The following is a 230,686-nucleotide window of genomic DNA, read 5'->3' on the forward strand; positions in this document are numbered from 1 at the left end:
TACCCGCTTCTGCCACTGATCAGTGAACACAGAAGGAAGCATTTTGGCCAGATCAAGGGATTTGAGCAGCGTCCATTCACCCCCGTCAAGCCAAGCTTCATCACACGACCCACACAGATCTATGCGGTTATCCTGATTGCCGGTGATCAGATACTTGGTCATCAGACGGGCACACTTGGGGCAGGTCAGTGCACTTTTGGTATCACCGGCAACAGGCTCCCCTCGCCCGGCGACAATCCAGAATATCCTACACGGATAAGGTTCAGCCAATCAACTGGCGAAAGGCTTCAAAATCACGCAGCTTATCCAGCGCTGGATCGGTAATCATTTCAACTCGGTAGGAGTCACTCACCTGCAGGGCGCTCTGCAAGAAGCGCACGGCTTCCTCTTTCTGGTTCAGCGCGGCATAAGCGCATGCCAGCTGATAAAACGCATGGCCATTATTGGGATCAATCACCAATGCCTGGTGACACAAGTTGGCCGCCCATTGGGGCTCATTCAGCTCCAGTACTGCGTCTGCCTTATAGGTCAACGCTTCAACATCATCAGGATGCAATTTCAATATCTGATCATAAATTACAATTTTGCTACTGGGGCCATTATCTTGCTGAGCACGCAACCAAAGCGCTTGAATTTCGCGAGTCAGCTCTATCTCTTCCCGGTTTTCTTCAATGTGCCGGGTTTTCAGATTCAATTGAGATTCAATGCTGCGCAGGCGCTCCTCATATTCAGCCACCAACTTGGATATTTCATCGTCGGCGACCGTATGCACCCGTTCTTTTATCTCTCGCAACGATGACCAGCCCACCAAAACCAGAACCGAGGTGGCTCCGGCAATCAGATAGAAAAAATAGGTCACGGTGTTAGTTGAATACGACACAGCGCGATCGATAGCAGAATGTTCTCTGTCCAGCATCTGCTGGGTCAGCTGAACTCTCTGGTTCGCCATATCAATGCGCAACTGTTTCAAATCATCCAGCACATAGCGCTCAACAAACGGGTTGTAGAGCGGCTTATCCAGCTGCTCAATATGCTCGCGACTCTTTTCTTCACGCTCTGTATCAGCGGTGTCGGTTTCTGCCGCTGCCAAACCAGGCAGCAACATGCAGCACAAGACAACCCAAAAGCCTAGCTGGCGAGACATATCGCTCTCCCGTGGTCGTGCACCTCAACCAAACAGCTATGTAAACTGCGAACAGCGTTTTCGTAATCCTCTTCGTCGATCACAAACTGCATATCCACCTGGCGCAGGGATTGGTGCATCGCCAACACGTTGATGTTCTGATCCGCCAAGGCGCACACCGCACTCGCCAACATGCCAGACTGTTTCATATCACTCCCAAACGCCGACACAATCGCAACCTTCTGCTGATTGATTTCAGCATCTGGGAACACACTCTCCAGCTCCCGCCGGATGCGCTTAATCTCTTTCAAGCTGGCTGACAAGTAATGGGTAATGGTATTGGCATTGATGTCCTTGGACACGATCTGCACTCGAAAACGTCTGATCATCGCGAGGATCTCACGATCATAGTGGGTTAAATTGCCCGCCATATCCTGATCGAATAATTCCAACGCATAGATGCCACGACAACCTGCGATAATTTCCACACGAGGTGCATCGCTGATGTAGTCACAGGTGATCAGGGTACCGTTATGCTCGGGCTCAAAGGTGTTTTTTACCCTTAATGGAATGTTGTTCTTGCGCATCCCTTTGGCAGCATTGGGATGAATGGCCTCCATACCCAAATTGCCCAGCTGATCCGCTACATCATAGTTGGTACGGCCGATAGGTACTGCGTTAGCCTCCCCTACAATTTTAGGATCAGCGCTGCTTAGATGAAACTCTTTATGAATAATCGCTTCGCGTGCCTCGGTGAGAACAGCGATACGACTGAAGGTCATCTCGCTATACCCTCGATCAAAGGTCGACATTAAACCCTCTTCGCTGTGGGCATAGCCGGTAACAATGGGCAGTTCGCAACTTAGATCCACATCTAACAGTGACTGCCTAATTCGATCATCCAGGGACAGGTAATGTTTTGACCGCCACCCAGTCAAATCGACAAAACGGGCGTTCACACCATCCTGCTTCAGCAGTTCGGCTGTATTCCAAGCGCTGTGGGCTTCACCGATGCTTGAGAGCATTTCTCGTACTGTTGCCAGGTGTGACTCGAGAGCAAAGTGGCCATGCCGACACAGCCGCTGTAAATCACTGAGGCACTGCTCAGCCTCATCCAGTCGCTCTTGTATAAACTGATCGGCACGTTCCAGGGCTTCATGCTTGAACAAAGAGTCATTAATACGACGCATTTGGTCAGCAACTTTGCCCAAGGCCAATTGCCAACTATCGTCGTTCACGGTATTGGCGAACAATGCAAACACGCCCGGTTCGCCTGTTTTCTTGTGCTCCAGCAACGCATTGGTAATACCACTGTAAGCTGATACAACCAAAATGCGCTGGTACAACGAGTTCGCTGCAGACGGCCCGCGCACAATATTGTCGCGCACAGCCGCATAGTCACTCATTGAGGTGCCGCCTACTTTTTCGACGGTATGTTGATTCATAGATTCATTCTCTGGGAGTTAAAAGCACTATAGCAGTGCACTTAGAAAGCTCAAGCAATCGTTTCTGCTTCCAGCTCGTAGGCACCTTCAGCGTTGTGCACTTCTTTTCCGTTCAGCGGAGGATTAAACACGCAGGCCATGGTCATTTCTTTAAATGCACGCAGCACATGCTTGTCGTGCTTATCCAGCACATACAGGGTGCCAGGTTCAATCGGATAGACCTTGCCATCATCCAAGGTTTCAACTTCGCCTTTACCACTGACACAGTAAACCGATTCCAAATGATTCTGATAATGCATCTGGAAATCAGCGCCTTCATAAATAGTGGTTATATGAAATGAAAAGCCCATGCCGTCATCTTTAAGCAGCATCCGTGTGCTCTCCCAATTGCCATCAGGAGACACAATACGGCGGGCGCTTTCCTTCGCTTCATTTAAGTTACGAACTATCATTACGCCCTCCTTCAGGAAGCTTTTTTGGCTTCAAAATATACAATTTCTTCGGGGATGGAATCCTCTTTGGCACAGACTTCACGGATAGCCTGCTCAACGATGTCGATGCCTCGCTTCAGGCTTTCATCACTGATAATCAACGGGCAAAGGAACTTCACTACCTGATCATCTGCGCCGCTGGTCTCGATTATCAGGCCCTTGGCAAAGCAGCTCTGGGTAATTTTACTGGCCAGCTCTCCATTTACACAGCTGATGCCCTGGAACATGCCGCGGCCTCGCGCGGTGAAGTTTCCTTCGCCATATTGATCAACAATACTTTCGAGGCGCTGCTCGATATAACGGCCTTTACGCTTTATCTCCTTGCTGAAGCTGTCATCGCTCCAGTAGGTATCAATGGCCGCTTTTGCGGTAACAAAGGCCATGTTGTTGCCGCGGAATGTACCGTTGTGCTCACCTGGACGCCACAAATCCAAATCCGGGCGTATCAGTACAACCGCAAAAGGCAGCCCGTATCCACTTAAAGATTTGGACAGGGTGACGATATCAGGGTAGATGCCTGCCTCTTCAAAACTGAAGAAGCTACCAGTTCTGCCGCAGCCTGCCTGAATATCATCGATTATCAACAATACTTCATGCTTTTTGCAGACAGTGTCCAACTGGCGCAGCCACTCCATACTGGCTACGTTAATGCCACCCTCGCCCTGAACCGTTTCAACGATCACCGCGGCAGGCTTGTCGATACCACTGCTGGAATCACACAGAACCTTGTCCAGATATTCTGTGGTATCTATGTTCTCACCTAAATATTGATCATAGGGCATACGGCTGGTGCCTGGCAGGCTCACCCCTGCGGCTCCCCGGTGGTGGGAGTTTCCGGTGGCTGAAAGCGACCCCAGGCTCACGCCATGAAAGCCATTGGTAAACGAGACAATGTTCTCACGACCGGTCACATTGCGCGCCAGTTTCAATGCCGCTTCTACCGCATTGGTGCCCGTTGGCCCGGTGAACTGAACCATGTAATCCAGATCGCGAGGCTTAAGAATTTTTTCGTTAAAGGCTTCCAGAAACTCACCTTTTGCCTTGGTATGCAAATCCAAACCGTGGCTAATACTGTCGGCGCTGATGTAATCCAGCAGCTTGCCTTTGAATTTATCGTTGTTATGGCCGTAGTTCAACGTGCCTGCTCCAGCCAGGAAGTCCAGATACTCGTTGCCTTCCAGATCATACAAAAACTCGGCTTTCGCGCGGTTGAAAACTCGGGGAAAGGCTCGAGCGTAGCTTTGCACTTCAGATTCAATTTCTTCAAATATTTTCATTTTCTTCCTCGGGTGAGATACAGATATAGAGGCTAACTTCACAGGTTCAGGGTATTTCCTGTCGCTGCTGTGTCTAAATGGGCCGATGGTGACCAAATGCTCAGTTGCGTGCTGGCCATCAAAATGGTTTACCTCATCAAACATCGGTTTGTGCGTCAGTGCGCCTTTGAGCTCCCCGGCGATGCTTTCAAACAGGGCCCAGGATGCGGCGTTTGATTGGGTAATGGTGGTTTGGATAGAGGTGATAGTCCGGTTGCCTTGGCGCTCCAGAAGATTACGCAGCATGCGTTTTGCCAAGCCCTGGCCGCGGGCAGCAGAGCCTACGGCTACCTGCCATACAAATAAAACCTCTGGGTTCTCGGGCAGTCTGTAGCCAGAAATAAAGCCCACCACCTGGTTTCCGGCCTCGGCGATGACGCTCGTCGAGGCGAAATGTGCGCATTGCAGCAAATTGCAGTAGGTGGAATTTTGATCAAGTGGCGGACATTGGGCGATCAGGTTAAAAACTCGGCTTCCATCCTCAGACACAGGCGGACGCAAGCTTATTGACAAGCTATCACTATCAATCATTGGGAATCTATATCACCTACATTTAGTCATCTAAACACTTTTAAATCTCGCAAACCGTACAAACTGGAGTGTTTATGCATATAATGCTACAAATTGACCCAAATGTTGGGCACCCCGCACGATTTTGTGCATAGTACACTAAATATTAATCAAAGCCAAAAATGATCTCAAAACGTCTGCGAACATTGGCATTGGTTGCTTTATAATCGCCGAAAGGCTTGATTCCACGGATTAGACCCTGGAGATCCGTGGCGCAACACATACAGAGGTGTGACAATTTGAACCCAGTTGATGAAGTTTTGGTGGCTTTACGCAGAGTGATCCGTGCCACCGATTTGCATTCCAAATACCTGGCCAAAACAACTGGGCTTACCGCGCCACAAATTCTATTGTTGCGGGCAATACGGGATAAGGGACGTGTCACCATTGGCGAACTGGCCAACGACATTACGCTGAGCCAGGCAACGGTTACCACCATTCTTGATCGGTTAGAGGCGCGGGGATTAGCGGTACGAGAACGCTCAACAGAAGATAAGCGCAAGGTACATGCGGCCTTGACGGACAGTGGCAAAGCCGTGATAGCGCAAGCCCCCATGCCATTGCAGGAGCAATTTACGCAGCAATTCAGCGCTTTGCAGGAATGGGAGCAAATGATGATCGTGTCATCGTTGCAGCGTGTCGCCACCATGATGGACGCACAACTTATCGATGCGTCGCCGGTGTTGGATATCGGCCAACTCGACCGCAGAAACACAGCCGGTACCGACCGACACCCTCTGGAATGACGGTGTATTAGCTAGCGCCGCCAGTTATGGCATTTCTCAACCCAACGTAGCAGCCAGTCTGGCTTGTGGGCCCGCTTCCATTCCCCGGCGGCGTATTTATTGGCTTCGTTCATCGTGGGGTAGATGTGTATGGTGCCCAATATCTGATTCATACCCAACCCATGTTTCATGGCCAGAACATACTCGGCAATCAAATCACCCGCATGCTGACCAACGATAGTGACACCCAAAATCGTGTCCTTGCCGGGCTTGGTCAGTACTTTAACGAAGCCATACGCCTCTTCATCGGTGATGGCACGATCCAGATCGTCAATCCCATAGCAGGTCACTTCGTAGGGGATGTTCTTGTCCTTGGCGTCTATTTCATTCAGCCCGACCCGCGCCACTTCCGGCTGGGTAAAGGTTGCCCACGGAATCACCGAATAATCGGCTTTGAACTTTTTCAGGTGCCCGAACAGACCGTTTACGGACGCATACCAGGCCTGATGAGCTGCGGTGTGGGTAAACTGGTAGGGGCCAGCCACATCACCACACGCCAGTATGTGTTTATAGTTGGGCACTCGCAGCCAGGGGTCTGTTTTAATGGTGCGATTGGGGTTTAAGGCTATACCAAGCTCCTCCAGCCCCAGGCTGTCCGTATTGGCGGTTCGACCCACGGCCACCAAGATTTCATCGCAATGTACGGCTACCCGCTTGCCTTTATGTTCACAGATGACGACTTTGTCGCGGGCATAGCGATCTACCCCCACTACCTTATGGTTGGTGAGTACGGTGATGCCTTCATGGGCGAAATTGGCCGTCACCAGAGCCGAGACCTCTTCATCTTCTCGAATCATAATGCGGGGCAGCATTTCTATCTGTGTTACTTCCACACCAAGGCGACTGAAGGCCTGGGATAGCTCGCAACCGATGGGGCCGCCACCTAACACCGCCAGGCGCTTGGGTTTTTGTCTCAAATCCCACACGGTATCGGAGGTTAGGAAGCCAGTATTGGCCAGACCAGGAATGGGCGGAATGGCCGGACGCGCGCCGGTGGCAATTACGATGCTGCGGGCAGTCAGGGTTTGGCCGTTTACTTCCACCTCCCACGGGCTTTTCAAGCGCGCATACCCTTGTATGCATTCCACCCCCAGGCTGGTATAACGCTCAACCGAGTCATGGGGCTCTATGGCGCGGATGTTGCGCTGCACCTTTTCCATAACCTCAGCAAAGTCGAACTCCATTTCCACCGGCCGCAGGCCGAATTCACGGGCTCGAGTCATTTCATGCAGCACGCCCGCCGTTCGCAGCAGGCTCTTACTGGGCACACAGCCGGTATTGAGGCAGTCCCCGCCCATGCGGTGACCCTCAATCAGAGTCACTTTGGCCTTTACCGCCGCCGCGATATAGGAGGTCACCAGCCCGGCTGCCCCGGCACCTATGACGATCATATTGCGGTCGAATGATTTGGGTTTCTTGAATTCGCTCATGCTGTGCGCCGCGCCCTGATACTGCTGATTATTTTTTTCGCTGCCAGTGGCAGCAACCCTAATGCTACAAACGAGAGAATCAACTCAAGGGACAGTATGCCTTGCATGGATTCCAATTGGCTAAGCTGGGTGCCCGCATTCACATACACCACCGTGCCAGCCAGCATGCCGATCTGACTGATCCAGTAGAAATGCCATACCTTGATGGGGGTCAGCGCCATCACAATATTAATCAGGAAGAATGGAAACGCAGGGATAAGGCGCAGACTGAACAGGTAGAAGCCACCTTCCGCCTCAATGCCGTTGTTGATGGTTTTCAGCTGCTCCGCAAAGCGCTGCTGCACCCAATCGCGGGCGATGTAACGGGCAATCACAAAGGCCAGGGTGGCACCGATGGTGCTGGCAAACGAAACCAGGATGGTGCCATACACCACGCCAAACAAGGCCCCGGCTGCCAGGGTCATGACCGCTGCGCCAGGCAGAGACAGCGCGGTCACCAAAACATAAACGGCAAAAAACACCAGCGCCACCGTAAGGGGGTTATCCTGCAATGCCTGCTGCCAGGCAGCCTGTTGTGATTGAATGTAATAAAAGGAGAAATACTGGTTAAGATCGAACACAAACCAGGCACCAATGACAACGCTCGTCAGCACCACAAGAATTAACACTTTCTTTAGCATAAAGCCCTCTGTTATCGCCATGCCCACCAGTAAAGATGGCGGACGCACTCTGACGAACTTTCAATAAAACGGTATGATACAGACTCACCAGATGTGAAAAGGTTACTACATGACAGGCAAAACTCTAAACCGAGGCCCATTTCCCGCCACTCGCATGCGCCGTATGCGTCGACAGGATTTCAGCCGTCGCCTGATGCGGGAGACGATCCTAACCCCTTCCGACCTGATTTACCCCATGTTTGTGCTGGAAGGTAAGGGTCAACGGGAATCGATTGCCTCCATGCCTGGCGTCGAACGGGTGTCCCTGGACCTGCTACAGCAAGAGGCCAAGCACCTCAGCAGCTTGGGTGTACCCGCTATAGCCATCTTTCCGGTTACCGAGCAGGATAAGAAAACCCTGGATGCCAAAGAAGCCTACAACCCCAATGGCTTGGCTCAGCGTGCCATCAAGGCCATTAAAGATGCGGCTCCGGAGATGGGCGTGATCACCGATGTGGCTCTGGACCCTTTCACCACCCACGGTCAGGACGGCATTATCGATGCCGAAGGCTATGTGCTGAACGACCGCACCGTAGAAACCCTGATCAAACAGGCCCAATCCCACGCCGAGGCCGGTGCCGATGTGGTAGCCCCTTCGGACATGATGGACGGCCGAATCGGAGCGATTCGTCAGCAATTAGAGGCTGCCGGTCATATTAATGTCTGTATTTTGGCCTATTCTGCTAAGTATGCCTCCAGTTATTACGGCCCGTTTCGAGATGCAGTGGGCTCCGCCTCCAATCTGAAAGGCGGCAACAAGTTCACCTATCAAATGGACCCGGCCAATCGCCAGGAAGCGCTTCATGAGGTGGCTTTGGACTTACAGGAAGGCGCAGACATGATCATGATCAAGCCCGGCATGCCCTATCTGGACATCGTGCGGGAAGTGAAAGACCAGTTTGGTGCCCCCACCTTTGTCTACCAGGTGAGCGGCGAGTACGCCATGCACATGGCGGCTTTTCAAAATGGCTGGCTGGATCAAGAAGCTGTCACACTGGAGTCATTAAACTGTATTAAAAGAGCAGGTGCTGATGGCATTCTCACCTACTTTGCAAAATACGCGGCAGAACGACTGAATAGCTGAACGACTATGGCCACAAAAACACTATGACCACAAAACAGACTGCACCCATACCAGACACCAGCCAAGCGGCTAACGAAAGCGCCGAACCGGTCGAGAACACCATCGACCTGAACGACAGCGCCTATTACACCAACCGCTACATCAGCCTGCTGGAATTTAACCTGCGAGTACTGGCCCAGGCGGAAGACACCACCCTGCCGTTAATGGAGCGGCTCAAGTTTCTGTTGATTTTCAGCAGCAATATGGACGAATTCTTTGAAGTGCGTCTGGCCGGTCTGCAGCGGGACATCGCCTTTAATCAGGCACGCCCGGAGTCCGATGGTTTGCACCCGAAAGAGGTGCTGAAGATCATCAGCGACAAGTGTCATGCGGCTATTGAGCGCCAATACAGCCTGCTCAATGATGAACTATTACCCCTGCTGGCACAGGAAAACATCCACTTTATCGCCCGCGACAGCTGGACCGCGCCTCAAGTACAGTGGATCAAGCACTACTTTCGCCAACAGGTGGCACCGGTGCTCACCCCCATCGGCCTGGATCTGGCGCACCCGTTTCCCCGCCTGGTGAACAAAAGCCTCAACTTTCTGGTGACCCTGGAAGGCAACGACGCCTTCGGCCGCCAGCTGGGCCTGGCCGTGGTACCTGCCCCCAAATCCCTACCCCGGATCATCCGCATGCCGGATGAGGTATGCGAAAGCGGCGATAACTTTATCTTTTTGTCATCCATCATTCACTACCATGCCGGCTACCTGTTCCCCGGCATGAAATCCACCGGTTGCTATCAGTTCCGACTGACCCGCAACTCCGATTTGTTTGTGGATGAAGAGAAAGTAGAGGATCTCTCCACCGCTTTGCGGGGTGAACTGTATTCACGCCGCTATGGTGAAGAAGTACGGCTTGAAGTGGCGGACAACATGCCCGATGAGCTAATCGATTTTCTGCTCAACAAATTTGGCCTGGACGATACGCAAATCTACAAGGTCAATGGCCCGGTTAACCTCACCCGCATGATGTCAGTGCTGGACGTGGCCAAGCCGCACCACGAATTTCCATCCTTCAAACCCAAATTGCCCAGCGACCTGCAGCGCAGTGATCGCATGTTTGCTGCCATCAACAGTGGCGACATTCTGCTGAACCATCCCTACGAATCATTCCAACCGGTGATCTATTTTCTGCGCCAGGCCTCGCGCGATCCTGATGTGGTGGCCATCAAGCAAACGCTGTACCGCACCGGCACCAACTCAGAAATTCTGGATTTACTGGTAGAGGCGGCCCGTAATGGCAAAGAAGTCACCGCCATTGTCGAGTTACGCGCCCGCTTTGATGAAGAAAGCAACCTTGAAATCGCCGCGCGCCTGCAGGAGGCCGGGGTGGTGGTTGTGTACGGCATCGTGGGCCACAAAACCCACGCCAAAATGATGCTGGTGGTGCGCCGAGAAGGCGCCAAGCTGAAACGGTATGTACATCTGGGAACCGGCAACTATCACGCTGGCAATGCGCGCCTGTATTCCGATTACAGCCTGCTGACCTGTAACGAGGAATTGGCAGAAGATACCCATAAGATATTTCAGGAACTCACCGGCATGGGCAAACCGGCAACCCTGAAACACCTGTATCACTCCCCGTTCACCCTGCAACAGGAACTGCTGGTACAACATATACGCCAGGAACGGGATAACGCACTCAATGGCCTGCCCGCCAAAATCATCTTCAAGTGCAACTCATTTACCGATCAGGAAGTCATACAGGAACTCTATCGCGCCTCCCAGGCTGGGGTAGAAATCAAACTGATCATACGCGGCATCTGTTGCCTGCGCCCCGGCATACCCGGTGTATCGGACAACATCGAAGTCCGCTCGGTGGTGGGGCGCTTCCTTGAACACACACGGGTCTATTATTTCCACCGTAACGGCGAATACTCGCTGTACTGCGCCAGCGCCGACCTAATGGAACGCAACCTGTATCGCCGAGTGGAAATCAGCTTCCCGATACTGGACGAGAAACTGCGTGCTCGCGCCTACAAAGAAGGCCTGGAAATTTATCTGAAGGATAATTATCAGGCCTGGATCATGAACACCGATGGCAGCTATACGCGGCTGGAACCCAAAGAGGGCGAAGAACGCCTGTCCGCTCAAGCCTATCTGGTTGAAAAGCTGAGCTAAGCCATCCGGCAGCGATCGATAACCCAAGGGCGGCCAGCTTACCACTGATCGCCCTTTTTATTACCGGCACGTTTTTGTCCATGCGCTCATGATCACAACATCCACCGATCACTGAACCCTACCACTTTTGAAGTCAGTTGATTTAAACGTAACCTAATTTTCTCAGCCACGACAAACATTGATCTGAGTGACACACTAGCAATCCATCTATGGATAGAATCCTCGAAAAGAATTCAAACAGGGAATGCCCAATGAAAACCATCATCAGTATCAGCCTGGAATGCTCAGAACAGGATTATGAGTTCACTGCAGAATTTCTAGGGCAAGAGTTTCACATCAAGCGCATCGGCGTGGACAAGGACACCAAACAAGCTGAGTTGCTGATCAAACAATGGCAGTACAAGGCCGACGCCATCGCGCTGGAAGGCCTGAGGGATCATCAACGGGTCGGCACCTTCGAATTGCAGCAAAAGCTGATCAACCGACTGGAAGGCCTCAGCCAGGACATTCCCATTACCAGCGGCACACGACTGCGGGAAATCCTGCAAGAGTGGTCAGTACGTCACACACAAAACAGCCTGAAAGGCTTCTTCAACAACAGTAACGTACTGATTTTCAGCGGCATGAACCATTATCGTACCGCTCGCGTTCTGACCGAGTTCACCGAAAACCTGCGTTTTGGTGACCCGGTTCTGCAACTGGGTGTACCCAAGTTTCTATCCTCGTTCGAAGCACTGGAACTGTTCGCCAAAGGCAGCCATCAGATTCTGCGCTGGACTCCACCCCACGTGCTTTCTCCCAGCGTGGCCCCCATTAAGGAATGGAATCACTACATCATGCGCAAGGCCATGCATAAGGCCGATGTCGTCGTTGCATTTTATGAAGAGCTGGAACGCTACGGGCTGGAAGAACTGGCAGGAAAAACGGTGATCACAGCGGCTGTCTCAGAGCAGCGCCTGCATCACCTGCAGGAAAAGGGCGTTAATATGGTGCTGGACTATTCACCTCAGCCCTTTAAAGATCAAACCATTAGCATTGTGGTCATGGAAGCCATGATCATGGCGGCTGTCGGCAAGCAGCGCGAACGGGTCACCGATGACGACCTGCTGGAAATCATTACCGATCTGGAGCTGGAGCCGCGCACCCTCTACCCCAACGGCTTTAAACGCACCAGCCGCTTCGCTTTCGTCATTCATCCCTTGTCGCAACAGTATTTTCGTAATGCAAAACCCTTGGATCTGGTATCCAAGGTATCACCGCCTGTGGTCATGAACACACTGGAACGCATCATTGCCTACGCCCCACCATTCATCTACTCGCGGGTTACCGGCATCGCCTCCCCCACCGGTGCAGAAGCCGAAGGCTGGCTGATATCCGTAGGCGGCACCCCCAAAGAGATCATGGCCCACAGCCCGGAATTCACCTATCGCCGCCTGCTGGCAGCCGCAGACATGGCGAAAAAACTGGGTGCCCAGATCATGGGGCTGGGTGCCTTCACCAAAGTAGTGGGGGATGCCGGCATCACCGTGGCTAAACGCGCACCGCTGCCCATTACCACCGGCAACAGCTACAGTGCATCCGGCGCGCTGTGGGCAGCCCATGACGCGGTACACAAACTGGGCTTAGTCCAGATCGGCAGCAGTGGAAAAATGGCAGGCAAAGCCATGATCGTAGGAGCAACCGGCGCCATCGGCTCGGTTTGCGCCCGCCTGCTGGCCAAAGCCGCCGATGAAATCTATCTGGTGGCACCCGAGCCTGCCAAACTGTTAGCCCTGAAAGAAGACATCCAACAGGAAAGCCCAGGAGCCAACGTCCACGTCACCGCCAAAGCCGACAAACACCTGGGCGATATGGACATGATCGTAACCGCCACTTCCGGCGCAGGAAAAAAGATTCTCGACATCATGCAAGTGAAACCCGGCTGCGTCATTACCGACGTTGCCAGACCACTGGACATACCGCCCGAAGATGTCGCTAAACGGCCCGATGTACTGGTGATTGAATCAGGCGAAATCCGCCTCCCCGGCGACGTCCATATGAAGGACATCGGCCTGCCGAAAAACGTGGTATACGCCTGCTTGGCAGAAACCATCGTGCTGGCACTGGAAGGCCGCTACGAGAACTTCACGCTGGGCCGCAACATTGAATGGGAAAAGGTACGTGAGATCTACAAACTGGGCATCAAACACGGCATGCAGCTGGCCTCGATCTCCGGCGTGAATGGCGTGTATTCCGATGAGGACTTGCAAAAGATACGCAGCCTGGCCCTGCAAAAGCGCCCGGAGTTAAAAGCACAACTGACTGCCTCATCTGATCAGTAATCGAGGCAGCAAGGTATCACTCAAACTCCAGCGTGCAATCAATCTTCTTCCAGATATCCTGCTCCTGCTGCAGATCCGCCAACAGCAGGGGCTGCTGGTTGATCCAGTCGGCTTCAAAAGTCAGCTTCACGCTATCACCTGCCACCGCAATGCTAAACGCCGGCAGCGCACCGTCACGACGGGAACGATTGAACACCACCGCCAGACGCATAAGCAGCACCAGCCTGCGCACTTTCTCCAGCAGGTGAGGCAACACATCATCTAACTGAGCGGGCCTGATTTTGCGACGATGACAGGACACCAGCGTTGCCATGATTTTCTGATCCTGACGGGTAAAACCCGGCAGATCCGAGTAGGTAAGCAGATACGCGCCATGTCGGTGAAATCCGGAATGAGATACCACCAGCCCCACCTCATGGCAGAGCGCAGCCCACTTCAACCAGCCCTGACAAAACTCTCCCAGATCCCAATCCTTCTCCACCCGATGAAACAGCTCCATGGCCGTGTTCTGCACACGCTCGGCGTGCGCCTCATCCACACTGTAGCGCTTCATCAGTGCCCGCACTGTTCGTTCCCGCACATCCTCTGCCGCATGCCGACCCAGCATGTCATACAGAATGCCTTCTCGCATGGCCCCATCGGAAAAGCGCGCCTTGGTCACACCCAGCTGCTCATAAATCGCAATCATAATAGCCAGGCCACTGGGCAACACCGAACGCCGATCTGCCTTGATCCCTGCGATATCAATGTCCTCCAAGGTAGCGTAACTGAGCACCTTATCCCGTAACTTATACAAACCATCCAGATCAATGCCATCCTGATACCAGTCATTCTCAATCATGGCGTTCTTGATAGCCTTCACGGTGCCAGATGCACCCACCACAGAATTCCAGCCCAAATCACGATAGCTTCGCTCCAGGGAGGTTAACTCCAACCGCGCCCGAATCACCGCTTTGCGAAAACCCTGCTCCGTAATTTTACCATCTGCAAAATAGCGCTCCCGATAGGACACACACCCCATATGCAAGCTTTCTGTCAGAACAGGATCAAACCCTTTGCCAATAATAAATTCAGTGGAACCACCACCAATATCGAACACCAGGCGATGGCCGTCATCGTGGGCCAGAGAATGCGAGACACCCAAATAGATGAGACGGGCCTCTTCGCGACCGTTCACCACCTCCACCGGACAATTCAGCACCTTGCGAGCCTGGCGCAGAAACTCGTTACCGTTGCTGGCCTTACGCAGTGTATTGGTACCCACACAGCGCACCATTTTGGGGTTAATATCCTGCAGGCACTGGGCAAATCGACGCAGACAGTCCAGGCCTCGTTCCAAAGCCTCCTGATCCAGCGTGTTATCATCCTGCAGACCGGTGGCCAACATGACTTTCTCAGCGATCTTCTGAATGGGGCGCACTTCACCGCATTCGGTGCGGGCAATGACCATGTGAAAGCTGTTGGAGCCCATATCAATGGCGGCCATCTGTGGGGTTTCGGAATCAATCGGATTGGAATTCTGGGTCAAGGCGGGGCATCCACTCTCAGTGCAGCCAAGGTGAAGCTGCAAAAGTTGTAATGATGTCGTAAGCTACATCTCAAGATAATAACACCATAATGTGATGACGACAGCGTGAATTGCCTTACAACCGCGATTGAAACTCCCCATCACGAAACGTACAATCAGGCGATTAAAGCATTACTATAGGGTCCATAGCTGATCGCAACGACGACAGCCATGGCAAAACTGGAGAGACCAATGAGCAACATCGTAAATGTAACTGACGGCACTTTTGACGCTGAGGTACTTCAATCCGACAGCCCGGTGCTAGTGGATTACTGGGCAGAGTGGTGCGGCCCCTGCAAAATGATCGCCCCCATATTGGACGAGATCTCCGGTGAATATGATGGCAAGCTCAAAATTGCCAAATTAAATATTGATGACAACCCCGATACCCCGCCAAAGTATGGTATCCGTGGCATTCCCACCCTGATGCTGTTCAAAAATGGCAACGTAGAAGCCACTAAAGTGGGTGCTTTATCGAAATCGCAATTGACAGCGTTCCTAGACAGTAATATATAATACCCCCTGCCCCGATCTTCACGGGTCGGGGTTCCATTTGTCGTGTTTGTGTCTTCAACTTCTTATTAACAAGCTGAAAGCGCAACGCGGAGAGCAATTCCAAGCATCTCGTCGATTCCTCACCTCTTTCAACCCATAAACAAACGCTGTGAAGAATCGCTCATCAATTAACGTGTTTGATGTCGACATGCTGGACGCCTTGGCAAGCGAGTGCTAGATTGACTTTATTGCTCCTGTTTTTTGGAGCAGCAATTCCTAATTCAAAACGCATGAGTCTCTATAATAGCGCCCGACTCGCCCTGTATCCGCCGGGTCTTGGCTCTCCTTACCTTTAAATAATCAATCAAATATGACCTCCACGGAAATGAATCTCACCGAACTTAAAACAAAACCAATTGCTGAACTTGTTAACGTCGCTACCGAAATGGGCCTGGAAAACATGGCTCGTACTCGAAAACAGGACGTAATCTTCAGCATTCTCAAAAAGCACGCCAAAAGCGGCGAAGACATCTTCGGCGACGGTGTACTGGAAATACTCCAAGATGGTTTTGGCTTCCTCCGCTCCGCCGAGGGTTCTTACCTGGCCGGCCCTGATGACATCTATGTATCTCCAAGCCAAATACGCCGTTTCAATCTGCGCACTGGCGACACCATTTCCGGCAAAATTCGTCCGCCCAAAGAGGGAGAGCGGTATTTTGCGCTGCTGAAGGTCAACGAGATCAATCTTGATCGCCCGGAAAATGCCAAAAACAAAATCCTGTTCGAAAACCTGACGCCACTGTTCCCACAGGAACGTCTGATTATGGAAACAGGCAACGGCAGTACCGAGGACATCACCGCCCGGACCATTGATCTGGTGGCTCCCATCGGTAAAGGCCAACGCGGCTTGATCGTATCGCCCCCCAAGGCCGGTAAGACGCTGATGCTGCAGAATATTGCCCAGTCCATCACACGCAACAGCCCTGATTGTCATCTGATTGTCCTGCTGATCGACGAGCGCCCTGAAGAAGTAACCGAGATGCGCCGCACTGTGCGTGGCGAAGTGGTTGCCAGCACCTTCGATGAGCCGCCTTCACGTCATGTTCAAGTGGCCGAAATGGTATTGGAAAAGGCCAAACGACTGGTTGAGCACAAAAAAGACGTCATTATCCTGCTGGACTCCATCACGCGTCTGGCCCGTGCCTACAACACGGTGATTCCTTCATCGGGTAAAGTATTGACCGGTGGTGTGGATGCCCACGCCCTGGAGCGCCCCAAGCGTTTCTTCGGTGCCGCCCGTAACATCGAGGAAGGCGGAAGCCTGACCATTCTGGCCACTGCGCTGGTGGATACCGGCTCCAAAATGGATGAGGTAATCTTCGAAGAATTCAAAGGTACCGGTAACCAGGAGCTGCATCTGGATCGTCGCATTGCTGAGAAACGGGTATTCCCCGCCATCAACATCAATCGCTCCGGCACCCGTCGCGAAGATCTGCTGACCACCGAAGACGAATTGAAGAAGATGTGGATTCTGCGCAAAATTCTTCACCCAATGGACGAAATCGCTGCCATGGAATTTCTCATCGACAAGATGCGCGATACCAAAACCAACGAAGAGTTCTTCGACTCCATGAAGCGCAAATAGCGTATTCAACATGGCCGGTGCTTAAAACCACCGGCCATGTGTCAATGGCACATCAGACTTGGCACACCAGATCACCTTTCTACCCAGTCAGCTTCGCTGTCTGGTCGATGAATCCGAAACAGTATTGGATGCGGCTACCCGCCAGGGCTTACGCGTACCTCGTGCCTGTGATGCCGGTACCTGCCAACTGTGTGCGGCCAGACTAGTAACAGGCAAGGCCAGACTGAAACACCTGAACAACATTGTGGACGCTTCCGACGGCCCGATTGAACCTGTATTCTGTTGTTTGCTGCTTCCCCTTACCGATTTGCAACTGGAGATAGAGCGCGTGTTAGCACCGGGACAATTACCCACCCACCAAGTCAGCGCCCAAATTACGGACATCCACCAAGCCAGCAAGGACGTCAAGGTGGTGACACTGAGACTGCCGGCAGGCAAAAGAGTGGACTTCTATCCAGGCCAATACCTGCAGGTGGTTTTGGATTCAGAGAATAGCGCAGCCTTCTCCATTGCCAGTGCCCCGCGCAACGATCGCACCCTGGAACTGCATATCCGCGCCACCAACGACAGTGACAGCTACCCACTGCTGGAACGTCGCCTGAAGACCGGCGAAATACTCAAACTAAGCCTGCCCCATGGGGAAACAACCCTGCTCAAAATGCAGCATGCAAAAAAACTGATGATGATCGCTGCCAGTACCGGTTACTCCCAAATCAAGGCCATGCTGGAAGGGCTGACCGCCGCCAACGACCCACGCCCGATAACCGTATACTGGGGGGCCCGCTCTGCTAATGACTTGTATCAGCACGACGCAATGCTCGCCATGTCACAATTACACAGCAATATCACCTACATCCCTGTGGTGTCAGACCACCCGGAATGGCCAGGGCGGAGTGGCTTAGTTCACAAAGCGGTGCTGGATGATCTGCAAGGTAATTTCAGCGACTGGTCTATTATCTGTGGCGGCTCACCGCCCATGGTGTATGCGACTTTTGATGATTTTGTAGCAGCAGGCATGCAACCAGAACAGATGATTTCGGACGTGTTCGATTACGCCCCGCGTTAAAACGGCAAGGAATTTGTCATGAGTGATCACAACCAGTTCAGCATTCGATTGGAATTGATGGAAGACTACCTGTTCAAGATCGATTTTGGTGAATTTGGTGATGTGCTGACGGATGAGCCCCCGCCTCTGGGCAAAGGGGAAGGCCCCAACCCCGCTCGCATGGTTGCCGCTGCCGTTGGCAATTGCCTGTGCGCCAGCTTGCTGTTCGCGCTACGCAAAAAGAAGGATCAGCCTGGCAACATACAGGCCACCGTAACCGGCCAACTGGAGCGCATTGACGGCCGTTGGCGGATCGGCAAACTGGACGTCGTCATGCAGGTGGCAAACCCAGACAGCCTGTCCCATCTGCCATCAGCACTGGAGCAGTTTGAGGATTTTTGTGTGGTGACCCAAAGTATTCGTCAGGGTATTCCGGTGAATGTTACGGTGCAGGATACGGCGGGCAACACTCTGCAATAGCCGGTTGGCTGCTTCAGGATTTAACACCACCGGCACCACATTAGATTTCAGATTGCGCGCCGAAAAATCATCACGGCTCGGGGGAATCCGGCATCGGCAGGTCTGGCAGGCGTTCGGCAATCATCGCCAGCCCGGACTGGAAGTGCTCATTACTGGCTTGGGGCTCCCCCATGTGACTCAGTAATCGGCCTAGCTCACCGTAAGCCTGAGCGCTTTTACGAGATCGCAGGCTGGCTTCAAAATAGCTGCGGGCTTTATCCCAGCTCTTGAGCTGCAGACTGAGCCGCCCCATGGTCAGCAGCAACATTGGATTATTAGGACGCTCCTTGAGCCAGTTTTCGCACCACAGCATCTGTTTTTCCACATCGCCGCCCATGACCTGCCCATAGACCTGCACCAGCCCATCATCCCAGTTTTTGCGCAGCAGGTCAGTGATCACCCGTTCCGCGTCTGCTCCGGCGTCGGCTGCAATCAGGCCCTCTGCGTATATTCTTACCAGGGATGGCTCAGTGTGAAATTTCTTGGGAATCTGGTGCCAGGCATCTTTCAGGTTTTTGCGTTTATCCTGATTCGATTCGCCGCGCACCGCCCTTTTCAACTTGCCTTCGTAGCATAGCCGTGCCAAACGACTGAATTCATCTTCGCTGACCACCTTCTGTTTCTTCATGGCGGGCAATAGTTCCCGCAAGCTTTCCCAGTCTTCCAGCTCCACATACACCTTGGACAGCATTTTGATCACATAAGGATAACTGGGGGATTTGGCATCCCGCGACAGCTTCATCAACGTTGCCAGGCACTCCTCCCAGTGCCCACTTTGATACTGCAGGCGGGCCTTGGTGAGGCTGACCGCCGCATCGGCCCCCTTGGTGGATTCGTGGGCCAATCGCAAATACTGATCCCGTGCGTCATCCTTGCCCTGCTCATGGGCGGCCTGAGCCGCTGTAAGGTAGTTAATCAAGGGGACATCGTTGCCTCGGGCGGCTTTCGCCAAGCGCTTTTCAGCATTGGCCCAGTCACCTTGGGCCAGGGCAATCAAGCCATCGGTGGTGAGCTTATTGCTGCTACTGCGGAACAGGCTCAGACTGGTCAAGCGCCGCACAATGACCACCAGCCAGTACAACAGAACGGCAAACACCACCACCACCAAAATCCCCACCAGCAAACTGGTTTCAAAGGTGTGCTTACCATGGGCCAGCAGAATATAGCCCGGATCTTTTGCCACTGCCTTGAAGAACAGTGCGCCCACAAAACTGCCCATCACCAGAAACATGATGGTTGAGCCCTTGATGCGAATCAGATTGAGTAGCGACCTCACCGAGCGAACTCCTGCTGACCAGTCTCGTTCTGCAACTTCAGGATTTGCTGCTCACGTATGAGCTTTTCTTTGTTCCAATAGTCACGAAATACCCGCACGGCGCGGGATGATTCCTCGAGGGTAGGCATGGGTGGGCGTAGCTGTACAGCGAGCAATTCGCTGATTTCAGCGACAAAGAACTGGGTTTCACCGCTTTGTTGGTGAATGTACATTTCCACTCGCTCACGCGCACCGGTAAGACTGACCCGATAAGCCTGGTTATCCCCCCGCAACAACGCCAACTGAGCCTGCTGCAACAGCATAATGACATTACGGGCCAGGAATTCACGATCTTCTGTAAGGGTGATAGGACGCCCCTTGGGATGTTTCTGATAGTCGTAGAGCGAGGCCAGAAACTTTTTAAAGCGATACCAGAACAACGGCAGACCGTCTTCGGGCAGCACGTCTCCGGCTTGCGCCGTCATGGGCTCCTGCTTCAGCTCAAAACTGGGGATACCCAGCTTCACCACACGGTCACTGAGTGCACTCAGGCGCAGAAATATCCCTTCCACATCGACGCTGGTTTCCGAGGCCAGTTTCAGTTTGTGAATATCTTTGACCATGGCTTCCCGCAGCGTGCGTGCCTTGGGCTCTTGCATGGCACGAACAATATCGTCCGCTTCCGACATCAGTGCCAGCGCACCACGCGCGTCGCCCAGCAATGTCAGGCGCTGCTCCGCCACGGATAAAAAGTGTTCCACCTCTCTCAACATCCAGTCAATTCGGTGAGCGCCGCTGATGGCGGCTATGTCTTTTTCCAGCACCGAAATGCGTGACTGCAACGATTCACGGCTTTGATTGGCGCTTTTGATCGCATCCCGCTCCTGCTTGAGTTGCTGGGTCAGCTGTACCACCTCACCTTGCAGTTTATCCAGGCGGGTTTCGCGGGACTGCATAGCACGGGATACCGCCTCGCGCTCAGACAGCAACACCAACTTATCCTGCTGAGACTGATAGAACTGGTAACCCACAAGCCCGGCCGCCGCCACAGCCAGCAGCAGGCTGAGGGCAAGCACTGTTTTTGCCAGCCAACCCAAACGTGCCGGCACCGAGCTGGCCTTGGACGGCTGTTCAGAGCGCTTGATTTTGTCCTGAACGGACTGGGGAGCAGTGGAAGCGACCACGTCGGTGGACGGTACTGCGTTATGGTTGTCGCCCTGGTTCTGTTCGGTCATGGAGTTCCTGTTTGCCTTATCAATCCCGGTGTTGAATGGCCTTAATGGTTGCAATCATATCAGAGGCGGCGGGGCTGTCTGCCTGCCATACACGCAGGAAACCCTGTTCCCGGGCAAATTGCGCCAGGCGTCCGCTCACAACCACCAGTGGACAGCGTTGCAGACTGGCCACATCCCCCTCCACCATGCTCATGAGATTACGTAATCCATCACCGCTTGTCACGGTGAGAATCACCCTTTCGCCCCTCAGGGCCTGCAACAAGGGAGCTGTATCCACCGTGGGCTTAACCCGCCGATACAACTCAAGATAATCCACGTGCGCACCCCGCTGGCGCAAGGTATCTGCCAGTGTTTCCCTGCCCCCTTCACCCCGCAGGATCAAAATCCGCTGCCCGGTAAGATCCTGCAACTCTGGCCAATCCAGCAGAGTCTCGCTGGTGGCTCCCTGCTGGGCGGTTTTCAGATTCAGTCCCCACCCTGACATGGCCTCACCACTGGCAGGCCCGACCGCCAACCATTGCTGCTGCACCGGCCACTGAGGCCAGTAATCCGACAGTGCATCCAACCCCAGCCGCGCAGCGTTGGAGGAAACACAGATGACAAAGGCGTATCGATCCAGATCCAGTATCAGATTGCGCTGCAACGGGCCGATCTCAATCGGCTCGATCTGCAGCGTCGGCAAACTGATGACTTCGGCCCCAGCCTGCAACAAGGGCTCCCGGAGGGCAGCAGCCTGATCCAGAGGCCGGGTTACCACCACGGTAACGCCGTCGAGACTTGCCGTTAACGACTCGCTCATGGTTCGGACTGATACAACCGATCCAGAATCAGGCGGGCCCCCTGCCGCAGCAGCTCGTCCGCCAGCTCGTGGCCCAGAGCCTCTGCCTGATCGCGAGGGCCACGGACCTCATGACGTACAATTTTGGACCCATCCGGTTCGCCCACCAGCCCGCGCAGCCATATTTGATCGCCTTCGAGCACAGAATAACCGGCAATAGGCACCTGACAACCACCCTCCAGACGATTATTCATGGCCCGTTCCGCCGCCACCCGCGTGGTGGTGTCTGCGTGCTTCAAACACTGCAGCAATTCAATGGTATGGGCATCATCCAGACGACATTCAATACCTACCGCGCCTTGCCCCACCGCTGGCAGGCTTTCCTCGGCAGGCATGGCGCGACGAATGCGCTCATCAAAACCCAGACGCTTCAAACCGGCCGCAGCCAGAATAATGGCATCAAACTGGCCATCATCCAGCTTGGCCAGGCGAGAATTAACATTACCCCGCAAGTCGACAATTTTAAGGTCCGGACGCCGCTCACGCACCTGGGCCTGACGGCGCAGGCTGCAGGTGCCCAGCACCGCCCCCTGAGGCAAGTCGTCTATGGATTCATAATGATTGGAAACAAAAGCATCGCGGGGATCTTCCCGCTCACAGATCACCACCAGACCAAGTCCTGGTGGAAACTCCACCGGAACATCTTTCATGGAGTGCACGGCGATGTCGGCACGCTGCTCCAGCATGGCGACTTCCAGCTCTTTAACAAACAGGCCTTTGCCCCCCACTTTGGCCAGCGGCGTGTCGAGAATCACATCACCGCGGGTTTTCATACCCAACAGCTCAACCCGAAGGCCGGGGTGGGCCTGCTCCAGTTTGGATTTAACATATTCGGCCTGCCACAGGGCCAGGGGGCTTTGTCGGGTGGCGATACGTAATACGTTGTCTGTCATAGGGTTCTGCCTCAATATCTATGGCAGCAACCCTATCACATCAGAGCCTTTGAAGCAGCTTCTTCACCGCCGAGGCATGGCGCCGACTGACGGTCAAACGCTCGGCTATACCCTGTATTCTAAGCTGATATTGGCTGCCCTTATGCTCCATTCCCTCAACGTAGTCCAGCGCCACCAGTGCATTGCGATGGATGCGAAAAAAGCGCTCGCCAAATTCGGTTTCCAGATCCTTCAGGGTTTCATCCAGCAAGGTCTCGCCCTGACTATGGCGCACGGTGACGTACTTTTGATCGGCAAGAAAATAACGCACATCCGCCACCGGGATCAGCTCGATGCCGCGACGGCTGCGGGCACTGATGTATTCCCGCTCACTGCTGTCAGGGTCATGCTCTTCGCCCAGCTCTTTGCGCACGGCACTCATCTGCGCCTTATTGATACGGCTGGCTTTGCTGAGGGCACCTTCCAGGTCTTCCTGGCGCACGGGTTTCAGCAGGTAATCCACCGCATTCACTTTGAAGGCTTCAATGGCATGCTCATCGTAGGCAGTACAGAATATTATCGCAGGGGGGTTGTCACCATCACTGAGGCGGGAGGCCGCCTGCAAGCCGTCCATACCGGGCATACGGATGTCCAGCAGAATCAGTTCAGGATGCACTCGGGGGACCATCTCCAGCAGCTCTTGGCCATTTTCGGCCTCCCCGACACACAGGGTTGCTGGGATTTTCTCCAACATTCGTCGCATACGGTCACGAGCCAGGGGCTCGTCATCACATATCAACACTCGAATCATCGGACCACACTTCTCTTATTGTTCTCTTATTTTGGGTGCACGAATCAGGTGAGCTTTTCGTCATATTGATAACCTTAGCATGGATCCGGAGCCAAAATAGAGCACCAATTCAACCTTTTTGGATACTCTGTATACTTATGCGGCCAGATTCAACCTGTTTTAACCGGATAAGGGTACGACAACCGGGTGATATACCGACTACCTTCGGCATACCCGGTCAGTTTGGCGCGATCACCGTACAGGGCCGCCAACCGGTTGCGGGTATTCTCCAGGGCCATCCGGTTGCCGCCGGATTCCACATCAGCCCCCTTTTCCACAAAAGGATTGGTGATCGTCAGCTCAAACACCCCATGGGAGTAACTGGCGCGAATCTCCACGATCCCCCCTTGCGGCAACGGCTGCACCCCATGCAATACCGCGTTTTCCAGCAGAGGCTGTAAGGTGAGCAACGGAATCATCACCTCTTTAGGTACAGAGCGAATATCCCATTGCACATCCAGGCGCTTACCCAGGCGCAGCTTTTCGATATTGAGATACTTATTGCACAGTTCGAACTCCTCATCCAACGGCACCTGATTGCCCACATGGTGAAGGCTGGCCCGAAACAAGGCAGAAAGATCCTCCACCACCGTTTCAGCAGTGCGAGGATCGGTTTCAATCAAGCTGGCAATGATATTCATGCTATTGAACAAAAAGTGCGGCCGAATACGAGACTGCAATGCCTGTATACGGTGCAGCAATTCTGACTGCCGACGGGCAATCAGCATGGCCTGCAGGTAAAAATAGCGAATCACCAGACCACCAATGATGGCGGCAATCACCACATGCGTCAGCACAGAATTGGAGAATACGATCGCCAGCAGTGAGCCTTGCGGGTTGAAACTGAACCATACCTGACTGAGCACGCTCATCAGCCAGGTATTAGCAGGGATCAGCAGGTAGCTTAGCAATACCGCCCGCTGCTGCGGCAGGCTGCGCAGATAGCCCCTCAGCTTACAAAGAATCGCCGCACTGGACAGTGCCACCCACTGCACAAACAGCGACACCAGCCCCAACTGCATCCAATCGAATGCCATTAAACTGCTGCCAACCAGCACAATCACCAGAGAAAACAGCTCGGCAATCAGCACCAGAAAGAACACCGATTGACGATCGCAAAGATCCGGCAGAAAGAAGTTTTCCTCCTGCTCCTGTTGAGTCATGCTCGGTCTGCTCATTACCCGGGCGGTCCTTATGGCTGGTGATGGTTTGTGTGTAACTGCGTGATATACTCGCGGCTTCGAATTTCTGGGGCAGCGCCTAATACAACACCTGCCCTTCAGTATACGCCAAACTCGATTTGGCAGAGCGTAATTTACCGGTAACAGGATTCTCCATGTCTGACTCTTCCAAAAACAAACCTGCCCAGAATATCCAGTGGGGCGGCCGCTTCACCGAAGCCACCGACGCCTTCGTACAGGTCTTCACCGCCTCCGTGGACTTCGATCAGAAAATGGCCGAGCAGGATATCAACGGTTCCATCGCGCACGCCACCATGCTGGCAGAAGTCGGCGTACTGACCCAGGAAGAGAAAACCACCATCATCGAGGGGCTGGAAGCCATCCGCCTGGAGATCCGCAATGGCGAATTCGAATGGTCGGTGGCGCTGGAAGACGTGCACATGAACATCGAAGCGCGCCTCACCCAGCGCATCGGCATCACCGGCAAGAAACTGCACACTGGTCGCTCCCGTAACGATCAGGTAGCCACCGACATCCGCCTATACCTGCGCGACGCCATTGACGCGATTCTCTGCGAACTCACCCGCCTGCAAACCGGGTTGGTGGATCTGGCCGAGCGGGAAGCGGACACCATCATGCCCGGCTTCACCCATTTGCAAACCGCACAACCGGTAACCTTTGGCCACCACATTCTGGCCTGGAACGAAATGCTGTTCCGTGATTATGAGCGCCTGGTGGATTGTCGCAAACGGGTTAACCGCATGCCTCTGGGTTCTGCTGCGCTGGCGGGCACCACCTACCCCATCGACCGCTCCATTACCGCCAGACTGCTGGGTTTTGATGAAATCTGCGAGAACTCACTGGATGGCGTCAGCGATCGTGATTTCGCCATTGAATTCTGCTCTGCCGCAGCGCTGGCCATGACCCATATGTCCCGCTTCTCCGAGGAACTGGTGCTGTGGGCGTCCGCCCAGTTTGATTTCGTGGATCTGCCGGATCGTTTCTGCACCGGCTCCTCCATCATGCCGCAAAAGAAAAACCCCGATGTACCCGAACTGGTACGGGGCAAGACCGGCCGGGTTAATGGCCACCTGATCTCGTTGCTGACTCTGATGAAATCCCAGTGCCTGGCCTATAACAAAGACAATCAGGAAGATAAAGAACCCCTGTTCGACACGGTGGACACCCTGTTCAACTGCCTGCGCGCCTATGCCGACATGATGCCTGCTATTCAGGTTAAGAAAGACAACATGCGCGAAGCGGCCCGCCGAGGTTTTTCAACAGCCACCGATCTGGCGGATTATTTAGTGAAAAAAGGCGTAGCCTTCCGCGACTCTCACGAAATCGTGGGTAAAGCCGTTGGCTACGGCGTGGCACAGAAAAAGGATCTGGCGGAGATGTCGTTGCAGGAACTGCAACAGTTCAGCGACATAATCACCGACGATGTATTCCAAGTGCTGACCCTGGAAGGTTCCGTGAACGCCCGCAATCATCTGGGTGGCACCGCGCCAGCTCAGGTGCGTGCCGCAGCAAGCCGGGCACGCGCAAAAATCAGCGCCCGTGGCTAAACCTTAACTAAGCTGCACCCTCTAACGTCGGAGACACATACAATTATGGGTTGGGAAGCGTGGTTCACTATCGGGCTGTTGGCCGCCGTCCTTATCACCCTGCTGCGCACCGATCTCGCTCCCCATTTGGTGATGATGGCCGCTTTGACCGTACTCAGTCTAAGCGGCATTCTCTCTGCCAATGAAGCGCTTGATGGCTTCAGCAACCCCGGCCTGATGACCGTTGCCGCCATGTTCGTCATCGCTGCCGGCATGCAGGGTTCCGGAGCCATCCACAGCATTGAGAACAAAATGCTGGGCCACCCCAAATCCCTTACTACCGCCATCCTGCGCTTGTGTGCTCCCACCATCATGCTGAGCGCCTTCCTGAACAACACGCCCGTGGTGGCCACACTGATTCCCACGGTGCGCAGCTGGGCGGCCAAAATCGACATCCCCGCGTCCAAATTATTGATACCCCTCAGCTACGCCTCGATCCTGGGCGGCACCATGACGCTGATTGGCACCAGCACCAACCTTATCGTCAGCAGCCAATACGCCGAACTCACCGGTGACAACTCCCTTGGCCTGTTTAGCATATCGCCGGTGGGCGTACCGGTTGCGCTGTGCGGCTTGATACTGTTGATTTGGGTTGTGCCGCGCTTTTTGCCTGCTCACAAACAACGGCAAGCCTTCGCCAAACTGCGCGAATTCACCCTCGATGTCACCGTAGCATCGGCAGGGCCATTAGAAGGCAAGACTATTTCAGAAGCCGGACTGCGCAACCTGAAACGGGTGTTTCTGGCAGAAATAGAACGGGACGGCAGCCTGCTTGCGGCAGTTTCGCCATTGGAAAAGCTAAGAGGCGGGGATCGCCTCACCTTTGCCGGTGACACCGATGCCCTGTCAGACCTGCTGGCCATTCGCGGCATCGTGCCTTCCAATCACCAGGACGAAACCCCTCTGGAATCCGATCGCCCGGAACGCTCTCTGGTGGAAGCGGTGCTATCGCCCCATTCTGCCGTGCTGGGTCTCAGCATCAAAGACAGCCAGTTCCGCGACCGCTACGGTGCCGTGGTGCTGGCAGTGGCCCGCAACGGCGAACGGGTGTCACAAAACCTGGGGGCCATCACACTGCGAGCAGGTGACACGCTGCTGCTGGAAGCACGCCCCAACTTTGCCCGCCAACAGCGTCACAACCGTGACTTCCTGCTGGTCAATGATTTAGAGCGGGAATCCGTACGCCACAACAAAGCACTGCTGGCTTGGGCAATACTGGCTGCGGTCGTGATCAGCGTCGCAATTGGGTTTGCCTCCATTCTGAACGCTGCATTGGTTGGAGCCGGTGCCATGATCGGGCTGCGCTGCTGCTCCATCACCCAGGCGCACCGCAGCCTGGATCTTACCGTATTGATCACCATTGGTGCCTCCTTTGCGCTGGGTGCAGCCCTACACAAAACCGGTGCAGCAGAGCTGCTGGCCCAATTGATGATCTCCATTAGCGCGGGTAACCCGCTGCTACTGCTCATTACGCTGTATATTGTGGTTTCGTTACTCACGGAGTTCATTACCAACAACAGTACCGCCATACTGATGCTGCCAATTGCCCTGCAGATCACCACGCACATGCAACTGGATCCAATACCCTACATGCTGACGATCATGATGGCGGCATCGGCCAGTTTCGCCACGCCGTTGGGTTATCACACCAACCTGATGGTGTATGGCCCCGGCAACTATACCTTCAAGGATTTTCTTAAGGTGGGCCTGCCCATGAACCTGTTCATTGGGCTGGCCACCACTACGGTGATTGCACTGCTGTACGATCTGTAAAGTTAATACATTCGTGTAACGATTACCTTGGCCACCGGCCCAGACCAGGCGCAAGCACCCCCAACTCAAAAAATTCATGGCTTCAGTACGGCCCCCAGCAATCAATGGGGTAAACGTAATGCCTTTTATCACGTGATCAGATGCTCATACTGGCCGTTTGTTAAAGGTGCAAAGGTGTGCAATCAATCAGAATTGGCACTAAAATGGTGATTATCTGATTCCAATAATAAGAACAATATGAAAAATCCATTGAAAACCGCCGTAGTGCTATTGATCCTGCCACTGACTGCATGCGACCTGCTGGATGACTTGCCCATAGGCAAGGGCTACTCCGCCAAACACTTATGCTCCTTTATATTCACCAGCGGCCTGGATGAAAGCCTGGTAAGGGATACCTTTATTGCCCCTAAAGTGCAGCCCTTGCCCTGGATATGGGATATTCGTATAGATCATAGTGATTATTCGGTGAACGTAAGAGACGTTATTTTCGGTGATGGCAAAGGCAGCGCCACAGCCATATATCGAGAGGGCAAAGGCTGCACCCTGCTGATAGATCAAAATTTGAACGACGTAGACGGAATCCCCTTTCAATCCATCACGCCGCCTGAGCTGAGTGACTCTGAACCATGGCCCTATGGTGCAGCAGGGGCGCTCAGCAACGTCAGTGATATCAATTACAGCCAACTTCAAAACGCAATCGACAATGCCTTTATAGAACCGGAAGACGAGACCGTCCTGACCACCGCTGTCTTGGTGGCCTACGATGGTCAAATGATTGCAGAGCGTTATGACTTAGGGGCCAATGAACATACCCGACTGCCTGGCTGGTCCATGACCAAATCCATCACCGGCACGCTCGCAGGCATACTGGTCAGTGAAGGCAAGATAAAACTGGACGACCCAGCCCCCATACCTGACTGGCATGGCACCGACAAGCATCACATCACTCTACGCCATCTGCTGCATATGTCATCGGGACTGGAAGTGAATGAAGATTACAGCGGTTTCTCTGACGTTACCCAAATGCTGTATAAAGAAAGCAATCAGTACGCCTACGCCATCAACCAACCCGTCGTAACACCGCCCTATACCGAGTTTAAATATTCCACTGCTGAAACCAACCGCCTGGCAGCCGCGATTCAGGCACTGACCGGCAACACCCAACAGGATGTTTATGCTTTCTACGAAAAGCATTTTTTCCACGCCATTGATATTACCAGCGCACTGATTGAATTTGACGCAACGGGCCACTTTGTAGGTGGCGCCTACGGCTACATGACAGCGCGAGACTGGGCCCGTATCGGCCAGCTGTATTTACAGAAGGGCAAATGGAAGCACAAACAAATTCTTACCGAAGATTGGGTGAAGTTTGCTACCACACCCTCCCCCGTGGCAGATGACTACGGCGCCCAGCTTTGGCTCAACACTAATGGCAATCGCTGGAAGAATGTGCCCAGTGATGCCTACGCTCTCGTCGGCCACCAGGGCCAGCGGGTTGTTATTGTTCCTTCGCTGAAACTGGTAGTGGTGCGCACCGGCGTAACCGAAGACCGCGACCTGCAAAACCGGGTAATGTCGGAGCTGTTGGATGGAATCATTGCCGCTCTGCCCGAATCACTGGATTCCGACTGACATCGACTGAAATCACTATTGCGGGCCGAGCCTTGAAATTTCCTGGCCAACCAACGATGATGGTTGCGACGTTTCTCTGCGAGTATTATGCATGCCCATGTTAAAACTGACATTATTGATTGCCGCATTAGCTCTGAGCGCGTGCAGCACCAGCTTCAGGGTCAGCACGGATTACGACGAGCAATTCAGTTTTAATAACAAAACCAGCTATGCCTTAATTACACCGGAAGCCATACAAACCACTCGCAACGACCTGTTAAAGGGCCGCATTGAGAACGCACTACAAAAACAACTGGCACTGAAAGGCTTCACGCAAGTAGACAAAGCCAGCGCAGACATCTGGATCAGTTACTTCGCCACTACCGAGAAGCAACAAGACATTCGTACCTACCAACGCTATAACAGCTTTTACGGCTACGCACGTTGCTATCGCTGCTATTATCCGGCCCCCGTGGCCAGCACAGAGGTGCAGGTTGTGGACTACACCGAAGCCAGCCTGATCATCGATTTTATTGATCCAGCCAGCAACACACTTAAATGGCGCGGATCTACCAGCAGCAAAGTCACCACCGCTTCGGCAGATAGCATGACCGTGGCCGAGCGCACTGAAAAGATCGATCGCGCCGTTTCTGCAATTCTACAGCAATACCCACCGGGTAACCCTTCACCCTGATCGCCCTGATCTATACTGGAATGAATCCAATCACAACATATGGAAGTCCGGTTAGCCTATGGACAGGCGGAAGCTCCGTGCGAGGCACACCATCCTTCTGTTTTTGCTACTGTTTTGCAGCAACAGTAAGGCCATCATATCGCTCTACGACAGCTCACCTGTATTAGATATCGGTGATAAAATCGAGTTTTTGGCAGACCCATCTGGCCAACTGAGCTTCGATCAGATACGAGCATCCAAACAATTCACCCCCTCCCAGAGCGCGCGCCCATCATTTGGATTCAGCTCATCGGTTTATTGGGTACGATTTCGCATAGCCAACCTAAGCAGCACAAAAGACTGGCTGCTCCAAGTACGCTATGCCCCTCTGGATTACATTGACTTCTTTAGCCCTTCGCTGGATCAGCCCGGAGCCTTTAATCAGTATCGCGGTGGCGATTTAGTGCCTCCACCCAGTGGTAGGCGCAAGCAAACCTATACACAGTTCCCATTACTGCCCAACGACAAGGTACACACCTACTATCTGCGCATTAAAACCCAAAGCTCTATCATCCTTAATCTGAAAGTCATGACGCAGGATGCCCTGCAGGAACGTTCCATAAACGAGCAGTACTTCCAAGGTGCCTATTTTGGGGTTATGAGCGTCATGGCACTTTATAATTTCTTCGTGTTTCTGGTCATACGCGATCGGAGCTATCTTTACTACACCGGTTTTATTGCCAGTACCGCTGTTTTCCAGATTGCATTACATGGATATGCCGCCGTTCACTTCTGGCCTCACAGCATCTGGTGGAACAACGTCAGCAACCTCTTTGCCGCCTGCCTGTCCGTTGGGTTTTGTGGCAAATTTGCCCAAAATTTCATTCAACTTCACAAATATCATCGCCCCCTTAATCAGGCCTTAGGCATCCTTTCCCTGCTTTGCTTTTTGATTGGCGGCTTGAGTCTATTTATCAACTACCAGCTGATCGTGATGCTCATCTCCGTGATAGGCTTTCTCGTCGTCACCACCAGCATGCTGGCCGCCGCATACGCGCTGAAACAAGGCTCTCGCCCCGCTGGTTTTTACCTCCTGGCCTGGCTCATATTATTGCTGTTATCACTCGTTCATATACTGGTGATCGTCGGCATACTTCCCACCCTGCCAATTCTGGAAAATTCGGTTCAAATCGGGGGAACGCTGGAGGCAATACTGCTCTCTATGGGGCTTGCAGATCGCGTAAACACCCTGCAAAAAAAAGCACTGCACATCTCCGAAAATGCCAACAAAATGAAAGACGATTTCATGTCGACCATCACACATGAACTGCTAACACCGGTCAACGGTATCAAGCTGAGCCTTGAGCTGTTAAAGCAGAATATCGATAAGCCCTCCGACCGCCAGCTTCTAAAAACCGCTGAAAACTCCAGCACCCACCTTATGAACCTCATTGAATCCATGTTCAATTTTGTGGAGCTAAGGCGTGGCAACATCAAATTGATACAGGAGCCCGTAGATTTAAAATGGATACTGACCAGTATTTATGACTATTTCGTTTCGGTGAACGATAACCAGAGCCTGCACTTTCATCTGAACTGGGATGATAGCCTGCCCGACTTCATCCTGACAGACGAGAGAAAGATCACGACGATGGCGGTAGAACTGATAAAAAACGCGTACGCATTCACTCAACAAGGCCACATCAGTATTTCAGCCAGGAAAGTTATCGGTTCCCAGCCTAAATTCCAAATCAGCATACAAGACACTGGGCGAGGCATTAGCAAAGAAAAACTAAAACATCTGTTCGAAGCCTTCGATCAAGAAGACAATTCCAACCTGAGACAACATAACGGGCTAGGCATTGGGCTCGCCGTGACCCGCGATATCTTAACGCTGATGGGCGGATTTCTGGACATACAGTCAGAGCAAGACAAAGGCACCACAGCAACCATCACCTTGCCCCTGACTGAATGCAATAACACCAAACCCAAACTGAGCCCTTTACGCAACCAGCACCAACAGTCACATCACCCCAAGCACAAAATTCTGGTAGTAGAAGACAACCCGGTTAACTCGAAACTGCTGTGCCAAGTACTGCAAAACGCGCACTACATCGCGGTCGCCGTAGGCAATGGCAAAGAGGCGTTAGAACAACTGGATAATGACCCGGATTTCAGCGCAGTGTTGATGGATTGTCAGATGCCGGTTATGGATGGCTTTCAGGCAACGCGCATCATCCGCCGACATCATCGCCATAACAACATCCCGGTGATAGCGATTACTGCCAATATTTCCGCAGAAGATCGCGACCACTGCCTGGAAAGTGGAATGAGTGATGTCCTCACCAAGCCCGTTCGCAAAGACCACATAGAAGCCATACTACTCAAATGGCTAAGCTAAGCCTTACAACTGCGACTCGATTGGAAACAGCCCAATACACCACACGGCAAACCTGCGCCACGCCGACACCATTGGCTCAGAATCATATTGAATAGCGGCACCACCCTGCCATGCGGTCCATATAATGTCGCCCTCTTGATCCAGTGACAGCTTATAGGCTTTATCCTTTGCCGAAAGCAGGATCTGCTTATGAGCCGAATCGGTGAATTCAGAACTGTGTAAAATCACCCCAATTTCGGTATTAATCAGCAATGATCTGGGATCCAGGTTCATCGACCCCACAAACGTGGTACGTCGATCCAGAAAAAAGGCCTTGGCATGCAAACTTGCCTGGGCTGAACTGCCAATAAACGCCGATTTATCATGCTCTGCAGACTCGGACTTTTTGTTAGGGTCAGGCCGCATCTCATATATCACCACACCCGATTTAAGCAGATCCTTGCGATATTTCGCATAACCGCTGTGTACCGCACCAACATCCGTAGCGGCCAATGAATTGGTAACGATGGTTACCTGTATCCCTTTGTCGACAAGGCCCTGAAGAAACTGAACTCCATCCTTACCTGGCACAAAATAGGGCGAAACCAACAGTAACTCTTGGGACAAATCGCCAAACACCTGGGATAACTGCGTACTCAGAAGCAAGTCGTCTGCAGGCTCATCTGCCAGCGCCTTGGATGGATGATCGTAAAGCACGCTGGCTTCGCCCCAGAACCACTCCTGAACCCCAAGGGTTTTTACCAGATCCGCACTGAGCAAGCGCCCAGCATATTCCGACTGCTTTGCAGCCTCGATATACAAAGCCCCATCCTGACGTGCCTGTATCATTTCCGCTTCAGTAAATTGATGAGAAGAAAGCAAACTCACGGGATAGCTGGTTTCATGATTCCAATACAGGTCAAACCCATCAGACACCTGCTCTACGACCGGGCCGATTACGGCCAAATCCAGATCAGCAAATACCACATCACTATTGGCTTCGAAATACTCATTGCCAATATTACGCCCGCCAACAATCGAAACCGTGTTATCTGCAGTGAGCGACTTATTGTGCATGCGGCGATTAACCCGACCGAACTCGGTCATCATCGACCATATTCGCCACTCGCGATCAGACAGGGGGTTAAACAACCTGATTTCAATATTGGGGTGCCCATCCATTAACAATAAAGATTCATCCCCTAGCGGAGACCCCATATCGTCCAGCAAGAGCCGCACCCGAACGCCTCGATCAGCCGCTTCCAACAACGACCAGGCCAGCATTCTGCCCGCCTTATCGCTATGCCAAATATAGTACTGAAGATCGAGGGTTTTCTGCGCCGAATTCACCAGGGCTAACCGGGCAACCAAGGCGTCCAACCCTGAAGACAGGGGATAGGCCCCGCTCTTGCCTGCGTGCGGCTTAACCAACGGGGCCATCTGGCCTGCCAAGTCGGTATCGCTTACGTCCTTCTGCTTGTAGCTCGAACCAACCTGCGCCCGATCAGGAAGGCTTTGACATGCTGCCAGCCCCAAAACCATAAATATCACCCTTGTAAAGGATCGAACAACTCCGACACGCATACCCTCTCCTGGATTGGTAGCAACGCATTCCATCACTGGTTTTGCACCCTGAGACGCTTTAAACTTCCAGCATGAATTACAATAATAAACTACTTTGGGCAGCCATACTGGTCGCCCCGGCCATTACCCTGACGTTCTGGCTGTTGGCAGGTACGCCTTACGAGCTCCCCCTGCCAACCAAAACCAGAACTCTTTTATTGGTCATATTACTCGTACCTCTGTGTGAGGAAATCGTATTTCGTGGATTATTGCAGAATGAACTAGCGAGCTATGAGCGATTACGACAAACCGTGCTGGGATTATCCTGGGACAACCTCATCACCAGCACATTGTTCACACTGGTTCATGTTCTTTATTTCTCCAGTGCTTGGGTGGTTCTAATTCAGATCCCGGCCCTGATCACAGGATTCTTCTACAGCCGCCATCGGCGATTGATATACCCTATTCTGCTTCACGCCTGGTATAACACCAACGGCTTGGTGGCCTACAGCCTACTCTAACCTGCTTGCAATCGATCCCAGCAACTTCGACAAGCCCCTCCCCCGCCCTCTTTCTGCAAGCACTTCCGGTTCTGAGAAGTGACACGATCAAGGTGACATGTCAGTCGGCCCTCACACAGGCCTTTTCTTGACTGTTCTAGCGGGCAAATGCAATAAGAATATTTTTTCTCAGCAAAATCATATAGTTAAATAGTTGGCACAGGTTTTGATATAACACTATCAACACCAGATAGTTTGGTGACCAATACTCAATAACGAAATCATCTCTTTTATCATTCAGGAGCAACACCATGGCTATTTACATGAACTTCAACAACAAAAAGATCAAAGGCAACGTAACCGCAGCCGGTTATGAAGACTGGATCGAACTGGATTCTTTCAACCTGGGTACCGGCCGCGGTATCAGCATGGAAGTGGGCAACATGGCCAACCGCGAAGCCACCCGCCCTTCTCTCAGCGAAGTATCCGTTGGCAAAATGATGGACAACGCTTCTGGCGGCCTGTTTAAAGAGTCACTCACCGGCGTTGAAGGCGTTGTGGTTCAAATTCACATCGTGCAGACCGGTGCCAAGCAAGTAGAAAAGTTCGCCGCCTATGAATTAACAGACGTACTGATCAGCTCGTACAGCGTCAGCGGCAGTGGCGGCAGCGCCCCTCACGAAAGCCTGAGCCTCAGCTACTCCAAAATCGTAGCGGATCTGCAAGGCGCAGACAAAACCAACAAAAATGGCCAGAACATGAAAGTGGGTTATGACCTGACTACCGGCAAACCTCAGTAAGCATCGGCGTAAAGAAGATATTGAAACACACTACAGTTTGACCGGCTGGGCATCACCCAGCCGGTTTTTCAGCTTAAAGCGGATAGTGCGCGCGCACAAAGGCAGCAACGCCTCCTTGCCCACTCAAACCTTCACCAATAATTTTATGAGCGTGCGTGGTGGGATGCAGGCGATCCCAAAACACAAAGCTGTCTGCATCGGTACAGTGGGGCCTGCGGGCGTGATCCATCAGATAATTAGCTGACGACTGATTATTCAACTCCAAACAGGATTCCGTAACATTGCTTTTTCCATAAGCAGCAGGGTTATTCAGCATCGCATCTACCTGGGATTTTACATCGTATAGATGCAAATTCACGTTGATATTCTGCGCTGCATACTGAGTCTTCAACTCACTGACCAAAGCTACCAACCCGCTGTTAAGCTCTAAAATCTGCGATCGGATCGTGTCTGCATCATCGCGCTCGGAATTGGAATCAACAAATACAGGCGCGCGATCAAATGCCGGCAAGTTCAGTACCAGTATGTTTCTTGCGCCGGAGTCAATCAACTTAATCAAAGCAGCCCGTTCATTGGCCAGTATAGATGCCACGCTGCGCTCATAGTTCACCAAATCGTTACCACCAATGAACATGGTAAACAGCGACTTTTCAGGTTGGTAGTTAGGTGCGCTTTGCATGTATCCCAAATACGAATCCACTTGACCTTCCAGCCCCGGAATCACCAAATAATCATCTGCAGCGGCACCGGCTACCGCCCAATTGTAGTTGGGTATATTCAAATTATCGGCAAGATACTCGTTCCACACCCTACCATTGGTAAAATGCCCCAAAAACCACGAACCATGGTAAGGCATCAGCTGTTGGGTACCGCTGTAAAGATTTTGATTATCTGAAGCGCTATCACCGAATACGATCAACTTGCTGATCCCATTGGGTTGCGATGCACTGAGGTCATTGCTCCAAATGGTGTAGTTCAAACTGGCAGAGGTCGAACCAGCGGCCATCCACATCAATGGCTGAGTTACACCTTTTTTAGTGAATGCGTTCTGGCAGTATGTTTTCAACGTAGACTGAGGCAAATCAGTGTAAAACATATTCGCAGGATCATTCATGATCGCATTGTTCCACCATTGCCCCTTTATAGTTGTAGGAAAAAAACTGCTGGAGGACTTCAATCCCCATTCGTAATCAAAATCCGTATTCGTGGTATCCGTACTGGCCTTGTAAAAACATCGTAAGAACGTCGTGTCGGCAAACGCTTCCGTAGCGCTGAAAGAAAGCAGGCAAAACACCCCTGCACTGATTGACTTATACATAAAAACTCCTGATTGTGTGTGCGTATCAGGAGTAAACTATCACGACAAAAAATAAGCGGTTACAACGAAAGTATGATGCACCTAAAGCTATTCAATAACCCAAACCTTACAACATATCCGTTAGCAAAATTCCGATGCCAAGCCGTTCGTTGCGATGATTGTAGTCAATCAAGCTTTCACCGTATCCATTAAAGTATTGCACCACACCCCGCAACCTACCCCACAACGGAAAGCTCGCATCAAACTGTACTGCTCCATAGTTTGGTGAATTTAAATTATTTCGTATCATCAATGAGAACTCATAATCATTCTGCTCCCAGGTTCCCATCAACTCGAAGTACCCCATGTACTTGTAGATATCTGGGTTATCATCACCATCTGCCTCTAGCGGATCATCTTTCTCGTCTTCAGGAATTCGATACCACGGCCGGAACGAGATGAGATAATTGTCCCGCGCATAATAATAATTCAGAAAAACCCGATTCCAGCTACGGCTCAGCAACTGGCTTCGCCCATTGGATTCATGCTCTAACCCAAACGCCAACGCTGTGTCGGCATCATCAAGATTGCTGGTTATTGGCATAAGATAAAAAATTTCGGGCCGATAATTCGTTTCACGAAAGGGTGCTGATATATCGTGATTGTATACCTGCCAGAATGCTTTCAACGTAAAACCAAAGTAAATTGCATCCCCGTATACCAACAAATCATCTTCATTCAATGGAACCTTCAAGCTGATTTGCAGCTTTGCTTCCGCGTTGTCAATGGGGTCACCCGGATACAGGTTGTTGTACTGGTCCTGGTTAGGATCATCCACATAGGTATAGGGCAATATATAGTTGGCGTTATGAGGCGTTATTACAAACGGATTCCACTCCGTACGCTGCTCCATGGCCATACGCTCACGAGCCGCTGAATACTCCCGCTCAGGCACACCTCCAAGCTGGATACGACAGTGCTCTTCCATTTCCCCTTTGGTCATCGTCGGTGTTGCTGTAATTAACTGCTCCCGCATGCACTCCTCCATGGTTTGCGTCGCCGCCACCTCTTCTGCTAGCGCAAACGCCGCCATCCACCACATAACAACACCAACCCAAAGTTGGAATCTGTACATCCGCCTTGCTCCTAATTTTGTTTGTTAACACGCCCACAAGTATCGCGCCCCTCAAGTACATTTCAAGCAAAATTTGAAACTGCTCCTATACTTGAACATATGACGCAACAGAGAGAAATTGCGCCGGATCTCCAGGATGGTATTGACCGTAAGCTACTGAAACAACTAAAGGAACGGTTCCTTGAGGTCAATCGTGGTCGACTGGAGCGAATGCTGTCTACCCTCAGCAGTCGCCACCGGATGTTCCTGGATTCCCTGCCGCTATTACTGCACATAAACCATCCTTCCTTGCCGGGTTATATGTCCGGGGCTACCCCGTGCGGCGTTAGCGGGTTCACACCAAACAAGGACAATCTCAGGGCAGCACAAAGCATCTCTCGCTCTTTTGTCTTTCATCGCAAGGCCCATCAACAGGAACGCATATTCAGCATATTTCTGATGGGCAGCACTGGCACAGTAGCACACTCCGACACCAGCGACATGGACATCTGGGTGTGTTATGACCCTGGATTAAAGCAGGTAGCGATTGATGAATTGCAGGATAAGCTTACCGGTATAGAACAGTGGGCAGATGCGATGGGTCTGGAAGTCCATTTCTTTCTCATGGATCCAATTCGTTTTCGCAACGGCGTGCGCAGCGATCTTTCAGGGGAGGATTGCGGCAGTGCACAACACTATCTGCTACTGGATGAATTTTATCGAACCAGCATCATGGTGGCCGGCCGCTATCCTTTATGGTGGATGATTCCAGCCTACGACGAAAAGCGCTATCAGGAAATATCAGAAACGTTGCTGGACAAACGTTTTCTGAAAAAAGATGACTGCGTAGACTTTGGTGGCATTTCAGACTTTCCTGCCGGAGAGTTTATCGGTGCTGGCATGTGGCAACTCTACAAGGGCATAGATTCACCTTACAAATCTGTAATAAAAATCGTGCTTACTGAAGTGTATGCCAGTGAATTTCCAAATGTAGAAAGTCTTAGCATCGTTTATAAAAAAGCCGTCTACTCCGGGCGTCTGGATCTGGATGAGCTGGATCCTTATGTGATGCTGTATCGTAAAATCGAGCAGTATTTGGTTAATCGTAACGAATTGCGACGCCTTGAGCTGATTCGTCATTGTTTTTACTTCAAAGTCAATGAAAGCCTTAGCCGAACACCACGAGCGGGTGATGCCAACTGGCGATTCCAACTTATGACACGCCTGGTTCGGGAATGGGGCTGGGATGAGCCCTATCTTAAGCAATTGGATAACCGTAAGTTCTGGAAGGTAAACAGGGTGCGGGATGAGCGCCAGGAGCTGGTTCAGGAGTTAAACCATAGCTATCGTTTTCTATCCAGTTTTGCTCGTGACAACAACATCGAAGCGCTGATCAAACAAGATGATATGAACATTCTTGGCCGCAAGCTTTATGCAGCCTTTGAGCGCAAGGGGGGCAAGATCGAGCTGGTTAACCCTGGCATTACGTCATCGCTCGTCGAAGATCATCTCTCCTTTCATTATGTTCGGGACGCCGAGCACGGCATTAACAATTACTGGTCAGTGTTTCCCGGCTATTTGAAAACCAAAGAAGCAAAAGGCCGCGAGCCGATACGCAAAACTCGCAGTGTTTTAGAGTTGATCGCTTGGTGCTATTTCAACGGGCTGCTTGATCAGGATACGCGTCTCTCTGTTGAGCCGAACGGTACGGATCTTACCGAACATGAATTGCAGCTCACCGTGCAATCTTTTTTTCAGACCAACCCGGAAGGCGCACCCTACGCGGCACAACAGAATTTTGAACATTCTGCGTACCCCACGCAAATCACGCTTTATATAAACGCAGGTGTGGACCCAATGCGGCCCATGACACAAAAAGGGATTCACCGCCTTTCAGATCAGAGCGACGCACTCAGTTACAGTGCTTTTCACCACAACTTAGCCATTACTGTAGATCAGATCACCTGCAACAGCTGGGGCGAGATCATCTGCAGCCTTTACTCTGGCGAGAACGCGTTGATTGACTGTCTCGTACACTACATGCGACAAATCCCTCCCGACGGTTCTATTCCTTTGCCGCGCCTGGACGTGCGCTGCTATTGCACCAGCAGAGCAACTTCGATCGCAAACCGGGTAGAAGAGCTGTTCCGTGATATCATCGCCTGCTACTACAGTGGAACTCGCGCCCTCAACACCCGATACATTCTGGAGATTGAGCAATTTCTGTATATGTTGCAATTCAAGCGCAACACACCCTATGTACGAGGCCTGCGCAGTCACAAGGATTTAATCGATTGCCTGAATGAGACCCAAGCCAGTTATAGCCCACTGGTAGTAGACCGAAACGCACTCTCACGGCACCCTCTGCGCGTGGTGGCCAAAATGGGCGTGCCGGGCCGCATTCAGGTTTTCTATCAACGCAACAGTGAAAAATCCGATATTTTCATTCACGATGAAAAAGGCTCAATCTTTTTTACCCAGAAACAGTATTTCGATGAGAACACTGCGCTGAACCCGATCCGACACTTTCTTGAAAATATTCAGCTGCGCCGCAGCACTCTGGATCAGCGTGAGCGTGCTCCAACCGGTAAAGTGGCCTACTACGAAATCAAACGTAACAACCGTGGGGATATGCAAACAGATCGCAAAACGTTTCCCCCAATGGAGACGGAAGCCAACCACCATAGCGTGCAAGCCATCGCTCAAACCGGAACCTTCGGGGACGTGTTCTATACCGTTTATTGTGACAACAGGGAGTTTTCCCAACTGGAATACGGTGACGCTCTATTTGCAGCAGTGGCTGGCTACATTGCATCCCTGCGTCGCAATCGGGAACGTTACCCGTGCTATATAACCGACCTGGATCTTAGCCAGCTGGATCTACAACAAGGGGAAGAACTGCAGACAGTGCAATATCTGCAGCATAAAGAGAAACTCGAAAGCGCGATCAATCAGGCGTTAAAAATACCGTAATCGAGGCACCTCAACCAAGCATCGACCCCTGCTTCTCGAGACGCGCTTTTACAGCAGCCACCGATGGCCGCTCACTGAACTCCCCATACCAACGCAGTATATTCGGATAAGCAGAAATATCCGCACTGGTCTGTTCGTGAACCTGAAACATGGCATAGGCGATGGTGTCAGCGATGGTGACCTCACTGCCGCACAGAAAAACATTCTCCTCCAGCAAGTGGTCAAAATAAGGCAGGTGTGCTTTCAGAAAGCCTTCAGCCTCGGCAATCAGTTCAGCGTCTGGTGTCTTTTTGAAGAATTTTTTACATATTACTTCTTGCCAGAAATAAACCCCCAACCAACGCCCAACATGCAGCACCATCATATCAATGGTCTGATCAATACGAGCCGCCTGCAAAGGATCGGCAGAGTACATTCGGTGATCATTGATGTTTGCCAGGTAGCGGCAGATAGAAGCGCTCTCCACCAAGCGATGACCATCGTGCTCCAGCGCCGGGATCTTGCCATAGGGGTGCCGCTGCAGGTATTCGGGCTTTTTCTGCTCGCCTTTCCCCAGCTCAACATGGACATAGTCGTAATCCAACCCCAATTCCTCTGCGGTCAGCAGCACTTTAATGCCGTTAAACGAGTTATAGCCGTAGATAGTAAACATGGCGTTTCTCCTTTCCATGGTGGTGTTAGAAAGCTGTTGCCTTAGGGCGCTATGATTGCATAATACAAGTATTCGGCACGATACATACAGCAATTGCATTATGCAAGTGAAATTATTTTATGGTTAGCAAGAACGAACATCTAAACCGATCCCAATGCCCGGTGGCGCTTGGCCTCGATGTGGTGGGAGATCACTGGACTCTGCTGATCGTGCGGGATCTGTTGATTATGGGGAAGCATGAATACCGGGAACTGCTCGAAAGCGACGAAGGTATTTCCAGCAACATCCTGACTGATCGGCTCAATAAACTGCAGGAGCAGGACCTGGTGAGCTGGATCAATCACCCTGAAAGCAAGCGCCGCAAGCTCTATTACCTGACCGACAAGGGCAAAGACCTGATCCATATATTGATAGCACTGGTGCGCTGGTCGGCAAAGCATCGCGCAGACGAGATCGTTATTCCCGCTGACAAACTGCAGAACATGCAACAAAGCCCGCGCCAATTTGTAGATTCCACCCTGGGCAGGTTAGCGCAATGGGAAACAACCTTTGGCATAGTGGCCACCTGACACATTCAGCCCAACCGCCGTGGTTACGACAATCCTCGCAACAGGGTATAATCAAACAAATTTTACCCGATTCGGAACCTCACAGAATTCATGGCTTTACGACATCTGCTGGCGGGGCTATGCCTGCTACCTGCTTTGATGCTTGCTGGCTGCGGCCAAAAAGGCGCACTTTACCTGCCGGATCAGCTGCCTCCCTCCCGCGAAGCGCAACCCTGCCGCACCCCCAGCTGCGCAGCTCTGCAAAAACCAGCGCCGGAAAAAGACAAGAACAGTGAAGAGTCAACCGAACAAACTACTCTGGAAGAGACTCCTGAATGAGCGCTTTTGAATACCAAAACAACGAGCTGTTCGTGGAACAGGTTGCCGTTAACCGCATAGCAGAAGCGGTAGGCACACCCTGCTACGTATATTCCCGCACGGCACTGGAACAGCAATGGCAGGCCTTCGATCAAGCCTTCGGCGATCACCCTCATCTGGTGTGCTATGCCGTAAAAGCCAACTCCAATCTGGCAGTATTAAATGTTCTGGCCAAGCTGGGTGCCGGTTTTGATATCGTGTCCCAGGGTGAACTGGAGCGCGTTCTTCGTGCCGGGGGCGACCCCGCCAAAGTGGTTTTTTCGGGCGTGGGTAAACTGCGTGAGGAAATGCTACGTGCCCTGGAAGTGGGTGTATATTGCTTTAACGTAGAGTCCGAGGCAGAGCTGGAAATTCTCAACGAGGTGGCCGGGCAAGCAGGCAAAGTTGCAGCAATCTCACTGCGGGTCAACCCGGACGTGGACGCTCAGACCCACCCTTACATTTCCACCGGTTTGAAAGAAAACAAATTCGGCATCGATATAGACCGGGCCGTAGCCGTATTTGAACGGGCGGCGCAGCTACCGAACATTAAAGTCAGTGGTATCGATTGTCACATTGGCTCTCAGCTCACCACGGTAACCCCATTTATGGATGCCATGGATCGACTGCTGGAGCGAATTGATCAACTGGCCGCTCAGGGCATCCATATTGATCATGTGGATATTGGTGGCGGCCTGGGCGTACGCTATCGGGATGAACAACCCCCAGCCCCCAGCGAGTACGTGAGTGCCCTGCTGAAGAAACTGGGCGATCGTAAATTGAAAATACTGATGGAACCCGGCCGCGCTATAGCCGCCAACGCCGGCATTCTGGTAACAGAAGTGCTGCTGCTGAAATCCACTGAAGTCAAAAACTTTGTGGTGGTGGACGCTGCCATGAACGATCTGATTCGCCCATCCCTATACAGCGCCTGGCAAGATATCATCCCGGTCACACCCCGAGCGGGCCAAGGTTCAGCCTGCGACATTGTTGGCCCTGTGTGTGAAACCGGCGATTTTCTGGGTAAGGATCGAGAGCTGTGCGTAGAACCCGGTGACCGGCTTGCTGTGTGTTCCGCTGGCGCCTATGGTTTCGTTATGAGTTCCAACTACAACACCCGCAATCGAGTGGCAGAAGTCATGGCCGACGGTAATCAATTTCACATCATTCGCCGCCGCGAAACCTACGATGATCAATTTGCCTTGGAATCCCTGGTGCCCTGATGAAAGTTGAATTCACCAAAATGCACGGGCTGGGCAACGATTTCATGGTGATAAACCAAGTCACCCAGAACATCCAGCTTAACAGTGATCAAATCCGACGTCTTGCCGATCGCCATACTGGCGTAGGTTTTGATCAACTGTTAATGGTGTCGCCGCCAACCTCACCTGATGTGGATTTTAAATATCGTATTTTCAATGCCGATGGCAGCGAAGTTGAGCAGTGCGGCAACGGTGCCCGCTGTTTTGCTCGCTTCGTCAAAGAAAAAGGGCTTACCCATAAAGAGGTGATTCCAGTTGAAACCAACACCGGCAAAATAGAGCTGAAACTGGTGGGGCACGATCTGGTCACAGTCAACATGGGCGCCCCCATTCTTGAACCACAAGACATTCCACTGCAGGCAGAAAGCCGACAGGCGCTGTATAAGTTCAACGTCGACAGCGACATTGTAGAGCTGGCCTGCGTCTCCATGGGCAACCCTCACGGGGTGCTTCAAGTAAGCAATGTAGACACCGCGGCGGTGGAAAAGCTGGGCCCAAAACTGGAGGCTCACCCACGCTTCCCCAACAAAGCCAATATCGGTTTCTGCGAAATTGTGGATCGGCGCAACATCCGCCTGCGAGTGTATGAACGCGGCGTAGGGGAAACCCAAGCCTGCGGTACCGGTGCCTGCGCTGCAGCAGTTGCCTCAATTGCTGCTAATCTTGTGGATAACCAAGTCAACGTTTCCCTGCCCGGGGGCACACTGCAAATAGAGTGGCAGGGGGAAAACCAACCGGTATTGATGACCGGTCCGGCTACCACCGTGTACGATGGGATTGTATACCTATGACCGAAACCACAGCTGAACGAAAACAAAAAGAAATCACGCTTACAGCAGCAGATGTTGCTAATTATCTGCGGCAGAACCCGGGGTTCTTTTCAAACCGGCCCGACATTCTCTACGACATGGAATTACCCCACGCTCAGGGCAGTGCCAGTTCGTTGCTGGAACGACAAGCCAACGTGCTACGCACACGCAACACCGAGCTGCGCCACAAGCTGAATGATTTTGTCAGCATCGCCCGTGACAACGACCGTTTGTTTAATCAAATCAAAACCCTGGGCCTTTCGCTATTGGAAGCCAACAGCGTTGCTGAGATCAGCAGCCGCCTGCGCCAAATTCTTACTAAAGATTTTAAACTGGATGAAGCAACCCTGTTTCTATTCAAGCACAGCAACGAGAAAGGCCCATTTACGGTTACCACCCAAAGCAATGTGCAAGGCGCGCTGGGTGACCTGTTGCGAGGCGAACGCATTATCTGCACCACATTACGCCAGCGTGAAATGAAATTTCTGTTCCCCGGCTATGGGCGGAACGAGGGCTCGGCTGCACTGATACCACTGCACTTCAATGGTGATCTGGGCTTGCTTGCCGTCGGCAGCCATGACCCCAATCATTTCACCTCTAACATGGACACCCACTTCGCCCGCTATATAGGCGACATCCTCAGTCGACGCCTGTACCACTTCCTCAAGTAGGCCGGACAGCCTGATGCACGAAGAGGAAGATCTTACAGACAGTATCCTGCGCTATCTGGATCATCTCACCCAGAAGCGCATGCTGTCTGCCAACACAGTAGAAGGTTACCGCCGCGACCTGCGCCTGCTCACCGAGTACTGCGCCCAAAACCAAATCCATTGCCACAACCAAATCCAACCCCACCACATTCGCGTGCTGATCGCCGAGCGCCATCGCAAAGGCAGTAAAAGCAAAACCCTGCAACGGCTACTGGCCAGCGTACGCGGACTGTTCGGCTTTCTGATCCAGCAAGGACAAACGCAACACAACCCCGCTCACGGCATTCGCCCTCCCAAGGGAGAAAAAAAGCTGCCGCACACCCTGGATGTGGATCAAATGAATCAATTACTTAACATTGATGAAAGCGATCCACTGGCGGTACGGGATCTGGCTATCCTTGAGCTGTTTTATTCCTCCGGTTTACGTCTTAGTGAACTGTTGAATATGCAACTAGCCGACTACGATCCCCATGAGCGCTCGGTTAAAGTTACCGGCAAGGGCAACAAACAAAGAGTGGTGCCGGTGGGGCGCAAAGCTCAACAAGCCATCGCTAACTGGCTACCCCTGCGGGATCAGTTCAACCCTGAAAGCAATGTGCTGTTTGTCAGTCAGCGGGGCACACGCTTACACCCCTCAACCGTGCAAAAACGTTTCAAGCAATGGGGCATCAAACAGGGGATCGATCGCAACGTTCACCCACACCTGCTGCGCCATTCTTTTGCCAGCCACATGCTTGAATCCAGCGGTGATTTGCGCAGCGTTCAAGAGCTGCTGGGGCACGCCGACATTTCCACTACTCAGATTTATACCCATCTGGATTTTCAACACCTGGCCAAGGTTTACGACGAGGCCCACCCAAGGGCCAAGAAAAAGAAAGATTCCTGAACTCTCGCACTTATAAATCTATCCACCACCCCTCACATCTCAGCATGAGACAAATTTAATATATTGTCTTGATGTATCGAAAACCCCATGCTAATTTGAATATTGCAGTAGGTCGACCTGAACCAAAAACAAATAAAAACCGACTCGCCCGTCGTGAGGCAGGCACAGAGGACACCACAATGCAAACACACACCAAACCGGTCAGGTCCATTGGGGCCATGATCACGCTCAGCTATTGCCTGCTGTTTTGCAGCGCAACCACCAGTCAATTCGCACACGCTTTTGTTTACGACGATGATCCTGACGCCCTGCTTGGCAGTAGCCGCGGCGGCATGGCACTTTGGGATTTTTGTTACGACAAAGATGATTCAGAACCCCTGCCCGTCGATCCACGGACATTGCTACAGCCAGGAATAAGCGATGGCAAAGCCGTGCACTTCAACGTCAATTGGGCAGAATGCCATACCGACCCTGTCGCCGTACAAGAGGCAGGTCACCCCGAGACTTGTGGCGAGCTGCGAGACATTTTCTACCGGGGCGAAACGCTGATGGACACCGGCAGTGAAAATGTGGCCGCTCTGTTTGTCGGCAACCGTTATGGCTCGTTGGCCGCAGTGGGCGGCATCGCCACATTTAATGCCGCTCAATACAACAAGTTATGGCAGATCTGGGGCGGGTATGACGAGCGCCCGGAGCAATTCGATCTATTGGTATCAAACCGCTATGGATCGGGTATTGCCGAAGGTCGCAACCCCTACCCGCTGGTGGGTGAAGACCCTAATCGGACCAACGGCGGCAGTGGCCAACTGCCGGAAATGTTCACTCAAGTCCGCAACAGCGATGGTAGCTGGAGTGGACGCATTGGTGTGACCTGTCACGGCTGCCATAGCGGTGAAATAGGCACCAAAGAAGACGGCGAAGATCTGGGTTTCCAGTTCGGAGGCTCCAGTGCTACCGACCTGAATCTGTTCTTACGTGACATGCTGCCACTGGGCTATCTTGCGTCCGGTGTCACCCCTCTTAATCTGACCCAAACCCGCGGCACCAACAACGCCAGCGCTGTAAACATTGCGTTCCTGTTTCCTGACAAAGGCTGGCCGTCTTTAACAGGCTTTTTAAGAATTCTTGGCTCCGGCTCCACCGGCAGCATGGATTCCCCCAACTGGTGGAACATGGGCCACCGCCCTGCAAAATTTGTCGATGGCCTGTTTCCGATGGATGCCCCACGAGTCGATGCCGTGTTCTATACGCCGATTCTTGGGCTGTTCGGTGGCGTCACGGCTGGCCTGGGTGAGCAAGGCCAAGACTGGATGCGCGAGCATGGCCCGGAAATGAATCTATGGATCGAAACTCTGAAAGCACCCAAATACCCTCTGCCTGTCGACGAAGAACTGGCCGAAACCGGTGCCGTATTGTTCCATGAACTGGATATGTGGGATCAGACTCGCCGTAACCCTATCCGACGCCCGGAAGGTAATGGCTCCTGCGCCAGTTGTCACGGAGCTTACTCGCCGCGCTATGTGAACAACACCGATTACCTCGAAAATCCTATGCTGGAAGGCATGGCCGGCTACATTGTGCCACTGGATATTATCGATACCGATAAACGCCGAGTGCTGACTAACACCGAAGGCATGCAGGTAACCGGCGCAGATAATTTCTTCGGCTACCCGGCAACCAAGGGCACCGATAATGATTGCGGCCCACAGAATCAAAAGCGCCTGCGGGGTGACCGGGAAGTTGGCTATCTTGCACAACCTCTCTACGGCGTGTGGGCATCTGCACCGTATTTCCACAACGGTTCGGTACCCAACGTTTGGGAAGTGCTCAAACCCCAAGATCGCAAACCTATTTGGCGGCGGGTTTCAGCACCTGTACCGGAAGGCGTAGAAGGTACAGCAGTGATGGGCTTTGATACCAGTCTTCAGCGCGCATTCGATGCTGAAAAACTGGGCTGGAAATACGACGAAATCGCCTGTGTGAATTTACCCCCCATGGTCAAACCGGGGTTCAACTGCAGCACACGCAATATCAATATCACGCCTTGGCCACAGCGTTTATTGGAATGGCTCTATGGCAGCATTACCGGTGCCTGGAACGTCGATTTTCCACCGATTGTCACAACCGAAAACATGGAAAATCGCAAAATCTACAACACCCATATGTACAGTCAAGGCAACGAAGGGCATGAGTTTACGGCGGTGCTTACCGACGCTGAACGCATTGCGATCATTGAATACCTAAAAACACTTTAACCTGCTAACCAGAAAGAAGGGCCACCGTTGTGGCCCTTCTGCTCTTCACTAAAATGCCCAAAAATCTCTGAAGCTTGGAAAGTTTCCTCGGCGCAGCTGTGATTCCTCACGCTGATAACCGCCGGTTTCGGCATCAATCAGTTCATCTATTTCAGGCGCAGCGTTGGGGTCTGCAGGCTGCACATGGGTGTCGGCTTTACCCAAAAGCACGCCATCATGATCATTCAATATACCGTCCTCATCCCGATCCAGCGCCAACCGTCGACCATTGCCCGGCGGCGCACACAGGTAAGTCAAGTTGTTACCCTCCTGTGCAGCGATTGAACGCAATTGAAGATCACTGATCGGCGCAGACAACATATTGCCTTCATAGAACAAACCATCCTCCGCCATCAGCCAGGCTTTTGTGCTACCTGCAACCATGCCATGCACCACCAGATCACACTTGGGCTTTTGCTGACTGTTGCCATCAAGATGGGCAAGGGCCTGCTCTATCATCATATCAACACGCTCGTGTGCACTTTGCTCCACATCTGTGTTAAGCGTTTGCTGTTGGCCCACTATGGGTGCCAGGCCGGTGGGAACAGCCATCACATAATTGATGGTGGCATCCAAACGATCGTCGGGCACATGAAATACATTCAGGGATAGGAATGATCTCAATGTATCGGCTGCTCCATCGTGAGAAAAACCATACCCGGTTACCTGATCCCCCATAAAGCGACTGGTTGGGGTAGTGTATCGGAAATGTTGACCAAACATGCCCACGCGGGTGTACACATTACGCAGATGAGCAACCTTCATATCCTGCGACGTTTCTGTACCCTCGAAACTCATCAACGTACCCGTACCAAACCGCTCAATTGATGGGTTGATCTCATGGCATTCATTACAGGTAACCATGGCTACATTGCCTGTCTGCGGGGCAGGAAAGCCAGTAGTTTTCACATTGAAGAAAGTATCCTCACCCAGCTGTTGCTCTGCCGTGAGCGAGTCATCAAGGTTGCGAATCGGGCTGGGCGGGTAACGCAACTGCAATACAAAATCAGCAAAGGCGTTCATTTGCTCTTCAGTGGGTTCACTGGCCCGGCCTAACAACTCAGGAAACGCGCCCCGAAATTCTTTAAATGCCGCTCGCTCTAAAGATTCACCGTTAAAGCGCTGGCTGCCAGTTCGATCACCTCGCCAATGTTGCGGCCCTTGAAACTCCATGCCACGCAAAGATTGTGTCAACATAGGCCCCTTAAGAGGATGATGTACACGTATTGCGTTCATACGTGCAAAGAAATTCACGTAATCACGGGGGTTATAGGTCCAGACTCCATCGGGGTTACCCAGGTTCCAGGCAATACCATCCATATCCCCGAACAAATGACAGCTACCACAAGCTGAATCTCCACGGCCGGAACTGAAACGGGCGTCGTATAAAAATGGCCGCCCTTCAACGATAAAGTCAGGCTCCGGGTTATACATGGTTACATGACTGACTTCGGCATGACTTGTTGTATCAATAACCGAAATGCCGTTGTCAAAGCGGGTGAGCACAAACAATCGATTATTGGCTTCATCCAGCACCAGCCCACTGGGTCCGCCTCCGCTAACCTCAATGTGCGCATTTTGATCCGGCGTGAAGCGGTTCTCTTCCAATGCAGCCACATCGAACATTCCTACTTTGGCAGAGCCAAAGGCTGCCACATAAAGCGTGTTTCCGCCGCTATCAATCTGCATTTGCAAAGGCAGCGCCAAGCTACGAGCGTTTTCGTCAGGGCTGCCATCTGGATTGGCATCCGAAAGATGAGTGTTCAACTCCCGAGGCAGCACCTCCCCTTCTTTGATGACCGTTATTCTGTTTTCAATAAACCGCCCGCGCAAGGTCTGCACATCACTTCGCTCACCACGCCCCTCAAACCGCAACTCATTACGCGCTTCAAGGTTGCTCACATAAAGTGCTCCGCTTTTTGGATTAACTGCAATATTAAAAAGAGCGTTCCCCACATGGGCATACTGTTGCGTCACCGCAGGTTGCGCCGCCATGGCATCAATTTCAAAAACATCGTAATCCGGCAAATCAAAATGAATAAACCGGCTCCAGTCTGTGCCGTAGTAATCACGCCATCTACGCCCATCGTAACGGGCAATAACCCCTGTATTGGGGGCTCTGACACCGTTAGCATCCTCTTTGGGCCCTGGCTTTCCGTATGCGGTACTCAGCTTGCCAAACAAACGATAATTATGTGTAGCAATGCTGGATTGATTACCGGATTTGTAGATACCCGCATAAACCCGAGCACCATCCGGGCTGACCGCCAACCCCCGCGGCGGCATACCAAACAGAGTAACTATATTAAGAGGCTCATCCGATGAACTTGTAGCATCAAATACCCACACATCCGCCCGCCCGATACCGGGCGTGAGCGGTGCAAAGTCCACTGGGGAATTTTGTCCGCGATGGGCGCTTGCGATAAACGCTCGTTGTTTTTCAGGGCCTGCAAACACTATATCCTGGGGCTCATCACCCACCTGAAGCACCCGTGTCACGTAAGGCTCCGCAGCAGCCACATTCACGATGGCCACATTATCTGACAAGGTATTGACCACCCAGGCCTCATTATCGTTGCGCAAGGCGATAGCAACAGGTTCCAACCCTACCGGCACACTGTGTACATGCTGAGGTTGCTGCTGTGACACATCGTATATTTCCAGCTTGCCATCCGGCGTGTTCAGCGCATACAAACGTGTAGCATCAGAGTTCAATGCCAACGGACGCACCTGACCACTTTCAAACAAGGTATACGACCCCTCCACCTTGATATCGATAGTGGCTTCGGTTTCACCATCCACACCATCACTCACCCGAAAGCGGATTTCATCAAAACCGGTGTAACCTGATTGCGGCGTGTAGGTCAGATTAGGTGCTGCGCCCTCTAGTGTCCCATGCAGTGGCCCGTGAAGAATGTCGAACTGAAGTGGCTGATCCAGCTCTCCTTCTGCCAGCTTATGGGTGGCCTGAAGTGTGATATCGATGCTGCGATCGCGCAGCGTCGTTACGCCATGTGATTTCGCCTGAGGTATGTAAAACGGCGAATCATTGGCTCCCACATCGATTCGCTCTGCTACCGCAGGAATGCTCAGCACTACCTGCAAAAAGCTTTGCCACAAGTCTCCAAATAGTGTGCCTGGCCCACCAGCACTTGCCGCAAACGTTGACCCAGAGAAACTTAAAAGCAGCACCACACATATCTTTCTCATGGCAAATTTCCTTTCTTGTTTTTATAGATTGATAATTTTTTAACCACTAATCCCATCATGACCATTGAACTGGGTTGCGCGACGCAGCGCTTGTGAAATAAGGCCAAACAGAAGGGCGCCCTCCTATCATTATCGATATTTTCCATCCCACCCATGACAACGGCCACTTCACCCCGCCAATTTCGCCGCGAATCAGGTTGGCATTCAAAGACAACAAAGAGGATTGTACGGTCATTGTGGGTAGACGATTGCCACCAGACAATAATGTTCGAAATGCTCAGCAAGGGAATACGGACATGAATAAAATAATAAAACGAGGATTGATCTATTCCGGCTTAGCTACAATCGCATTAGCGTGCGGAGCCGCTGCGCTTACCCCCGCCTGGGAAAGGCATTATGACCATCACACCACCATTACAATGACCCCCTCTATAGATCATCAATCGGTGTATGTTCTACAAAGTACCGCCTCTGACCACCCCAACCATCTTGAACAGATTGATTTAAGTGGCAACGTCACGAGAACATTCGAGGTTCCCGGAGTAGGCAGTACACTAAAGCCTATCGCACTTTCGGAACGCACTCTTTTTCTGAAAAGTGCATCGCCTATCGCTACAGCCAGTATGTACATCGACCTGGAATCTTCCACCACGCGGCCAGCCTTTCCCGCGGAGTTTACTTCCTCACTGCAAAGCTTAAACATTAAATCAACATTCGTTCAGGATGATGGTGATCTGGTGTTTCACGCCGCCGCAATATACCGAGATGAATACCGAGAAACGCAATTGTTAGGGCATCTGCACGAGTCAGGCTCATTCACCTACACAGCGTTACCAGAACAGGTTGCAAGCATCAGCTTCATCAGAATGGGCAACACGACGGGCTACATCACCAGAGGCACTTACCGTGCCGACTATACAGAAAGTTCGGGCTTGCGAAGTTTTATTCAGTTTCTTGATGCAGACTTAAATACCACTACTGAGATAAACCTGAGTCAACTTTTCATCATGAAAGCAGGCTTTAATGATCGCGCCTATGGTTATTTCAGCAACAGAGGGCAGAGCCCCACTTATGTTTTCATTGATATCGATGGCAACGAGCTACCTGACCATTCGAGTTTCTCAAATCGAGAGTTTCTGAATGGTGAACGCTATTTCTATACCTATCCGGCGCATGCCTACGCAGACATGGAATTCTGTCGCCACGATTATACTTTACAACTGATTAATTGCTTTACTATCCCCACACTGGGCACCATTGCAATGCTTGATGTTACGACTGATGACAGCATCGGCATAAGCCAATATCGTACCGGTGAGCAGATCCTTGGGCTGAATATTTCCTTTGCCGAGTTTGATGGTAGCTTGCTGGGGTCTGGCAACTTTCCTGGCATCTACGACATTCGCTATTATCACCGCACTTATTCTCCTCAAGGAAAGTTGATACTCAATGGCCGAGCGGAGCCCTATATTGAGAAAGGCAACATGAAGTGGTGTGATGGCTGGCATGGCGAATCCTATCCCTGCCTTGCCCCCGACACCTATACAGCAGGGGTCTGTAATCTATATGGCGCGACATACCTGAACCAATCACAATTAATCAGCGCCCAGCGTTGGTGTGACCCCAACACCGAAAACACAACCCAAATCTCAATGTGGCAGCAGTAATAGAGCGTTCCTGGCACCAATTTTTTGCAGCGGTGTCAGGAATGCAGTACCCTCCTCCGGACGTTGAATTTAACTCACCGCCTGCGTGCCGGACACAACCCCATGATCAAATTAATAACCTTTGATTTAGACAACACCCTCTGGGATATCGACCCGGTCATTATTGAGGCCGAAAAAGCCATGCGCCTATGGGTGGCAGAGCATGTGCCAGAAGCCGTTGCCCAGCTGGAAATGGATCAACTCAAGCAAACCTACAGGCATATCTTGAACCAACACCCGGAAGTGGCTCACCACCCCACCAATTTCCGTAAAAAATTGTTGTATCAGGTATTCACTCAAGTCAGCCTTTCCCATGACCACGCCACTGAAATGAGCGAAAAAGCATTCGAGGTGTTCTACCGAGGGCGCAACAAAATCACGCTGTTCCATCAGGCCGAAGACATCCTGCAGGCCCTCAGCAAACAGTATCCGTTGATCGCTCTTACCAATGGCAATGCCAACCTCAGCATGATCGGAATAGATGGGTATTTTCAGGCGCACTTTTCTTCTGAAACCGAGGGCAAACCCAAACCCCACCAAGCCATGTTTGAGCGAGCACTGTCATTTGGAAAGGTTACCGCCAATGAGACCATACACATCGGCGATCACCCAAAGGAGGATATAGAAGCAGCAAGCAAGCTTGGATTTAACACAATATGGTTTAATGAAAATGGTCGACAGGATCCCGGCCTGTGCAGCCCCACGGCTGAAATTCATTCGCTACATCAATTAACCGCAGCGGTAGCAAACATAGCAACGGCTACTTAGAATATTTTAGAATATAAAGTACACCCCCACAGTACGCACATAGCCTCCCCATTACCAACAACCTTACCTTTCTTTTTTATCCTATTGAAATATCTATAGTTTAGGCTCCTTTGGGGAGCGTTCTGCTTGTTTATCATATTCAGTTAATTCAATCAGTTAGCCCTGAGCAACATTTGCTCTTTAACGGTGCTTGTCTAGTCTCAATTATGCGCACAAAAATAAAGGGATACTGGATATGAATAAAGGAATGATTAGATTAGGCCTTCCGTGCCTGCTCACCGCCCTGTCGCTCCCAACCTACGCAAACGAAATAGACGACCTGAAGCAACGCATCAGCGACTTGGAAGCGAAGGTGGAGAAATCCGACAAAAAGAATAAACGCAAAATTGATTCACTGAAAGATGACTTCAAAGAGAGCAAACAGCAGCTTCGTGTCAGTGGTTTTGGCACCGCCGGAGTCACCAAGTCAGACTCAACCTTCAGCACATCCGATCGAGAATTTACCGAGGAATTCAACTACAGTACTGACACCAAAGCAGCGGTTCAGCTTGACTACCGAATGGATGAAAACTGGTCTGCCACTATTCAGCTTATGGGGCGTGCATTTAATGAATGGGATACCAAAACCGAATGGGCATTCATTAAATATAAGTACAACGAGCAACTTGCATTCCGTGCTGGCCGCCTGAGATTACCCTTCTATTACTATTCAGAATCTCTGGATGTAGGCTTTGTCTATCCCTGGGCACGGCCACCGATGCCTTATTACGTTACTTCGATTTCAAACTATGAAGGGTTCGATGCCAACTACCGTTTTGCCACTGGCGATGTCACACATGAAGCGAGTTTGCTAGTCGGCGCTACCAAAGGAACCCTACCCAATGGACTTTCCATTAGCTTAGAAGACATGTGGGGTGGCAGCTATCAGGCAAATTATATGGGCTTTGGCATTCGCCTGTTTGGCATGAATGCAGATGCCGATCTCGACTTCGGTGGCGCATTCGGCCTGAATGAAGAAGCGGATCGTGTTGGCTATTACTCCATCGCCGTAAGCTATACCGGTGAAAACCTGTTTGCACTGGTCGAAGGGAGCCGTTCTGACACTGAAATGGTTTTAGTTCGAACCGCCGAATCAGCTCAAGCCACTGTAGGTTATAAATGGGGCCGCTGGACGCCCTATGGAAGTTACTCCTACAGCCTTTCTTTAGCTGACGGCAAGCTATTGGGCGGTGCGGTCTTACCCCCTGCAAAACTGGACAACTCAACATTTGGGCTAGTCTTTGAGGCTTCCACTCAGGTGAACATCAAATTTCAGTATGATCACCTCTACAACATCGGAGGGTCCAATCCAAACTTCAGTGGGCTCAAGGAAGGAACCGACGTCTACACCATCAACGTAAATGCGATTTTCTAGGGAGGGATTCGTCATGATTAAATCATTTATTTCCGCTGGTCTTATCAGCATGATTCTCTCCACTGTCGCTAACGCTGAAGTGGTTTTGATCGCCAACAGCAACCTGCCAACCAACAGCATTGATAAAACCCTGGCCGGTAACGTGTTTCTTGGCAAAGCCTTTGCCTTACCGGACGGCACTCGGCTGATTCCTCTGGAGCGCCCCAAGGATGAACCCATCAAGGCGGCCTTCCATGAAAGTGTCACCGGCAAATCAATTGGCCAACTCAACGCTTATTGGTCACGGTTGATATTTACCGGTAAGAACGCTCCACCCAATGAGGTAGACGATGATGAAGAGGTGATTGAGCTGATCCTGGCCAATCAGAATCTGATCGGCTATATCGATAGCGCGTCACTGAGTGACGGTGTCAAAGTGGTACTCACCGTCGGCAACTGAATATAACTTACCAAACAGGTGCAATTAAACTGCAGGCAAAAAAAGCCCCGGAATCTTCCGGGGCAATTCAATCTCAAATACTGCAATCAACAAGAGTGTTAAGGCTGAAACCTTGCCGTCGTTAGATGGGGCGGCTGCCATAATTGGATTCGGGCTTGCGAGGGGGGTCGGTTCGCAAATCTTTTTCGATCTGCTTAATCTCACCACCACCACTTAAAAACTGCTTCATGTCCTCTTCCAGCCTGCGGCGCTCTGTTTCGCGGGAGCTCAGGGAACGATCACGGCCATCATCAAAGGTAATGACGTTGCTGGAATCATCGTTACTGTTGTCTGTATCGGTATGGTTGTTATAGCTCATGTCTCTGTCCTCAAAATCGACTAACCCCAAGAGGTAAAGATATTTATAGTCCACCTAGAGAACTTTGCTAACTTATTTATGAAAATATCCATCTTAAATTTTTCTATAAAATCAGGAATCTATGACCAATATTTCTAAAAGGTATTAAGATCAAACCTTTGGCTATGGATAAGGTGCTTTTTATATCCCGGAGCCGGAAAACTGGTTAAAAATCAACCTTATAGATCTATCCATGCCCCGTTTCGGGTCATGGCTACTGCCGCCACTGGCTGGGGCTCATGCCGCAATGCTGGCGAAAAGCACGGGCAAAATTGGCGCTATCCTGATAGCCCAGACGCAAGGCTATTGAGGTAATACTGTCATTTCCGGACACTAAATACTGTTTCGCCAACGACATTTTTACCTCAGTCACTAAATCCCGCCAACGCACACCTTCCTGCAACAGATGTCGCCGTAAAGTGCGCTCAGACACATGACGCTGTTGCGCTAACTGCTCCAGTGAGGGCAAGGGCGGGCCAGCCTGCAGCAGCGATTGCCGCAGCTCCTCAGGCATCCCTCCAGGGCGAGGAATCGCCGTCATCAGCGCCTCGCACTGGCGAATGGCATGTTGAAACGCTTGCTCATTGGCCAGGGCCAAGGGGTAACTCAACAGTTTGGTCGGAATCGTCAGAAGCAGCTCCCCACCACCATAGTGAATACTTACATCCCGGAAAGCGCTTAAAGAGTCTACATCGTAACGGGTTATGTCATAAGGCAAGTGGGCGCTCACCTCCTGCCACGGCTCTGGATAGAGAAAGCGCCCCTGTATATAAATAGAAGATACCGTAGCATCCAGAATGAATTGGCGGGTGGGTTCCTGCATCGACTGTGTCGGCACAATGCGCAGATGACTGTAATCAGGGTGCTCCTCCACCCACAGATCCGTAAGCGGCATGACCAGCGGCTGAAAGCGTTGAGCCACCCGTAAAGCCTCCCCCAAAGTGCTGGCACACAACCCTGCATAACCGGTCACACCATGGGCTGACAGGTTCAATCGCTGCCCCAGCAACATGCCTAACGAACGATCCCCCGTGGCGTTCACTGCCCAATTCACCAGCGCCTCCACCTGCGACAGGGTAAGAAAATCGTCCTGCTGAGACACTGCAAATTCTTTGGGCAAGCCCGCCACAACAAGCGGCTGGCACAGATCCAGCCCCCGCTCACTTAACAGGCTTAATAGAATTCGAAAATAGCGGGCTGGAATATAGGCGGTAGACATGGCGAATACTGTCCGATAATGACTGATGATTGTCAATCGGGCACAGGCGCGAACGGATTGAACGGCGCTAGTCTTGATTAGTTACTAAAATCATAACAAGACTACAGAGGGAAACCCATGAAGCAGTACTTCGTTCCAGCCGGTGAAGCCGCCATCTGGGTGAGCGAATGGGGTCACCGGGATAACCCAACCTTGCTGTTCGTGCATGGTTTTCCAGATGATCACAAAGTCTGGTCTGCCGTTATTGAACAACTGGAAGACCGCTACCACATACTGGCGCTGGATTTGAGAGGTGCCGGAAGCAGCACACGGCCAGAAGGTCGCGATGCCTATAAGATCAATCGGGTAATTCCTGACTTCGCCGCCGTCATCGACCACGTTGTACCTGGCAAACCCGTGCACCTGATCGGCCACGACTGGGGTAGCTCCCTGTGCTGGTCGTTCGTGGCTAACCGGAAATTTTCAGAGCGCCTTGCCAGTTACACGAGCCTGTCCGGCCCTCACGTGGGCCTGTTATGGCAATGGATCAACCAGCAGCTGCGTTCCGGTCGCCCGTCTGCTATTCGTAAAGCCATCGGCCAGCTCTCCCATTCCTGGTATATCTTTGCGTTTCACATTCCCAAATTACCGGAAACCTTGTTCAGTCAATTGGGCACCTGGATCTGGCCGCTGACCATGAAACAAGGAGGCGTGCCGGAGAACGACGAGTACCTGGAACACAGTGCGGCAGAAATCAAAAGCGTGTCGGTCAACACCATTGAGCTGTATCGACAAAACGCCTTTGCTCCGCCTGAAGTGCCCGATGCAGGCAGTATTACTGTACCGATTCAACTGATTCTGCTGCAGAACGATCCATTTATCCGCCCCTATATCTTCGATGATATCGAGCGTTACGCCCCCAACCTGACACGACGCACACTGGATTCCAATCATTGGGCGCCACGCTCTCACCCTCAGCAACTTGCGCAACTGGTGGATACCTATGTGCAATCCATCATCACTCAACAGGAACGCGCAGCATGACCCATTTCAAAGGTAAAGATGGCTTTAAAAACAAAGTAGCACTGATCACCGGTGCTGGCTCTGGCATCGGCCAGGCTACCGCATTGGAGCTGGCTCGCCGCGGAGCGCAGCTGTGGCTTACCGATATCAACGCAACCGGACTGGAACAAACCGCCGAGCAGGTAAAGGCGCTGGGAGCCCAGTGCCAAACCTTTGTGGGCAATGTCAGCTCCAGTACCGACATGAAAAAACTGGCCAAGGCCGTACACGAACAGCACCCCGCCCTGGATATCCTGATTAACAATGCCGGTATCGGTGTGGCCGGGCGTTTTGTGGATACCACCTTAAAGACCTGGAACAAAGTTCTGGATGTGAATGTGAAAGGCGTAATGCTGGGTTGCCATGTGTTTGCTCCCAATATGATCAGCCAGGGCGGAGGCCATATCGTTAATGTGGCCAGCGCCGCCGCCTTCATTGCAGCCAAAGATATGCCCGTTTATGCCATGTCCAAATACGCCGTACTGGGCTTCAGCGAAGCCCTGCGAGCCGACTTGTATGATCATGGTATTGGTGTTTCTGCGGTGTGCCCCGGCGTCATCAACACCGCCATTGTTGCCAACACCTTATTCGAAGGCAGCGTTGGCAACAACGACACCGTCAAGAACAAGGTGGTGGAGTTCTACAAAAAGCGCAACTACACCGCAGACAAAGTTGCCCTGGGTATCATCGACGCGATAGAACACAATTTAGCGGTGCGGCCTATATCACCGGAAGCCTGGGCGATGTATTTGGCCAAGCGCTGGTTGCCCGGCGTGGTGGACTGGGTGGGCCGCCGCGATCTGCCGTTCATGGCTGCAGATTAGCACCATGAGGGTCAGCAACGCACTGAAGCGCCACTGGCATGCCCTGCGCCATCCGGATCAGGGCAGCCGCACGCCTGTGGGCATCAACATTCGCCCTCGCCAAATGGGGTTCACTCTGGAATCAGGCTATCGTAATAACTGGGCCAAGGGCGACCCCATAAAAACCAGTTTTTTAAACGCAGTGTCCTGCATTCTGCCTATGGGCGAAGATTTTTTTCTTAAAACCATGCGCAACTATCGCAGCATGATTCGTGATGATCGATTACAAAAAGACGCTCGTCATTTTTGTGGGCAAGAAGGTCACCATGCTTTTGAGCATCGCAAATTCAACCAGCTCCTCGCAGACACCTATCCACGCCTCGAATCACTGGATAGAGCGTACCAGCGGATCAACGACTGGATTCTGTCTAAGTCCAGCCCGGCACTGCAGTTCAGCTATACCACAGGTGCCGAGCATCTGACCTCTATCTTATCTCACGCCTTCTTAAGTGATGCAGAACGCTGGATAGATGATTACGACGAGATCGCCGCCATGCTGATCTGGCATACCGTAGAAGAAATCGAGCATAAATCAGTCTGCTTTGATGTATTCCAGCACGTGGATGGACATTACGGGCGACGTCTATTCGGATTTGCCGTGTTGAACTTATGGTTAAGCAGCGCGGTGGTTTCACGCCAACTTTATATGTTGCAGGTAGAGGGCCTGCTTACCAAGCCAGAAACATGGCGACACCTGCTGAGCTTCTATCTGGGCATTTATAAAGACAACAAACCAGGCATTGTGCCCATGCTGATAAATGACTGGCTGCAATATTTTCGACCCGACTTTCACCCCTGGGAAGTGGATGATCGCCACCTTATCCAGCACTGGCTGACCTACGTCGATACCAGAAATGATCCTCGCAGCGTGCCCCTGCAAGGTACAACACAGCAAAATACCCCACCGCGTTACGCCACTGTTGCCCTGGCTGGCTAAGTCTTTCTACAATGGGCTATGGACAGCCCCGAACCAACATCAACTGACACAGCGTTACCGACGCCACAACAAACCTTGCCCTTGGTCGGCATCAGCAGCTGCCTGCTGGGAATGCGAGTGCGTTACGATGGCCAGCACCGACTGCAAACCGGCATACAAGCCCATGTATCCCCTTATGTGACCCTGCTACCTCTGTGCCCGGAGAGCATGGCTGGAATGGGAATCCCCCGCAGACCGGTTAACCTGATTGAAGTAAACGGGCAGATCAAAGCCGTGGGCCGAGATGATCCTGAACGGGATGTAACAGAACGGCTAAAGACCATGGGTAGGATCATCGCCACCACCTATCCTCATCTGAGCGGCTATATTCTGCAAAGCCGCTCACCCAGCTGTGGATTCCACACCACGCCAATTCACAATGAAGACCAATCCGTTGTTCTACGCACAAACGGCCATGGCCTGTTTGTTGAAACCCTGTTACACGCCATCCCCGACTTACCCATCCTTGATGACACCCAGCTCACCCCCACGACAATTCAGGAATTCTTGGACAAGGTTACCGCCCGAGCCCTGGCGTTCGCCAATCAAGACTAAACAACCTATACTGAAGCCTTGTATTACCACCACCGTTCAGGGAGAGAACAGGGTGAAACCCCGCGCCATACCACTTGCCTGCTTATTCGCTTATGCTCTCACCGTTGCAGAGCCAAGCCAGGCGAGCAATCTCTTTGAGCTGGATCTGGAGGAACTGTTACAGATCAGCGTCACCGGCGCGACCCTGACCGACTCTAACTCGCTTCAAGCACCCGCAGCCATCACCCTGTTCAGCCGAGCGGACATCGCCACCATGCCGATCAGCACGCTGGATGAATTGATGAATTATGTTCCGGGCGGGCAAGCCTACCGCACCACAGACATGAGCAATCACCAACCTTTTTCACTTCGCAGCAAGCGCTCTGGAAGCAGCACATCAGAGCTACTGATTCTGGTGAATGGTGCACGCATAGACAATCCATTCTCTGGCGGCATCACCATACCCTATCCAGCCATACCACTGGCCAACATCGACCGAGTAGAAATTATCCGTGGCCCGACTTCATCGCTTCATGGATCAAATGCCTATAGCGGCGTAATCAACATCATCACTGTACAGAACGAAAACCGCAGCTACGGCGAAGCAGGTACAGATGATCACTACAGGCTCGGCTCCATTAACACCTTTAGCAGCAGCACACTCAAAGGCTCGCTGTTTTTGGAAGCCCAAAAGGATAACGGGCAAGCGTTTTCGGTTATGGATCAATTTGGTGACGGGCAGAGAAACACTCGCGACCAATACTCAACACTGGACGCAAATCTGAGCCTAACACTCGCAGAACGCACCCGCGTGCAGGTATTGGCAAACGAACGCGAAGTGGATGGATTTTATCTTTTGGGGACCGTAGACGATCAGTACAACCAATGGGAAACCCATTACTACAATATCATGCTGGAACATAAAGCCACGTTTCTAGACCAAGTGGAGACCACATTGCAACTGGGCTATGTGCGCAACGAATACGAAGCAACCAGCAGAGCCATCACCCCAATAGAAATAGGCACCATAAGCACGCCCACCAGCGATGCGCCACTGTTAATTCACCCCACAATAGACACCCAGGAAACCTGGGCACGGCTTTTTAACAATTGGACACTGGACGAACAGCGTAGCATTCAGGTGGGGCTTGAGTATCAGAACACCGATGTGATGAAAGCATTTACCGCCAGCAATTATGATCTGGGTGCGCTCGCAAGCTTCACCTTGCCCATAGCCTACTTTGATAATATGGACTATCGCATCGACGCAGTGTCGCGCTTTGAAAAAGAGCGCAACTATGGTGCCCTTTTGCAATGGCAGGAAACATTCTCAGATCAACTGCAACTTACCACAGGAATACGTTACGACTCGTACTCTCTATCAGACGAGCAAGTCAGCCCCCGACTGGGGCTCGTCTACCACCAAAATGAAAACAACACCTTCAAACTACTGTACGGCAGGGCGTTCCGCGCACCGAAATATACAGAATTACTGACTGCAAATAACGGCATCATAGAAGGCAACGAAGATCTCAAGTCAGAAACGGTTGACACCTTAGAGGCGATCTGGCTCAATCACTGGCAGTTCTCCACCTTGGCAGTCAGCCTGTTCCACAACACATTCCAAGATCCTATCATTCAAATAGTAGAGGACAACATACGCAAGGTTGTGAATGCAGAAAATACGTCAAGCGATGGCGCAGAACTCGAGCTGCTATGGAAGGCCAACGCTTCACTGGCAATTCGGGCAAACGCTGCGATCGTGTTTAATCAGCCCGACATTGATCGCAAAGAAGCAAACCGTTTGTTTTCAATAATCGTGGATTACAAGATATTTGATTGGAATCTGAACCTATCGTCGCACTATGCTGATCAACGCGAAACTCGATACGATGATGAAGTTAAGCCTTACGACAGCTACTGGCTAGCAAATATAAAAGCGATGCGATCAATGCCAAATGGGCTATCACCCTATATTGAAATACGTAATCTGGCGGACGTGACTTACTCTACACCGGCATCCTCCTCAGCCCCACAGCAGGGAACGCCGAATCGGGGCAGAGAGTTGAGACTTGGATGCCAATGGAACTACTAACAGATCATAGGCTTCCAGAAACTGCGCGAGTAAACAGGTCACGGTATTGCTCCGCACTGAAGGCAATAGGATTCCCTCCGGCTGCGGCATCCGCCACAGACATCTCGCCAACTTTCCGTGCCTGACTGTCATCGATATTCAGCGCATTCAGGCTATGGGGTATACCTACCTCAAGGCGCAGTTGCAACACCCAGTTTAGGAAGCCATCAAAGCTCGGTTGCGATAGATCCAGATAGCGAGCCAAGCGCTCTAGACGATGTTCAATTACCGATTGATTGGCTTTCAGTACGTAGGGCATCAGTATAGCGTTCAACATGCCGTGATGAGCATCGTACAAAGCCCCCAAACTGTGAGCAATGGCATGCATGGCACCCAGCCCCCGCTGAAACGCCGTTGCCCCCATGGCAGACGCCACCAGCATATTCGTACGCGCCTCCAGATCATGGCCATCTGCAACCGCTCGTGGTAAAAATTCTTTTACCAAACGAATACCCTCAAGGGCGATACCTTCTGCCATAGGATGATAAAAATTAGAGCAGTAGGCCTCCAAGCTATGGGATAACGCATCCATTCCGGTAGCGGCGGTCAGAGGCGCAGGCAACCCCGTGCTTAAAGAGGGATCCAGGATCACCTTGGCAGGCAGCATGTCAGGATGAAAAATGATTTTCTTCACCTTATTGGCCGCGTCAGTAATCACTGAAGATCGCCCGACTTCCGAGCCGGTTCCAGCCGTGGTAGGTATAGCAACCACCGGCACCATGCCATCTACATTTACCCGTAGCCAATTATCACCCACATCTTCAAATGCCCATATGGGCTGGCTCTGACCCACCATTAGGGCGATAGCCTTGCCTGCATCCAAAGCCGAGCCCCCTCCCAACGCAATCACACCATCATGATGGCCCTGATGAAACACGCTGACACCAGCATCAACGTTGGCGGAAGTTGGATTGCCTTTCACCTGAGAAAACACGGCAAGCTGTAACCCCTGCTCAACGCAGTGCTCCGTTATCTGCTTTGTCATTGGCAATGCAGCAAGACCAGGGTCGGTCACCAACAACGGGGCCGTAACGCCCAGTTGCTGGCAGCACTGCACAACCTCGCGCCAACGGCCATCGCCAACCAGCACCGAAGTGGGATAATTCCAATTCACATGAAAGGACTGCATCGAATTCATACTCGCTTTAGATGAAAAGACTTTGGCCGCGTTACGCTTTCAAACCCTACCACCGACAAGGTGCAACCTCGCCCTGACTGTTTAACGCCTGTCCATGCCAATGCTGGATCCAAATAATCACAACGATTAATAAAAAAGGTTCCTGTCTGCACCTGCTCGCCGATGGCAATGCCTGCACTTTCATCGGCAGTGAATACGGCTGCAGTCAACCCAAAATCAGAATCATTCATCAGGCGCACGGCCTCCTCATCATTCGCCACCTTTTGCACACCGACTACAGGGCCAAATGATTCTTCTGTCATCACGCGCATACTGTGGTTTACATGGGTAAGCAGCTGTGGCGCCAAATAGGGTGTGCCTGCCTGACTCATTGCAAACCGGGATTCATCAATACACCCACGGGCACCTTGGCTGATGGCTTCTTGAATCTGCTGCCTGACAAAATCGGCTGCACTGGTTTTCACCATCGGGCCTAACGTGGTGTCCGGTTCATCGGAACGCCCCAGGACATATTGATTGACCAATGCCACTGCCTGCTCAACAAATTCATCGTGCACTGCTTGATGCACATAGATCCGCTCAATACCACAACAACTTTGACCTGAGTTGAAAAACGCACCATCGACCAATGTTGCCACCGCATAGGGAATGTCCGCGTCGGCGCGCACATAGGCCGGATCTTTACCTCCCAACTCCAGGCCCACCTGCTTGAAGTGACCCGCTGCAACCCGCTCCACCATTGCACCACCGCTGACAGAGCCGGTAAAGGCGATCTGATTGACCGCAGGATGTGCAATCATGGTTTCTGTATCGGCATGGGATAAATGCAGAAATTGGAACACCCCGGCTGGAAACCCGGCGCTGACAAACGCACTGTGCAATTGCTCGGCACATAATGGTGTCTGCGCGGAATGTTTCAGAATCACCACGTTCCCTGCCAACAAGGCAGGAATAATGCTGTTGATCGCCGTAAGGTAGGGGTAGTTCCAGGGCGCAATCACCAATACCAACCCCAGCGGCTCGCGCTTGATGTAGCGGGTGAAGCCAGGCTTATCCTTAACGGTGATATTTTGCAGAGCACCCGGAGCCGCTTCAATCATATAGCGGGCACGCTCGGCCAATCCACTGACCTCGCCTTTGGCATACCGCATCGGGCGACCCATTTGCCAGCATATTTGATGGGCAATCTCATCAGCATTGGCCTCAAAGGCGTCCACCATGGCGGCACATAATGATTGTCGCTGAGCCAGCGGTGTGCGCTGCCAACCAACCTGTGCCAACTCTGCCCGCGCCAGCGCATCATTGATCTCATGCTGACTGGCATGATGGCGAGTGGCGTAGACACTGCCATCAATCGGTGAGATCACATCAAATTCGCTCATGGCTTGCCTCTGCTGGTTAGATGATTTCAAAATAACGTTTCAGCTCCCAATCCGTGATATGTTTGCGGAACTCCTGCGCTTCCCATAGGCGCGTAGCAGCGTAATGCTCCACGAACGGCGCACCGAATAACGCCTTCGCCACTGCCGAACCGGCCAGTTTTTCTGCTGCCCGATCCAAGGTTACCGGTAATGCCAGATAGTCGGGGAATGTCTGCTCGTAGGCGTTGCCTTTCACCTGAGGCTCCGGTTGCAATTGTTGTTCAATGCCCATCAAGCCAGAACCCAGCGCGGCAGCCAATGCGATATAAGGGTTGGCATCCGCCGAACCAAACCGAAACTCCACCCGCTGGGATTTCTGGGAGCCTGGAATAACCCGTAATGAGGTTGTGCGGTTCTCCACTCCCCAAGTGGCGTGAGTGGGTGCCCAAAAACCGGGGATCATGCGGCTATATGCGTTTACGGTTTGTGCATACATCGCAGTAAGCTCCGCCATGTACTTCTGCTGGCCGGCCACAAACTGGCGCTGCAGCTCACTCATATTGTGCTCGGCACCGGCCTGATGAAACACTGACTGGTGGCTCTTATCCTGCAACGAGATATGAATGTGGCCGCTTTGACCTGGATAATCGTTGGACCACTTCGCCATAAACGTGGCCATCATCTCATTGCGCTGCGCCCACACCTTGGTGAACGTTTTGAACAGCAGGGCCTTATCTGCCGCATTCAATGCCTCATCTACGGCGATGGCCGCTTCCAGCACACCGGGGCCGGTTTCTGTGTGCAGGCCTTCAATCGGAATATCCATGATCTCACCCAGCTCCAACAGATCCTGGTATAGCTCAGCATGCACGGAATTACGCAGGGTGGAGTAGCCAAAAAAACCGGGGGTCAGGGTATTTAGATTCTGGTAATGCTTTTCACGTACAGATTCGGGGGTTTCGTTAAACAGAAAGAATTCGTATTCGAATGCAGCCTTAACATCAAACCCCATGGCACAGGCCTTGGCCAAGACTCGTTTCAGCACGCCACGGGGGCAAAGTTGTTCGGCTTCGGCGGTGAATTCTGCCAGAAAGAACAACATACCCGGCTCATCATATAGATCTCGACAGGTGGAAGGCACAACCCGCACCGGCGCATCCGGATAGCCGGTTTGCCAACCGGTATACTGAATACCCACTCCCTCATACAGCTGATCATTGGAATCCCAACCCAACACCACATCGCAAAAACCGAAACCGTTATCCAGGGCGGAAAAGAACTTTTCCCGACTCATGTACTTCCCGCGGATCACGCCATCCAGGTCGGCCACCCCGACTTTGACATGGGTCAGCTCACGATCCTGAACAATGGCTTTGGCCTGCTCGATGGTCTGCACGGTACGCGGATCGATCGACGGGCCTCCAGCGGAACGGGTGGGCTGGGTCATGTGCATTCTCCTTAAAGCCGTTGACGGGTGCCCCCGATTATCTTATTCCAGATAAGTGTAGCCTGTTAAACCTTCCCGCAACTCTTTCAGGAACACAGCCTGTTCGGATCGGCTCAGATCGGTTAATACCAGCTGCTCATGAATCTGTTGTTGCAGCAACATGGTATCGAACTGCACATAACGCAGGATGTGATCTACCGTGTCGCCTTTTAACGTGTTGAGGAACTGAAAACCGCCCTTTCCATCCAGGGCAATATCCACCGCATCGGTGTCACCAAACAGGTTGTGCATGTCACCAAGGATTTCCTGATAGGCTCCCACCATAAAAATGGCCAAAGACATTCCCTGCTGATCATTCCATTCCGGCAACGGCAGGCTGCTCGCCAAATCGTGGGTATCCACATACTGATCAATGCGGCCATCGGAATCACAGGTGATATCCTGCACGACACCGCGGCGACTGAGGGGCTGATCCAACCCGGTTATGGGTAGCACAGGAAACACCTGATCAATGCCCCAGGCATCGGGAATGGACTGAAACAGGGAAAAGTTCAGGAACACCTTATCGGCGAGTTTTTCATTCAGCTCGTTGAGGATATCCTGATGAGCACGGGAGGACAGATCCAGCTTGCCCCGCAATACTTGGCAGGCCGCCCCGTAAATCTGCTCGGCCTGTGCTTTGTCCTGCAGGCTGAACACGCCGTGAGTGTACATGTCCTGGGCCTCACCCAACCGGTACAACACTTCGTGGTACAACTCGGATATTGAACTGCTGCGGGTGGCTGCCTCGATTTCGTGGTAGCAACGGGCCAGCTCCTGCAGCACCACCGGCGAATCCTCCCGGGGCTCTTGAGGGCGATTGGCCGCAGGGCTTTCCACGCCGATGACGTTGCTCACCAGCACAGCATGGTGGGCGGTCAGCGCACGGCCTGATTCAGAAATCACATCCGGCAAGGGCAGGTCATCCTGAGAGCACACCTCACGCAGCGCCAACAGGATGGTGTAGGCGTATTCCTCCATGGAATAGTTCATGGAGCAGAAACTGCGGGAACGGGTACCTTCGTAATCCACCCCCAAACCACCCCCTACATCCACCACGTTGACATGGCAACCGGCCTGACGCAGCGCAGAATAATAACGGGCGGCCTCTTTCATGCCTCGCTGAATATCACGGATATTGGAGATCTGAGAGCCCAGATGAAAGTGCAACAATTGCAGGCGATCCAACGCATTGTGTTGTTTAAGGGTATCGATCACGTCCAGGATCTGGGTAGCAGACAGGCCGAATTTGGATTTTTCACCTCCGGTATTCTGCCAGTTGCCTTTACCGATGGAGCTAAGCCGGGTGCGCAACCCGATACGAGGCTGCACTTGCATGGCTTTGGCTTCATCCAGCACCAGCTTCAACTCGGTCATTTTTTCCACCACAATGTAGACCCGACGGCCCATTTTTTCGCCAATCAGGGCCAGGCGGACAAACTCCCGATCTTTATAGCCATTGCACACAATCACGGAATTGCCGCGACTCATGGCCAACACGGCCATCAATTCAGGCTTGCTGCCTGCCTCCAGGCCTACACCACAGCGCGCATCGTCCACGCCGCCGTTGTAGATTTCCTCCACCACCCGGCGCTGCTGGTTCACTTTAATCGGATATACCGCAGTGTAGTGACCGGTATATTGCAGCGTATCCATGGCTTTAGAAAAAGCACCACTGAGTTTGGCCACGCGATCTCGCAGAATGTCCACAAAACGCATCAACACCGGGGTACGCATACCCACTTCCTGTGCAGCAGCCAGAATCTCCTGTAACGGGACGCGCGCATCGCCAGTGCCCACATCCACTAAACCCTGCTCGTTGATATCAAAATAGCCATCGCTCCAGTTATCAATGCTGTAAGTTTCGCGGGCGGTGTCGATTGTGGTGTTGGACATGGGGAATCGGTTCCAGAATTGCTAATGTGAAATGAGTGATGGTGGGCTATGGGGCTATTGTAGACCCAACTGCCCCACGCCTGAAGCGTTGTCTTTAGAATGGACAGCCAATACCACACTGCTCGTTATCATAGCCTGCAGCGGGCCATGAAATTTTCATCTGGAATCGGCATAATAGGGCGCTGCGATGAACGGCTGTATTCAGCACATAAAAGCGCTTGGTTATAGCGGGTTTTTGGGTTATTTTCCTCGCCGCGCACCACCCTCTAAACAGCCCAACCACCGGGAGCTAAACAGCATGACTGATCCGTCCAAACAGACCTGGTTCACCGAAATTTTTGGCGATGAAGGCACCTCTTTCGGCCTCGAAATCACCGAAAAATTGCACGAGGAACAAACCCAGTACCAGTTCCTGGAAGTGTATGACACCAAAACGTTTGGCAAGCTGATGGTTTTGGATGGCTGTGTAATGCTCACCAGCCGTGACAACTTCCTCTACCATGAGATGATGTCCCACCCGGCCCTGTTTACTCATCCCAACCCGAAAAAGGTCGCCATCATTGGCGGTGGCGACTGTGGCACGCTGCGCGAGGTGTTGAAACACCCCGGTGTGGAGCGATGCACTCAGATCGACATCGATGAAAAAGTAACCTGGGCATCCCAGCAATGGTTCCCGGAGCTGTGCGATGCCAACGATGATCCCCGCGCTGAACTGCTGTTTGATGATGGCATTGCCTGGGTTAAGAACTGTGCTCCCGGCTCCATGGACGTGATCATCATCGACAGCACCGACCCAGTGGGCCCGGCAGAGGGGTTATTTGCCGTGGATTTTTACAAAGACTGTCTGAAGGCGTTAAAACCAGAGGGCCTGCTGGTACAGCAAAGTGAATCACCACTGCTGCACAGCGACAGCATCATCAAGAAGATCCATCTGGACATGGCCGATGCGGGCTTCCAGCAGTGTCATACACTGCCCTTCCCTCAGCCGGTATACCCTACCGGGTGGTGGTCGTGCACGATGGCCAGCCCCCACGGCTCTGTCACGCATTTTCGCGAATCCGATGCCGCTGCCAAGGCCTTTGAAACCCAGTATTACAACCTGGAAATCCATCGCGGCGCGCTGGCCATGCCTGAGTTTATGAAACGGGCTCTGAGCAAGTAAGACGGTGGGGCTCAAGCCCCGCCACATTCCTCTTTATACTGCTGCTTAAGACGAACACGATAGGCATCTGCTTCCTGATCGGACATGTACTGCCGGGTGCCATCTTCCTTTTCATCGTAAAAATGCGTGTATTGGTCAACGTAGCTGAGGCGGTTTTTAAAACGGGTGCAATATTGCTCGCGCTCCTTGGCTTCAAGGGCTAACTGGGCTTTTTCCTCTTGCTTGGCCAGACGCTCCTCTTCAAGCATCTTTACCAGTTTTTTCTGCCTTGCCATACGCTCGGCATCAGACAGCTCCGGTGTGGCCGAACGCTCCTCCACCACGGGCAGCGCCAATGTTTGCACTTCTGCATTCACCGGAGCCTTATCTGAAAACTGCACTCGCCCCTGCTCATCCACCCAGCGGTAAACTTCGGCGTTGCTGTTACTGGCCATCATCACAGTCCAGCCTGTGAGCGCCAGACTGATGGCTAATTGACGGTATCCTTTCATACTGCTTCCTTTTAACACCACTATATAAGGCCGCTTACTGCGCCCCCAATCACCCAAGCATTATAAGGACGATGGAAACCTAAAGGTATTTAGCGCCGTAGTAAAATTCGCAGCAATGCGTAACGATTTACTACAGGGTGTAAACCTATTTCAGGACGGGACACCAACAACAAAAAAGGCTCCCGAAGGAGCCTTTTCATCATCAAGTCATTAGATTGACTGATTATTTACCGTTGGTGAACTCTGGATAAGCTTCCATTCCACACTCGGCCAGATCAACACCTTCGAACTCTTCTTCTTCGGATACCCGGATACCCAGTACCGCTTTGAGGATGCCCCAAACTACCAGAGAGGCTACAAATACCCAGATGAAGATGGTCAGAGCGCCGATGATTTGACCGCTGAAGGACACGTCACCGTTAGTGATTGGCACCAACAACAGACCCAGCAAGCCACAGGTACCGTGAACCGAGATGGCACCTACAGGATCGTCGATTTTCAGTTTGTCCAAAGCCAGGATGCTGAACACTACCAATACACCACCGATGGCACCGAACAGAGTAGCCTGCAGAGCAGTAGGCGTAGAAGGCTCAGCTGTGATTGCAACCAAACCTGCCAGAGCGCCGTTCAACAGCATGGTGAGATCCGCTTTGCCAAACAGCATGCGTGCAGTGACCAGAGCCGCTACCGCACCACCGGCAGCTGCGGTGTTAGTGTTCAGGAACACCATGGCAACCGCATTGGCGTTACCGATATCACCCAGCTTCAACACAGAACCACCGTTGAATCCGAACCAGCCCATCCACAGAATGAATGTACCCAGCGTCGCCAGAGGCAGGTTTGCACCGGGGAACGCGTTTACCTGTCCATTCGCGCCGTACTTGCCCTTACGAGCACCCAGCAACAACACACCAGCCAGAGCAGCAGCAGCACCGGCCATATGCACGATACCGGAACCAGCGAAGTCGGAGAAGCCCAGATCACCCAGTGTGTACATGCCAAATACTGACGCGCCACCCCAAGTCCAGCTGCCTTCAAGAGGATAGATAACGCCGGTCATAACCACCGCAAAAGCCAGGAATGCCCACAGCTTCATACGCTCGGCCACCGCACCGGACACGATGGACATTGCGGTAGCAACAAACACCACCTGGAAGAAGAAGTCAGACGCGCCGGAATAAATTGATCCACCGGTAAAGCCATCTTCGCGGGCAGCAAAATCGCCCAACACAGCGTCGACGTCAACGTCAGCGATACCAGAAAGGAACACGCTGCCGTCGTACATGATGTAGTAACCACACACCAAATACATGATGCAGGAAATGGCAAACAGGGCCACGTTTTTAGTCAGAATTTCGGTTGTGTTCTTGGATCGAACCAAACCGGCTTCGAGCATGGCGAAACCTGCCGCCATCCACATTACGAGCGCGCCGCACACCAAAAAGTAAAAGGTGTCCATCGCGTATTGCAGGTGAAAAATATTGTTTTCCACGGTCTTGCCTCCGCAAAATTAAAAAGAAATAGGCATGGATTTAAAAGTAAAACGTTTAGATCGCGTCGGTACCGGTTTCACCAGTACGGATGCGAATCGCCTGTTCCAGAGGCGTCACAAATATTTTGCCGTCACCAATTTTTCCTGTATTGGCGGCTTTGCTGATGGACTCGATCACCTGATCCAGCAGATCATCAGAAGCGGCTACTTCGATTTTGACTTTAGGCAGGAAATCCACCACGTACTCTGCACCGCGATAAAGCTCGGTGTGTCCTTTCTGACGACCAAAGCCTTTCACTTCGGTGACAGTAATACCCTGCACCCCAATTTCAGACAGCGCTTCACGCACGTCATCGAGTTTGAATGGTTTGATTACGGCTGTAACCAGTTTCATATGAACATCTCCTATTAATGCTCGAAAGCGATAAATTGCTACGGTCCCGTCATTCGCAAATCAGTGCAAACGCCCAGCATGCTGCCCAATCGCGGAACATGCTTAGGAGTTAGCACAAACCATGCCTATTAGTTTTAATTGCGATGAATCAATGTGTTAACCATGAAATACAATGGTTTCACTGCCATGACCACCCCATTATAACGCACCAAAACAAGGCGTGCTGCGCTAAATGGAGGCCTCATATTGGTGCAGAGGCAATTGAATGCAGCATTTTGGTACCAGCCCAACGGGCCGTGATAAACTACTGCCTTGATCATGTAGGAGGCATCATGAACCGTCAGGAAAACTTAGTAAACCGCATTCTGGAACTGGTGCAGGATCGTCTGCCGCAGGATATCGGTGAACTGGGCCAGGATTTGCGCCACAACCTCTCCTCTGTCATCAAGGAATCCTTGTCCCGCATGGATTTGGTGACCCGTGAAGAATTCGATATCCAGACCAAAGTGCTGGCCCGCACGCGACAGCGATTGGAGGATCTGGAAAAACAAGTATCCGAACTGGAACAAAGCAGCACCGATCAAGCTTGAGTTCGGCATGTTGAATAAAAGTAACCGATTGAAGCTATCATCTATATAATCAGCTTCTAAAATACACCAACCTCTTTACCGATATAAGGGAGATCCATGTGAGCCGATTCACCGCACTCCAACGCACGACTGCCCGCCTGCTGGCGGTCACCATGATGATAACCGGGCTGCTAAGTGCAACTGCGCAAGCTGCTATGGTATCCACCCATGAGCTGGTTAACAGCGAAGCACAACAAATGACCCGCACCCAGGTGCTGTCAATTCTCGACAAAGAAGAAGCACGCAGCACCCTGCTTAACTTGGGCGTAAACCCGGCTGAAGTGGAAGCCCGTATCGACAACATGAGCGCCGAAGAACTGCAGGCCTTCAGTGAGCAGGTAAATACCATGCAAGCCGGTGGCGGTGTGGTCGGTGTCGTCGTGCTGGTATTCGTGATCCTGATCGTGCTGGATCTGTTAGGTACCACGAACATATTCCCCGCGATCAAACCCATCAACACCGGCGGATGAAACCGTTTGTTTTAGGGCTCAGCTTGCTGCTGGCGGGCTGCGCCCTGAACTCCAAACTATTGCTCTCCCCTGCCGTTCAACAACAGATCACGCCAAAGACCGAGATCACGGCCACTCCGTTTATTCGACAAGCAGACTTTCAATGCGGCCCCGCCTCTCTGGCAATGGTGCTGAACCTGTACGGCATGACAGTCACACCGGAGCAACTGGCCGCCCATGCGTTCACCCCTAAGGCAGAGGGCAGCTTTCCGGTAGAACTGGATATGGCAGCACGTCGCCAGGGCTTCGTCAGCTATCCGGTCCGCTCCATCGATGGGCTATTGCAGGAGGTGAATGCCGGACATCCGGTGTTGATACTGCAGAATCTGGGGGTAAGCTGGTATCCTCAGTGGCACTTTGCTGTTGTGATCGGTTATGACCTTGAACAGCAACTCGTGATTCTGCGCTCTGGCGACCAGCCCAGACGCCAGACTCCCCTGCGCCTGTTCGACACTACCTGGCAACGCAGTGAGCGCTGGGGCAGAGTCGTGCTGCCACCACGGACTCTACCTGCCACCGCACAACCTCTGAACTACATACAGGCCATTACCCGCCTCGAGAGCGCCAAACAGCTTACCGCAGCACAACAGGCTTACAGAACAGCAGTGAGCCGCTGGCCCGAAGAGCCTTTGGCCAGATTTGGCTTGGCCAATGCGCTGCTGCAGGATGCGCAGGCTCAAGCTGCCATTACCGAGTACTCCATCCTGCTTCAACAACAGCCCACCATGGCAGAGGCCTGGAACAACTACGCTTACGCGCTGCATGCTTACAATTGCGTGCAAGAAGCCCAGCGCGCCGTGCAGTGTGCTCTGCACTTGCAGCCCAATAACACTGCGTTTAAAGACACAGCCACCGAACTCGAACACACCAATCCGCCTACCCACGCAAACTGCCCCAGCTTGCATTGCGCGCAGCCTTCATTGTAACTGGTGCTTCACCATCTCTAGAGGCTATAGTTAAAGGCAGTGTATTACATAAAACAACTGGATTGCTGCCTTGCACCTAAGATTACCCACATCGATATGGAGCCTGCTGGTCTGGCTACTTTGTCTGCTCACCGGTTCCGCGCTGGCAGCGCCTTATGAGACCTCGGTCGCACTGGGCCGAATCCAACTGGACAAAGGCGTTCTGTATTTGGAAGACGTCAGCACCAAGCTGACACTGGATGAAGTGCGCCAACGCCAGGACTGGAAAACCAGCAACAGCAGCACATTCTCGCAAGGCTACAACTCATCGGCATGGTGGCTGAAGCTGACCGTTCACAATCGAGAGCAGCGAGAAAACTGGTTATTGGAAGTATCCTACCCGGTGCTGGACCACATCGATATTTATGTGCTGCAGGAAGACGGCCTTCAACAATTTCTGCTTGGAGACAAGCAGCCATTTTGGTCTCGCCCGCTTCAACATCACAACTTCCTGGCTCCACTGAAACTGCCTGAAAATACAAGCGCCGAGATCTACCTGCGGGTACAATCCACAAGCTCCGTGCAAGTACCCATGACCCTGTGGGATGAACAATCGTTTCACACCATGCAAATTGCCCCCACCATCATGCACGGGATCTACTACGGCGGCTTACTGATTATTGCACTCTACAATCTGCTGATTTATTTCGTTCTGGGGGAGCGCGCTTATCTTTATTACGTAAGCTATATCGTCAGCCTGGCGCTTTTTGTCAGCGGCCTGCATGGCTGGAGCTTCATGTTTCTATGGCCTAATGCAACGCAGTGGAATGATCAATCTGTTTTGGTGTTCCTCGCCTGTTGCATTCTTTTCGCAGTATTGTTCACCCGCCGCTTTCTGGCCAGTGAAAAACCATTTCAAACCTGGGCAAGCCTGTTGTTTTATGTCTTCATCGCCATTTGCACAGGCGCCATAGTCGCCGCCTTTCTAACCAGCTATGCCCATGTGATTTCGGTATTGGTGCCACTGGCGGTGGCCGCTTGCCTGCTCGGCCTCACCGTTGGCATTGTGGCGTGCTTTGAAAAACGTGCGTCAGCTCCATACTACACCCTGGCCTGGACCATGTTATTTATGGGCGGCATTGTTATTGCCTTTAACAAAGCCAATATATTGCCCTCCAACCTTTTCACAGAATATGCGTTATTGATTGGCTCATTGCTGGAAGTATTATTGCTGTCATTTGCGTTGGCTGAACGCATCAACCAAGAGCGCTCCTTACGGATCCAAGCGCAAAGCATCGCGCTGGACACTCAAAAACAAGCCAATGATGCACTGGAACAACGCGTGGCAGAACGCACACGAGAACTGGAGTATGCCAACAAAAAACTGCAGGAACAGAGCGATACGGATCAATTAACCGGGCTTAAGAACCGTCGTTACCTGAATCAGTTTCTGGAAAGTGAATTCGCCCGTTCCAATCGCTATCAACACAGCATCGCCATCCTGATGATTGATATAGACCACTTCAAATCCGTGAATGACAACTATGGCCACCTGGCCGGTGATCTGTGTTTGAAAACAGTGGCTGAACAAATCAGTCAGTGTAACCGCGAACCCACCGATCTGGTTGCGCGTTATGGTGGCGAGGAGTTCTGCTTTGTATTACCGGAAACCACCGCCACAGGAGCACAGGTGGTGGCAGAGCGTATTCTGCGACAGATAGAAAACACCGCCGTAACGCTCAAATCCGGCTCACTCAGAGTCACCTGCAGTATCGGCTTCTACGCATCAATTCCTACCTCGGCAAAAGAAGTGAACACCTTCATTGATCGTGCCGATGCAGCTCTGTATCACTCCAAACAAAACGGCCGGAATTGCCTAACCAACTTCACCGACATCGCCTGAAAAAAATCATCTCTCACACTTTTCAATCACTTAGGCTGATTGTTCGACAAATTCAAAGTGTGACGTGGTCAGCACTTTGTTCATGATCTATATTTAGCTTAATTATTAATCAGCAAAGACCCCCTAAATGATTTTTGCTTGCCCCCAAGCCTCTTCGCGACATGGTGTACGATGGCTGCATACTCTGCTGCTTGTACTCTGGATGGCACCTGCTGTTACCTGGGGGCAATCAGCTATCGAGTTAAGCACCGCGTTTCGCCATCAAAACATCGGCCTGCACTCCCTTCATTACCTGGACAAAAAAGGCGAGCTGGATGTCACCGATATCCGCAACCTAAAAGACGAATACTGGCAAACCCCTGCCGCAGAAACACCATCTTATGGCTTTGGTTCAGACGTGCTCTGGATCAAGTTTGTCGTTCACAACGCTTCGCCAAAAGATATGGAGTTGGTGTTGAATCTGGCGTATGCCGCGTTGGACGAAGTCGATGTATTCGTTGAAAGTTACGGCAAATTTACTAATTACTATCGTACCGGGGACAAGTTTCCTTTCGCCTATCGGCCGATTAATATTCATCAGTTCGCCTTTCCCTTTGTTGCCTTCGAAGGCGAACAGCGCACCGTTTACCTGCGCATACAAACACAGGGCACGCTGCAAGCCCCCATTAGTTTGTGGAAACGTAATCATTACTTTGAAGATCAGCAACCATTATGGGCTGCGGAAAGCATCTATTATGGCGTGATGATCGTAATGATCATTTATAACCTGTTTATCTTCAGCATCGTTCGCCATTCCAGTTACCTGCTGTACGCAGTAACGGCGTTCAGTAGTTTTACATTTAACTCTGCCATTCAGGGCGTTGGGTTTCAGTACCTGTGGCCCTCGATACCCTGGGTCAACGAATGGGCAATCCCCGCCAGCATAGCGCTGTTTGGATGCGCCAGTATGTTATTTGCGATCTCGCTTCTGGATATTAAAGCCAGAGCGCCGCGCCTGTATTGGGCCAAAGTCCTTTTCTTTGTGATCTGGCTTAGCATGCTGGTGTCGAGTCCGCTTATACCGTACTCAAACTCCATAACTTTAACATCATCGTTTGGTGTGATAAGTGCGCTGCTCAGCGTGTATACCGGCTTCTACATGTTATACCGGGGCCAAAGAGTAGCGCGCTACTACTGCCTGGCTTTCACCTGCCTGATATCGTCCTGGATGATAACCGCGCTGTCTAAATTCGGCGTCATTCCAAGCACCCCCTGGATCGAGCACGCCATTCAGATTGGATCTGCACTGGAAGTCATTCTGCTTTCCTTCGCCCTGGCCGATCGCATCAACATGGAACGCATCGGCAAGGAAGTAGCTCAGAAACAAGCGCTGGAAAGCGAGCGCAGAGCCGCACAGGAACAGGCTCGCTATCTGGAGTTGAAACTAAACTCCGAGATCGAGGAGATGCAAGCAAAAGAGAAAGTGATTCGAGCTGAAGAAACCAGCAAAGCCAAAAGCGAGTTCCTGGCCACCATGAGCCATGAAATCCGCACCCCCATGAACGGGGTATTAGGCATGGCCGCATTGCTGCAGGACGCGGATCTTGCACCGGCTCACCGCCACTATGTGGATGTGATTACCAGCTCTGGCAAAGCCCTGCTCAACATCATTAATGATATTCTGGATTACTCCAAAATTGAGGCAGGTAAACTCGATATTGAAAACGTCGATTTCGATCTGGATCAGCTGTGCTTGGAATGTGCATCGGTGTTTTCTGTCACCGCAGAAGAGAAAGGGCTTGAACTTTTGTGCTCACTGGCACCCAGCACTCCGAACTTTATAAAAAGCGACCCGACCCGCCTGCGCCAGATCATACTCAACCTGATGGGCAATGCATTTAAATTCACCAATAGCGGCCGAGTCAGTCTAAGGGTTAGCGAGATCCGCGAAAAACGTCATGGCAAACAGCACAGCCTGCGTTTCGAGATAACCGATACCGGTATTGGTATCAACGAGGAAAACCAGAAGAGATTATTTGAAGCCTTCGCTCAGGCTGACAGCAGCGTTACCCGGCAGTATGGCGGCACGGGCTTGGGCCTCAGTATTTCCCGAAAGCTGGCGAGCTTGATGGGTGGGGAAATCGGCGTGACCAGCGAGGAAGGTGTTGGCAGTTGCTTCTGGTTTACTATCGATTGTGAATTGGCCGAAGCCTCTTTCACCCGTGAGAACATTGTTTCCCTTACCTCACTCAAGGGCAAGAAAATACTGATCGTGGACGACTCGCCGGATTTTGCCAAAGTCATCAAAGAACAGACCGAATCCTGGGGTATGCGGCCAGCCGTTGCCTATTACGGTGAGAAAGCCATACAGATGATGCGTGCAGCCAATGAGGCTGGTGATCCGTTCGAATTGGTCACGCTGGACATGAATATGCCAGGCATGACGGGTATAGAGTGCTCCAACCTGATCAAGGAAGCCGCTGACATTCCGAACTGTCAGCGCATATTGCTTACCGCCATGCGCAACACCCCAGCCAAAGAAGAACTGAAAGCCAGTGGTATTGCGCTGGCCATGCAAAAGCCCGCGTCGGTTCGGGCCCTGCGCCAGGCGATCATGGGGTTAATACAAGGCAATCGCAACGAACTGAAAAAGGCAGAGCCTGATTCATTCCAGCCCTTGAGCGATAAACGGGTTCTGGTGGTCGAGGACAATACGGTAAACCAGATGGTGGTGTGCGGTATGCTGAAAAAACTGGGCATGGCCACCACGATCGCTAACAATGGCGATGAAGCCGTGAACTTGTATCAAATCCGACACAGTGAGTATGATCTGATTTTGATGGACTGCGAAATGCCTGTCATGGATGGCTACGAAGCTACCCGTAAAATGCGCGCCTTTGAAATAGAGCACCACCTAAAGGCCAAACCGATTATCGCACTGACCGCCCACGCACTGCCTGAACATGCCGCTAAGGCCTCAAAGTCTGGCATGAACAGTCACATCGCCAAACCGGTGGACTTCACCACACTGCAAGAAAAACTGATGGAACATCTGCTTAACGCCCACTCCGAACAAGCCCGCGGCTAACGTCTTTTTCGACTTCTTTTCCCCTGCCACTGTCTATATACGGATAGAACTGACTAAACATGTAGGTTTCCATCTGGAAAGGAGTCCATTGTGGCATTGGCAATTGTAAACACACGCGCCCGCGTGGGCATGAACGCACCTCTGGTCACCGTGGAAGTACATCTTTCCAACGGTCTGCCTGCATTCAACATTGTTGGATTACCCGATGCCGCCGTACGTGAGAGCAAAGAACGGGTGCGCAGCGCCATCCTGAATTCAGAGTTTGATTTCCCTCAGCGACGTATCACCATCAACCTGGCCCCTGCGGATCTACCTAAAGATGGCGGGCGCTTTGATCTGCCCATCGCCATTGGCATTCTGGCGGCCTCCGAACAAATTCCAGCGGGCGCTCTGGAGCATTTAGAGTTCGTGGGTGAACTGGCTCTGTCTGGTGAGCTGAGGCCAGTGGAGGGTGTGCTTACCGCCGCCATCGCCACCTGCGATGCCCAGCGCAGCTTGTTTGTTCCCCAGGCCAATGCCGAGGAGGCCGCGGTTCCCCGTAACAGTCGAGTGTTTGCCTGTGGCCATTTACTGCAGGTGTGTGGGCAACTGAAGCAACCCACCTCTGGTGAGGCCTATCAACCCACACTACTGCCTGACACCGCGCAACTGGATGAATATCCCGATCTGGCCGATGTTAAAGGGCAACATCAAGCCAAGCGAGCGTTGGAAGTGGCTGCGGCCGGAAAACATAACCTGCTGATGATGGGGCCACCCGGTGCAGGCAAGTCCATGCTGGCAGCACGCCTGCCGGGCATCCTCCCTCCTATGACCGACCAGGAGATGATTGAAACCGCTGCCATCCATTCCGTATCCCAGATCAACCAGCGCCCACTGTTCCAGCGCCCGATTCGCGCACCCCATCACACAGCGTCGGGAGTCGCTCTGGCAGGCGGTGGCAGCAACCCCAAACCTGGCGAGATCTCACTGGCTCATAACGGTATTCTATTTTTGGATGAGCTGCCGGAGTTCCCCCGCAAAGTGCTGGAGGTATTGCGAGAGCCATTGGAAACCGGTGAAATCGCGATCTCCCGCGCTGCACAACAAGTCACTTACCCCGCCAATTTCCAACTGATTGCCGCCCTCAACCCCTGCCCATGCGGACACCCGGAGCAACCGCCAGAAGGCTGCAACAACCCTCAACTGTGCTGCAATAAATATCAAAGCAAACTATCCGGCCCGCTGCTGGATCGCATCGACATGCACGTGCGAGTGGATGCCATGCCCATCAGCGAATTGCAAAAACAAAATGGCGGAGAACCCAGCGCCAGTGTTCGGGATCGAGTCACCTGCGCTCGTCGGATACAGCTGCAACGGCAGGGCTGCGCTAATCACGATCTGACCTCCAAGCAACTGGAGCAGGTGTGTAAGCTTAACGAGAAGGATACTTTGTTTTTGCAACAGGCAGTGGAACGGCTGGGGCTATCTGCACGCGGTTACCATCGAATATTGAAAGTGGCGCGTACCTTGGCCGATCTTGAGCAAGCGGAGCATATCAGCAAGCGCAATCTTACGGAGGCTTTGTCTTACCGGGCATTGTTCTCTGTGTAAGGCAGCTCAACAGGAAAACAGAAATCCGCGGTTACACCGCCCTGCGGGCCATTTTGCAGGCTGAGGCTGCCACCCAGCAGATTGGCCACCCCCATGCAGGTGGCAAGGCCGATGCCCATACCCTGATGACGGCGGGAAAAAGAGCCATCCAGCTGATTAAACGGTTGCTGCAACCGAGCCAGGTGTTGCAACGGAATACCGGGGCCGGTATCTTCAACACGCACTCTAACCATAGATTGATCAGCTCGATCGCAGTCAACCTCAACCCTCAGTTGCACCCCGCCGCGCTCCGTGAACTTCAATCCGTTACTGATCAGCTGCCGAATCACATACAACACACGCACCTCATCCCCCAGCAGAGGCTGGTGCATTATGTCTCCTGTGATGCAGTCAAAGGCCAGGCCTCGCTCTGCAAAGCCCTGACGAAACCCCCGCTGCAATTCTGCCAATCCATTTTGCAGCGTAAACGGCTTTCGTATTGGCTGAGCTTTGCCCGCAGCAATTTCGCTGTACTGCAGCACGGCCTCAATGGTATTCATCATATTATCGGCCGACGATTGGGCTATATCTAACCACTCTCTCTGATCATCAGTCAGCGCCATATCCTGAAGCATACTGTGTGCGCCCACTACTCCGTTCATGGGCGTGCACAACTCATGACTGATTGTTGCTAAAAACTCATCCTTGAGACGGTCACTTTCGTTTATATCGGCCAACACCCGACGCGAAACCAGATACGCCAACCCCAACAACAGTGCAATCACCAACGCCCCAAGAAAGGCGGCCCACACATTGGCTCTGTCGGCTGCCTGCCTGGTTTCAACCAACAAGGCCTGATACAGCGCTTGTCTTTGCGATAACAAGTCATCCAGATCTGCCATCGCAGCATCAAATTCCTGCAACGAGCCTTCCATCGCCGCCTGATAGACCGGTATCTGTTCAGGGTCATGCAACAAGGTGGAAGCCAGGCGGGTGCTGGTTTGCAGATAGATAGACACACTGTCAAAAACCGGCTGGACTTGTGTCTGCAGTTGTTTGCGTTGTTGAATCGAGGTTATTCGTTGCAGAATGTCTGCACCCAATTGCATGCTTTCTTGCAACAACAGTTGATCCCCCAACCCCACTGCCGCTGCAAAGCCTTCCCGCACGGATACCAGATCCTGCCTTAGCGCCCTTATATCTTCGATAAGCGGGTAATGATGTTGCTGAAGCTCATCCAAACGATTGGCATTAGCGACGGTCAAAAACAGATTGAGCACCAAGTACAATACCAACGCCAAACCGCCAATTAAGGCAATGAGCATAATCTGCAAGCGAACTTTGTCGTTTCTATTCATGAGATCAAGGTAAAAATAACGTTATAATTATTCGTCCGTTGCTGAGAACGTCTGTTTTCCAACAATTGAGCGTGGTCTGCATTTTATACTGATATAAACAGAGCAAATGTAGTGAATATTTATGATTATGTTACGCGGTATAAGTTAGCTTATGTTTCGATTCCGATGTCTAGCCTTTTTCAGCTTATTGTGGCCTATCTTAACCACTGCCGCCATGAGCAGCGAAGATTGGCAAGTATCTGGCTTTACATCGCTGGGCCTGGGCCGCATGCAGGAGCCCGGCCTGGAGTTTTTGGGCTACGATAACGAAAAGTGGCGCGCCAAGGGTGACAGCGTTTTAGGCTTGCAGCTAAATGCCGACATGGCAGAACGGCTGTCAATGACACTGCAAGTGGTCAGCCGGGGCTACAATCAGGATGACACCAACAGCTTTGAACCCGAACTGGATTGGTTGTTTTTAAGTTACCACCTGAACAGCGCCTGGCGAATTCGCATCGGCCGTATGCGCACACCACACTATCTGTACTCCGAAACTGTGGATGTGGGTTACTCCTATGTCTGGGCCCGCCCTCCCATCGACGTGTATTCCACCATCCTCTCAACTTTTAGCTATTTTGATGGCGCTGATATTCGCTATCTCACCCACAGCAACAATGTCGACATTGATCTGCAATTGTTCTCCGGCTATATGAAACGCTCCCGTGACAACCTTGAGATCAAAGTAGAGCCCATGATTGGCGGCAACATCAGCCTGCAGTGGGAGCAATGGAAGCTGCGTTATGGGCTCATTTACGATCGCACCGACATTCGGCTACAACCAACAGCAAACTTTGAAAGCAATCTGGAAGCAGTGATTGCATTCGATTCTAGCTATCAATCAGTGAAGGACGCGTTAAACGCCGATGACGCTTGGTATCGCTACCAAACATTGGGGCTGCACTGGGATGGAGAGCCTGTTGCCATCATCAGCGAAGTATTCGACATCAAAAACACCGATGACGGTTTTCAAAACGATGCCCATGGCTGGTACCTGTCTGCGCATATGCCACTGGGGAAGTTCACCCCCTACCTGGTACGGGGTGCTTTCACCAACGAATACAACCTGGATGCCTTCGCCACAGTAAACAACAGCCTGCAATCTTTCCCAACCGGGCAACCGGGCTACGAGGGCTTTGATGCCTTTCGTCTGCAAGCGCTCAATCGCCTGGAGCTGAACAACTACGATCAAAGCACCTGGACACTGGGCTTACGCTATGACTTGATGTCTAACGTAGCCCTGAAAGCCGAGTGGCAACGCTTCGATTTCCATAGCAATTCCAGCGGGCAGATTACACGGAACGCTCAAGATACTTCCAGCCATGCGGCACTCACAACGCTTATAATCGATGTGGTGTTTTAATGTCAGGAAGAGGCTTTTCCCGCGCTATCACATTATTAGCCAGCCTGCTGTTCATACCGTGGGCATGGGCTGATCTCGCCATCATTGTGCACCCGGACAACCCGCAGCAAAGTATCAGCAAGCACGAGTTGCGACTGATCTTTCTTGGCCGCATGCCGCTTTTTCCTACCAGCGGAGAGGAGATCATTGCTTTTGACTTACCCGAATCCGATTCCGGCTATGAAACCTTTTACCGTAATGTGGTTGAGCTGGAGGGCACCCGACTAAAACGCTATCGCGCTTATTACTTGTTCAGCGGCCGGGGTAAACTGCCACGACCAACGGATTCGAATGCAACCATTTTGCAGCAGGTGGCCGACAATGAACGGGCCATTGGTTACGTCGACAGCCGGTTAGTGAATGAGAAAGTAAAGGTCCTGCTGACTCTGCCAGAGCGCTAGTATCCCACCCCATTATTGAGCATGTGCTTAATTTATTTTATGCTCCCCCTTGCCATCGGATTTCCGAATAGGCAAACTGACCAATTAGTCACGCTTGTGGTATCAAAGGGGAATTCTTATGGACTTGGGCAAAAACGCCACGATCCGCTTACGGCCTGAAGACGAATACATGCATCCCATTGAGGCGGCGCATAATTTCAACGAAAGCATGTACATTAACCTGTTTGATCACCGGCAACGCTGCGGTGGTTGGTTTCGGGTGGGCAATCGCCCCAACGAAGGGTACGCTGAGATGTCATTCTGCTTCTACCTGCCCAATGGCAAAGTGGCTTTCATGTTCCAGCGCCCCCAAATCCAGAACAATGATGCTCTGGATGCCGGTGGCATGGCATTCAACATCTTAGAACCCCTGAAATCCCTGCGCCTCACCTACTCGGGGGAGGCTGTTCTGCTGGATAACCCCCAGCAGATGGACAACCCTAAAGCGGCCTTTACCAACAACCCCAAAGTCAGCGCCAGTGCAGAGATCACCTTTACCGGCTTTACCCCGGTTTATGGCGGTGAGGCTCTGGATGAGAACGGTAACCCCATTGAAGAAGATCCGGACGAATCGTTCGCCCGCGCGCACTACGAACAACACATGCGCGGCATCGGTACGGTCACCATCGGCGAGGAACGTTTCGAACTCAGCGGGCTGGGCCTGCGGGATCACTCCTGGGGCCCGCGCTACTGGCAGAATCTGTACTGGTATCGCTGGCTGCCCATGGTGTTCAGCGAGCAACTGGCCATTAATATCTCCATCGTACAAATGGCCAGTGGTCGCCAGCACATCTGGGGCATGGTGTATGACTCACGCGACGGCGGGCCTGCCGAGTACGATCTGATCGAAAGCGCAGAACTCAGCTCAGTTCTGGACGCACATCATCAGGCTCAGTCCCAGCAAGCCAGCATCTGCACCGTGAGCGGCCGCCGCTATCAGATTAAAGGTGAATCACTGTCTCTGATACCCCTGCGCAATCGCCGTCAGACCGACAGCGGAGAATGGCGCAACACCCGAATCACCGAAGCCATGTCACGCTTTGAATGCGACGGGCTGGTGGGCTATGGCATGTCGGAATACCTGGATCAGATGATTGATGGGAAACCCGTAGGCATTGCCTGTTGAGGCCGCTATGACCCCGGACATCGTGCAACAAGCGCTGCAGCCCATCGTAACCCGAACCCTGGGCAAGCAGTGGAACATCACCCAATGTCGCCGCCTTACAGCCGGAGCCTCCGCCGCCACCTGGCTGATCGAAACCAACGTTGAGGATCTGATTCTACGGTTGGAGTCAGGTGCCGAGCAGTTTGGCACCGGCGTCGGTAAAACGGTGGAAGCAAAAACCCAACAGGCAGCAGGCAAAGCCGGTGCTCCTGTGGCACAGGTTTACCATATTCTGGAAGCGCACCCGCAGCTGGGCAACGGCTACCTGATGGCCAAGCTGACCGGAGAATCACTGGCACCCAAAATATTAAAAGATCCCCAGCTGGAATCAGCTCGCCTGCGGCTCACCGCCCAATGCGCTCAAGCACTGGCGACTATTCATAGTGTCCCCGCCGCACAAACGGCGTTTTTGCCACTGCAAGACGCAACCACACAGTTAAGCAGTTTGAAATCAATCCATGAAGGTTTTGGCGAAACCTTGCCGGTGTTCACCCTGGCGCTGCGCTGGCTGCAGGACAACATTCCACACTGCCCCAACACGGCATTGGTACACGGCGATTTTCGTCTGGGCAATTTTCTGGTAAATGAAAACGGCCTCAACGGCATTCTGGATTGGGAGCTGACTCATCTGGGTGACCCCATGGAAGATTTGGGCTGGCTTTGTGTGCGTGCCTGGCGCTTCAGCCGCCCCGATCTGGCAGTGGGTGGCTTTGGCCATCGCTCAGAATTGTTCGCCGCCTACGAAGCAGCCAGCGGTGTTACCATCAACCCTGACAGCGTCCGCTACTGGGAGCTGTTCGGCACCCTCAAATGGGGTGTCATCTGCCAATATCAGGCCTACAGCTTTCTCAACGGCCAGGTGCGCTCGGTCGAACGCGCTGCCATCGGCCGCCGAGTCGCAGAAACCGAATACGACATGATGCAATTGTTGCACGACATTGTGGAGGGACGCTGATGCCACTGAACCGCCCCAATAAAATCGAACTGCTTGAAGCCGTTAGAGAATATCTGCAACAGACCCCAGAAGACCCCAAGGTTGATCAATTTTTTCGACGGGTCGCGAGCAATGTATTGGCCATCGTGCAGCGGGAAGAGCACCTGCACGATCAATATATTCAGCAGGAAATCATCGCCCTGCAAGCATGCCTGCAAAGTACTGAAACGAATTTATCGACACTGAACCAACAACTGGCGCACGCCATCGAAAGTGGGGATCTGGCAATCACGCCCGCACTCACTCACAAGCTGCTTGAATTAGCCCAAGCCAAACTGAATATAGACAACCCAAAATACAAAGGTTAAACCCAGGCCCTTGTGCGTGCTACCATAAAGCCTACAACCCACCCACGCCAAATCGCACCCGATACGGATCAAGCCATGGGACGCACACCGGGCAGGCCCGCTGCCAATGCCAACACCCTTTCACGGGATGCGCTACTGGAACATGCCTTCGAGGAGTTCTCCAGCAAGAGCTTCAATGACGTTTCCCTGCGGGCACTGGCTAAAAAACTGAACGTCAGCGATTCGCTTTTCAATCATCATTTCGGCTCCAAGAACAAGCTCTGGAACGAAGTGGTGGACACGATTATTGAACGTGAATTCCGCCTGCTGATTTCAGAGCTGGAACTGGATATCGCATTGGACAATCCGCTTTCCATGCTGCGCAATTATATTGTGGTGATGCTGGAAGTCGCCAAGCGCAAACCGGCCATGTTCAAACTGATTTTCAGTGGCCTGAATGATGATCACGAGCGCGCCCACTACCTGCGGGACAAGTACATCAAACCCTATCTTAAAACCGTCGATAAAGCGCTTAACCTGTGCATTGAGCGCAGTGAGATCCGTAATGTCAGCAATGTTACTCTGCACACCCTGATCTTAGGCTCCGTTGATATGCTTATTCGCCCTGAGTTTGCCCTGCAAGGTGTCGACGACACCAACAATCAGGGCATTCAGGTTGACGCGCTGGTGGATGTCATCATGCACGGACTGATACCGTAATGTTTAGAAGCTAGCGGTGTAACTCAACTCCAGTAGATACGCGGTGGCCTCGCTCGAGAACTCGGTACCCGCGTAGGGATTATAAATAAAGTTATTGAAGTGATCAGAACTGTTGGCATTGGTGCTGCCTCCGGCAGGCACATGGGCGCTGGCAGTCATATAACCCATACCCACCTCCAACACCTGACTGCCCTGCAACAACCACTCGAAACCCAATGTGTAAAGCTTGGCATCACCCAACGGCAATAACACATCCTGCTTGTCATTAGGAATCGAGGATTTACGCGGCTCATAACCTGCGCGTAAAGCCAGCCGATCACTGTAACGATACTCCACGCCAAAAGCCCAGTTCCAAACGCTCTCATAGTGACGCGGAATCGTCAGCTCGGTTAATTCGGAATAAGGCGACACCAACGTGGCCAACTTGGTAAAATCCAGCGGCTGATCAAACTCGACTTTCAAACCATCCCAGGCGGCCCAATCGGTCCACTTGGCATCAATATTCAACTGCCATCGAGAAGTGAGCTGCAGCGCAACGCCGGTGGCAAAATGGGCAGGCGTAATAATCTCCAGCTTTGCATCCCCATATTCAATACCGCGACCATGGGGCGAATCCGCCTGCCCGGTGGGAAACGCAATGAGCGTATTGATCGCTGAATACAAACCGGAGTTATAAATGCCATCAAAGAAATTCACCCATTCCTCGTTGTATTCCAAACGATAGTAGCCATCCAGATCCGCAGCACTTTCAAATTGATAAACCATGCCCCAAGTGAGCCAATCCGTAACCTCCCACAACATACCCACATTGAAATTGGGCACCACGGCCGTTTCTGCATCGAACTCCAGGCTGGTCACATCGGTGAAAGGCCCAAGCCTGGCACCACCGGGGTCCTGTCCGCAGAAATTGATATAGGGATCAGGATCACCAGGGGCCGGACACACCCCCTGATTCTGCAAATCACGGGTCAGGTTCTCACCGAACGCCAACGCCATGTTCGGCACCCGAATTTGAGTCTGGGCGGTTACCCCCTGCCAGGAGAACCCGAGCGAAGCCCCTACGGATAAACGATCAGTCAGTTCAACAGCAAAAGACGGAGAAAAGTACGTGATCTTCGCCAGGGACATGTGCTGCCCCATAAACCGGGCCGGGTCATCTTCATCGCGAATGTAGCCCGCTGCCATGGGCGCATAAACTGCCGTGGCATAAGTCACATCCGTCCCCACCGGGTTATAGGAAGCGCCCCCCAACGGCAGAATCAAAACCGGCAGCGGCCACTCGGTGATGCCCTCGGTAAAAGGAATCCGCAAGCCGATGGTGGAGGTCTCGCTGGTGTTATAGGCCGCTTCATCCACATAACCATTGTTGTCGATGATCGCCTGAGTGGTCTCGTCGTAACCGCCGAATTCAACCGAAAACCCCATGGACGCCGCCAGCACTTTGAGATTGAGCTGACGCCCCTTCAAACGAGTCAGGCCTGCCGGGTTGTAATGGATCGAGTCCACGCCAGGTGGGTCGGCTGTCACCGCGTTGCCCAACGCTAGCGCCTTGGCGTTGCCCATGGTGAGGTTTTCAACCAGTGCCGCCTGGGTGACAGAGTAAGCAGCCAGACACGCCAGTCCGGCGAATGTTCGAAATAATCCCTGTTTCATAGAACCTGCGCTTGTGTGGTTATTTATTGTTTTTAATTAAGCACATGCTCAGTTTATGGGGATTGAATGAGGAGGACAGGTCGGAACGGGCCAAAATGACTTGCTGGTCACGATCGCAATCAAAAAGAGCCGGAATATACCGGCTCTTCATCTTTCGGAGAAATCAGATTGGGTTATCTGGGGCTGTAATCCACATAGAACATAGCAAACAACCCTTCTGAATTGTAATTCGTGATCTCTATGTAGTCTTTGTCCAACAGATTATCGATACGGGTGCGAATGGTCCACTCATCGGTGACATCAAATGAACCACGTAATGCCAATAGGCCATAGCCTGGCAAACGTTCACCTGCATTGTCATATTGCTTGCCTTGAACATACCAGGAAAATCCGAGCGACCATTTGTCGGTCGATTTGTCCACCTCCAGAGATCCAACCTGACGAGGAGTTAACTGTAAGTCATTATTCGTGAGCTCGTTAATTGGACGCTGATAAGTCAACGCTACCCCAATATCCAGATCCAATAGGCGTGTACCGTACTGAAACTCCGCGCCTTTAATGCTTACCTGATTAATGTTTTCAGGGCCGTATATGGCGGGGTTGTAGGCAATCAGATCATCCGCTTTGGTATGGTACACATGAAACGATGCCATTGCAGAATCAAAGAAAGTATCCACACCCAATTCAACTGTTCTGGAGTTTTCAGGCTTCAAATTCGGATTGCCATAACCGGGATAGTACAAATCATTATTGGAAGGCGCCTTAAACGCCTCACCATAGGTTAGTGACATTTTAGTGTCTTCACTAAACCGAAAGGCGACACCGCCATCACCGGTCAGTTCGCTGCCAAACACCTCATCATCATCGTGCCTCACGCCGCCTTCCAAAGTGAACACGCCAAGGGTAGAGCTTGCGTTCAGATAACCGGAGAACCGGTCTCGATCAGTGCGATCGTAATCAGCGTACCCCAGGTCGTAACTGGCATCTTCAACGTCGTAATCAACGCCAAAGCTCACTCGATTGGAATCATCAACTTGATAGGTATTTTCCCAGCTCGCCTGATCTCTGATCACCTTGCCATGACCATAGTTATACACATTAAACGGGTCATCGCTGATGTATTCTTCGTTGAAGCGGCCGTATTGCAACTTACTGATCAAGTGGTCTAAGTTGAGTTCAGCGCCGACGGTTGCAAGTAAAGAATCAGACTCAGTGGATGGATAACCGTAATAACCATCCCAATCAAGGGCAGATTCATTTCGCACCAACGAAACAAAACCATCGATTTGGTCAGAAAAACTGGCTACGCCCTTGTACGAAAGGTTCGACTTGCGATATCCATCGTCATCATAGTCAATCCAATCCAGCCCCATATAGTGGTCATCTGAATACTGATTATCGAAGCCATCGGATTCTACGTGAGACAAGGAAAGGCTATAGGTTGAACTATCGGTAGAACCCGTGGCCGTCACTGAGCCTTCGCGGGTGTTATCACTGCCGTAACCCGCACTATAACGTACACCATCTTTTTTCCCTGAGCGGGTAAATATCTGGATGACACCCCCCAAAGCTGCTGAGCCATACAAGCTGGATTTGGGGCCCCGTACGATTTCAATACGCTCAATCTGGTCAACCGGAATTTGCTGAATATCCACGTCACCGCTGGTGCCGCTCTCGATACGCACACCGTCCACCAAGACCAGCGTTCCAGAAGCACCCATTCCGCGCAGGCTCACACTGCTGTTGGCACCACGACCACCACGCCGACGCACATTTACGCCAGGAACCGTCTTTAAAACCTGATACAGGTTTCTAGCCTGAGTACGTTGAATATCTTCTTCCGTAATTACGGTGGTGGAGGCCAACGTATCTTTTAACGCAACCGGGGCGCGTGATGCAGTCACCACCACCTCATCCCCCATCATGGGCGTATAGGCCGCCATCTGAAGGTTTTCTTCTGCATAGGAATGTGAAACAACAACACCGAAACCGGCAACGAACAATCGCAACTTCATGCAATACCCCTAAATGTAAAAAACAAAGGACAACGTGAGTCCCGAAGGGCTGCAATCAGCACAAAAAGGTAAGCACAACAGAGCCTATCCGCCTTCGGAAACCACACTGGGTATCGTCACCGTGACGGTATACGCACCAATAAAAACCCGTTACTGGTAGGTGACGAGCACGCATCACTGCACAGGCAGTTTGATCCGTGTGATGGCAGGTCTCCTGGCTTGCGTGTCATCGCGTTTTTCGGCCTTCCCAGTTTCCCAGTGGCCGTGGGTGAAAAACGCTCTTCGCTTACAGTTGCGGGGACAGCCGCGGACTCCACATCCCGAGTTATATCGGGGTAGTTTCACCGCGTTCCCATTTAATCCTTCGCAGGAACCATCGGCGGCCTAGTCTAGGGATTGCGACGCATTAGTCAAGGAATTCAGTGCTAAACTGATTAGCAGCAATCCACTTTTGAGGTGAATTATGGGCCGCCCCACGAAACAAGAACTGACCGAAGCACTGGCCGAAGCAGCACGTATGCGGGAACAAGGACAAGACCCAAACCACATAGCCAAGTCATTGTTAAATCACGATTATCGTCTGAAACTGCTGGAACAACTGTACGATCAGGTGGAGCATTATCTGCGCTCAGGTCAGAGCAGCACAGAACACAGCAAACTCACCCGGCTGATGGAAAAGGTCCGCAGCGAAGAGCGCCACCCAGGGCTGGACTCGCACTAGGCTTTGCATCATTACAGCGATTTAGGCCTCTGCCAGAATGATCGCCCGCCGCGGCCCCGGATAACCTTCGATGGTGCGCTGGGGGTCGGAGGGGTCCAGAAAGTCTGGCAGGGATTGAAAGGTCATCCAGTCCGTTGAGCGCTGTTCTTGCACGCTGGTGGCGGTCACATCCACACAGCGCACGTTCTTGAAGCGAACCTTCTGCAGCCACTGAATCAAGGTCGGCACCGAAGGCAAAAACCACACATTACCCATCCGAGCGTAACGCCCGTCGGGCACCAGCACCTGGCCCTGCTCTGCCTCGATAATCAAGGTTTCCAGCACCAGCTGCCCACCGGGGCGCAGTAGATCCCGTAACTCGATCAAATGATCGAAAGGGGAGCGGCGGTGGTACAGCACCCCCATAGAAAACACGGTATCAAAAGCACGCATTTCCGCCGGCAGATGCTCTATACCCAACGGCAAATGGTATACCGGCTGGGGCCCGGTGAAATGCTCGATGGCACGAAACTGCATCTGAAACAACAAAGAAGGGTCGACACCGATGGTCATGGCAGCACCCGCCCCCAGCATACGCCACAGGTGGTAACCACTGCCGCAGCCGATATCCAACACAGTGCGCCCGTGCAAGGGGTCAATATGGGGTGCTAGCCGATCCCATTTCCAGTCCGAGCGCCACTCTGTATCGACATGAACACCGCAAAGCTCGAAAGGCCCCTTACGCCAGGGGTGCAGGCCTCGCAGACATTGCTCAATTTGCTGGCGGACAGACGCATCACAATCATCGACCTGCCCGACTCGCACGGCGGACGCATCAAAGGCCATGGATGACACCGCCACTTGGGGCAGCCCGTTCAGCGCCTGCTGCCACCGCTCATAGTCACCGTGCTTGTCGGGCTCAACTGCTGCCAGCATTCGGCTTAGATGATCAGCAAAAGGGGCCAGTCCGGTTTGGGAGATATGCTTAAAAAATCGTGAATAATCCATGAATTAACTACATCAGGCTATTTAATGGCGATGAATGAGGCAAAGTTAAAGCACTGAAACCAGCAATATACCTGCTGAAAACCCGCCCTTTGCAGACGCTGAATGTGATCCTGCGCCGATTCAGGTATCAACACATTTTCAATGGCCTGCCGCTTCTGGCTGATTTCCAGATCGCTGTAGCCGTTAAGGCGTTTGAACTCGTGATGCCAATCGGTAAAACACTCTTGCTGTACTGCCGCAGGCAAGCGAACTTTCTCGGATAAAATCAAGCCGCCACCGGGGTTCATGCCGCAGTACAGACGCGCCAGCAAATCTTCGCGCTGGTCTAACGGCACAAACTGCAGGGTGTAGTTCAAGGCAATAAGCGAGGCATTTTCGATGGGGGTGGACTGAATGTCCTCGCAGCGCAGTTGCACCGGGCTGGGGGACAGATCCGATGCGATATTGCTGCGACAACGCTCAATCATGGGCTCGGCATTATCCACAGCTACGATGGTAACATCCGGCTGCTGAATATGTCGGCGCAACGCCAAGGTGGCAGCGCCTTGGGAACAACCCAGATCGTAAACACGGGAGCCTTGCGTGACCAGCTTACTGGCAAAGACTCCCAGCATGGCGATGACCGTTTCATAACCCGGCACCGAACGCCGAATCATATCCGGAAACACGCTGGCCACCTGCTCATCAAAGGCAAAGTCCACCAGATGAGGCTGGGGTTTGGCAAACAGGGTGTCTTGGGAGGGTTTATCACTCATGGTAGGCTTCGATACCGGTATCACCTGGGCAGAATGGGTGCATTCTAGCCCGAGGCAACACCAATGCCAAACCGCTTAATCAGCGCTCGGCGGTGACGATCAGGGTCTCGAAGTAGTTGGCCAAATGCAGCATCTGCTCGTCATCGAGCTTTTTGAACACTTTATTGACCACGCCATGTCCAGCAGCCTGACAGGTAGCGATCGCGCCATCGGCAATTTTACGCACCACAAAACCGTGCTTGAGCAAGCCAATGGCGCGTTTCATAAGGCCTTCCAGCAACAGATCCACCGTCAGTGACATCAGCTCGGACAGCTCATCCCGATTGCCCGCCACATCACCGGCCTGGATACCACCAACTACTCGCTTCATGCGGTCGTAAGTCGCTTTATCCATCTCGCAACCGGTGCCAGCCTTGCCGTTGTCTGCCTGCTGGGGCCGAATGTAGATTTCATCCACAAAGCTTATCATCGGATCCAGCTCCTGGTTGCTGCGCTTTTTAAGCAGGTGAGGCATCAACATCTTGGAGGTTTTACCGATCACATCAGCGGTGGAGTGCACCACCTTGGTGGACATATTGCTAAGGCCGATTGCATCCACGGTTCCCACCAGAAAGGCATGCAGCATTTCCGGTATGAAATAATCCATGGTGCTTTCCATCAAAGGAACGTGGCTTTCTTTCACGCCCCGCGCGCGACGATCCAGCAGTTCAATCGCTGCGCCTTCCAGCTCCTTGGAGGAGGCAAACGCCAGGTAATATTTAGTTGGCATGGTGTCTAATCCTGTTTCTTGTTTTGGTTCTTACAAACCCCATTTGAAGAAGTCATGCTTCTCGGACAGATAGTATTTTGACAATACCATCTTGTGGATCTCAGAAGCGCCATCCACCAAACGTGCCTGTCGGGCGTAGCGGTAGATCCACTCGATTATCGTGTCCTTAGAATAGCCACGGGCACCACACAATTGAATGGCGGTATCGGCAGCCTTGTGCAGCGTATCGGCCACTTGAATTTTGGCAATGGATATTTCCTTGCGGGCAAAATCGCCCTGATCCAGTTTCCAGGCAGCATTCATCGTTAACAAGCGGCCAATATGGATCTCTTTGGCCACATCCCCCATCATCCACTGCACCCCTTCATGGCCAGACAGGGTGGTGCCGAAGCTCATGCGGTTCTCTACATAACCACCGGCAATTTCCATGCAGCGTTTGGCCAACCCCAGCCAGCGCATGCAGTGGGTCAGGCGCGCCGTACCCAGTCGGATCTGGGTCACCTTGAGGCCATCGCCTACTTCCAGCAGGCGGTTTTCATCGGGAATTTCCAGGCCGTCGAATCTCAGTTCACAGTGGCCACCGTGCTCTTCCGGCCCCATGATGGGGATGCGACGCACGATTTCCCAACCGGGCTGATCCTTATCGAACAGAAAAGCAGTGAGCCCCTTGCGCTCATCATCCGAAGTTTTGGCAACCAGGATAAACGTCTGCGCACCTTCGGCACCGGTAATAAACCATTTGCGACCATTCACAATCCACTTGTCGCCCACTTTTTCTGCGCGGGTGTAGGTGAGGCTGGGATCGGAACCGCAGCCGCCATCAGGCTCGGTCATGGCAAAAGCAGAACGCACCTTGCCATCTATGATGGGCTGCAACCAACGATCTTTCAGTGCGTCGGTTTTCAGGATTTTGTTGAGCACGATCATGTTGCCGTCGTCCGGTGGCGCACAGTTAAACGCCACTGGCCCAAAAGGCGAACGGGCGGCTTCTTCATACAGCGCAGCCATGCCCACAATGCCCAAATCACGGCCACCGCGCTCTTTCGGTAACTGAAACCCCCACAAACCCTGGGCTTTCGCCTTCTCACGCACGGCCGCCACCACACTTTCTTTCAGGTTTTCATGCGCATCAAAATTAGCCTTGTCGGATTCCAGTGGAATCACTTCTTTTTCAACAAAATCACGCACCTGCAAACGGGTGGTTTCAATCTCTTGCGGTAAAGTAAAATCCATAACGCCCTCTGTAAAAAATCAAAATAAAAAGTCGAACCAATTTAGAGCTTGCTGACCGCGTGCCCACCATCCACGGAGATAACGGAGCCGGTCATATATTTGGAGGCATCCGACGCGAGCAGCAACAGCGGCCCTAACAAATCGTCGATTTCCCCCAGTTGCTTTTGTGGAATACGCTGGATCATGCGCTTGCCACCATCGGTTTCAAAATAATCACGATTGATATCGGTGAGGATGTAACCGGGGCAGATGGCATTCACTCGAATACCGTAATCCGCCAACTCCAGCGCCATTGCCTTGGTCAACTGGATCAGACCCGCCTTGGACGCGCTGTAATGAGCCAGATAACTGGTAACCCGCAACCCCAGCACCGAGGCGATATTGATGATGGAGCCATGCTTGCCCTGCTCATTCATGCGCCGGGCACCCTCTTGCGCCACCAGAAACGCCCCCTTCAGGTTGGTATCCAATACCTTGTCCCATTCCTCTTCGGTGATGCCCAACACGGGGTTGCTAAGGCCGATGCCTGCGTTATTCACCACCACATCCACACAGCCAAAAGCGGCTTCCGCCTGGTTGTAGGCCTCCACGATGGAATGACGATCCGCCACATCCATGGTCACCGCCAAACAGCGGCCACCATCGCTCTCAATCTCTTCCTCCAACGCCAGCAAAGGGTCTCGACGCCGGGCCGCCACCACCAACTTGGCCCCCTGCCGGGCCAGCACTGGCGCAAACCGCTGCCCAAAGCCGCTGGAAGCACCGGTAACCAACACCACTTTGCCTGCAAGGCTGAAATTCACATCACTCATGGCTAAATCCTTATTTTTATAGCTGGAATCGGGTTTGAGCATACGGCAAAGCCCGATTCAAGCCAATTGACCGAGCGGACAGATTAGTATCCGAAACTGACAAGCTGCCCCCTCTGCAGCCATTCACCGCACGGGTAATCCTGTTCATACCCCATCGCCTGCGTGTAAAATGCGTGGCCCGGTGAGACCCCCATTTGAGTGCAGTCCGTGAGCCAGTTAAACCCCCGCCAATCAGAAGCAGTTCACTACATTGACGGCCCATTGCTGGTGCTGGCCGGTGCCGGCTCTGGTAAAACCAGTGTAATCACGCGCAAAATCGCCCATCTGATCCAAAAGTGCGAGATCCCTGCTCATCGTATCGTTGCGGTCACCTTCACCAATAAAGCCGCCCGCGAGATGAAAGAACGGGTCGGCCAACTGGTAAAAGGCAAACAGGCAAGAGGCCTGACCGTATCCACATTCCACAACCTGGGCCTCAACATTATCCGCAAAGAACACCAGCGCTTGGGGCTGAAAAACGGCTTTTCGATCTTTGACGATCAAGACAGCCGCACCCTGCTGACCGAGCTGCTGCACCGAGAGAGTGATGTGGGGGCCGACGAAGTGGACATCATCCGTCACAGCATCAGCAACTGGAAAAATGACCTGATATCCCCCTCCCAGGCTATTTCCCGCGCCAACGATGAAGACGAGGTGCGAGCGGCCCAGACCTACGCCCAATACGACCGCATGTTGCGCGCCTACAATGCTGTGGACTTTGATGACCTGATTCTGCTGCCCACCGTGCTGCTGCGGGACAACGAAGACGTACTGGAAAAATGGCGGAACCGTATTTACTACATGCTGGTGGACGAATATCAGGACACCAATATCTCTCAATATTTGTTGGTACGGTTACTGGTCGGCAACCGCGCCCGCTTTACCGTGGTAGGTGATGACGACCAATCCATCTACGCCTGGCGCGGTGCCCGCCCAGAGAACCTGGCCCAGTTGGCAGAGGATTATCCCGCGCTGAAAGTGATCAAGCTGGAACAGAACTATCGCTCCTCGGGCCGCATCCTGAAATGCGCCAACAAAGTCATCGCCAACAACCCCCACGTGTTTGAAAAACAACTGTGGAGCGAGCACGGTTACGGCGACCCTATCCGCATCATTCGCTGCCGCAGCGAGGATCACGAGGCAGAAAAAATCGCCAGTGAGATTCTCAATCAGCACCTGCAGAAAAAACGCCCGTTCAAGGATTTTGCGGTACTGTACCGGGGCAACCATCAGTCCCGCATCATCGAACTGAAACTGCAACAGTTTCAGGTACCCTATAAAGTCAGTGGTGGCAGCTCGTTCTTTTCCAAGGCAGAAATCAAAGACGTCATGGCCTACCTGCGCTTGATCATGAACAGCGACGACGACAATGCTTTTTTACGCATCGTCAACACACCACGGCGGGAGCTGGGCCCCACCACGTTGGAAAAACTGGGGCAGTACGCTCAAAATCGCGAACGCAGCCTGTTTTCGGTGTGCTGTGAAATGGGCTTGGCCGAAACGTTAAAAGCCAAACAGTATTCTATGCTGAAACGTTTTCACGACTGGATCGAAGAAACCCGCGAGAACATCCAGCGTGGCCATGCCGTGGGTGCCATCAAACAAATGATTCGCGACATCGACTACGAAAACTGGTTGGTGGAACAGTCCTCCAGCCCCAAGATGGCAGAAAAGCGCATGGAGAACGTATGGCAGCTCATCGCCTCCATCGAACGCATGCTGGAAAAGGCTGACGACGAAAACGATGTGGAATCCGTCATCGGCAAACTGATCCTGCTGGATATTCTGGAACAACAAAAAGAAGAAGACGATTCCGATCGGGTACAACTGATGACCCTGCACGCCTCCAAAGGATTGGAGTTTCCATACGTGTTTCTAATGGGCATGGAAGAGGAACTGCTGCCCCACCGCACCAGCATCGAAGAGGACAACATCGAAGAGGAGCGTCGCTTAATGTACGTGGGCATCACCCGCGCCAAGCGCGAACTCACCATGACCTATACCGCCAAGCGCAAACAGTATGGCGAGGAATTCGAACCCACCCCGAGCCGCTTTCTGGATGAAATGCCACAGGACGATCTGGCCTGGGAAGGTCGGGGCTTTCAAAAATCAAAAGAAGAGAAACAGGAAATCGGCAACGCTCATTTGGCCAATCTGAAAAATCTGTTTGATTGAATCTTCAGGCACAAAAAAGGGCCGGTACGAATACCGGCCCAATCGGAGAGAAATCTATCTCTGGATCTTATTCGCCTATAGGCAGGCTATAAGATACAACCCATTTGGGCTTGCCGTTATCCAGAATGTTGTCAATCTGCTGGCTCAGAGTGAACGACAGGTTGTCGTTGTAGGCATAAGACAGATCAACGTGAACCATATTAGCTGACTCAACGCCATTAGCATCGTGCTTACCTACAAGAATGGAGTAAGCGTCATAGCCATAACCCAATGTATAGTAGGCTGTACCTTCAACATCATCCCCGCCAGCAATGTTATCGTATGCGGTAACGCTGAGCCCAGCAAAACCCAACGATAACACGGCGTCTGACAGCTCACCCGGATCATTGTAAGTCACGTCATTCGCATAAGTGTAAGTCCAAACGCTCAGATCTACGCTCACTCCACCGAATTCCGCACCATAGCCTGCATACAGGTCATATTCTGATCCAGCGTTGGTATCACCTGAAGAGGCCCAGATACCGGTGTAGAAACCGCTGTTAGAATAGCTCAGATCACCAGAAACAGCTGCATCGCCATTACCCAGCTCCACACCACGCCACAAGTACATGTTAGCTACACCAACAGACGCAGAAACTTCAGCGTTAGCAGCAGTAGGTGCGATGGCCATGGCACCGGCAACAGCCAGAGAAAGAGCAGTCAAGCGAAGCATTTTAGTTTGTTTGTTCAACATAAAAAGTAACCCCCAGAGGTTAGACGATATAAGGTTTGCACCTTGGTTAACGAACTCACCACAGTAAAAGCAACGAGTGTGCCAAAATTGCAATGCCTTGGATTTGCGGGCTTTTCTGGTCAGTTCGCTGGGTCATCATGTCATAAAACTGCAACAGGAGCACCAAATCTGTGCGCGCACCAAAAGCGGGCGCACCAAAAGCGCCCGCAAACTCATTATTGGCTAGTTTCTGTACTGGGTAATTCATCAAATCGCTTATTCAACCCCTTCACCTCATCAGCGAGGGTATCCATGCGCGCATCCATTACCTGCATGGCTTGCTCTAACTTTGCGCTCAGCTCGTCTATTCTGGCACTTTGCTGTTGCAGCGAAAGCGCCCGCAAACTCATTATTGGCTAGTTTCTGTACTGGGTAATTCATCAAATCGCTTATTCAACCCCTTCACCTCATCAGCGAGGGTATCCATGCGCGCATCCATTACCTGCATGGCTTGCTCTAACTTTGCGCTCAGCTCGTCTATTCTGGCACTTTGCTGTTGCAGCGTTTGCTGCATGCTCGTAATACTTTCATCGACACTAGATTGATTGGCTGTGCCTTCCATGTTGGTTTTCAACGCCGTGACCTGCAACTCCAACGCCGATATTGCCTGGGCTGCTGCGGCCTCAACCTGACGCTTCTCCTCTGCCAATCGTGTGACCAACTGATCTTTCAAAGCCGCCACCTGAGCTGACTGAGTCTGAATCATTGCATCCATCCGATCCCGCAGATCCTGCTGAATCAGGGCTTGCCCTTTCACCCCATCGCGCCCGGGCTTGCCTGCAGAGCCTGGCTGCCCCGCCTGGCCACCGGCCATCCATTTTCTATTGCCGGTTAAGGTACGCATATTGATGTACTTGCCTTCGGTTCCCGCACCACCAGCCCCGGCCGCTCCAGCATCGCCACCTTTGCCACCGCCATTCTGAATGGTGATCAGGTTGTTCACCGGCCCGGCTACGGTATTGCCACTCAACAAACGATACACGATGCTGATCTGCCCGCCATTACCTCCGTCACCGCCATCGCCGCCAGCACCACCATCACCGCCAGCAGGCGCATTACATTTATCGAAGCTTCCCCCTTGCTGACCGGTGCCACCCGCGCCGCCACTGCCACCGACCCCACCTCGGCTATTCACCACCAGCGATCCCAACTTGGCCAACCCCAGTGTCATGGTGATGGATGTGCCCTCCTGACCCTGACCACCGTGCCCCGCATCACCTCCGCGCACGCCATCTTTACACTCTTCCGCCTGCCCTTGCGCATCCTTGCCTTTAGCGCCATCACTACCGTCGGGGCCTTTTGCCATGATAGTCACGCCCTGGCCGATTTCAGCCCAGGCTGCATCCAGCTGCACCTGCTCCAGCCCGTTCGGAATCATCAACACAGCGCCGTCTTCCAAAATCAGTTTGTCGTAGGCAATCACCGATTGAGCATCCGCTAATTCATGGGTTTCACCGGCTTTCACATGCAAGACATTTTCGGCGTGTACAGTAACGCTCACCAGCAACAGCAGGCTTACCAGCATTCGATTCATGATGTTTCCTTAATAATCTTTAGGGAATTTAAACAGGGTACTGAGAGTAATCTTAGCCTGAATGAGGGCTGATAAAAAACCCAACCCTGTGATTGGGTCGGGAAAGCATGCTACAGTCCGACTGACTGCAGTCACAAAAAAGAGCATCCAGGACAGGGAGCGCACCATGGACTCCAAGCACCAGCAGTTATTTACACGTTACCAGCATACCCGCAAGCTGTCGCGGGACATCGTCGAACCGTTGCAGCCAGAAGATCTGGTCATTCAGTCCATGCCTGATGCCAGCCCCATTAAATGGCATCTGGCCCATACCAGCTGGTTTTTCGAAACCTTTCTTCTTAAGCCTTTTTTGACAGGGTATCGGCCTTTTCAAAGCCAGTTCGAGTATCTGTTCAATTCCTACTATAACCATGTGGGGCCTCAGTATCTGCGTAAAAATCGTGGTCTGATTTCACGGCCGACTGTGACAGAGGTGCAGGAATATCGGCAGTATGTAGACGATAACATCGCCACCTTGCTGACCCGGCCTCTCTCTGAGGCAACGCTAAACCTGCTGGAGCTGGGCATCAATCATGAACAGCAGCATCAGGAGTTGATGCTCACCGATATCAAACACGCCTTTTCATTCAACCCTTTGTTTCCAGCACTCGCCGACCACCAACCACAACCGCAACCGATAGCAGCTTTGAACTGGCAGGAATACGCTGGCGGTGAGCAGATGATTGGTTACCGCGGCACCGGCTTTCATTTTGACAACGAGGGCCCGGCACACCCGGTGTTGCTGCCCCCCTTCAAGCTGGCCACTCGGCTGATCACCAATGGCGAGTTGCAAGACTTTGTCGATGATGGCGGCTATAAAAATCCGCTGCTGTGGTTATCCGATGGCTGGGCGTGGCTGCAGGGCAATGCCATCGCACAACCACTGTACTGGCAGCAAATGGAAGGTCAATGGCACCACTACACCCTGTCGGGCCTGCGCCCTTTGCTGCAGCATGAGCCTGCCTGCCACCTCAGTTATTACGAGGCCGATGCCTATGCCCAATGGTGCGGCAAGCGACTTCCCACAGAGTGTGAGTGGGAAGTCGCCGCCCAGCAACAACCGTTGGACAATTCAGGCTTGCATCTGGGCAGGCTTCACCCCCACTGCGGAACCGACCCTGCCTCTGCCCAAGCAACATTGCAACAGCTCTACGGTAGCTGCTGGCAGTGGACCCAAAGTGCCTACAGCCCCTACCCAGGATTCAAACCCGCAACCGGCGCAGTGGGGGAATACAACGGAAAATTCATGTGTAACCAACAGGTATTGAAAGGCAGCTCCTGCGTCACACCGCAAGGCCACAGCCGTGCCAGCTATCGCAACTTTTTCCCCGCCCACGCCCAGTGGCAATTCACCGGCATAAGGATGGCCGACGATGTCTAAGCAAAATGTTAATGCAGCGCTTTCAATGGTGGATGAAAGCACCCCCCAGAATGAGGAATTTCTTGCAGATGTGTTACAGGGGCTTAGCCAAAGAAACAAAACCCTGCCCTGTAAATATTTTTATGACGAGAAAGGTTCGCAATTGTTTGAAGCCATTTGCGATACCCCCGAGTACTACATCACTCGCACCGAAATCGGCATTCTGCAGCACAATATGGCGCAAATTGCTGATCTGGTAGGCCCCAGTTGCGACATACTGGAATTCGGTGCTGGCGCTGGCGTAAAGATCCAGTTGCTATTGGATGGTCTAAAGGCTCCCCGCAGCTATATCCCTATTGATATATCCATGGAGATTCTGGAAAGCTCCGCTCAAAAACTGGCCCGCCGCTTCCCTCATGTCGACATTGTGCCCATTGTTGGGGATTACCATAAAGACATTGAATTGCCTGAAGGATTCTTAAAACAAACACCTCATAAAAAGCTGGTGTTTTTTCCTGGCTCTACCATCAGTAACTTCACCCCGGAGGAAGCCCTTGGGTTTCTAGCCAGGATTCGCAAGCTGTTGGCAGAAGGCGACGTGCTGTTGATCGGCGTGGACTGCATCAAGCCAACCCACCTGTTGAATGCAGCCTACAACGACAAGGCGGGGGTCACTGCAGCGTTCAATTTGAATTTATTGGATCGCATCGCCGACACCTTTGATACCAACCTGGCAAGCCGACATTTTTTGCATCACGCCTACTTCAACAGCCAGCAGTCACGCATCGAAATGCACCTGGTCAGCAAGCGCGATCAGATTATCCGTATCGAAGACAAGACCGTTCGGTTCGCACGAGGGGAAACCATCCATACGGAGAATTCCTACAAGTATTCATTACATGGTTTCAAAGCCATGGCAGAAGAGGCTGCCTTTGAAACCAACACTGTTTGGCAGGATGAGGACAAACTGTTCAGCCTGCACTATTTGACCGCCACCTGATATAGCGCCACGGCTGACAAGCAAGGATTTGAGCCCAACAAACATAAAAAACCCGGCATCAACAATGAATACGACCAACGCAGGGTCACATTGTGGATGCCGGGTTTCGCCTCCCAAGCCTGACAAACTATACCGCGATATAACGCCTTACGGTATCTTCTTCCATGTCTTTTCCCAAGCCTGCCAGTACAACCTCACCCCGATCCATCACCGCGTAGTTGTCAGCCAACTCCCGCGCGAAATCGAAATACTGCTCAACCAACAATATCGCCATCTCACCCCGATCCCGCAACAAAGAAATAACTTTCTGTATGTCCTTGATAATAGAGGGCTGTATGCCTTCTGTGGGTTCATCCAGAATCAATAACTTGGGCTTGGTAACCAGCGCACGAGCAATCGCCAGCTGCTGTTGCTGGCCACCGGAAAGATCCCCACCCCGCCGTTTTAGCATTTTATAAAGCACAGGAAATAGCTCGTATATCTCGTCCGAGATTTTACGCTCTGCCCGTGGCAATACAGAAAACCCGGTTTTAAGGTTTTCCAATACCGTAAGCTGGGAAAACACATCCCGCCCCTGGGGCACATAGGCAATGCCATTCTTGGCCCGCTCATGGGGCGCCTGCCCACTGATGTCTTTGCCTTCCCACAGTATCTGGCCGCTTTTAATAGGGTGCTGACCGGCAACGGCGCGCATCAGCGAGGTTTTACCCACACCGTTGCGCCCCATCACACAGGCCACCTGGCCTTTATCTGCCTCAAAGCTGACTTTTTTCAGCGCCTGACTGGCACCGTAATACAAATCAATGTTGTCTATTTTTAACATGATGAAATCCTGTTTGAATGTCCGGGCCCCATCAGCGGCCCAGATACACCTCAATGACCTGCTCGTTGGCCTGCACCTGCTCCAGGGTACCTTCCGCCAGAACATGACCTTCGTGTAGCACCGTCACCGGACAATCCAGCGCCTTGATGAACTCCATATCGTGCTCCACCACCACCACAGAACGTTTGCCACTGATCTCTTTCAGCAGCTTCGCGGTCAGTTCCGTTTCATGGTCGGTCATACCAGCGGCTGGCTCATCCACCAGCAGCAGATCCGGCTCCTGATTCAGCAGCATGCCGATCTCCAGCCACTGCTTCTGGCCATGGGAAAGCGCACCACCCAGCTCATGCCGCTTTTCCGCCAAACCTACCAGCTCAATCACCTCGTCAATGCGGCGGTTCTGCTCACCAGAGAGCTTATGGAACAGCGCTTTGAATACGCCCCGGTTGCCCGCCAAGGCCAATTCCAGGTTTTCAAACACGGTCAGGCTTTCAATCACGGTCGGCTTCTGAAACTTGCGGCCGATCCCCATATTGGCAATGTCAGCCTCATCGTGTTTGGTGAGATCCACGCTGTCGCGAAAGAACACATCACCCACATCAGGCTTCAGTTTGCCGGTGATAACGTCCATCATCGTGGTCTTGCCCGCACCATTAGGGCCAATGATGGCGCGCAACTCACCGGGCTTCACCACAAACGAAAGGTCGTTCAACGCCTTAAAACCATCAAAGGATTTCGTCACGCCATCCACATACAGAATGTGCTGCGGAATGTGCTTGGTCATTATTTTCATGACAGTGCCTCCCCGGCATCACCGGCCGCCAGCGCTTTCTTCTCAGCCCGTTTATCTTTCCACTGCTGCACCACACCCACCACACCTTGGGGCAGGAACAGCGTAGACACCACAAACAAGCCTCCCAGCATGAACAACCACACCTCAGGGAATGCGCCAGTGAAGAAGGTCTTGCCGTAATTCACCAGCACCGCACCGATCACCGCACCATAGAGGAATCCACGGCCACCCACAGCCACCCAGATAATAATCTCGATAGAGTTGATCGGCGAAAACTCACCGGGGTTAATGATGCCAACTTGAGGCACATACAAGGCACCGGCAATACCCGCCAGAATCGCACTTAACACAAACACGAACAGCTTGTAGTGCTCCACCCGATAACCGATAAATCGGGTACGGCTCTCGGCGTCGCGAATCGATACCAGCACCCGCCCCAACTTCGACGACACCACAAAGCGACACAGCAGATACCCCAGTATCAAGGCAATACCCGAGCACACAAACAAAGCCACCTTGGTGCTATCCGCCTGCAGACTGAACCCCAGCAGATCCTTGAAATCAGTCAGCCCGTTATTACCACCAAAGCCCATATCGTTACGGAAAAAGGCCAACATCAGAGCGTAGGTCATGGCCTGCGTAATGATGGACAAGTACACCCCCGTAACACGGGAACGGAAAGCCAACCAGCCAAACACAAACGCAAGGATAGCGGGGGCAATAGCAACCATGGCCATGGCAAAGAAGAAATTGTCAAAACCAAACCAATACCAAGGTAGCTCCTGCCAGTTCAAAAACACCATAAAATCGGGCAACAGCGGATTACCGTACACGCCGCGATCACCGATCTGACGCATCATATACATACCCATGGCGTATCCACCCAGCGCAAAGAATGCACCGTGACCCAAACTGAGAATACCGCAGTACCCCCAGATCAAATCCACCGCCAAAGCTAACAAGGCGTAACACAAGTACTTGCCCAGTAACCCAATGGTGTAAGAGGACACGTGGAACACGGAACTTTCCGGCACCAGCATATTCAACATGGGCAGTACGATAATGGCTGTCAGAATCACCGCCAACAAACGCTTCCCGGCCACATCGTTCATGAGCCAGGCCAATCTGGATTGTGATGTCATGGCTTAACCCTCCACAAACCGGCCTTTCAGGGCAAACAAACCCCTGGGCCGACGCTGAATAAACAGAATGATGAACACCAGAATCAGGATCTTGGCCAACACCGCCCCTGCCACCGGTTCTACAAATTTGTTGGCAACACCCAAACTGATGGCTGCCACAAAGGTGCCCCACAGATTACCCACACCACCAAACACCACCACCAGGAACGAATCAATGATGTAGGACTGCCCCAGGTTAGGGCCGACATTGGTAAGCTGACTTAACGCCACCCCCGCGATACCGGCAATACCGGAACCTAAACCGAAGGTCATGGCATCCACCCAACCTGTGCGAATGCCCATGGAGCTGGCCATGGAACGGTTCTGCGTAACTGCCCGCATCTGCAGCCCGAAGAAACTCTTCTTCAGCAACAACATCAATCCAAACAGCACTACCAACGCAAAAACGATGATATATAAACGGTTATAAGTGAGGGAAAGGAACCCATTTAAGTGCAGGGATCCACTCATCCATTCCGGCGTAATCACAGAACGATTGAGTGGCGAAAAGACCGAACGCACCAACTGCTGTAGAATCAGGCTGATACCAAAGGTCGCCAGCAAGGTTTCCAAGGGGCGGCCGTACAAATGCCGAATCACCGTACGTTCAATCACAATCCCCATCAAACCCGACACCATAAATGCGGCTGGAACTGCCACGATTAACGATGCCTCAATATAATTTGGCATCAATAACTGCACCACGTATGTGGTGTATGCGCCCAACATAATCATTTCGCCGTGGGCCATATTGATCACCCCCATCACACCAAAAGTGATGGCAAGCCCTACTGCGGCCAACAATAAAACCGAGCCCAAGCTGAAACCAAAGAACAGGTCTTCAACAAACTTATACCATGTCTCCATGGCCTTCAGCCCTTTCAAAACTTCGGTAGCTTCTTCACGCACCAGAGCACTGGGCTCAGCATAACTGCCATCTTCGCTGGGCTGCACCAACTGGGTAAGCATGGCCATGGTGTGTTTATTAGCAAATCCATCCATATCCTTAACTGCCTGGATGCGATCCACCTCATTATCGCTTTGCAAAAGAATAACCCCACGAGCCACTTTTAAAGCCTGCTTGACTGCCGCATCTCGCTCTTTCTCGATTGCAGTCTGCAACGCGCCCAGAAACTCGGGGCTGGGTGTCTTGATCAGATCATCTGCAGCAGCCATGCGGATATCAACTTTCTTGCTCAGCAATTTGTAACCCGCAATCTGCGTGCGCAACTGTTTACGCAAGGCATTAGTGGTGGCAACCTTTTTTACTTCTCGCTTGCCCACATCGCCCAGCACCTCACCACTGATCACATCGGTAATGGTGTAACCGGACTCAGCTTCCGCAGTAAACACAATACGTTTATCAGATTTTTTGTAGTAAAGATCGCCTGCCAGCAGCGACTCCATAACCGGCAACACACGCTCGTCGTCCAGCGCAGCGATTGCCTCAATAGCTTTGGCCTTTTTCTTAAAGCTTGATTCAGTTAACTCGCCAATAAGCGATTCGAAACCAGTGCCGTCCTCTGCTGCCCAAACAGGCGTCACGCAGATCAGACTCAGCAGCACCAGCAACACTCCCCAGTATTGTTTTCTCATAGTGACTTGCTTCTTCAAAAAAGCCCCGCCAATTTTTGCTAAGCATAACTGGCGAGGCTTTGGTGGATGTATCTAGATCGTTTAAACAACTAGTTGATTAGTAGTTCTGACCTGAACACTTCTTGGTTTCGGTGTTGTAGTTACCGCACATGATTTTTGGATCTTTCCAATCCGCTTCGATCTTGGCGCTTTCTGGCAGAAAGTCGGTCCAGGCATCCCCAGGCACTTCGCTTTCAGTTTGCCATACCGTTTCGAATTGGCCGTCTGCCTGGATTTCGCCAATCAGCACTGGCTTGGTCAGGTGATGGTTAGGCAGCATTTCTGCTGTACCGCCAGTCAGGTTAGGTACTTTGATGCCATACATAGCGGGGCGCACTTTATCCACTTCAGTGGTACCGGCTTTCTCAACGGCTTTGGCCCACATATTGAAACCAATGTAAGTTGCTTCCATCGGATCGTTGGTTACGCGCTTCTCATCTTTGATAAAGGCGTGCCATTTTTTCATGAACTCAGCGTTTACATCCGCATCGGCGCTCATGAAATAGTTCCACGCAGCCAGGTGACCGACTAAAGGCTTGGTGTCAAAGCCAGACAGCTCTTCTTCACCCACAGAGAACGCTACAACAGGAATGTCTTCCGCAGAAACGCCCTGGTTAGCCAGCTCTTTGTAGAAAGGCACATTGGCGTCACCGTTGATGGTGGAAACCACTGCTGTTTTCTTACCAGCAGAACCAAACTTCTTCACATCAGAGACAATAGTCTGCCAATCGGAGTGACCAAAAGGCGTGTAGTTGATCATGATATCTTTTTCGGCAACGCCTTTCGACTTGAGGTAAGCCTCCAGGATCTTGTTGGTAGTACGGGGATAAACGTAATCCGTGCCCGCCAGAACCCAGCGTTTAACACCTACTTCGTTCATCAGGTAATCAACCGCAGGAATGGCTTGTTGGTTGGGAGCAGCACCCGTGTAGAAAACGTTTTTAGAGGATTCTTCACCTTCGTACTGAACCGGATAGAACATCATGCCGTTCATTTCTTCAATAACAGGCAATACGGATTTACGGGAAACCGAAGTCCAGCAACCGAAGATAACGTCTACCTTTTCTTTCTCCAGTAACTCCTTGGCTTTTTCTGCAAACAGTGGCCAGTTGGATGCAGGATCAACCACTACCGCTTCCAGCTTCTTGCCCAGCAATCCGCCTTTCTTGTTTTGATCTTCTACCAGCATCAACACAGTATCTTTGAGCGTGGTTTCACTGATCGCCATAGTGCCGGACAGTGAGTGCAAAACCCCAACTTTTATAGTGTCCGCAGCCAATGCCATGCTCGACACTAAAGACATAGATGCAGCAACCGCCGCTCCAGTCATCGTTTTTATAAACGTAGACTTGCTTTTCTTCATGGGAACTCCCCCAGTGAGTTATTGGTTTTGTGAACGCACGGGGTAATAGCATTTTCCATGCCACCGGCAAAATCGGCCATTTTATGGCCATAACCGGTTCCTTTGCTCCTCTTAACTCGACTTACTGGCAGCCAGATGCACCCCCATGGCGCACACAGTTTCACTGCGCCCCACGAGAACGCACCATTGCGAGGCGAAAACCAGACCAGACCCATGGCGGTGCAAATATGTCAGTTCTGTCTAAATGAACTACCATCCACGATGGAAATTTCAACACAATAAAAAAAGGGCGCCTGTCCAGACGCCCTTTTTTAAGGCATTCCCCACATAAAACATGCTTATTTCAGCATGCCATGCTCACAAATAAACTGGATTATCGCCTGCAATCCTGTCTTCTCTTTCATATTTGCAAACACAAAGGGCTTGTCCCCACGCATTTTTCGAGCATCCCGATCCATTACCTCCAGAGATGCACCCACCAACGGAGCCAAATCAATTTTATTAATCACCAAAAGGTCAGACTTGGTGATGCCCGGCCCACCTTTACGGGGGATTTTGTCTCCTGCAGACACATCGATCACGTAAATAGTGAGATCCGACAGCTCAGGACTGAAGGTTGCCGCCAGGTTATCGCCCCCACTTTCTATGATCACCATATCCAGATCAGGGTGCCGCTCATTAAGATCAGCTACCGCCGCCAGGTTCATGGAAGCATCTTCACGAATGGCGGTATGTGGGCAGCCCCCGGTCTCTACCCCAATAATACGATCTGGCGACAGCGCCTCATTGCGAGTTAGAAACTCTGCATCTTCACGGGTATAAATGTCGTTGGTTACGACAGCGATATTGAAATCACTGCGCATGGTTTCACATAATCTCAAGGTCAGCGCGGTTTTACCTGAGCCCACCGGCCCGCCAATGCCCACACGAAGGGTTTGTTTTGTCATGATGTCCTCTGATTGTTACAGCGTGCTATCACAGCCAGCAGCTTTCAGGCCAGCAATGTCTCATAGGTTAACACTGCGCTTTCCATTTCTGCAAAGCCTGCCCGTCATGGCCTGGGTTTATCCCTGGCCACCCCCATGCTTTAATGCACCTACTAATAACCCGAAAAAGAACATCAACATGCACACCGATACTCTATCACTGGAGCAGGATCTGCTGCTCTATCTACAGGATGACCAACTCAGCAAAACGGAATCCAGAGAACTGAAAGCCGCTCTCATGGGCCTTCCCAATGAGGATATCAACTTCCTGCGTAACCGGCTGTTCGAGCTGGCACGGGATCGACTCAGCGCAGGGTCGCCAGATGCCATGAGCATCATTGGCTGGCTGGATCGCTGTACCAAGGCCATTGATGGTGTTTTCTGCAATCGTCAGAGTCGCCATGAAGCCCATTTTACCCCAGGGGATGCCTGCCTTGATCATATCATCGCCGGCCTCAACAATGCCCGTAGCCGTATCGAGATCTGCGTCTTCACCATCTCCGACAACCGGCTGTCTGACGCTATCGCCAATGCCTTCAAACGCGGCATCGCCGTGCGCATTATCAGTGATAACCATAAACAGCATGACGCAGGCAGTGATCTGGAATGGCTAATTGAGCAAGGCATACCCACCCGTTTCGACCGCACCCCCGATCATATGCACCACAAATTTTGTGTGGTCGATGGACTGACACTGATCAACGGCAGCTTTAACTGGACTCGAAGCGCTACCGAACGGAACCAAGAGAACATCGTGATCAGTCAGGATTCCGCCTTGGTTTTGCAGTTTCAGCAACAGTTTGATGCCCTCTGGGAGGCCTATTCATGAATTCACTTCAAGGCAAACGCATCCTAGTAACACATTCAGATGCTTTTATGGGCCCGGCCATCTGCACCAACCTCGAATCAAAGGGTGCGACGGTTATTGCGAGCCAGGAAACACTCATAGCCCCCCATGAACCAGCTGCTCTTATTGCAGCCAGCGGCCAAATAGATATCGTGGTAATAAATCTTTCAATAACCGCGCCCACCAGCGCTGCCACCGATATAAGTGATGAGGAATGGCGTCATACATTTTCCCTGTTGGTCGATCCGCTACCACGAATATGCAAAGCCATTCTGCCACAAATGATTGAACGCAAACGGGGAAAGATCATCCTAATTGGCAGCGCTGCGGCCTTGCGTGGCATGAAACGCACTGCCACCTACAGCGCAGCAAGAGGTGCGCAACTGGCCTATGTTCAGGCATTAGGCGTTGAGGTTGCAAAGCACAACATACAAGTAAATGCCGTAGCTCAGAATTTCGTAGACAACCCGACCTATTTTCCGGCGGCGGTGCAAGCCGATGAGCGCTTCAAGGCACGCCTGCAACGGGAAGTGCCCCTCGGGCGGCTCGTTAGCGCCGAGGAGGATGCAGAATTTGTCAGCTATCTGTGTAGCGCCGCAGCAGACTGCTTTGTCGGGCAGGTGTTTCCACTTTGCGGCGGCTGGGTGGGGCGCTAAAACCGCTCGCGCCAAGAAAAACCACATAACTAATAAGCTTCTACTGATAGTGCGTGTATAACGGAAGTTCACACCTCGCATAAAACTAGAACAAAAAACGATCTTACACATTTTTTGTGATACTGATCTAAACTTAGAGACACTGGATAGCCAATACAATATGCGTGAGCTATGGGCGCTGCAGTAAATCATATACACGTAATTCATGCGATCAACCTCGACGCATAAATACTACACACTACATCGAACCGATGTTACCGCCCCTCACAACTTCAGGATGAAGACGGCGTATGCAAGAACAGCAGCTACAACACACACAGAAAATCCTCATCGTTGAAGATGAAAGCATCGTAGCATTGGATCTATCCCGCCGCCTCACGAACTTAGGTTACACCGTAACAGGAATGGCCCCCTCCGGGAAACGCGCTCTGGAGTTGGTAAAAACAACCAGCCCAAATATCATCTTGATGGATATACACATAAAAGGTAATCAGGATGGAATTGAGGTCGCCAACCAAATCAATCAACTCTATCAAATCCCTATCATATTCCTGACTGCATACTCAGAAGATACAACCTTGACCCGAGCCAGCGAGACCCGACCTTACGGTTACATCCTAAAGCCCTTTTCCGAGCGGGAGCTGCATGTTGCCATCCAAATCGCACTAGAGCGACATGGCGCAGATCTGAAACTGAAAAAGCAGGAGACCCACCTGAAGCTGGCATTGGATGCCGCCAACCTTGGCACCTGGGAAATGGAAACCGCTAGTGCACCAATTATTATGGGCTACTCTCCTTCTGGCGACCTGACACCACTAACTGACTGGGAGGGTCTATTCAATTACATCTGCCCACAGGACAAACCTAAAATACAACTGGCTTTGGATCAATTACGCACATCAAATGAAGTGGAACAAAATCTGGAGTTTGAAGTTAAACTTCCTGATCAGGGCCATCGCTGGTACAAACTCTTTGGTAAATCCTTTAATGGGCCAGAAGCCCAACATCGGGTCGTTGGCATACTTCAGGATATTACCGAACATCATCGCGCCGAAGAACAACTTAAACAGGCAGCAACTGCCTTCCGTTGTAGCTCAGATGGCATCGTCGTTCTGAATAAGGAACGGCTAGTGGAAAGTGTGAACCATTCATTCTGTCGTATTAGTGGGCTAGAACAGGACGCATGCATCGGCAAGGAGCTGGATCTGCTATCAACCGATGCCTTGGGTCAGAACTGTGCTGACGATATTTGGACCAGCCTTGATCAAACCGGCAGCTGGCAAGGCGAGGCCAGCCTTCATCAGCCTAACAGTAAGTTAATTCACACCTTAGTCAATATCGGCAAAGTGCCCGACCTGATTAACAATGAGGCTCAGTACGTAGTGGTGATATCCGATGTCACCCCCATGCGCAATGTGCAAAAAAAGCTCTCACACATTGCCTACTTCGACTCACTCACCGGGCTGCCTAATCGGAATATGTTCAGAGATCGACTGGAGATGTGTTTGGCAAAAGCCAGACGTAACCACTCCCAGTTTGGTGTTTTATTCCTGGATCTGGACCACTTCAAACAGGTCAACGATACACTAGGCCACCAGATGGGTGACAAGCTTTTGATTTCAGTTGCATTACGACTGCGAGCAGAGCTAAGAACATCCGACACACTTTGCCGTATCGGAGGAGATGAGTTTATCGTTATTTCTGATGCCATTGACTCCGTTAAAGATCTGGAAAACCTGTCGGAAAAAATTCTACAGATTTTCAGAAAGCCGATTCAGCTGGGCAACGTTGAAGTGATACCCGGTGTCAGCATAGGGATATGCATTTATCCTGACCACACACAAGATCTGGATGAAATGATCAAAATGGCAGACACTGCCATGTACGCAGCAAAATCACAGGGCCGCAAGAGTTACGCCGTCTACCAACCCGACATGTCCGAGCATGTAGCCCAGTATTTCACTCGCGACCAAGAGCTGCGCCAAGCACTTGAGCACGATCAGCTCCGATTGCACTATCAACCACAATACGACAGTCGTTGTGGCGATCTGGTAGGCTTGGAGGCACTTATCCGCTGGCAACACCCAAATGAAGGCCTGCTCGGCGCTGCAGACATCATTCCTTTTGCGGAATCCAGCGCCTTAATCGTCGATATCGGACGCTGGGTGTTGGATGAAAGTTTTCGGCAACTACGTGACTGGATCAAGCACGGTTATAAACCGGTTAGACTATCAATCAATATCTCAGCCCGGCAGCTGGAAGACCGAAATTTCGCTCACATCGTTGACAGCATAGCAACTCATCATGAAGTACCGTTGAGCCTTATTGAATTGGAAGTAACCGAATCCTGCCTGCAGAACAGTAATGTTGGTGTTCACAACCTGAGACGTCTCAAACAGTTAGGTGCCAATATCAGCATTGACGATTTCGGAACCGGCTACTCCTGCATGAGCTCACTTAAAACACTCCCTATTACCGCACTCAAAATTGATCGTTGTTTCATACAACATATTCAGGATGAAGCGAATGACCGCGCCATTGCCAATGCCATCATTGCACTTTCAAAGCAACTGAATCTGCGCACCACAGCTGAGGGAGTGGAAACACAAGCCCAAGCAGATCTGTTGCGCCAAGCCGGCTGTGATGAATTCCAGGGGTTTCTTTACAGCAAACCGCTTGCAGCTGAGCTGATCACTCAATACCTCAAACTCTCCGCCGAGAGCACCGACCCCTTATGACAACCGATATTGATTTGGCCATAGACAATGATGAAGTCATGCGCCTGGTGGTGGAAGCTTCACCTAATGGCATGGTGTTGATCGACTTGCAGGGTCGCATCGTGATGGTTAATACCAGCATCGAAACCATGTTCGGTTACAGGCGCGATGAACTCATAAGCCAAGCCATCGAACAATTGGTTCCCGTGCGCTTTCGCAAGCATCACCCCCATATGCGAAAACAATACTTTGCGTTACCGAAATCCAGAGCCATGGGACAAGGCCGTGAGCTATATGGCCTGCACAAAGATGGCACCGAGTTCCCGGTGGAAATTGGCCTCAACCCCATAACCACGCAAAACGGGATTTTAGTTCTGGCCGCCATTGTTGATATAACTGAACGGCAACGCGCTCAGGAAATGATGCGACTGGCAGTGGAAGCTGCCCCCAATGGTATGCTGCTGACCGATAAAACGGGGCGCATTGTCATGGCAAATTCAATGGCAGAAATGCAGTTCGGTTATACGCGATCTGAATTAGTGGGTCAGGAAATTACCATGCTGGTTCCACCTCGCTTCCGTGATCACCATCCTGCATTGCGTGAAGACTACTTCAGCCATCCTGTTTCAAGAGCCATGGGCAAAGGGCGAGATCTATTTGCGTTGCGCAAGGATGGCCAGGAAATTCCAGTGGAAATAGGGCTCAACCCCATAAGCACCGTACAGGGCATGATGATCCTTGCTTCGGTAGTGGATATCACCGATCGCAAACAACAGGAGGAAAGGCTCAAATCCGCCCTCAAGGAAAAAGAAGTTATGTTGGCGGAGATTCATCACCGGGTTAAAAACAACCTGCAAATTATCGACAGCTTGATCGCGATGCAGCTGGATAACGTCGATGATGAAAAAGCCCGTTTTCTGCTTACCGATAGCCAGAACCGCATTAAGTCCATGGCCGTTATCCACCAAACCCTGTATCAATCCCAGGATTTCTCCAATGTGGACATCGCCACGGTTATAACCGGGCTGGTCAACAATCTCTCTCATTCTTACGGTGATTCAAGCAGATCCGATATTAAGGTCTACGTTGATGCTGAAGCCATAGCTCTGCCAATTGAAAGCAGCATTCCGTTGGGCCTTATTGTCAACGAGCTGGTTTCTAATGCATTCAAGCACGCCTTTCCTAATAAAAGGCCTGGTGAAATTCGAATTTCATTAAGTCTCACCCCCGAACAAAAGATTAAACTCGAGATCAACGACAACGGTATTGGTATGCCAACTCAACGGGATAGCACCGACTCCTTAGGGCTGCGCCTGGTGGAGGCCTTAAGTGATCAACTGGAGGCCACCCTTACTATCCATCCCGTTAATCCAACCACGTTCACCATTCTGATATAAAACTGAATTTGATGTTACCCGCAAAGCTTAGCTATTGGTGCCGCGCAATGGATTCCAGAGCAATTACCCGCTTTATTTCCTGCTCAGTAAAATGCACCGCACGACGCTCAAGCAATTGATTTTGAATATCACTTTCATCCAGAGCGCTACTTGTCATTAATTCATCGCGTTCCACCAGCCAGCTATCCATTCGCATTTGCCACTGGGCACGCACCCTGTCCAGCTCCGCCAGGCGTTTGGCTGCGTCATCCCCGACCAAGCTGGCACGAATTTGATACAAATCCTCCTCACTACCGGATGCCTGTACTTCAGATGTCAGCTTGCCTAGCTGTATCACCTGCTCTGCCTGCTGCAGTGATTGTCGTAACCCTTGCGGCAAGTCCGCCTGCAGAAGCGTAATTTGATCCGCTTTTTGACTATCATTCAGAGCCTCGTTCTGCAAAACCGACAGCTGCTCCAACGTATATTGATCATAGCGTTCTTCCTCCCCATAGAATGCTTCCGCCACCGTAACACCCAAGTAGGTAACCCGCATGCCTCTGAGCGCTTGCAGTCGCTCAGCCATCGTTTCTAAATCTTGATTCGAGCTAGGCGACTGGTCTCGTTCCCACTGGCTCAAAGCATTCAACATCGCGATATAATTCTCCAGCAAAGCCCGTGCTTCCTCAGCAGCAGGGCCCTCAAGAGTATGATCAATATAAGCGTGTATTCGAGCCAATAACGATGCCAGCGTTTCTTCGCCTAGCCCAGCCAGAAAATAATCGAAAATTTCGCGTACATCATTATCTACTACCAAGTGACCTCGATTATCTAGCTGCCAGAAAAAGTCCGGGTGGGTGCCGGCAAATGAAGCGGGCAACTGCTCGAGCCCTGTCTCATATTGATAGTCAACACCCATTTCCCTTAGCTCTGATATAGCATGATGTTCAAGTGTTATTCGGCCCCGCTCAATAAAGGATACACCGTCAATAACCTCAGCCTTCGGCTTCTGGTGAAACCCCGAAGCCTGCTGCAACCAGACCACAAACAAACTCACTAACAGAACTGGTAATAGCACCCATAACGCAAACTTTCTGGATATGTTTTGCATAACCACAACACCCTAAAGGCCGATATTGCGCAGACGGTTTGCATGCTGGCGAAATACCGTCTTAGGGTTGGTGGAGAAAATATGCACCAGCCCGAACAACTGGTTCACCTCATCCAGATGATCCATATTGTAGTTATCCCGAATCACCTGCCCCAGATGTGAACTGCATTGACCGACCAAACTGTCATTGGGTTCATTAAAAGCCAGCTTCAACAAAATCAAACCATAGGAGGAAGGATCAAGAAAATTGGTGATTCCACTACTGGTTCCACTCCAGGAATAATAACGGACGCCATCTTCGTTGTGAGCACCATCCCCACATGAGGAGGCAGGTACACCCGCAGGAAACCGAGCATTAAAGTCTGCAGCCCCAGCCAGGGTGAGTGATTCCATTCCGGCAAGGGCATCCTGTGGCAGACTCTCACCTGCGGCCAATCCAATCAAAATGCCTAAGCCATTGGCAACACTGGACAGCACAGGCGTAAGCGCGGCACCCAGTACAGGCACTTGCGAGATTTGCTCCACCACATCAGCAATCGGTGACCCTTTAACCGGGCTGCCCACATTGGTAACGGAAGCCACCTTATCGGGCATCATTGCTGCCACATAACGTACGCTTTGCCCACCTTGGCTGTGCCCGATCAGATTCACTTTCTCAGCGCCAGTAATGGCCAGGATCTCCTCCACCTGAGCCAACAGCTGTTCGCCACGTTCTTCCGATGAATTGAAAGCAGATACCTGCGTGTTGAAAACCTGAGCACCGCTTTTTTCCAATGCTCTGGGTATGCCGTACCAATAATTGATGAAAGCGATATTATCGAAACCCAACATACCGTGGGCCAGCACGATAGGGTAACGAGTTTCTGTGTAACCCGCCGCCAGAACAGAGCCTGAGAGCCCGCAAAGAAGAACAAGAAGTGCTTGGGTAAATGATTTATTCATGGCATCACCTGCTGACAGCGTATTTATAGTTTTTTTGATACTGCTACCGCTAAGCCTATTAACCCGGAGCAATCACGTATAGACGCTATATACACATGGCCGCCGTGTATTCAGACAATACTCAACAAAATCTCATGATTACCAAAGACTTCCGTTTAATCTGCATTTAAGATCAATCTCTCCCCTCGATCCAGAGCCGACCATTTCTTCTATATTCTTCACTAGGGTTTGTCGGGTAAAGCAATTAATGTCAGTGCGTAGAAAGCATAACATGTCTGTAACTGCCAGTATTCACGGGAGTTTTTAACAACCTTATCTCGAAGCCTTTAAATCCGTCATAGAATCATAGGGAATCATCTCTTTTCGCAAAACATGAGTGTAAATCATCGTAGTGTTGAGATGCTTATGGCTCATTAGTTCCTGGATGGTTCGGATATCGGTACCGGCTTCCAGTAAGTGGGTAGCGTATGACTGCCTCAAAGTATGGCAGGTTACTAGTTTGTTTGGCTCGACTCGCAACACTGCGCGCCTGATTGCTTTCTGAAGCGTAGACGCGGAGCAAAGCCAGCGTTTGCTACACCCTGCCTTATCTGTTCTTTTCCCAGCTCTTTAGGGTGCTGCTTTTGATGATAGAGAATGTATTGGTGGACCCAACAGGAATAGGTCTTTTCCGTGTTTGCACTGTAGTGGCGGCGCCGAATTTCGTTCCTCAATTGCTCCAGTAACTTGGGTGGTTGATTAGGGGCCCGTATATTACCCCATAAGGCTAACTCCTTATTTGCGTGATTAATATATATGGAAATATTGCTCCAATCCAGGATCGGAGTGATGAGAAAAAGCGGACCAGCGATCCGTATATACGCTAAAATCAGTAAAAAGATGGAATATGATAAGTTGTTCAAAGATTTAATGAAGTGGAATTAATCGAAGTTAAGATAAATAGTGATATACGGGCCGAAGGGTCCGTACTAACACACTGTTAGCTATCCGCCAATTTCAGCACATCATTTAAAGGAATAATGAATGATTAAATTTGAAACATTATGGAAAAATTACCCAGAGGATGATCCTTGTGATGCTAAAAATAGAGACGGGGATAAGCTGTTTGGTAATCAGTGTGCCATTCGATTGAGCACGGCAATGAAAAAATCTGGAGTAAGTTTTAGTACCTTCCCTAATAAGAGAAAATGCTGGGTACACCCATCAGAAGATCATATTTTAGCTGCTGCAGAGCTGGCAGATTGGATCGCAAAAGCAAAAATGCCAAATATGCTTATTATTGAAAATGTAACCGGCGACAAGTGGCGCAGTAAAGTTGAGTCAAGAACAGGTATCATCTGTTTCGAAGATTACTACTTGCGTAGTGATGGTAGTGGCGGTGATCATATAGATTTATGGAATGGCAAGGCTATGACCGGGTTTGGTTCATACTTACGGACAAGGTTTAGTATAGTAATTCCGAGCATATGGTCAGACTTAGGAAAATCCAAAAGAATAAGGTTCTTTCCAATATCATGATTAAGAAGTTAGCCGTATTTATAGTTGCTTTCTTGGTTGTCAGTTTTCTGTATTTTTCCTTGGTGTATTTAATCGGTCTACTGCTTCAGGAAATGGGAATTGCACTATATGATTCTGAGTCTGACCAACAAAGAAATTTTAATGTGGTTTTAGGTGTGTGGTTGGCAGTCTCAGTGGGTGCAGGGGTTTGGCGAATCAAAAAAAATAGCTGACAATTTGGTCAAGCGAACCTAAGACCACGGCGTTCTGGTGCTTGAATTCTCCCATTTTCCCCGGACACTTTGAGTAGATATCAAGCATGTCTCTATCACAAGGTAGAGATATAAAGGCTTTGAGTATAGGATGCTATCAAGATTTAGTCGGGCTTAAAGAATAAAGTGACAGTTACTGACATTTTATTCTTTAGCCATCAGGTTGGTAATAACCCTGAAATTTATATACCCTTTCCAAACCTAAAACACACTAAAACCATATAGCGGAGGAACACATGGGAACTGTCGTATGTAAAACAACCGATATTCCAGTGGGCGGATCGAAAGCGTTTGAAACAGAAGGAGAGAAAGTGCTTGTATTCCATCTGGAAGATGGATTTTATGCAACCCAAGCAAGATGCACCCACCTTTTCATGTCATTGGAAAAAGGCAAGGTTATGGAAGGTTGCAATGTACAGTGCCCTTTCCATCGGGCGCAATTTGATATTCGTACGGGCGAAGTCGCAAAATGGGCTAACTTTCCACCGGGTGTCCAATTGCTTAACGCCGTCCGCAAAGAGAAGGCACTGAAAACATTTCCTGTACAGGTACAGGGTGATGACGTGGTAGTGGGCTGATCCGGCTAGCAGCTCGCTCCTAGGAGCGGAACAAACGACTGTACTGGTGTTCGTGCTGCATGCTGGCCAACACCACACCAGGCAGCGATTGCCCTATATCGTCATCCTGAATTTGAGCCGATTGTGCTAACAGATCTGGAATCAATTCTGCCAGCACGTGAAATATTCTCTGGCCTGCCGTCTGCCCCATGGGAAAGGTCTTTAACGCGGCGGCAATCTGATTTTCCAGCCAGCTCCATATCAGCCCCGTACAGGCGGCCTCTTGCGGGATATGTTTTTCCGCAGCGGCCATACTAAATGCAGTAAGGTAGCTGGTTTCTTTATGCTGCCATTTCTCGGCCTTACTATAACCAAGATCCCGTGTAAGCCGCATTAACGCCGTCCCCATCTGAGTATCCTCTTGATACAGCTCTCGGGTTTCCCGCAGCGCCAGGGAATAGCGATTCCAATATTCTACTTGCGTCATGTTTTCGCTTTGCCATGCCCCGTATAGTTTTCTTAATAAGGGCCACTCCTGACAGACAAAACTGATTTTTACGATGCCACTTAACCACTCTTCAAAATCCGCCTCACCTTTTAACCAACCCTGGTCAATGGCGCTCTCTGTTCCTTGAGACCAGGAAAAGCCGCCGATAGGTAGGGATGGACTGGTGAGCTGCAGCAACTGCACCAGTTGCAGCTGATCAATGTTCATGGTGATGGCCATGCTCGTGACTATGTGAATGACTATGCGCATGACCACCGGAGTATGCGCCATCTTCCGGTTCAAAAGGTGCCAATTCAACCATCACATCAAGCCCCAAGCCAATGACCATGTCATCCAGCACGTGGTCGTGCTGATAACGTAGCCACCCCTCTCCAATTTGCAGGGGAACATGACGATTACCCAAGTGGTAGGCAGCCCGCATAACTTTATAAAGATCATCATTAGATACTGTACTGACGGTCTCATTGGCGGCTTTCACTTCAATGAGACGACCGCTTTCATCCAGTAATCTAGTGCCATCCCGCAATATATGTCCGCGCGGCAAAATAAACCCGAGGGGCTCGCCGCTTTCCGCTACCGTCTTCAAACGGCTCTTCTTGCGCTCATCAAACGGCAAGCGCACCGTCAGCTGAGGCTGGGCCTCTGGCACATGAGCGGCAAATTCCGTAACTTTGATCATGCTGTCACTTTCTCTGTTGCATAAAAGACTGTACTAAAATAAAAAATAGCGTTGGGCCATGGGTAACACCGTAGCAGGTTCACAGGTAAGCAATACCCCATCAGCGCGCACCTCGTAGGTTTGCGCATCCACCGTGATGTTGGGCTGATAGTCATTCAACAACAAATGTTGTTTTTTAACGGAGCGACACCCCTTCACTGCCACCAACGGACGTTGCAATCCCAGCTTTTGATCAATGTTGTCATCCAGCGCGGCTTGCGACACAAAGGTCAAGTTCGTATCGAGCAATGAGCGCCCGCAACCACCAAACATCATGCGGTAATGCACTGGTTGTGGCGTGGGGATGGACGCATTGGGATCACCCATAGGCGCCGCTGCGATGGCTCCACCTTTGATAATAAGGGAGGGCTTCACACCAAAAAAGGCAGGTTTCCATAACACCAGATCTGCCCACTTGCCCACTTCTATTGAGCCTACCTCGTGGGCGATACCATGAGTTATGGCGGGGTTAATGGTGTATTTGGCGATATAACGTTTAGCACGGAAGTTATCACTGCGGTCGCTATCCTGTTGCAACGGGCCTCGCTGTACTTTCATTTTGTGGGCGGTCTGCCAGGTGCGACACACCACTTCACCTACGCGCCCCATGGCTTGCGAATCTGACGAGATCATTGAGAATGCACCAAGATCATGCAGTATGTCTTCGGCAGCGATGGTTTCGCGGCGGATACGGGAGTCAGCAAACGCCACGTCTTCAGGTATACCGGAATCCAGGTGATGACACACCATCAACATATCCAGATGCTCGTCTACCGTGTTGATGGTGTAGGGTCGCGTTGGATTAGTTGAGGACGGCAAAACATTGTCCTCACCGCAGACTTTGATGATGTCTGGCGCATGGCCACCACCGGCTCCCTCGGTGTGGTAGGTGTGAATAGTGCGCCCCTTGAACGCCGCCACGGTGTCTTCTACAAAACCGGATTCGTTCAGGGTGTCGGTATGAATGGCCACTTGCACGTCGTACTTTTCCGCCACGCTCAGGCAATTGTCGATCGAGGCCGGCGTTGTACCCCAATCTTCGTGCAGCTTCAGGCCCATAGCACCGGCCACCACCTGCTCCTCAATCGCCTCTGGTAAACTGCCGTTGCCTTTACCCAAAAACCCCAGGTTCATGGGCAGGCCTTCTGCAGCTTTCAGCATTTGCGCCATGTGCCAGGCACCGGGTGTACAAGTGGTTGCGTTGGTGCCAGTCGCCGGGCCAGTACCACCACCCAGCATGGTGGTCACACCGGACATCAAGGCTTCTTCAATCTGTTGCGGACATATAAAATGTATGTGCGCGTCTATGCCGCCCGCCGTGAGGATCTGGCCCTCTCCTGCGATGACTTCGGTGCCAGGGCCAATAACAATGGTCACGCCACTTTGCACATCTGGATTGCCCGCTTTGCCGATCGCAACGATGCGTCCGTTCTTAATGCCAACATCCGCTTTGACAATACCCCAGTAATCCAGAATGACGGCATTGGTGATCACCGTATCGACCGTTTCACTGCGGGGTCGCTGGCTTTGGCCCATACCGTCACGGATGACCTTGCCACCGCCAAATTTCACTTCATCACCGTAGGTGGCGTAATCTTTTTCTATCTCAATAAACAGTTCGGTGTCTGCCAGACGCAAGCGATCCCCCACGGTGGGGCCAAACATTTCGCCATAGGCTCGTCGATCAATCTTCGCCATCTTAAAGTTTCCCCATCACCATGCCACGGAAGCCATATACGGCTTTTTCACCAGCGTACTCCACCAGCGTTACTTCCCGGGTTTGCCCTGGTTCGAAGCGCACGGCAGTCCCCGCGGCGATGTCCAGTCGGAACCCCCGAGCCTTGTCCCGGTCGAAATCCAGTGCTGCATTGGTTTCATAAAAATGATAGTGCGAGCCAACTTGAATCGGTCGGTCACCGGTGTTGGCGACTGCTATGGTCACCTTGGGCAGCCCGGCATTCAGCTCCAGCTCGCCCGGTTCAGTTATCAGTTCACCTGGAATCATGTGTTGTTCTCCTGCGTTTGGGCTGTATCAAGCCTACTTGGCCGTTTAAACAATGGGGTCATGCACGGTCACCAGCTTGGTGCCGTCGGGAAACGTAGCTTCAACCTGCACGTCGTGAATCATTTCGGCAATACCCTCCATTACATCGGCTTTGGTTAACAGGGTACGGCCATAGTCCATCAGTTCCGCAACGGTTCTGCCATCACGGGCGCCCTCCATTATCTCAAATGAGATCAGAGCAATCGCCTCTGGATAATTCAGTTTGAGGCCACGGGCTTTACGACGCTCCGCCAGCTGGGCCGCGCTGAACAGCAGCAGTTTGTCTTTTTCTCGAGGTGTCAGTTCCATTATCGTGTCCTGTTAGGTTTTATTGACTCGATGGTTTAATCGGTTGCATTCAGGTAAACCAGATCCGAGGCGCAATTGCTTCGCAATTCTGCATGATAAAACGCAGCTTGCGCCAGGCAGCAAAAAATGCATTTTTTATCGGCTCTGCCTGCATGGCATGAGCCCTTAGTATCAGCAATTTGGGAAGCTGGGTGACTTCTATAGTCAAGTGTGGCCCGCGATGCTGTTCGCACAGTTGCCGCATACTTGCTTCTGCAGCGGAGTCTTCCAACGTGCAAATCATGGTTGCCAGGGCGTGACTGCCGTTCAGCCCCCAACGCTTATGCATAAGCGCACTGCCACCGGCAAAGCGACTTTTCTCCAGCAGTAAGGGCTGTCCCGACATGGTTACTACCAAATCCTGCTGCAGATCACCGCTCTCAAACAGCTCACTGGATGCGGGCCGCCCCAGACAAGTAATCTCCCAACCGATGAAGCGGGATTCCGGCTGCAGATGGATATGAGTGCGATTTACTGCCAAGGCATCATTGAAAACAATATTTTCCTGGGGCAGCCATTCACCAAAGCCGCCGTCTGCCACCGTCATGGTGACCTGTTGGGTCTGCAACAGCCGCTGGCGATTGGAACAATACACCCGCCCAGCCGATGGCGTCGTCAACAACGCATGGGCATCGCTGCCGATTGTACTGGATATGACCAAACTGTCCCCCGCCACAATGCCCCCCGGGGGATGCAGGATATAGACATGAGCCTGTCCATTGGCTTCGGGGTAAAATGGTCGCTGAACCCGCAATGGGCCCTCATGACGATTACGCACGAGGGCCGTTTTCGCCCCCTTTTGTTCAAATTCCAGGGCAAGGGATGCAGACCACCCGGCCTGAGCCGGGGTCGCAATGGCATTCATTTATTAAGCCTCAACACAGACTGTTTATTGTTCTGATGGAAGTGGGTGGTCACCGCTAAAATTACAGCAAAATCCATTCCTCTGCATGGATAGGCAGAATATTTAACCACTAAACTGTGATATTACTACAGGCCACACCAGATTGGTGCACCCTGCTAGCCTGCGCACCAATCTCTAGCGTTTCATGCGTTTGCGGATAGTGGCTGGAGAAAAATACCCATCAGGCGGGGGCTCGGCATAGAACTCGGTTCCTTCACCGGCGCTGCACTGCAGAAAATAACTGCCGTCCACCAGATCGTGGTAGGCGTCCAGCGCTGAAAACATGCCGGGCATTTCTTCGTAATATGCAGAAAAACGCATGGTGGTACGCCACATATTGTCATCTTTGCCGTAGATATCGACCAGTACGATGCTCCAGGTATCTTCATCAATATAAAACGTACGGCGTTTGTATATATGGCGCTCGTTCTCTTTGAGGCGGGCCTCCACCACCCACACGCGATGCTTTTCAAAGCGCATGGCATTGGGCGCAATATGAAAGGGCATCAATGCCTGGGGATCGTCACAGCGGTTATAGCGCATTTTTTGATTGTTATAGGGAATCAGCATCTCCCGTTTTCCAAGCAATTCCCAATCATATCGATCCAGAGGGCCGTTAAATATATCAATCTCATCGGCCACCCTTATGCCTTCTGAATTAAACAGGGGGGAGTCATAACCCATCGTGGGAGTGCGCCGCATGCGACGTTCCCCGGTGATATAAATCCAGGCTTGACGAGGTTTACGCACAGGCTGCAGGCTTTCATGGATAAGCAGGCCGCCACCGGCCAAACGGGCCGGCCCCAGAATATGAGAAAAATAATACGCATTGCGCCAATTCAGCTCAGGGGTTTCACGGTCACGCTGATAGAAATGGGCGTAGGTTTCGATGATGGTTTCCAGTGAATCCACCAACATATTGGGATAAACCGTTGACTCGTATAGATGCAGTGAGATGAATACCCCTTTCCAGCGGGTTTGATGGTTCCACATCACTTCATAGGGCGTAGTCGGTTTCGGAAAGGGTGTACCTGGCCAGGCGGCAAGCACCTCGTCGCCACTGTCGCTGATACGGGCATCCTGCAGGTTCTTGCTGGCCGCCTCGTAGGTCCAAGCAGGCTGACGCGCAGTGCGATGGGTTTGGTAAACCGGAATATTGAAACTGTCCGGATGCAGTTCAAACATCTTCTGCAATCCAGGTGTGAGCAGTGCCTGGTATTGCGCCTGATTCTCTGCGGTAATTCGGTACAGTGGCTGCTCAGCGGCGATATCAGCCATCCACTGCAGATGATCTTCGTCGCTGAGCTCATCTGCAGACCAGCTGGGGATTGAGCCATCAGCGTTGGCGGCACGTTCAGCACCTATTGGGGTGAGTTCCTTGCCCAAGGTAGCGGCCTGCACAGGCAGGGTCAGCAGGGCTAACAACAGAGCGATACTGGTGCGCAGGTTCATGGTGTGTTCCTGTTATTGCTGTTGTGTTTGTTGTTCTTTTAATAACAAAATCAGGTTCTGAAACAACGCATCCTGATCTATGGGCTTCTTCAAGAACCCTTTCATGCCGACTTCCATGGCCTGAGTCTCGTAGTCTGACAAGACATGGGCCGTCAATGCAACTATAAGCGAAACCGGCTTTTGGTTGCTGCGCTCCCATGCCAGTATTTTCCGTGCGGCGGTGATGCCGTCCATTTCAGGCATCTCCCAATCCATCAAGATGCAATCGTAGCGCAGGCCGTGTTTGGTAATCTTTTCATAGGCGAGCTTGCCATTTTCAACCACATCCACGCTGATACCCGCTTTTTTCAGCATTCCCTGAATCACCATCTGGTTAACCTTGTTGTCCTCCGCCACCAGCACTCGCTTGCCAGATAGTTCATTACGATAATGCTGCTGACGCACCGACAGATCAGCCGTTTCCACGCCAGACAGACGGGACTCATCAATTGCATGCAGTTCAATGGTAAACCAAAACGTGGTGCCGCTACCGCGCTTGCTGTTAACGCCGATTTCCCCTCCCATTAAATGGCAAAGACGCTGACAAATGGCCAATCCCAGCCCGGTGCCTCCATAACGACGCGAAATGGACTTATCAGCCTGGGAGAACTGCTTGAACAACTCCGCCTGTTGCGTGTTATCCATGCCGATGCCGGTATCCCGCACAACGCCGTAAAGAAAGGTTTTTTCCTCCGTTGATTTCACCGACAGACGAACGTTGACTGACCCCTGCTCGGTAAACTTCAACCCGTTCCCCACCAAGTTCATCAGGATCTGACGCAGCCGCTGGGGGTCACAGTTCACCAGGTTGGGCACACTTTTATCAAACGAAATGTTCAGCTCTACGTTACGCTGCCGAAACAGCGGTTTGAACAGGGTCAGAGACTCATTGACCTCCTGGCGCGGATCAAACATGGTGTTATCAATCTGCAGCTTGCCCGCCTCGATCTTGGAGTAATCAAGCACATCATTGATGACCGCCAGCAGGGTCTGACCTGAGCTTTTCAGCGCCATCAGGTAGTTTTTCTGCTCCTCATTGAGCGGCGTGCCCGACAGCAGATCCACCATACCCAAAACACCATTGATAGGCGTACGTATCTCATGGCTCATGGTGGCCAAGAACTGGCTTTTGGCGCGATCTGCAGCCTCGGCAGCCTCTTTCTCCTGACGTTCTTTCTGACGCCCGGATGCTTCTCTTAGGTCCACCATATAGATGATGCTGTACACCAGCACCAGTAGCGCCATGCCGGTCATTGTCCAGCGCTGCTCAACCACCGCTGACTGGCGCTCCAGATGATATTGGGACTGCAGCAGGGAAAGAATCTGATCCCGGTAAACCGATGCGGTAACCACATACTGCGACACGTTGCGGTAGTAATTACGCCAAGGCGTATCGAGATCCGGGGACTGAATCACCTGATCATCAAGGGTATCGGCGGCTTCCTGCAGCAGATTCCAGGGAATATCCTTGAAGGGAGCCTTGCCAATCAGATCCGGGTGATTTTTAAGCAATTGGTTGGCTCGAATATTGAGCCGTTCGTGCTGCAACTCCAGGCGTTCATAGATACGCTCCAGGCTGTCAACCCCATCAGAGGGCACATGGCCTATGCGCAAGTAAAGGCTGCCATAAGAGCGGGCACGCCCCAGATCCGTGGTCAGATCGCTGAATTCGTCCAAAGCCAGATAGATCAAATTGAGGGAAACATCGAGGCGATCGCCAAACATGCCACCCTGATCAGCAAGCCGAAACTGAATCTGCTGCAGGGTTTCCACCAGCGGCTGATGCTCTCGGAATGCCACCTCCGGCGTATAAAGCTCCGCCCCCAACACCGGCCGCACTCGCTTTATTTGCTTGATTATTCTAGGAAAAGTTAACTCAAGAATAGGGTTATCCTGACTGAAGCTGGCATCCTGACTCAACGTCGACATGGCATTCAACAGCTCCTGACGCTGCCGCTCATATTCCGCCTCCAGTTCCTCGGAGCGGTCATAGACAACAATGACACTTAAATCACGCAGCCGCTCAGCCAGATCCACCACGTTCTGCAGGATACGAATGTCGTGAATCGATTTCAGTTTGCGGTCTATGCTCTGAATACGCTCATCACCGCCGTACAATAGCTGGACGAGCAGCAGCAGCAATGGCACCACAAGAAAGAGTGACAATAGGCCAATTCGGGTGGGCAAAAAGACTCGGCCATCCAGTCGATACAAGTGAAAAGTTCCCGTATATAATTGATTTTCGGTTAATATCTACCTAAATATAGCGGCTTTACTAACAATTTTCTGCTTTTTTACCAGACAAAAAAAAGCCCCGCTCGATCACTCGGCGGGGCTTTCTGTTCGATTCGCCTTACTTGGAATTATCAACCATGTAATCTACGATGGCTTTAATGTCATCATCAGAACAGGCGGCGCAGGTGCCACGGGGCGGCATCATGTTTAAACCGTTAATGGCATGAGAATACAGTGTATCATTGCCCTGAGCGATTCGAGGTGCCCACGCTGCTGCATCACCCACTTTCGGTGCACCGGCAGCACCGGTTGCGTGGCAGGCTGCGCAAGCATTGTACATCTCTTTAGGGGTTTTCTTGGCGTCCGCTGCCGCAACTGCAGCCACCGGTGCCGCGCTACCGCATTCTTCACCCTGCAAGCACACTTTTGCGGCTGGCTGAGTACGCGCATCAATCTTGGCGGGGCTCATGATAGAGCGCATGCCCACAGGCTCATCGTTTCCGGATTGATCTGCCAACTTGGACGCCAGTGCCTGACCAGACACACTCAAACCAACCAAAACTGCCAAAGAAACAATAAGTTGCTTCATCATGCCCATTTTTCCTCATCCTCTCTACACAATGCTTCGCGGCACTTTTGGCCCAGTCGAAACGGTTACAATTCGTTGAAGGCCGCAAGTATACCGTTAGTTACCCCTAAAACGGAATCACTGGGGCGGAAAGTTAGCCAGCATTTCCTGCACCAGATCCTGAATCAGATACTCCCTTTGGCTAGGATTCATGCTGTCCAGCAAATTACGGGTAGCCTTTGCAGTCCAAACCAGCTGATTGGACTGCGTATCCACCACCTCCAATATCAGCTTACCCTCAGTCTTCTCCTTGGCCTTGGGGCCAGTGCTGACACCCACCCCCATATTGCCGCCAGAGACCCCAAAACCGAAACTGACCCCTGAATTATCGATCTTGCGCTCGGCTTGAAGGTAGTACGCCACCAGAAAATCGGCCGCCCCCTGTTCCACCTGGCTGTAACGGCCAGCCAGCGCCTTTTGTATGGCCTGTTCAATACGGCTTCCATCCAGAGATTGATACGTCTGCTTCTCACTTTGTTGCAAGGCATAGCCTTGATAAGAAGCGTAATTGAACCCTGGATTATAATCATAATTGGCCAGTTTCTGAGCGCACCCACCTAAAAGCATACAAAACAAGCTAATGGTGACTAATATCAGTCTCGACATGAAGGGTTTCCTTTACACTGTGGATTAGTAATATGCTTGAGCATACGCAAGTGCAGTGAATCTGAAAACCAGATCTGGCCTACTGGAAAGGAAATTCGTTTCATCACACCATGAATGCTTCGATACAACAAAAGGCCCGTCGCTCCACCGCCATGCTGCTCAGTATCAGCCTGGGAGGTGTCGCCGTGGCCGCACTGGTGGCAACCGCAGTGGCCATGATGGTGGCTGACACCCTGCGGGGTGATGCGTATGCCATCAACCTCGCTGGATCAATGCGTATGCAGTCCTATCGCATGCTAACGGCGCGGCTCAACAACGAAAGCCCGGCAGAACTGAATCACCGCATCAACGCCTATCAAGAGAAACTGGATGATCCGTTGCTCGAGCGCATGGCGGCATTCAACAGTGACGCTCTGCTCCACCAACAATTGACCCTGCTGGAAAGCGACTGGCGCGACCAGCTGAGGCCCGCCCTTGAAGATCCGGCGTACAATTCTGCAGACTTGGTACCCATCGTTGAAGGCTATGTCACCCGCATCGATCAAGCGGTGCAGATGCTGCAGCAACAGTCGGAGAACAAAGTCAACACGTTGCGAAATGTGCAAACGTTTTCACTGCTGATATTGTTCTCACTGTCGGCACTGCTATTGCTAGCGGTGAACTTCAAATGGGTGGCGCCGCTCAAAGAATTTATGGCCGCCGTAAAACGCCTGCAAAACGGAGATTTCAGCACCCGCATACAATACAGTAATAACGACGAGCTGGGCCTTTTGGGTGAAACCATCAATCAAATGGCTGACCAGTTGGCGGCCCTCTACAATCAACTCGAACAACGGGTAAAAGATAAGACGCTGCAACTGCAACGGTCAAATGAATCGCTTGGCTTGCTGTATGAAAACAGTCGCCTGCTGTTTGCCAATCCTGATGAGCTCTATAACAACCTGCCTGCGGTGTTAAAAGAGCTGCAGCGCGTTACTCAGCTGGGCACCATCTCCCTGTGTCTGCGGCAAAAAGCTACCGGTCCATCCTATAAACTGCTTACCTCCGGCAATACCGCCAGACCCAGCTTTTGCCGCATGCCACATTGCGATGAATGCCGTAAGGAACCAGACAAAACCATCTTTGCCCCCCACTTGAAAGAGGTGGTGATGTTCCCTGTAATCAGCGGCGATGTACACGTTGGCGACATCAGCGTCGAACTGCATCACGATCAGAACATCTCACCGTGGCAAAACAACTTGCTCAACGCAATGGCCGAAGTTATCGCCACCACACAAAGCCTGTCCAAGCTAAGCCATCAGCATTCACGCTTGGCCCTGATGGAAGAACGGGCGGCCATTGCCCGCGAACTGCACGATTCCCTGGCGCAATCGCTTTCCTACCAAAAGATGCAGGCCAGCCGCCTGCGCAAACTGCTGGAAAAATCAGCCAGCGACGAAGAACTGTTTGATGCCATCGCCCAAAGCCAGGCAGGCCTGAATGAGTCCTACAAGCAATTGAGGGAATTGATCAGCACCTTCCGCATCAGCGTTTCCGAGCCGGGCTTTGAAGATGCCGTCAGCAAAGCCGTAACCGAAATCACACAACAGCAGAACCTGCCGATAGAGCTGGACTATGGCATCGGACACTGCCCACTGAGCGCCAATGAAGAAACCCATTGCCTGCATATCATACGAGAAGCCCTCAACAACGTCGCCAAACACGCACAAGCCAAGCGTGCTCGGGTTCAGCTGAAACAACTGCCCAGTGGCTACATCCAATTGCAAGTAGAAGACGACGGCATCGGCATTGCCGAGAACCCCCACAAACAAAATCATTTCGGACTTTCGATTTTGGCAGAACGCAGCAGCCACTTGCATGGTAATCTCGTCATCACCCGCCCGGAACAGGGGGGCACCTTAATCGACGTGACCTTTGAACCCAAATTCCTTAACAACACTAGAATGAAACCCAATGATGTTACAGAAGTCAGCCTTGACCGTGTTGGTGGTTGATGACCACCCTCTGCTGCGCAAAGGTGTGGTAGACCTGCTTACTCTTGAAGATGAAATCATCCCTGTGGGTGAAGCCAGCGATGGCATCGACGCAGTGCGCAAAGCCCAGGAACTGGAGCCGGATCTGATACTGCTGGATCTGAACATGCCCGGCATGAATGGTATTGAAACCATCCGCGCGCTACGCAATGCCGGCGTCGATTCACGAATTCTGCTGTTTACCGTATCCGATAGTGAGTTTGATGTCCTGTCAGCATTTCGAGAAGGCGCGGATGGCTACCTGCTGAAAGATGTGGAACCTGAAGCCCTCATCAACAGCATCAAAAAAGCGGCCAAAGGCATAACCACGGTGAGCCCGGAATTAGTGGACATACTCACATCGGCCATCAAATCACGCGACGGACAACATGACTCTGAACTGGATGATCTGACCGATCGGGAAAAGGAAGTGCTCACTCATGTGGCCCATGGGCTTTCCAACAAAATGATTGCCCGCGAATTGGACATCGCCGAAGGCACGGTGAAAGTTCACGTTAAGAGATTACTCAAAAAACTGGGCATGCGCTCCCGCGTTGAAGCCGCAGTATGGCTAACCAAGCTCAACGATTGATCGTAACTGCCACAGGTGATACCCCGATAGGAGTATCACCTACCTACAATGCATCTTCCCGCCCCTCACGCAACATGACCCCGATCAATTTAGTCAGGTATTCCTGGATCAATAATGCCCGTACATCTTTTAACGATGAAGGGGGCATACAATGCCAGACATCTTTACAAAAACCATGGCACGCAATATCTATTGGGGGGGCAGCGTATTTTTCATACTGGTATTTGTTGCCCTGACCTTTGACACCACACAGCGTCTACCAGAACGCGATCACCGGGAGAACATCACTGAGCAGGTCGCACTGGGCAAAGCCGTATGGGAGAGAAACAACTGCATCGGCTGCCACACCCTGTTGGGCGAAGGTGCCTACTTTGCACCAGAGCTTGGCAACGTCTATCAACGCTTCGGCAATTCCAAAGAAGCCATCAAAGGTTTCATCAAGAGCCGCCCGGTTGACGGCATACCCGGTCGCCGCAGCATGCCGCAGTTTAACCTGACAGAAGAAGAGCTGGAGGCCATCGCCGAGTTCCTGAAGTGGACCAGCGAAGTAAATACCGAAAACTGGCCCCCCAACATTAACGGTTAAAAGGAGACTATCATGAGTGAAGCACAATTACGTTATCAGTCTCAGGCCGTTGCCATGCCGTACTTTATCGCGGCCATCGGTTTGTTTGTAGGGCAGGTTTTGTTTGGATTGATCATGGGCCTGCAGTACGTTTGGGGAGACTTCCTGTTCCCTGAAATTCCGTTCAACGTTGCCCGCATGGTGCACACCAATTTACTGATCGTGTGGCTACTATTCGGATTTATGGGCGCAGCCTACTACCTTGTTCCAGAAGAATCCGAACGCGAGCTGCACAGCACCAAGCTGGCACTGGCACTGTTCTGGATATTTCTGATAGCCGGGGTACTGACTATCGTTGGCTACCTGGCCGTTCCCTATGCCACCTTGGCCAAGATCACCGGCAACGACATTCTGCCCACAATGGGCCGTGAGTTTCTGGAGCAACCAACCATCACCAAAATCGGTATTGTTATTGTCGCACTGGGCTTTTTATACAACATCGGCATGACCGTGCTGTCCGGTCGCAAAACTGTCATCAGCGTGGTGCTGCTCACAGGATTGGTTGGCTTGGCGGTTATGTTCCTGTTCTCCTTCTACAACCCCGAAAACCTGATTCTGGATAAATACTTCTGGTGGTGGGTGGTTCATCTTTGGGTTGAAGGTGTGTGGGAACTGATCCTGGGTGCGATCCTGGCGTTTGTACTGATCAAAACCACAGGCGTGGATCGTGAGGTCATCGACAAATGGCTGTATGTCATCATCGCCGCAGCACTGATTACCGGCATCCTGGGTACTGGTCACCATTACTACTGGATCGGGGCACCTGCATACTGGCAATGGCTGGGTTCTATCTTCTCCGCGTTCGAACCCATCCCGTTCTTTATGATGACCATCTTCGCCTTTAACATGGTGTTCAAGCGTCGTAAACAACATCCCAATAAAGCGACCGTGTTGTGGGCCATGGGTACAGGTGTAATGGCTTTTCTCGGTGCAGGCGTGTGGGGCTTTATGCATACCCTGGCACCCGTTAACTACTATACCCACGGCACTCAAATTACCGCCGCCCATGGACACATGGCTTTCTATGGTGCCTACGCGATGATCGTACTTACCATCATATCCTACGCCATGCCCAAACTACGCGGCATTGGCACAGCTATGAGCAATCGAGCGCAAGTCGTAGAAATGTGGAGCTTCTGGCTGATGACCGTTGCGATGGTCTTCATCACACTGTTCCTGACTGCCGCCGGTGTACTACAGGTCTGGCTGCAACGCTATCAACCAAACCCAATGCCATTTATGGCAACACAGGATCAAGTCGCCATATTCTACTGGTGTCGCGAACTGTCTGGAATAGTCTTTACCATCGGCCTGATCTTGTACATCGTCAGTTTTTTCATCAAAGGGGAACAGCCACAAGCTGAACCTGCCAAGGCCTAACATACATCAGGTTAGGGCTTGCTTAAGCCAGAGGCTGCCGTGATATTACCCTGTCATGGCAGCCTCATTACGCCAACCCGAGTCATAAGGTCTTGTCATGAATTCTTCTTTACAACTAGGTGATGATCCCACCGCACAAACCCCTTTCTACCAACCTCAGGCCGAAGAAGTAACCTTGTTCGAGCACGCCTACCGACACCAGCTTCCAGTATTACTGAAAGGCCCCACCGGTTGCGGCAAAACACGTTTTATTCGTCATATGGCCACCAAGCTCGGCTTGCCACTGTACACCGTGGCCTGCCACGATGATCTGACAGCCGCTGACTTGGTAGGACGCCACCTGCTGCAGGAAGGCGATACCGTGTGGAATGATGGCCCGCTCACCCGGGCAGTGCGTGAAGGTGGAATTTGTTATCTGGATGAAGTAGTAGAAGCACGCAAGGACACCACTGTAGTGTTACACCCCTTGTCGGATGATCGGCGCGAACTACCCATCGAGCGCACCGGTGAACTGCTGAAAGCACCCGACAACTTCATGTTGGTCGTATCATACAACCCAGGCTATCAGAACGTCTTCAAAGGTATGAAGCCATCCACGCGGCAACGCTTTGTAGCCATGCGTTTTAACTTTCCAACACCCGCGCTGGAACAGAAAATCGTTATCAAAGAAAGCGGCGTAGCACCGGCCATTGCCCAGCAATTGGTAGAGATAGCACAGGCATTACGTCGCTTGCAGGATCATGATTTAGAAGAATCGGTATCCACAAGGTTGCTGGTGTACTGTGCCAGCTTGCTGAACAGCGGCTTACCCTGGCAAATCGCCTGTCGGGCAGCCATCGCAGAGCCACTCTCAGACGATGAAGACACCGTAACAGCTCTAATGGATGTCATCACCGCTATCATGGATGGCTGAGCCACACACATAGTCAATGAACACATAGATTCTGGATCTTAACGCGATGAATGATGAGCATGAACGTAAACTGGCTGGGCAATCCCATATATTCTACTTATTGAATATCAGTTTTCTGCCAGTGATTGGATTCGCACTACAGATAATATTGTGGCGTCATACTCGGACCCGGTGCCTGGCGTTCGCCATGGCACATACACGCCAGTCCATCATTGCCAGCATCACCGCAGGCTGTGCACTGACCATAGTAACCGGCTTGATCTTGATCATTGGCGAACTCTCATCTCCCTATACTTGGGTTGTGTTGATTCTGTATTTCACCTTATGTCATACCGCCCTGATCCTGCTGGGCATCTTGGGTTACGCCCGCGCCAACGCAGGAAAGCCATTCATGTTTTTTCACTATGCAACCTGGTGGGGATAAACAATGGAAGAAGCTGTCGGCAAGCTGTGGCACCGCTGGATAAGCCGGGCCGCACAAGTCGAATATCCAAACTCCCGAGTTGAGTTGAAATCGGTACAGAAAAAACTCGCTTTGTACTTTCATGCTTTCGGAGGAAAACCAGGGCTGGCAATCAAGCCCGGCTCCAAAGAAATGTGGCAGGCGCGCCGCACATTATTGGAAAAGATCGCTGGCCGTGAGTGGCAAGCACAACTGTGCTGGGCAGATGAAGAGAGCCTGTATTTGCCAGGCAGCATTGCCCTGTTTAATGATCGTGAGCTAAATGAACAATTGTACCTGTGGCTGGCTGCCCTGGCCGCTACAGATGATCACCAATTGCAAGCACTACCCTGGCTTGATCGCTGCCAGCAACAAGTAATATCTACATTACTGCGCTGGCCCGGGCTCAGTAAAGTCTATCAGCGCCTGGCAAAAGCCCATATCGAACAACGCCATTGGCAAAATAGCCATGCGCTGAACAAAGCGGAAACAGCCTTACGCCGCGCAATTTTACAGCCCGACTTACAAATCAAGCAGGATGTAGACCCCCACCTGCTTGAGCCCGTACCCATCTGGCTACACCCGCTACCACCATCCACCCAGCAACGGCAGCGTGAAGCAGCCCCTGAAATAGAAAACCTGAGCGCTGAAGTCACAGAAATCGAAGGCGATCATCAACGCAAAGCCAAGCGGGTCGAACACAGTAAAGATGATCAAGGCCTGTTGGCATTCAGGCTGGAAAGTTTATTCTCCTGGGCCGAATTTGCTAACGTGGATCGCCCTCAAGAAGATGATGAGGATCTGGGTGCTGAAAAGGCCGCGAACGATCTGGATGAGTTTGCCGTATCCAGTCAAAGCGGCCACGTTAAAAAGCGATTGAAATTCGATCTAGACCTACCCTCTTCAGACTACGACGATATCACGCTGAAGACAGGCATTACCACGCCAGAATGGGATTACAAAAAACGCGTACTGGTAGAAGATCACTGCCATATTGAATTAATGCGCACCCAACTGCAGGAGGCCAAGGAACTCCCTGCGCACCTGCGTAAACCCGCGCGCCAGATACGCGCTTTCTTTGAAATGCTGGCGCTGAATAGAACCTGGCTCAGACAGCAGCCTCAAGGCAGCGAAATTGATCTCGATGCCTATCTTGATGCACTGACCCGATGGCGTCTGGGCCAAAAAGATACCGCCATGGGACTATTCAAGGAAATACGTCGCCATCATCGTGATTTGAGTTGTTTGCTGCTGGCAGATCTATCGCTTTCCACCGATGCCGCAGTAAACGACCATCAAAAAGTCATCGACGTAATTCGAGATGGCCTATTTCTGATGAGCGAAGCCATGCAGGCTACCGGCGATCGATTTGCGATGGCAGGCTTTTCTTCAAAACATCGTCACATGGTGCGCTATTATCCACTAAAAGACTTCAACGAAACGCTATCTCCAATAGTACGCGGCCGCATTCAGTCGGTGAAACCCGGCTTCTATACTCGGATGGGAGCGGCCATTCGCTACGCAACCAGGACACTGGAGACCGAGCATAGCGCCCATCGCTTATTGCTATTGCTATCCGATGGCAAACCCAATGACATCGACCGTTATGATGGCCGCTATGGCATTGAAGATACCCGCACTGCCATTCAGGAGGCCACCAGCAAAGGTATTCTGCCTTTTTGCATCACTATTGATAACCGCGCTAACGAGTATCTGCCGTATCTATTTGGGCACAAACAATACGTCGTAATCCGAAACGCCAAACAGCTGCCACAGCAACTGCCACTGATATACGCCCGGCTAACTGAGTCGCTTTAAAATACTATTGGCAACAAATCACACAAAAAAAGCGCCGCATTCAAGCGGCGCTTTATTCTCCTGATATCGATTCTACTGTAATCAGTAAATGTCTTTACCGGTGTTAGTCACATTGAATTTACCGGTAGGGGTTACCAAACGCTTATCCTTGATAACTTTTTTGAGCTTGCGGGTCTTATCATCCACCACTACGATTGCAGACTCCTGATCCTTACCATTCCAGACCGAGAACCACACCTCGTCACCGGCAACATTGTATTCCGGCTGCACCACTCGTTTCGGCCCTTCGCCCAAACCAGCCCATTCTGCAATGGGGAGCACCTCATAGCCTTTATCCAAGTTGTTGATGTCAAATACCGCCACACTCTGACTGATCGCAGGCTCTGGATTCAGCGGGGAATCGACCCACAAGTTTTTAGATTTTGGATGCGATTTCACAAACAAAGAACCACCGCCCTGACCATTTAGAACACGCACCACCTTCCATGCATTGGCTTTGTGCTTCTCAGGATCAGTTCCCATAAAGGTGACTTTATCGTTACCCAGCGCACTGGTTACCCAAACCGGTCCATACTTAGGATCCGTCAGGTTCGCACCACGACCCGGATGGGGAATTTTGTCCACATCTGTCAGGGCTACCAGCTTACGGTCTTTGGAGTCCACTACAGCGATCTTGTTAGACTGGTTCGCCGCTGTAAGGAAGTAACGATGGGTAACATCCCATCCCCCATCATGCAGATACCGCGCAGCATTGATGGTTTTCACCTGAAGATTATCCAGATCCTCGTAATTCACCAGCAGAATCTTGCCGGTTTCTTTTACGTTGATGATGAACTCTGGATGCTGATGAGAAGCAACGATCGCGGCAACACGAGGCTCAGGATGGTAATCCTGGGTATCAACCGTCATACCACGAGTAGACACGATCTTCAGTGGTTCGAGCGTATCTCCATCCATAACCACATACTGCGGCGGCCAGTACGAACCAGCTACGGCATACTTATCCTCATAGCCATGATACTTGGACGTTTCCACAGAACGGGCTTCCAAACCTACCTTAATTGTGGCTACCCGAGCTGGCGTCTTCATCCAGAGATCAATCATGTCGATCTTGGCATCACGGCCGATGGTAAATATGTAGCGTCCGGATGCAGAAATACGTGAGATATGCACTGCATACCCGGTTTTTATAACGCTGATAATTTTTTTGGTATCACCATCGATCAATGCAACTTCACCACTGTCACGCAAAGTTACCGAGAAGATGTTTCCTATGTTGTAATTGTTCATTTTTTTCTTGGGACGCGCTTCTGCCGGAACCAGAACCTCCCAAGTATTCTTCATCTCTTTCATACCCCACTCAGGAGGCTGGGGTGGCTCATGCTGAAGATAACGAGCCATTACATCTATTTGCTTTTCGGTCAGATCGCCGCTGGTACCCCAGTTCGGCATACCGGCAGGAGAACCGTATGTAATGAGTGTTTTTAGATAATCGGTACCCTTCTCACGTGTGATGTCGGTAGTGAGTGGTTTGCCCGTTGCACCTTTACGCAACACGCCGTGACAACCTGCACAACGTTCAAAGAACACTTTCTTGGCAAAGTCGAACTCATCAGACGTCATGGCAGGCCCTTCGGAGGTCACCATATTTTTTGCCAAGGCAGGGTCAATACCGGTGGGCGCACTCTGGTAGGCCAGCTCTGAATCGGTCGTGCCTGGGTGAGCACCTTCAGCCTGGTTACCAGAACGCGCGGCCGCCACCGCCCCAACAGCAACACCGCCACCATCATTGCCCCAGCTATTCAACGTATAGTTCAGAACATCGGCAATCTCTCGGTCGCTCAGGTAGCCAAAATTGGGCATGGCATTATTAAAGTCTTTACCATTAACTGTAATTTTCCCGGTTAAGCCGTTAACCAGAACACCTACAGCGCGCTGTTTGTCTTTAAGCAGATAATCAGACTTGGCCAGCGGAGGAAAAGCCCCCGGCAACCCCGTGCCTGTAGGCTGATGACATCCGGCGCAGTATTTTCCGTACAACGTTTCACCACGTTTTACCGATGCTTCCAGCTCTGCACCTGTTTCTGCCCTATGAGTCGCTGCAGCATCCGCTGCCAACGCGCTATTCAGCGACGGCAACGCCAGCATTGCCAAACTCGCCCCCAACACACGCCACGACCCCAGTCTGGGTATAAGTGACGATTGTTTCCACCTGCTATTGGACATAGTCCACCTCCGGTTATGCCAATCAATGTTGACTGACAGTTGCTCTGTGAATAACTGGTAACGAATCATGCTGCTGAAATGGAGATGATGAAGCTGGGCGTTGAGAGTTAATCTTTTTCGACGGACAAAGCCATCGAGCCATGATTAAAAGGCTGCTGCATTGAAATAGAACCCAACCCAAAGCGGCTAGAATAAAAGCACTTTCACTTAGTTGTGCATATTCCATACTGAGATCTCCCCTTCTCTACTGATTGGCATTATTGACACTGGGTGGCCAGCAAAGCTTGAGCGAGATCAACAGAACAGGATGGATACCAACTTATCGCCCCAGGCGTACCTACAAAGTATTACGCCTTGCTGTTTATGGCTGAAACACTGATCTAAAACAGGTTTCTCAGCTCATCGATTCCTAGAATAAATGCCATGAGAAGGGATCATGACAAAATTAAAATAGCATTCTGGGTGTTCGGCGCATTGTTTAGCTCAACGGTTCATGCTGCGCCCTCGGAACAACGTCAGGCAGACATTATTTACACAGTAAAACAGGACTGTGGGTCTTGCCATGGGCTTACCCTGGCAGGTGGGCTTGGCCCTGACTTGCGTGCGTCGCGACTCAAACAACTGCCCGACAACTATTTGATATCCGTGATCAGAAATGGTGTGCCCGGCACGCCCATGCCGCCCTGGCAACGTTTTTTTTCAGATAAAGAGATTCATTGGATCGTTACCCAGCTAAAACAAGGAGCAATATGATGCGCTTCAGCCTGATGCTGTGCTCATTGTTATTATGCGCATGCACACATCGATCAACTCTGCTTCCAACCGGAGATCTTGGTGTCGTGATCGAGCGCGCCAGTGGATCTGTGCAAATCGTAAACACAACTCATCACAACGCTATCAACCAAGTAGAAGGGCTCGGCGACCTCTCCCATGCATCCATTGTCTATTCACGGGATCAACGTTACGCCTATGTATTCGGTCGCGATGGAGGTTTGAGCAAGGTTGATCTGCTGCAACAAAAATTGGATCACAGAATCCTGCAAGGTGGCAACAGCATTGGCGGGGCAATCAGCCAGGATGGATCAATGGTAGCGGTATCCAATTACGATCCGGGAGGTGTCAAAATATTTTCTGCCGATACACTGGATCTTATAGCAGATATCCCAGCTGAGTATGCGCCAGGGAAATTCTCTAAAACCGTAGGCTTAGTGGATGCTCCAGGGAATCGCTTTGTGTTCAGCCTGTACGATGGTAACGCCATCTGGTTGGTAGACATGTCGGATCCATCTTCTCCAAATATCCAGCGTTTCTCAAACATCGGCCGCGCACCCTATGATGGGTTGATTTCGCCACAAGGTCGCTACTACATCGCTGGGCTTTTTGGAGAAGATGGCTTGGCTTTGCTGGACCTCTGGCACCCAGAACAGGGCGTACAACGCATACTGCCCGACTATGGAAAAGGATCTGAGAAAATGCCCGTTTATAAAATGCCACACTTGGAAGGATGGGCTATTTCAGGGAATAAAGCTTTTTTTCCCGCGGTAGGTCGCAATGAAGTATTAGTGATGGACATGAATAACTGGCAACTTCTACAGCATATACCTGTGCATGGACAACCTGTATTTGTTATGACCCAACCCGATCACCGCCGGGTGTGGGTCAACTTCGCATTCCCCGATAATGACACTGTTCAGATTATTGATACCGAAACAAGTGAAGTGATAAAAACACTTGTTCCCGGAAAGGGTGTTTTGCATATGGAATTCACGCCAAGAGGCGAACAGGTCTGGATTTCTGTACGCGACGAAAATCGAATTGATATATACGACACTAAAACACTACAACGCCTTCACACTCTGCCTGCCAATGCACCCAGCGGGATATTTTTTACCAACCGCGCACACCAGATAGGATTGTAACCATGCTGGATAATCTTTCCCGTCAATTAATCGATTGTTATCAGAAGGGCTTTCCGGTTGGGCCGAGACCATTCCAACAACTTGCTGCCGAGTTTGGTGTAAAGGAGCAGGAGGTCATCGATTGCTTGCGAACCTTGCGCTCACAGCGAGTGATCACCCGGGTAGGCCCTGTGTTCGATCACCATCGCGCAGGGTCCAGCACACTGGCAGCACTCGCAGTTCCTTCCGAGCGCCTACTGGAAATTGCAGACTTTATAAATAGTTTTGAAGGGGTTAATCATAACTATGAGCGGGAACATGAATTTAACCTATGGTTTGTAGTTACTGCCTGTGATCACGAAGATCTTCAAACCACACTGCAAGCTATAGAACGTGGTACGGGTATGCCCATGTTGGTGCTGCCCATGGAACAAGCCTACCACATTGACCTAGGCTTCCAATTGCAATGGCAGGATAAAGCATGAACGTACTCACCGAAGTTCAACAAGATCGACTTAAAGCTGCCATCCAGGATGGCCTGCCACTGACGGCAACTCCCTACCGCACACTCTCGCTGCAACTGGATCTACCAGAACCACTGGTAATGGAGCAAATTGAACACTGGCTCCGGGAAGGGTATATCAAACGCATGGGCTTAGTGGTGCGCCACCATGCAGTCGGCTACCGATCCAACGCCATGGTGGTATGGAATGTTGCCGATGATAAAGTCGATCAAGTGGGGGAGTTACTGCGGCAGGCGGACTGCGTCACCCTCTGTTATAAGCGCCGCCGTCAGTTGCCGGATTGGCCTTATAACCTGTACTGCATGATTCATGGTAAAAGTCGCGAAAGCGTCCTGACACAATTAGAACTGCTCACCCGTCAATACGAACTGCAGCATATCCCCAGATCCATCCTATTCAGCAACCAGCAATTCAAACAGACCGGAGGCCACTATGCCCGCCGCGCCAGCTGACTCCAGGCCGACTTTACAGGATAAGTTTGAACTCGATCAGACTGACCGACGCATCATCAATCGACTGCAGGACGGCATGCCTGTGTGTGATCAACCCTATCTGTTGGTGGCTGATGAACTCGGCATTCAAGAGCATGAATTGCTATCACGGCTGCAAACCATGCTGGATAACAAAGTGCTTAGTCGCTTTGGCCCCATGTTTCATGCCGAGCGTTTGGGGGGCGGGCTGGCACTGGCTGCTATGCGCATTCCCGAAGATGAGTTCGATCATGTTGCTGCCCAGGTAAACGAGCTGCCAGAGATCGCTCACAACTATCAACGCACCCATAAATTTAACATGTGGTTCGTGATTGCCACTGAGCAAAAAGCAGATGTCGAACGCGTTGTCTCTCAAATCGAGTCGACCACCGGTTATCCGGTTTATAACATGCCGAAGATCGAGGAATACTATGTTGGATTACGATTCCCAGTCTAAAACAGGCTACCAAATCAATGCGCTGGATCGAAAGCTGATTCAGCTCACCCAGAGCGGGCTGCCCCTGGTAAGCCAGCCATATCAAAACCTGGCACAACAACTGGGTATCACCGCTTGCGAAGTTAAGGCCCGTTTTCAGCGCATGCTAGATCATGGCGTTATTCGTCGCATTGCGGCTGTGCCGAACCACTATAGCCTTGGCTTTCGTGCCAATGGTATGACGGTGTGGAACGTGCCCGACAATCGCGTCAGTGATCTAGGCCCAAAGATAGGAGCGCTGGATTTTGTCAGTCATTGCTACCACCGCCCCCGACATCTTCCGGAGTGGCCTTACAATCTGTTCGCGATGGTACATGGACACAGCCGCGACGATGTACAGGATCACATCCAGGCCATATCTGATTTAATCGGCATCGATAATCATGGTAGCGATGTTCTGTATTCAACTCGCATCTTGAAAAAAACCGGCCTGCGACTGGCCGACTGACTCGAGGCAGCATCATGTTTCGCATCACACAATATATGCAAACCATACTCAACCCCAGTCCGGTTCCTCCCGCCAGGAATCCTCCAGGGCCGGTTGTGATCTGGAATCTGATACGGCGCTGCAATCTCACTTGCAAACATTGCTATTCCATTTCGGCTGATGTTGATTTCCCAGGCGAGTTAACCACAGATCAGATTTTCCACGTAATGGATGACCTGAAGCAGTTTCGGGTTCCTGTCTTGATACTGTCCGGTGGTGAACCACTGCTAAGACCCGATATCTTCGACATATCACGCAGAGCCAAAGCAATGGGTTTCTATGTGGGGCTGTCCAGCAATGGAACGCTTATCAATGAAGACAATATTCAGCAGATCGCCGACATAGGCTACGATTATGTCGGCGTAAGCCTTGATGGCATTCGTGAAACCCACGATCGCTTTCGCCAAAAGAAGGGAGCATTCGATGCTTCACTGCATGGCATGGAGCTGTGTCAGCAACATGGCATTAAGGTCGGTGCGCGATTTACCCTTACTCAAGATAACAGTCACGAGCTGGACCCCTTACTGGACATTATAGCGGAACGCAATATCGATAAATTCTACTTATCGCATCTGAATTATTCCGGCCGCGGCAACCGGCATCGCAAGCACGATGTCTTTCATCAAACCACCCGCACTGCAATGAACCGCCTGTTTGAACGCTGCTGGGACGAGCTTAATCGCGGCATTGTTCGAGAATATGTGACTGGCAATAACGATGCAGACGGCCCATTCCTGTTGCAATGGGCTGAGCGCAATGCCCCCGACCAAGTCATGGCCCTGCGCCAACGGCTAATCAACTGGGGTGGCAACTCCAGCGGCCAGAACATATCCAACATCGACAACCTGGGCAATGTTCACCCCGATACCTTCTGGTGGAACTATAATCTAGGCAACGTAAAAGATGAGCCGTTTTCCGCCATTTGGAGCCGCAACACTGATCCTCTGATGGCCGGGTTCCGACAAAAACCACGCCCGGTAGAGGGGCGCTGCGCTCACTGTCAGCACCTGAGTATTTGCGGCGGCAACACCCGTGTACGCGCCTACCAGCTCACCGGCAATGCATGGGCAGAGGATCCAGCCTGTTATCTTGATGATGATGAAATTGGTTTACCGCAGAACTACTCAGCTGAACGTATTCCCCTGCCTTCCAACAGCGGCTCGGCCAATCGCATCACCACAAGGATTCTCGATTAACATGAAACACCCAAGCAGCCTGTTGCTACTGACTTTGTTCAATTTTATATTATTGTTTCCTGCACTAACGACAGCAGCCGAAGATTCAAACTCTGCTAAACAGCTGTATACCCAGTACTGCACCAGTTGCCATGGAGCTCAACGGCTTGGTGGCATGGGGCCCGCGTTATTACCAGGCAACCTATCACGATTACGCAAGTCTGATGCAGCCCAAGTCATCCAATCAGGGCGCGCTGCGACCCAAATGCCCGCATTCGCACACACCCTCAACAACACCCAGACCGAGCTACTGGTAAACTACATCTATGAGGAACCCGACACACAGCCTGAATGGACACTTGCGGACATCAAATCCAGCCAGCAAATTCATTTTCAACAAAACCAACTTTCCAGTCAGCCAGTGTTCCAGGCTGATTTGCAAAATCTGTTTATTGTAGTTGAGCTGGGTGACCATCATGCCACCTTGCTTGATGGCGACACCTTCAACCCGATCCATCGCTTCGCCACCCGATTTGCATTGCACGGTGGCCCCAAATACTCACCAGAAGGTCGCTATGTATATTTTGCTTCTCGCGACGGCTGGATCAGCAAATTTGATATCTACAATCTTAAAACCGTGGCAGAGATTCGTGCCGGTATCAACACGCGTAATATGGCTGTGTCGTTCGACGGACGCTATGCAATGGTTGCGAACTACCTGCCCCACAACCTGGTACTACTGGATACTGAGACACTGTCTCCCATAAAAGTGATACCGGTTGACGGTCGAGTAAGCGCTGTCTACACCGCACCACCTCGCAACAGTTTTATTGCTGCATTGAAAGATGAGAAAACCATTCTGGAGATACCCTATCGCACACCATTCAAAGTCCGCTCCATCAGTACCGACGCGTATCTGGATGATTTCTTTTTCGACGCGAGCTACCAACACCTGATTGGAGCCAGCCGTGAAGGCGATCGCGGACAAGTCGTCGCACTGGAAAGCGGCAAAACCATTGCCACCGTACCGCTGGCTGGCATGCCCCACTTAGGCTCCGGAATCAGCTGGGACTATCAAGGCAAAACCGTTATGGCCACACCCCACCTGAAAGAAGGCAAAATCTCCATCATCGATATGAGCAGCTGGAAAGTAATTAAACAGATCGACACCCTGGGCCCCGGTTTCTTCATGCGCAGCCACGACAACAGCCCGTATGCCTGGGTTGATGTGTTCTTTGGCCCCAACAAAGACGCAGTACACTTGATTGACAAACAAACCCTGGAAATAGCTCATACTCTGAAGCCAGAGCCAGGAAAAACCGCCGCACATGTTGAATTCACCAAAGATGGCCGCCACGCCCTGCTGTCCATATGGGAGGATGACGGTGCTGTCATCGTTTACGACAGCCAGACACTCCAAGAAGTAAAGCGGCTTCCCATGCGTAAACCCAGTGGCAAATACAATGTGTACAACAAAACCCACTACTCGGCGGGAACCAGCCACTAATTTACAGTAGTGGATTGAGTTTGTTGGGTTTTGCCCTGTATAATGTCGCTCTTGCCGGTCACGTTGGCCAACAATCTGAACAAAATCAGATTGTTATCACGCCAATCACCGACAAGGCGTCATTTTTGACGGCACGCGCCCGTAGCTCAGCTGGATAGAGTAGGTGGCTTCGAACCACTTGGTCGGGAGTTCGAATCTCTCCGGGCGCGCCATTTTTTATATCGATAATACGTTTCCACCCTCGCGCAAATATCCACACTGCTCACTTTCTCTCTGCATTGGGAATCGCCCGACTGGCTTCCTCTCTGATGCCGTTATTATTCAACACGAAATAAGCAAACAGCCCCGCAATCATGCCGGGAGCTACGCTGTATATCACCGCACCCCAACCCACTTGCTGCCACAGCAGAAACACAGCAACACCGGTAACTACCATAGTGATGGAAGTTGACTGAGGTATGCGCTTACCCATAGCATTCAAAAGCACCAACGGCGCAAACGCTGACCCCAACAGCCCCCAGGCATCAAGCACCAGTGCAAAGACTGATTCCGAGCCGGTCAATGCAATCGACACAGCAATGGCGATCACTCCAGCAGTGGTCAACTTGGCAACCCATAGCGAATGCATCTTACCCGGCTGCTGCACCATATCACGGGTTACTGCGGCCGAGCAGGACAAAATCAAAGAATCCGCCGTCGACAGAGTTGCAGCAAACAACGCAGCCAGTATTACTCCCACCAGGACGTCCGGCAATATCAACTGCGCCATGGTGGGCAGCGCCAACTCCGAATCAAAGTCAGAGCTTTCAGGAAACGCAATACGGCTTAGCAAGCCGACAATAATCGTTGCACTGTAGAAAAGTATGAACCAGGCGTAATAGTAAAGCCTCATACGGTTGATATGTGATTCATCATCCAGGCTGATGAAGCGAACAACGATATGTGGCTGACCGACCACCGCAATACCGCCGAACAACCAACCTAGAACAAACAACGTGACACCAATCAAATCTGTATCAGGAAACCAGTTGATATATTGAGGATCAATAGAGGCAATCTTTTCCAAAGACAAAGACCACCCACCCGCTAGCTCAATGCCTCCAACTATTAGCATCCCCATGCCAAACAACATGACAAAAGACTGAACCGCATCAGTCCAAATAGAGGCACGCAGTCCGCCGGCAGCACTGTATAACAGAACAATACCGGCACTAATCAGAATACCCCATGTCCGATCCCACTCTAAAAGTACCGAGGTTGCTTTACTACCTGCTTTAAATTGCGCAGCAGCATAGAGAGTAAGAAAGAAAATGGTAAGCACACCAATCAAGCGACGTAGTGCATGATTATCATCACCATGCCAATGAGCCAGCAACCCGCCATATGAATGAACCTTCTCCGAACGCGAAGCGGCATGCAATGGCCTCAAGGTCAAAAATGACACCATCAGATCACCCCCAATCCAGCCCACCATCAACCAAATAGAGGACAACCCTGTGGCATAGGTTAGCCCGATCATACCGATAAACATAAAACCGCTGTTATTCGTCGCCACTGCCGAAAGCCCTGCCAGCCAAGCTGGAATCGCCTTGCCTGCAACCAAATAATCCTCAGCTGTCTTACGGCTCTTAACCATGGATGAAAGCCCAATGGCCAGAAATATAAGCAGTGAAAATAAAAAGCTGGTTTCGATCATGAAATTATCCATGTTGTCTGATTATAGGTAAGGCACGGCATTTTCAGCAGCAGGGCAGACGCCCACAGCACTACGCAACCAATTGATATAAGTATCATTATTTGTAGACGTTCACGCCTAATTCGATGCATTATCTTAAAATAGATGGCTACACGTTTATTGGAATTCTATCGTTTCAATCACGAACACAAGGTGACACTCGTGATGCATGCTAACAACCCTACTGTTAAACGCAAATCTGGTTTGCTCTATTTCGACCTGCTGTGTCTCGCGTTTTCGCTCCCTACTTGCAATTTCTGCCACCTAAACTCATTCTTAAGTCATGAATAAAACGACTCATATCTTACCCATTCCCAGAGCCATCTTGTTCGACTGGCACGGCACACTGGTCGATACCCAGGACGCTATGATTGCTGCACTGGAGGAAATGCTGCCACAACTTGAGGATCTGCATCTGATAGACCGCTTGCAGTCAGAAGCCGATTGCCACTCCAAAGACGATATTAAGTTGGTCCGCTATATTCGCTTGTTCAGGCGTCTACACCCGAAAATACTGGCAGAGCGTCGAATAAGCCGCACAGAAATCTTTAACGCACTTTTCGGCGACGATCTCGACGCAAAAACCATGGCACACCGGGCCTACAATAAGTGCTATCGAAATTACTTTGGCAAAGTTAAACCGTTTCAACAAGGCGCTCGAGAATACCTGGCTTCACTAAAACGCCTTGGCATTATCGTTGGTGTTGCCACCAATCGCAGCCGAGAATTTTTTGAACACGAGCTGCGCACTGTGGACGATGGCTCATGGCCACGCTTGATTGAATTGTCAACTTGTGCAGATGACGTCACCCACTACAAGCCTGATCCTCAGGTGATTCGTTATGCACTGGCACAGAGTGACATCTACCCCAAGCCAGACACTTGGTACATCGGCGACAGCTACCTTGATATGGTAACGGCCAAAGAGGCCGGAGTAACGGCTGTATTCTACAACGGCGGCTGCCGCACACCAGATGAACTGAACCAGCTTTTCTCCGAGGACGAACGCTATGTTCCTGATGCCATCATCAACAGCTTTGAAGAACTGATGGATCAATTGGAACAAGTGCAAGACAACAATCCAGATGCATTTGAAAAGATCGTCAGTAAGGCACGGCCACCTGCTTTTCCGGCGCCGAAGGCCCCTCCGCTGCATATTGAACCAGACTGGCATCCTTCTGTTGCCAAACTTACCGCCCCACGCATCATTCTTTTCGATTGGCATGCCACTCTTGTAGATACGCTGGACGCCATGTACCGCGCAGTGGATGATATGCTGCCCGAACTGGAACAACATGGCTTGCTAACGCGCATGGTTGATCCTCAGCAAAGCAAGTCACCCGATGATGCCAGACTGGTGGAATACGTTCGCAGCTACGCGCAATTACATCCCAAAATAAAAGCCGATCGTAAAATTTCACGCACTGATATTTTTGAAGTTCTGTTTGGCGAAGATCAGGAAGCAAAGCAAATAGCGCATAGAATTTTTAATCAGCATTATCGTAACCATTTCGGCACGGTGTTGCCTTTTGAACCCCAAGTACGCAGCGTCATGGTAGGCCTTAAAGCACTAGGTCTAAAACTTGGGGTCATTACTAACCGTGATCGTGAGTTCTTCGAGCACGAAATCAAAGCAGTAGAGGGCGGCACGTGGGTCAATCTATTTGACACCATGATATGCGGAGATGACACCGTCAATCGCAAACCTCATCCTGACCAGCTGATTGAATCAGCTGCCCAACTCCACCGGGAACCGGCCATGGATATCTGGTACGTGGGAGACAGTACCACTGACATCATCGCTTCCAAATTAGGTGGATTTACCGGCGTATTCTTCAACGGTGCTCAATGGGATCGAAATTGGCTACATACCATCTTTCCCGGTAACGATCGCTACCCTCACAAGCCGGATGTAGTGGTGAATGATTTTTCAGAATTCTGGGCCTTGGTACTGGCTTGCCTGCGCAATGCAGCCACCTAAGACATAGGCTTCGTTATTTTTGCACTGGCCGCTTTTGCAATTTTCGTTGCAAAGTGCGTCGGTGCATATTCAACGCCCTGGCAGTAGCCGATATGTTGCCGTTGTAATCCATCAATACTTTCTGCAGGTGCTCCCATTCCAACCTATCCACACTGAAGGGCGTTTCTTCAATTGAGGCATCCTGACTAATGTCAGCATCCGCAAACAGCCCCATAATTTCGCTGGCATTGATCGGCTTGCAAAGATAGTTATCCGCCCCCTTTTTAACAGCTTCCACCGCCGTTGCAATACTGGCATAAGCGGTGAGCATGACTACACGCTGATTTGGACGCAACACTTTAATCTGATCCAACAAGTTTAAACCACTTTCACCTGCCAGGTTCAAATCCAACAAAACCAAATCATAATGTCGCTGCCGTAAAAGCGGCATAGCTACAGATTCATCCTGAGCGGTGTCGACTGACAATCCTTTTCGCCCTAAAGAACGGCTTAATGTCTGCAAAAAAACAGCATCATCATCTATTAAAAGCACGTTTGCGTCATCAACCATTATTGCATCTTCTTCGGTAACAGGAGGTCATAGGTCTACCTGCTGGGCCATCTCAAAAAGAGGAAGACTGATCTCAACAACAGTACCATCAACGCCGGTTCGCACGTTTAACTCTCCCTGCAAACGGTTGATGGTTGCATGAGACAGGAACAAACCCAGCCCTAACCCATCTTTACGCGCACTCACAAATGGCTGCCCCAACTGCTGGCGTATATCTTCCGGAACTCCAGGGCCTGCATCCTTTATGCTGATAACAAGATTACCAGATTTACTTTTAATGCTCATCTGAGGCGCACTCTTGCTTGCCCGCACCGCATTATCCAACAGGTTCAGCAGTGCTTGCTCTAATGTAGCATCCGCCAACACTTGAACATCCTGTGGCGTTTCGCTATCTACTTGAAGCGCTAACTGAGGGTGCAATAGATTAAACTGCTCACGCAGACTGCCCACCAATTCAGAAACAGACATCGGCTCACGACTATTCTGCCGTAAATCTTCAGCCTTTCGCACCATTTCCTGCAGGATATTTTTACACATACTGATCTGCTGAACCATCAGGTCCCTATCCTTCTGCCACTCGGGCTTACCCGCCACCACCTCACTGAGATCATCCACTAGAATAGATAAGGTAGACAGTGGCGTTCCCATTTTATGGGCCGAACTCGCAGCAAACGTTGCCAACGATACCAGCTGTTCATCCTGCAAGAGTTTTTCACTTTGATGAGCAATAAGCGCTTGCTGTCTACGCACGGAACGAGCCAGCGGTATTACTAACACACAGATCAACGCCGTGGAAATCGCAAACGTCAGCCACATCCCTAATAGGTGAAACTGCATAAGATTATCATGCTGGTGAACACCGTGGTGCCCACCCTGTGAGCTTGCTGACAGCGGAAGAAAATAGCTGGTCAGCAAGGTGTACAGCGACACCACCAGCAGCGCCAGTATTATGGTGTTTTTCCAGTGCAGTAATACTGCACTTAGCGCAACGGGCACTAAGAGAATCGATATTGCGGGGTTGGTATGCCCACCTGCACCATAGAGGTATAGGCCAAAATTAACCACTGATAGAATGAACACAAAAAAATACAGCTTTGGATTCTGTCGAACGCCACGCCACAGCACAAACCACACACCCACACTCAGCATCAACTGTATTACAATTGCCCCACACACTATCAGCGACGGCAATTGGAATCCTTGCCAGATGAGCAAAACCGAAGCCAAAAGCATGACACCCACCAGAGCACAGTTGTACCCATGCAAATAACGTGAGCCAGACACCGAAAGAATCGCGCTTTGCTCTGCCATATTTTGTATTACCCTCTTCTGTTTACACCTTGGGGGAGGCAGCGGTATAGTCCTCTTCTTGCCGTTGCATCAGTATAACAAGGAAAAAGCATGCCCTGGATCGAAGCGCTACTCGCTTTCGCTGTTACCATGATGATTTTATCAACCATCGTCTCGGTTATTATTGAGGCGGGTCACCGCTTGTTTCGGATACGGGAAAAAGGCCTGCGACAACTTATACAACGGCTGCACGAAGATACTATTGCTCCACTGCTGCCACCACAACAGCGCTCGCCTCATAATGAGTTTGTGCGGTATATGACATCATCCGGTTTCACAGCAGGAAACAGTATGGTGGACCGCATAACCAACGCTGGCCAGCTTACGTCTCTCAGCACCCAAGAATTCATCTCCCGATTGGCTGCAACCTCGGAAGGTCAGGCGCTGCATGACCAGAAGGGCCAATCATCCATTGATGAACAAACCTATTTACGAACCATGCTATCTCACATTACCCACCGTTTCGACATCTTGGGGTTAGGAGCCACCGATTACTTCAAACGCCGCGCGAGCTTCTATGCGCTTGTTATCGGGCTATTGCTGGCGCTCACCTGTAATATCAATGCTCTAGAACTGCTGCACACATATCTGCTCGACAATGCCACCCCCCCAATCCTCACCGACCAAAGTGCGGCCATCGATATATCAACACTGGGGCAGCCAGCAGCGCAAAAGCTGGCCCACCTGAGCGATGAGGGCATTACATTCATCGTTTGGTTTTCGAATATACTGCTTTCCGGGGTTTTAATTGGTTTAGGAGGGCCGTTCTGGTTCGACACCTACCGTAAACTGGGGGCATTGGCGGGATTACAAAGCGCTGGCCCACAACAGACCAATAAGGAATCAAACACGCAAGACAATGTGGAAGTGTGGCTGGCCCTGTTTATGGAATCCATCAGAGCCAACCAATTACGGAGCGAGGCACTCAGCTAATCAATAACAGGAACAAGGTAGCGAGGATCTTCAATTACATTCACTTCCACCAGATTACCCGCCTTTTTCAACAGGTTTTTACAATCCTGGCTTAAATGCAGAAGGTGCACAGTCTTACCTGCTTTAAGATAGCGCTCGGCCAAGGTATCAATTGCTTCCAGACCGGAATGATCACAAACCTTAGAACCAAGAAAATCGATGATCACATCGTTCTTATCTTCAGACACCGAAAACTGCGTGAGGAATGCTGTAGTAGAACCAAAGAACAGCGGCCCGGTAACAGTGTAATACTGAGACGTATCGTGCTCTGAACGCTGAACGCGGATTTGTTTGGCATTGTTCCAGGCAAACACCAGCGCAGATACAATCACCCCCACAACTACAGCCACGGCCAGATCCGAAACAACCGTAACGCCCGACACCAGCACCAGTACAAATGCATCACTGCGTGGTATTTTGTTCATGATGCGCAGGCTACTCCACTCAAATGTGCCCAACACCACCATAAACATTACCCCGACCAGAGCCGCCAGAGGAATTTTCTCTATCCACGCAGAGCCCACCAGAATGAAGGCCAACAGGCTAAGTGCAGCCACAATTCCTGACAGCCTACCGCGGCCGCCAGAATTAACGTTAATCATACTTTGCCCAATCATGGCGCAACCGCCCATTCCCCCGAACATTCCGGTGACAGTGTTCGCCAGCCCCTGCCCCAAACACTCACGATTGCCATTACCATGGCTTTGCGTGATTTCGTCAACCAAACGCAACGTCAGGAGGGATTCAATCAACCCTATCGCTGCAAGAATGATGGAATATGGCAAAATGATCTGCAGCGTTTCAAACGTGAACGGTACTGAAGGGATGTGAAATTGTGGCAAACCACCGGCGATGGCAGCAACATCCCCTACCACGCGGGTATCCAGATTGAAGCCTATCACCAGCCCGGTCACCACCAGAATCGCTGCCAACGATGAAGGGATAGCTCGAGTGAACTTGGGCAAAAAGTAGATAACCGCCATGGTAAGAGCAACCAGCCCCAACATCCTCAGCAAATTGGACGTTTCCAGCCAGGCAACATCAATTACGCTACCTTGCAATGTCGTTCCTTCCAGCCACCCCGCCTCCCCAGCAAGGCCAAACTGACTTAGTTGCGCTAAAAAAATCACGATGGCCAAGCCGTTTACAAAGCCTAACATCACCGGATGGGGCACCATGCGGATAAATTTACCCAACTTCAGGGCTCCCGCCGTGATCTGCAGTATTCCCATCAAAACCACGGTGGCAAATAGGTATTCCACTCCATGGTCAGCCACCAGGCTAACCATCACTACCGCTAAGGCTCCCGTGGCTCCAGAAATCATGCCCGGCCGCCCCCCAAACACCGCTGTAATCAGCCCTACCATAAATGCCGCATACAGCCCCACCAGAGGATCAACGCCTGCGACAAACGCAAAGGCCACAGCCTCGGGCACCAAGGCCAGAGCAACCGTCAAACCGGATAGGACGTCGTTTTTAACACTTTGGGCCGTGTTCGCCTTTAACTCAAACATATTCGCTCTCTACTGCTTAGCTCTATTTATCAGCTAATGGGCTATGGGAGACTCTGCATCTATTATAGAAGTGCGCACTCAATCCGCGTTGTATAACTACGCTGAAGCGATAATTGTTACTTAAGTAGACGAGGATATAGACATGCGGCTAATAACTGCGCAGGGCCGCGCATATTAACCGCATGCAGGAACGAAATCAAATTGACTATATGTTAGCAACAATCCAAGTTAAAAGCCGTAACCCACCTCGAACCAGTAATCACAGCGTCCATTGCGGAAATTGTCACGGTTTTCTGGCTCACCACTGATGACCATATAGTTATTACGATCGATATCAAACGCGGCCCACTCAGGCACACCCTCACCATTCGGGTTTCCGGTGCGAGCAAAATTGCCCCAGGCTTGCTGAAATATATCCCTAACCCGCTTATCGGAAGCTCTTGCAAGGGAACTAAGCAAAGGAAATTCAAATAGATAGCCTATATCGGCACTGTGAAATGTGCCAAGAGCGGGTGGATTGGACTTAAACCCTAACGCCGCCAGCCCCATTACAAAGGAGCGAACATCCTGCTCCAACGAGTACATCCAGACATTGTTATTCCGGCTATAGGTGCGGGCCATATTTAAAGTAGGGCACTTCATAATAAAGTCACCACGAGCATCAGCATGCGCCTGCCCAGCAGTAGGGTACTGATCGAAAGGATAGTGCAACGCGATGTCTGCACCTTGACCTGGATAACGTTGCTCCAAGAACTCAGCGTAAACGACCGCATCATCCGGGTGCGAAAGAAACCCGGCAAACAGGCTGCCTTCATCTTTATTAGTACCAAGCAGTATGGGTGTATCATGCCTTGAGCTGTCTGCCAGCAGCTCCAATGGATCGCTTGGGAACACGTCACCATCCACCACCAGCCCTATTCGGAAAAGCCACTCATCCAATCGCCACCCGAACGTTGTAAACAGATTGGCCTTTTTCAAGTCGCGAATGGTTTCTATGGGCAGGTCCCGAGCACACTGCAGAGGCTCATCAGCGTCCAGACAACCCAACTCCTGCATCAAATCCATTCCTTCTTGTTGCGCCTCCTGCAATGTCATAACACCCAGGGTATCGCAGGCTCCGCTCTGCATAATGGCTCGATGTAATAACTTATCCGGCACCTGAGTCTTGGGCGTCGCTAACAGCGCACAAGTGTTGGTGGATCCGGCGGATTCACCAAACACAGTAACGTTACCAGGATCACCACCAAACAGTGCGATTTCATCATGCACCCAGCGTAATGCTGCAATCAGATCTTTTATCGCCTGATTTCCTTTCAGCTCCTCACCACCACCTAATCCTGGTAATGCAAAAAATCCAGACACAAGCAATCGATAGTTTACCGTTACCACCACCACATTTTGTGCTGCAGCCAGACTGGCACCATCATACTGAAGCTCGTTGCTGGAACCTGCCATTTGAGCGCCCCCATGCACCCAAAACATAACGGGGTGAGGGCCTTCTGTATTCGGTACCCAAACATTCAAAGTCAAGCAATCTTCCCGGGGATAAAGCGCGGGCAGGCCTACGCCGTATTGAGTGCAGGCATTTCCCTTACTTTTTGCTTCGAAAACACCATCCCAACTCTGTGGGGCTTGCGGGTCCGCCCAGCGCAGTTCTCCCACAGGAGGCGCGGCATATGGGATACCGAGATATTCTGTCACAGCACCGTTACGATTGCCCTCAACCAAACCATAGCTAGTAGCAACCTGAGGGTCGGCCCCGCAACCAGTAAGCATTGCCCCCAGAAAAACCATCAACCATAGCAACGAAAACCTATATTTGCTTATAAAGCCCAGACGATAACTGCGTGCCATAAAGAAAACGATCCTGTGATTTTTTGTATTAGCACAGGATCTTACCGCTGAAGGAAACCGGAATATTGTAAAGATGGGTCGAAATCGATTAGGCCGGTTATCCCAAGCGGCCGTTCTCACTTAACACGCGAATAGAGGAAGATGCTGCAGAAGTTCTATTTTCCACCCCCATCTTCTTGAATACTTGTTCAAGATGCTTGTTCACTGTACGGGGGCTCATTTCCAATATCTGAGCGATCTCTCGATTGGTTTTCCCATTCGCAATCCACAACAGTACTTCTGCCTCCCTTTCCGTAAGGCTGTAGGCCTTTTTCAGGACTTCGACATCGGAGCTCCCATCCTCCTCAAACAGTCGAAACAAATGCTCATGTGCGTTAATCTCACCAAGGTACTTGCACTGAAGTTTTTTAATCGGCGCATCCACTTGAATTTTCCTTCCTTGCTCTGGCATATGTACCAGCCAGTTGCGTAACACCGGCGCCAAGAACCCTTCAAGCCAATTCGAATCTGCCATCGCCAATTCAAACAATGCAAATACTTGAGGAGTTGCCCATAGCATTTTTCCATTGTGATCGGTTGTAAAGATATTCTGGCCCGCTGTATCCAGCGCAACTCTGGCGCTCTGAGTCATGCGAGCATTGGATAGATGCACCCGCATGCGGGCAACCAGTTCCTGTGGGTTAATCGGTTTGGCAATATAATCAACTCCCCCGGCCTCTAACCCCATGACGATATGCTCAGTATCGCTCAACCCTGTCATGAAAATGATTGGAATATTCTTTAAATCCGCACGTTGCTTCATCCTACGGCAGGTCTCAAAACCATCGATGTTTGGCATAAGCGCATCAAGCAGAATGATATCCGGCCGCATTTTGCATGCGATATTAATCGCCTGTTCACCATCAAGCGCAATCAGTACCGTTAGCCCCTCTTCATCCAGAACCTGACTTAGCATGCCTAATGTTTCTGCAGAATCATCCACGACCAACACCACATCTGATCGTTGCGCTACGACACTCATTCCGATTTCACCTGACTTAGACTTATGATGATATCCATTCTTGCCTGTCTTACAGCAGCGTCCAGATACTCTATAAAAGCAGGGCTGGCACGCTCACCATGCCTGAGTTTATCAAGCTCTGCCTTCAAACCCTGCAAATGTCCTATTTCCGCCATTGCACATAACCGATCGAGTGTGTCACTGTCCGGTAGATCTTTTTCTGGCAGCGAATTCACCACTAAGGGAATGGAAATATTGGATTCACCTTCGTAGATCCATCGCAAGCCAAGCAATCCCCCTATACGTTCTAACAAAGCAGTAACCCGCACGGGTTTAATCAGATAGTCATTATGGGGTCTTAAATCATCGTTATCATGGTGCCCTTCACGTGCATCTGCCGAGATCATAACTATCGGCTCAGTTACTGATGATTCACGCAGGTGGCTGGCAAGCTGCCAACCATTCATGCCTGGCATATTCATATCCAGTAAATATATATCAGGATGCCATTTTTCTAACATCCCGATGCAGTCCTCCGCAGTTTGCGCCTCACCCACCGCGAACCCAATAGGCTCCAGAATATTGCGCATTAAAGAACGATGGACCTCATCGTCATCTACCACCATAACCTTTTTTCGTGCTCCGACGTATCCACGAATTCTCTGCTCTAGCGTGGGAGCCAAGGCAGGCTGCACAATACTGGGCAGCATCAGAGAAACGGTGAACCGACTGCCCATGCCCGGCACACTCTCAACACTGATATCGCCACCCATTATTTCGGTTAATAGTCGAGTAATAGTCAAACCTAAACCGGTTCCCGGTGCGGGAACCATACCTGGCTCATGAATACGCTCAAACGGTTTAAATATCTTGTCTATATTATCCTTACTAATACCAACGCCTGAATCACGCACATTAAACTCAGCCACTTGATTTCTATAACGTACTTCAAGGCTAACTTGGCCCACATAAGTGAACTTTATTGCATTGGATAGTAAATTTATAAGTATCTGCCGTAGCCGCTTTTCATCTGTTGCCACATACTCAGGCAACCGTCCAACGCACTGATACTCAAATCCAATCCCCTTCATCTGCGCCTGAAGCCTAAACATGTTAACCAATTGATCCATCAGTTTCGAAAAACGCACTTCATTACGGTGCAAATCCAGTTTCCCCGCTTCGATCTTGGAGATATCGAGCAGACCTTCAATAAGATCCGACAGATGCTCACTGCTGCGTAGAATGACATTAACTGCCTCTCTTCGATTTTCCGGGATAGTTTGATCACCTTCCAGTAACTGGGCATAGCCCATTACAGAATTCAAGGGCGACCTTAATTCATGACTGATTCCGGTCAGGTAGCGACTTTTTGCATTATTTGCTGCTTCGGCCAGCTCCTTTGCCTGCTGTAGCGCAAGGTCTGTTTGTTCGTGGGCAAACACTTCCTGTTGTAATAATTCAGTTTGTCGTTCTGTCTCTTCCTGAGCCACCAGCCGGCTTTCATGGGCCAGAACAAACAGCCAAACGGCAACTCCAGCAACAATCAACAGGATGAAAAATTCTTTCCACAACAAGTTTCCAATTAATTCCTTAACAATCAAATCGGGCGCCTGAACTTCGAAATATACAACTGTCAATATCAGGGCTATGAACAAGGAGCATAACGACATCAACGCCATGAAATGGCCAAATCTTGAGTTCATGTGAGCAACAATTCTTTGTGGCAATATCGCAGCCATCAAGTTCAGCATTTGCTCGGACATGCGCGCATGAGGTTTGCAACGATCCTGGCACCGAGCATCCAAAGAACAGCACAGCGAACATATGTGTCCTCCGTATGCGGGGCACAAAGCCATATCTTCTGCTTCAAAATTGTGTTCGCATATACAGCAGGTCGCTATTCCGTTGCTGGTTACTATGTATGATGGTTGCCGTGCTATGTAGTACCGGCCTTTCGTCACCCACGCAATAAAGGGTGCGATAACAAAAGCCGAGGCTAACGCTAAATACGGCGCAAGAGCCTGAGCTATGTCACCGTAGCTTCCCATGTGAGCACTGATACCTATCAAGGACGCCAACACCATTGAGCCGAAGCCCACCGGATTAATGTCATATAGATAGGCACGTCTGAACTCGATTGCGGGCGGACTCAAGCCTAAAGGTTTGTTTACAACCAAGTCCGCTACCAATGACCCAACCCAGGCAACAGCGACAATCGCGTAAACCCCCAGAATCTCTTCCAGTGCACGATATATCCCCAGCTCCATTAGCAACAACGCAATCACCACATTAAAGATCAACCAAACAACACGCCCCGGGTGGTTGTGGGTAAGCCGCGAGAAGAAATTCGACCATGCAATTGAACCAGCGTAAGCGTTGGTGACATTGATCTTGAGCTGGGAAAGAATCACGAAAACGCCTGCCATTGCCAACGCGAATTCTGGAGATGATGTGATGTAACCAAAAGCGACTCGATACATGGTAGTCGGATCACTCGCGTCAGTTTCGGCAATACCATGATTGAGTGCGAGCACCGCCAGAAAAGAACCCGCAAATACTTTTAACACCCCTACGCCAATCCATCCCGGCCCCGCGACAATCATCGAGCTCCACCACCGCCAAGCCGGCACCTGTGGTTTTGGTGGCAAGAATCGCAAAAAGTCCACCTGCTCGCCAATTTGCGCGATCAACGAGAAGATCACCGCAGATGCAGCCCCAAACAACAGGATATTAAATCCTCCGTCAGCGCCCTCCTCAGCACCGACGTAACGGGTCCAGTCCTCCACGGACACCACATCATTCAAGCCTATGTAGATAAAAGGAAGCAACTGAAGACAGACCCATAGCGGCTGCGACCATAACTGGAAACGGCTGATCAATGTGATGCCGTGCGTAACCAAGGGAATAACCAATACAGCGCTAATCAAATACCCGATTGAAACCGGTATATGAAAGAGCTGATCCAACGCCATGGCCATTATTGCAGCTTCCAGAGCGAAGAATATGAAGGTGAATGATGCGTAAATTAGCGACGTGATGGTCGAGCCGATGTAACCAAAACCTGCACCACGAGTGAGCAAATCAATATCGATGCCATATTTTGAAGCATAGAAGGCTATAGGAAAACCAGTCACAAATATGATTAGCCCTACTGTTAAAATGGCTATTGCCGCATTGGTGAAACCATAATTCAGCGTGATGGACGCCCCTATGGCTTCGAGCGCCAGAAACGATATAGCACCTAGTGCAGTGTTACTTACTCGAGCAGCTGACCAGCGACGCGCACTTTTCGCTGTAAAACGTAATGCATAATCTTCTAAGGTTTCGTTTGCAACCCACTGATTGTAGCTACGCCTGACCCTGAATATTTGTTGCCTTGCCGCCATTTGTCTATGCCCAGTTTGATTCACCTGCCAACCGGCAGCATCGTATGCTTAAGCGATGATAGCGCGGATGAAAATCCGATTTCAGAGAATCCCCAAGTCACATCCTGAATGACTACGAACAAGACATGCAGCAATTTGCATACCAAGGGAAGCAATTAAGTGGCCCTGGGATAGTGTATGACTATGCGTCAAATGACGTAGGTGCATAGGGTATTCGGCGAATGTTGTCACCCATGTGAAAACGCAATACTGCCCACCATGACACAACGCCTTGCGCTGCTGCGCTGTCGACAGGCATTCGAGTGTCTAAATTGGGTCGTAATTCACAAGAGGTCGAACCATGCTGTCCAATAACCTTAGCTCCAAGTTTAGAAAGGCCGCGCTGGCATTTACCGCCAGTATTTTTCTCACTCCATATATATCTCAAGCAAACCCCGTCAATTCTACCGGCTTAGCAGTAACCGACGACAAGGTAACGGTGGGGATACTCCACTCGGTTACCGGCACTATGGCCATCAGTGAAACTGGATCTGTACAGGCCGAAAAGCTGGCTATAGAACAAATCAACGCCATGGGAGGTGTATTGGGTCGAAAAATTGAATTTATTCAGGAAGACGGCGCCAGTGACTGGCCAACATTTGCAGAGAAATCCAAAAAGCTTTTGGTTAACGACAAAGTAGCCGCTGTATTTGGCTGCTGGACTTCGGCATCACGCAAAGCGGTGCTGCCGGTGTTCGAACAGTACAACGGGATGCTTTACTACCCAACATTTTACGAAGGTCTGGAGCAATCGCCCAACGTAATCTACACCGGTCAAGAAGCTACCCAGCAGATCCTGGAAGGCATCGACTGGGCTAAGTCCACCAAAGGTGCCAAGACGTTTTATCTACTCGGCTCCGACTATATTTGGCCACGCACCTCCAACAAGATCGCACGCAAGCACATTGATAAACTCGGACTTAAAGTGGTGGGGGAGGAATACTATCCGCTCGGGCATACTCAGTTCAATTCTGTCATCAACAAGATCAAGTTGAAAAAGCCTGATGTGGTGTTCATTTCCGTAGTAGGTGGTTCCAATGTTGCTTTCTATAAACAATTGAAGGCAGCAGGCATCAATATGACCAAAGAGAAGCCTTTGTTTCTGACGATCTCTGTTACCGAAGACGAGATACTGGGTATAGGTGGCGAGAACATCGAAGGCATCTACGCATCAATGAAATACTTCCAGAGCTTACCAAACGATAACAACAAAGGATTTGTTGAAGCGTTCAAAGCTAAATGGGGCAAGGATATCGTCATTGGTGACGTCACTCAGGCAGCCTACCTTGGGCCATGGCTGTGGAAAGCTGCTGTAGAAAAAGCCGGCTCCTTTGATATAGACAAGGTTCGTGCTGCATCTCCAGGGATTGAGTTAACAACCGCACCTGAAGGTTACGTCAGGGTACATGAAAACCACCACCTCTGGTCCAAAACACGCATTGGCGTCGCCATGACGGATGGGCAGTACAAGGTAGTGTATGAAAGTAGCGATCTGATTGAACCCGATCCATTCCCAGAAGGTTATCAATAAGGCAATAGCTTGGTGGCATCATTGTGGTGCCGCCAAGCCTGCTCCATCTCTTAGAAGTGATTACTGGAGGCTGATATGTTTGCCGAATATACCGCATCAGAGCTGACATCGATATTTGCCATGCAAGGCTTTGCAGGCTTGATTCTGTTCTCAGTGTTCGTACTCATGGCGCTGGGTCTTGCCATTATTTTTGGCCAAATGGGTGTAATAAATATGGCGCATGGGGAATTCATGATTCTCGGTGCCTACATCACGTACCTAACGTCCAACGTATTTTCAGAATATGTCCCAACTTTATTCAGCGGGTACTTCTTTCTCGCCATGCTACTGGCATTCCTTGCCACCTTTTTACTTGGGGCGCTAGTTGAATGGGCCATGATAAGGCATTTGTATAAGCGCCCTCTCGATACGTTGCTGGCAACGTGGGGACTAAGTCTTATTTTGCAACAGCTCTATCGCACAGTGTTTGGAGCACGCGAAGTCGGTGTAACACTCCCCGATTGGTTGATGGGCTCGTACCCACTTACAGAGATGATTGAAATACCCATCAACGGAATCTTCGTTATGGTTCTTACTTTGATCATATCGCTAGGCGTCTACTTCATGATGTTTCGCTCGCGCTGGGGATGCCAGGTTCGCGCCGTGGTGCAAAACCGCGAAATGGCCAGCGCCGTTGGCATCAACACCGAAAAGGTCGATCGCATCACCTTCGCCCTGGGATGTGGTATCGCTGGCATCGCTGGCAGTGCATTTACGATGGTTGGCTCAACCGGCCCCACCTCAGGACAACTCTACATCGTTGATACATTTCTGGTGGTGGTATTCGGGGGCGCTCAAAGCCTACTGGGCACCATAGCATCGGCATTCACTATCTCCCAAGCCCAATCAACCATGGAATTCTTCCTCAGCGGCTCAATGGCTAAAGTGCTCACTCTGTTGGTCGTCGTAGGCATCCTTATGCTGCGTCCACAGGGTCTATTCGCACTGAAGATACGTCACTAAGGAGTGTCGATTATGTCTTATGGAATACGTTCTTTCTTACCCAAATCCGATGCGCTCAGCTTTGCACTATTAGCGCTAGTGATCATGATCGTTTTACCACTATCAATGGATATTTTCCGACTCAATTTGATTGGCAAGTATCTTTCTTACGCCTTCGTAGCGATTGGCTTGGTACTTTGCTGGGGATATGGAGGCATCCTCAGCCTGGGTCAGGGTGTTTTCTTTGGATTAGGTGGCTACTGTATGGCGATGTTTCTAAAACTGGAAGCCTCTGCTCCGGAAAACACCGCGATACAATCCACTCCCGGTATTCCAGACTTTATGGATTGGAATCAGCTGACAGCGCTCCCTTGGTTCTGGGAACCGTTCAACAGCTTAAGCTTCACTATGATCGCCATTATTCTGGTGCCGGTTATCTTTGCATTTATCGTCAGTGTTGCAATGTTTAAGCGTCGCGTAGGCGGAGTGTACTTTGCCATTATCACTCAAGCCATCGCTGCCATTCTGACCATACTGATTATAGGTCAGCAAGGCTACACCGGCGGCGTGAACGGTATTACCGACCTCCGCACACTCAAGGGCTGGGACATACGCACCGATGAAGCCAAGTATATCTTGTACTTTCTGTGCTGCTTCATGTTGTTCGGTTGTTTGCTTATTGCTCAGTTCGTACGTAAAAGCAAACTGGGTCGATTACTGGTCGCAATGCGCGACAAAGAGGATCGAGTCCGTTTCTCCGGCTACGATGTCTCTAATTTCAAAATCTTTGTGTTCTGCCTCGCTGCAGCATTCTCTGCCATTGGCGGTGCCATGTTTACACTTCAGGTCGGGTTCATGTCACCAACCTTTGTCGGCATTGTGCCCTCCATCGAAATGGTGATCTTCTGTGCCGTCGGCGGCCGTCTTTCAATACTGGGTGCCGTCTATGGAACCTTGTTGGTAAACCTAGCTAAAACAACCTTCTCAGAATCATTTCCCGAGTTGTGGCTATTCGGTCTTGGCGCTTTATTTATCGGCGTAGTGCTCGCCTTCCCAGATGGTTTAGCTGGCATATATAAAACCTGGATAGAGCCACGTGTATCACGGTGGCTTGTGACCATCCGCGCAATGCGCCCACCACTTTCCTCGTCTACAACTGCCGACACCAGGAGCTGATAATGAATGCATCCGCTAAAGATTTTGTCCTGTCCGTAGAGGGTTTGACTGTTTCATTTGATGGCTTCAAGGCAGTTAATGATCTGTCGTTTTATGTCGACGAAAATGAAATCCGCGTCATCATCGGCCCCAATGGCGCAGGCAAAACCACGGTTCTTGATTTGATTTGTGGACGCACTAAAGCCACGGATGGCTCTATTAAATTTCGAGGCAAAGAGCTGACAAAAATGAAGGAGCATCAGATCGTTCATGCAGGCGTCGGTCGAAAGTTCCAAAATCCTTCCATCTATGAGGATTTATCCGTATTTGAGAACCTGGAGATTTCGTTTCCCAGGGGGCGCAACGTACTAGGTGCGCTTTTATTCAAACGAGACCGCGAAGTGGTCAGCAAAGTTGAAGAAATAGCCGACCTGATTTTCCTTAAAGACCATCTGGATAAGCAAGCAGCTTTGCTCAGTCATGGTCAGAAGCAATGGCTTGAGATTGGCATGCTGCTGATTCAGGATCCGGAACTATTGATGCTGGATGAGCCTGTTGCAGGCATGTCCGTTGCTGAACGCAAACAAACAGCAGAGTTACTCAATAAAATCACCAAAGACCGTTCCGTGATTGTCATTGAACACGATATGCAGTTTGTTGCAGACATTGCCAACCGCGTCACCGTGCTACACCAGGGCAAAGTGTTGTCTGAAGGCTCGATGGAGCGTGTTCAGAATGATCCAAAAGTGAAAGAAGTCTATCTGGGTCATTGATCCTGACAACGAGGAGAGATCACATGCTAAATGTATCCAACTACAACGTAGCCTACGGCCAAAGCGAGGTTATCCACAATCTCAACTTTCAAGTTAAGCCCAATGAGATCGTTGCCATTATGGGAAGAAACGGCATGGGAAAAACCACTCTGATGAAGTCTCTAATCGGGATTCTCCCATCTCAAGGCAACGTTACCCTTGACGAAGTGGACGTCATTAATATGAAAAGCCACCAACGGGTCGCCAATGGCATGAGTTTTGTGCCTCAGGGCCGAATGATCTTCTCGACTATGACAGTGAAGGAGAACATCGAAACGGGGCTTACTTCCACTAAAGAAAAAAAGGTGCCTGATGACTTATACGAGCTTTTTCCTGTTTTGCTGGAAATGAAGTCTAGACGTGGCGGCAACTTGTCTGGCGGGCAACAGCAACAGCTGGCGATTGCCCGCGCTCTTGCAAGCAGACCTAAGCTGCTGTTACTGGACGAACCCACTGAAGGCATACAGCCATCCATCATCAAGGAAATGGCACGCACTCTGCGACGCATTCGAGATGAAAAAGGATTATCGATTGTGGTGTCAGAACAAGTTTTAAGTTTCGCGCTGGATGTGGCAGATCGCATTTTGGTGCTGGAAAAAGGTGAAATTGTAGCAGAGGAAACTCGCGAAAGTGCAAATGCAGAAAAAATTGCGGCGTATCTGGCGGTGTAACTCATCGCAACAGTGACCCGAAGTTAACCAACTGTCTGGAGACTATAACCATGGCTGAAACCATTATCAAAATTGACCTGAACAAATCTCCTTATGATCAGGATGACATTCACAATCGCTGGCACCCGGACATACCCATGGCTGCCATGGTCAAACCTGGCGATGATTTTATCATCGAGTGCTATGATTGGACCGGCGGACAAATCAAGAACAACGATGATGCATCTGACGTACGTGATGTGGATTTGTCGCAGGTTCACTTTTTATCAGGCCCTGTCGGTGTTGAAGGCGCAGAGCCAGGCGATCTTCTGGTGGTCGAAATCCTCGATATTGGCGCATTCCAAGAGAGTCAATGGGGCTTCAACGGGTTTTTCTCCAAACAAAATGGAGGGGGGTTCCTCACCGAGCATTTCCCGGAAGCACAGAAATCCATTTGGGATTTCAATGGCATGTTCACCAAATCCCGGCACGTACCTGGTGTTGAATTCGCAGGCCTTATTCACCCAGGACTGATTGGCTGCCTTCCTTCAAAAGAGATGCTGAAGGAATGGAACACCCGAGAAAAAGAACTCTACGACACCGAACCCGACCGAGTACCAGGACTGGCCAACCTACCCTATGCTGAGACCGCGCACATGGGCAAGATGACCGGCGAAGCAAAAGCGGCGGCTGCAGCCGAAGGCGCCCGCACTGTGCCTCCCCGCGAACATGGTGGCAATTGTGACATCAAGGACTTATCCCGAGGTTCTAAGGTTTATTTCCCTGTGTATGTGAAGGACGGCGGCCTTTCGGTGGGTGACCTGCACTTCAGCCAAGGCGATGGTGAAATCACGTTCTGTGGTGCTATCGAGATGGCAGGCTGGATTCACATGCGTGTTGAACTGATCAAGGATGGTATGTCCAAGTATGCCATCAAGAATCCTGTTTTCATGCCCAGCCCGATCGCACCGAAATACGACGACTATCTCATTTTTGAAGGTATCTCGGTAGATGAACAAGGTAAGCAGCATTATTTGGATGTACACATCGCCTATCGCCAGGCTTGTTTGAACGCCATCGAATACCTGAAGAAATTCGGTTACACCGGGGCCCAGGCCTACGCCATTCTGGGTACAGCTCCGGTACAAGGACATATCAGTGGCGTTGTAGATGTACCCAATGCCTGCGCCACTTTGTGGCTACCTACCGACATCTTTGAATTTGACATCAAACCCGATGCGGACGGCCCCACCAAGTATCTGGACGGGTCCATTGACGTTCCCTTGGCACCTGATAAATAACGGGAGATCGATATGCCTGTTTATGATTATAAATGTAAAAATCATGGCGTATTCCATGAGCTAGCCACCATGGCGGATCACGATAAACCCTGCGCTTGCCCCCAATGCGGAGCCTTGTCCGCAAGGGTTATCATGATTCCTCCTGAATTCCTTAATATGAAATCCGAGCGCCGCAAGGCTTTCGAAACCAACGAGAAATCGCAGCATGAGCCGCTATTGTCGACTGATGCATCGCGCAAGGTTAAGAAAGAAGACGGAGGCTGTGGTTGTTCGGATCATAAAAAGCGCAATTCAAAATTGATGTATACCGCTCGCGGGGAGAAATTTTTTCCTTCGATGCGTCCGTGGATGATAAGCCACTAAACTGTGCAGCCATACTCTTTCCACGAACTCAGAGTGTGGCTGCATTTTTCAACGATGCTTTTCGTATATTCCCCGCGCCCATTGCAACTGAGGCTCTAAAGCTTCCACCTCAGATTGCAAAGGCTCTGGCATGGTTTCCGGCCAGTCAAGACCATATTTAGGCGGCATAAACAAAGGTGCAAGCAGCGCCGCTGCCGTCAGGTCTGCCCGCGTAAAGCGATCACCAATCAGATAATCTTTATCATCCAGCGCATCATTAAGGCGCTCCAACGCAATCAGCAGGTGCTGCTTGGAATCGGCTGCCGTTGCCTTGTTAATGTCCATGAACTTACGCATTAAGCTGGATAGCTTGGGGTAGTTAATTTTTAACAACGGCTTCGCCCAGAATGGCCCACCCTTAGCAAAAAAGCCGATTGCAAGCTTGGGATGATCTAACAATGTGTGATAAACGTAACAACGCAGATGCACGCCAATCTCCTTATCCAGATAACGCTCCCACTCCAACGCCGTTTGAGCGTCTTCGGAGCTTACTGGGGTTAACTTATTTTCAGGAAATTGTTCATCCAGATAGGTAATGATCGCCTCTGACCCTTGAATTGATCGTCCATCGTGAACCAATATTGGCACCGACGATTTCACACCGAGCTTTTGGGTAACTTTAACATGAAGCCCCGGCAATAAACTTTTAGTGGTGTAGTCCAACCCTTTATAATCCAAGGCCCAGCGAGCCTTTTCACAAAAATGAGATATAGGAAACTGATACAAAGTGAGCGACATAGTGATCTCTTATTATTCTTGGCATGACACTGCATGTTCTACCATACTTAGGGAATCATGCCTATCAGGAAACGCCCACGTCTTGCTATGAAAAAGCTTCTAGTAGTAGCCCATGCGCCTTCTCCCAATACCCTGAAACTAAGGGAGGCCGTTCTGGCCGGTACCCGCCACCCATCCATATGCGAAGTCAGCGTAAAAGAGGTTGAGCCTCTGCATGCCATCGCGAAAGATGTATTGGAATGTGACGCCATCATACTGGGCACTACAGAAAACCTGGGATATATGAGCGGAGCATTGAAGGACTTTTTCGACCGCATCTACTACCCCTGCCTGGAGGAAAAGCAGGGGCTGCCTTTTGCACTCTATGTACGCGCAGGACAGGATGGCACCGGAACATGTCGAGCAGTCGAAACCATCACCACAGGTCTGCGCTGGAAAGCAGTACAGGCTCCGCTGGTATGCAGGGGCGAATGGGATGAGGACTTTGCTGATCAGTGCCAACAACTGGGTACAGCCATCGCCATGAGCCTGGACGCGGGAATCATCTGACCGCGCAGGCCTTAAGCCCACACCCTGGCACAAAAGCACACCGCCGCTTAGATGCTGAATTTACGCCCACTTTAAGCTAGAATATCGCTTCCTTGATACTGCAGTTCTTTAACCATTCTTATGCAAGCAGCTAAATCCTTATTTACTTACCCACGCTACTGGGCAGAGTGCTATGGCACCGCGCCGTTTCTCCCCATGTCCCGCCAGGAGATGGACACCCTTGGCTGGGATAGCTGTGACATCATAATCATCAGCGGCGATGCCTATGTGGACCACCCCAGCTTTGGCATGGCAGTGATTGGCAGGTTATTGGAATCTCAGGGATTTAGGGTCGGCATCATAGCTCAGCCCGACTGGAAAAACGCAGCCGACTTTCAGCGCTTAGGCAAACCTAATCTGTTTTTTGCAGTGTCTGCGGGCAACATGGATTCCATGATTAACCGCTACACAGCAGACTTGAAAATCCGTCACGATGACGCCTATACCCCCAATAATGAAGGGGGCAAACGACCCGATCGCGCGGTGCTGATGTATTCCCAACGCTGCCGTGAGGCCTATAAAGATATCCCTGTTTTGATAGGGGGTATCGAAGCCAGCCTGCGTCGAATTGCCCATTATGATTATTGGAGCAATAAGGTGCGCCGCTCGGTGTTGATGGATTCCAAAGCCGATCTGCTGGTGTACGGCAACGCGGAACGGGCAGTGGTGGAGATTGCCCATCGCGTAGCCGCCGGACAGGCCATGAAAGACATCCGGGACGTACGCGGTTCGGCCTGCCTGCTCAACGAGCTGCCCGCCGACTGGGAGATCAAGGATTCCACCCGCATTGATACCCCCGGGCGCGTTGATCCCCATTACAATCCCTACCATTGGGAACAAACCAATGAAGCGCTGGAAGCACCCTGTGCCACCGGCGACAAAACACCATCCAATGAAGCTCAAGTAGTGCATATCCGGCCTGCTGCCGGCAGCAAAAAGCAGTTCGTGCTTTTGCCATCGTTCGAGAAAGTCAGCAAAGATCCGGTGCTATACGCTCACACCTCTCGCGTACTTCATCTGGAGACCAATCCATCCAATGCCCGCACATTAGTGCAAAAGCATGCGGATCGATATTTATGGATGAACCCTCCGGCGATGCCCCTTTCCACTGAAGAGCTGGATGATGTTTTCGAGTTGCCTTTTCAACGCATCCCGCACCCGGCCTATGGCGACGCCCGTATCCCTGCTTATGAGATGATTCGCTTTTCGGTGAACATTATGCGTGGTTGTTTTGGTGGATGCTCTTTCTGCTCTATTACCGAGCATGAAGGTCGCGTTATTCAAAGCCGCTCTGAAGATTCTATCATTCGCGAAGTTGAAAAAATCCGCGATATGACGCCAGGCTTTACCGGCACCATTTCGGATCTGGGTGGCCCAACTGCCAATATGTACATGCTCAATTGCGTGAGCGAGGAGATCCATCAGAATTGTCGACGACTGTCCTGTGTGTTCCCTACAATCTGTAAAAACCTGGTAACGGATCACTCCCCAACTACTCGGCTGTATCGGCGAGCCCGAGAGCTTCCTGGCATTAAACGCATCATGATCGCGTCCGGCTTACGTTACGATCTGGCGGTCTTGGATCCAGAGTACGTTCGTGAGCTGGTGTCTCATCACGTGGGAGGCTATTTAAAGATTGCACCAGAGCATACAGAGAGCGCCCCCTTATCAAAAATGATGAAACCGGGCATGGGTGCCTACGATCAGTTCAAGGAAATGTTTGACCGCTTTTCAAAAGAGGCGGGGAAAGAGCAATATCTGATTCCGTATTTCATCGCCGCGCACCCTGGCACGACTGATGAGGACATGCTGGGCTTGGCGTTTTGGCTTAAGAACAACGGCTTCCGCGCCGACCAGGTGCAAACGTTTTATCCTTCACCTATGGCCATGGCCACCACCATGTACCACACGGAAAAGGATCCAATCCATCGGGTCAATTACAAGACAGACAAAGTCTTTATCCCTAAGGGAGAAAAGCAACGCCGTCTGCATAAGGCGTTTCTGCGCTACCATGATCCAGACAACTGGCCCATGCTGCGAGAAGCCCTGAAACGAATGGGCAAAGCGCATCTGATTGGTTTTGGGAAGAAACATTTGATTCCCCCAACACAACCAGCCAACCACCCAACAGCAAAACTTAATAAAGCTTCTGCGACTGCGTCGCGCAAGCCCAATTCTGCAGGTACGCACGCCAAGGCAGGCAAAGGAAAAATACTGACTCAACACACGGGCTTACCGCCCAGAGAAGGCAATAAACCAGGCAACAAGTCAGGCAGTGGAGCCAAAAGCAACACCAGAGCAACAGCTCGCAGAACAGGTAAACCAGTACGACGAAAATAACAAATAAGGGTGGGCAGCCATGCCGCAGAACCAAGAGCACCACGAATCAAAAGCTAATCGTACTCTCGCACGATTAGCTAACCGCTTGGTTGTCGCTGTCATTACCAGCCTGCTGATTGCCTGCAATCAACCGCTGCAATCAGTACCGCTTCCGCAAACAGCGTTTGACGAATCCACAGTGATCCTGTTGCAACAAACCCACCCTGCCAACATTGAATCCATCCTCAGACAGAACAGCTTGCTGGGCAGCGGTCGAACAGACTTTGTCAGCGCGAATCCCTACTTTCCGTTGCAGTGGCTACCCTGGGATGAATGCTGGAACGATTCCAACTGCCAGTACAGCATCACCCAGACGGGCATTCCCGTACAAGCTTTTCCTGCCCGCGAGGAAGTCGTACATTGGTGGCAGAATAAGTCAGCTGACCCCGTCGACGCGTCCGTGTGCGGGGTGCGCTTTATCGATTCAAACCGTGAAGAGTATGAACTGGCAAGCTTTGACAACCGGCACACACTGGAAGCCAACCCCGGCTTTCAGCTAACTCACTATCAACAATGCGGTGCCTGCTCAACGCTGCAGGATTTGGCTGTATACGGCTCTCTGGATTTAACCGTGATGGCAAAAGTGTGCAGCAAACGCATGGGGCTGGCCAATAAGAAAAGCTGCATGATGGAGATCGGTTTTAGCGAGACATGCGCAGAATCGTGGGCCTATAATGCCGACAAAACATCCCAATCCTGCCTGTTGGTGTGCATAAACGAATACGGCTTGATTCCGCTGCTTACCGGAACCGAATCATCACCCAATGCAGAAGCAGGACAGCTAAACCAGTGCCTGCTTTGCGATGAAATGATTTCTGGCCCGGGGTTTCAATACAGCGCAGGCAGAACACGGCGCAACTCGGGAATAGTTTCAGAGATTGATCGGCCCGATGAACAGGTATATGACGTTAACCACACTTATTTCGATTAACTCTTAGTGGTATAGGTCAAGCCTCCGGCTCCACCACCAGACAGCCATCCTCAAGCCAGGTTACAAAACCTGCCGCGTTCTTGTGGCCACCGCCACCAAAGCGCTGGGCAATCTTAGCAACGTCCTCGCCATTTTGTGCAGATCGTAACGACCAGCTACGACGATTTCCCTTATCTGTATACCCTGCCGCAAAAGGCTGCCCTTCGGCCAATTCACCCACCAACTCGCTGACAATAGCACGGGGACAATTAACAATCGGCACACTAAAACCTGCCACCTGCCCCATAACCGCCGCCCGCTTGCCCTGCTCAATCATTTGGCTACGATAACGGTTTATGGCATTGCCTTCATCGGCCATTCGCTGAAACGCCAATTCATCATTTGCCACTTCATGCCAACGCTCAAAGGTAAACGGTTGCGACATCAGCCCTGCGTTTATGTCTTGGCTCTCTGGAATATCCCAACGCCACAGATCGCGATCCTGCACACAGGCAATCAGTTTTGGTACCGGAGCCTGGTGGAAATATTCCCAGGCAATCATGGCGCCAGACCGATCCATATCCAGCAGCAACTCCAGGTTATTGTATTCATCGTCCAGCCCGGCCAGCTCTTCTACCGCGGTGATATGGTGATCCAGTACGATGACTTTCTCGGCCTGTTTACACAGTTGCTCCATACCGACCCGCTTGTACGCATAGTCCAACAGGTAAACGGTTTTGCCCGTAGCCTCCGGCGGTACATCACCATGTGCTGCCGGGATATAGTCTGCCGCCACCTTCTGGTTAATATTGAAATACACCCATGCTGCGTAGGCGCTTCCAAATCCGTCAAGACAATTACCGTGAAAAATAACCAGGGGTGCCGTCATACTCATACTACTTCGTCAATGTATTGGGTGGGTGCGGCACAGTGCCGAACACGAAAGAGGCGCGCACTATATCACGAGCCATAAATTTCTTTCAGGGCCCGATCGGTAAAACTTACCAGGTTTGGCCACATTTTAACGGTTTCCTGCAACGGTGTTTCAATAGGTGGTTTAAGAATGTTGGCCAGATAGCTGACCGCCACTACATCCAGCTTTACCGGCTGCTCACCTCCAAACCAACTGCGCTCCCCCAAATAACTACCCAACGCATTCACGTGCTTGGCACCAATAGAATACACCTCGGCGAGGTTGTGACGCCCCATGCCTTGACTGATCAGGTCTGACTGCATTTTCTTACGAATTTGTTTGGTAATGATGGGGCGAACCAGTTTCGGCATACCGGCAAACAACGTGTCTCGCACTTGATCCCAATTGGCATCATCCATCCAGCGACTATAGAGCATGACAAAGTAAAGGCTCTCTTCACACATGGAAAGCATAGCATGCTGTATTGCCCGCTCCTGCTCGGTTAATGGCTCATCCAGGTCGATCACATGATGGGAGTTCAGATATTCATAGATCTGCTCTGAATCGCCCATTATTTGACGATCGATTTTCACATAGGGGATTTTATTTTTTGGCCCTTTGCGAGGATCATTTTGTTCTACAATCTTGTAGGGCACCCCTCCGAGCTTCAGATAGCCTTCCAACTTCATGCAAAATGGCGATGCATTGGGCAACCCCCAAGCGCGGCTGAACTGATATACCGTAATATCAAACATACATTTCCCTATCCGTTGATTACCACCTATCAAGATCATACCGCTACTGCGACCGTAAGCAAACGCGCAGACTGTACAGTCCGGCATGGCTTCTTTAGACTGCTGCTGTCCGTCTCGCAGAATCCCAACAGGATCCCAAACCGTGCTGCCCATTGAACAGGTGTTACCTGAACTCATTATTGCCATCCAGGATCACCCGCAGGTTGTAGTGCAGGCACCACCCGGGGCGGGAAAAACAACTCGCATACCACTGGCATTACTGGAATGCGATTGGCTTAAAGGCAAAATTATTGTCATCCAGCCGCGACGCCTGGCCGTTTATAACGCAGCCCAACGGCTGGCCGCCCAGCTTAACGAACAACCGGGCAAAACCGTAGGTTATCGCACCCGTTACGATCGCTGCATCGCAAAGCAGAATCGAATAGAAGTCGTGACCGACGGGGTGTTTCTCGCGCAGTTGCAACGTGATCCTGAACTACGCGATGTTGACGTCGTACTGTTCGATGAATTTCATGAACGCTCAGTCAATATAGATCTTGCGTTGGCCTTCACTCTTGAGACCCAGGCAGCACTGCGGGGAGACGATCATCCACTGCGACTGGTAGTCATGTCCGCCACCCTCGATGGTGATCGACTGTGCCAATGGCTGGATGCCCCGCTGGTCACATCAGCAGGCCGCACCCATCCGGTGGAAACATTTTATCGCCCACCGCCTCCTGATCGGTATCCCCACCAACACATCAGTCATGTTATCCAGGAGGCCCTGCGCAAAGAGCAAGGCAGCCTGCTGGTGTTTCTGCCAGGCATGGGTGACATTCGATCCGTGCAGCGACAACTGGAAGAAGGCGGCTTGCCCAACAACGTAGAAGTACTGCCATTGCACGCATCCCTGCCTAAGGAGCAACAACAAAAAGCCTTGGCTCCCTCGCCTTCCGGCCAGCGTAAAGTAGTACTGTCCACTAACGTTGCAGAAACCAGTATCACCATCGAAGATGTGCGAGTGGTCATCGACAGCGGACAGGCTCGGATTGCCCGTTACGATGAGCGCCGAGGACTGAATGGGCTGCATACCGAAATGATTTCTGCGGCATCCGCTGAACAACGCCGCGGACGAGCCGGACGCACCCAACCGGGCAGCTGTTATCGGCTCTGGGGGGAAGGCCGGCAAACTGCGCTGAAACCATTCAATGACCCAGAAATACTGACGACTGACTTGCAACCCGTCGCACTGGAACTGGCCCAGTGGGGCGTGACTGACATCACCTCGCTCACCTTGCTGGACACGCCGCCTACAGAACGCTTACAACGTGCACGTGAAGGGCTACAACAATTAGGAGCCCTGCGGCCAGACGGTAACATTACGCCATTGGGCCGGAAGTTAAGTCTGCTTGGGCTGCCGCCCAGGCTGGCGGCACTGGCCTGGGCCTGCCACGGCAGCCCGGCAGAGGCAGAAGCCATCAGCTGCGCCGCCATTCTCAGCGAGGGCGATCCGCTGCGCAGGAATAACGACCATTTTCAGTCAGACCTGCACCTGAGGCTTGAGTGGATGGAAAACGGTAACCGAAACGGGTCGCCATCTCGGCTCCACGCTTTACGCGCACAATTACAAAAGCGGCTGCAGCAACACAGCAAGAGTGAAGGCCAGAATACCAATCTGGCCCAAGCCCTGGTACGCGCCTTTCCTGATCACGTAGCCCAGCAACGCACAAGCAATGCATTACGCTACCGGATGAGCAACGGCAAAGGTGCCCAGCTCCAGCGCCATGACAAACTGGCCACCCATCGCTACCTTATTGTTCTGGATGCCGCAGGCACAGGCACCGATGCCACTATCCACCTGGCATACCCTATCACTGAACAGGACCTTAAATCAGCGCTGGCTGAGCAGATCTCGCGGCAATCCAGCCTCAGCTGGGATGAACAAAAACAAGCTGTAATAGCAGAACAGCGCACCCAATTCGGCGCACTGACACTGCAGCAGCAGCCCTTGACCAAACCCTGGCCAGCACCACAGCAAGAGCAAGCAAAATCGCTTTTACTCCACGCATTAGCGGCCACACAATTGACCGCGCTGCCATGGGATGATGCCAGTCGCCACTTTTGTGAACGGATCAACTGGCTCGCCCGACAGCAACCTGATCACTGGCCCGACTTTGGGCTCCAAGCGCTAACCGAACAGGCCCCCCTGTGGCTCAGCCCATTTTTAGAAAACTGCTATTCGTTTAAAGACCTCAACACCATCCCCCTGCTGGACGCATTGAAAAGCCATCTGGGGTGGCAAAGATTAGCCGAGCTGGATGACGCAGCACCCTCCTACTGGAATCTGGCCACCGGTAACCATCAGGTGCATTACCGTAATGGTACGCCAACCCTCAGTGTCCGATTGCAGGAATGCTACGGCATTCAGCAGCACCCCACCTTGCCTGGAGGTGCGCCAGTTACCTTGGAGCTGCTTTCACCTGCTCGCCGTCCGATCCAGATCACGCAGGATTTGCCTGCTTTTTGGTCAGGAAGCTATCGCGAGGTTGCCAAAGAGATGCGCGGCCGCTACCCAAAGCATTTTTGGCCTGACGACCCAGCAAGCGCCCAAGCCACCACCCGAACCAAAAATGCCTTAGGGAAATAGCACCAAAGTGTCTATTGCGTCACACTTCCACGTTGGTGTAATGTAATGCTTTACAGAATAATAAGCGGCTTATAATAAAAAGTAATATTCGGGGTGTTGTGATGTTCTCCCTGCTGCGAGAAAACCCAATGAGCGATTTTTCGATTAAACGCCTTTCCAACTGCGGTGACCCTGTTGCCGATGCAGTTGCATTGCGTATTGATCGCCGCCGACCTGCGCAAATGATGGATGAAGTCCATTACCTCGCTAAAACCGAAATCGGTGTTTATCAAGAGCTAATTGATCAACTTAACACGCTTCCTGACTGGCTAGACTGGCATCAGATAGAACACGCCCGCCGCCTGCAATCTGCTTTCAATCACGCCCGCAGCATCGCCGTATTCACCGGCAGCCTGCTGGAAGGCTACTGTCAGAACCGGGCGGCCGTTGCGTTGGTCACACGCGGTCACCTGCAACATGAAGTAATACGCAGAATCCACGAAGCCAATTATCTGCTGCATAGCCTGAAGCCACGCAACTGCCTGCAATCAGGCAAAACCGGGCACCGGGCACTATCTGAGTTACGCCTCTCCAACGCCATGTTACGCAAGAGCCTCTTATCGCGAGGCTGGGACGAAGATCACAACAGCAAACCTCTATCACAACTGGATATGGCGTTTGATATGCTGGAATTCGGCTACATTGCCACCCTTGGCATGGAGCGCCTGGGCATTCAGCTGCAACAGGATGACAAAGACGCCATTCATCATTTTTGGCGTTACTGCGGCTGGCTATATGGCGTGGATGAAAGCCTGTTAACCCAAGATCAGAAGCAGGAATCCGCGCTGTATACTCAATTGAGCAGTCGCCAAAAGAAAGTCGCCAAAGAACACGAACTACTGGCTCACACCACATTGCGCAGCATCAGCGAGCAATCGATACTGAACATCCCCAGCGAACTGCTGCTGACATTCAGTCGCATCTGCCTCGGCAACGAAAAAGCCGATTCCCTGGCCATTCCTCAGCCGCCTGGCTGGCGCCGCACCGCCAACTTCTACGTTACTGCCAATCGCGGAGCCACCTTCGTGCATTACCACATTCCGGGCATGAGCGGACTGAACGAACGCATCAACTATTATGTGTCGCGCAATATTACCGTGCCGCCTCAAGATCAGGATCGCAGAATTCGCAACCTGAAGAAAATTGCTTAAGATAACCTGCCACTAAGCTAACCGGCCAAATTAGAAAGTACGCAACAGTTCCGGCCATTAGTCTTAGCCTCGTACAGCGCCTTATCTGCTGCCTCGATCAGCTCATGCTGCTCATCACCGGCCACCATTACCCATCCTGCAACACCCAGGCTGGCGCTAATGGGAATACGCTTACCTTTATAAATGAATTTCAAGTGATTGATTCTGTCACGGACACGCTCTGCCACCTGATAGGCTTCTTGTTGAGTAGTATCCGGTAACACAATGGCAAACTCCTCGCCCCCATAGCGAGCCACCAAATCTGAACCACGGCTGGCTGCATCGCCAATAGCAGAAGCCACCAGACGCAAACAGTCATCCCCAACCAAATGGCCATAGGAATCGTTAAACTGTTTGAAATGATCAATGTCCACCAATATCAACGATAACGCCTGACCGGTGCGCACAGAGCGCTCCTGTTCACGGGTCAAGGTTTCATCGAAATAGCGACGATTATGCACCTTGGTTAACGGATCTGTGACACTGAGCTTTGCAAGCTCCCGATTGGCTATCTCCAAATTCGTCATCGTGCGCTCCAGCTCTTGAGTACGCAATGCGACACGGGCCTCCAACTGGCTGTTGGTTTCCTTTTGCATCTGCAACATGGCTTCCTGGGCCATGAGTTTTTCCTCCCGCTCGGTACTGATCAATTTCTGCAGATCAAGTGCTCTAACTTGTGCCATCTCGCGCTCTTTCCGTTCCCGGTTGATCCGCTCTGCCAAGGCAAAGGATAGCAACAGCATTTCAACGACAAACCCTATCAACTGACCATTTTCCGTGATCGACACATACGGCAGAAAACCTTCCATCATCAATACCGCGACAAAGGTCAATGCAATCAGGCCACCCCAGGCAATGGTAAAATAACGGGCCGAAACATTGCCCTTGTTCCAAAGAGCAATGGAAGTAGCCAACGCGACAACGCAGGATATCAGTGCAAATATCTCGTTTACGACTATCAGATAGTCTTTTCCCAACAGCAACGTTATAGCGCTTAATAACCAATAGCCCACAAAGAATGTATTCAAATGCAACACCCAACCACCGTAGGTTTTGAGTTGCAAAAAATTCCGCATAAACAGGGCAGCGGCAAAAAAGCTCACATAAATAGATAGCGCGAAGCCATTCATACGAAACCATTGAATGTGCCCCCAAATCAAATGATCTCCGACCCCGGTCAACCCCGCCTCGTACATAATGACTGAGCCCGCGTACAGCGAGTAATAGAAATAACTGCTGTCACGTGTGAAACCAAACAGTGACATGTTGTACAGCAACATGGCACCCAGCACACCAAACGCCAATCCATACCAAACGTAACGCTGCCATTGTTGCTTATCGAGCGCATCCACCTGCCAAATAAACATGGGCAGGAACAGATTAAAGCGCGACACCACTCGCAAATAGACACGCTTCTTCTGACCCGACTCAAGGTGTACAGGAAAAATCCAGCTGGTATTGCTGTTGTCACCCAACGATCGTTCATGCAACAGACCCGCTTCCATTTTCGAAGTCTCACCGGATTCAAGGTCTATCGCGTAAAAGTCGACGACGCTCAGATTGATCCATCGGATCTCCAACAACCGGGTGACCAACTCTGTATTGGTATTTTCAATATCGAAATAGAACCAGACGGGGGTTTTGCTTTTACCGGCATTGATAGATGCCTTTTGCATCGTCAGCCAATCCACATCCATCAGCTGATCGAGAGACTCTATTTCCACGCCTTCGGGTTGCTGCCAGTAACGCACATGCTCTGACAACAGGCGCACCTGCCCCTCTGTTGCTATCTCAACAGTTTCTGCTTGTGTCGCGCCATATGCTGTTCCAACAGATAACAGAACAAACATGCCGACCAACATTACGCCCCAACGTTTAAACACCCACCGATTCACCTGTAGAACTATCTGAATTGAAGTATAGTTTGGATCATTGTATCTGTAGATACAGCCTGTTGTGGTTGTGTAATCCAAACAACGAATTACCACAAATCTTTGTCAAACCTAATGGAATATGGGAAAGTTAATGACCAAGCGACAACATACCGTACTGTCGCACGCCCAAAACCAAAACGACTTAATCTGTTAACTATGAATCAGGCCATCGCACTGCATTACAGCATCACCCCAATCGATCCCCATGCACATTTGTTTCAGGTGCAACTGGATATCCCGTTCCCGGTTTCTGAAGGACAACAGGTACGCTTGCCCAGCTGGATTCCCGGCAGCTATATGATAAGGGATTTCGCCAAAAACATTGTGGCCATACACGGTGAGTCTGGGGGCCAAGAAATAGAGTTAGTTAAACAGGATAAGCAAACCTGGCTTCTGCCAACCACCCATGCACCCTCCAGTATTCACTATCAAGTCTACGCCTGGGACATGTCGGTACGCTCCGCTCATCTGGATCAAACCCATGCTTATTTTAATGGCACCAGTGTATTTCTGGAACTGGTGGGGCACAGCCAGCTACCTTGCACAATTGACATTAACAACGCCACCATCCCCGAAGCCGCACACTGGCAAGTAGGCACATCGCTACCCACAGATGGTGCTGAGCTTTATGGCTTTGGGCGTTATCGCGCCAAAGATTACAGTGATCTCATTGATCATCCCGTAGAGATTGCTGCATTTGACCGAGTCAGTTTTGAAGCCTGCGGGGTGCCCCATGATTTCATTCTAACCGGCCTGCACAATGCTGATCTGGATCGGTTAGCACAGGATCTGAAAGTCATCTGCGAGCACCAAATCCAGTTGTTTGGTAAGCCCGCTCCCTTTGATCGCTATGTATTTATTACTTGGGCGGTTGGCAATGGCTATGGCGGCCTCGAACATCGCGCTTCCACCAGCCTGATCTGCAACCGCGATGACCTTCCCAGCCGAAACGAACGAGGCAAGGTAAGCGATGGCTACAAAACGTTCCTGGGTTTGTGCAGTCACGAGTATTTCCACAGTTGGAACGTAAAGCGAATCCAACCTGACATCCCTTACGATCTAAGCCAGGAAAACCACACCCCCTTGCTGTGGGCGTTTGAGGGAATCACCTCCTACTACGACGACCTCACACTGGTCAGAACCGGTTTAATCAGCACTGTGGAATATCTGGAGCTGGTAGGAAAGACCATGACCCGTATTCTACGTAACCCCGGACGCTTCAAGCAATCAACGGCGCAATCCAGTTATGATGCCTGGACCAAGTTTTACAAACAGGATGAAAACGCGGCCAATGCCATCGTCAGCTATTACACCAAAGGATCATTAATTGCGCTGGGACTGGATCTGACTCTGCGCCGTTTAAGCGAGGGGCACGTGACGCTGGATCAGGTGATGGTGAAGCTTTGGCAACAGCATGGGCAAACTGCCATACCGGTCACAGAGTTCGGTATTCAAGCTCTGTGCAGAGAGCTACTGGAAAACCATGGATTGAATAGCAGCAATGCCGTAGCAGAACTGGATAGCTATTTGAACACAGCTATTTACGGCACCGAGGATTTGGACTTCCACGCTCTACTTGCCCCTATGGGTATTACCTATCACGTTCGCACTGCCAGCTCTACCAGCGATAACGGTGGTAAACCTGCCAGCAATGATGGGGTACGCCTCGATCTGGGCATCAGCACCAGCGCCGATGCCTCAGGCATAAAAGTTCAGCGGGTTCTGATTGGGAGCAGCGCGCATCAGGCTGGCATTTCGGCCGGCGATGTATTAATCGCTCTGGATCGCATCAAACTTGATAACAGCAATCTGGAAAAGCTACTGAGCCGTTATATAGCAGATGAAACCGTCGAAATAATCGGCTTTCGACGGGACGAACTGATGACGTTTAAGGTTAAGTTGGCGACTGCACCAGAGGACACTGTCTGGCTGGAAATCGGTGACTCAAGCAAGCTTAAGGGCTGGCTCACTTGCTAATTCACTTAATAGCCGGCACCAACAATTGGGGATCCAGGCGCTCCTGATACCAATTTAGACGCCAGCATAGATGGGGGCCCGTGGCTCGACCAGAGGCCCCCACCAAACCAATCACCTGGCCCTGCCTGACGATATCACCGCTTTGAACCAGCAGCTTGCTCATATGCAGATAGCTGGTACTGATACCGTGACCATGATCGATTACCATTGTCCCCCCTGAGAAGAACATATCCCCATGAGCAAGACTCACAACACCATCTGCTGGGGCCATGATTTCTGTGCCCTTTGGGGCGGCAATATCCACACCAAAATGAGGGCGCCGGGGCTCACCATTGTAAATTCGTTGACTGCCATAAACACCGGTTATTGGCCCCTGTACTGGCCACTGAAATGACTGCAAGAACCCCGTCAAACCGGTATCAGCATCACGGGCAACTTTAACCTGTCCGGCTTCCTTTTGAATACGAGCAAGATGGGTCTTATCAGGGTTCACTGTCTGCGCTGGCACCCCCTCTATGCGCTGGAGGTTGTATTCTCGCTTGCTCAAAGTAAACGGCAATGTTGTGCGGCTTCCATCCGCCAACTGAACAGTCAACGCCTGACTGAGGGCCTCGTCCCGACCAAAGCCCAGCACAAACTCGCCACCTGCGGTCAACGATAAGCGCCGCTTCTGATATTCCACCTGAGACCCTGCCGGTACTTTGCCGATGATCATGCCACCCTGCTGCAAGGAACCCTGCAGGGATAAATCATCCAGAGATAGCGCGTGCACCTGCGTCGCGGCGACCATAACCACGCTGCACAACGCCCACATCATGCCACGCACACAGTTCATCAAGGTGTTTTCTCCAGCTGCCGTGTTGATTCATCCGGTTCTGCCACGGCCGGCGCCAACAGCCTCAACTGGGTCATCACCTCATCGGACGGATAGCCATCCGCCACCCAGCCCTTAGCTTGCTGCAAATCCCGCAACGCCCGCTTGGTACGGGTACCAAAAATTCCGTCCGCTACGCCTGCGTCATACCCGGCGGCATTAAGTGCCTCCTGAATACCCTTGACCGTTTCAAGTGTGAGCCGCTCATCGTCCGGCGGCGTCGTTTCCAGCGCAACACCGCCATTGACCCGATCCGCCAGGTGGCCCACCGCCAGCGCGTAATACTCGGATCGATTCCAACCCATAATCACATCGAAGTTGTGATACACCACAAAGGCTGGCCCCTTGTGGCCACTGGGAATGATCACCGACGCGGGTAACTGCAATGAGGGCAAGCGATTGCCATGTACATCTCGGATACCCAGTTTACGCCATTCCGCCAACGGCTTACGCACATCACGCCCCGCCAGCGCATAATCAAACCCTTGAGGAAGGCGCACCTCTCTGCCCCAGCGCACATCACGTTGCCAACCCAGCTGATTGAGAAAGTGGGCTGCAGAGGTAAACGCATCGGGTAGGCTATTCCAAAGATCTGCTTTGTTGTCACCATCTGCATCCACAGCAAAACGCCGATACGCACTGGGCATAAACTGCATGTTACCCATGGCTCCCGCCCACGAACCCAACATGGTGCCATGGTCGGCTACCCCCGCCTCCACCAGGCGCAACGCCTCCATCAGCTCCAGTGTGAAGAACTCACTACGGCGCGGATCACAGGCCAGAGTCGCAAGGGAATCCAGTACGTTCATTTTCCCAAGATAAGAACCAAAATTGGTCTCCAGCCCCCAGAACGCCACAATGTATTGGGGTGGAATGCCATATTGACGAGTAAGTTGCTGTAAAAGGGGATAATGGGTTTTGAGCAATTGACGGCCACGAGTGATGCGCTGGTCGTTCACACGCTGGCCCAGATAATTATGGAAGGTTTCGGTGAACTCGGGCTGGCGCCGATCCAATTCAATAACCCTGGCCACATACTGCACAGCGCCCAATTGGCTTTCCACCACCTGTGGCGCAATGCTTTCCTGCAATGCACGCTGCTTGAGATCATCAACGCATCGACCAAACTCAGCGTCAGGCGTCTGTGCCCACAGCGAGCCACTTCCCAGCAGCCCTGCCAGCAAGACGCCCCTCACGCAGCAATTCCATGATTTCATTTGGGTTATTCCGATCCAACTGACTGATTAAACCATGCTAGCAAATTAACTTGGTCCAAGCAGCATCCGACCGAATAAATATTCCAGCTGAGCGCTAGATCACTGCCCCCACTGCCCAGCCCGCTCCACACTCTCCCGATAGGGGCGCAAAGACGCCAACAACAGAGCAATCGCTAGCAAAGTGCTCACCACACTGATGATCAGCAGTGAATAACGCAAGGCATTGTCATCCTGAAAAACAAAATCCGTCAGCAGCGCCACCGCCGTTGGCCCCACGCCCAAACCAATAATGGTCACCACAAACAGGTACATGGCAGAAGCCTGCCCGCGCATGGGGTTGGGCATGATCTCCTGAATCGCTGCCGGAGCCACACCAAATGGCATCGCCAGCGCAAAGCAACCCACACCGATACAAGCTATTGCAACCGGCAGGCTATCAATGGCGTAGCCCACAAACGATGGCAACGCGATCACCACAGCCACCAGGCCAACCCGCATGGGTGCATCCTTATACCCGCGGCTGGTCAACCAATCGGATAAGCGGCCACCCACAATAATGCCCAGAGATCCAAAAACCCCAATCAATATGCCATAGATGAAGCCCACTTCCGCCGCATCCATGGCAAAGGTACGCATGAAAAATGCAGGAACCCAAGACGATGCACCATAGGAACAGAACGCCACACAAGCGAAGCTCAAATTGTGCAACAGCACGGTTTTACGATTGAGTTTGATGTAGGCCAACACTTCTGCAAACGAAACCTCAACACCCACCCCAGCGCCTTGGCGCACAGGCTCCTTCAGAAACAACAACAGCAGGCAAAACATCACCCCGGCAGCACCCAATATCAGGAAGATCAATTGCCATGGGCGGATCATGCCAATCACCGGCAGGTCGATATCGCCCTGAGCCGAAGCAAAGTGAATCACCAAACCACCCAGCAGAAAAGCCAACCCCGACCCCACATAAATACCCATGGAATACACACTGATCGCGGTAGCCCGCTGGTGAGGTGGAAAACTGTCCGCAATCAGGGAATAAGCCGCCGGTGACAGCGCCGCTTCACCTGCCCCCACCCCCACGCGGGCAAACAGAAAGTGCCAATATTGCTTTGCCAAGCCACAAGCCGCCGTCATGGCGCTCCACACCAAAATCCCCGCAGCGATCAGACCACGGCGACTGGTACGATCAGCCATGCGTCCAAGGGGAATGCCGCACAGGGTATAGAACAAGGCAAAGGAAAACCCCATCAGCAAACTCATCTCGGTATCAGATATAGCGAGATCTCGACGAATAGGGCCAACCAACAGATTCAAGATCTGACGATCAATAAACGACAGCACGTAAGCCAACATCAGAATGGCCACAGTCAGCCACGCGCGGGCGCTGCCAGGATAAGAAACGGGCATATTCAAAGAAATTACCTCAGAGGTTATTATTATTCACTAAATCCGAGGGTGGGCTAAAAATCAACATATGGCAAACCGGCCAGTGCAAACTTGCCAATAAATAACCTAAAACAACCTGTTCAGCGACACTTCCAATTTGCGTATTATTGAACCGCTGGATCCTGCATCATCAGCAAATCCGCATGTACCGTCAGATCCGGCTTTTTACAATCATAGCCATCAGGGTAAGACACCTGAATGATCTGGTTGGTGCCCATGGAATCCTTCAGCAAACTCAGCATGGCCGTTGCCTCATATTGTGACATATGGGTCAGCTTACGGCGCACGCCAGTCACTGTGGTATAAAACAGATCGCCACCACGAGCCACCTGAACCGACTTGATCTTTTCCGGAAAGCATTTAACGGCCGCCAAAGCAGGGCTCACCACCCCCAAGATCATTACACAGATCCACCATCGCATTGATTCATTCCTCAGAGCACAAAATTTGCTAAGCTGTTATAGCATCGTTCACGCTTGCCAACAGCAATACAACGTTGTTATTGCACCATTGCTGCTCCGAAAATGGAATACCAGCACCTTAAAAGGATCAACTCCAACACATGAGAAGCGCCTACAACGCAGAACGCCCTCCCATCATCCTTGATATTGAAGCCTCCGGTTTTGGCAACGGCAGTTATCCCATAGAAGTGGGCTTTGCCGACACTGACACCAGCCGATTCTGCAGCCTGATAAAGCCCTTCCCAAACTGGACTCACTGGAGTGACAACGCCGAAGCGGCCCACGGCATCAGTCGCCAGGCCCTGAATGAGCGAGGGCGCGAGCCACGAGATGTAGCGCTGGAACTGAACAAAAAACTGAAAGGCTGCAATACCTATTGCGATGGCTGGGTGGTCGATCATCCCTGGCTTATGACCCTGTTTTTTGCAGTTAATATCGAACCCGAATTCCAGCTTTCACCCATAGAGCTGATCATGACTGAGCGCCAGATTGAGATCTGGGATGATATTCACGACAAAATGCGCGCCTGCAGCCATGGCCAGCGGCATCGCGCCAGCACCGACGCCTGGGTGATTCAACAAACCTGGATACGCAGCCACTATTTAAGTCAATGAGTTAAGCCGATGAGCTTTGCCACTGACCCATGCCAAGTGTATGATTCTGAACACAATCGTCTAAGCAGGCTTTTAGGCCATCCCAAGTACAGAGTTCAGCACCCGAGCGTGATATGACAGACTCCAAGGAAAGTATCGACCTGGATCGACTGCGACGTCAGGATCACGCCGCCTTCGAAGCTCTGGTGAGCCAGCATCATCGCCCTATGGTGGCCGTTGCCCGTGCCATTTTGGGTGACAGCCTGGCCGAAGAAGTCGTGCAGGAGGCCTGGGTTTCCGCCTATCGCAACCTGCCCAAGTTCGAAGGCCGCTCCTCAATCAAAACCTGGCTCTACACCATAGTCAGTAATGAGGCCAAAACCCGCCTACGTAAAGAGAAACGGCTGGTCGCGCTGGAAGACATCAGCCAAGACGGCAGCGTGGATTACCTGGACGGGGATCGCTTTTACGGGCTGAGCGGACACTGGAAAGCGCCTCCGCCAAGCTGGCACATGGATTCACCAGACCAGCTGCTGGAAGAGCAACATCTGCAAAAGTGCATCGACTACACGCTGACGATTCTGCCCACTCAGCAGAAAGCCGTGTTTATTTTACGCGACATAGAGCAACAGGCACTTTCAGAAATCTGTAATATTCTGGAGGTAACAGAGTCATATGTAAGAGTACTGCTCCATCGCGCACGCGTAAAACTCATGCAAGTTATTGATCGTTATCAGGAAACAGGTGAATGCTAAATTGCCGCGACGTGGCTCACGAAGCCAGTGACTACATCGACCACAACCAAACCGGGTGGCGCAGGTTCTGGTTTAATGTGCATCTGTTTATCTGCAAAAACTGCCGCGTGTTTGTTCGCCACGTCAATACCACCAAAGAGTTTATTCGCAAGCGGGGTGGAATGCCCGCATCGGAGCAGGAAGTAAAAGGCGTGATGGAGGCTGTTCGAAAGGCCGATTCAAAATAACCGGCGCCTATCAGTCTGATGATTCGCTATTAATGTCAGGTTTAACCGCACCAGGGGCAACCGGGCGGCGATTGGAACGCTTGTCATCCCAACTCAATGATTCAGGATCGTACCAGTCAATTGCCTCCAACACCTTACTTTGGGTTGCCAGCGACAACGTCGCCCACAGCTCCTCAAACTCATCCAGCCCAGACTCACGTCGATGCGCCACCTTGCTGCTCAGCCTCGAAATAATCTTGGGCAAATTCAATGCTTCCCCCAACTTTCCCGGCACAGTATAAATCTGCCCCAGATACTTACGTTTATGGGTACGTTCCTCCAGCACCTGCTGCAACGCCATTGCAGCGGCCAAAGCGGATTCCTCATTAAACTCTTCAGGGCTTCGCATGGTTAAACAATCGTCAGTCGCAAACCCAAAAGCATACCAAGCTGTCTGTGCCGGTGCCAGCACCGACTTAGAGCAAATTCATCTCCCTGGCCTTGGCAACCGCTTCAGTACGGTTGCCAACATTGAGCTTGGCGTACACGTTTTTAAGGTGCCATTTGGTGGTGGTGAGTGAAATATTAGCCCGCACAGCCACCTCCTTGTTACGCAAGCCAGACTGCAGCAGGGTCAACACCTCCTTTTCTTTATCCGTCAGCGGCTCCACCACAAATCGCTCAGCCTGATCCTGGTCGTCATCACTCAACAGGTCCTCGAACATCAACATGTACAGTTCAGGCAAAGATTGCAGCACATTATGCGTCACCGCCTGCAACAGCAAACCTGCACTTCCCGGCGCCTCATCAAACAGCGTACGATTGAAACACACCAAGCCACCGTATTTCAGCGTATCTTTAACTTCCTGAAGTGAGCGCTCTGTCTCATTCCGCCGCCAGTACAGCACTGCACGATTCATACGGCAGACGACAGCTCTGGGCACACACCCATTGACCATAGCGGTGCGCACCAACTGATCTGCTAACCGTTCAGCCTGATCGTATTTCTTGGTCATCATTAAATAAATCAGGCGCGACACCCCCAAACGATCGCAACCCTCATCAAAATGGTTTTCATCTCGCCAATAATCTGCTTTCTGCTTTTGCTCCAGATGATATTCTTTTTGCACCCAATCCAACGTAGCAAGGTCACCTCGCGCACGGGCATAGAGCGTCCATTCCAGGCACAACAGGGTATTAAAGCGTTCATAGTCCCCGTGCATCAAAACCCGGGATAAATAATTCAACAGCCGCCTAGCCTCACCATCATTGCCGCGCAAAAATGCCAATCGAGCCATGCCACAATAGCTGGCTGCAATCACCTCTGTTGCACACGCACTGGATAGTAAGGGTATGATTTCACGCAGTAATTTCTCTGCCTCATCAACCCGGTTTTGTTCGTAACGGATCAGGGCGACAGGCGTGGCTAAATTCACCCATTCAAGGGTATGCGGGCGATCACCCACCGAGCGGAATGCATCTTCGGCAAGCTGGACTGCGCTCATCATATGACCCTGAGCACGCTCCGCCAGAATCAGTACCAGATCAGCAAAGCTACGCAAAAAATTCTGCCCGGATATACGCAAAATATCACGAGCCCTCTGGGCCTCTGATACCGCTGTTTTAAAATCGGCATTCAGTAAGTGATAGTACGCTCGCATGGGGGTATAAAATAAACGCACATGATGCTGCACATTCTGCAGATTCGGCACGCGATACATTTTATTGTGACGAAACTCCGTATCTCTATGGAACATCTCCAGCACATTGAACAGAAACTTCAAGGTGTCGTCATGGGCGTAACGACCGCGAATTTTGCCACGGCGCTGTAAATCCTCCACCAATTCAATGTAGTACTCGGCCTGATTAAAACGGCGATAAAAAATCAATGCCGTGATCAGCGGATTAACCAGTTCACTTTGACTGATTACACGCTCCTCCGGCAGAAAATTTATCCACTCGATCAGACTGGTGAATTCACCGCTTTTTATCCACTCATCGGCGCAACGAACCAATGCGCTCTCCTGCGCCTCAACATCCTGAATAGATGCCAGCAGCTCCAGTGCTTGCAAGCTTTCCTTGCGCTCCAATAAGCTGGACGCGGCACGGCGAACCAGTGCTCCGATGTCTTCCGGGTAGTCCAGCCGTAAACGATGCAACAAAAACTCACGAAATATGGAATGATAGCGATAGGCATCGGATCGACCTTCCACCGGATGCAAAAACACGTGATTTTCCAGCAGATAGTCAATACAGCGCTGGGCGTCCCCTATCTGCAGAACATCGTTGCACAGCGACATGTCCAACGTATCCAGAAATGCTGTTTTGATCAGAAACTGACGAACGTGAGCCGGCTGCTGCTGCAACACTGAATCCGCAAAGTACTGCAACACCTCAGGGTTTTTACTTTGGCTGGCCAACTGATCAGGCTGGTGACAGGCACCTCCTCGAATAGACAGTGCCAGCAGTTTAATACCCGCCACCCAGCCTTCAGTCCAATCCAGCAATTCTTTCATGAATGGTTTGTCGGCAGTTTCCAAGCCCACAGATTGGAACCAACTCTCCAGTGAATCCAGATCCCATTTCAAATCATTGGCATCAATACTGAGCAGTTTGTCTTCCAACTTCAACTTGCTCAGCTGCAGCGGTGGATGGTTGCGGGACGCCACCACAAAGTGGATATGCTTGGGCAGCGTAAACAGCACCTGTGACAATGTACGGTGAATGCTGTCGTCCTGAATCAACTGATAATCATCCAGCACGATAAATAAGGGCTCTTCTACTTTGGAAAGGCCCTGCACCAGCGATTCCGTAACAGCTTCTACGGAAAACGCCACACTGTCGGTAATTTGATTGAAGTAGTAGGCATCGAACGCCAAACAGCTCTGTTTGATGGCGCGAATCAGTGAGGCGAAAAAGGGGGCAGGTTTATTGTGCCTGGTTTCCAAAGGCAGTGACGCGAACATGGCATGTTGTCGCCCAGATATAATCCACTGACGCAGCAATGTGGATTTTCCAGATCCCGCCGGTGCCAACAGCACTGTCAACGGATAATCTTCCGCCCGATTTATTAGATCAATCAGGCTTGGTCTCAATAAATGGCTAGCTGGCGGCCGCTCACGTTCAGATTCAGCCATAAGCCACCCCTCCCAATCCTAATCATTTGTTTTTATTTTGTTTTTTTAATTTCGGCCGGCAAGCTGCTTCATTTTTAGCCGATGTGACTGGGTATTCCCCCTACGTTAGAGGGGTCTCATTCACGACCGTTTCATCCAATCTATCAGAGTACATAAGTCCTTTAAACAGCCATTACGTAACAGCAATTGCTTCTCCATAAAAACAATAATCCGAGGAAACCATCATGAAGATTAAAACAGGGATGCTTGGGCTTGCGCCAGCAATGCTGGTTCTGGCAGCCTGCCAACCTGCAGGGGATTTTCCCGAGCCAGAGGCATTATGCAGTTTTGATCCAGTTCGGGAAAATGCCCGCGCGGCATCCGCAGCTAACATCGCAGCACCAATAATTTCTACCATGGCTGTAAATGGTGCCGTTGTGTGGGAGCAAGGCGAACCGTCATCGCAGGTTCCGACCCTGCGGCCCGGGGATGAAGTCACCCTCACAGGTACTGGCTTGGGTAACGGCCCGGACACCGATTTCACAAAAATCATGATTGGTAACACCCGGGTTTTGGAAACAGATCTCGTCATGTACAAGCAGAGACTGGATATTGCCAATGAAGTGAATTACGAGATAGATGATCTGCTGGACACCTGGAGCAAGGATATTCTGGGCTGGCAACCAAACGAAATTCGTTTCACCGTGCCTGGGCACGTAAGCACAGGGCCGCTCACCGTACAAATACAGAAGCGAACCGGATATAACGCCTCATTGACCTCGCCGGGGCAGCCTTTCAGCGTCATCAATGCCCTAACCAAACGCATTACAGACGATGAGTTTCAACATGAATGCGATGTGGTTTCCACACTTAGCGCTTCCCAAGCCACCACACCCATTGCAGTCGACATTATTAACCCCGACTTTACTGATCTAGTGAGCTACGGTGAAAAGATATTCTGGTCATACGATTACAACATCGGCCTGTCTCACGCCAACCGTAATTTAAACTGGACCAACATTTTCAACTACCAAACAGTCGATCCCGTGACCAACGAAGTGGCAGACCCGGCCTTGCTGTTCGGTGCGGTTCACACCGTGGCAGGCCAGGTGCCCGCCGTAGCAATCGATGATGTTTACTTCGATCAGTACCCACAACCCACGCCAATCCCAGGCTTTCTCACCATCGAGCCACAGCTCACCAAAGGCAATACCCGTGACTCCGGCTGGGTGGGTTACCGTTACGCTGAATCCAGCCACCCTTATGTGGGGCGCGGTTCACGCATCGGGTTTAACTGCGCATCCTGCCACGGCTATCAAATCACCTATTCCAACGCTCCGGGAAACACCGTCACTAAGGTATTCCCCGGGCTACCCAATCCGGAATGGACCATCAAATGGGCATTACTGGGCCCAAACAACGGTTTCGAAGGGGTGATCGCGGATGAAGAAGGCCCCAGCTGGGCACCAGGCAAGCAAAAAGTAGATAAAACCATGCTGATTTACTACATGCCTGGAGGCACCGGTGAGCACAACCTGATTCGTGCCAACGGCGAAGGCAGTGCCACCGACAATGATTATCAATTTTCACCCCATACCATCCCGAACGTGACCAACTACATGTCCATTCGGCGCTCCCTGTCTCATACCGAATCCTATGTGGGCTTTGAAGGTTCTTATATCCACGCCGAAGAACCCGATGGCGCCACCGGCAGCATGTACCGTTACCCACTGCAGGCCCTCACCGCTTACATGACAGCACTGGATGAAAATGACGATGACCTGCGCAACGTGGGCTTGTATCGCTGGCTGCAACAATACGGCAAACTGGCGTCACAAACCGGCACCGAAAACCTGAGTGAAGGTGAGTTTGTGCAAAATGGCTGGCAATCGTATCCCAACGTCGTGGCGGCCGTGGCTCAGGGTAAAGCAAGCTTTGATGCCGCCTGCGCAAGCTGCCATAACGACAATCTGGGCGCCCATACCGATGAAAACATGATTCCTCTGAATCAGGTAGGGCACTTTTTTGCGCCATCGGTGTATCAACAAGAAACCCAAAGCATCCGCGTTGGTTTCCTGCGCAACATGTACTGGACCCAACACCGCGGCCTGCTCACCGATGGTCATGTTCGCAACCTGGAGGATTTGGTTGATCCCGCTCGCTGCCAGAGCGGTACCGATCTCTACAACCAGTATTACACCCTGCATCCACCGGTGCAGCCTGATCTGGGCGGAGTGGATTTCCCTGAGCCCTATCCTGCCATCAATCGCAAAGGCGACGTATTCAGGGTGCCCAAGTCTCAGTCAAATGCCACGGGCGATACGGCCGATCAACGCAACACCTTTATCGAACGTCACAAATACTTCGTAGAGGTGCCCTGGGACAGCGAACACTACTATTGGGATTACCAGAAACTGCGCAACGAGTACGGCCCTGATGAACTGGGCTCGCCAGCCCCCATCGGGATGCCCGCCGCGCCGCACCCCTGGTGTGCGAATTCCAGCGCCGAGATTGAGAACATGGTGCAGTACGTGCTCACACTTTAATCAAACGCGATATAGCAAAGGGGCCCTTCGGCCCCTTTTTTAGCTTTGCGCCGCCACGAAGTTCACTTTACTTTCCCATCACCCCTTCCAACTGACCAATACTGCATTACACTAATAGGCACACTCATTTCGTGTGATTCAAGGAGAAGGCAATGAGCACGCTATACGACAAGATCGGTGGTGAAGCAGCCGTGGATGCCGCCGTAGGCCTGTTTTACGATAAGGTTCTGGCTGACGAGCGTATCAGACATTTCTTCGATGGCTTGGATATGGAGCGACAACACCGCATGCAAAAAGGCTTTTTAACCTTTGCCTTCGGTGGCCCCAATAACTATTCGGGCAAAAGCATGGCAGCAGCACACCGCAAATTGGTGGATGAAAAAGGTCTGGACGATAGCCACTTTGACGCTGTGATAGAAGACCTGGGAGCAACCCTGGTTGAGCTTGGGGTTCCTGACGAGTTAATAGCAGAAGCTGCCGGTATCGCTGAAAGCGTACGCGATGCTGTTTTGGGGCGCGGCTGAGATTATCCGATTAACCTTCGCGAGCCTCTTGGGCTCGCCATCCCTCCTCAGATAAAAGTGTATTAATACATAGGGTTACGCACCCACCCCCTTCTACTTTATCGCGCCCATACCTTTGTACGGTGATGATTGCAGAGAAATTTTGTTTAATGATGTCATCGTAATCATAAGTGTGGGTGTATTCACTGTGCCCAAGCTATTTAGTCCCCAGGACTGCAATCGCTTACGCTGGACCAAAAACGATAAAAACGACAAAAACCAAGCCCCATTTATAAAGGTATATAAAATATGATGCGCTCAAAAATTGTTGCTGCAATGCTTCTACCCACCGTCATGCTGATCGGTTGCGGCGGGGAACAACAAGAAACCCAACGAGCCACCTCCAACAGTGCGAACCTCACCGGCCTGTGGCGCTTAAGCTTCGAGACCAGCCAGTCTGGCTTGTCCGCCGATGCAGGCATCACCTATACCCTGGTAGATAATGGCAACCAAATCAACATGACAGCCTGTGCAGAGCGCCAGAGCGTCACCCTGAATCGAACCGGCAGTAGCTTACGCGGCCTGCCGGTAGGGGAAGCCACTATCAGAAACAACGATCGCATCACAGCCACTGGTAACCTGGGTGACAGTGTTGCCACCAAAATGGCTACCAGCGCCACCTTCGACATGGGCACCTTATCTATCAGCGGCGGAGACCTAGGCAACATCTCCAGCAGCAATATCTGCGTCCAGTCTGACTATGCGCGCATCCTTGGCCAAGCAACTCAGGATCGCTATTCCGCGACCACCCTTCTGAACGGCCAGCCTCTAACGTTCGAAATCAGTCGCATGGGCAACATCGCTAAAGGCAGCTACGATGTAAACCGCGATATGTCTGAAGGCGGCGTCCAGATCTTCATGAAATCTGCCTCACTGAAAGATCGCGTAAACTACAGCGAAATGAATCTTAGAAACGGCAGACTGACCATCACCGAAGATTCCACTGTTTGGATCAAAGGCAACTTCAGCGCGCAAATGCCTAACGGCCAGACCGTTTCAGGCAGCTTCGAATTTGAAAAGCCATAAGGCACAAATCAATAAAAAACCCGGCCTCGCTTGCCGGGTTTTTTATTGCCTGAATTCTGCTAGAGCGGCTACAGCATAACCATGCGATAGCCAACCAACTCCCAGCTAAGAGCCACACCCCTCAGGTTTGTACACCCTGCGTGTCGAGGCAGGGTTTTCCTGTAACGCCACACCCTCCCGCAGCGGTCTTGCTACCAGCTCGCCACCACAATTAGGACAACGCCCGCCCAACCTGGCTGCCGCACATTCCTGGCAAAAGGTACACTCAAACGAACATATCATCGCGCCATACCGGTCTGCTGGCAGATCCCTATTACAGCACTCACATCCAGGTCTCATTTCAAGCATCTCTCGCTCCAGAACCCTTGCATATGCCTATGATAGACAGCATCCAGCCTACCCCAACACAAACAAAAAAGCCCCGGAAATCCGGGGCTTTTTGTGAACCAGAGTTAAGTATTAGCGACGAACACGATACTCTTCCAGGAACCACTCATTATTCTCATCCCAAGGGAAGAATGGGTTGCCAACATCGGCCAGATCATCACTGAATTCTGGGAAGTGACGCAGCAGAACCGTGCGGAAGTTGTTGTCGTCAATCCAATCCAAACCTTCTGCAGAGTAGATCTCAGGGCGATAATCCTCAGTGAAGAAGCGATCGGCCATCAAACGGCGGGAAGCCATGGCAATAAAGATCTGGAAGGAAGTTTCACCAAAACCATAACCGGGCGGGCGATAGCCTTCAGCATACGAACCTACCATCACATCAATGGCTTCAATATCATCGTTGTAGACTTCGCGCAGTTTTTCAGCCACTGCAACGTCAGGAGTGATATCGCTGAAATCGGTGATGGGGTTCAATCCGATTTGACGGCGGAACTCATTATAGCGAGGAATGCCACGCTCACGATCACGCAGGATATCCACGGCAGCCAGATCAGTGTTGGCAACCCCTGGCTCAAATGGGAAGTTCTGAAGGAAAGTAGGGAAATTGTTCAGCTCCAACAGACCAGGATGGGTATGGCCGAAGGAATAGAACAGATTCGCCAAACCGCGTCGGCTCACCAATGGAGAAGAACCTTGCAGAGCGTGCTCCTGCAGCTGGCTGGTTTCCAGCAAGCTATTATTGTTGTGATCACGTACTTCAAGACTGTCACGCAGCAGAGGGTGCATACGGTACACAGCGGTGAACTCTTCGGTCAGACTGAAAGGTACGCCTTCCAACAGGGTTTCTCCGCCCATGATGCCGTCAGTTGCCGCTTCACCCAATTTGGGGAACCAGTAAGGCATCAGACCACGCCAGTTTGCAAACATAGCTTCACGCAGGGTGAAGTTCTTCAGAATCGCAGGCGTCCAATCCACAGTGTGAATCTTCGCAATCAAGGCAGCGTTGATCAGTCGAGCAGTCTGGAACAGGCGCTCATCCGACCAGTTGGGGTAACTTTCTTTCAACATCGCAGCGATAGAGTTGTGCTCTTGAACCCACAGGGTGTGCATCAGCTCCAGACCAACCCACCAGTTACGGTTAAAGCCGGTTTCTGGCAGGCCATCAGCACCCACTGGCAGCATACCGTTCGCCTGCAGGCGCATCTGACCATCGACCATAGTACGCAGACGATGATTGGTTTCGATATCGCTACCATATATCTGCGAACCATCCCACCATGCGGTGTTTTCGTTCAGGAAGGTAGGCGCGCGACCGTCATGGGGATCTCGGGTTGGGTCTGCTGGAGTACGACCAATCGGCATGGTGCCATCACCGCTGTCATGGGCGCTGCCTGCAGCATCAACTCGATAAGGGTCGCTGTGGTCACGACGCCCATGCTCAAACCAGTCGTGGATCATAAACTGGATCCAGTTTGCGGCCAGGTAGTTCAGGAAAGGCACTTCCTTAACACCGTTTTCACGGGTCATCAGTTCCTGACTGACAGTGAGGGGGTTAGGATTCAACAGGTTTGCTTCATCGGGAAAGGAAACCTCTGGGTTGATGTTTCGGCCCATCCGCACACCGGCCATACCCATGGCTGGCAGATCAAGATCATTACAGCGACCATCATAGGAGCGGTAGATCAAGTCATTGGGGTCACATTGTACTGCCGGCCACTCACCATCGGCGTATGTATCGAACAGATTGTTCTCAAACAAATCGCACCTTATCTGGCTAAGCGTCAACAATCCAATCAGTGGTCCGAAGATCCACCATTTCATATATACGTTCATAGTCGCTCCAAGTCGTTTTTATAATTATCAATCAATAACAACTGAAAGATACGGTCGCGTACCCTCATAATCCGAAGCATATCCAGTTTGTGCAAACCGGACGCCGTACATAGGTATGGGAGGGGGGGCGAAGGATGGGCTCAAACACTTAAGCTAGATGGATTAATAGACAACTTAAAGCAGCTGATTAATGTTGTTCCCGCGTAAACCTTTGCAATCAAATACATTATTTTGTGACTAAATTGAATTTTAGAGGAGAACGTACATGTTTTCTAAAATCGTTTACGCTATAACCACTTTATAGTACTTAAGTACCTGAGATCAGGCCCACTCGTAAATCAACTGCTTTATAACAGGGCGTTTTGTTGCAGATACCCGGCTTAAGTACAGGGCGGCATGATTGGAAGCCATTGCCGCAACAAGCACCTGAACATTACAATCACACAAGAACATCGCAATACACTAACTTTTGTTCGAATAGTAGGCCGAGGTGGGCTCCAGCAATTTTCGCGATGATATTACCTAAGAAGAAGACCGTAGAAACGGCGACTGGTTCCGATTTTTTACTGCCCCGGAGCCGGCTAACAAATAAAATTCTTCATGCCAAGGCCGACACCATCTGGATCGGTTCGCCTAAAGGCCTGGGCAAAAGCGTTTTAATACATCAGCTGCATAAATCACTGCTGGAGCGCTTGCCCTCCAATCGGGTGATCCTGCTGCAGCTGACTCATGATAATGACCTGGTGGATTTGCTAGCAGCACTTAACCAGGTCAGAGACCACCTCAATCTGCGACCGGCCGCAATACCCACCGCCGCCACAGAATCACTGACAGATATCCTCGACACCCTGGCAGACAAAGCCAGTAGCACGAAACACCCGCTTCATTTGCTGGTGGATGGATTGGAAACCCGACTTAACGGATCGCTGATACACTATTTGACTCAAAGCTGCCATGCGCTGTCTGGGCGAGTACGGCTCTACCTGGGAGTAGATAACTTCGTCCCCCTGCTTCCCAATGCTCTATTTCTAGATCAGCGTCACCTACATCTGGATATGCAGGATCTGCGCATGAACCGAGAGGAGCTGAACGATTACTTTCAGCTTCACCTTGGCGATTCCAGTGAAAAGGAAGTAACCCGCGTTCTGAAAAAAACCGATGGTATACCCTCCGCAATAGCCTTGCTATTGGATAACTATGATGAAAGCGTTGCGCATCAGTGCATGCTGTTGACAGAATGGATTGATCAGAACCTGTTGTGCTACCTGGACCCCATGGAAATGGCACGATTAGCGGGGCTATCCCTGCTCTCGGAATTTGATGTCAATCAGGCATCTCAAGTGATCGGCGTACCACCCACAGAAACCCGCCACTGGCTGCAGCACTATATTCCGCTTTGTTTCAATCCACGTGAAGATAACGGCCTGTTTGTGTGGTCGAAGCTAATGCAGCCGTTCTTTTTTAACCTGATGATGGAGCGTTACAAGGATCTGTTACCCGACATCTTCAAGCGGGTAGAGCCCTGGCTGGCTAGCTCAAACACCAGCGATCGCTGCATGGACTACATAGTCGCCTGCATAGAAAAGCCCTGGGCATGCGACATGTTACGCTCTCGTTGCAAAACCTGGTATGGGCAGCGAGATGCCACTTCCGTCATTCAGCTGGCAGAAAGGATTCCCAGCTCAGCCCGTCTGCGTCAACGCGAAATTGCATTTTATTACTGTTGGGCGCTAATCATACACAAACGCATTAGCGATGCCCGTTCATGGCTAAAAGAAGTCGAGCGCAGCGTTGATACGGCACCATTTGATGGTAACTTGAGTGCACTAAAAGACAATATCGCCGTTCTTAATGCACTGGCCAGCTTCTTTGATATGCCCCGGCCTCCTTGCAGTGTGCGGGTTGGTTTGCTAGAAAGCTGCATGAACCGGGCAAGCCTGTTTCAGGGCGAAATATTAAGCTTGTATGCCAACATGCTGCACGCCGTAGGAACCTCCGATGTATCTAAAAACGCCCTGAAGCAAGCCATCAATTTTCATGAAGGTAATAACAACTTACCCCACGTAAGCCACGCCAAAATGCTACTGTGGCAATGCGAATACAATCAAGGCAACACGGATACTGCCTTGGCAGAGGCCCAGGCTTATCTCTCTAGCCTGCATACACTGAACCTACATTGCAGTGATTCCGACGAGCTTCGTGCCTTAGCATTATCGACAGCAATGATTAAAGCGGGCCTGGCGGAGCTGTTATATGAGCGAAACGAGTTATCACAAGCAAAGGCGCTTTATGAGGAAGCCATTCCCGAACTGGTAAATTCCGATTGGAGTTACGTCAGCGTAATCGCTCATATTGGCATGATCCATCTTTACATCAGCGAAGGATCACTCGAAAAATCACTGCAAGAAATCGAGCGCATTAAACAACGCGTACCGAATCGTGAAAACACCAGTCTGGATGCCATCCTGTGCTTTGAATCCATGCGCATATTGCGCGCCCAGGGAAAGTCCGTACTACCAGCTGCATCTGAATACGGAATGGATATCCAGCACCTTAGTGTTGAATCATTGTTTATGGATCAATACAGCAAGGAACGCCTTTATTGGATTAAATGCTATATCATGATGTTAATTGAGCAGAAAAATTACACGTCTGCTCTCATATACAGCGTTAAAGGATTAATCAAAAGCCTGGGTGCCAACGACCATCGTTGCCGAGTACTGTTCTCGAACGTTAAAGCGTTTTGCGAATTCAAACTGAACCAGCATGCAGACGCGTTCAGCAGCATGAACATTTCCATGCAGCTGGTACAAAAGCATCAGTTTATTCGCGCTTTATTAAACGATGACTTCGGCTGGAGCGAACTATGGCACCACATGGATGATCGACAGGAGTTTGGAGCAGAGCTAGTGCCGAGTTTTCTATCCGAGATGCGCTCCTGCATGATGACGAGAGAACAAAACCTTAATATAACCCCGCCACCCCAAAGCCGTCAGGACACGATGGTGAGACAGGAGAACTCTCGAAAATTAGGCCTAACCGATAAAGAATTCGAGATCCTGACACTATTGGCAGAAGGTCTGTGTAATAAAAAAATCGCCAGCCGCTCTGAAATAGCACTCACCACGGTAAAATGGCATTTACAAAATATCTTTGGCAAGCTGCAGGCGCGCAACAGAACTGAAGCGGTCGTCAAAGCACAGGAACACGCCATTATTGGCAAGATCTGATACCCGTTCAGCTCACAGCCGTCAGCCTGCGTTACGGTGCAGGCTCGCATATTCACCCTGATCACGCAACTGTGAGGCAGCCTGCAACAGATCATCATCCCCGATACGCTCCAGCACCTCCATTTGCTCATCAAATGCCTTCCAATCATTGGTTTGCGCATAGACTTGCATCAGATACAAACGTAAATCCTTACGGGCAGGACGCTTGGCGATTTCGGTCAAAATAACGTTTAGAGCCTTCTGATACTGGTTATACAGAATATAAAGTTCAATCATTTGATCGACATCGTCTTTGCTGGCCTCATCTTGTTCACGCTTGGCCTGCATGACCACCGCTTCCTGGTGAGTGACTTTCTCTTTGATATGGTGAATAGCCTGGCGCACCTGTTCCGGTGAATCGGATTTACTGCGATCCCGTCTTGTGCCAAACACCAGCTCATATAAATCTTCATCACGGATTTCCTCTGTCCGCTTTATTTCTTCAACCTTACGAGCACGCAAGCCCATCAACACGATCAAAATACCCAGCGGAATCATTGCCAACAAGTACCAGAATCCAGACCCAGACTTCTCAATTAACATATTGGGCCCACCTGCCCCATCGGCAATCAGATCCTGGGCTACTGCCAGGCGAGGCTGCTCCTGCTCAGTTACATCGATGTCCATATTGACTGGCTCGACCACTTCGTTGCTGGCAGGCATAGGATCAACTGCAGGGCTAGCCTGCAATGAAGGTGGTGGTGCCAAATCAGCTGGCGCAATACTGTCTGAATCATTCAGCGCAATATGCTGAGATATTTGTTCTGCCACAGAAATCGTCTGCTTCATCAACTGCTGCTGATTCTGCACCTGAGCCAGCTCTGCACGGATCTGCTGCTGAAACTCCAGCAGCTGAGCACGTTCATTTTTCAGTTCCGCCAACTGCGCCTTTAACCGTTCCAGCTCACTGGCCTGCTCCACATCGTTGTCAGGACTGACTGGGTTCACGGTAACCGTGGAGCGCTCAGTATCGGCAAACTCAATTTGGGTTTCTGATTGACTATAGGTTTGGGTGTCCACCTGATCCAGAGACATAGCTCTCGATCTCGGCTCAGGCTGCACTGGGATCGAAGGAACCGATAAGGTCGCGCCTAATTTCAGGTGATTACGATCCCCGCCCGAGAACGCTTGAGGGTTTTCGGCATACAGCAGATCCATGGTCTTCTGAATCGATAATCCTGTTTCCGCACGGAATGCCTTGGCAATCTTCCACAAAGAATCACCTGCTTGAACTACATAAGCCCCATCCAACTCAACGGAATTCGCACGCGTTATAGATTCGTCGCTGTTAGGCTGCGCGAAGGTCTGTGGCTCTGCCTTTGCAACCGCCTGAGCCAGCACCGGACTTAGAACAGGTTGTGTGTTACGTCTACCCGCGGCGTAGAGAGGGGGATCAAGCAAAAGATTGTAACGGCGGAAGGTGGTGCCCGTAGGCCAACTCATTTCAATCACAATATCAAGAAAAGGTTCAACCACACGCTTGGCAGTTCGAACCAAGATCGCCTTTTCTCCGTTATTGTTGGTTATCACATCGAATTGAATATCACCATGACTCGCTTCGTAGCGAGCATCGAAGCGGTCGTACACGTCAGTACGGGCCAGCTTAACTCTGATTTGCCCAGCATCGAACTCACGGGTGGAAAATAGCTGAATCTGCGCAGTCAAAGGTGCGCCTAAATAGGATTGGACGTCGATATTCCCCAAGCCCATTCCATTTGCAATACCAGCGTGCAAAGCAGCGCCGGCCAATAACATCGACCTATACTTCATAGCTAATCTCGAATGCTAACTGAAATCCCTGCTTAAAATGTAGACCATTTCACAGAATAACGGTCAAGGAACATACAGAAACCCAACAAAATTAAGCAATCAGCAGTATTTGGCGCGAAATGACCGAACAAATGTAATTACATTTGTGAACTATATTTCTAACAAGCATAACAGATGCATCCAAAATCAGAGTGAAGCCCATGGAGCAATGGTTCGAACAGGTATTTTTCTTCCCATCTGCAACCACAACAGGTTCTGCTGGAGTCGTTCTAAGCTGTGGAATCCACGGCGATGAAACCGGGCCTATCCACCTTATTCAAACCATTCACCAACTGCTTGTAACAGGCCACCTACAAACCCAACGGCCATTACTGCTGATCTACGGCAACCCTAATGCAATTAGAGATAACAAACGCTACGTAGACTTCAATCTAAACAGATTGTTCGGGCCAACATCTCACACAGGCGCAGAAACCCTTCGTGCCGGTGATCTCATGTCGGCCTGCTCCCGCTTTCAACGCCAAGTTGGCCATGTGGCCTGCCATCTGGATCTGCACAGCACGATCAAACCTTCACTGATTGAGCGCTTTGCTTTACGCCCAATCAATAACAGATGCTCCTCCATTCAATGGGGTACTCACTTGGTTAACGCTGGTTTTGGTGGCTTGGTTCAGCAATCCCACAGAACTCAAACGTTTGCCCAATTCACCTGCGACTCGCTGGGGTGCGACAGCTTCACTCTCGAATGTGGCAGCCATAGCCAACCCGACATCACGCAGTTCGAAGCTCTAAAAAACTGGATACTCACGCTACTAGCTGACCCAGGTTTTCTGAACCAACAGGCCTCGCGCACAACGGCGAACTCAACTTTTAAACACTTCGTTGTCAAGGAGGACATCATCAAAACAACAAGCCAGTTCAAATTTCTAATTGACGAACGTACCCCCAACTTTACGCTGCTGCCTATCGGCACTGATGTATACGAGGATAAGAATGGCATACTAAAAACATCTGAAGCACGCTATACCCTGTTCCTAAACAGCAAAGTAGAAATCGGACAACGTGCAGGGTTACTGCTGAGCAACATCTAACAAATAACTGGGCAAACCCAATAATTCATACAAATCCTGCACTACATTAATCATTCTCTTAGCAAACTCCCAGTCCGCCAGCTGCTTCAGTGTTAACGAATCGGGATAACGAGTTTCAACGAACTCAACCAGCCGGTGGTGTAGCTCATCACTGAGCAGCACTTTGCCCTGCAGTGCGGCTACCTCAGCATCATTCAAACTTATCCGCAAACGCAAACAAGCAGGCCCGCCACCGTTAGCCATGCTTTGCTGTAAATCCAGGTAGCCGATCTCCTGCAAATTAAGAGCCGGGCCTAGATGCGTTTCAATATAATGCCGAACTTTTTCATTACGCGAACATTCAATCGGTAACAACATTATGGGGTTGTTCCGATCACCCAGGATCTGGCTGTTAAATAAGTACGTATTAACGGCGTCCTCAAGCGGTACATCTCGCTCAGAAACCTCCACAATATTAATACTACCCTCACTTTTCTTTCGCAGTTCCTCCATTACAACAGGCTGGTTCAAAAACGCTTTTTCGTGGCACAACAACAAGCCATCGTGGGATACCGCAATCACATCATTATGGAACACACCAGAATCAATGGCATCCGGGTTTTGCTGAACCTGCATACACCTGCTTTCATCCAAACCACTAAACCGAATCAATGCAGAGCAGGCTTCTCGTGTTTGGCGGGCTGGATACCGCACAGGAGCTTCTCCACCTTCAACCATCCTTCCGTATACAAACATGTGTACAGCTGGCTTATTCTGTAATGCAAAACTCATATGGTTTGCCGCACCTTCATCGGCAAATTCAGCTACTGAAGGTAAGGGAGATTCGACCTGAAAATGATCACTATTGGAAAACACATATCGAAGCAATTCGACGGTCCCAGCCACCTCGATGCTGCGATGAACATTGCTGACCAAGTTTGCTGGCAGGATGATGCAACGTCCACTGCGATTATCCCGCGAAGGTATAACGGTAGCCGCATTGGCCAGCCACATAGAAGATGCCGAACTACACAGACTTAAAATCTGCGGGGCTTGATCCCATGCATTAGCAAGCACCACCTCTGGTGTACCGCGGAAACCAAGCCGTCGCAAGCTGTTTATGTCGGGACGCACCTGTGGCGGTAACACCCCTTGAAGAAAACCTCGATCCATAAGCCAGCGCATCTTAGCAAGCCCCTGCAGCGCTGCTTGCTTCGGGTTTGATTGCTCCCCTTGATTACCGATTGAAGCTACGTTGCCAAACGACAGCCCCGCGTAATTATGCGTGGGCCCCACCAAGCCATCAAAGTTTATTTCACGCCAACGCATGAAGAATACCTGGTGGCATACTTGCCGGTAAATTTACCTGATCCGAACTGAGCGACACCACAGGATAAGCGCAATAATCAGCGGCATAGTACGCGCTTGGATTATGATTGCCACTAGCCCCTACACCGCCAAACGGAGCCTCGCTGCTGGCACCGGTCAACGGCACGTTGATGTTGACTATACCGGCCCGAACTCCGTGATAAAAATGTTCATAGTGTGCAGCGTGATCTGAGATGAGCCCAGCAGCCAAGCCAAACCGAGTTGAATTGGCTATGGCAATGGCCTCATCCAGATCATCATAACGGTACACTTGCAACACCGGGCCGAACAACTCATCATCCAACGCCTGCGAGGATGCACTCATATCCACCACGCAAGGTGTCATCAGCGTCTGGTTATCGTTGAGTATTCTGGGCGGTAACATAATGCTTCCACCAACCTGTTGCAGCAACTGTATACCATGCTGCAAATGTGTCACAGCATCCGCACTGATTACAGCAGCCATAAAGGGCTGTGGCTCTGACACCCCCGCTGCAACCGTCAACTTCCGACTAGCGCTGATCAACTGCTCCAGATAATCATCCCCCCAATCACCCTTAGGCAAAATCAGTCTGCGAGCACAAGTACAACGCTGACCACTACTAACAAATGCCGAGAATAACGTAGCAAATAGAGCCGCCTGCGTGCGTTCCACTGGCTCTACGATTAAGGGGTTGTTACCTCCCATCTCAAGCGCTAATACTTTGTGGGGCTGCCCAGAATACTGCTGATGCAGATAACGCCCAGTCTGCGCGCTACCGGTAAACAGAATGCCATCAATCTGCGGATGATCCACTAACGCTGCACCGGTTACCTTATCACCACACACCAAATTCAATACACCATCGGGCAAACCCGACTGTTGCCAAAGTTTCACAACAAAGCAAGCAACCGCCGGGGTAAGTTCGCTAGGCTTAAATAGGAGCGTATTTCCTGCTATCAATGCAGGAATAATATGCCCGTTAGGCAAATGTCCGGGAAAATTAAACGGACCAAAAACTGCCAGAACTCCATGGGGTTTATGATTAACGGTAAGGTGCCCTTGAGCGGCATCAATTGCTGTACTGCCGGTGCGGTCATTATACGCCCGCAGTGAGATTGCAGCCTTGCCTATCATGGCAGAGACCTCAGCTCGCGCATCCCATAGCGCCTTACCGTTTTCTCGCGAAATCAAGAGCGCGAGCGCTTCTGACTGCTGCAGTAACGCCGCCACAAAACGGTCGATATAGCCCATTCGCTCTGCGATATTCAAACGACTCCAGGCGGGAAACGCCCGCCTCGACGATGCCACCGCCGCATCAACCTGAGAATGCTGAGCAGCGCATCCTCGCCACACTTCTGTCGCGTCCACCGGATTTGTGGAAATCCACTCGCCGCCCTCTCCGCTGATCCATCTGTTATCTATCAAGATGGCTTCATTCATGGCTTGGCACCTCCCTTCTCAGATCGATACAGCAGGCTTTTTCATTCTCTCCAAGATTAAGCAAAGCCCACGCCTGATTTGCATCATATGGATAGGCATCACCACCTTCATTCATCAACAAGCTACAGCGAAAGCCCAACCGATCTGGATTGCATATTAGTAACGGCTGTCTTGCCAGTCCGCCTACTTGGGCAGCGCTGGCCATAAAGCTATCACGTATTGCGCGCACTCTGTCTACATAGCATTCCAACGTCGGGCCAGCATCAAAGATATCCACACACCCCTCATACCTGAAACCTTCAGACTCCAGCAACTTGGCAGCAGGCAACGTCTCGTCATGCACACGCGCAATAACATTGCGCGCTGCTTCGGGTAAAAAGTGTGTGTAAAACGGATAGCGGGGCATCAGCTCGGCGATAAACTGCTTCTGATTCAGTGCGGTTAAATAATCCGCCTGTGAAAAATCCATGTCAAAGAACGGGCGACCCAGCCCCTCCCAAAAAGGAGAGCTGCCTGCAGCATCCAAATACCCGCGTAACTCCGCTATCAGCTTATCTGCGAACAACTCAGGATGCTGGGCAATAAACAGCAAGCGACACTTAGACAGCAAGGCCCCTGCTTTGCTATGGCGATAGTCAGGATGCAAATAAAGCGAGCACAGCTCACTGCACCCACTGTGATCACTGGTTAAAAAGAGCGTGGGGAACTGATGATAAACATTGAGCGTTTGCGATGCGTGCACAATGGTGCTGACGCGGTAGGTATAGCATGTCTGATCAAGGCCAATTGCCGATTCAATGCCCGATAAGCCGATCAATTTTCCTGTGGCAGAATCCTCCAGCACAAACCAGAACAGGCCATCGCCATGCTGTGATAATGTCTCATGGGTATTGACCGCGCGGGTAAGCTTCTGAGAAAGGGTAGGCTCATCCATTGGCAGATTAGTGAGCCCACCGCCACTGGTTTGAGCCAGCTCTACAATTGCCTTGAGATCCTGACGTTGCGCCAGCCGTGTTACCAGCATCCTCGCCTCCTGATTGGAGAACCCAATGCCAGTAACTATAGGCTATTAGTGCGCGTTTCGGCCAGTGACGAATTCTTACAAGCGAATCTTGCCTGCCTCCAGCTCCTGAAACCGCTCCTGACTTAAAGCGGTGTACTCGCCAAGATTCTGATCCAGCATAAACACCGGATCTGCAGAGCGCGCAGGGTCGAAACCTTCTTTTTTTAGCTCAACCTTGCGATTCTTGAAGGTTCCGGTGATTTCATGCTCATCACGCACACGTACGAATAATGGTACAGCGTATGCTGGCAAGGATGAACTCAACACCTCAGCCAATGCCTTTCCATCAAACTCATCCACCGATCCATGCAAGGTAATCGCTGCCATTCCTGCACGCCCATCAGCATTAGGCACCTGCACTCCGTATACAACGGCCTGCTCAATTTGGTCTACATGCTTGAATGCCGCTTCAACCTCCGTGGTTGCCACATTCTCACCCTTCCAACGGAAGGTGTCTCCCAACCGATCAACAAACTGAATGTGCTTAAAGCCCTGATCACGCACCAGATCGCCGGTGTTAAACCAACAGTCGCCACTTTTAAACACATCCCGTAGCAGTTTCTTTTCACTGGCACTCGCATCGGTATACCCATCAAAGGGCGCGAGCTTGTTAATCTTGGTGATCAACAAGCCTACCCCGCCTGTTTCAACCCGATGCATCTTACCATTACTATCCCGTTTGGGTTGCTCCGTTTCCGGATCGCACTCCACCACCGCAAAAGGCAGCGGACAAAATCCGGCTGTGCAATCCACATCAAAACTGTTTACAAATGCCAGGTTACATTCACTGGCACCATAAAATTCACATATTCGCTCTATGCCAAAGCGCTCTTTAAATTCCATCCATATTTCAGGGCGCAACCCATTACCAATTACCACTCGTACATTATGCTGGCGATCCTGTTCGGATACTTCCCGATTCAATAGGTAACGACACAGTTCTCCGATATAGCAAAATACGGTAGCCTCGTGCTGACGCACCTCATCCCAGAAACGGGACACGCTGAACTTCTTAGTGAGTGCAACGCAAGCACCACTGGCCAGCGCTGACCCCCAACTGACGGTCAGTGCATTGTTATGGTAAAGCGGTAAAGGTACGTAGATGGTGTCCTCGTAGGTCATGCGTGCGGTCAACAAGCCCATACCCGCACCACCCTTTAACCAGCGCCCGTGAGACATCACCGACGCCTTGGGCATTCCAGTGGTGCCGGATGTGAAAATATAAAAACAAGGCTGTTTGCTTTGAATCTGCTTGGTCGTTATCGGATTTACACTGGGCATAAGCTCGGTCAGTGTCTCAAGATCTTCATAACCCAGCGGGCACTGGGACGGATCTGCTCCTAACCAAATATGCCGTATTGCCTGATTCTGCATTGGACCAAAGGGTGAATTTTCCAGAGCCTCAACGCTTTCGTCGCCCACCACCAATACTTTGGGATTAATCAGGCCCAGGCTGTGAGTCAGAACCTCATCCCGCTGATTGTAGTTGAGCATGCCAGCAATGGCCCCCAATTTGACTGCTGCAGCGGTGCAGGCGAGCATCTCCGGGCGATTCTCAGACATGATTGCAACTACATCACCCTCACCTACGCCCATTTTCTCGAACAGCGCCGCTATACGGTTAACCCAACCATTAAAGCTGGCGTAGCTCCAGGTTTTGTCTTCAAATTTCAACGCGGGTGATGCAGGATGGCGACGCGCCTGTTTTTCCAGTAACAGGCCGATGGACATTTTCTTTTCCGGGCCGGCACTCAACATGCTGCGGACACCGCTAAAAAACGCTGGCGCGTCAGGCACAGCCCGAAGCATACCAGTTGTGATTTCTGACAAACTAACTTGTTTATTGGTATTCATGATGGAAGGTTACTTATAATTGAAATTCTGCCCCCATGATCTCAAACTTGATTACGTTTAGCCAGACTGAGAAGTCTTGCCCATACGTTGCCAAAGCCAATAACAGCATCGTTGGCTATTTTACAGGTATTTTCGGCGACCAAATTAGCCATTCATCCTTGGCCTCAGCATGGAGCTTGAACACAGCCCCATTTTTGACAGAAGCGACACTTTGTTTGTGATCAGGCGTAGCAAAAGAAATTCCACCGGCCAGAATTGACTCAAGTGATTCCGTTTTGATACTGGCACCACTGAACAGCCCCACATTAATGTTCACACCACTGGCATCCCAAAAGCGGGTGCCCTCGCGCACCAGAACATGATAGGGAGACTTAATATTGGCATAAACCAACACTTCATCTGCCATCGGACCCAACTCATAACCGGTTACTTGGCCCACTTCAATGTCTCGGTAATATACCTGCAACCCCTCGCGGATTGAGTTTAACCTAGGAGCTTTCAACACCACATTCAAACCATTATCAGGCTGGCTCGGGGAAACAGGACCTGACAACGCAATAAAATCATATTGCACTGCTCCGTCGCCAGGTTTCACCTCCAAATATGGACCGTTTAACAAAGTATCCAGATTCGAGGCGCCGGTGATTCCAATCTTCGGTTGCACCAACCAGAAACGGCTCCCCTTTACAGCAAACTTCTCTGGATATTGTTGAATCAACGCCCGGGCGGTGATGCCATCCAGATCCGAATTCAACTCTATACTCTTTACCTCACCAACGGTGAAACCCTGGTACTTTATCAGCGTGCCGGCCTCCACACCCTGGCTATTGGGCAATCTAATGCGAACCGTTAAACCACTTTCCTGCGCCGAATCGTAATCGTCGTACAGATGAAAGACATGGCCATTAGCCACGCTATTGCCTGCCGTGCTTTTCGGGTTATAGAAAGCAATACCACCCTGCACGATACTGGTCAGAGATTCCGCCCGCACTTTCAACTTGGTAATAGAGCCAGACACGGATATACCACTGGCTCGCCAAAAACGAGTACTTTCCTTCACCAAGCTACTGTACTCCGGCTCAATTGTGATATCCGCTATCACACTTCCCCGTGAACGAGACAACGAAACAGCTTGCACCTGCCCAACTTTGATTTGCCGATACAATACAGGTGTACCGCGACTAACGGAGCTCAATTCCGGGCCCTCTATTTTTAGGTGCAGCCCTGCCCGGGAGTAATCAACCTTAGGGGGGGCTTGCAACGCGATAAAGTTACGACTGGGGGAAGCCTTCCTCTTATCAACAAATTCCATCTCAATATAATTGCCGTTAAGCAACGTTTCCAGCCCCGTGACCCCCTGCAACGACACCTCCGGTTTCACCATCCAGAAGCGCGTGGCCGAGGTAAGGTAGGGTTCTATCTCCGGATGAAAACTCACATGAGCCGATACTGATAAATTATCTTTCGAAAACTCTACCGACTGCACCAACCCTGCATCAAAACCATTAAATACTATTTTAGTCTTGCCCGGCTCCAGCTTGACAGGCGGGCTAAATTGAATCTTTGCCAACACACCCCGCTTCGCCGCTTCAAAATCATCATACAGCTGAAACACATCCCCATTGCCCGCCGCTGGGTTTGCATCGGTGATAGGCGGCGCATCAAAAGTAATACCCCCCTGTACAACAGAGAGCAGCGACTCAGCCTGCACCTTTAAACCACTTAGGTCCGCGCTGGCCCTAATTCCACTGACGTTCCAGAATCTGCTATTTTTACTGACAAGGTCTGCGTACTCAGGGCGAATGTGAACTCGCAGGCTAACTAAATCCTGCTGTGGCTTCAGGGCATATTGCGTAATCGACCCCACAACAATTTTCTTGAATAAGACTGGTGCATCAACATGTAAAGAGCCCAAGTCGCGGGCATGCAATTCCAAATGCAAACCGGGCACTTGACTGTCCATCGGGGGAGGCGAATCCAGCGCTTTAAAATAGTTTGATTTCTTCCCGCTCAGCCCTATTTTCACGCCGATATAATTACCCGTTACAATGGTTTCCAGCCCTGTCACTCCACTCAAACTGATCTCTGGCTTTACCAACCAGAACTGGGTGCTTTCGCGCAACAATGGCTCAGCTCGGCGATCAATCTCTACTGTTGCGAACACCCCTTCCAAGTCTGTGGTATCCAGGCGGATATCGGTCACCACACCTGCGGTAATCCCTTCATAAATAACTTTGGTTTTCCCTACCTCCATACCGGTACCGCTGGGAAAATCTATCGTAATTTCGATAGGCGACTCAACCAAGGACTTAACCAGCAACCAACCGCCTATGAACACAGCAATCATAGGCAGCAACCAGATGATGGAAATCGATTTGGATTCTTTTACCAACGCATCCTGGTATTCCTGATCAGTCATTTTTTTCTTCCTGCAAATCCCAAATCAAACGTGGATCGAAACTGTTTGCTGCAAGCATGGTTAACACTACAACGGTGGCAAAGGCTGTAGCACCAGGCCCTGCGGTTATCTGCGCCACTGACCCCAAATCCACCAAGGTTGCAAGGATGGAAATCATAAACAGATCCAACATGGACCAGGCACCAATTACTTCAATAATACGATACAGCACTGTGCATTCCGTTTTACTGAGTTCCCACTTAAAATGCACGGTGAATAACAACAACATAATGCCCAATAATTTTAGTATGGGTACGGCAATACTGGCCACGAAAACCACTATCGCAATGGGGATCATACCCTCTTCCACCAAACGAATAACACCGGAAATAATAGTATCGGGCTGGCCTTCGCCAAAATAGATGACAGTCATGATTGGATAAAGATTAGCAGGTAGCAGCAATACCCAAGCAGAGATCACCAACGCCCATGTACGCGATAAACTATTAGGTATGCGTTGGTGTAGGCGACTGCCACAACGGGGACAGGCTCCGCTGTGCTGTTGGGGCATCTTCACAACCAGTTGACAATCATGACACAGCACCAACCCTTCACTACGCGCGGTTTTCATTCAACTCTCCGCGATACTGACCTACTTTCTCCCATATTGCGTGGGTGTCAAACATGACTGTGTTCAATGTGGTAGACAGTAGCATACAGGAGAAGCAAATCATCCCCACCCCCATATGCACCTGACCGGAATCGATCATCTTTACGTAAGCAACCAGAATCCCGAGCATATACACTTCAAGCATTGCCCACCTCCGGATACGACTCTGGGATTTCAACAGGGTCACCAACAGTCCGCCATATTGGTTGCCTCGCGCCAACAGACAAATCATGAGCACCAACCCACTTTCCAGCATAGGCGCAAGAATACTGCAAAACAGCACCAGCGATGCCATCCACCAGAAGCCTGATTGAAAAAGGTGCAATACTCCTTTCACCATGGTATCGACCGCATCCAATCCCAACATATCGAAGGTCATGATCGGCATGAAATAGGCGGGCACCATTAAGGTGAGCGACGTAATGCTAAGAGCCAACCCTCGGCTGACAGGGTCGTTGACAGGTTTGCGTAACGTACCGTTGCAACGGGGGCACACCAATTTTTTTCCCATCGGCACCTCCACCCGGGCGAGCAGAGCATCACACTCGTGGCAGGCAATATGAGATTGATTGTACAGCATCGATTAACTCACCAAAAATTGGGGCAGAGCTTATTGTTCTTTAACAGCGATGCCACGGGCCTCAATATGGCCCCAGCTGATCAAATCAAACTGCTCTTTAAACACCACCTTTATGACCGCCGTGGCTCCAATATCTCGTGCTTTCTGCATCAATCCAAAACGAGCTTGGCGCTCAGTTGGAGCCGCACCAAACGGAGAGGCCGGACGAATTATCACCTCAAGAGGCCCGATTTCATCATATGGCACCTCCAGATCACGCTCAGTGACCAATATAGGATAGGACTCAATGGCAGAATCTTTACTGGAAGGGGGTACATTGGATGTCATACGGTAACCGCTGCATCCACTCATCAACATGAGCAGAACGGCCAAAACGGGAAACACTTTCATGGGATATTGTCCACAAATCATCTATTTAGGTCAGATTAGAGGCAGACTTGCCGCGCATCGCGTCCCGCTAAAATAACATAATTTCAACTGATTCGCTTACTCGTGGAGAGGTTTCAACTTTACCGGGGCACAAGAGGGAACATTGCTCGCTAATTCCGCCCCAGGATTCTAACAATGCGTATGAACAGGTTAATGATGTCCATGTAAAGTGCAGCAGCACTGTCCACCGCGTTGTCCATGGTTTTCGGTATTTGATTGGCACGCCCCCAATCATAGCCGATATAGCCGCAGAAAATCCCCACCACAATCCAATCGATAATGCCATGGTGGATACCAAACACAAATACTTCCACTAGCTCAACAACGATCACCACCAGCAACGCGATGGTTAAGGCTCCGGCAATCTTTTTGAAAAACGCAGGAAACATTGAGCCCAGGCACATCATGATCACTGTTACCATACCGGTAACCCTGATTGCCTCTCCCACTATTTCACTGTCATATCGACTGACCACAAGATTCACAACTAATCCAAACGGCACCACCACGAAGTTATAGCCAATAAAGCTGACCGTAGGATTGCTGGAGGACTTGTATAGATACATACCGAAGAAGCAAGAGGCAAAATAACCGATGAAAAACACCCAGTTATTGATACTGGCAATGGACTCCGCCGGAATGGTTTCAACCATATACCAGTTAAGGCCAAAACCCCACAGCAAGGTCAAGCCAATGATCAAATTATAGGCCGCAGCGCTGATAGTAGGATCGGTGGTACGGGTGCGACTGAATACATCTTCCATGGTCTAGCCCCAAAAAATTACAGCAAACAACATTTATGGAATTATAAATCCTAGTTGCCCCACAGCAGCTCGCCACTACCGCTATATAGGCATAAGGTCTGATAGGCTCCGTCTCCCAAGGCGCATCCCTCTAGATGAGGGCAACCCGCCAATAAAGACGACATTAGAATGATAGCCATTGCTCCTGCTTTGTTCATAATAACCTTCCTGGTGGTTTGACGTCATAATATAACGAATGCGCCCTACAACACCAAAAAACGAATTAGGAAGACGCCTGCCCTCATAGGGGCATACTAATTAAAGATTCTCTCAAAGCCTGCAACACTGAACCCATTAAGCCTTTTTTTACCGACCAATATCACCGGCACGCCCTTGCCGCCAATCATGTCATACAGCCTCCTGGCGCGCTCATCCTTTTCAATATCGTATTCAACATAATGGATCTTTTCTTGCTGAAAATATTTCCGTGCTTTCTTGCAGTATCCACACCAGCTGGTTGAGTACATAACCACTCTCTGGGTACTGCCACGGTCATACGCCGTACCATCATCGTATGTTACGTGCTCATAGGAATCGTCATCCAGAACGATCTGCTCCGCATTTTCTTTCGAACCGGGGGAATCACCGTAATGGACTCGACCGGAAGCATCCTTCCATTTATAGATCTCAGCAAAGCTGAATAATGGAACCAAAATCAGGATATAGACTAGCTGCTTCATAGATAACATAGCCCGCAAGTACATCAGCAACGAGGTTTGTGTGTTCTCGCATTATAGGCTTTTAATCAACTATTGGGCACTCAAAACATCAACAGGCTCAGGCAAGGGCCCGAGCCTGTTGATGTGGAAGCCTACCATAAGACAATATGAATTTATGGCGCTGTATACACTGCATCAACGGTTATAACGTTACCTATACCGAGGGATACTGCCTGTGGCGAAGGCATCATAAAGACAGCCAGCACAGACGAACCATCCCATAAAAACACATCCTCATGATCCCCATACTGCATAATCAATAGTGCTTCAACTGCATCGTACCCCATATCGGTCACACGATCTGCCGTACAGGTTGTGTCACAGTCCATCAACTCCGTTACCTGCCCATCGTAGGAAATAACACCATCACCACTGCTATCGGTATCTGCTGGAACAGCATCGATATCGAAGCCATAACCGAATGCTGGCACCGTATAGCGGCCGCCTACTGTGAGATCAAATCCTGCCGGGGTGAAGCCAGGATCGAACTCGGTATCCGGCACCATATATTCAAATGTACGACCAGCCCCATCAGGATTCACCAGTGCAAGTGTGTTATCCGTTGTACGATCATCCGCATTGAGAGCCAGCAGCAGCACCGTTCCCAACATATCGCCACTGGTTATAGTCACCTCAAGCGCACCACTGCTGTTGATCAACCAGGACATGGCTGCATCCTGTACAAACCTGTTATTTGATCCGGCATTGTCTTCGAACTCGTAGGTAAAGTAGCCGCTATCGGAGGTTTCAAAAAGATACACAATTTTGGCCCATCCCGTGGCACCGGTACCTGGATCGGTAAAGCTCTCGTCCTCCATAAGCAAACCGTGATTGATTAAGACAACACTATCCCAATCAACGCCATTTGCCAGGGAATCGCTAAAAGCCTGATCAAAACCAGTCGCATCGAATGCTGCCAGTATCTGATCACGAGCTGCAGTATTGAATACTATTTCTTTCTCTTCAGTACCCGCTAATACTCGCTCTCCGCGACGCACCAATGGCTCGCCATCTAAAGTTGATTCCTCAAAAATAAATGGATGAACCTCGTAAGAATCCAACTCAGTTATTTTTGCGGCTACATCGGGCACATCCCATTGAATCAGGTTGACTCCACCCACACTGGTAACGGTGTAGTCGATTTCATCAATGACTATTTTGTCGGCCCAATAATCAGACGCGCTATCATAGAACTTGACCACTTTGGCGATCCGATTACTACCACTGGTTGTACCATCATCACTCAACAGGAAGATATTAACGTTGAAACGGCCTCCAGAGTCTTCACCTTCACCAACCCATTGACCTCCAGGGCCAGCAACGCCACTATCGAACTCGGCGGGCGTATACACCACATCGCCAAGTGAAGTGGCCGCAACCGGATCATCCTCTCCATCACTGTTAAGATCCTGCCACGCGCTGGCGACAATATTGGCACAGCCTGTGTAGGTATCGGCAACATAGCTATTCCAATCATCATCACACCAGAAGGTGTAGCTTGCAGTCTGCTCAACGATGGTTGCTATATATGCTCGGGCATCCGTGCTGAACATAGCATCATCTGCCAACCCAATATGAAAATCACCCTTCAGCAGCGCTGCCATCGGCTTGCCTTCCACATTGAATTCCTGCAAATCGACGTGGGCAATCGTCAAACTGGACACGGTAACACCGTCTTCTTGCAACGGCTGAATAATGGCGGTTTCACCCGCGCTTACGTAACCGCTGATAATGAATCGATCCAGAGCGGTATCAAATCCATTATCCGTTACATAGTGATCCACCTCATTATCCTGCAACTCGTCCCAGTTACCTGTAGCCGGATTATATTCATGGAACACTTCTGCGTTGCTGTCATCCAGGGTTCCATACTCAAAAAAGGTTTGTTCTTGCTGAGTGGAATTGTCGTACCAGGTATCGCTTTCAAACCACACAAAGCCTGCGCTACCCACACTGCTTTCAGTCACCGCCACGCCGACCGTAAAAGTAACCGTGCCACTCTCTGAACAACCATTGTCGTCATCGGTAAAGCTACCATCGAAGCTTGCACCGCTAGAGTAGGTACCGCTCAAACTAAAGCTGGAATTAGCCTCGCTGTTGGAGAACGTAAAATCACCATTACTGGCAAGTGTTCCGACATCTTCCCAGCTACCCTCTTCATCCTCGCCTCGCAAGATAACCTGACTGCCAATTTGCACAACTTCCACCAATTCGGTTCCCGAGGTTTCTGTCAGCGCAATACAAGCTTGTGTCTGATCATCATACTCAGTGCCGGATGCCGTCCACTCAATCAAGTACACACCCGCCATATTGACACCCGGATCAGCACAATCGCTTACCGTTTGATTCTGGCCAGCAAGGAACGGACAGGCATCGCTGTTATCACCAACACCGTCACCATCGGCATCGTTTTGCTCGCTAGCATCATCCGGGAAATCGTCCTGATCATTAGGCACACCATCTGCGTCATTATCATCTGCAGTTCCGTTACCTACAGAGTCACAGGCATCACCAACACCATCTCCGTCAGCATCCTCCTGACCAGCATTAGAGACAGATGGACAGTTATCCTCGTCGTCATTCCATCCATCACCGTCACTATCAACTGCACCGCCGGTTTCGCATGCGTCTCCAATGCCATTGCCATCACTATCGGCCTGGTTTTGGTTAGCGTCTGTTGGGCAATTATCTTCGTCATCGGGGATGGTATCGCTGTCAGAATCAGGCGCACTGTAGTCGAAGCCACTGATCAGCTCATTCAATGCAGTCACGTTCAAGCCACGATATTCGTGCTCAGTACCCTGCTGTGTGAACCACCCCACCCGCAGGTACGGGGTGGAATCACTCAGTGATACTGCTGCCACTATCACATGACGGTTTTCCTCAAAACCATAATAGAGTCTGTCTGCCTGCAGGGCCTCAGGGATACTGAAGCTCAACACCAGATCGCCAGTCCCTTGCGGGTCAGTTATCTGCCAGCTCGACTCTACATCAGCGACAAGCGATGCGCCTACTGTAGCACCATCATGTGTATAGAATGACACTGTTCCGGTGGTGCCTGAGCCTCCTGTGACATCAGCACCCTGCAACCATGCAAACAGCTGCAGCCCTTCACCATTCTGCGCCTCTGATTCACCTATGGGTATACCACCTATTGGTGTATCCGGTGTGGTTACTTCACCATGCAGGATGTCAGTCAATGCTGTCGCTAGGTTTTCCACTGTAGCGGCTTGCTCACCCGCTGATGGATAGGTCTTCCACAACCAATTTTCACAGTTTGTCAGGCCCCGTACCGGCAAATCAAAGTCACAGCGCAGCTCGTACTCATCGATTTCACTTACTACTGTGACACCAATAGCTCGGGAATTGACATCGGCAAAGCTGGCCGCAGGATCCACTACACCTTCTTCCCAATCTTCATCAACAAACTCTCCGATGGGGAGACCATTCACACTGGCTGCATAAGTAGACACCAACCACTGACTGCCCACCGGACCCGCCGGATCCCGCACCAGCATCACTGTATCTGCCGGAGTGCCTTCTATGCCTGGCTCCGACTCCAATTCGCTCCATCCGGTACTGGTCAGCATCCACACTGTATCGTTGAACTGCTCCCAGGTGGTGCCGTTCCATCCATACTCAGCACCGCCACTGGCATCAAACTGGGTATACCCAAACTCGAAGATATCAACACCAGTCGGGTCGAAATAGCGACGGTCGGCTAATGGGAAGGCCATACCCTGATCAGACCCCGTGCTATCCAGTACTTCACTGGCAGCAACTGAAGGCATGCTTGCCAAGCCGCCAGTATAGGTATAGGTACAGGTAGCTATCTGGTTTCCAGCACCATCCTCTTCATCGTAAACACGTATGGTTTCAGTAATCGTGGTACCAACAATCTCTGTGGGTGTGGTGAGATCATCTAACGCACCTGTAAAGCTGAACGATTCACTCACGCTATAAAGGAATTGAGGTGTAGAAGATGAATAATCATATTCATTTTCGGCCTGCTCATCGCTGAAGCCAAATTGAACACCACCTTGAGCATTCACCGTGCCGGTGTCGCCCTCTTCGTCGTGGCCATTATCAAATTGCAATCGAATATCATTATCCTGCTGCTTGATAAAGGCCACACCCGCGTGCTGATCATCTACATCGATGTTGCATACATCACTTAGTGACAGGCCACCGGGTAACGAGCCAGACTCATCCTCTGTCGCTACGGTAATAGTGGCAAGCCAGAAGCCTGCGATGTCCGCCGGCGGCACTTCACACGCATCACCGGCTGGATCTGTGTTGGAGTTTTCCTGATTTGGATTACTGACATTCGGGCAGTTATCCGCCAGGTTTTCAACGCCATCACCATCCAGATCACTGTCACAGACATCACCCAAATCATCCTGATCAAGGTTGGCTTGATCTGAGTTTGCATCAACCGGACAGTTATCCTGATTGTCATCGGTGCCATCAGCATCCGTATCCGACAAAAGTGGATTGGTGCCGTTGGTATTTTCATCTATATCGCTGATGCCGTCGCCGTCATCATCAGCATCACAGACATTGCCATCACCATCTTGATCGGTATCCAACTGATCCTGATTTGCGTTAAGCGGACAGTTGTCAACATCATCCTGCACTGTGTCGTTATCGTCATCGGCGTCACAAACATTGCCTTGACCATCACCATCGCTATCAAGCTGCTCAACGTTATCCACCAGCGGACAGTTATCACTAGCATCAATAACCGTGTCGTTGTCATCATCGTTATCACAGGCATCACCAAAGTCGTCGCCGTCGCTATTGGTTTGATCTGCATTCACTATTGCTGGGCAATTGTCACTGGTGTCGTCCACACCATCGTTGTCCCGGTCGGTATCGCAAAGATCCCCTACACCGTCAAAGTCGCCATCCCGTTGCTGAGTGTTTGCGATAGTCGGGCAATTGTCATAACCATCCAATACCTGATCGTTATCGGCATCCGGGTTGGTAGAGTTAGCATCCTCGCTATCCGGTATATTGTCATTGTCGTCATCTTCATCGGCATTATCGCCAACACCATCGCCGTCTGTATCGATGGACTCCTGACTGTTAAGCGGGAATGCATCATCTACATCAGCCACACCATCACCGTCATCATCGGTATCGGCATTGTTGCCTGTCCCATCATTGTCGGTATCACGGTATTCAGTGGCATCGTTATCAAACGCATCTTCTGTATCTGGCACACCGTCATTGTCGTCATCAGAGTCAGGGTTCAAGCCTCCACTATCTGCAAGGCCATCCCCGTCATAATCTACAAATGCAATACCTGGGTTGCCACTATCACTGTCGTCAGGATCATCCCCCGCAGGCCAGCCATCATTATCCTGATCAGTGCTGCTCTGACGAGTAGAATCGAACGGGAAGTCATCCTGGTCATTAGCCACGCCATCGCCATCAAGATCGGTATCCGTGCCATCGCCTATACCGTCTCCATCCGTATCCGCATGTTCGGATGGATCAAGATCAAAAGCATCATCCACATCTGGAACACCGTCATCATCATCATCGGTATCAGCATTATTCCCAACACCATCACCATCTGTATCAATACTTTCCTGGTTATTTAACGGGAAGGCGTCTTCAACATCGACAACTCCATCTCCGTCATCATCGGTGTCACAGCGATTGCCTTTGCCATCGCCATCAGTATCAATCTGTTCAGGATTAGCCGTAGCGGGACAGTTATCAAACACCTGACCTGCTGGAACATTTGCATCGGTTAAGTTAGCAGGCCTGCTTGGCACACCATCGTCATCCAGATCAAAACTGGCAAACGACAACAGCGGGAAGGCATCGACTCCGTCCAGCGCTCCATCACCATCCGTATCACGCAGCAGCGGATTGGTTCCTGCGCTTGATTCATCGGTGTCGCTTACGCCGTCATTATCGTCATCGGTATCACTATTATTGCCCAGGCCATCTCGGTCCGTATCAGCCCACTCACTGCTATTGCGAGGAAAACGATCCCGATCGGTGGTCGCTGCAGACGCTGCGTCGTTAGTGATATTGTCTCCATTCGTGTGGTTAAGGCGTCCATCCCCGTCAATATCATCATCGGAGTTGTCTCCGTACCCATCACCATCCAGATCAGACTGCTCAGCCGCATTGAGCGCGAAGGAACCGCCAGGCCCGTCATCAACATCTGGCACGCCATCGTTGTCATCATCGTCGTCAGGGTTACTACCACCGCTATTGGCAAGGCCATCGCCATCCGTATCAACGAACTGGATGCCAGGATTGCCTGCATCATCATCATCTGGATCTTGTCCTACTGCCCATCCATCGCCATCAACATCGGTGGCATCAGATGCCGATGCATCAAGAGGGAAGTCATCATCGTCATCGGCCACACCGTCATCATCGTCATCGTTATCTGCGTTATTACCTACGCCGTCACCATCAGTATCCGTTGTTTCTGTGGGATCGGTATCAAAAGCATCGATCGTATCGGGGACACCATCGTTATCATCATCCGTATCGGCATTGTTACCAAGCCCATCTCGATCTGTGTCGGTATCTTCGGTTGGGTCGTTAGGGAATGCGTCACTTTCGTTTGGAGTACCATCATCATCGAGGTCAGGGTCTTTTTCCGCAGGCTTAAGTTCAACTTCGGTGTTTTCATCAATCTGAGTGGTAATATCTTCGTTTCCGGTATCGGCTATTTCAGCTACCAGAATGGTGGCCATATCACCCACCGTACGCCCTTGTGGATCGTTGGGCACTGGCAGTGTCGCAGGATCTTGATCCAAAAGTATAAGAGCAGCGTTGGCGCCGTTCGAATCACCACTGCCATCGCCATCACCATCATACAAATCAGAGGTAACGCCATCGATCTCACCATCAATGGTTCCATCGGCCAAATCGTCGGTCATCACATTCAATACATCAACCGGATCGGCGCCCCCCACGGCATCTGCAATTTGGTCGACGACTGAAGCCAAGGCTTGAACTGCGGATCGATAGGCAGCAACTTGCTGCTGTTCTTCAGGGGTATCGGTATCTTCATCAAGAATGGGGGGAGTGGTGAAAATATCAGTGTCGCTGCCTAAGCCAAAGCCTACGGTTGATTTAACCTGAGCAGCGGCATCTGACAGAGCGGCCAGAAGTGCAGCCGTGTCGCCTGAACTCGAGAATGTCGCATCAATCGCAATATCAGTCGCCATAGTGGTCAGCAACGTCGCATATACAGGGCGGTCACTGTTCAGCATGTCGGCTGTAACAACGGTTCGCAGAGTACCAACTACCGGCTGCAGACACTCTGTCAACACCTCTATTGTGCCACTGGTGTCGTCATCACTACAGGCTGTCAGATCACGAGTATCTGTATCGGCAGTGAACTCCAGCAAATAGGGGGCATCAGTCGCAGCAGGCTTATCTATACCGTTGATGCGTGCTCGGGTGTCCGTTGTGCCTTCTCCAAGCACCTGCCCCTTAAAGTCTTCAACGCTGGTATCTATGGTATAGAGAGTGACCATCGCATTAGCCAGAGGGCCGTCAACTCCCCCACCCGAGAGGCTAGCACTGACGCTTCCACCTTCAGTGGAGGCGCCGGAGGAACCACTTCCTCCATCACTACATGCCGCTATCACAGAGGCAAACACAATCAGAAAACATGATAATACGCGTTTACTCATCACTGCTGATGATTTGGCACGATATTCCATAGATACATCCTTATCCATCTTACTGAGGCAAATGAAAACTTTTCGCAAAGTGTTTTTCAGTGTAGATAAAGATGAGAAGGTTGACCTGCTCAATCGAGCGGTTATAACGTCGGCGCTCAGAGCATTTATTTTAATCTTGATTAATGCGTTTTATATGCTTACACCTAAAATAAACGTGGTTATCCTTATTTCAGGCACACGCCATCACCACGACAAGCCCTGATATATACCAGTTTTATTCAGTTGATGTCCGTAGCAACAAAGTTCATATGAGGAATTGGTATAACTGGCTAAAATATTTTCTACGCGACACAGACACAATTTCGGCCCTGAGATTTCGCTTGATAGAGCGCCTGATCGGCCTGGGCAATCAAGTTGTCTGCAAGCTCTGGCAGCACCTCATCTGTCACCATCAATACGCCTATACTGATGGTAACCATAATACGCTGACCTTCGCACAACATTGGACACTTCGCGACATGGCTACGCAGGCTTTCCGCCATGGCAACAGCATCGCCTTCTGATGTACAAGGCATGATTATCACGAACTCCTCGCCACCGTATCGACACACCACTTCATCTTCTCTCTTTAACTTCTCCTGCAACAGCTTGCCTGTACTGCGTATACATTCATCACCGGCCAAATGGCCATGACTGTCATTCACCGTTTTGAAGTTATCAATATCCACCAGCAAGATGGCGAATGCTCGCTTCTTCTCTTGGCAAAGCAAGATATGGGATTCGAGCTGATCAATGAAAAAGCGCCTGTTTTTTAGGTTGGTTAATGCATCCTGCTCACTGACATGCTCAAGTTCCAGCTGGGCACGCTTTAGCTCCAGTGTTCTTTCCTTCACCCTCCGCTCCAGCACTAACGCATAATTTCTCTGCGCACGGGCTGCCTCCTCCAGGGCCACCTGGGATTGCTTTTGTTTGGCAATGGCCGTTTCTTTCGCGTTTTTTTCTCGCTTGACTGCTTTAATGGCCATTTCTTGGGCCTTTATCTTGATATTACGCTCTTCATGAAACTTGTCTCCCAGTGCTATGCAGAGGAGCACCATGTCAAACACAGCCCCCCATAACAATAGATTTTCTGTCGTTTGGTTCACCTCAATTAGACCAAACTTGTTCAACCCCATCACAAACGCCCCCGTCACATACATGGTCCACCCCATGACAAAAAGACGCGCAGGACGATAGCTCAACTTTGCTCGCGAAAACATGGCATTAATCACCATAAGCACAGCAAAGAAGCTCAGAAATGAAGAGCTGAATATTCCCCACTGACTTGGAATAAAGGGTGTCACCACAACACCAACAAACCCTAGATCACGAACCGCCCAATACACTCTATTTAATTTGAAATTTGAAGCGTTGATGCCAAGAAAAACACCACAGAACCACGTTGAGAAGCCAATAACGCTGAAAGTCGCCAAGCCGATACTCATGTTCTGAAACGTAGGATAACCATTCCAGATATAAGCATTACCCAACCCCTGCCAACTGCAGACAAAAAACAAAAGCGCGCTTGAATGCCCTACATACAACAGAAACGTGTTATCCCTGATGGTCAGGTAAAGAACAAAGTTATAGAGCATCATCGAGAACAGAATCCCAACAAAGATTCCAAACAGTGAATCCTGCTGCTCTCTCTTGGTCAGGAATTCCATATCAGATATTATTTCGGCTGGAATCTGCAATGCAGTGTCAGACTTAACCCACAGGTAGAACGTATATTGCGTATCGCTTTCCACATATATTGGATAAACTGGCATACGCATGCCACCCAACATCAAGACCGGCTCTGTCTCTCCACGCTTGTGCACAAAGAACTGCATTTCCGTCAGGATGGCATTGTGGATCCACAAGTACCAAACCCCTTCAGCCAACTCATTCTCAGAAAGTGACAATCGAAACCAGTAAGGCTCTGATGTAAACCCGAGGTTCGGTGCCTTCCATGGTGAAGTCTGCCAAACCATGTCACCATCGCGCACATCGTCTACCGAGTATCCTTCATCCAGCACATACAACCAATCCCCTGCTTGAATGCTATGGCCAGACACCACTGCAGGCGCACTCGATAAAAACAGACACAACAGTGCCGCCAGTACGTTACGCAAAACTCTGGCCCTCATTATCCTGCTGCATGACCACGCGGTTTCGCCCAAGTTCTTTTGCCTGGTAAAGAGCCGCATCTGCCAGCGCCACCAGTGCTTCAGGGCGCAGGTGTTTTCCAGGCCAAATGGACGCGCCCCCTATGCTGATGGTTATGTGGTCTGGACCCTGAGATCCGGCAAGAAGCGTAGATTCAATAGCCCCGCGAATCTTTTCTGCCAATGTCTGCGCCGTTTCTTTTGATGTATTCTCCAGTACGATCGCAAACTCCTCTCCTCCAAATCTAAACAGAATCCCTCCACCTTCTTTTGACATTCTTGCCAAGGCATCGGCTACGCTTATAAGGCAATGATCCCCTACCAAATGGCCGTACTGATCGTTAATTGATTTAAAGTGATCAACATCAATCATTAACAGGCTAAGCTCTGTCCTGTCTTTCCTGGCGACCTTGAACACATCATTAATAGTTTCGTTGAAATGACGGCGATTGAACACACCCGTCAACGGGTCGAGTTTCACCAGATCCTCTAAGCGATCAGTTGTTTGTTTCAGTTCCGCTGTACGCTCTTCAATCTCCGCCTCTAATCTTTCATTCGCTTCCTTCTGTATGCTGAGGGTGAGTTCTTTCGCCTCCCTTGTGATCTCTTCACTCCTCAATATATTCTGCTTTTCTTCGCGCTCCGTATCCAGCGATCGCAACAGTATGCTTTTCGCCCTAATGGCCTGTTCTTTCTCACTGTTGATACGATCGCCCAATGCCATTGAAAAAAGGATGACTTCAATTACAGTGCCAACTGACATAGTCTGCTCTGTCCATGCATTTACTGAGATCCAGCCCAACTTATTGAGCAGAAACAATAGCGACCCCACTAACAGCACGACCCAACCAGCGGTAAAAATCTGCATTGGGCGATCATTTGAACTGTAGTAGGTAAAAATTGCTATAAAGCCTAAGGCAATGGCCAGCACTCCAACTCCTATCATGAGATACAATCTCAAGCCATCCGGCAGATACCAGATAAACAGCGCACAGGCCAACGCGCTCCATCGCGCCACCTCGACCAACGGCAGCAGTGGAAACTTACGTATTCGCAACTGCATGAACCAACTCGCAAAGCTGATTGCAAAAAATATCGTCGCGAAAGCAGATACAAATACGGAGACTGCCGACAGCATCAACTGGTCAGGCCAGAAAAAACGGTATCCAAATCCCTTCACGCATATCTGCAACATCAAAAAGCCAAATACCGACCCGACATAAGCTAGGTAAAGAGGATCTCGCAAAGTGGTGTAAAGAAAGAAGTTATACAGCAACATGATGAACAACGACCCCAACAACACACCTGTAAGGATCGTTTCCAGCTCATCAAATGCAGCAAATTTTTGTATCGGCCACAACGCTAACGGAAATTGAACGGCATGGAATGACGCTACACGAAAATACAACGTCAAATTACTCTCACCTTGCGCACTAATAGGAACAACAAAATAACGATGCAGTATGGCACGATCAGTAATCTTACGTTGCGCCCCCCCTGAATACTGATCGATTAACTCGCCATCCGATGAAACCAAGAAGATATCAACGTAATCCAACAGTACGTTTGATAACACTAAGACCCACGAATTGTCCTCAACCGCCGTCTGTATCTCCAGACGAAACCAATACACATCAGAGGTGTGGCCAAAGTTAGGGATTCTTTCATTGGTTACCTGCCATTCCTGCTGACGCTTAACCACTTCCAGATCAGCATTACCGCTAGGGTCTTTCCAGATTGAAAGATATTCTCCGAGATATTGCCCTTCTATAGCACTATCCAGCGCCACGAGCTGCGCACGCGCCGGTTGTGGTAACGACAGGCTGACTAAAAGAACCAGCAGTACAGCCAGGGCCCATCGACCCTGCACTGCCAGCAATACATAACTACAATTCATCGGAGGAGTTTCTTGATTGATTCTTATAACTATAGAAACGACCCGGGAAATTCTCCATTACAGCCTGATTAGAGGCTGTGTCGTTTCGTAACCAGCTTAGATCTACTGGCGATAACCATACGCATTTATATGCATCTTCGATTGACCAACCTCATTTATGCAAAAGGTCCTGCCTTGCACCCAAAGCCAATGCGACTGCGCAGTCACACTGCTACCCTATGATTTGTAAGGTGGATTTCACCGATTTTTTTGCGGGTTACTGCTTTTACCTCCAGACTGGACATTATCGTCATTGATTTTTTGTGGCAGGCCGGTATGTTTGCCTCCCAATAACTCCACGCATTCAGCACCCGATATTCTGAATATGGCAGCACCGGATCACACTATGAGCAGTACGTCTTCACCCAGTTTTTTCAAACAGGCCTATTTTTTCGCACGCAATGCTATTGAGCGTCGCACTAATACCGAAAAGTTCATCGTGGCAGACAAGACCCGGCATGAAGTTCTGTTTTCCGACGGACTGATGGAGCTGCGCTACTATCCTCAGCAGGATAGTCACACTTTTGAACTGGATGGCGACGCCGTCACTCCTCAAGCACAGCAACACAAGACCCCAATTCTGCTGGTGCCACCACTGGGTGTCTTCCATTGGATCTATGATTTAATGGCAGAACGCAGCTGGGTTCGCTTCTTGAATGCCAATGGGTTCCAGGTGTATCTCGTGAACTGGGGAGCACCATCCAAGCAGGATGCGGATCTATCGATCGACACCTACGTGAATCACTGGCTCAAAACCGCGGTTGATCAGGTACAGCAACACAGCGGCGAACGGCAGGTTTCACTGGTGGGCTATTGTATGGGTGGATTGCTGACACTGCTGTACGCCGGCGCTCATAACAACGGGCAGATTCGTAATATTGTTACCATCGCAAGCCCTATCGATTTTCATGCCAGCCATGCCTACGGTAAGTTGCTGGGCTGGGTTAAGCGCTACACCAAGCGGGTTCCGATACCTAAGGCCTTCGCAGATTCGAAACGCTTCCATGTTCCGGGCGACATCCTGTCGGTGTTGTTTAAGCTGACCAATCCTTTGGCAGGTGTGGTCAGTTATTTCGATTTGGTGAGGAACCTGTCTGACCGTGACTACGTGAAAGCACACCTCACCACGCGAGAGTGGTTTAACAATATGCCTGATTATCCTGGTGCCACTGTTCAACAACTGGTGTTCGATTTTGGTATCAAGAATGCATTGGCGGAAGGTCGAGTCCGAATCGGAGATCAGGTTTCTGATCTTTCCGCAATCAAAAGTAATTTACTTTCTTTCGCTGGCGCCAGCGACAAAATTGTCAGCATTGAGGCTGCCAAAAAAATAATGGATATTGGCACAATGGAAGACAAAACATTCATGGTTGTACCGGGCGGACACGCCGGAGTATTCGCAGGCGGTAAAGCCCAGGATCACACCTGGGTCATCACCGCACAGTGGTTGGCAGAGCGGTCTGACTAGCACACTGCCAAGCGGCTGACTAAACGCTAACTACTACACAGTAAACTCAGTAACCCAACAGTCGTGCAGGTTACACATACTGAGAGCATACGCGACACCGCGGTAATCCTTGATTTCATACTGGGAAACCGCCGCTTTGTCTTTCATGGGATCAAACAGAGTTTCACCCAATACGTTCATATTGGCATCCAGCAAAGTGTGCTTGATGATGTAGTGCTCATACTCGTTCATTTCATGCGGCGTGGTGACCATCACCATACCTTTCTGAGACTCCACCAATGGCGCATGTCCACCGGCCTTGGCGGCCCATCGCCCCGGGTTTTCTTTGGTATAATAGATTCCTCCAGCCAGGCTGGTTTTCAGCGCATTGCCAGATCCCGCCAATACCGGCTTGGCCACCAGCAACGATCCGGCAGCACCGGCCAGGCTCACGGCAAAAAACTTTCTACGATCCATCGTTCTCTCCTTATTGGTCGTTATCTGTGTACAGCGAATTCAGGCTAAGCCAATCCCTGCTGGCAGACAAGTAACTATTTCACGGGAATAATTAAGCTACATCAATATCAAGGGGATCATCTGCTCTATTATTAACACAGACTTATTAATTATGAGGCGGAACTTCATGCGCTGCGCTACTTGGTTGGTTTATTCATTGGTTTGTTTTTGTACATTTTCGGCCTCAGCATTTGCCGAAAGCCCACCGCCGCCCGATCTATCTAACCTGGAACAGGAAGCACAGGCCATCACCCAACAATTTGGCAAGGAACTGAAAACTGTGTTGCAGGCCACTATCATGACCAGCGGCCCAGTTGAAGCTATCCGGGTATGCAATACAAGCGCCCCTAAAATAGCGCAGCAGCTGGCTCAGCAGAAAGGGTGGGAGGTTGGCCGTACCAGCCACAAGGTGCGCAATCCTGATAATGCACCAGATCAATGGGAGCAGGACACCATAGCCCTGTGGCAGAATAAAATAGCCCGTGGCGCACCTGTAGAAAACATGAAAGCCTCACAGGTGATCGTACAAGGCGGCGTAGCCACATATCGATACATGAGTGCGATCCCGACAGGGGGTCTGTGCCTGAATTGCCACGGCACCAGCATTTCCGGCCCGGTCAATAACGCGCTGAATGATCTATACCCAACGGATCAGGCCACAGGCTTCATCAAGGGTGAGCTACGCGGTGCCTTTAGCCTGCAAAAAGCGCTTTAGCTGAGTTGCGCGTCATCCAAAATGGAAGGGAACAATGCCAACGGATCGGTACTGGCACCATCCAGATAGTGTTTTTTCAGCTCCGGTAATAACGCCTGCACTGACTCGCAGAGGAATGGCTCTTCCAGGGCAATTATCTGGTAGATGGCCCGCTTCAGCATTCCTTTGCGCAAAGTGCCGCCTTCATTGTTTTGAATGGAAATGGACTGTAAGAACGACGACCAGGACACCACCATCACCCAAATATTAAGAATAAGTGCGTCGATCTGCTCGGCATTTGCCCGCAACACCCCAGACTCCGCCATGGACAACAGAATTTTACGCCCATCGGCAACGGTACGGGATGAAAACTCACGATAAGCGATTCGCAGCCGGTCATCGTCTTGCAATAGATGATGCAAATCCTGATGCAGGAAGCGGAAATCCCACATGCTGTTCAGAATATCTTCCAGGTAATTAACCTTATCCTGGAAAGTGATGTCGCGCTCCTGAGGTACAGTCATGAAACCCCGCACCTGCTGTTCATACTGCAGAAACAGCTGGTATACGATCTCGTTCTTGTTGCGGAAATGGTAGTACAGGTTACCCGGACTGATATCCAGAGCCGCTGCAATGTGGTTAGTGGACACATTGCGCTCCCCTCGCCGGTTAAACAGCTTCAGACTTTCAAGCAGAATACGGTCTTTGGTCTTCATCGGATAAATAGACTACTCAGTATCAAATATACATAAATCATATCAGATCATTGCCCCCGTTTTGCCAGAACGGGGGCAATTAAATATAAATCCAATGATTTCAACAGGTTATTGGTTTTCCAGTTTTTCCCCCCAGCACACAACACCGCTATCATCCAATGCACAGGCGTGATAATAGCCCACCTGCACTTGGCGCGGATTGCTCAACGGTGGCACCTCGGTTACACCAAACTCACTCTGGCCCCAGCAAGAAAGCTGACCATCGTGGATCACACAACGCACCTCATCCGTAGAATCCATCGCGGTGATGTTCTGTAAGCCTTGCGGCTGTGACGCAATCAGCAGCTTATCGTCGGATCGCCCCTGACAGGAAAGGCCAGCCGTTCCCGCCACACACCAGCTGTGCCTGTCGACGTACATAAGGCTGGGATTGGCTATGCTCAGCTCCCACCCCTCAACTTCAGAAGCAGGCCAAAAATCGCCACTGCGCCGCCAACATTGCAGTTGATTGCCACTGGCAGTACAGCCTCCATTATCATCATTGGAATAGTCCCAAGCGGTAGGATTCAATAAAGCCTCATAACGAACAGGCTCACTTGCTATGCCCAATAACGTGCAGTCTACGCCACTGCTGTCCTGCCCACAGAGGCGACCGTTTTCGGAAAGCTCAAAGCTACTGGAATCCGCCAGGGCCACGGGTAATTCAACCAAGCCACCGGCAGCGTTAAAACAGCGCAGGCCCGCATCATCCAGCAGACAATAATGGGGTTCATCAAAGGCGGGCGCGCTAGTGCCAAACTGTCGCGGGTTCTGGGCAATCAGCGGAATGCTTACGCTTAGACCCGATCGATCCCAGCATTGAATGCCATCACCATCCAGCGCGCAGCTGCGTGAACCGGTCACATCGATCAAGCTGGGCTGGTTCAACGGTGGTACCCGGGTTTGACCGTCAAATCCTACCCCCCAACACTGATCACCCGTATCGTCGCGTGCGCAGACTCTGGCATCGTCGCCCCAGATTGCAACTGGATTGCTCAGATCTGGCAAAGAACCATCCATACTCCAACAAGCCACCTCGCCACCGCCCAATGCGCAGGCGAAATAACGGGTCACCACGAAATCGTCGACACTGGTTAACTGTGCTGGTGCTTCGTCAGCCAAAGCGCCCCAGCAGGTGAAACTATTACCCGTGCGCACGCAGCCAGCGCTTTCGCTGCCTATTTTGACTTCATCCGCATCGAATACGCTGGGGGCGTTGGCCATATTCCAGCAACTCAGGAAACCCGTG

192 protein-coding genes, 1 tRNA gene, 3 pseudogenes and 1 riboswitch (2 of these 197 running past the window's edge) are annotated in these 230,686 nt (G+C 51.1%); of the genes and pseudogenes, 97 read left to right on the forward strand and 99 right to left on the reverse strand.

Features of this window, described 5'->3' with window-relative positions; all coding sequences use genetic code 11:
- The 6 genes and pseudogenes from Kalk_RS09060 to ectA form a co-directional block, all read right to left on the reverse strand.
- Positions 1–162, reverse strand: the 5' portion of a protein-coding gene (locus Kalk_RS09060; RefSeq protein ID WP_101893926.1) for a TFIIB-type zinc ribbon-containing protein. Its footprint begins 147 nt before the window's first position; only the first 162 of its 309 coding nucleotides appear in the window; the start codon lies at positions 160–162; the stop codon falls past the left edge of the window.
- A 100-nt stretch (positions 163–262) separates the two neighbouring features.
- The gene (locus tag Kalk_RS09065; protein WP_158643399.1) at positions 263–1,144 is read right to left on the reverse strand and encodes a TPR end-of-group domain-containing protein; all 882 of its coding nucleotides are present in this window, start codon (positions 1,142–1,144) and stop codon (positions 263–265) included.
- Complete coding sequence (locus tag Kalk_RS09070; RefSeq protein ID WP_101893927.1) at positions 1,129–2,568, reverse strand: aspartate kinase; 1,440 nt, start codon at positions 2,566–2,568, stop codon at positions 1,129–1,131. Before Kalk_RS09070 ends, Kalk_RS09065 begins: the two co-directional genes overlap by 16 nt.
- Before the next feature lie 50 nt (positions 2,569–2,618).
- A complete protein-coding gene (locus Kalk_RS09075) occupies positions 2,619–3,020 on the reverse strand; it encodes an ectoine synthase (protein ID WP_101893928.1) in 402 nt (133 codons plus the stop codon).
- An 11-nt stretch (positions 3,021–3,031) separates the two neighbouring features.
- Positions 3,032–4,336: a diaminobutyrate--2-oxoglutarate transaminase gene (gene ectB, locus Kalk_RS09080; RefSeq protein WP_199768073.1), complete on the reverse strand. Its 1,305-nt coding sequence runs from the start codon at positions 4,334–4,336 to the stop codon at positions 3,032–3,034.
- An 87-nt stretch (positions 4,337–4,423) separates the two neighbouring features.
- Positions 4,424–4,906 (reverse strand): annotated as a pseudogene (gene ectA / locus Kalk_RS21340) (diaminobutyrate acetyltransferase); the annotation flags it as partial.
- Between the two features lie 278 nt (positions 4,907–5,184).
- Between ectA and Kalk_RS09085 the strand changes: the two are divergent.
- Positions 5,185–5,691 carry a MarR family winged helix-turn-helix transcriptional regulator gene (locus tag Kalk_RS09085; protein ID WP_101893930.1) on the forward strand — a complete coding sequence of 169 codons (507 nt, stop codon included), beginning with the start codon at positions 5,185–5,187 and terminating at the stop codon, positions 5,689–5,691.
- Between the two features lie 11 nt (positions 5,692–5,702).
- Here the strand turns inward: Kalk_RS09085 and Kalk_RS09090 are convergent, their stop codons facing one another.
- Both Kalk_RS09090 and Kalk_RS21675 read right to left on the reverse strand, forming a co-directional pair.
- Complete coding sequence (locus Kalk_RS09090) at positions 5,703–7,160, reverse strand: dihydrolipoyl dehydrogenase family protein (protein WP_324774635.1); 1,458 nt, start codon at positions 7,158–7,160, stop codon at positions 5,703–5,705.
- Positions 7,157–7,840: a TVP38/TMEM64 family protein gene (locus Kalk_RS21675; protein ID WP_324774637.1), complete on the reverse strand. Its 684-nt coding sequence runs from the start codon at positions 7,838–7,840 to the stop codon at positions 7,157–7,159. Before Kalk_RS21675 ends, Kalk_RS09090 begins: the two co-directional genes overlap by 4 nt.
- 109 nt (positions 7,841–7,949) lie before the next feature.
- Here Kalk_RS21675 and hemB point away from each other — a divergent pair, with 109 nt between their 5' ends.
- From hemB to Kalk_RS09105, 3 genes are all read left to right on the forward strand, one after another.
- A complete protein-coding gene (gene hemB / locus Kalk_RS09095; protein ID WP_101893931.1) occupies positions 7,950–8,963 on the forward strand; it encodes a porphobilinogen synthase in 1,014 nt (337 codons plus the stop codon).
- Positions 8,964–8,986: 23 nt separating this feature from the next.
- Entirely contained in the window at positions 8,987–11,125 is a 2,139-nt protein-coding gene (ppk1, locus tag Kalk_RS09100; protein ID WP_101893932.1) for a polyphosphate kinase 1, read from the forward strand.
- Positions 11,126–11,376: 251 nt separating this feature from the next.
- Positions 11,377–13,446: a dehydrogenase gene (locus Kalk_RS09105; RefSeq protein WP_101893933.1), complete on the forward strand. Its 2,070-nt coding sequence runs from the start codon at positions 11,377–11,379 to the stop codon at positions 13,444–13,446.
- A gap of 16 nt (positions 13,447–13,462) precedes the next feature.
- Here the strand turns inward: Kalk_RS09105 and ppx are convergent, their stop codons facing one another.
- Complete coding sequence (gene ppx, locus Kalk_RS09110; protein ID WP_233716857.1) at positions 13,463–14,974, reverse strand: exopolyphosphatase; 1,512 nt, start codon at positions 14,972–14,974, stop codon at positions 13,463–13,465.
- Between the two features lie 231 nt (positions 14,975–15,205).
- On the opposite strand from ppx, the gene trxA reads away from it, so the two are divergent.
- From trxA to Kalk_RS09130, 4 genes are all read left to right on the forward strand, one after another.
- Complete coding sequence (trxA, locus tag Kalk_RS09115; protein ID WP_101893934.1) at positions 15,206–15,529, forward strand: thioredoxin TrxA; 324 nt, start codon at positions 15,206–15,208, stop codon at positions 15,527–15,529.
- A gap of 364 nt (positions 15,530–15,893) precedes the next feature.
- Positions 15,894–17,153: a transcription termination factor Rho gene (gene rho / locus Kalk_RS09120; RefSeq protein WP_101896263.1), complete on the forward strand. Its 1,260-nt coding sequence runs from the start codon at positions 15,894–15,896 to the stop codon at positions 17,151–17,153.
- Between the two features lie 58 nt (positions 17,154–17,211).
- Entirely contained in the window at positions 17,212–18,219 is a 1,008-nt protein-coding gene (locus tag Kalk_RS09125; protein WP_101893935.1) for a 2Fe-2S iron-sulfur cluster-binding protein, read from the forward strand.
- A gap of 18 nt (positions 18,220–18,237) precedes the next feature.
- A complete protein-coding gene (locus Kalk_RS09130) occupies positions 18,238–18,678 on the forward strand; it encodes an OsmC family protein (RefSeq protein ID WP_101893936.1) in 441 nt (146 codons plus the stop codon).
- 70 nt (positions 18,679–18,748) lie between these two features.
- On the opposite strand, the gene Kalk_RS09135 is transcribed toward Kalk_RS09130, so the two are convergent.
- From Kalk_RS09135 to Kalk_RS09160, 6 genes are all read right to left on the reverse strand, one after another.
- On the reverse strand, positions 18,749–19,993 hold the full coding sequence (locus tag Kalk_RS09135) for a heme biosynthesis protein HemY (protein ID WP_101893937.1): 1,245 nt from the start codon (positions 19,991–19,993) through the stop codon (positions 18,749–18,751).
- Entirely contained in the window at positions 19,990–21,207 is a 1,218-nt protein-coding gene (locus Kalk_RS09140) for a uroporphyrinogen-III C-methyltransferase (protein ID WP_101893938.1), read from the reverse strand. The genes Kalk_RS09135 and Kalk_RS09140 overlap by 4 nt, the downstream gene beginning before the upstream one ends.
- Before the next feature lie 19 nt (positions 21,208–21,226).
- Positions 21,227–22,006 carry a uroporphyrinogen-III synthase gene (locus Kalk_RS09145; protein WP_101893939.1) on the reverse strand — a complete coding sequence of 260 codons (780 nt, stop codon included), beginning with the start codon at positions 22,004–22,006 and terminating at the stop codon, positions 21,227–21,229.
- On the reverse strand, positions 22,003–22,938 hold the full coding sequence (hemC, locus tag Kalk_RS09150; RefSeq protein ID WP_101893940.1) for a hydroxymethylbilane synthase: 936 nt from the start codon (positions 22,936–22,938) through the stop codon (positions 22,003–22,005). The genes Kalk_RS09145 and hemC overlap by 4 nt, the downstream gene beginning before the upstream one ends.
- Before the next feature lie 40 nt (positions 22,939–22,978).
- Positions 22,979–23,725 (reverse strand): LytR/AlgR family response regulator transcription factor, encoded by a 747-nt coding sequence (locus tag Kalk_RS09155; RefSeq protein ID WP_101896264.1) that lies wholly within the window; start codon positions 23,723–23,725, stop codon positions 22,979–22,981.
- A gap of 152 nt (positions 23,726–23,877) precedes the next feature.
- Positions 23,878–24,945 (reverse strand): sensor histidine kinase, encoded by a 1,068-nt coding sequence (locus tag Kalk_RS09160; protein ID WP_101893941.1) that lies wholly within the window; start codon positions 24,943–24,945, stop codon positions 23,878–23,880.
- 158 nt (positions 24,946–25,103) lie between these two features.
- On the opposite strand from Kalk_RS09160, the gene argH reads away from it, so the two are divergent.
- The 5 genes from argH to Kalk_RS09185 all read left to right on the forward strand — a co-directional run bounded on the left by argH (position 25,104) and on the right by Kalk_RS09185 (position 33,013).
- Complete coding sequence (argH, locus tag Kalk_RS09165; RefSeq protein ID WP_101893942.1) at positions 25,104–26,516, forward strand: argininosuccinate lyase; 1,413 nt, start codon at positions 25,104–25,106, stop codon at positions 26,514–26,516.
- 45 nt (positions 26,517–26,561) lie between these two features.
- Positions 26,562–28,328 (forward strand): SLC13 family permease, encoded by a 1,767-nt coding sequence (locus Kalk_RS09170; protein WP_101893943.1) that lies wholly within the window; start codon positions 26,562–26,564, stop codon positions 28,326–28,328.
- A 237-nt stretch (positions 28,329–28,565) separates the two neighbouring features.
- Complete coding sequence (locus tag Kalk_RS09175; protein ID WP_101893944.1) at positions 28,566–29,960, forward strand: serine hydrolase domain-containing protein; 1,395 nt, start codon at positions 28,566–28,568, stop codon at positions 29,958–29,960.
- Positions 29,961–30,051: 91 nt separating this feature from the next.
- Positions 30,052–30,633 (forward strand): DUF4136 domain-containing protein, encoded by a 582-nt coding sequence (locus tag Kalk_RS09180; RefSeq protein ID WP_101893945.1) that lies wholly within the window; start codon positions 30,052–30,054, stop codon positions 30,631–30,633.
- Between the two features lie 58 nt (positions 30,634–30,691).
- Positions 30,692–33,013 (forward strand): 7TM diverse intracellular signaling domain-containing protein, encoded by a 2,322-nt coding sequence (locus Kalk_RS09185; protein WP_101893946.1) that lies wholly within the window; start codon positions 30,692–30,694, stop codon positions 33,011–33,013.
- A gap of 3 nt (positions 33,014–33,016) precedes the next feature.
- On the opposite strand, the gene Kalk_RS09190 is transcribed toward Kalk_RS09185, so the two are convergent.
- Positions 33,017–34,576, reverse strand: coding sequence for a phospholipase D family protein (locus Kalk_RS09190; RefSeq protein WP_158643400.1), 1,560 nt, complete (start codon positions 34,574–34,576; stop codon positions 33,017–33,019).
- A 71-nt stretch (positions 34,577–34,647) separates the two neighbouring features.
- Between Kalk_RS09190 and mrtJ the strand changes: the two genes are divergently transcribed.
- Positions 34,648–35,076: a JDVT-CTERM system glutamic-type intramembrane protease MrtJ gene (gene mrtJ, locus Kalk_RS09195; RefSeq protein WP_101893949.1), complete on the forward strand. Its 429-nt coding sequence runs from the start codon at positions 34,648–34,650 to the stop codon at positions 35,074–35,076.
- Between the two features lie 290 nt (positions 35,077–35,366).
- Positions 35,367–35,855: an Hcp family type VI secretion system effector gene (locus Kalk_RS09200; protein WP_101893950.1), complete on the forward strand. Its 489-nt coding sequence runs from the start codon at positions 35,367–35,369 to the stop codon at positions 35,853–35,855.
- Between the two features lie 73 nt (positions 35,856–35,928).
- On the opposite strand, the gene Kalk_RS09205 is transcribed toward Kalk_RS09200, so the two are convergent.
- Entirely contained in the window at positions 35,929–37,173 is a 1,245-nt protein-coding gene (locus Kalk_RS09205; RefSeq protein WP_101893951.1) for an SGNH/GDSL hydrolase family protein, read from the reverse strand.
- A 106-nt stretch (positions 37,174–37,279) separates the two neighbouring features.
- The gene (locus tag Kalk_RS09210; RefSeq protein WP_101893952.1) at positions 37,280–38,287 is read right to left on the reverse strand and encodes a phospholipase A; all 1,008 of its coding nucleotides are present in this window, start codon (positions 38,285–38,287) and stop codon (positions 37,280–37,282) included.
- Between the two features lie 99 nt (positions 38,288–38,386).
- Here Kalk_RS09210 and Kalk_RS09215 point away from each other — a divergent pair, with 99 nt between their 5' ends.
- Entirely contained in the window at positions 38,387–41,239 is a 2,853-nt protein-coding gene (locus tag Kalk_RS09215; protein WP_101893954.1) for a class I adenylate cyclase, read from the forward strand.
- Positions 41,240–41,249: 10 nt separating this feature from the next.
- Here the strand turns inward: Kalk_RS09215 and Kalk_RS09220 are convergent, their stop codons facing one another.
- On the reverse strand, positions 41,250–41,891 hold the full coding sequence (locus Kalk_RS09220) for a glutathione S-transferase family protein (protein WP_158643401.1): 642 nt from the start codon (positions 41,889–41,891) through the stop codon (positions 41,250–41,252).
- A 119-nt stretch (positions 41,892–42,010) separates the two neighbouring features.
- Between Kalk_RS09220 and Kalk_RS09225 the strand changes: the two genes are divergently transcribed.
- The 7 genes from Kalk_RS09225 to roxB all read left to right on the forward strand — a co-directional run bounded on the left by Kalk_RS09225 (position 42,011) and on the right by roxB (position 48,718).
- A complete protein-coding gene (locus Kalk_RS09225; RefSeq protein WP_101893958.1) occupies positions 42,011–42,460 on the forward strand; it encodes a winged helix-turn-helix transcriptional regulator in 450 nt (149 codons plus the stop codon).
- Positions 42,461–42,550: 90 nt separating this feature from the next.
- Positions 42,551–42,778 (forward strand): LPS translocon maturation chaperone LptM, encoded by a 228-nt coding sequence (gene lptM, locus Kalk_RS21770; protein WP_101893960.1) that lies wholly within the window; start codon positions 42,551–42,553, stop codon positions 42,776–42,778.
- Complete coding sequence (gene lysA, locus Kalk_RS09235; protein WP_101893962.1) at positions 42,775–44,019, forward strand: diaminopimelate decarboxylase; 1,245 nt, start codon at positions 42,775–42,777, stop codon at positions 44,017–44,019. The genes lptM and lysA overlap by 4 nt, the downstream gene beginning before the upstream one ends.
- Positions 44,019–44,849: a diaminopimelate epimerase gene (gene dapF, locus Kalk_RS09240; protein ID WP_101893964.1), complete on the forward strand. Its 831-nt coding sequence runs from the start codon at positions 44,019–44,021 to the stop codon at positions 44,847–44,849. The genes lysA and dapF overlap by 1 nt, the downstream gene beginning before the upstream one ends.
- Positions 44,846–45,538 (forward strand): DUF484 family protein, encoded by a 693-nt coding sequence (locus Kalk_RS09245; RefSeq protein WP_101893965.1) that lies wholly within the window; start codon positions 44,846–44,848, stop codon positions 45,536–45,538. The genes dapF and Kalk_RS09245 overlap by 4 nt, the downstream gene beginning before the upstream one ends.
- Before the next feature lie 13 nt (positions 45,539–45,551).
- On the forward strand, positions 45,552–46,463 hold the full coding sequence (gene xerC / locus Kalk_RS09250; protein WP_101893966.1) for a tyrosine recombinase XerC: 912 nt from the start codon (positions 45,552–45,554) through the stop codon (positions 46,461–46,463).
- Between the two features lie 179 nt (positions 46,464–46,642).
- Positions 46,643–48,718, forward strand: a complete 2,076-nt coding sequence (roxB, locus tag Kalk_RS09255; RefSeq protein WP_101893967.1) for a rubber dioxygenase RoxB — start codon at positions 46,643–46,645, stop codon at positions 48,716–48,718.
- A 48-nt stretch (positions 48,719–48,766) separates the two neighbouring features.
- Here roxB and Kalk_RS09260 read toward each other — a convergent pair whose 3' ends face one another.
- Positions 48,767–51,967 carry an Ig-like domain-containing protein gene (locus tag Kalk_RS09260; RefSeq protein WP_158643402.1) on the reverse strand — a complete coding sequence of 1,067 codons (3,201 nt, stop codon included), beginning with the start codon at positions 51,965–51,967 and terminating at the stop codon, positions 48,767–48,769.
- A 296-nt stretch (positions 51,968–52,263) separates the two neighbouring features.
- On the opposite strand from Kalk_RS09260, the gene Kalk_RS09265 reads away from it, so the two are divergent.
- The 4 genes from Kalk_RS09265 to Kalk_RS09280 all read left to right on the forward strand — a co-directional run bounded on the left by Kalk_RS09265 (position 52,264) and on the right by Kalk_RS09280 (position 56,294).
- Positions 52,264–53,634 (forward strand): hypothetical protein, encoded by a 1,371-nt coding sequence (locus tag Kalk_RS09265; protein ID WP_101893968.1) that lies wholly within the window; start codon positions 52,264–52,266, stop codon positions 53,632–53,634.
- Between the two features lie 102 nt (positions 53,635–53,736).
- Entirely contained in the window at positions 53,737–54,441 is a 705-nt protein-coding gene (locus Kalk_RS09270) for an HAD family hydrolase (RefSeq protein WP_101893969.1), read from the forward strand.
- A 235-nt stretch (positions 54,442–54,676) separates the two neighbouring features.
- Positions 54,677–55,855: a hypothetical protein gene (locus tag Kalk_RS09275; protein WP_101893970.1), complete on the forward strand. Its 1,179-nt coding sequence runs from the start codon at positions 54,677–54,679 to the stop codon at positions 55,853–55,855.
- Between the two features lie 13 nt (positions 55,856–55,868).
- Positions 55,869–56,294, forward strand: a complete 426-nt coding sequence (locus Kalk_RS09280; protein ID WP_101893971.1) for a phosphate ABC transporter substrate-binding protein — start codon at positions 55,869–55,871, stop codon at positions 56,292–56,294.
- Between the two features lie 121 nt (positions 56,295–56,415).
- Here Kalk_RS09280 and Kalk_RS09285 read toward each other — a convergent pair whose 3' ends face one another.
- Positions 56,416–56,652: a hypothetical protein gene (locus tag Kalk_RS09285; protein WP_101893972.1), complete on the reverse strand. Its 237-nt coding sequence runs from the start codon at positions 56,650–56,652 to the stop codon at positions 56,416–56,418.
- Between the two features lie 253 nt (positions 56,653–56,905).
- Positions 56,906–57,910, reverse strand: coding sequence for a helix-turn-helix domain-containing protein (locus Kalk_RS09290; RefSeq protein WP_101893973.1), 1,005 nt, complete (start codon positions 57,908–57,910; stop codon positions 56,906–56,908).
- Positions 57,911–58,027: 117 nt separating this feature from the next.
- Between Kalk_RS09290 and Kalk_RS09295 the strand changes: the two genes are divergently transcribed.
- From Kalk_RS09295 to Kalk_RS09315, 5 genes are read left to right on the forward strand one after another with little or no spacing between them, the layout of a single operon-like run.
- Entirely contained in the window at positions 58,028–58,933 is a 906-nt protein-coding gene (locus tag Kalk_RS09295) for an alpha/beta fold hydrolase (RefSeq protein ID WP_101893974.1), read from the forward strand.
- The gene (locus tag Kalk_RS09300) at positions 58,930–59,775 is read left to right on the forward strand and encodes an SDR family NAD(P)-dependent oxidoreductase (RefSeq protein ID WP_101893976.1); all 846 of its coding nucleotides are present in this window, start codon (positions 58,930–58,932) and stop codon (positions 59,773–59,775) included. The genes Kalk_RS09295 and Kalk_RS09300 overlap by 4 nt, the downstream gene beginning before the upstream one ends.
- 4 nt (positions 59,776–59,779) lie before the next feature.
- Complete coding sequence (locus tag Kalk_RS09305) at positions 59,780–60,751, forward strand: metal-dependent hydrolase (RefSeq protein ID WP_101893978.1); 972 nt, start codon at positions 59,780–59,782, stop codon at positions 60,749–60,751.
- Positions 60,752–60,769: 18 nt separating this feature from the next.
- Complete coding sequence (locus Kalk_RS09310; RefSeq protein WP_101893980.1) at positions 60,770–61,345, forward strand: DUF523 domain-containing protein; 576 nt, start codon at positions 60,770–60,772, stop codon at positions 61,343–61,345.
- Positions 61,346–61,397: 52 nt separating this feature from the next.
- On the forward strand, positions 61,398–63,419 hold the full coding sequence (locus Kalk_RS09315) for a TonB-dependent receptor plug domain-containing protein (RefSeq protein ID WP_158643403.1): 2,022 nt from the start codon (positions 61,398–61,400) through the stop codon (positions 63,417–63,419).
- 4 nt (positions 63,420–63,423) lie between these two features.
- Here the strand turns inward: Kalk_RS09315 and Kalk_RS09320 are convergent, their stop codons facing one another.
- Genes Kalk_RS09320 through speA form a run of 4 tightly spaced genes read right to left on the reverse strand, consistent with a single transcriptional unit; the run spans position 63,424 to position 69,339 of the window.
- A complete protein-coding gene (locus Kalk_RS09320) occupies positions 63,424–64,596 on the reverse strand; it encodes an iron-containing alcohol dehydrogenase (protein WP_199768041.1) in 1,173 nt (390 codons plus the stop codon).
- Complete coding sequence (locus Kalk_RS09325) at positions 64,593–65,978, reverse strand: aldehyde dehydrogenase family protein (RefSeq protein ID WP_101893983.1); 1,386 nt, start codon at positions 65,976–65,978, stop codon at positions 64,593–64,595. Before Kalk_RS09325 ends, Kalk_RS09320 begins: the two co-directional genes overlap by 4 nt.
- Positions 65,979–65,994: 16 nt before the next feature.
- The gene (locus Kalk_RS09330) at positions 65,995–67,404 is read right to left on the reverse strand and encodes a glutamine synthetase family protein (protein WP_101893985.1); all 1,410 of its coding nucleotides are present in this window, start codon (positions 67,402–67,404) and stop codon (positions 65,995–65,997) included.
- Between the two features lie 42 nt (positions 67,405–67,446).
- The gene (gene speA, locus Kalk_RS09335) at positions 67,447–69,339 is read right to left on the reverse strand and encodes a biosynthetic arginine decarboxylase (RefSeq protein WP_101893987.1); all 1,893 of its coding nucleotides are present in this window, start codon (positions 69,337–69,339) and stop codon (positions 67,447–67,449) included.
- Between the two features lie 298 nt (positions 69,340–69,637).
- Between speA and speE the strand changes: the two genes are divergently transcribed.
- On the forward strand, positions 69,638–70,501 hold the full coding sequence (gene speE, locus Kalk_RS09340) for a polyamine aminopropyltransferase (RefSeq protein ID WP_101896266.1): 864 nt from the start codon (positions 69,638–69,640) through the stop codon (positions 70,499–70,501).
- A gap of 11 nt (positions 70,502–70,512) precedes the next feature.
- Here speE and Kalk_RS09345 read toward each other — a convergent pair whose 3' ends face one another.
- The 3 genes from Kalk_RS09345 to glnK all read right to left on the reverse strand — a co-directional run bounded on the left by Kalk_RS09345 (position 70,513) and on the right by glnK (position 72,878).
- Complete coding sequence (locus Kalk_RS09345) at positions 70,513–70,992, reverse strand: DUF4124 domain-containing protein (protein ID WP_101893988.1); 480 nt, start codon at positions 70,990–70,992, stop codon at positions 70,513–70,515.
- Between the two features lie 223 nt (positions 70,993–71,215).
- Positions 71,216–72,451, reverse strand: a complete 1,236-nt coding sequence (locus tag Kalk_RS09350; RefSeq protein ID WP_407656823.1) for an ammonium transporter — start codon at positions 72,449–72,451, stop codon at positions 71,216–71,218.
- An 88-nt stretch (positions 72,452–72,539) separates the two neighbouring features.
- Complete coding sequence (glnK, locus tag Kalk_RS09355) at positions 72,540–72,878, reverse strand: P-II family nitrogen regulator (protein ID WP_101893992.1); 339 nt, start codon at positions 72,876–72,878, stop codon at positions 72,540–72,542.
- A gap of 332 nt (positions 72,879–73,210) precedes the next feature.
- On the opposite strand from glnK, the gene Kalk_RS09365 reads away from it, so the two are divergent.
- From Kalk_RS09365 to Kalk_RS09390, 6 genes are all read left to right on the forward strand, one after another.
- Complete coding sequence (locus Kalk_RS09365; RefSeq protein WP_101893995.1) at positions 73,211–73,468, forward strand: accessory factor UbiK family protein; 258 nt, start codon at positions 73,211–73,213, stop codon at positions 73,466–73,468.
- Positions 73,469–73,566: 98 nt separating this feature from the next.
- Positions 73,567–73,977 (forward strand): PA2779 family protein, encoded by a 411-nt coding sequence (locus tag Kalk_RS09370; RefSeq protein ID WP_233716859.1) that lies wholly within the window; start codon positions 73,567–73,569, stop codon positions 73,975–73,977.
- Positions 73,974–74,942 carry a PA2778 family cysteine peptidase gene (locus tag Kalk_RS09375; RefSeq protein ID WP_101893997.1) on the forward strand — a complete coding sequence of 323 codons (969 nt, stop codon included), beginning with the start codon at positions 73,974–73,976 and terminating at the stop codon, positions 74,940–74,942. Before Kalk_RS09370 ends, Kalk_RS09375 begins: the two co-directional genes overlap by 4 nt.
- A gap of 70 nt (positions 74,943–75,012) precedes the next feature.
- Positions 75,013–76,824: a sensor domain-containing diguanylate cyclase gene (locus Kalk_RS09380; RefSeq protein ID WP_101893998.1), complete on the forward strand. Its 1,812-nt coding sequence runs from the start codon at positions 75,013–75,015 to the stop codon at positions 76,822–76,824.
- Between the two features lie 127 nt (positions 76,825–76,951).
- Positions 76,952–79,891, forward strand: coding sequence for a 7TM diverse intracellular signaling domain-containing protein (locus Kalk_RS09385; protein ID WP_101893999.1), 2,940 nt, complete (start codon positions 76,952–76,954; stop codon positions 79,889–79,891).
- A 90-nt stretch (positions 79,892–79,981) separates the two neighbouring features.
- Positions 79,982–81,481: a YifB family Mg chelatase-like AAA ATPase gene (locus tag Kalk_RS09390; protein ID WP_101894000.1), complete on the forward strand. Its 1,500-nt coding sequence runs from the start codon at positions 79,982–79,984 to the stop codon at positions 81,479–81,481.
- Here Kalk_RS09390 and Kalk_RS09395 read toward each other — a convergent pair.
- Positions 81,457–82,818, reverse strand: coding sequence for a sensor histidine kinase (locus Kalk_RS09395; RefSeq protein ID WP_101894001.1), 1,362 nt, complete (start codon positions 82,816–82,818; stop codon positions 81,457–81,459). The two genes, Kalk_RS09390 and Kalk_RS09395, sit on opposite strands and share 25 nt — an antisense overlap.
- Before the next feature lie 214 nt (positions 82,819–83,032).
- Between Kalk_RS09395 and Kalk_RS09400 the strand changes: the two genes are divergently transcribed.
- The 6 genes from Kalk_RS09400 (at position 83,033) to Kalk_RS09425 (ending at position 87,862) form a co-directional block, all read left to right on the forward strand.
- The gene (locus Kalk_RS09400) at positions 83,033–84,217 is read left to right on the forward strand and encodes a hypothetical protein (protein ID WP_158643404.1); all 1,185 of its coding nucleotides are present in this window, start codon (positions 83,033–83,035) and stop codon (positions 84,215–84,217) included.
- Positions 84,217–84,657, forward strand: coding sequence for a type 2 periplasmic-binding domain-containing protein (locus Kalk_RS09405; protein WP_101894003.1), 441 nt, complete (start codon positions 84,217–84,219; stop codon positions 84,655–84,657). The genes Kalk_RS09400 and Kalk_RS09405 overlap by 1 nt, the downstream gene beginning before the upstream one ends.
- Positions 84,658–84,775: 118 nt before the next feature.
- Positions 84,776–85,822 carry a DUF7064 domain-containing protein gene (locus tag Kalk_RS09410; protein WP_101894004.1) on the forward strand — a complete coding sequence of 349 codons (1,047 nt, stop codon included), beginning with the start codon at positions 84,776–84,778 and terminating at the stop codon, positions 85,820–85,822.
- A 7-nt stretch (positions 85,823–85,829) separates the two neighbouring features.
- Positions 85,830–86,816 (forward strand): phosphotransferase family protein, encoded by a 987-nt coding sequence (locus tag Kalk_RS09415; protein ID WP_101894005.1) that lies wholly within the window; start codon positions 85,830–85,832, stop codon positions 86,814–86,816.
- A complete protein-coding gene (locus Kalk_RS09420) occupies positions 86,816–87,163 on the forward strand; it encodes a DUF6285 domain-containing protein (protein WP_101894006.1) in 348 nt (115 codons plus the stop codon). Before Kalk_RS09415 ends, Kalk_RS09420 begins: the two co-directional genes overlap by 1 nt.
- A 75-nt stretch (positions 87,164–87,238) precedes the next feature.
- On the forward strand, positions 87,239–87,862 hold the full coding sequence (locus Kalk_RS09425; RefSeq protein WP_101894007.1) for a TetR/AcrR family transcriptional regulator: 624 nt from the start codon (positions 87,239–87,241) through the stop codon (positions 87,860–87,862).
- A gap of 3 nt (positions 87,863–87,865) precedes the next feature.
- Here Kalk_RS09425 and Kalk_RS09430 read toward each other — a convergent pair whose 3' ends face one another.
- Together Kalk_RS09430 and Kalk_RS09435 are read right to left on the reverse strand one after the other, a co-directional pair.
- Positions 87,866–89,515, reverse strand: a complete 1,650-nt coding sequence (locus Kalk_RS09430) for an OmpP1/FadL family transporter (RefSeq protein ID WP_101894008.1) — start codon at positions 89,513–89,515, stop codon at positions 87,866–87,868.
- A gap of 173 nt (positions 89,516–89,688) precedes the next feature.
- Positions 89,689–91,530, reverse strand: a complete 1,842-nt coding sequence (locus Kalk_RS09435) for a TonB-dependent receptor domain-containing protein (protein WP_101894009.1) — start codon at positions 91,528–91,530, stop codon at positions 89,689–89,691.
- A 187-nt stretch (positions 91,531–91,717) separates the two neighbouring features.
- A riboswitch (cobalamin riboswitch) is annotated at positions 91,718–91,923 on the reverse strand.
- Positions 91,924–91,993: 70 nt separating this feature from the next.
- Between Kalk_RS09435 and Kalk_RS09440 the strand changes: the two genes are divergently transcribed.
- A complete protein-coding gene (locus tag Kalk_RS09440; RefSeq protein WP_101894010.1) occupies positions 91,994–92,251 on the forward strand; it encodes a hypothetical protein in 258 nt (85 codons plus the stop codon).
- Between the two features lie 21 nt (positions 92,252–92,272).
- Here the strand turns inward: Kalk_RS09440 and cmoB are convergent, their stop codons facing one another.
- The 5 genes from cmoB to Kalk_RS09465 all read right to left on the reverse strand — a co-directional run bounded on the left by cmoB (position 92,273) and on the right by Kalk_RS09465 (position 96,807).
- The gene (gene cmoB, locus Kalk_RS09445) at positions 92,273–93,238 is read right to left on the reverse strand and encodes a tRNA 5-methoxyuridine(34)/uridine 5-oxyacetic acid(34) synthase CmoB (protein ID WP_101894011.1); all 966 of its coding nucleotides are present in this window, start codon (positions 93,236–93,238) and stop codon (positions 92,273–92,275) included.
- Positions 93,239–93,255: 17 nt separating this feature from the next.
- The gene (gene cmoA / locus Kalk_RS09450) at positions 93,256–93,993 is read right to left on the reverse strand and encodes a carboxy-S-adenosyl-L-methionine synthase CmoA (protein WP_101894012.1); all 738 of its coding nucleotides are present in this window, start codon (positions 93,991–93,993) and stop codon (positions 93,256–93,258) included.
- Positions 93,994–94,072: 79 nt separating this feature from the next.
- The gene (locus Kalk_RS09455; protein ID WP_101894013.1) at positions 94,073–94,762 is read right to left on the reverse strand and encodes a hypothetical protein; all 690 of its coding nucleotides are present in this window, start codon (positions 94,760–94,762) and stop codon (positions 94,073–94,075) included.
- A 30-nt stretch (positions 94,763–94,792) separates the two neighbouring features.
- On the reverse strand, positions 94,793–95,995 hold the full coding sequence (locus Kalk_RS09460) for an acyl-CoA dehydrogenase family protein (RefSeq protein ID WP_101894014.1): 1,203 nt from the start codon (positions 95,993–95,995) through the stop codon (positions 94,793–94,795).
- A 41-nt stretch (positions 95,996–96,036) separates the two neighbouring features.
- Positions 96,037–96,807 carry an SDR family NAD(P)-dependent oxidoreductase gene (locus Kalk_RS09465; RefSeq protein ID WP_101896268.1) on the reverse strand — a complete coding sequence of 257 codons (771 nt, stop codon included), beginning with the start codon at positions 96,805–96,807 and terminating at the stop codon, positions 96,037–96,039.
- Positions 96,808–97,014: 207 nt separating this feature from the next.
- Between Kalk_RS09465 and rep the strand changes: the two genes are divergently transcribed.
- Entirely contained in the window at positions 97,015–99,021 is a 2,007-nt protein-coding gene (rep, locus tag Kalk_RS09470) for a DNA helicase Rep (protein WP_101896269.1), read from the forward strand.
- Positions 99,022–99,088: 67 nt separating this feature from the next.
- Here the strand turns inward: rep and Kalk_RS09475 are convergent, their stop codons facing one another.
- The 3 genes from Kalk_RS09475 to Kalk_RS21185 all read right to left on the reverse strand — a co-directional run bounded on the left by Kalk_RS09475 (position 99,089) and on the right by Kalk_RS21185 (position 101,327).
- Positions 99,089–99,754, reverse strand: a complete 666-nt coding sequence (locus Kalk_RS09475) for a TorF family putative porin (RefSeq protein ID WP_199768042.1) — start codon at positions 99,752–99,754, stop codon at positions 99,089–99,091.
- Positions 99,755–99,969: 215 nt separating this feature from the next.
- On the reverse strand, positions 99,970–100,143 hold the full coding sequence (locus Kalk_RS21180) for a hypothetical protein (protein ID WP_158643405.1): 174 nt from the start codon (positions 100,141–100,143) through the stop codon (positions 99,970–99,972).
- Positions 100,143–101,327 (reverse strand): collagen-like triple helix repeat-containing protein, encoded by a 1,185-nt coding sequence (locus Kalk_RS21185; RefSeq protein WP_158643406.1) that lies wholly within the window; start codon positions 101,325–101,327, stop codon positions 100,143–100,145. Before Kalk_RS21185 ends, Kalk_RS21180 begins: the two co-directional genes overlap by 1 nt.
- A gap of 166 nt (positions 101,328–101,493) precedes the next feature.
- Here Kalk_RS21185 and egtB point away from each other — a divergent pair, with 166 nt between their 5' ends.
- Both egtB and egtD read left to right on the forward strand, forming a co-directional pair.
- Positions 101,494–102,747, forward strand: coding sequence for an ergothioneine biosynthesis protein EgtB (gene egtB / locus Kalk_RS09495; protein WP_199768043.1), 1,254 nt, complete (start codon positions 101,494–101,496; stop codon positions 102,745–102,747).
- The gene (egtD, locus tag Kalk_RS09500) at positions 102,740–103,726 is read left to right on the forward strand and encodes an L-histidine N(alpha)-methyltransferase (RefSeq protein WP_101894019.1); all 987 of its coding nucleotides are present in this window, start codon (positions 102,740–102,742) and stop codon (positions 103,724–103,726) included. The genes egtB and egtD overlap by 8 nt, the downstream gene beginning before the upstream one ends.
- A 127-nt stretch (positions 103,727–103,853) precedes the next feature.
- Here egtD and urtE (Kalk_RS09505) read toward each other — a convergent pair whose 3' ends face one another.
- The 6 genes from urtE (Kalk_RS09505) to ureG form a co-directional block, all read right to left on the reverse strand.
- On the reverse strand, positions 103,854–104,549 hold the full coding sequence (urtE, locus tag Kalk_RS09505; protein WP_101894020.1) for an urea ABC transporter ATP-binding subunit UrtE: 696 nt from the start codon (positions 104,547–104,549) through the stop codon (positions 103,854–103,856).
- Between the two features lie 31 nt (positions 104,550–104,580).
- A complete protein-coding gene (urtD, locus tag Kalk_RS09510) occupies positions 104,581–105,342 on the reverse strand; it encodes an urea ABC transporter ATP-binding protein UrtD (protein WP_199768044.1) in 762 nt (253 codons plus the stop codon).
- On the reverse strand, positions 105,339–106,484 hold the full coding sequence (gene urtC / locus Kalk_RS09515; protein WP_101894021.1) for an urea ABC transporter permease subunit UrtC: 1,146 nt from the start codon (positions 106,482–106,484) through the stop codon (positions 105,339–105,341). Before urtC (Kalk_RS09515) ends, urtD (Kalk_RS09510) begins: the two co-directional genes overlap by 4 nt.
- Positions 106,485–106,487: 3 nt before the next feature.
- Positions 106,488–108,119, reverse strand: a complete 1,632-nt coding sequence (gene urtB / locus Kalk_RS09520; RefSeq protein WP_101894022.1) for an urea ABC transporter permease subunit UrtB — start codon at positions 108,117–108,119, stop codon at positions 106,488–106,490.
- A 97-nt stretch (positions 108,120–108,216) separates the two neighbouring features.
- Complete coding sequence (gene urtA, locus Kalk_RS09525; RefSeq protein WP_101896272.1) at positions 108,217–109,488, reverse strand: urea ABC transporter substrate-binding protein; 1,272 nt, start codon at positions 109,486–109,488, stop codon at positions 108,217–108,219.
- 371 nt (positions 109,489–109,859) lie between these two features.
- Complete coding sequence (ureG, locus tag Kalk_RS09530; protein WP_101894023.1) at positions 109,860–110,468, reverse strand: urease accessory protein UreG; 609 nt, start codon at positions 110,466–110,468, stop codon at positions 109,860–109,862.
- Positions 110,469–110,646: 178 nt separating this feature from the next.
- Between ureG and Kalk_RS09535 the strand changes: the two genes are divergently transcribed.
- The 4 genes from Kalk_RS09535 (at position 110,647) to Kalk_RS09550 (ending at position 116,124) form a co-directional block, all read left to right on the forward strand.
- Positions 110,647–111,336, forward strand: a complete 690-nt coding sequence (locus Kalk_RS09535; RefSeq protein WP_158643407.1) for a phospholipase D-like domain-containing protein — start codon at positions 110,647–110,649, stop codon at positions 111,334–111,336.
- Positions 111,333–112,010 (forward strand): SDR family oxidoreductase, encoded by a 678-nt coding sequence (locus Kalk_RS09540; protein ID WP_101894025.1) that lies wholly within the window; start codon positions 111,333–111,335, stop codon positions 112,008–112,010. The genes Kalk_RS09535 and Kalk_RS09540 overlap by 4 nt, the downstream gene beginning before the upstream one ends.
- Positions 112,011–112,300: 290 nt before the next feature.
- On the forward strand, positions 112,301–114,748 hold the full coding sequence (locus Kalk_RS09545; RefSeq protein ID WP_101894026.1) for an EAL domain-containing protein: 2,448 nt from the start codon (positions 112,301–112,303) through the stop codon (positions 114,746–114,748).
- Positions 114,745–116,124, forward strand: coding sequence for a sensor histidine kinase (locus tag Kalk_RS09550; protein WP_101894027.1), 1,380 nt, complete (start codon positions 114,745–114,747; stop codon positions 116,122–116,124). The genes Kalk_RS09545 and Kalk_RS09550 overlap by 4 nt, the downstream gene beginning before the upstream one ends.
- Positions 116,125–116,155: 31 nt before the next feature.
- Here the strand turns inward: Kalk_RS09550 and Kalk_RS09555 are convergent, their stop codons facing one another.
- From Kalk_RS09555 to Kalk_RS21775, 4 genes and pseudogenes are all read right to left on the reverse strand, one after another.
- Positions 116,156–117,214: a lipase secretion chaperone gene (locus Kalk_RS09555; RefSeq protein ID WP_101894028.1), complete on the reverse strand. Its 1,059-nt coding sequence runs from the start codon at positions 117,212–117,214 to the stop codon at positions 116,156–116,158.
- 12 nt (positions 117,215–117,226) lie between these two features.
- The gene (locus Kalk_RS09560; protein ID WP_101894029.1) at positions 117,227–118,156 is read right to left on the reverse strand and encodes a lipase family alpha/beta hydrolase; all 930 of its coding nucleotides are present in this window, start codon (positions 118,154–118,156) and stop codon (positions 117,227–117,229) included.
- Between the two features lie 312 nt (positions 118,157–118,468).
- Positions 118,469–118,702: pseudogene (locus Kalk_RS09565) on the reverse strand (tyrosine-type recombinase/integrase); the annotation flags it as partial.
- Positions 118,651–119,058 (reverse strand): phage integrase N-terminal SAM-like domain-containing protein, encoded by a 408-nt coding sequence (locus Kalk_RS21775; protein ID WP_158643408.1) that lies wholly within the window; start codon positions 119,056–119,058, stop codon positions 118,651–118,653. The pseudogene Kalk_RS09565 and the gene Kalk_RS21775, both read right to left, overlap by 52 nt.
- Positions 119,059–119,179: 121 nt before the next feature.
- Between Kalk_RS21775 and Kalk_RS09575 the strand changes: the two genes are divergently transcribed.
- The 3 genes from Kalk_RS09575 to Kalk_RS09585 all read left to right on the forward strand — a co-directional run bounded on the left by Kalk_RS09575 (position 119,180) and on the right by Kalk_RS09585 (position 120,503).
- Positions 119,180–119,674, forward strand: coding sequence for a T6SS effector amidase Tae4 family protein (locus tag Kalk_RS09575; RefSeq protein ID WP_101894032.1), 495 nt, complete (start codon positions 119,180–119,182; stop codon positions 119,672–119,674).
- On the forward strand, positions 119,671–119,886 hold the full coding sequence (locus tag Kalk_RS09580) for a hypothetical protein (RefSeq protein WP_101894033.1): 216 nt from the start codon (positions 119,671–119,673) through the stop codon (positions 119,884–119,886). The genes Kalk_RS09575 and Kalk_RS09580 overlap by 4 nt, the downstream gene beginning before the upstream one ends.
- A 275-nt stretch (positions 119,887–120,161) precedes the next feature.
- Positions 120,162–120,503 (forward strand): Rieske (2Fe-2S) protein, encoded by a 342-nt coding sequence (locus Kalk_RS09585; RefSeq protein ID WP_101894034.1) that lies wholly within the window; start codon positions 120,162–120,164, stop codon positions 120,501–120,503.
- Positions 120,504–120,522: 19 nt separating this feature from the next.
- Here the strand turns inward: Kalk_RS09585 and Kalk_RS09590 are convergent, their stop codons facing one another.
- The 10 genes from Kalk_RS09590 to Kalk_RS09635 all read right to left on the reverse strand — a co-directional run bounded on the left by Kalk_RS09590 (position 120,523) and on the right by Kalk_RS09635 (position 129,964).
- Complete coding sequence (locus Kalk_RS09590; protein ID WP_158643409.1) at positions 120,523–121,197, reverse strand: urease accessory protein UreF; 675 nt, start codon at positions 121,195–121,197, stop codon at positions 120,523–120,525.
- Entirely contained in the window at positions 121,187–121,669 is a 483-nt protein-coding gene (ureE, locus tag Kalk_RS09595) for an urease accessory protein UreE (RefSeq protein ID WP_101894036.1), read from the reverse strand. The genes Kalk_RS09590 and ureE overlap by 11 nt, the downstream gene beginning before the upstream one ends.
- Positions 121,670–121,702: 33 nt before the next feature.
- Entirely contained in the window at positions 121,703–123,406 is a 1,704-nt protein-coding gene (gene ureC / locus Kalk_RS09600) for an urease subunit alpha (RefSeq protein ID WP_101894037.1), read from the reverse strand.
- A gap of 1 nt (position 123,407) precedes the next feature.
- Positions 123,408–123,713, reverse strand: a complete 306-nt coding sequence (locus Kalk_RS09605) for an urease subunit beta (RefSeq protein WP_101894038.1) — start codon at positions 123,711–123,713, stop codon at positions 123,408–123,410.
- Positions 123,714–123,758: 45 nt separating this feature from the next.
- On the reverse strand, positions 123,759–124,061 hold the full coding sequence (gene ureA, locus Kalk_RS09610; RefSeq protein ID WP_101894039.1) for an urease subunit gamma: 303 nt from the start codon (positions 124,059–124,061) through the stop codon (positions 123,759–123,761).
- A gap of 49 nt (positions 124,062–124,110) precedes the next feature.
- A complete protein-coding gene (locus Kalk_RS09615) occupies positions 124,111–124,965 on the reverse strand; it encodes an urease accessory protein UreD (RefSeq protein ID WP_101894040.1) in 855 nt (284 codons plus the stop codon).
- 174 nt (positions 124,966–125,139) lie between these two features.
- Positions 125,140–126,456 (reverse strand): DUF1329 domain-containing protein, encoded by a 1,317-nt coding sequence (locus Kalk_RS09620; RefSeq protein ID WP_101894041.1) that lies wholly within the window; start codon positions 126,454–126,456, stop codon positions 125,140–125,142.
- 12 nt (positions 126,457–126,468) lie between these two features.
- Positions 126,469–128,709, reverse strand: coding sequence for a hybrid sensor histidine kinase/response regulator (locus Kalk_RS09625; protein WP_101894042.1), 2,241 nt, complete (start codon positions 128,707–128,709; stop codon positions 126,469–126,471).
- A gap of 139 nt (positions 128,710–128,848) precedes the next feature.
- Positions 128,849–129,322: a c-type cytochrome gene (locus Kalk_RS09630; protein ID WP_233716864.1), complete on the reverse strand. Its 474-nt coding sequence runs from the start codon at positions 129,320–129,322 to the stop codon at positions 128,849–128,851.
- Positions 129,323–129,436: 114 nt separating this feature from the next.
- On the reverse strand, positions 129,437–129,964 hold the full coding sequence (locus tag Kalk_RS09635) for a DUF4136 domain-containing protein (protein WP_101894043.1): 528 nt from the start codon (positions 129,962–129,964) through the stop codon (positions 129,437–129,439).
- Between the two features lie 110 nt (positions 129,965–130,074).
- Here Kalk_RS09635 and Kalk_RS09640 point away from each other — a divergent pair, with 110 nt between their 5' ends.
- The 7 genes from Kalk_RS09640 (at position 130,075) to Kalk_RS09670 (ending at position 137,746) form a co-directional block, all read left to right on the forward strand.
- The gene (locus Kalk_RS09640; RefSeq protein WP_101894044.1) at positions 130,075–131,958 is read left to right on the forward strand and encodes a histidine kinase; all 1,884 of its coding nucleotides are present in this window, start codon (positions 130,075–130,077) and stop codon (positions 131,956–131,958) included.
- The gene (gene narL, locus Kalk_RS09645) at positions 131,921–132,568 is read left to right on the forward strand and encodes a two-component system response regulator NarL (protein WP_199768075.1); all 648 of its coding nucleotides are present in this window, start codon (positions 131,921–131,923) and stop codon (positions 132,566–132,568) included. The genes Kalk_RS09640 and narL overlap by 38 nt, the downstream gene beginning before the upstream one ends.
- 151 nt (positions 132,569–132,719) lie before the next feature.
- A complete protein-coding gene (locus Kalk_RS09650; protein ID WP_101894046.1) occupies positions 132,720–133,154 on the forward strand; it encodes a c-type cytochrome in 435 nt (144 codons plus the stop codon).
- A 12-nt stretch (positions 133,155–133,166) separates the two neighbouring features.
- Positions 133,167–134,573, forward strand: a complete 1,407-nt coding sequence (locus Kalk_RS09655) for a cbb3-type cytochrome c oxidase subunit I (RefSeq protein ID WP_101894047.1) — start codon at positions 133,167–133,169, stop codon at positions 134,571–134,573.
- A gap of 97 nt (positions 134,574–134,670) precedes the next feature.
- Positions 134,671–135,486, forward strand: coding sequence for a CbbQ/NirQ/NorQ/GpvN family protein (locus Kalk_RS09660; RefSeq protein WP_101894048.1), 816 nt, complete (start codon positions 134,671–134,673; stop codon positions 135,484–135,486).
- Positions 135,487–135,673: 187 nt separating this feature from the next.
- Entirely contained in the window at positions 135,674–135,910 is a 237-nt protein-coding gene (locus Kalk_RS21190; protein WP_158643410.1) for a hypothetical protein, read from the forward strand.
- A 3-nt stretch (positions 135,911–135,913) separates the two neighbouring features.
- The gene (locus Kalk_RS09670; protein WP_101894050.1) at positions 135,914–137,746 is read left to right on the forward strand and encodes a nitric oxide reductase activation protein NorD; all 1,833 of its coding nucleotides are present in this window, start codon (positions 135,914–135,916) and stop codon (positions 137,744–137,746) included.
- Between the two features lie 81 nt (positions 137,747–137,827).
- Here the strand turns inward: Kalk_RS09670 and Kalk_RS09675 are convergent, their stop codons facing one another.
- Positions 137,828–139,444, reverse strand: a complete 1,617-nt coding sequence (locus tag Kalk_RS09675) for a cytochrome D1 domain-containing protein (protein WP_456077569.1) — start codon at positions 139,442–139,444, stop codon at positions 137,828–137,830.
- A 114-nt stretch (positions 139,445–139,558) separates the two neighbouring features.
- Positions 139,559–140,041: pseudogene (locus Kalk_RS21500) on the reverse strand (c-type cytochrome); the annotation flags it as partial.
- Between the two features lie 354 nt (positions 140,042–140,395).
- Between Kalk_RS21500 and Kalk_RS09680 the strand changes: the two are divergent.
- From Kalk_RS09680 to Kalk_RS09720, 9 genes are all read left to right on the forward strand, one after another.
- Complete coding sequence (locus Kalk_RS09680) at positions 140,396–140,725, forward strand: c-type cytochrome (RefSeq protein ID WP_101894052.1); 330 nt, start codon at positions 140,396–140,398, stop codon at positions 140,723–140,725.
- Positions 140,722–141,891: a cytochrome D1 domain-containing protein gene (locus tag Kalk_RS09685; RefSeq protein WP_101894053.1), complete on the forward strand. Its 1,170-nt coding sequence runs from the start codon at positions 140,722–140,724 to the stop codon at positions 141,889–141,891. Before Kalk_RS09680 ends, Kalk_RS09685 begins: the two co-directional genes overlap by 4 nt.
- Before the next feature lie 2 nt (positions 141,892–141,893).
- Positions 141,894–142,355, forward strand: a complete 462-nt coding sequence (locus Kalk_RS09690) for an Lrp/AsnC family transcriptional regulator (protein ID WP_101894054.1) — start codon at positions 141,894–141,896, stop codon at positions 142,353–142,355.
- On the forward strand, positions 142,352–142,846 hold the full coding sequence (gene ahbB / locus Kalk_RS09695; protein WP_101894055.1) for a siroheme decarboxylase subunit beta: 495 nt from the start codon (positions 142,352–142,354) through the stop codon (positions 142,844–142,846). The genes Kalk_RS09690 and ahbB (Kalk_RS09695) overlap by 4 nt, the downstream gene beginning before the upstream one ends.
- A complete protein-coding gene (locus tag Kalk_RS09700) occupies positions 142,827–143,321 on the forward strand; it encodes an Lrp/AsnC family transcriptional regulator (RefSeq protein WP_101894056.1) in 495 nt (164 codons plus the stop codon). Before ahbB (Kalk_RS09695) ends, Kalk_RS09700 begins: the two co-directional genes overlap by 20 nt.
- Complete coding sequence (gene ahbB / locus Kalk_RS09705) at positions 143,296–143,808, forward strand: siroheme decarboxylase subunit beta (RefSeq protein ID WP_101894057.1); 513 nt, start codon at positions 143,296–143,298, stop codon at positions 143,806–143,808. The genes Kalk_RS09700 and ahbB (Kalk_RS09705) overlap by 26 nt, the downstream gene beginning before the upstream one ends.
- Positions 143,809–143,822: 14 nt before the next feature.
- The gene (gene nirJ / locus Kalk_RS09710; protein ID WP_101894058.1) at positions 143,823–145,043 is read left to right on the forward strand and encodes a heme d1 biosynthesis radical SAM protein NirJ; all 1,221 of its coding nucleotides are present in this window, start codon (positions 143,823–143,825) and stop codon (positions 145,041–145,043) included.
- 1 nt (position 145,044) lies between these two features.
- Complete coding sequence (locus tag Kalk_RS09715; RefSeq protein ID WP_101894059.1) at positions 145,045–146,529, forward strand: cytochrome D1 domain-containing protein; 1,485 nt, start codon at positions 145,045–145,047, stop codon at positions 146,527–146,529.
- A gap of 135 nt (positions 146,530–146,664) precedes the next feature.
- Positions 146,665–146,741 (forward strand) — tRNA-Arg (locus Kalk_RS09720).
- Between the two features lie 50 nt (positions 146,742–146,791).
- Here the strand turns inward: Kalk_RS09720 and Kalk_RS09725 are convergent.
- Entirely contained in the window at positions 146,792–148,225 is a 1,434-nt protein-coding gene (locus Kalk_RS09725; RefSeq protein WP_101894060.1) for a sodium/proline symporter, read from the reverse strand.
- A 322-nt stretch (positions 148,226–148,547) separates the two neighbouring features.
- On the opposite strand from Kalk_RS09725, the gene Kalk_RS09730 reads away from it, so the two are divergent.
- Entirely contained in the window at positions 148,548–150,245 is a 1,698-nt protein-coding gene (locus Kalk_RS09730; protein WP_101894061.1) for an HAD family hydrolase, read from the forward strand.
- Positions 150,246–150,258: 13 nt separating this feature from the next.
- On the opposite strand, the gene Kalk_RS09735 is transcribed toward Kalk_RS09730, so the two are convergent.
- Together Kalk_RS09735 and Kalk_RS09740 are read right to left on the reverse strand one after the other, a co-directional pair.
- The gene (locus Kalk_RS09735) at positions 150,259–150,795 is read right to left on the reverse strand and encodes a response regulator transcription factor (RefSeq protein WP_101894062.1); all 537 of its coding nucleotides are present in this window, start codon (positions 150,793–150,795) and stop codon (positions 150,259–150,261) included.
- A gap of 27 nt (positions 150,796–150,822) precedes the next feature.
- The gene (locus Kalk_RS09740) at positions 150,823–152,106 is read right to left on the reverse strand and encodes a sensor histidine kinase (RefSeq protein ID WP_101894063.1); all 1,284 of its coding nucleotides are present in this window, start codon (positions 152,104–152,106) and stop codon (positions 150,823–150,825) included.
- Positions 152,107–152,196: 90 nt separating this feature from the next.
- Between Kalk_RS09740 and Kalk_RS09745 the strand changes: the two genes are divergently transcribed.
- On the forward strand, positions 152,197–153,078 hold the full coding sequence (locus Kalk_RS09745; RefSeq protein WP_101894064.1) for a hypothetical protein: 882 nt from the start codon (positions 152,197–152,199) through the stop codon (positions 153,076–153,078).
- Here the strand turns inward: Kalk_RS09745 and Kalk_RS09750 are convergent.
- From Kalk_RS09750 to Kalk_RS09765, 4 genes are all read right to left on the reverse strand, one after another.
- Positions 153,075–154,631, reverse strand: a complete 1,557-nt coding sequence (locus Kalk_RS09750; protein WP_101894065.1) for a SulP family inorganic anion transporter — start codon at positions 154,629–154,631, stop codon at positions 153,075–153,077. The two genes, Kalk_RS09745 and Kalk_RS09750, sit on opposite strands and share 4 nt — an antisense overlap.
- A 228-nt stretch (positions 154,632–154,859) precedes the next feature.
- A complete protein-coding gene (locus Kalk_RS09755) occupies positions 154,860–156,485 on the reverse strand; it encodes a carboxylesterase/lipase family protein (protein WP_101894066.1) in 1,626 nt (541 codons plus the stop codon).
- Between the two features lie 97 nt (positions 156,486–156,582).
- Positions 156,583–157,506 (reverse strand): response regulator transcription factor, encoded by a 924-nt coding sequence (locus Kalk_RS09760; protein ID WP_101894067.1) that lies wholly within the window; start codon positions 157,504–157,506, stop codon positions 156,583–156,585.
- Positions 157,503–160,871 carry a hybrid sensor histidine kinase/response regulator gene (locus tag Kalk_RS09765; RefSeq protein ID WP_101894068.1) on the reverse strand — a complete coding sequence of 1,123 codons (3,369 nt, stop codon included), beginning with the start codon at positions 160,869–160,871 and terminating at the stop codon, positions 157,503–157,505. Before Kalk_RS09765 ends, Kalk_RS09760 begins: the two co-directional genes overlap by 4 nt.
- A gap of 340 nt (positions 160,872–161,211) precedes the next feature.
- Here Kalk_RS09765 and urtA (Kalk_RS09770) point away from each other — a divergent pair, with 340 nt between their 5' ends.
- The 7 genes from urtA (Kalk_RS09770) to Kalk_RS09800 all read left to right on the forward strand — a co-directional run bounded on the left by urtA (Kalk_RS09770) (position 161,212) and on the right by Kalk_RS09800 (position 167,703).
- Entirely contained in the window at positions 161,212–162,441 is a 1,230-nt protein-coding gene (gene urtA / locus Kalk_RS09770) for an urea ABC transporter substrate-binding protein (RefSeq protein ID WP_101894069.1), read from the forward strand.
- Positions 162,442–162,516: 75 nt separating this feature from the next.
- A complete protein-coding gene (urtB, locus tag Kalk_RS09775) occupies positions 162,517–163,443 on the forward strand; it encodes an urea ABC transporter permease subunit UrtB (RefSeq protein ID WP_101894070.1) in 927 nt (308 codons plus the stop codon).
- Between the two features lie 84 nt (positions 163,444–163,527).
- Entirely contained in the window at positions 163,528–164,598 is a 1,071-nt protein-coding gene (urtC, locus tag Kalk_RS09780; RefSeq protein WP_407656825.1) for an urea ABC transporter permease subunit UrtC, read from the forward strand.
- 2 nt (positions 164,599–164,600) lie between these two features.
- Positions 164,601–165,350, forward strand: coding sequence for an urea ABC transporter ATP-binding protein UrtD (gene urtD / locus Kalk_RS09785; RefSeq protein ID WP_101894072.1), 750 nt, complete (start codon positions 164,601–164,603; stop codon positions 165,348–165,350).
- A gap of 23 nt (positions 165,351–165,373) precedes the next feature.
- Complete coding sequence (urtE, locus tag Kalk_RS09790) at positions 165,374–166,060, forward strand: urea ABC transporter ATP-binding subunit UrtE (RefSeq protein ID WP_101894073.1); 687 nt, start codon at positions 165,374–165,376, stop codon at positions 166,058–166,060.
- Between the two features lie 50 nt (positions 166,061–166,110).
- The gene (fmdA, locus tag Kalk_RS09795; RefSeq protein WP_101894074.1) at positions 166,111–167,340 is read left to right on the forward strand and encodes a formamidase; all 1,230 of its coding nucleotides are present in this window, start codon (positions 166,111–166,113) and stop codon (positions 167,338–167,340) included.
- A gap of 12 nt (positions 167,341–167,352) precedes the next feature.
- Complete coding sequence (locus Kalk_RS09800) at positions 167,353–167,703, forward strand: FmdB family zinc ribbon protein (protein WP_101894075.1); 351 nt, start codon at positions 167,353–167,355, stop codon at positions 167,701–167,703.
- A gap of 48 nt (positions 167,704–167,751) precedes the next feature.
- On the opposite strand, the gene Kalk_RS09805 is transcribed toward Kalk_RS09800, so the two are convergent.
- A complete protein-coding gene (locus tag Kalk_RS09805; RefSeq protein ID WP_101894076.1) occupies positions 167,752–168,480 on the reverse strand; it encodes a glutathione S-transferase family protein in 729 nt (242 codons plus the stop codon).
- Between the two features lie 87 nt (positions 168,481–168,567).
- Between Kalk_RS09805 and Kalk_RS09810 the strand changes: the two genes are divergently transcribed.
- From Kalk_RS09810 to Kalk_RS09820, 3 genes are all read left to right on the forward strand, one after another.
- Positions 168,568–169,029, forward strand: coding sequence for a flavodoxin family protein (locus Kalk_RS09810; RefSeq protein ID WP_101894077.1), 462 nt, complete (start codon positions 168,568–168,570; stop codon positions 169,027–169,029).
- A gap of 120 nt (positions 169,030–169,149) precedes the next feature.
- The gene (locus tag Kalk_RS09815; protein WP_101894078.1) at positions 169,150–171,408 is read left to right on the forward strand and encodes a YgiQ family radical SAM protein; all 2,259 of its coding nucleotides are present in this window, start codon (positions 169,150–169,152) and stop codon (positions 171,406–171,408) included.
- Between the two features lie 19 nt (positions 171,409–171,427).
- Positions 171,428–172,378: a hypothetical protein gene (locus Kalk_RS09820; RefSeq protein ID WP_101894079.1), complete on the forward strand. Its 951-nt coding sequence runs from the start codon at positions 171,428–171,430 to the stop codon at positions 172,376–172,378.
- Between the two features lie 16 nt (positions 172,379–172,394).
- On the opposite strand, the gene Kalk_RS09825 is transcribed toward Kalk_RS09820, so the two are convergent.
- A complete protein-coding gene (locus tag Kalk_RS09825) occupies positions 172,395–173,252 on the reverse strand; it encodes a DHH family phosphoesterase (protein WP_233716866.1) in 858 nt (285 codons plus the stop codon).
- A 65-nt stretch (positions 173,253–173,317) separates the two neighbouring features.
- A complete protein-coding gene (locus Kalk_RS21195; RefSeq protein WP_158643411.1) occupies positions 173,318–174,202 on the reverse strand; it encodes a glutathione S-transferase family protein in 885 nt (294 codons plus the stop codon).
- Here Kalk_RS21195 and hrpB point away from each other — a divergent pair.
- Both hrpB and Kalk_RS09845 read left to right on the forward strand, forming a co-directional pair.
- Positions 174,168–176,651, forward strand: coding sequence for an ATP-dependent helicase HrpB (gene hrpB / locus Kalk_RS09840; RefSeq protein ID WP_158643412.1), 2,484 nt, complete (start codon positions 174,168–174,170; stop codon positions 176,649–176,651). The genes Kalk_RS21195 and hrpB overlap by 35 nt on opposite strands.
- 128 nt (positions 176,652–176,779) lie before the next feature.
- Positions 176,780–177,841, forward strand: coding sequence for an oxygenase MpaB family protein (locus Kalk_RS09845; RefSeq protein WP_158643413.1), 1,062 nt, complete (start codon positions 176,780–176,782; stop codon positions 177,839–177,841).
- A 17-nt stretch (positions 177,842–177,858) separates the two neighbouring features.
- On the opposite strand, the gene Kalk_RS09850 is transcribed toward Kalk_RS09845, so the two are convergent.
- Positions 177,859–179,763, reverse strand: a complete 1,905-nt coding sequence (locus Kalk_RS09850; protein ID WP_158643414.1) for a sensor domain-containing diguanylate cyclase — start codon at positions 179,761–179,763, stop codon at positions 177,859–177,861.
- 207 nt (positions 179,764–179,970) lie between these two features.
- Here Kalk_RS09850 and Kalk_RS09855 point away from each other — a divergent pair, with 207 nt between their 5' ends.
- Positions 179,971–181,791 carry a M61 family metallopeptidase gene (locus tag Kalk_RS09855; RefSeq protein WP_101894085.1) on the forward strand — a complete coding sequence of 607 codons (1,821 nt, stop codon included), beginning with the start codon at positions 179,971–179,973 and terminating at the stop codon, positions 181,789–181,791.
- A 1-nt stretch (position 181,792) separates the two neighbouring features.
- On the opposite strand, the gene Kalk_RS09860 is transcribed toward Kalk_RS09855, so the two are convergent.
- The 4 genes from Kalk_RS09860 to Kalk_RS09875 all read right to left on the reverse strand — a co-directional run bounded on the left by Kalk_RS09860 (position 181,793) and on the right by Kalk_RS09875 (position 185,753).
- Positions 181,793–182,626, reverse strand: a complete 834-nt coding sequence (locus Kalk_RS09860) for a M23 family metallopeptidase (protein WP_101894086.1) — start codon at positions 182,624–182,626, stop codon at positions 181,793–181,795.
- Positions 182,626–183,882 carry a lytic murein transglycosylase gene (locus tag Kalk_RS09865; protein ID WP_101894087.1) on the reverse strand — a complete coding sequence of 419 codons (1,257 nt, stop codon included), beginning with the start codon at positions 183,880–183,882 and terminating at the stop codon, positions 182,626–182,628. Before Kalk_RS09865 ends, Kalk_RS09860 begins: the two co-directional genes overlap by 1 nt.
- 99 nt (positions 183,883–183,981) lie before the next feature.
- Complete coding sequence (locus Kalk_RS09870) at positions 183,982–185,292, reverse strand: spinster family MFS transporter (protein WP_101894088.1); 1,311 nt, start codon at positions 185,290–185,292, stop codon at positions 183,982–183,984.
- Positions 185,293–185,435: 143 nt separating this feature from the next.
- Positions 185,436–185,753, reverse strand: coding sequence for a hypothetical protein (locus Kalk_RS09875; RefSeq protein WP_158643415.1), 318 nt, complete (start codon positions 185,751–185,753; stop codon positions 185,436–185,438).
- Positions 185,754–185,893: 140 nt separating this feature from the next.
- Here Kalk_RS09875 and Kalk_RS09880 point away from each other — a divergent pair, with 140 nt between their 5' ends.
- From Kalk_RS09880 to Kalk_RS09890, 3 genes are all read left to right on the forward strand, one after another.
- Positions 185,894–186,406 carry a 3'-5' exonuclease family protein gene (locus Kalk_RS09880; RefSeq protein ID WP_101894090.1) on the forward strand — a complete coding sequence of 171 codons (513 nt, stop codon included), beginning with the start codon at positions 185,894–185,896 and terminating at the stop codon, positions 186,404–186,406.
- Between the two features lie 113 nt (positions 186,407–186,519).
- Entirely contained in the window at positions 186,520–187,140 is a 621-nt protein-coding gene (locus tag Kalk_RS09885; protein WP_101894091.1) for an RNA polymerase sigma factor, read from the forward strand.
- A complete protein-coding gene (locus tag Kalk_RS09890) occupies positions 187,134–187,367 on the forward strand; it encodes a zf-HC2 domain-containing protein (RefSeq protein ID WP_101894092.1) in 234 nt (77 codons plus the stop codon). Before Kalk_RS09885 ends, Kalk_RS09890 begins: the two co-directional genes overlap by 7 nt.
- Before the next feature lie 10 nt (positions 187,368–187,377).
- Here the strand turns inward: Kalk_RS09890 and Kalk_RS09895 are convergent, their stop codons facing one another.
- Complete coding sequence (locus tag Kalk_RS09895; protein ID WP_101896274.1) at positions 187,378–187,755, reverse strand: hypothetical protein; 378 nt, start codon at positions 187,753–187,755, stop codon at positions 187,378–187,380.
- Positions 187,756–187,822: 67 nt separating this feature from the next.
- A complete protein-coding gene (locus Kalk_RS09900; RefSeq protein WP_101894093.1) occupies positions 187,823–190,483 on the reverse strand; it encodes a LuxR C-terminal-related transcriptional regulator in 2,661 nt (886 codons plus the stop codon).
- A 224-nt stretch (positions 190,484–190,707) separates the two neighbouring features.
- On the opposite strand from Kalk_RS09900, the gene Kalk_RS09905 reads away from it, so the two are divergent.
- From Kalk_RS09905 to Kalk_RS09915, 3 genes are all read left to right on the forward strand, one after another.
- Positions 190,708–193,008, forward strand: a complete 2,301-nt coding sequence (locus Kalk_RS09905; RefSeq protein ID WP_101894094.1) for an IPT/TIG domain-containing protein — start codon at positions 190,708–190,710, stop codon at positions 193,006–193,008.
- Positions 193,009–193,160: 152 nt separating this feature from the next.
- Positions 193,161–193,532 (forward strand): group I truncated hemoglobin, encoded by a 372-nt coding sequence (locus tag Kalk_RS09910; protein WP_101894095.1) that lies wholly within the window; start codon positions 193,161–193,163, stop codon positions 193,530–193,532.
- Positions 193,533–193,820: 288 nt separating this feature from the next.
- Positions 193,821–194,597 (forward strand): hypothetical protein, encoded by a 777-nt coding sequence (locus tag Kalk_RS09915; protein ID WP_101894096.1) that lies wholly within the window; start codon positions 193,821–193,823, stop codon positions 194,595–194,597.
- A gap of 105 nt (positions 194,598–194,702) precedes the next feature.
- Here Kalk_RS09915 and Kalk_RS09920 read toward each other — a convergent pair whose 3' ends face one another.
- On the reverse strand, positions 194,703–194,945 hold the full coding sequence (locus tag Kalk_RS09920; protein WP_101894097.1) for a DUF1272 domain-containing protein: 243 nt from the start codon (positions 194,943–194,945) through the stop codon (positions 194,703–194,705).
- 111 nt (positions 194,946–195,056) lie between these two features.
- Positions 195,057–196,817, reverse strand: coding sequence for a peroxidase family protein (locus tag Kalk_RS09925; RefSeq protein WP_101894098.1), 1,761 nt, complete (start codon positions 196,815–196,817; stop codon positions 195,057–195,059).
- 512 nt (positions 196,818–197,329) lie between these two features.
- Between Kalk_RS09925 and Kalk_RS09930 the strand changes: the two genes are divergently transcribed.
- Positions 197,330–200,047: a LuxR C-terminal-related transcriptional regulator gene (locus Kalk_RS09930; protein ID WP_101894099.1), complete on the forward strand. Its 2,718-nt coding sequence runs from the start codon at positions 197,330–197,332 to the stop codon at positions 200,045–200,047.
- Between the two features lie 21 nt (positions 200,048–200,068).
- Here Kalk_RS09930 and Kalk_RS09935 read toward each other — a convergent pair whose 3' ends face one another.
- The gene (locus tag Kalk_RS09935) at positions 200,069–201,856 is read right to left on the reverse strand and encodes a type IV pilus assembly protein FimV (protein WP_101894100.1); all 1,788 of its coding nucleotides are present in this window, start codon (positions 201,854–201,856) and stop codon (positions 200,069–200,071) included.
- Between the two features lie 200 nt (positions 201,857–202,056).
- On the opposite strand from Kalk_RS09935, the gene Kalk_RS09940 reads away from it, so the two are divergent.
- Positions 202,057–202,947, forward strand: a complete 891-nt coding sequence (locus Kalk_RS09940; protein ID WP_101894101.1) for a succinylglutamate desuccinylase — start codon at positions 202,057–202,059, stop codon at positions 202,945–202,947.
- On the opposite strand, the gene Kalk_RS09945 is transcribed toward Kalk_RS09940, so the two are convergent.
- The 14 genes from Kalk_RS09945 to Kalk_RS10025 form a co-directional block, all read right to left on the reverse strand.
- Positions 202,927–204,255, reverse strand: a complete 1,329-nt coding sequence (locus Kalk_RS09945; RefSeq protein WP_101894102.1) for an N-succinylarginine dihydrolase — start codon at positions 204,253–204,255, stop codon at positions 202,927–202,929. The genes Kalk_RS09940 and Kalk_RS09945 overlap by 21 nt on opposite strands.
- A complete protein-coding gene (gene astD / locus Kalk_RS09950; RefSeq protein ID WP_101894103.1) occupies positions 204,242–205,717 on the reverse strand; it encodes a succinylglutamate-semialdehyde dehydrogenase in 1,476 nt (491 codons plus the stop codon). The genes Kalk_RS09945 and astD overlap by 14 nt, the downstream gene beginning before the upstream one ends.
- A complete protein-coding gene (gene astA / locus Kalk_RS09955; RefSeq protein WP_101894104.1) occupies positions 205,710–206,741 on the reverse strand; it encodes an arginine N-succinyltransferase in 1,032 nt (343 codons plus the stop codon). The genes astD and astA overlap by 8 nt, the downstream gene beginning before the upstream one ends.
- 75 nt (positions 206,742–206,816) lie before the next feature.
- A complete protein-coding gene (locus Kalk_RS09960; protein ID WP_101894105.1) occupies positions 206,817–208,634 on the reverse strand; it encodes a long-chain-acyl-CoA synthetase in 1,818 nt (605 codons plus the stop codon).
- Positions 208,635–208,749: 115 nt separating this feature from the next.
- Positions 208,750–211,053, reverse strand: coding sequence for a PqiB family protein (locus Kalk_RS09965; protein WP_101894106.1), 2,304 nt, complete (start codon positions 211,051–211,053; stop codon positions 208,750–208,752).
- The gene (locus tag Kalk_RS09970) at positions 211,046–211,663 is read right to left on the reverse strand and encodes a paraquat-inducible protein A (RefSeq protein WP_101894107.1); all 618 of its coding nucleotides are present in this window, start codon (positions 211,661–211,663) and stop codon (positions 211,046–211,048) included. The genes Kalk_RS09965 and Kalk_RS09970 overlap by 8 nt, the downstream gene beginning before the upstream one ends.
- Complete coding sequence (locus tag Kalk_RS09975; protein WP_101894108.1) at positions 211,647–212,282, reverse strand: paraquat-inducible protein A; 636 nt, start codon at positions 212,280–212,282, stop codon at positions 211,647–211,649. Before Kalk_RS09975 ends, Kalk_RS09970 begins: the two co-directional genes overlap by 17 nt.
- A 30-nt stretch (positions 212,283–212,312) precedes the next feature.
- A complete protein-coding gene (locus Kalk_RS09980; protein WP_101894109.1) occupies positions 212,313–212,672 on the reverse strand; it encodes a hypothetical protein in 360 nt (119 codons plus the stop codon).
- Positions 212,673–212,821: 149 nt separating this feature from the next.
- Positions 212,822–213,475: a Bax inhibitor-1 family protein gene (locus Kalk_RS09985; protein WP_101894110.1), complete on the reverse strand. Its 654-nt coding sequence runs from the start codon at positions 213,473–213,475 to the stop codon at positions 212,822–212,824.
- A 50-nt stretch (positions 213,476–213,525) separates the two neighbouring features.
- Positions 213,526–213,672 carry a hypothetical protein gene (locus Kalk_RS21200; protein ID WP_158643416.1) on the reverse strand — a complete coding sequence of 49 codons (147 nt, stop codon included), beginning with the start codon at positions 213,670–213,672 and terminating at the stop codon, positions 213,526–213,528.
- A gap of 96 nt (positions 213,673–213,768) precedes the next feature.
- Complete coding sequence (locus Kalk_RS09990) at positions 213,769–214,194, reverse strand: glutaredoxin domain-containing protein (RefSeq protein ID WP_101894111.1); 426 nt, start codon at positions 214,192–214,194, stop codon at positions 213,769–213,771.
- A gap of 152 nt (positions 214,195–214,346) precedes the next feature.
- Positions 214,347–221,939, reverse strand: coding sequence for a thrombospondin type 3 repeat-containing protein (locus tag Kalk_RS21345; protein ID WP_199768045.1), 7,593 nt, complete (start codon positions 221,937–221,939; stop codon positions 214,347–214,349).
- Between the two features lie 302 nt (positions 221,940–222,241).
- Positions 222,242–224,071 (reverse strand): sensor domain-containing diguanylate cyclase, encoded by a 1,830-nt coding sequence (locus tag Kalk_RS10020; RefSeq protein WP_158643417.1) that lies wholly within the window; start codon positions 224,069–224,071, stop codon positions 222,242–222,244.
- Positions 224,049–225,986 carry a diguanylate cyclase gene (locus tag Kalk_RS10025; RefSeq protein ID WP_101894114.1) on the reverse strand — a complete coding sequence of 646 codons (1,938 nt, stop codon included), beginning with the start codon at positions 225,984–225,986 and terminating at the stop codon, positions 224,049–224,051. Before Kalk_RS10025 ends, Kalk_RS10020 begins: the two co-directional genes overlap by 23 nt.
- 385 nt (positions 225,987–226,371) lie before the next feature.
- On the opposite strand from Kalk_RS10025, the gene Kalk_RS10030 reads away from it, so the two are divergent.
- On the forward strand, positions 226,372–227,493 hold the full coding sequence (locus Kalk_RS10030; protein WP_101894115.1) for an alpha/beta fold hydrolase: 1,122 nt from the start codon (positions 226,372–226,374) through the stop codon (positions 227,491–227,493).
- Positions 227,494–227,526: 33 nt separating this feature from the next.
- On the opposite strand, the gene Kalk_RS10035 is transcribed toward Kalk_RS10030, so the two are convergent.
- Complete coding sequence (locus tag Kalk_RS10035; RefSeq protein WP_101894116.1) at positions 227,527–227,949, reverse strand: hypothetical protein; 423 nt, start codon at positions 227,947–227,949, stop codon at positions 227,527–227,529.
- Positions 227,950–228,115: 166 nt separating this feature from the next.
- Between Kalk_RS10035 and Kalk_RS10040 the strand changes: the two genes are divergently transcribed.
- Entirely contained in the window at positions 228,116–228,703 is a 588-nt protein-coding gene (locus Kalk_RS10040; RefSeq protein ID WP_158643418.1) for a Tll0287-like domain-containing protein, read from the forward strand.
- Here the strand turns inward: Kalk_RS10040 and Kalk_RS10045 are convergent.
- Positions 228,700–229,398 (reverse strand): TetR/AcrR family transcriptional regulator, encoded by a 699-nt coding sequence (locus Kalk_RS10045; protein WP_101894118.1) that lies wholly within the window; start codon positions 229,396–229,398, stop codon positions 228,700–228,702. The two genes, Kalk_RS10040 and Kalk_RS10045, sit on opposite strands and share 4 nt — an antisense overlap.
- A 108-nt stretch (positions 229,399–229,506) precedes the next feature.
- Positions 229,507–230,686, reverse strand: partial view of an RCC1 domain-containing protein gene (locus Kalk_RS10050; protein ID WP_101894119.1) — the 3' portion only. 434 nt of this gene lie beyond the right edge of the window; the window shows 1,180 of its 1,614 coding nt (coding positions 435–1,614); the start codon falls outside the window, past its right edge; the stop codon is at positions 229,507–229,509.

Source organism: Ketobacter alkanivorans, from assembly GCF_002863865.1.
Taxonomy (GTDB): Bacteria; Pseudomonadota; Gammaproteobacteria; order Pseudomonadales; family Ketobacteraceae; genus Ketobacter; species Ketobacter alkanivorans.

Bases quoted from the DNA above. Each gene is read 5' to 3' on its own strand.
- Kalk_RS21180 (WP_158643405.1), bottom strand. From the start codon at position 100,143: ATGAGTTTGCGGGCGCTTTCGCTGCAACAGCAAAGTGCCAGAATAGAC.
- Kalk_RS21200 (WP_158643416.1), bottom strand. From the start codon at position 213,672: ATGAACAAAGCAGGAGCAATGGCTATCATTCTAATGTCGTCTTTATTG.
- speE (WP_101896266.1), top strand. From the start codon at position 69,638: ATGACTGATCCGTCCAAACAGACCTGGTTCACCGAAATTTTTGGCGAT.
- ureA (WP_101894039.1), bottom strand. From the start codon at position 124,061: ATGGAACTGACACCTCGAGAAAAAGACAAACTGCTGCTGTTCAGCGCG.
- narL (WP_199768075.1), top strand. From the start codon at position 131,921: ATGTTACAGAAGTCAGCCTTGACCGTGTTGGTGGTTGATGACCACCCT.
- Kalk_RS09220 (WP_158643401.1), bottom strand. From the start codon at position 41,891: ATGTTTACTATCTACGGCTATAACTCGTTTAACGGCATTAAAGTGCTG.
- Kalk_RS09930 (WP_101894099.1), top strand. From the start codon at position 197,330: ATGATATTACCTAAGAAGAAGACCGTAGAAACGGCGACTGGTTCCGAT.
- Kalk_RS09455 (WP_101894013.1), bottom strand. From the start codon at position 94,762: ATGCCAACTAAATATTACCTGGCGTTTGCCTCCTCCAAGGAGCTGGAA.
- Kalk_RS09270 (WP_101893969.1), top strand. From the start codon at position 53,737: ATGATCAAATTAATAACCTTTGATTTAGACAACACCCTCTGGGATATC.
- cmoB (WP_101894011.1), bottom strand. From the start codon at position 93,238: ATGGATTATTCACGATTTTTTAAGCATATCTCCCAAACCGGACTGGCC.
- Kalk_RS09435 (WP_101894009.1), bottom strand. From the start codon at position 91,530: ATGAAGTTGCGATTGTTCGTTGCCGGTTTCGGTGTTGTTGTTTCACAT.
- Kalk_RS09160 (WP_101893941.1), bottom strand. From the start codon at position 24,945: ATGAGCAGACCGAGCATGACTCAACAGGAGCAGGAGGAAAACTTCTTT.
- Kalk_RS09180 (WP_101893945.1), top strand. From the start codon at position 30,052: ATGCCCATGTTAAAACTGACATTATTGATTGCCGCATTAGCTCTGAGC.
- urtD (WP_101894072.1), top strand. From the start codon at position 164,601: ATGAATGCATCCGCTAAAGATTTTGTCCTGTCCGTAGAGGGTTTGACT.
- urtC (WP_407656825.1), top strand. From the start codon at position 163,528: ATGATCGTTTTACCACTATCAATGGATATTTTCCGACTCAATTTGATT.
- Kalk_RS09815 (WP_101894078.1), top strand. From the start codon at position 169,150: ATGCAAGCAGCTAAATCCTTATTTACTTACCCACGCTACTGGGCAGAG.
- Kalk_RS09730 (WP_101894061.1), top strand. From the start codon at position 148,548: ATGAATAAAACGACTCATATCTTACCCATTCCCAGAGCCATCTTGTTC.
- Kalk_RS09350 (WP_407656823.1), bottom strand. From the start codon at position 72,451: ATGGACACCTTTTACTTTTTGGTGTGCGGCGCGCTCGTAATGTGGATG.
- Kalk_RS09905 (WP_101894094.1), top strand. From the start codon at position 190,708: ATGAAGATTAAAACAGGGATGCTTGGGCTTGCGCCAGCAATGCTGGTT.
- Kalk_RS09915 (WP_101894096.1), top strand. From the start codon at position 193,821: ATGATGCGCTCAAAAATTGTTGCTGCAATGCTTCTACCCACCGTCATG.
- Kalk_RS21195 (WP_158643411.1), bottom strand. From the start codon at position 174,202: ATGAGTTCAGGTAACACCTGTTCAATGGGCAGCACGGTTTGGGATCCT.
- Kalk_RS09225 (WP_101893958.1), top strand. From the start codon at position 42,011: ATGGTTAGCAAGAACGAACATCTAAACCGATCCCAATGCCCGGTGGCG.
- Kalk_RS09265 (WP_101893968.1), top strand. From the start codon at position 52,264: ATGAATAAAATAATAAAACGAGGATTGATCTATTCCGGCTTAGCTACA.
- Kalk_RS09635 (WP_101894043.1), bottom strand. From the start codon at position 129,964: ATGTCGAGACTGATATTAGTCACCATTAGCTTGTTTTGTATGCTTTTA.
- Kalk_RS09920 (WP_101894097.1), bottom strand. From the start codon at position 194,945: ATGCTTGAAATGAGACCTGGATGTGAGTGCTGTAATAGGGATCTGCCA.
- Kalk_RS09210 (WP_101893952.1), bottom strand. From the start codon at position 38,287: ATGTACAGATTCCAACTTTGGGTTGGTGTTGTTATGTGGTGGATGGCG.
- Kalk_RS09700 (WP_101894056.1), top strand. From the start codon at position 142,827: ATGCCCGCCGCGCCAGCTGACTCCAGGCCGACTTTACAGGATAAGTTT.
- cmoA (WP_101894012.1), bottom strand. From the start codon at position 93,993: ATGAGTGATAAACCCTCCCAAGACACCCTGTTTGCCAAACCCCAGCCT.
- Kalk_RS09535 (WP_158643407.1), top strand. From the start codon at position 110,647: ATGCACACCGATACTCTATCACTGGAGCAGGATCTGCTGCTCTATCTA.
- urtA (WP_101894069.1), top strand. From the start codon at position 161,212: ATGCTGTCCAATAACCTTAGCTCCAAGTTTAGAAAGGCCGCGCTGGCA.
- rho (WP_101896263.1), top strand. From the start codon at position 15,894: ATGAATCTCACCGAACTTAAAACAAAACCAATTGCTGAACTTGTTAAC.
- speA (WP_101893987.1), bottom strand. From the start codon at position 69,339: ATGTCCAACACCACAATCGACACCGCCCGCGAAACTTACAGCATTGAT.
- Kalk_RS09755 (WP_101894066.1), bottom strand. From the start codon at position 156,485: ATGGCACGCAGTTATCGTCTGGGCTTTATAAGCAAATATAGGTTTTCG.
- Kalk_RS09935 (WP_101894100.1), bottom strand. From the start codon at position 201,856: ATGAAGTATAGGTCGATGTTATTGGCCGGCGCTGCTTTGCACGCTGGT.
- Kalk_RS10035 (WP_101894116.1), bottom strand. From the start codon at position 227,949: ATGGATCGTAGAAAGTTTTTTGCCGTGAGCCTGGCCGGTGCTGCCGGA.
- astD (WP_101894103.1), bottom strand. From the start codon at position 205,717: ATGAATGAAGCCATCTTGATAGATAACAGATGGATCAGCGGAGAGGGC.
- Kalk_RS10025 (WP_101894114.1), bottom strand. From the start codon at position 225,986: ATGAATTGTAGTTATGTATTGCTGGCAGTGCAGGGTCGATGGGCCCTG.
- ahbB (WP_101894055.1), top strand. From the start codon at position 142,352: ATGAACGTACTCACCGAAGTTCAACAAGATCGACTTAAAGCTGCCATC.
- urtB (WP_101894070.1), top strand. From the start codon at position 162,517: ATGTTTGCCGAATATACCGCATCAGAGCTGACATCGATATTTGCCATG.
- Kalk_RS09875 (WP_158643415.1), bottom strand. From the start codon at position 185,753: ATGCGATGGTGGATCTGTGTAATGATCTTGGGGGTGGTGAGCCCTGCT.
- urtE (WP_101894020.1), bottom strand. From the start codon at position 104,549: ATGTTAAAAATAGACAACATTGATTTGTATTACGGTGCCAGTCAGGCG.
- Kalk_RS09925 (WP_101894098.1), bottom strand. From the start codon at position 196,817: ATGAACGTATATATGAAATGGTGGATCTTCGGACCACTGATTGGATTG.
- Kalk_RS09640 (WP_101894044.1), top strand. From the start codon at position 130,075: ATGAATGCTTCGATACAACAAAAGGCCCGTCGCTCCACCGCCATGCTG.
- Kalk_RS09405 (WP_101894003.1), top strand. From the start codon at position 84,217: ATGTCAGGAAGAGGCTTTTCCCGCGCTATCACATTATTAGCCAGCCTG.
- Kalk_RS09465 (WP_101896268.1), bottom strand. From the start codon at position 96,807: ATGAGTGATGTGAATTTCAGCCTTGCAGGCAAAGTGGTGTTGGTTACC.
- Kalk_RS09375 (WP_101893997.1), top strand. From the start codon at position 73,974: ATGAAACCGTTTGTTTTAGGGCTCAGCTTGCTGCTGGCGGGCTGCGCC.
- Kalk_RS09290 (WP_101893973.1), bottom strand. From the start codon at position 57,910: ATGTCTACCGCCTATATTCCAGCCCGCTATTTTCGAATTCTATTAAGC.
- Kalk_RS09735 (WP_101894062.1), bottom strand. From the start codon at position 150,795: ATGGTTGATGACGCAAACGTGCTTTTAATAGATGATGATGCTGTTTTT.
- Kalk_RS09090 (WP_324774635.1), bottom strand. From the start codon at position 7,160: ATGAGCGAATTCAAGAAACCCAAATCATTCGACCGCAATATGATCGTC.
- Kalk_RS09320 (WP_199768041.1), bottom strand. From the start codon at position 64,596: ATGAATTCGATGCAGTCCTTTCATGTGAATTGGAATTATCCCACTTCG.
- Kalk_RS09620 (WP_101894041.1), bottom strand. From the start codon at position 126,456: ATGAACCTGCGCACCAGTATCGCTCTGTTGTTAGCCCTGCTGACCCTG.
- Kalk_RS09725 (WP_101894060.1), bottom strand. From the start codon at position 148,225: ATGATCGAAACCAGCTTTTTATTTTCACTGCTTATATTTCTGGCCATT.
- Kalk_RS09245 (WP_101893965.1), top strand. From the start codon at position 44,846: ATGACCGAAACCACAGCTGAACGAAAACAAAAAGAAATCACGCTTACA.
- Kalk_RS09070 (WP_101893927.1), bottom strand. From the start codon at position 2,568: ATGAATCAACATACCGTCGAAAAAGTAGGCGGCACCTCAATGAGTGAC.
- egtB (WP_199768043.1), top strand. From the start codon at position 101,494: ATGGACTCCAAGCACCAGCAGTTATTTACACGTTACCAGCATACCCGC.
- Kalk_RS09345 (WP_101893988.1), bottom strand. From the start codon at position 70,992: ATGAAAGGATACCGTCAATTAGCCATCAGTCTGGCGCTCACAGGCTGG.
- Kalk_RS09865 (WP_101894087.1), bottom strand. From the start codon at position 183,882: ATGAAATCATGGAATTGCTGCGTGAGGGGCGTCTTGCTGGCAGGGCTG.
- Kalk_RS09145 (WP_101893939.1), bottom strand. From the start codon at position 22,006: ATGAGCGAGTCGTTAACGGCAAGTCTCGACGGCGTTACCGTGGTGGTA.
- roxB (WP_101893967.1), top strand. From the start codon at position 46,643: ATGCAAACACACACCAAACCGGTCAGGTCCATTGGGGCCATGATCACG.
- ectB (WP_199768073.1), bottom strand. From the start codon at position 4,336: ATGAAAATATTTGAAGAAATTGAATCTGAAGTGCAAAGCTACGCTCGA.
- Kalk_RS09550 (WP_101894027.1), top strand. From the start codon at position 114,745: ATGACAACCGATATTGATTTGGCCATAGACAATGATGAAGTCATGCGC.
- fmdA (WP_101894074.1), top strand. From the start codon at position 166,111: ATGGCTGAAACCATTATCAAAATTGACCTGAACAAATCTCCTTATGAT.
- Kalk_RS10040 (WP_158643418.1), top strand. From the start codon at position 228,116: ATGCGCTGCGCTACTTGGTTGGTTTATTCATTGGTTTGTTTTTGTACA.
- Kalk_RS09605 (WP_101894038.1), bottom strand. From the start codon at position 123,713: ATGATTCCAGGTGAACTGATAACTGAACCGGGCGAGCTGGAGCTGAAT.
- lptM (WP_101893960.1), top strand. From the start codon at position 42,551: ATGGCTTTACGACATCTGCTGGCGGGGCTATGCCTGCTACCTGCTTTG.
- Kalk_RS09555 (WP_101894028.1), bottom strand. From the start codon at position 117,214: ATGCAAAACATATCCAGAAAGTTTGCGTTATGGGTGCTATTACCAGTT.
- Kalk_RS09820 (WP_101894079.1), top strand. From the start codon at position 171,428: ATGCCGCAGAACCAAGAGCACCACGAATCAAAAGCTAATCGTACTCTC.
- Kalk_RS09330 (WP_101893985.1), bottom strand. From the start codon at position 67,404: ATGACCCAGCCCACCCGTTCCGCTGGAGGCCCGTCGATCGATCCGCGT.
- Kalk_RS10045 (WP_101894118.1), bottom strand. From the start codon at position 229,398: ATGAAGACCAAAGACCGTATTCTGCTTGAAAGTCTGAAGCTGTTTAAC.
- hemB (WP_101893931.1), top strand. From the start codon at position 7,950: ATGACAGGCAAAACTCTAAACCGAGGCCCATTTCCCGCCACTCGCATG.
- Kalk_RS09425 (WP_101894007.1), top strand. From the start codon at position 87,239: ATGGGACGCACACCGGGCAGGCCCGCTGCCAATGCCAACACCCTTTCA.
- Kalk_RS09885 (WP_101894091.1), top strand. From the start codon at position 186,520: ATGACAGACTCCAAGGAAAGTATCGACCTGGATCGACTGCGACGTCAG.
- ahbB (WP_101894057.1), top strand. From the start codon at position 143,296: ATGTTGGATTACGATTCCCAGTCTAAAACAGGCTACCAAATCAATGCG.
- Kalk_RS09845 (WP_158643413.1), top strand. From the start codon at position 176,780: ATGAGCGATTTTTCGATTAAACGCCTTTCCAACTGCGGTGACCCTGTT.
- urtC (WP_101894021.1), bottom strand. From the start codon at position 106,484: ATGACATCACAATCCAGATTGGCCTGGCTCATGAACGATGTGGCCGGG.
- Kalk_RS09760 (WP_101894067.1), bottom strand. From the start codon at position 157,506: ATGAGTGTCGTAGCGCAACGATCAGATGTGGTGTTGGTCGTGGATGAT.
- Kalk_RS09105 (WP_101893933.1), top strand. From the start codon at position 11,377: ATGAAAACCATCATCAGTATCAGCCTGGAATGCTCAGAACAGGATTAT.
- Kalk_RS09960 (WP_101894105.1), bottom strand. From the start codon at position 208,634: ATGAATACCAATAAACAAGTTAGTTTGTCAGAAATCACAACTGGTATG.
- Kalk_RS09980 (WP_101894109.1), bottom strand. From the start codon at position 212,672: ATGAAAGTGTTTCCCGTTTTGGCCGTTCTGCTCATGTTGATGAGTGGA.
- Kalk_RS09740 (WP_101894063.1), bottom strand. From the start codon at position 152,106: ATGGCAGAGCAAAGCGCGATTCTTTCGGTGTCTGGCTCACGTTATTTG.
- Kalk_RS10020 (WP_158643417.1), bottom strand. From the start codon at position 224,071: ATGAGGGCCAGAGTTTTGCGTAACGTACTGGCGGCACTGTTGTGTCTG.
- Kalk_RS09585 (WP_101894034.1), top strand. From the start codon at position 120,162: ATGGGAACTGTCGTATGTAAAACAACCGATATTCCAGTGGGCGGATCG.
- Kalk_RS09745 (WP_101894064.1), top strand. From the start codon at position 152,197: ATGCCCTGGATCGAAGCGCTACTCGCTTTCGCTGTTACCATGATGATT.
- urtE (WP_101894073.1), top strand. From the start codon at position 165,374: ATGCTAAATGTATCCAACTACAACGTAGCCTACGGCCAAAGCGAGGTT.
- Kalk_RS09545 (WP_101894026.1), top strand. From the start codon at position 112,301: ATGCAAGAACAGCAGCTACAACACACACAGAAAATCCTCATCGTTGAA.
- lysA (WP_101893962.1), top strand. From the start codon at position 42,775: ATGAGCGCTTTTGAATACCAAAACAACGAGCTGTTCGTGGAACAGGTT.
- Kalk_RS09750 (WP_101894065.1), bottom strand. From the start codon at position 154,631: ATGTTTGAGTTAAAGGCGAACACGGCCCAAAGTGTTAAAAACGACGTC.
- Kalk_RS09280 (WP_101893971.1), top strand. From the start codon at position 55,869: ATGATTAAATCATTTATTTCCGCTGGTCTTATCAGCATGATTCTCTCC.
- Kalk_RS09975 (WP_101894108.1), bottom strand. From the start codon at position 212,282: ATGCTGTACAATCAATCTCATATTGCCTGCCACGAGTGTGATGCTCTG.
- Kalk_RS09810 (WP_101894077.1), top strand. From the start codon at position 168,568: ATGAAAAAGCTTCTAGTAGTAGCCCATGCGCCTTCTCCCAATACCCTG.
- Kalk_RS09295 (WP_101893974.1), top strand. From the start codon at position 58,028: ATGAAGCAGTACTTCGTTCCAGCCGGTGAAGCCGCCATCTGGGTGAGC.
- Kalk_RS09560 (WP_101894029.1), bottom strand. From the start codon at position 118,156: ATGAATAAATCATTTACCCAAGCACTTCTTGTTCTTCTTTGCGGGCTC.
- argH (WP_101893942.1), top strand. From the start codon at position 25,104: ATGTCTGACTCTTCCAAAAACAAACCTGCCCAGAATATCCAGTGGGGC.
- urtB (WP_101894022.1), bottom strand. From the start codon at position 108,119: ATGAGAAAACAATACTGGGGAGTGTTGCTGGTGCTGCTGAGTCTGATC.
- Kalk_RS09275 (WP_101893970.1), top strand. From the start codon at position 54,677: ATGAATAAAGGAATGATTAGATTAGGCCTTCCGTGCCTGCTCACCGCC.
- Kalk_RS09690 (WP_101894054.1), top strand. From the start codon at position 141,894: ATGCTGGATAATCTTTCCCGTCAATTAATCGATTGTTATCAGAAGGGC.
- Kalk_RS09855 (WP_101894085.1), top strand. From the start codon at position 179,971: ATGAATCAGGCCATCGCACTGCATTACAGCATCACCCCAATCGATCCC.
- egtD (WP_101894019.1), top strand. From the start codon at position 102,740: ATGTCTAAGCAAAATGTTAATGCAGCGCTTTCAATGGTGGATGAAAGC.
- Kalk_RS09065 (WP_158643399.1), bottom strand. From the start codon at position 1,144: ATGTCTCGCCAGCTAGGCTTTTGGGTTGTCTTGTGCTGCATGTTGCTG.
- Kalk_RS09415 (WP_101894005.1), top strand. From the start codon at position 85,830: ATGACCCCGGACATCGTGCAACAAGCGCTGCAGCCCATCGTAACCCGA.
- Kalk_RS09400 (WP_158643404.1), top strand. From the start codon at position 83,033: ATGAGCAGCGAAGATTGGCAAGTATCTGGCTTTACATCGCTGGGCCTG.
- Kalk_RS09590 (WP_158643409.1), bottom strand. From the start codon at position 121,197: ATGAACATTGATCAGCTGCAACTGGTGCAGTTGCTGCAGCTCACCAGT.
- Kalk_RS09170 (WP_101893943.1), top strand. From the start codon at position 26,562: ATGGGTTGGGAAGCGTGGTTCACTATCGGGCTGTTGGCCGCCGTCCTT.
- Kalk_RS09715 (WP_101894059.1), top strand. From the start codon at position 145,045: ATGAAACACCCAAGCAGCCTGTTGCTACTGACTTTGTTCAATTTTATA.
- glnK (WP_101893992.1), bottom strand. From the start codon at position 72,878: ATGAAACTGGTTACAGCCGTAATCAAACCATTCAAACTCGATGACGTG.
- Kalk_RS09385 (WP_101893999.1), top strand. From the start codon at position 76,952: ATGATTTTTGCTTGCCCCCAAGCCTCTTCGCGACATGGTGTACGATGG.
- ureC (WP_101894037.1), bottom strand. From the start codon at position 123,406: ATGGCGAAGATTGATCGACGAGCCTATGGCGAAATGTTTGGCCCCACC.
- Kalk_RS09175 (WP_101893944.1), top strand. From the start codon at position 28,566: ATGAAAAATCCATTGAAAACCGCCGTAGTGCTATTGATCCTGCCACTG.
- Kalk_RS09945 (WP_101894102.1), bottom strand. From the start codon at position 204,255: ATGCGTTGGCGTGAAATAAACTTTGATGGCTTGGTGGGGCCCACGCAT.
- Kalk_RS09650 (WP_101894046.1), top strand. From the start codon at position 132,720: ATGCCAGACATCTTTACAAAAACCATGGCACGCAATATCTATTGGGGG.
- Kalk_RS09395 (WP_101894001.1), bottom strand. From the start codon at position 82,818: ATGAATAGAAACGACAAAGTTCGCTTGCAGATTATGCTCATTGCCTTA.
- Kalk_RS09325 (WP_101893983.1), bottom strand. From the start codon at position 65,978: ATGAGCGAATTTGATGTGATCTCACCGATTGATGGCAGTGTCTACGCC.
- Kalk_RS09185 (WP_101893946.1), top strand. From the start codon at position 30,692: ATGGACAGGCGGAAGCTCCGTGCGAGGCACACCATCCTTCTGTTTTTG.
- Kalk_RS09910 (WP_101894095.1), top strand. From the start codon at position 193,161: ATGAGCACGCTATACGACAAGATCGGTGGTGAAGCAGCCGTGGATGCC.
- xerC (WP_101893966.1), top strand. From the start codon at position 45,552: ATGCACGAAGAGGAAGATCTTACAGACAGTATCCTGCGCTATCTGGAT.
- Kalk_RS09460 (WP_101894014.1), bottom strand. From the start codon at position 95,995: ATGGATTTTACTTTACCGCAAGAGATTGAAACCACCCGTTTGCAGGTG.
- Kalk_RS09765 (WP_101894068.1), bottom strand. From the start codon at position 160,871: ATGGCGGCAAGGCAACAAATATTCAGGGTCAGGCGTAGCTACAATCAG.
- Kalk_RS09890 (WP_101894092.1), top strand. From the start codon at position 187,134: ATGCTAAATTGCCGCGACGTGGCTCACGAAGCCAGTGACTACATCGAC.
- dapF (WP_101893964.1), top strand. From the start codon at position 44,019: ATGAAAGTTGAATTCACCAAAATGCACGGGCTGGGCAACGATTTCATG.
- Kalk_RS09575 (WP_101894032.1), top strand. From the start codon at position 119,180: ATGATTAAATTTGAAACATTATGGAAAAATTACCCAGAGGATGATCCT.
- Kalk_RS09300 (WP_101893976.1), top strand. From the start codon at position 58,930: ATGACCCATTTCAAAGGTAAAGATGGCTTTAAAAACAAAGTAGCACTG.
- urtA (WP_101896272.1), bottom strand. From the start codon at position 109,488: ATGACTGGAGCGGCGGTTGCTGCATCTATGTCTTTAGTGTCGAGCATG.
- Kalk_RS09215 (WP_101893954.1), top strand. From the start codon at position 38,387: ATGACGCAACAGAGAGAAATTGCGCCGGATCTCCAGGATGGTATTGAC.
- Kalk_RS21190 (WP_158643410.1), top strand. From the start codon at position 135,674: ATGGCACATACACGCCAGTCCATCATTGCCAGCATCACCGCAGGCTGT.
- Kalk_RS09870 (WP_101894088.1), bottom strand. From the start codon at position 185,292: ATGCCCGTTTCTTATCCTGGCAGCGCCCGCGCGTGGCTGACTGTGGCC.
- Kalk_RS09660 (WP_101894048.1), top strand. From the start codon at position 134,671: ATGAATTCTTCTTTACAACTAGGTGATGATCCCACCGCACAAACCCCT.
- Kalk_RS09940 (WP_101894101.1), top strand. From the start codon at position 202,057: ATGGAGCAATGGTTCGAACAGGTATTTTTCTTCCCATCTGCAACCACA.
- Kalk_RS09825 (WP_233716866.1), bottom strand. From the start codon at position 173,252: ATGAGTATGACGGCACCCCTGGTTATTTTTCACGGTAATTGTCTTGAC.
- Kalk_RS09655 (WP_101894047.1), top strand. From the start codon at position 133,167: ATGAGTGAAGCACAATTACGTTATCAGTCTCAGGCCGTTGCCATGCCG.
- ureE (WP_101894036.1), bottom strand. From the start codon at position 121,669: ATGATCAAAGTTACGGAATTTGCCGCTCATGTGCCAGAGGCCCAGCCT.
- Kalk_RS09200 (WP_101893950.1), top strand. From the start codon at position 35,367: ATGGCTATTTACATGAACTTCAACAACAAAAAGATCAAAGGCAACGTA.
- Kalk_RS09410 (WP_101894004.1), top strand. From the start codon at position 84,776: ATGGACTTGGGCAAAAACGCCACGATCCGCTTACGGCCTGAAGACGAA.
- Kalk_RS09075 (WP_101893928.1), bottom strand. From the start codon at position 3,020: ATGATAGTTCGTAACTTAAATGAAGCGAAGGAAAGCGCCCGCCGTATT.
- Kalk_RS09895 (WP_101896274.1), bottom strand. From the start codon at position 187,755: ATGCGAAGCCCTGAAGAGTTTAATGAGGAATCCGCTTTGGCCGCTGCA.
- trxA (WP_101893934.1), top strand. From the start codon at position 15,206: ATGAGCAACATCGTAAATGTAACTGACGGCACTTTTGACGCTGAGGTA.
- Kalk_RS09540 (WP_101894025.1), top strand. From the start codon at position 111,333: ATGAATTCACTTCAAGGCAAACGCATCCTAGTAACACATTCAGATGCT.
- Kalk_RS09805 (WP_101894076.1), bottom strand. From the start codon at position 168,480: ATGTCGCTCACTTTGTATCAGTTTCCTATATCTCATTTTTGTGAAAAG.
- astA (WP_101894104.1), bottom strand. From the start codon at position 206,741: ATGCTGGTAACACGGCTGGCGCAACGTCAGGATCTCAAGGCAATTGTA.
- Kalk_RS09900 (WP_101894093.1), bottom strand. From the start codon at position 190,483: ATGGCTGAATCTGAACGTGAGCGGCCGCCAGCTAGCCATTTATTGAGA.
- Kalk_RS09310 (WP_101893980.1), top strand. From the start codon at position 60,770: ATGGACAGCCCCGAACCAACATCAACTGACACAGCGTTACCGACGCCA.
- Kalk_RS09970 (WP_101894107.1), bottom strand. From the start codon at position 211,663: ATGAAAACCGCGCGTAGTGAAGGGTTGGTGCTGTGTCATGATTGTCAA.
- Kalk_RS09365 (WP_101893995.1), top strand. From the start codon at position 73,211: ATGAACCGTCAGGAAAACTTAGTAAACCGCATTCTGGAACTGGTGCAG.
- Kalk_RS09205 (WP_101893951.1), bottom strand. From the start codon at position 37,173: ATGTATAAGTCAATCAGTGCAGGGGTGTTTTGCCTGCTTTCTTTCAGC.
- Kalk_RS09260 (WP_158643402.1), bottom strand. From the start codon at position 51,967: ATGAGAAAGATATGTGTGGTGCTGCTTTTAAGTTTCTCTGGGTCAACG.
- Kalk_RS21185 (WP_158643406.1), bottom strand. From the start codon at position 101,327: ATGAATCGAATGCTGGTAAGCCTGCTGTTGCTGGTGAGCGTTACTGTA.
- urtD (WP_199768044.1), bottom strand. From the start codon at position 105,342: ATGAAAATAATGACCAAGCACATTCCGCAGCACATTCTGTATGTGGAT.
- ppk1 (WP_101893932.1), top strand. From the start codon at position 8,987: ATGACCACAAAACAGACTGCACCCATACCAGACACCAGCCAAGCGGCT.
- Kalk_RS09670 (WP_101894050.1), top strand. From the start codon at position 135,914: ATGGAAGAAGCTGTCGGCAAGCTGTGGCACCGCTGGATAAGCCGGGCC.
- nirJ (WP_101894058.1), top strand. From the start codon at position 143,823: ATGTTTCGCATCACACAATATATGCAAACCATACTCAACCCCAGTCCG.
- Kalk_RS09430 (WP_101894008.1), bottom strand. From the start codon at position 89,515: ATGAAACAGGGATTATTTCGAACATTCGCCGGACTGGCGTGTCTGGCT.
- Kalk_RS09615 (WP_101894040.1), bottom strand. From the start codon at position 124,965: ATGAATGCCATTGCGACCCCGGCTCAGGCCGGGTGGTCTGCATCCCTT.
- Kalk_RS09965 (WP_101894106.1), bottom strand. From the start codon at position 211,053: ATGACTGATCAGGAATACCAGGATGCGTTGGTAAAAGAATCCAAATCG.
- Kalk_RS09580 (WP_101894033.1), top strand. From the start codon at position 119,671: ATGATTAAGAAGTTAGCCGTATTTATAGTTGCTTTCTTGGTTGTCAGT.
- Kalk_RS09140 (WP_101893938.1), bottom strand. From the start codon at position 21,207: ATGACCGAACAGAACCAGGGCGACAACCATAACGCAGTACCGTCCACC.
- Kalk_RS09800 (WP_101894075.1), top strand. From the start codon at position 167,353: ATGCCTGTTTATGATTATAAATGTAAAAATCATGGCGTATTCCATGAG.
- Kalk_RS09305 (WP_101893978.1), top strand. From the start codon at position 59,780: ATGAGGGTCAGCAACGCACTGAAGCGCCACTGGCATGCCCTGCGCCAT.
- mrtJ (WP_101893949.1), top strand. From the start codon at position 34,648: ATGAATTACAATAATAAACTACTTTGGGCAGCCATACTGGTCGCCCCG.
- Kalk_RS09685 (WP_101894053.1), top strand. From the start codon at position 140,722: ATGATGCGCTTCAGCCTGATGCTGTGCTCATTGTTATTATGCGCATGC.
- hemC (WP_101893940.1), bottom strand. From the start codon at position 22,938: ATGACAGACAACGTATTACGTATCGCCACCCGACAAAGCCCCCTGGCC.
- Kalk_RS09285 (WP_101893972.1), bottom strand. From the start codon at position 56,652: ATGAGCTATAACAACCATACCGATACAGACAACAGTAACGATGATTCC.
- Kalk_RS09440 (WP_101894010.1), top strand. From the start codon at position 91,994: ATGGGCCGCCCCACGAAACAAGAACTGACCGAAGCACTGGCCGAAGCA.
- Kalk_RS09990 (WP_101894111.1), bottom strand. From the start codon at position 214,194: ATGAAGCAGCTAGTCTATATCCTGATTTTGGTTCCATTATTCAGCTTT.
- Kalk_RS09630 (WP_233716864.1), bottom strand. From the start codon at position 129,322: ATGATGAAGCAACTTATTGTTTCTTTGGCAGTTTTGGTTGGTTTGAGT.
- Kalk_RS09475 (WP_199768042.1), bottom strand. From the start codon at position 99,754: ATGTTGAACAAACAAACTAAAATGCTTCGCTTGACTGCTCTTTCTCTG.
- ureG (WP_101894023.1), bottom strand. From the start codon at position 110,468: ATGACAAAACAAACCCTTCGTGTGGGCATTGGCGGGCCGGTGGGCTCA.
- Kalk_RS09190 (WP_158643400.1), bottom strand. From the start codon at position 34,576: ATGCGTGTCGGAGTTGTTCGATCCTTTACAAGGGTGATATTTATGGTT.
- Kalk_RS21675 (WP_324774637.1), bottom strand. From the start codon at position 7,840: ATGCTAAAGAAAGTGTTAATTCTTGTGGTGCTGACGAGCGTTGTCATT.
- Kalk_RS09880 (WP_101894090.1), top strand. From the start codon at position 185,894: ATGAGAAGCGCCTACAACGCAGAACGCCCTCCCATCATCCTTGATATT.
- Kalk_RS10030 (WP_101894115.1), top strand. From the start codon at position 226,372: ATGAGCAGTACGTCTTCACCCAGTTTTTTCAAACAGGCCTATTTTTTC.
- Kalk_RS09985 (WP_101894110.1), bottom strand. From the start codon at position 213,475: ATGGAAGATGTATTCAGTCGCACCCGTACCACCGATCCTACTATCAGC.
- Kalk_RS09680 (WP_101894052.1), top strand. From the start codon at position 140,396: ATGAGAAGGGATCATGACAAAATTAAAATAGCATTCTGGGTGTTCGGC.
- Kalk_RS09860 (WP_101894086.1), bottom strand. From the start codon at position 182,626: ATGAACTGTGTGCGTGGCATGATGTGGGCGTTGTGCAGCGTGGTTATG.
- Kalk_RS09130 (WP_101893936.1), top strand. From the start codon at position 18,238: ATGAGTGATCACAACCAGTTCAGCATTCGATTGGAATTGATGGAAGAC.
- Kalk_RS09420 (WP_101894006.1), top strand. From the start codon at position 86,816: ATGCCACTGAACCGCCCCAATAAAATCGAACTGCTTGAAGCCGTTAGA.
- Kalk_RS21345 (WP_199768045.1), bottom strand. From the start codon at position 221,939: ATGGAATATCGTGCCAAATCATCAGCAGTGATGAGTAAACGCGTATTA.